Here is a 227431-nt window from a genome sequence, read left to right on the forward strand (position 1 = left end):
GCTAAGGAAGGCTTGCCGCCGTATATGATTTTTCCCGATAGCACCTTAAGAGAAATGGCCGAATCCTGCCCTCGCAACCGCGCAGAGTTCCTGCGGCTGGGTGGGGTAGGGGAGAAAAAGCTGGAGAAGTACGGGGATATTTTCCTCCAAGGGATTCAGGAATTTTTCGGGAAGCAGGGGATAAATCCCCCTGAGACCATGGCAAGAACCCTGGCAAAGCCCCCACTAGAGAAGGCACCTGAGTCACAGCCTGAACCGGCGGGACTGGAGGAGTCCCAGAAAAGTGAGAGCAAAATCCCCAGTCATCTGATCACCTATCGGCTCTATCAGGAAGGGAAATCCCTGGAGGAGATTGCCAAGCTTAGAAGTTATAAGCTGATCACTCTGCAGGACCATCTTCTGCGCGCTTTCAAGGAAGGGCAGCCCATCTCCTGGAGCGACTTTATTCCTGAGGATCAGGAACAGCTGATCCTGGCCGCCATTCAACAAGTAGGCATGGAAAAGCTGCGGCCGATCAAAGATGCTTTGCCGGCCGAGGTGGATTGGATGGCGATTAAATCGGTGATTGCCAAGAATTTCGGCACTTAGCCGTGAATCAAGATCAACTCATGGAGCGGATTGGCTGGTTGGAAACATCCTGTTTCCAACCTTTCTCTGTTGCGATCCTTTCGCGAAGTTTGGTATTCCCTGGCCTAAAGCCACCCACACTACTACTTTCCGATAAAACAGGCTATAATGAACAATACTACCATCACGGGCAGTGCCTTTGGCAAAGCCTGGTTAATGAATAAAAGAAGAGGATATAACGAATATGGATAATATGGAAAGACCAGAGTCCTTTCAAGAATTAGGAATCCAGGCAGAGCTTGTGGAAGCCCTCGCGAAAGAGGGGATAGTTCAGCCTACCGAGATCCAAAAGAGCACCATACCGCTCATTCTAAGCAACCGGGATGTTGCAGGCCAATCGGAAACCGGGTCGGGGAAGACCTTAGCCTATCTCCTGCCTGTTTTGCAAAAGATCGACCGGAATAAACGAGAGAATCAGGTATTGGTTCTTACCCCTACTCATGAACTGGCCTTGCAGGTTCAGCGGCAAATCCAGGATTTATCCCGGCATTTGGCTGCAACGATTACTTCCGCAGCCATAATTGGCAATGTTAATATCGCGCGGCAAATTGAGAAACTGAAGGAGAAGCCCCATATTATTGTAGGCTCTGCCGGCCGCATTCTGGAGCTTATCCAGAAAAGGAAGATATCGGCTCAATCTCTCAAGACCATTGTGCTTGATGAAGCCGATCAATTGCTTGATGAAAGAAATATCCAGACAGTCAAAGCTGTATTAAAGACGGCCTATAAGGACAGCCAGATCCTTTTGTTTTCGGCGACTCTATCTCAGGATGCCATAGAGCAGGCTGCCGGCTTTCTTAAGGATCCTGCAGTCCAGAGAATAACGATGAAGGCCACGGTTGTGCCGACGATTATTCATCAGCATTTTATGTGTGAGCAACGAGATAAACTGGAGCTTCTGCGTAAGCTGGTCCGGCATCTGGAGCCTGGGCGGGCTTTAATCTTTATCAATAAAACTGAAGAGATTGAGAAAACGGTGGAAAGGCTCAGCTATCATGGTTTGGATGCGGTGGCTATATCAGGAGCTTCTCAAAAGGAGAACCGCCGTCAAGCCATGGCGGATTTCCGCGCAGGGAAAACACAGCTGTTAGTGGCTTCTGATCTGGCGGCCAGAGGTCTTGATATTAAAAATATCACCCATATCTTTAATCTCGATATTCCGGAGGAGCCCCAACTTTACTTGCACCGGGTGGGTAGAACCGGACGAGCAGGACAGAGTGGGGTGGCTGTATCACTGGTAACTCAAAGAGAACTCCCTTTGTTGCATAAGATCGAAAATAGCTTGAAAATATCAATCCCATTGCGGAGACTGTCTTTCGGCAAAGTGATCAGTGAGAAAGAAGAGAAGGGACAGCAAACCAGGACCAGAACAAAGGCAGGGGCAGGGACTAAGACCGAGACTAAAGCAAAGGCAAAGCCCGAGGCTAAGACAAAGACTGAGGCTAAAGCTAAGACAAAGACCGGGGTTAAGGCTAAGACCAAGCCGCACAAAGCCAAAGCTCAACTTTATAAGTAATTCTTAGAAGCTCCTTATGAGAAGTCATAGGGGGCTTTTTTACGGAATTATAGGATACAACTCAGATAACATGTGGTAAAAGTGGGAAAAATAAGGGAATATTAATATTTCGTTAAGAATTTTTTATAAATAGTTAAGAAAAGCATGATAGGATACACAATATAAGAAGGAATTACCCTAATTTTAACATAGATGTAGAAATTTATTTTCAAATGCCGGATAGAGAAGAAAGAATATAAAAGCTGGGGAGAAGGTGTAAAGAATATGGTGGATATGGATATTGATGAAACCATAGGAGTAACCTTTGCAGAATCCCACTTTCCTGAAGTCAGGGAGCTTATGTACCAAACGATAAACCTAGGTTTTTTCAGCCCGCCCAGTGTGGAATTGCTTAAAGCTATCATTGAAGAGAAGCTGTTTGAGTCTTTACCATTGGAAATCAATAGAGAAGGCTTCCAACAAGGTCTCGCTCTGTTAAGAGCTTGGTTTGCTTCCCTTGATGAGCGGAATCTGGAAGACAGGGCAGCACAATTGAATGAGGACTATAATAAGCTGTTTGTTGATCCTTGCCAACTGCTTGCTCCACCTTGGGAGTCTGTTTACCGCACTGAGGAAAGAGCAACCGCTGACCTTACCACCCTGAAGGTGCGGGAGTTCTATGGCCGCCATGGCTTGGCATATGTACTGAAACACAAGGAGCCGGAGGATCATTACAGCGTAGAGCTGGAATTTATGGCTGAATTAATACGCCGTCAGTCTTATTATTTAAGGACAGGAATTGTCAAGGAAGCACTTTATTTGTTCAAAGAGCAGCAAAGATTCTTAGAGGAACACCTATTAAAGTGGAGTTTAGACTTTACTTTAAGCGTGATCCAGAATGCGCACACAGAGTATTTTCAGGGGATGGCTCTATTAGCTCACGAGTTTCTGATGTGGGATTATGACCTGTTGACGAGAAAGGGCTCTTGAAAGTTAAATTTCAAAGAGCCCTTTTATGCTTGGCTTATATCATTAATGTTTTGGCTATCTGAGTCAGATATCCTTTGACAGGTCAAAGTCTTTGGGATAAGTTCTATCGATTTTCAACTCCCGCAGATACTTGCCATCTTCCCGTACTTCCATGACATTGGAGGAGATGCCGATTTCAATATCAAGGTCCTTGAGGAGCTTGATCTGACTGACGTGGAATTCCAGATAATTATAATCGGCATTGAATTGGGATTGGGTCACGTTTTTCTTTTTGAATATTTTCTTGACTTTAGAAATATCCTCGCCGAAGACTTTTGCCGATTTAAAGAAATAGTCTCTTGGGGAAAAGAACATAAGCGAGGACACTTTTTGTCCGTAATTTTGCTGATAGATTTGTCCGGTTTGTTTATTCTCTAAAGAACAGTAGTGGACGCCCAGCTGCAGCTTTTCTTCCAGGGCGAAGGCCATTAAATCCAGGCATTCTAGTTCGCTGCGGGAGATGGGCAGCCCGCCGGCATACCAATAGTCGTAAAGGACTTTAAAGGGAGGGTTTTTCACCTTATAACCCCGTTTTATAAACTCATCGGCATTGTTAAAGGGAAAACAAAACTCCAAGAGATTAATGCCGGAGATGCCGATGCGGTCGAGTTCAAGGAGAACTTCCTTCATTTCGGCAAAGCTTCCCGGCAAAACAGGCATTTCTACCATAACATCGGGGATAAATTCCTTGCTTAAAGCAATCCTCTCATAGACTTCCTGCTTGAGGCGTTCAGGGTCTTCCATTTTAATGCTGAAACGAATTTCACGGAGACCAGCGTCTTTGAGGTCCTGAAGGATTTCCCGGTCGAGAAAATCTCCGGAAGTATAGAGACGGGTATGGGTTTTGGGGGATTTTTCCTTAGCCAGACGGAAAAAATCCAGCATTTCTTTTTTATGCAACAGGGGTTCTCCTCCTGTTAAAGCCAAGTGAGTTAATTTAGGGCCGTGTTTGAGATGTTGAGTGAGCTCACTTACCAGATCTCTTTTGTTATGAGTGAAATGTTCGTAATCCTCCTGATTGGGATTAAAACAAAAATAACAGTTACGGTGACACATCAGGGAGACATACATTGTCACTGTGCCGACACCTTTTTGACAGGCTTCACAGGCTGAGGAGATCCAGGTGTTGACGATACTTTTATCAGAGTTACGGAAAACTCCCTGCATTTGCTTGATTTTTTCCAGTTTGGCGGCGGTCTCTTTTTCAAGGTTTTCATCCAGGGCCATGCCCGTTTGCTTGATTTGATCAATAAAATGATCATAGACCCGGGCATAAATCTGAGCATACTGGGAGAACTCCGGGTTTCTGATTTGAGAAAGGTTTTGCTTAGTCGTTTCGATGATCATACATAACTCCTTTTTACGAAAAAATCCTTAGTTTAAGGTGAGCAGGGACTGCCTTTATTAACACATTATAACCTTCTTGTTATTTCATTGCAAAAGGTGCACATATACCCTAAAATGAGTGATAAGTACATTTTTCGCAGATAGGAGAGAATGCCTTACATGAAAGAATTTGCCAAGAAAGTAGCGGTAACACTGCTTGTTATCATAGCCTTTATTTTGATTCCCTTGGTTGCTTATTATGCTTTGCCTCATTTTGCTCCCTTTATCTTTGCTCTGGTGTTTGCTCTGCTTTTGGAACCTTTCAATCAATGGCTCATGAAATGGCCGAAGATCAATCGGCCTGTTGCCGCTAATATTTCCTATTTTGTGTTTCTGGGCGGCTTCCTGCTGCTGGCGTATTTCTTGATTACCAAGATCACAAGTGAGGCTTATGAATTAATCAAGTTCATCCAACGCAATATCCCTAATATCCAGTTTTGGTTTAATGATGCTAATCAGCGCATTAATGAATTGATCATGGTGTTGCCCCCTGAGATGGTGGCACAGATCAATCAAACGATTACCGGCTTTGCCAACCAATTATCCAGTATCAATTTACTGTCCACCTGGGGGGCCCAAACCATATCCATAACGGCGTCTATTCCCATCTTTTTCATTACCTTACTCATCTTCTTTATTGCTCTTTATATGATTAATTTGAATCTGCATCATATTAGTCAACGCTTTTTTTCCTATTTCAAGAAGGAGTCGAAGCCCAAGGCAATTGCTGTGCTCTCGGATTTGCGCAATGCGACCATTGGCTTTCTAAAGGCTCAAGTGGTGTTGAGCACCTTCACCTATATTGTGAGCCTCGGGGGGCTCTTGATCTTAGACATGCGTTATGCCTTGGTATTGGCGCTTTTGATTGTGATTGTCGATATTTTACCCATCCTCGGCACAGGCTCCGTTCTCGTTCCCTGGGGAATCGTCTTAATTACTCTGGGGGATATTTTCAGCGGCCTTGGTCTGATTCTTCTCTTTATTGTGATCACAGTATTGCGCAAGATTATTGAACCGAAAATTCTCGGGGAAAGAATTGGTCTGGGTCCTTTATCAACGTTGATTTCTATTTGGGTAGGCTTCAAGGTGATGGGAGTTTTAGGTGTCTTCCTGGCACCGCTGCTGATCATTTTCTATAAAGCTTTAGTCAAAGCAAAGGTAATCCAATATCGTTTCAGCATTTAGCCGGATTCATTCCGGCTTCGCTTTTATTATTATGGAGCAAGTTTATTAATGCTAATAGTTAGTTTATACTTTATTTAGAATCTGTTTACGAAAAGTCAAGACACGAAGGTTAGAATAAAGCTAAGGGAAGCTTCCACAAAGTAAAAGGAGGAATCAATGTGAAATTAAAAAAGAAAACAGCAATCATTGCCGGTTTTACCATAGGCGCTTTGCTGTTTGCCACCACAGCCTTTGCCGATATCGTCAGCAAAAGCGGCTATGATCAACTCAAGGATGGCATAAAGATGACTGCGGAAAAGGCCGGCAGCGAGTATAGCAATTATACTATTGAAATGACCGCAGTACTTAAAGCTGATGGAAAAGTCCTGCAATCCGAAAGCTCGGTAGAGAAAACTGATCGGATCAAGAATGCTACGGAAAGTACCAATACTTCTGAGGACTTCCAAGGCCAGGTGTTCAATCATTATTATTATAATGACAATAACACCACGATTCGCAAAAGTAAGGGTGACAACAAGATCTATGTGGGGGAATATCCGGAGGGACGGAATTTTCAGGCCTTTGATAATCCTTTTGCCGAAGACGAGTTTGAAGATGTGGAACGGATCATCGATGCCGTCGTGGGAAGTCTGAAAGATCATGTGATTGTCAAGGAAAATCCCGACGGCTCAAAGGAATTGTCAGGATCTCTTTCGGAAATGCAGATTCCTACCTTGATCAATGCCGTATCCTCCTTTGCAATCAAGCAAGAATTTCATGATTCCAGAATGGAGAATGGCTGGCCACGGATGACCAAAGATATCGCCGTGAAGGAAGTGACAGGCTCCGCCAACATTGATGAAGCAGGAGCATTGCAGAATCTGCTGGCTCAGGCAACCATAACCGGTAAAGATGCGGACGGTCAGGTTCATGAGTTGACTGTCGAAGTTTTGGGCACTATTAAAGATATCAATACTACTGTTGTCACAAAACCGGATCTTACCGGCCAGGAAGTGGTCAAAGATATCATTAAGGATCGCAATGTGATGAGCAATCCTCAGAAATTTGTGGGGACCTTTAAGAATGATATCATTACGGAAAAAGACGGACGACTGGTGAAAGCCGGGGAGAGAATCCTGGAGATCACCAATATTGATCAAAATGGCATCACCGGCCGCTATCAGGAAGTATATAAAGCGGACTACGTAAGCTCAGTCAATAAGAGCGAAGACTTTACCTTTAATGCGAAGTTCTTAAGTGAGGATATGCGTGACGCAAGCTTTGAAGGCTCCGCCGGAGAGGGAAGCAACAGGGAAGGGCATATTTACCTTGATAACTATATGGGTAAAATAAACTTCTATATCAATAACGATTATTCGAATATGAACCTGATGTATGACTCAACCTTTAATCCGGTTTTGGAATAATTAGCGCAAAATAGCTTGAGCTGCCGGAGTGGGACTCCGGCAGCTCCTTTAGGGGCTTCATTTGGAGGTTAGCATATGGAAAAAGTCATTGAGATTCAAAATCTCACGAAGCTTTATAAGAATGGTCGTGGTATCAACGATCTCAGTCTGGATATTTATGAAGGTGAGATCTTCGGTTTTCTTGGTCCCAATGGCGCAGGGAAGACCACGGCCATGAAAATTATGACAGGATTGATCGCTCCGGATCGGGGTGATGTTAAGATATTTGGTTACAGTATACTGGAAGAGTATGAAAAAGCAATGGCTCATGTGGGCTGTATCATTGAAATACCGGAGACCTATCCTTATCTCAGCGCTTACGATAATCTCAGACAACTGGCCCGGTTTTATCCGGATGTGGATGGGCAACGAATCGAAGAAGTCCTGGAATTAACGGGAATGCTCCGCTATAAGAATGAGAAGCCGAAACGGTTCTCTCTGGGTATGAAACAACGCCTGGGACTTTCGGCGGCCATTCTGTCCCGGCCTAAAGTGGTTATTCTTGATGAGCCTTTAAACGGTCTTGATGTCGAAGGAATGATCGATATCCGCAAGTTGATTTTATATTTGGCCGAACAGGAGCGGACCACTTTTTTTATCTCCAGTCATTTAATTCACGATGTGGAATTAACCTGTAACAAGATTGGCGTTATTTATAACGGGATGCTTCTCAATGTTCAGACCACTGAAGATATTCTAAAAAATTACGCCACCCTGGAGAATTATTTTGTGAGTGAGGTAGAGCGCAATGGCCGTGTTTCAAGCAGCATTAATCAATGAACTTGAGAAATTACGCAAGAAAAAGAAAGTAATGGTGGCGGTTATTCTTTCTTTGCTGGTGATTGTCGTAGGGCAGCTTTTGGTCTTAGGGGTTCGCTTAGGGTTTGGTATTCGCGGAGCAGGCAGCGCGGATTTTTCCATGCTGGTCCTGTCGGTGGCTGTTAATACTCTTCTGCCTCTCTTTGCGGCCTTGGTAGCCATTGACAGCTTCTCCGGAGAGTTTGCTCAAAATACCATGCGTATAACCTTGACAAGGCCTGTGAGCCGTTTTAAGCTGTTTTCAGCGAAAGTATCGGCTATCGGTATCTTTATCTTAGCCAATCTGGGTCTCTTGCTGCTCTTTTCTTTATTGGCAGGGTTTGTATTTGACGGCGGTACGATGAGTTTCAAAGGGATATGGCAAAGCACACTCTCCTATACAGTAAGCTTTATTCCTTTATTTGTATTGGCCTTAGGCATCGTTTTCCTTGCTAATGTTCTGAAGAGCGGTATTTCGGTTTTTTTCGTATCGATTTTAGCCTTCATTCTTTTTAAAGGCCTGGGCATGCTTTTTTCTCAATATTCCGGAATTCTTCTGACATCCTATTTTGATTGGTATAATCTTTGGTTGGCCAACTCATTTCCCCTGATGAAGATAATACGGCAATTCCTCTTGATGTTGGGATATGCTCTGCTGTTTTTTACAGGAGCCTACTATCTTTTTGACAAAAAAGAATTTTAAGGTGACAGGATGAATCTGAAAGGACGACTTATTTCAGCCAATGCTTTAACCGTAATCCTCCCGGTGATGATTACGGTTATTAGCGCTATGGCTTATATTTATATTGCCGGCAAGCTGGCGGATACAGAGCAGGCCATTCACAATACTCAGGAGGTTGCTCAGCTGACTATGGAATTAGTGGGCCGTGAGAATAGTGTTCTTCGCCAAAATCCTGAGAAAATCAAGGACAGCTCCTTTCAAAAGGAGCTCCAGGCGCGGATGGATATCCTGGATGGTGAAGTCGTGGTGCTGGAAGGGGAAAGGGTGCTTTTTTCCTCCCACAACTTAACGGCCATCGATGTAGTTAAATTGAAGAAACCGGCGATACAATTCCGCAGTGCCCGGGTGGATTTGGGAACCCAGTCTTACACTGTTCAGTCCTTTGATGTATCTCGTGACGAGGCGCAAGCGGAGAAGCAAACTACCCTCTATCTCCTTGTTCCGATCAATCCGGCCTCCTTTGATATGACGAATTTTTTAATCTTTAGCGGCTTGGTATTTCTTTTGTCTTTTATCGGCGCCAATGCCATTGCCTCCTACTATTTTTCTTTGCGAATTCTTACCCCCCTTAACAACCTGCAGAAAGCGGCCATGGAAATCACTTTAGGCAATTTGGATTATGAAATCGTCGAAGAAGGGGACCAAGAGGTGCGGGAACTATGCCGCGACCTTGAGCGCATGCGTATTCAGTTAAAGAATTCTGTGCATACCCAGCTTAAGTATGAGGATAACCGCAAGATGCTCATATCCAGTATTTCTCACGACTTAAAGACCCCGGTGACCTCCATTAAAGGCTATGTGGAAGGGCTGTTGGACGGTATTGCCAATTCTCCGGAAAAGAAAGAAAAATACTTAAAGACGATTTACCGCAAGGCGGAGCAAGTGGATACTATGATCGACGACTTGCTGCTCTATGCCAAACTGGATCTTAACCAAATTCCCTTTAGTTTTGAAAAAACCAACATCGGGGAATTTTTAGATGACGGACTTCAGGAAATAGAACCGGAGATGGAGAGAAACGGGATTAAAATTCTCTTTGAATCTGAGCTTACCTCAGCTCAGGAAATTCCCCTGGATCGGGAACGCATGATGCGGGTCATTCTGAATATCATCGATAATTCCCGTAAGTATATGGATAAAGAAGAGGGTGTCATCACCCTATCCTTGCGGGAAACCCATTCCAGCGTCATCATCGAAATTAAGGATAATGGCCGGGGGATACCGAAAAAAGATGTGGCTCAGATCTTTGAGCGGTTTTATCGCTCGGATACGGCCCGCACTGAAATCAAAGGCAGCGGCCTGGGTCTGGCTATCGCCAAACAGATTGTGGAAGGGCATGAAGGCCGGATATGGGCTGTCAGCCGGGAAGGCAAGGGGACCAGTGTGCTTATCTCGCTGCCTCGGGGTGAAGCGTAAGTTGCCTTTCGCGCCTTTCGGGTCTGAGGGGGGAGTCTCCAGGATTTTGCTTTACATCGGTCGCTCCATAAGCTGCGCGGACAAAACTAACGCTCAAAGCACTCCGCTCCCTTTTGTAAAGCAAAATCCTTGGGCTGCTTTTCGGGCTTTAGGCTTGAGAAAGCCGTTGAAGGATAAGACTTGAGAAGGTGTTACGGGATAAAGCCCCCGACGGTTTTTGCAGCTTTCGCCGATGCCGCTGGCGGCATGACCGGCGGCTCCCAGAAGAGTCCTGAGAAGGTCCCAAAAGGCCCAAAATGTGAGCTGGAAAAGACCTGCAAGCCGTAGCTTTGCACACAAAAGGGAACGGCTTTAGCGGAGGAGCGGTCAGGTCAACGAGGCTTTCTTAACGTAGCGCAGCCACGGTTCACATGCAGAAAACAGCGGGGTTTGGCGAAGCTGTTAAGAAAGCGAGTTGATCAGCTCCGGAGCTATGGAGTGACCGTTGTGGGTAAAGCTACGCGACCCAGAAATTTTTCTCATAAGAATACCCAAGGATTCAGGGGAGAATACTCAAGGATTCAGGGGAGAATACTCAAGGAGGGCCAAACATGAAACGCATTTTAATCGTCGAGGATGACTCCAGTATTGCCGAGCTGGAAAGAGATTATCTGGAGGTGGCAGGTTTTGATGTCACTCTCTCCACGGACGGAGTAGAAGGGTTGAGAGCTATCCAGAACAATGAATTCGACTTAATCATTCTCGATATCATGCTGCCCGGCTTAGATGGACTGGAGATTCTCAAGAGTATGAAAGAGGATAAGGATATTCCCGTTTTATTGGTCTCAGCCAAAAAAGAGGAGATCGATAAGATCAAAGGTTTAAGCCTGGGAGCTGATGACTATATCACGAAGCCCTTCAGTCCGGGGGAGCTGGTGGCCCGGGTCAAAGCCCATATTGAAAATTATGAACGGCTTAAAGAACGCTTTAATGCGGGGATCAAAAAGCGCCAATCCATTACCATCCGGGGGCTGAAAATCGAAAAAGACTCACGGCGAGTCTTTGTTAACCATCAGGAAGTGAACCTTGCCCAGAAAGAATTTGACTTGCTGTTATATTTAGCGCAAAACCCCAACCGGGTTTTTGGCAGGGAAGAGCTTTTTGAGCGGATCTGGGGATTGGAATCATTAGGAGATTCGGCAACGGTTACTGTGCATATTGCCCGGATTCGCGAGAAAACGGAGATAGACCCTTCCAAGCCCCAATATATTGAAACCGTCTGGGGAGCAGGCTATCGTTTTCGAGTTTAGCTTTCCCTTTCTTTGCGATACTTAAGGGGAGTGGTTCCCAAATGCTGTTTAAATGCCTTGATAAAGTAATTAGGGTTATTGTAGCCCAGAGCAAGGGCGATATCGAGAATGGATAATTCAGTTTCCAGCAACAGCTGTTTACCTTGTTCAATGCGCAGCTCGTTGACGAATTTGGTGTAGGTCGTACCCATATGATGCTTAAACAGCTTGCAAAAATAGGATTTGTTGAGATTGAGATGCTCGGTGACCCTTTCCAGGCTTAATTCTTCGTTGAGGTTTTGATAAGTAAAATCGACGGCTTTTTTTACATGAGGACTATAAACCGGTGGGTTTATAGTTCTTTTTTTGTCCATGAGCGCCTCCTTTTAACCCGTTTAGTTCAAATAAGAAAAGTACATAACTTCACCTGGGAAAAACAAATTTAGTTAAGATTTTTAGGGATGAGTGATGATATAGTCTTAAACAAGCGTTAATGACAATGATAATTATTATCACTAATTTCTTTGAATATACCAAATTGCAATTGCCAACGTCAAGAAAAAAAGTGAGCTATTCGCCAGAAAATTTGACCCATTAACGCCGGTAAAGAAAACCTTGGATTAAAAGGAGAGAGATGAATGAGAAAATCTAAATTTTTTAAATCAGCTGTTATTATAGCAACTTTTGCTTTGATGCTGACAGCTTGCACAAACTCAAGCAATCCAACTGTTAACCCTCAAGGCAATGATCAAGTAAGCGAAGCTTCAACAGTTGAAATCACTGATGTTCATGGAACCGTTACTGTTCCTGTAAATCCCAAGAATGTGGTTGCTTTGGACAATAGAACATTTGAAACTTTATCTGATTGGGGAATTGAATTAGCGGCTGTGCCAAAGCCTGTAATGCCTGCGGATTCCCCCTATGTAAAGGATGAGTCAGTTCAGGATATTGGCAGTCATGGTGAACCAAATCTTGAAATTATAGCAGCTGTAGACCCTGAACTTGTCATTGTTGGGCAAAGATTTGCCAGATATTATGAAGATATCAAAAAGCTAGTACCTAATGCAGCTGTTATTGATCTTAATTTTGATGTTTCTACAGAAGCGGATGCACCTGGAGAAAACTTAGTCAATGGACTTAAGGATTCTACAATCGCTTTGGGGCAAATTTTCGATAAAAATAAGGAGGCTGAACAATTGGTAGCTGATTTTGATCAAGCTATCGCAGAGGCTAAGTCTGCCTATAATGGGACGGATACAGTGATGAGTGTTGTGGTTTCCGGTGGAAATATTGGCTTTTCAGCTCCTCATTCCGGACGTGTTTGGGGACCAATGTATGAAATTTTTGGATGGACTCCGGCATTAAAAATTGACGGTGCCTCTTCAGATCACCAAGGTGATGATGTGTCTGTTGAAGCTATTGCCCAAAGTAATCCTGATTGGATTTTTGTACTGGATCGTGATGCTGCAGTATCTTCGATGACTGATGCAGTTCCGGCTCAGGATGTCATCGATAAATCACCTGCTCTGCAAAAAACAACTGCTGTTTCTAAAGGGCAGATAGTTTATGCGCCAAAAGATACTTACACAAATGAATCAATACAAACTTATCTGGAGTTATTTGAAGAACTTGCCAAGGCTTTAACTAAGTAGTATAAAGGAGTACAACATAGTGCCGGGGAATACCATACCAAAAATGACTGGGGCTGAGAATTCTCAGCCCCAACGTTATAATCACAATAAAATATGGACAAAACCTTTTGCATTGGCGGTTCTGGCTGTTGTTGCTGTCGGTATTATATCATTGTTTACTGGAGTTTATGACATAAAAGGACAAGCGGATGGAAGGGAAATGTTTTTCATAACCCGTGTGCCAAGAACAGCGGCACTAATGCTTACGGGAGCTGCCATGGCCATGTCAGGACTGGTAATGCAGCTTGTTACACAGAACCGTCTGGTTGAACCTACTACAACAGGAACCATTGAATGGGCGGGTTTGGGGCTTGTTTTTGTTTATTTGTTTTTTCCTGCACCAACTTTGGTGCAGAGAATGACGGGTGCCATCATTTTTTCTTTTGTAGGGACGATGATTTTCTTTTTGTTCTTAAGAAGAGTTAAACTGCGTTCGTCTTTAATTGTTCCGATTATTGGGATGATGCTGGGAGCAGTTATTTCTGCAGTTTCCACTTTTGTTGGTCTGGTTTTTCATATGACGCAAAATATTGAAACCTGGTTTGTAGGTTCATTTGCACCGGTTCAAATTGGCAGGTATGAATACTTATGGCTGATTATTATTGCTACTGTTCTTATTTTCATCTATGCTGATCGATTGACCTTAGCTGGGCTGGGGGAAGATGTTACAAAAAGTCTTGGCTTAAATTATAATAGGATAGTTCTTCTGGGTACTGCCCTTATTTCCTTTGCAGTTGGCATTGTGGCAGCTGTTATTGGCAATTTGCCCTTTTTAGGTTTAATTGTCCCTAACATTGTTTCCATGTACAGAGGTGATGATCTTAGAAGTAATTTGCCTTGGGTATGTGTGTTGGGAATGGGTACGATAACCCTTTGTGACATAATTTCTCGAATCATCATCATGCCCTTTGAAGTACCTGTTTCTTTAATACTTGGAACAGTGGGAGCAGTTCTGTTTATTGCTATTTTATTGAGACAAAGGAGGCTAAGATGAGCGAATTAGTCTATAGTCATAAAGGAAACAGCGAAATCGAGGCCGGCCTTCATCATGAAAATAGATCAGCCGGAGCTTTTCGTTCTAAGAAGGAAGAAAGACGTTATTGGATTTTGCTGATAACATTGATTGCTTTGGGGATTTTTGCCAGCTATGGACTTTTGGTTTACAACAATCCGGTTCCGGTGGATTCTCCTTCTTTTATCCCCGTGGTTAAACGAAGGCTGGTAGCTCTTGTTGCTATGATCATTGCTGCAATCTGTCAGAGTTTGTCGACAGTTGCTTTCCAATCGATTACGAATAATCGGATTATCACTCCTTCACTTTTAGGTTTTGAAGCACTTTACGCAACAATTCATACGAGTACAATATTTTTCTTTGGTGCTGGTGCCTTTATAGGTTTTAATGGTGTTGGCTCCTTTGTATTTCAAGTTGTGGCTATGGTCTTGATGTGTTTGATACTTTATGGCTGGTTGCTTTCTGGAAAGTATGGAAATTTACAACTTATGCTTTTGGTTGGAGTTATTATTGGCACCGGGCTGAAGTCTTTATCATCTTTTATGAGAAGGCTGCTTGCGCCGTCTGAATTTGATATTTTATTGACCAGATTGTTTGGTTCGGTTAATAATGCGGATGCTGGATACTTTCCTGTGGCCATTCCCGTTGTCATCATTGCGTCACTGCTTCTCCTTGCTTATTCTAAAAAATTAAATGTATTGTCTCTGGGCAAGAATGCCAGCACTTCTTTGGGGGTTAATCAGCAATTCAGCGTCATTTATACCCTTATATTAGTTGCTGTTTTGATGTCAATTTCCACGGCTCTGGTCGGACCGCTTACTTTCTATGGATTTTTAGTGGCAACCTTGTGTTATCAGGCGGCACCAACTTATGATCACAGATATATTTTTCCCATGGCTCTTGCCATAGGATTTTTGATCATAACGGCTGCCTACTTTTTTATGTATCATATATTCAATGCTCAAGGCGTGGTTTCAATTATTATCGAGTTGTTTGGCGGCATAACATTTTTAATTGTGATTTTAAGGAAGGGAACGTTATGATTAAGATTGATCAGGTTAAAAAGGTGTATACCGATGAGGTGAAAATAGGACCTTTGCATATTAATATACCCAAAGCCGGTCTTACTTCATTAATTGGACCCAACGGTGCTGGCAAGTCTACGACACTTTTGATGATCGGCAGACTTTTGGATATGGATGAAGGCCAAATTAAGGTGGCCAATATGGATGTTTCTGAATCCAAGTCAGCAGATTTAGCCAAAGTTTTGACTATTTTACGACAAGAAAATCATTTTGTAACGAGGCTTACGGTCAGACAATTAGTTGGATTTGGACGTTTCCCTTATTCAAAGGGAAGATTAACGAAAGAGGATGAGGCGATTATTTCTAAATATATCGATTTTTTAGGTTTGACTGATCTGGAAAGTAGATATTTAGATGAGCTTTCCGGTGGTCAAAGGCAAAGGGCCTATGTAGCCATGGTTTTGTGTCAGGAGACTGAATATGTGCTTTTGGATGAGCCGCTGAACAATCTCGATGTTGCCCGTTCTGTGCAAATGATGGAGCATTTGCGGCATGCCGCTAATGAATTCGGCAGAACAATTTTGACTGTTCTTCATGATATAAATTTCGCCGCCAAATATTCTGACCGAATTTGTGCTATGAAAGATGGGCAAATTGCCGCTTTTGGAACAGTGGAAGAGGTGATGGACCCGGAAGTTTTGACAGATATTTTCGAAACGAAAATCGAAATTATCGCTGGCCCTCATGGGCCAGTAGCGATTTATTAGTTATAATTTAAAACCTTGATTGGAGAAATGTCAGAAGGGGCGGCTCATACGATGAGCTGTCTCTTCTATTTTTTAATTTTTAATCCCCGCCTAAATGTGCTATAATTTACCATCATTGGTCATGGAGGTAAGGGATGAACGAAGAACAATTGAGAGCATTATTGCAGGGAGTAAAGGATGGTCAGATATCCTGCGACAGTGCCCTGCTGGAGCTTAAAAATCTGCCTTATGAAGATTTGGGGTTTGCCAAAGTAGATCATCACCGGGCTTTGCGCAATGGGTTTCCTGAAGTCGTCTTTTGTCAGGGGAAAGCGAAGGAGCATATTATTGAGATTTTAGCGAATCTTGGTCAGCGTGGTCATAATATCCTGGCCACCCGGGCCACCCCTGAAGTCTATGCAGCGGTGCAGGCCGCTATTCCTGAGGCTTCCTATTCCGAGCTGGCCCGTGTCATCACCATTGTTAAAGAAGCGATTCCCAAGAGAGGGAGAGTTCTGATCTTAAGTGCGGGGACAGCGGATTTGCCGGTAGCGGAGGAGGCGGCCATAACGGCGGAGATCATGGGGTGTGGGGTAGAGCGGTTATACGATGTCGGTGTGGCGGGCATTCACCGGCTTTTCGATAATAAAGAGAGGCTGGATGAGGCTCAGGTGCTGATTGTTGTGGCCGGTATGGAAGGGGCCCTGGCCAGTGTGGTGGGCGGGTTAACCGATAAGCCGGTGATTGCTGTTCCTACCAGTGTCGGCTATGGGGCCAGTTTCGGAGGGTTAGCCGCTTTGCTGGCTATGCTGAACAGCTGTTCAGCCGGAATAGGAGTGGTTAACATCGACAATGGCTTTGGAGCCGGAGTTTTAGCCAACTCCATTATTCGAGCCATCCACGCTGGGGAAGTATGATGTACATTAAAAAATAAAGCTATACTTTATGTGTTGAAAAAAGGGAATGAGCTATAGTATAATTCTCTTTGTATCCATTCTCTAGGTAATTATGGTGTAATAATACATAATACATAGAGACTTTGTGTTTACAAGGACATCTCGTTTTAAGTAATCTATAATTATACGATCAGCGGAGAAGGCGGTGGATGATAGTGGCAACCAATCCTATTGAAATGCCGACAACGGTGGAGCGCAAGATGCCACCTGTATTAGAATTAATTCGCGGTAATATTGTCAAATACGGAAATCCTTTAGCTCTCAATGGAAGCGAAGTTTCTTCCTGGGCTAAGGAACTTAAGTTACCTAAGACTGGGAATCTTCTTTTTTACACCGGTGGTGAGTATCAGCTTCTTCCCTATATAGACTCCCTGGTGAAAACCATGACCGTAATGGATCCCAACAGCGCCGGATTTTCTATGCTGATGGGTGTGCGGAACATTGTAGAAAAAACAGGCATCGCCCCTGAGAAGATCTATGCTTCCGTACTGGCTTCAGATAAGGAGCGCTTTAATCAAGTCTCCTTAAAAGCGGCGCGGATTCTGCAAAGTTTGGGCTATGATCTATGTTATTCAGGGGATGAAGAACTTTACAGCGGGGCTTTGTTGTATGAACTGGGGTATTGGGATGACTTTGCCACTTATGCCCAAAAGGTCACTAAAGTTCTTAAAGGAACCCAGGCCAAGACCATCGTTTGCCTTTCTCCTCATGCCGCGGAAGTCATAAAAATTATGTATCCCAAATTCGGAGTTCATCATGATCTTGAAGTAAAGACTTTTGTTGAGCTGGTATGGGAACAAAGGCACAAATTACCAAAAATAGCTGCACAGCAATCCGTTGTCATCCATGATTCCTGCCGGCTTGCCCGTGACTTAGGGGTTACAGAAGAGATAAGGGAGATCCTGGATGCCATGGGGGTTGAATTCAAGGAACCCATGCGCAACCGTGCCTGGACAACCTGTTGCGGCGGTCCCAATAAATTTATGTTCCCTGAGCTGTCTCATACTATAGCGGAAAGACGGGTTGGGGAGCTGCAGGACACAGGAGCGGACCTCATCTTAACCTCTTGTCCGTACTGTCTATCTTCTTTGCAAGGTGCCATAGCTAAAAAGGACCAACATGGCATTGCCGACTTGATCGAATTCTTATATAAGGGGATAGTGGGATGAGAAAAGAATTTAAAGAGTACTCCAAAGAGATCGATCGTGCCAAGCATGATGAGAATATTCGCAAAGCCATCTCCCGGGCGGTAAAAGCCTATCGTGAAACCACGGACAGCACCATGGAGCGTTTTCCCCATACGCCGGCTCTCGCCGAAGAAGTGCGGGAGATCAAACGCCGTTCTGTCGCTCAGCGGCAGGAACTTCTTGCTCAGGCTATGGAGGCGGTTGAACGCAATAAAGGGAAAGCCTTCTATGCCAAGGATAAACAGGAAGCCTTAGTGATGGCCGCGGAGATCATTGGTAAAGGGAAAACTGTCGTTAAGGGCAAAAGCATGTTAGGGGAAGAACTCCATCTCCGGGAGTACTTAGAGGAAGAGGGCATTGAAGTTTGGGAAACGGATCTCGGGGAATTCATTTTGCAGCTGAAAAAAGATCGTCCCATGCATATCCTTTCCCCAGCGATTCATGTTCCCCGGGAAAAGGTGGCGGAAATCTTTACCCAATTCTTTGGCAAAGAAGTGGAACCTGATATTGCCAAAGAGGTGGCCATTGTCCGGGAGTTTATGCGTGAAAAATATTTTACCGCTGATGTGGGCATCAGTTCGGCCAATGTGGTGGCGGCCGACACCGGGGCTTTTGTGATCATTGAAAATGAAGGCAATGTGCGCTTATCAACAGCGGTTCCTCCGGTTCACCTGATGATTGTAGGAACCGAGAAATTGGTGCCTACCTTCCAGGAAGCGATGAAAGTCGCTGAAGTGACCTGGCGGTATGCCCAGTATGGTGTGCCTTCTTATGTCAATATCGTCACCGGGCCAAGCAAAACCGGGGACATCGAAAAAGTGACCACTTACGGTGCCCACGGTCCCAAAGAGTTTTATGTCATCTTCGTTGATAACGGCCGGGAGAAAATGGCTGTGGATGATGACTTCAAACAAGCATCCCATTGCCTGCGCTGTGGAGGATGCATGTATGAATGTCCTGTCTTCCAAATCACGGCAGGAACCTTTGGTGAAACCTATCTGGGCGGTATCGGCACCATCTGGAATGTCTTTACCTCCGGAGGATTAGAGGCTACCGCACCGCAAATCCATACCTGTCTGCGCTGTGGGCGCTGTGTGGAGCGTTGCCCCATGCAGATCGATGTGCCCAATATGATCGGAGAATTAAGAAATCGCCTGGCAAGCGGCGAAGTGATCGAGTAAAATCAGCAAAAACTCCCCTTGGACTATGGAAGGCCATAATTCAAGGGGATTCTTTTTGCATGTTTGGACTTCTATGCAGCTTAACTGAACCTTCAGACCCGAAAAGCAGCCCAAGGATTTTGATGTACACAAGGGAGCGAATTTAAGCGAGTGGAAACAAAACTTCGCGAAAAGCATGCAGCGGAGAAAGGTTGGAAACAGGACGTTTCCAACCGGCTATGAGGCAGGAGCCGATTTAGCCGGGACCCTTTCGGAGCGGAGAGCTTGAGCGTTAGTTTTGTCCGCGCAGCTTATGGAGCGAACGGTGTAAAGCAAAATCCTGGAGAATCAGCTTGCGGGCACTTGGGATTAAACAGCGACCTGACGACGCAGAATATACCTTAACCTAAGCAATAGACAGCAAGCGTTGGCAGTAATTCCCGAAATCAGGCCAATCCAGAAGCCAAAGGCTCCAAAGCTGGTATAGGCCGCCAAAAAGTAACCAATCGGCAGGGCAATGAACCAATAGGAGATGAGGGAAGTGATAAAAGGAAGGTTGACATCCTTATAACCGCGCAGAATTCCTTGAATGGGTGTAGCCAGGGCATCGGAAAACTGAAAGAAGATGGCATAAATGAGAAACTGTTTGGCCAGGAGGATCACATCCCATTCCTTGGAATAGAGCCAGGCCACTTGCTCTTTGAACAGAAAAAGCAGGAGAGCGGTGAGAAGTGCTATGGAGAAGGAAAAAGCCAACCCGATCAAGGAATACTGGCGGGCGTCATGATAGCGGCGAGCCCCTACTTCAAATCCGACCAGAATCGTTAAAGCCATAGAGAAGCTTAAAGGAATCATGTAGATCATGGAGGCAAAATTCATGGCGCCTTGATGGGCGGCTATAGTTACAGTATTAAACCGGCTCATAAGCAAGGTTACCGCGCAAAACATGCCGGTCTCGAAGAAAATAGAAAAACCGATGGGGATGCCGATTTTCAATTGTTTCAGCCAGGTTTTCCAGGAGAGTGGAGGGAGGCGCTTGAAGAGCGCAAATTCTTTGAAATAGGGATGACGGTGAATAATGAGCAAAGCAATGAGCATCAAGCAATAATACGTCATCGAGGTGGCTATACCGGCTCCTATGCCGCCAAAGGCCGGCAGACCAAATTTGCCAAAGATGAATATATAATTGAGGCAGATATTAATAGGCAGGGATAGAAGAGTGATCAGCATGGTAATTCGTGTATAGCCTAACGCATCGATGAAGCTCCGCAGCACTTGGTGCACAAAATAGGGAGGAATGCCAAAAGCTATGACCAGAAGATAGCCTCGTGCTATAAAACGCACCTGGGGCTCCAGATTCATAAGGGAGAGCAGTCCATCCAAGCTCATGGCTCCCGCCACAATTAAAAGGAGAGCGATGGCCAGAGCCAGATAAATTCCTTGCAGGACATTGTAAGGAACCTCGTTCCTTCTTTTGGCGCCTAATAAATGTCCGACGATAGGTGTGATCGCAATTAATATCCCGCCTAGTCCGGTGCTGACAGGGGCCCATAGGCTGGCGCCGATGGCAACTCCGGCCAGATCGACGGAGCTGGCTTGTCCCGACATTGCTGTGTCAAAAAAAGACATGGAGAACAAAGCAACCTGGGAAATCAGAATTGGCAGAAGAATATGGATGAATTGGTGAACTTTTAGCTTTATTGTAGTGATTTGCTCCATAAAAACAGGATCCCTTCCTAAAAATTACGCCAGAATTACGCCTGCATGATGAACATCTTAATCAAATGCGGGGTAAAAATCAAGCAGTAAAGGATCCTAAATTAAAATTCAGCATGGTTTCTAAGGAAGGGAAAGAAGATCTCTGTTCTGAATGTATTGAATAACTTGCGTTTTTTCACCTGCTTCCATGTGAATCAGGGGTTGGACATGTCCATGATTTACCCCGGGCCATTTGAGAAAGATGATCTGATGATAGGTTTCCTTAAGTATAGGATCTCGATAATCTAAACTGATGACGATATAATAAGCATCCAGATCGGGAGATGCAGGATACAACTGACTGGGATCGAGATGTAAGAGAAGACTTGTGGCGGTATCTCTGGGAATATCATTGACGACACTATAAGTATCGATTAAAATCGGCTGTTCCTGCAAATTTTCAGGAAAAACCAAGGTCTTGCTGGTAAGTTCCGTTGCCGGGTGGGTGCCTACGTTAACAAATTTAAATTCAAAACTGACATCATGGGTCAATTGAATGCTTGGGGATTCTTTGAAGGAAAAGTAAGGCCGGGCTGCCTCTCTTTGAGTCTGCCAGGTATTGATGGTGATAAAAACGCTAATCAGGGATATGATGGCGAAAACTGCCGTCGATCCGGAAACCAAAAAAGTTGACCAGGTAGGTTTTTTAATCTTCTTCAGCATACTTCCCCCAAAATAATTTTTTTGCAATTATATTTATGAGTTATGGGGAGGAAACATTCTTTTCTGGATATTTTTTCTTCTTTAACGGTTTTCGGCAGCAGGTTGGACTTGATAGAACCTGAGCCTTGTACTATGATGATATGAAAGGAAATTCTAAGCTATTGATTTGGTGTGATGGAGGTTATATTAGTGCGTGTGGTAATCGTCGGAGCCGGTAAAGTTGGTTACAGCCTGGCTCAGTATTTAACCCAAGAGGATCATGAAGTTATTGTCATTGAAGAGAATGAAGAACGCAGGGCCATCGTGCAGAATACTTTGGATGTGATGACGATTTCCGGAAACGGCGCCAGTCCAAGAGTGCTGCTGGACCCTGAAGTCCGCAAGGCTGAGCTTATGATTGCCGTAACCGATATGGATGAGGTGAATATGATTGCCTGTATGGCAGCCAAGCAAGTGGGGATTAAAAGGACCATTGCCCGGGTCAGAAACCAGGAGTATGCTGAAAAGGATAAGATTAAGTTTAATGAAGCTTTGGGGATCGACCTGACTATTAATCCTGAGATGGTCACCGCCCTGGAAATAAAACGTATTCTTCTCACCCCATCCGCTCTGGATGTGGAGGACTTTGCCGGAGATAGGGTAAGGATGATCGAAGTAAAAATGCCTTCTGACTCGAAGTTGATTAACACGTCTTTAACCCAATTAACCTTACCCTCCCATACCCTGGTGGCGGGTATCTTAAGAAATGGCCGGATGTTGATTCCTCATGGCTCGGATATGCTATTACCCAATGATTGTGCTTTCTTTGTCGGGGAGGTATCCGCAATCAAGAAGATTGAAGACCATTTTACGGTCAGAAAATCGAAAGTGGAAAGAGTCCTGATTATTGGGGCCGGCAGAATCGGCCGTCATTTAGCCATGATCCTGGAAAAGTCCGACATAGCCGTGAAGATCATCGATAAGGATATGGAGCGTTGTCAGGAATTGGCGGAATCCTTGGATGAGGGATTGGTTTTATGCGGGGAAGGAACGGATATCGAATTATTGACTGAAGAAGGGGTAGGGGAAGCGGACGCTGTCTTATGCCTGACCGATGATGATAAGCTCAATCTCCTGATTGCCTTGCTGGCTAAACATCTGGGTGCGCCGCGTACCTTTGTCCGGGTAGGTCGTCCCGATTATATTTCTCTCATGGAAAAAGTAGGGGTCGATGTCGTCCTATCCCCCCGTATTCTCACGGCCGGAGTGATCCTTCGCTATGTCCGCCGCTCCGATGTAGTCTCTGTGTCTCTTCTGGAAGGGGCCAAAGCGGAAGCGATGGAAATCATCATCCCGCCTTTAAGTCAGGTGACCCATAAAAAATTAAAAGATGCGAAACTCCCCAGAAATTCGTTGATCGGCACTATTGTTCGCGATGAAGAAATCATCATCCCTAACGGAGAGACAGTGCTGAAGCCGGGAGACAGAGCCATTGTCTTTGCCCTGCCGGATACGGTCCCTACCGTTGTTCGATTATTTGAGAATAAATTGGAGAGTAAATAAGATGAATCTTCCAGTCATTCTGGGGTTGCTTGGCAAGCTCCTGGTTATTTATGCAGGCGCCATGTGTATCCCTTTGACCTTGGCCGTTGTTTTAGGGGAATGGAGTGTTTATTCCTTCTTACTTTCAATAATAATTATCGGGATTCCAGGTTTTTTTCTTATGAAGCGATTTAAGCTCACCGAAATGAAATTTGGGGTCCGGGAAGCCTTTGCAGCTGTCACCGGGGCTTGGCTTCTCGCCTCCTTCACAGGAGCCCTGCCTTATTGGTTTGCTGATGTGGTTCCCACGTATATTGATGCTCTGTTTGAGACGGTATCAGGTCTTACGACCACCGGAGCCAGCGTTATCAGTGATGTGGAGGCTTTACCTCAATCCATCCTTTTGTGGCGGAGCTTAACCCATTGGGTCGGTGGATTGGGAATCATCGTTCTTTTTATTGTATTGCTCCCAAAGACCGGAATGGGATCGGTTCTCCTTTTTAACGCAGAAGTTCCCGGTCCTACCAATGACCGGGTTATGCCGCGTATTCGTGATACCGCGGCTGCTTTATGGAAGATCTATTTGATTTTTACAGCGATCTGCGCTGTGCTGCTCTGGATGGCCGGAATGAGTTTCCTGGACGCGCTGAATCACGCCTTCGCAACCATTGCCACGGGCGGTTTTTCGACTAAAAATACCAGCATTATGTATTACAATAGTTTGACCATCGAAATGATCGTTGCTTTTTTTATGATTTTTTCAGGTGCAAATTTCGTGATTTATTTGACCGTTTGGCGGAAGAAAACTATGAAGGCCTTTCGTAATACAGAATTGATGGTCTATCTGTTGATTATTATAGCGGCCACTTTGCTGATTGCCGGGAGCCTATGGTCTAATGCCGGCAATTCGCCGGGCTATGCTTTTCGCCATGCCTTATTTCAAGTAGCCAGTATTATGACAACCACAGGTTATGCTTCCGTGGATTTCGATCAGTGGCCTTCTATGACCAAAATCATCCTATTTCTCCTTATGTTCATTGGTGGGAGTGCGGGCTCCACCTCAGGAGGGATGAAGGTTTCCCGCATTATTCTTTTGGTTAAAGCCACTTGGGCAGAGCTGAAGAGGGGGATCCATCCCCGGGTTGTCTCCAGTATAAAACTCGATGATAAGGTTATTGATACGGAAAATCTAAGCCGGGTGGGGATTTTTTTCTTTCTCTATATCGTGACCTTTACCGGAGCAAGCATCATTGTTGCGGCAAGCACGGGATTATCGCCCTTCGAGGCCATGAGTGCGGTGGCTGCGACTTTAGGAAATGTGGGCCCGGGGTTTGGAACGGTTGGACCGACTACGACCTTTGCCGGTATCAGCCTCTTAGGGAAGATCGTACTCACAGTGTGTATGCTGTTGGGACGCCTGGAGTTTTTTACTTTGCTCATTATCTTTCGTCCTGAATTTTGGGGAAAGGGAAAGGTTTGGTAGAGGTTTTGACCTCTTGAGTCTTAAGCGAGGGAGCAGAACAGAATGAATTATTCGCTTGTGCAAGGGATCGTTGGCAGGCTTCTCATGGGATATGCCTTGACTATGTTCGTTCCTTTGGTCCTGGCGGCATTTAAGAATGAAGACAGCACGTGGGCTTTTTTACTGACCCTCCTGATTACTGCTTGTCTGGGCGCTGCCATGGTTTATTTTCGGAAACCTACCCAAGAAAAAATGAGTATTAGAGAAAGCTTTGTCATTGTCGGCGGGGCCTGGCTTCTGACCTCTTTGCTCGGGGCTTTGCCCTTTTGGATCTCGGATAGTGTGCCCACTTATATCGATGCTCTGTTTGAATCCGTCTCCGGGTTGACAACCACGGGTTCCAGTGTGATTGATGATGTTGAGGCATTGCCCTTATCCATCCTGCTTTGGCGAAGTATCACCCATTGGCTGGGCGGAATAGGGATTATTGTCCTCTTCATCATTTTGCTGCCCAGTACGGGTTTTGGTGCAGTGCATTTATTCAATGCGGAAGTACCGGGTCCGTTGGGCAAGCGTACGATGCCCCGGATTCGCGATACAGCAATTACCATTTGGAAAATCTATGCCTTTTTTACCGTCATCCTTGTTGCTCTGCTTATGTTGGCGGGCATGAGTCTGTTTGATGCCATAAACCATGGTTTCTCCACTATTTCTGCCGGGGGATTTTCCACCAAAAATACAAGTATGATGTACTATAATAGCCTGGGGATTGAACTTGTGGTGATCCTGTTTATTATCATTGCCGGGGGGAATTTCCGTATTTATTTGGAGGCTTGGACGAAGAAGAGCTTTAAGCCGTTTAAGAATACGGAGTTTATTACTTATCTTTCGATTATCATGTTCAGCACCTTGCTGATTGTGGGAGGATTATGGCTGACTCACGATAAACCGCCTGATTATGCCGTGCGGCATGCCTTGTTTCAAGTGGTCTCGCTGGTTACGGGGACGGGCTTCGCCTCTACGGATTATAATCAGTGGCCTGCCATTACCAAGTTAACTCTCCTGGCGCTGATGTTTGTCGGCGGGTGCGCCGGTTCCACTACAGGAGGGATGAAAGTATCCCGAATTATGTTGCTTTCGAAGCATGTTTGGGCCGTATTAACCCGCGGATTGCATCCCCGTGCAGTATCCAGCATCAAACTGGATGGGAGAGCTGTGGATGCTGTCGCTGTTAATATGGTCAGTGTGTTTTTCTTCCTTTATGTAGGGATTTTTGCCTTAGCCACTATTGTTATGGCAGGAACAGGACTTGAGCCTTTTGACGCCATGAGTGCGGTAGCTGCTTCATTGGGCAATGTGGGGCCCGGTTTTGGCTTAGTAGGTCCGACCACAACGTATTCGGGTATCACACTCTTCGGTAAATTTATATTGTCACTTTGTATGCTGCTCGGCCGTTTGGAGCTATTTACTTTGCTCATTTTATTGCGTCCCGAGTTTTGGAGAACAAAAGGCGGCTGGTAAACTGAACATGATGGTGTGGTTTAAGTGTCACAGGTACTAAAGAAGGGACGCTGAAGTCTGTGTTTGTCATAGCAAAAATTAGTGTTACATTAGCCATGGTTGTTTGGCTGCTGCGCAAAAAAGTCCAAATCGGCCATGCCATGCTGGCCGGGTCGATAGTCTTATTCCTGATATCATCGCCAACCTTAGGCAAAGCCGATGCCGCCATACAGACGACCCTGCGGGAGGTCGGCACCTGGGAAGTCGTCTTTGCCATGTATTTTGTCATGTGCCTGGAACACCTTTTGCGGACCACCGGCATTATCGAAGGCTTCATGGCCGCCATGAAACCCTTGCTGCGCAGCGACCGCGTCCTGCTGGCCTTTATGCCCACCTTCCTGGGCTTGCTTCCTTCTTTGGGAGGAGCGATCTTCTCAGCCCCCATGGTAGAGCAGGCAAGCAAGAAATTTTCGCTGTCTCCTGAGAAAAAAGGCGCAATCAATTATTGGTTTCGTCATATTTGGGAGTATGGCAACCCGATTATTCCGGGAGTTCTCCTGGCAAGCCAAATTACAGGCATACCTTTAGGCACCTTTGTGGCCAATATGATCGGCTATACTCTGCTTGCCTTACTCCTTGGGGTGGTATTTATTCTGACGGGTAAAGGGTTTCAGAGTGGGCCTGCTGTCCAAAATGATTCAGTCAAGGATCTAGATTGCGGCAAAAATCAGGCCAATTATTTAAAGAGCAGGAGTCCGTTTCATTATTTTCTGCTGGGAGTAGGTCCCATCCTGGTAAATATTATTTTAGTGGTGGCCTTTGATTTAAGTGCCGCTCTTTCCATGGGCATAGTCGTGTCAGGTATGGTGATCATCCTGCGCTTTACCAGGCAGCAGCTTGTCACCATGCTTCGGGAAGCCTTTGAAAAGAAGATTCTTTGGGGTATTTTGGGCATTTTGTTTTTCCAACATGTCTTAACGGTATCCGGAATCGTCCAGGAGCTTATTGCCTTTTTTCAGGGGACAAATATTCCGGTTGTCGTCATGCTGGGCCTGGGATCTTTGATCGTAGCCTTGCTCACCGGTTCCCCTCAGGGAGCGGTGGCCGTTATTTTCCCCATCCTTTCGGCGTTCTACCCCGGAAATCTGGAGACGGCTACAGTCGCTTATATCATGGCGATTGCCGGAGCTATGCTGTCGCCAGCCCATCTCTGTCTGATTGTCACCGCGGAGTATTTCAAAGCCGATCTTTTTAAGATTTTAAAGCCGGTGCTTTTGCTGGAAGTGATGATTTTGACCTTTATGGCGGTTGTTCATTTGATTTAAGGAGCGGCAGAGGATGAAAAGGCGGCTTAGGGCGAACTATTTTAGGCGCTTACTCGCATTTCCCACAGCGCCTCGCCCGCTCAGACCTGAAAAGCAGCCCAAGGATTTTGCTTTACACAAGGGAAGCGAATTTAAGCGAGTGGAAACAAAACTTCGTGAAAAGCACGCAGCGGAGAAAGGTTGGAAACAGGACGTTTCCAACCCGCCATTGAGCAGGAGCGATTTGGCGGGGCACCTTTCGGAGCGGCGGGCTTTTCGCGTTAGTTTTGTCCGCGCAGCTTATTAAGCGACCAGTGTAAACAAAATCATGGAGACTAGCTTTCAACATAAGAGAACAGCAGATACCATCCTCTAAGGGACAGGCATCTGCCGTTGTTTGTTTTGGCTGTCTAAAGCTCATAGCTCAGGGAAGCCTGAGCTCATCACCATGCTTTTTGATGCGCCCGCTCTTGAGCAGGGTTCCCACTGCCCGTTTAAAGGCGGCTTTGCTCAGGTGAAAAACTTTTTCGATCTCCTCGGGGCTGGCTTTTTCATTGAGGGGAAGTATTCCGCCGTGGGCATTCATGGCGTTGATGAGAAGCTCGGCATCCACGTTCATCTGTTGGTGGGAGAGATTGCGGGAAGAAAGGTCCAGTTTTCCGTCGTCCCGGACTCGAATCACCCGAGCCTGGACCCGGTCCCCCCATTTCAGATCTGAATAATTTTCCGTACGGGGAATCAGGCCCAGATATTGATTATCAACTGCTACAAAAACGCCGATGTCGGGATGAATCTGGTAGACGGTTCCTGTAACGGAGTCGCTTTTTTGATAAGGAGAAGCGGAGCTGAGAAAGTCAGTGATATCCGTTGTGGAAGATAAGCGTCCGCTTTTATCTAAATAAAGGTAAACAAGATAACTTTTATTTACTTCTACGGGGTATTTCTGTTCCCGGAAGGGCAGAAAGAGACCGCGCTCCAGGCCAAAGTCCAGGAAAGCGCCAAATTTTGTCTTGGCGGTAACGTTGAGATAGGCAAGTTCTCCCGCTTGGGCTAAGGGCTTTTGGCGTGTGGCGATCAAGCGGTCTTCCGAATCATGGTAAATGAATACCTCTAAATTATCCCCTTCTTTGATGTCGTCAGGGCATTCATTTCCCGGCAGCAGGACATTATCTTTGCGGTTACCGGTCCCGGCATCGAGATAGACCCCAAAAGAGGCAAGGTTAGCTACATTGAGCTGATTGATTTTACCGACCTGGATAATGGGAAGCGCCTCCTTAACATGTTTTAATTGAACGAGACTTCTTTCAGTGATTAAAAGGCAAAGTTCCCCTGAATAAAGATGGGAATCTCCTGACCCTCGGCGGTAACTCCGGTGATGTTCAGATCGGCTGTACCGATCATAAAATCTTCATGAAGCAAGGAATCATTAACTCCGGCTTCCTCTAATTCTTTTTCGCTCAGTTTATCGCCGTTTTTCAGAGTGACGGCATAAGCTTTGCCCAGAGCTAAGTGACAAGCGGCATTTTCATCAAAGAGGGTATTATAGAAGAGGATTTTGGCATTGGAAATAGGGGAGTCGTAAGGTACCAGAGCAACTTCACCAAGATAATGAGAACCTTCATCGGTGGTGATGAGGCCTTTTAAGCTTTCTAATCCTTCTTCGGCACTGTAATCAATGACCCGGCCATCTTTAAAGGTCAGGGTAAAATTCTTGATGAGGTTGCCGTTATGATTTAAAGGCATAGAGCTGACGGCCTTGCCGTTGACCCCGGTCTTTTTGGGAAGGGTAAATACTTCCTCCGTGGGCATGTTGGCAATAAATTCAAGGCCTTCTGCTGTGTGCTCTGCACCGGCAAGCCAAAGATGGTCTTCCGGCAGCTCAACCCACAAATCCGTACCTAAAGAATTTTTGAAATGCAGGGTGCGGAAACGATGGGTATTCATAAAATCCATACTCCGTTTAAGGTTTGCTTTGTGCTCATCCCAGGCTTGGACAGGGTCGTCCTGATCGGCCCGAACGGATGCAAAGATGGCCTCCCAGAGCTTTTCCACGGCTGCTTCCGGGCCGGCAGCGGGGAAGACTTTTTGGGCCCAGGCCTGGGTAGGTACGGAAACCACGCACCAGGAGTTCTGATTGCTCATGAGGCGCTCCCGGTGTTCCTTTAAAGCGATGGAGTGAGCTCGCTGCGCTCTCACCATACGTTCGGGATCAACTTCCTTCATAAGTTCCGGATCGGAGGCCGCGATACTCAGGAAAGCTGCCCCTTGCCGGGCATAGTCGACGAAGAAAGCTTTCTGCCATGCGGGGAATTCATCGAAGATTTCCTCCGGACCATGGAGATAGCGAATTTTGGAGGTGAGCTCATCTCCCCAAAAAATGACGACATCTTTCGCACCTTCCTGAAAAGCGATCTCAGAGATCTTGCGGGTGAATTCGGCGCATTCAATAGGCGACTTAATCACCAGAATTTGCTTAGGTTGGAGATTGATACCGGTTTTAACGACAAGGCGTGCGTATTTATCGAGAAATTGTTTATTCATGCTGGTTGGCTCCTTTCCAATTTCGTGGACATAAATTACCTCTAATGAAAGATTATAGCATATCCTCCTTAAGGAAGTGAACTCAAAGCCGGTGAAGGTGAAGAAAATTATTCCGAAAAGAGTTCGAAAGACTATTGACATATGGTCATAGTGAACTTATAATATAGTTAATGAGATTACTAAATGAGTTAAACATAATGGTTAAATGAGTTAATATTGATAGTGTAGTTGTCTTGCCCTGGCACTGGCAGCGCTGGACAGGATTGTTGAAGGTAAATATAGAAAAGGAGGTGATCAATTTATGAATCATCTTAAGGAGATTATGGAAATAGCCAATCATTTTGAACCGAAAAAGAAAGCTTTGCCTTATCTGGAACTGGATTCGATGATGCTTTCTCAGGTAGTGGAAGTGGCACACCGGGTTGCCCAGAATGATATCAATAACACCCATATCCAGAATTGGGTGAAGAGGAAGTACCTGCCTAATCCACAGAAGAAGAAATATACCCGGGAGCAGGTTGCCAATATTCTTCTGATCAACGATTTAAGAAATATTCTATCCCTTGAAGAAGCATCCCAATTATTGAGCTTTGTCAACTTGAATCTTGAAGATAACAGCGATGATCGTATTAATCCCGCCAAGCTCTATAGGTATTACAGCGAGATCTTTGATCTCTCGCAAAAGGATTGGGTCACCTCTCTTGAGCAATTGCCTAAGGAAGTCAATCAGATTCTTGCTGGTGAAGATCTTAGCGAAGATGACAAAGACAAAGTAGCAGCGACTCTGGTTATTTTAGATCTTTTGGCCAGGGCAAACCTCTATAAACAGATAGCTCAGCGATGGCTGAAGAATATTTCCCGGGCCGGCACTCCAGGAGAAGAGTCCTGATAAAACAAGCATAGATACATGGATAAGATGAGAGGAGGGAAGAATTTATGGTGACAGGTGGAGTTGTGGCGCTGGTTATTTTAGGTTTATCTTTTTTGTTTTTGGAGATTTTTATTCCTGGTGGAATTCTGGGCATAGCAGGACTGGTGCTTTTATCGGCAGGAATTTTCCTGACGGCAGAATCGGCTTTGCATGGGGTAGCCTACGTCTGCACAATGCTGCTCATCCTGGGAATCCTTGTGGCTTTGAGTTTTCGCTTTCCCCGCACCCGGCGGTTCTGGCAGCGTTTTTCCTTAAATGCCAAGCAATCCAATCGAGAAGGTTATGTTGCCCCCACCGTGGATCTGGAGAGTTATGTCGGTTGCGAAGGAGTGGCTATCAGCCCTTTGCGTCCAGCCGGAACAGCAGATTTTGACGGCAAGAGATTGGATGTTGTTACGGAAGGAGGTTTCATCGACACTCACAGCCCCGTCAAGGTTATTGCTGTAGAAGGGACACGGGTTGTGGTCCGGCAAATGTCTTAGTAGATTATAATAAATGGAGGTGGAGCCCTTTTTGGGCGAATGAATATGCCAATCGAAGTTTTAATGCCAATTATTCTTTTAGCGTTAGCTTTAATTCTCATCAGTGTCGTATTTACATTTATTCCGGTAGGTCTCTGGATCTCAGCTTTGGCTGCAGGTGTTAATGTAGGGATTTTTACCTTAGTTGGAATGCGGTTAAGACGCGTTACACCTTCCCGGATCGTCAATCCTTTGATTAAAGCTCATAAAGCGGGCTTACGTGTGACTACGGCCCAGCTGGAAGCCCATTATCTGGCCGGCGGTAATGTAGACAGAGTCGTCAATGCTTTGATTGCAGCAGAACGTGCAGCCATTCCTCTTCAATTTGAAAGAGCAGCCGCTATCGATTTGGCGGGCCGTGATGTATTGGAAGCGGTGCAAATGTCCGTTAATCCGAAAGTCATTGAAACGCCCGTTGTCTCCGCTGTGGCTAAGAATGGAATTGAGCTTCGTGTCAAAGCCCGGGTAACCGTGCGTGCCAATATCGATCGTCTCGTCGGTGGGGCGGGAGAGGAAACCATTATCGCCCGTGTCGGAGAAGGTATTGTCACCAGTATTGGTTCATCCCTGTCTCATGAGAAAGTCCTGGAAAACCCGGACATGGTATCCCGTACGGTTTTGGCTAAAGGCTTAGACTCAGGAACGGCCTTTGAGATTCTCTCCATTGATATTGCCGATGTGGATGTGGGTAAGAATATCGGTGCCCAACTGCAAACAGACCAAGCGGAGGCAGATAAACGCATTGCCCAGGCCAAAGCTGAAGAGCGCCGTGCTATGGCGGTAGCCAAAGAACAGGAAATGATTGCCTATGTTCAGGAAATGCGTGCCAAAGTTGTTGAAGCTGAATCCGAAGTGCCCAGAGCTTTAGCGGAAGCATTAAAAGAAGGCAAACTGGGAGTTATGGATTATTACACTATGCAAAACATTATGGCTGATACGAGTATGCGGGATAACATTGCTCGTTCCAGCAACTCCAACACTGACTCCAACCCGAAAAAGTAGGGTGGTGACATGATATGGATCTATTCTCATGGATACCGATTATAATTTTCATCTATGCAGTATCCACGATCTTCAGCCCGAATAAGAAAAAACCGCAAAACCGACGCCCACCCACTACCCGGCCTCAGGGACAGCAGAGCGACCGTACTCCTTATTCACGTCAGGAGACCAAGCCAGCCCGGTCTGGCTGGCGGGAGATGTTTGAAGAGCTGGAGCGGGAATTGTTTCCTAAAGAAGAACCCATCGATCGACCTTCCCGTCCTTCACCTGCCCCAAGATATCCAAGCACCCCTCAAAGCTATGGCAGAGAAGGCAGCGAAAGAGTTGAGGGCTTTTCTACGGAAGGGACTTGGGGAACGGAAGGAACCGCCGGTGTTGAAGGCAGTGTGGGCAGTGAAGGAATGTGGGGAAGCGAGGGATCCTTTGACCGGGAAAGCGCTTTCAGCGGAAAAACAGGCAAGGAATCCCTTGGGAAGCCTGAAGGGAAACCAAGGTATGCTTCTGCTAAGCCCGTAGAACAGGAAAAGCCGGTTTTCCCGGCTGTGTCTGATAATCCTCTTGTCCAAGGGATCATTTGGGCAGAGGTGCTGGGTAAGCCGCGGGCTTACAATAAATATGCCTATAACCGCAGAATTTAACCTGGTGCAAAGCTATAGATGAATTGAACAAAAGATATGATTGGGGATTAATCGCCTGAGTGTAAAAACTTGGGCGCTTTTTTCATACTGGGCCTTTGGGGGAGCTTGATTAATTTCTCATTAAGCGTACAATAAGTATAGCTTATCCTCAGTGAGGATAAGGGCGGCTGGCCTTCGGCTGGGATTGAAACCTCACCTGAAGCCAAGCCTGCCTAATAGATGGAGAGGTGTTGAATTATGGTAAATAAAGAGTCGGTCATTGTCTTAGGGTCCATGCAAAGTTTCAACGTCACGAAAGGACCTATTTTTAGCTGATACCCTCACCTAAAACGGGACTTCCGTGACCATTTCAGAAGTCAAGGAGGATTCCCATTTGAATTGTCAATATGAACTTAAAGAACTGGGTTGGAATGATGCTTGGCAGGAGCTTTTTCAACCTTATTTAAAGTCTGGTTTCCATCCAGGCCGTGTCGCGGCGGAATATCGCGATCGATTTAAAGTATGGACGGAATTTGGCGAGGTCTGGGCCGTCGTTTCCGGAAAAATGCGTTATGCCGCTTTGGAGCGCAGTGATTTTCCTGCGGTAGGAGATTGGGTCGTTCTGGAGGGCAGGGCAGAGAGTATCAAAGATCATGAGGATCAGGATGTCATCATTCAGAGCATACTGCCCAGAAAAAGCAAGTTTTCCCGCAAAGCTGCCGGAAAAACCTCGGCTGAGCAAATTGTTGCCACCAACATCGACACAGTGTTTCTCGTCAATGCGTTGAATTTTGATTTTAATGTGCGCAGAATTGAACGTTACCTTACCCTTGCTTGGGAGAGCGGGGCTCATCCTGTGCTTGTTTTGAGTAAGACGGATCTTTGTGATGATGTTGAGGAGAAAGTCAGGCAAGTTCAAGATGCCGCCCCCGGTGTGGATATTCTGCCCATAAGCTGTGCTACAGGAGATGGAGTAAGTGCCATAGCTCCCTATACCCGGCAGGGGCAGACCATTGCTTTGCTGGGTTCATCAGGAGCCGGCAAGTCCACCTTGGTCAACTATCTTCTGGGCCAAAATGTCCAGCTGACTTATGAGGTTCGGGAGAAAGATAGCCGGGGCCGTCACACCACCACTTCCCGGGAGCTTTTTCTCCTGCCCCAGGGTGGGGTGTTGATTGATACTCCAGGCATGCGGGAGATTCAGCTTTTTGGCAGCGGGGAAGGCTTGAGTGAAGCTTTTGAAGATATCGCGGCCTATGCCGGGAACTGCCGTTTCTCCGATTGTCAGCATGAAAGTGAGCCTGGCTGCGCTGTGCAAAAGGCTATTGCTGAAGGAATGCTCAGCGAAGAACGCTATGAAAGCTTTAAGAAGCTGCAGCGGGAAGCCCGCTATATTTCCCGCAAGACCAATCTTCATGAACAGCTTGAAGAAAAGAAGAAATGGAAAAAGATCACTCAGCAGATCAAAGAGCACTATCAGACGAAGCGCTAGGGATTAACCCCAATTGAATAGCGTTCTATGGAATAGGTTCAATGGCATGGTTTCAATGAAGTGAATCGTAAAAGGCTGTAGGAAAGGGTCATCTGACCCTTTCCCCACCTCGCTATGTGAATAGTATAACTTGACTTGGAGTGATATAGCTAAGTGATATCAATGAGTGAGGGGGATTTCCTGTGGGAAAAATTCTTCTTGTTATTCTCGCCATAATTCTTATGATTTTTATAGTCTGTGCCGCTGTAACCACAATTGCCAAATTTCAGTTTGCCCAAAGAGTCGCTGAGGAAGTTGACCAATTTTATAAGGGGATAGAAGATGCTCAAGGGACCGTGCAGCGTTCTGATCTTGAGAAACTTCCCCCTGCTGTTCAAAAATGGCTTCTGCACTCTCAGGTTGTGGGAAAAGAGCGGGTGATAGCCGCAAGGACAAAACAGGAGATAAGGTTAAGATTAAAGGCCGATCAGCCCTGGATGAAGGGGGAGGTTGAGCAGTATTTCCGCATGGCCGAACCTGGGTTTATATGGCATGCCGATATTCAAATGGCGCCTTTGCTCCATATATCAGGCCGGGATAAGTATGTTGACGGACATGGTAAGATGCTGATTAAAGCACTGTCCCTGGTCACTGTAGCCGACGGTCAGGGGAAGGAAATCGATCAAGGGTCTCTCCTGCGCTATCTCGCTGAGATGATGTGGTCTCCCGCAGCGGCTTTAAATGATTATATTCAGTGGCGGGAGCTGAGCGATACATCTGCTGAAGCAACCATGAGTTATGAAGGGGTAACCGCTTCAGGAATCTTCACCTTTAATGAGCAGGGTGAAGTGCTCAGCTTCGAAGCCGAACGCTACGGAGAATTTGATGGTGAATACCGTCTGGAGACATGGGCTTGTACCATCCAAGAGCATCAGGAGTTTAAGGGGATGATTGTTCCTTCCCAAGGGGATCTCATCTGGAAACTGGATTCGGGAGATTTCCACTGGTATCACTTTAAAGTCAAAGAACTGGAATACAATAAGCCTTTTCGATATCAGTGATAAGAATAGTGGGGAAGATATTGGCGGTGAAACAGATTAGGGCTTGGCTCCTGATCTGTTTTTATTAATAAAGTCGGGATATAATGTTCTAGAAGGAAGCAAAGGAAAGCAAAGCAAAGGAGGAATGAGGTGGACAAGCGAGACATGACAGGGAAAAGCCCTGAGGTTATACCCCATACCCCCGTGGTGCAGGATTTGAGAGCAGCCCGGGAAATTTTCTGGATTAATCCTTATTATCGGGCAACTAAGGAATTCAAGGAGGCCCAATTCGGAATCAGTCTCTCCGATATTCACGATGCAGAAGAACGATTGCGGCGTTTTGCTCCTTACCTGGCTAAAGCCTTCCCGGAGACACAACCGGCTCAAGGTCTCATCGAGTCCCCTATTGTCCCTATAAAAAGGATGCAGAGCTATTTAGAATCCTGTTATGGCCTTCAGATACCCGGAGATATCTGGCTGAAATGCGATCATCAGCTGCCGATTTCCGGCTCTATCAAGGCGCGGGGTGGGATTTATGAAGTTCTCAAACATGCCGAAGAAACTCTTATTAAACAGGGCCTATTGACCAGGGAAGACGATTATGCCAAGTTAAAGGATTCTTCGTTCAGAGAGGTTTTGTCTCATTATAAAATTGCTGTGGGTTCCACAGGAAATCTCGGGTTGAGCATCGGCGTGATGGGAGCTGAATTGGGCTTTCAAGTCACTGTCCATATGTCTGCCGATGCCAAAGGGTGGAAAAAAGCACTTTTGCGCTCCAAGGGAGTGGAGGTGATTGAATACACCTCCGACTATAGTAAAGCTGTGGAAGAAGGCCGCAGGCAGGCTGAAGGTGATCCCCGCTGTCACTTTATTGACGATGAGAATTCCCGGGATCTGTTTTTAGGCTATGCTGTAGCAGGACTGAGGCTTAAGGAGCAATTAGAAAAATTGAACCGCAAGGTTGATGCCGACCACCCTCTTTTTGTTTACCTGCCCTGTGGGGTGGGAGGGGGACCGGGGGGAGTGACCTTTGGCTTAAAGCAGGTGTTCCAGGAGCATGTTCATTGTTTCTTTGCCGAGCCGACTCATTCTCCCTGTATGGTGTTGGGATTAGCGACAGGGCTTCATGATGGCATCGCTGTTCAGGATATTGGGCTGGATAACAAGACCGAAGCCGATGGGTTGGCCGTAGGCAGAGCTTCCCGCTTCGTAGGCAAGATCATGGCAGGCTTGCTGAGCGGGGCCTTCACCGTGGAGGATGCAGAACTTTTCCGCTTGCTGCAGGCTCTTGATCAAGCTCAGGGGATACAATGCGAGCCTTCGGCTTTGGCAGGAATGGCCGGTCCGGCCCGGCTCCTGCTGTGTAAGGAAGGCCTTCAATATATCAGGGAGCACCGGCTTGAAGAGGGATTGAAAAAGGGAACCCATCTGATTTGGGCGACCGGCGGCAGTCTCGTCCCTGTGGAAGTGATGAAGGACTATCTGTCACGAGGAAAATAGAGGGTTATTTCAGGTAATACTAATCGATAAGGAGGGGGGTCCCCATGTCTTGCCCGGTAAAAACTAAAATTGTGCTGTCTGATTCATTTGATCCCTGGCACAATCTGGCCTTGGAAGAATTCCTTTTACATAAGGTGGAGAAAGATCAGATCCTCCTTTATCTATGGCAAAATCAAAACACCGTAGTTATCGGAAGAAATCAAAATCCCTGGCAGGAATGCCGCTGTACCCTTCTTGAAGAAGATGGAGGAAAACTGGCCCGTCGTCTTTCCGGGGGCGGGGCGGTTTTTCATGATTTAGGCAATCTCAATTTTACCTTTATTATGGATCGGGAGCTTTATGATTTGCACAAACAGCTCCAGGTTATCTTAGGGGGAGTAAACAGTTTAGGAATTCAAGCCGAATTTACCGGCCGCAATGATCTGACTGTGGAGGGAAAGAAGTTTTCGGGGAATGCTTTCTATTTTGAAAAAGATAAAGCATACCACCACGGTACGGTTCTTGTTCATGTGGACGGGGAAAAAGTGGGGAAATACCTTCAGGTATCCAAGGAAAAAATGGCGGCCAAGGGAGTACAGTCGGTTCAATCCCGGATCACCAACCTCCGCAATTATTTACCGGATTTGTCCATTGAGGAGATGAAGGGAACTCTGATGGCAAGCTTTCAAAGCCTCTATGGTGCCTGTCCGGAGCCTCTGCGTATAAAGGATACGGATTATGACCTGGGCGGACTTTATGAAAAATACGCTTCCTGGGATTGGCGCTACGGTAAGACGCCCCAATTTGACCTTGTCCTGGAGACCCGTTTTCCCTGGGGAGGGATAGAATTAGGCTTTACTCTGCGCCAAGGCAAGATTATTGGCTCAACCATCTATTCTGATGCTATGAATGCACACCTCATCCAGGAGATCAGTGCTTCATTTCTTAACCGGACTCTGAACAGTAGTGAATTGCTTCTTGCCTTGGAATCACTTCAGGTTCAGGAAGAAGATCTGATGATTCTTCAGGATATGAAAGAATGGATTGGCGAAAAGATTAAAGACGTTTAAGGGAGGAAAGGAAGGTAGAGAGAATGAATCAGAAAAAGATCCTCCGGGAAGTCCTTCTGCCCGATGGAACCAAACTGGCCAAACTCGGCCAGGGGACCTGGTATATGGGGGAGAAAAGCCGGCTATGGCAGCAAGAGGTTAAAGCTCTGGCCATGGGAATCGAGTACGGAATGACCCTGATCGATACGGCTGAGATGTATGGAGAGGGAGCGGCGGAGGAATTAGTGGGAGAAGCGATCAAGCCTTATCCTCGGGAAACCCTCCATATCGTCTCGAAAGTCTATCCTCATCATGCCGGGCGCAAGACGATCTTCAAAAGCTGTGAGGCTTCTTTAAGGCGTCTTGGCCTGGACTATCTTGATCTGTATCTGCTCCACTGGCGGGGAAATATCCCCCTTGAAGAGACTGTGGAGTGCATGAACGAGTTAGTGGCTCAAGGAAAGATCAAGCATTGGGGCGTGTCCAATTTTGATACGGAGGATATGGAAGAGCTTTGGCAAACACCCGGAGGGGATAGGTGCTCAACAAATCAAGTGCTCTACCACTTAAATTCCCGGGGGACTGAATATGATTTGCAGCCATGGCTCGAAGCGCACCGGCTGCCGATGATGGCTTACTGCCCCATGGCTCATAATCTGAGCACACGGCAAAGAATAGCCCAAAACCCAGTAGTTCAGGAGATTGCCCAAAACTATGGCCTGACTGTGGAGCAGATACTCCTTTGCTTTGTCTTGGGGCAGGAGAATGTTATGGCCATACCCAAGGCGTCTCAGCTCGACCATGTCAAGGATAATGCCCGGGTTTACGATATCTCGATCCATGAGGAAGATTGGCAAAGAATTAATCTCGCTTTTCCCGCTCCCCAACATAAAACTTACTTGGATATATTATAATCCTCCGGACAGAGGTTTATATCTTACATACATGATACTGTGAGAATAGGCTTATTGTGTGATTTGATAGCTACATTCCGACTATTTATAGTTTGTAGCATAATAGTAGGTAATGCGTTATTGGCAAGATAAACGATAAAAGGAGATTGACTTGTGGAACAAACAATACCAATCTGTATACCTGATTTATCATTGCGGCCATTTAATCTTTCTGTAGAGAGGGCGATGTCATTTCCACCCGATATATTATATCGTGCCTGGACTGAACAGTTTGACCTCTGGTTCGCAGAGCCGGGTTCAGTCCTGATGCAAGGTGAAGTTAACACTGTTTTTTACTTTGAAACAGCCTATGAGGGAAATCGCCATCCTCACTATGGCCGTTTTCTTAGACTTATGCCTGGCCAACTGGTCGAACTTACATGGCTAACGGGTGCTGAGGGAACTAAAGGTGCTGAAACGGTTGTGACTGTGGAATTAAAAGAGGTTGAGGGTGGAACAATATTACGATTAAATCATGCAGGGTTTTCAGATGAAGAATCGAGGGATAGGCATGAACAAGCATGGCCTTTGGTTCTTGCTCAATTGGAGGATAGGTTGATGAAGGTCTCTCATAGTTAGTGTCCAGTGTTTGGATAATGTGTCATTGTTCTTGATAAAAAGCAAAGGAGAATTCCCCAATGGAGAAACCGCGAATTTATACAATGTCTTTTTCCAGCATCTATCCGCTCTATCTACAAAAAGCAGAGAAAAAAGGAAGAACACAAAAAGAAGTCAATGAAATCATCTTTTGGCTTACCGGTTATGATGAACAGTCATTACAACAACAAATAACTGATGAAGTTGATCTGGAAACCTTCTTCAAACAAGCACCTCGTATTAATCCCAATGCTTCACTGATCAAAGGAGTGATTTGTGGATATCGGGTGGAAGAGATAGAAGATGAATTAATGCGGCAAGTCCGATATTTGGATAAACTAATTGACGAGTTGGCTAAAGGTAAAGCAATGCAGAAAATATTAAGAGAATAAATCCAAGTCTTATAAGAATCCCCAATAGCGGCGTCTGGCAAAAACACGTCGCTATTTTCTTTTTATAAAAACATTTTAATACTCATGCCATCGACACCAATCAAGACATGGCTTTCCGCCAAGGAATTGCTATGTCTTTTCTTTGGTGATACTATGGATTTAACGCTCGTTTATCGCACAGATAAGCTGTATTTAAAAGGAAGCTATGATGGATGTAGAAAAAAAATTAAGTGTATTATCAAAGATAGGCAAAGCATTAAATGAAAATAATATTGTTTGGGCTGTAGGGGGCTCCTTATTGCTATACTTGAAAGGAAAAGCAGATGTATTTCAGGATATTGATATTATGGCAATGGAGGATCATATAAAAGAACTAAAAAAAATACTACAGCAGTATGGAGATTTAGAATTGCCAAATCCAAATGTTCGATATAAAACAAGGCATTTTCTTGAATTTACAATTGATGAAGTTGATGTTGATGTGATGGCAGGTTTTGTTATTATTCATAAAGGAAAAGAATATGACTGTTCTTTGCAACCAGAAAGTATTACGGAACATTTTTTAATAAATGAAGTATATATCCCTCTTCAATCGTTAACTGAATGGTGAAGGTATTATGCATTAATGGGACGAACGGAAAAAGTTGAAATGATAGATAGGTAAACCTTAATTCTATGGATATCGATTGCACAGAATGACGTTTAGTTCAAAATTTTTTACATTATTATTTCAAACAGATATGGCTTTCCGCCAAGGAGAGGTTATGTCTTTTTTATGTAATCAAATACGGTATCATAGATTCAAGATCTTATTCAGTCAAATAGATAAACGGGAATTTGACAAGGAGCTATAAAATATGAAACTGATTGAAGTAAACGAATTAAATCCAGTCCTAATAGGGCAACTACTTGAAGTTTGGGATAAATCAGTTAGAGAAACACATTTATTTTTATCTGATTCAGAGATTAAAAATATAGCGAAGTATATTCCACAGGCTTTGAACTCGATAGCTCATTTGATTGTTGCAGTCAATAATGAAAAGAAACCTGTTGCATTTATGGGAATTGAAGAAAGAAAATTGGAAATGCTTTTTATTTCCCCCCAATATAGAGGAAAGGGATTGGGGAAACAACTTTTACATTATGGTATGGAAAACTATTCTATAAACGAATTAGGGGTGAATGAACAAAATCCGCAAGCAAAAAGCTTCTATGAACACATGGGGTTTCAGGTATATAAAAGAACTAGCACAGACGAGCAAGGAAATCCTTATCCGATTTTATATATGAGATTAGTTTAATAAATTATTTGAACATTTTTCAGAAAAGGAATCAGTTATTATATGCCAAAATAGGGGTATATTAAAATTTAGCTTTAAATTAAAGGAGGGTTTATCTATGAATAAGTTTATTTTCAATGATTATTTCCATGAGCCCCAAGGAAAAATCGCCAAGCGGATGCTTTTCAAAAGTGATAATGTAATTGCCTTTGTTTTAAACATTGCAAAAGGGGAAATACTGCCGGGACACACCCATCTGGAATCAACCCTTTTCCTGCAGGTCATGGAGGGTAATGCCAAGGTTGTCACGGATGGCAAGGAGACCTCGTTGCAGGTGGGCGAGTTAATGCAGGTTGATGGGCAGGAAAGCTTGCAGGTTATAAACATCGGCGAAGGTGTCTTGCGCCTTTACGTCACAATTTCACCAATGGGTTCAGAGGCTTTTGCAACAGATGCCAATGTTTAATGATTTATCTTTGTCCTTGCTATGTGAATTATAATGTAATGCAAAAGACACCGTTTTCCGTCAAAGGAAAGTTGTGTCTTTTCTTATGCGGAAAAACGTACTATAATATTTAAAAATTGGAATATTTCACAGACAAGCAGGAATTTGTCGAGTAGCTTTGAACTGAGGATTATTTACATAATAAAGGGTGATAGAATATAAAAAAAAGCATCTATCTTTTGACTTTGCTTATCTTCTTTTTGGGTATAAGTGGCTGTAATGTTCATCCCATGACCTTAGAGCCGACGAATTCGCCTGACCTTGCCGGGACTACATACATATGAAATTCAGGCCCGTTTGCATGAGAGTATGCCTGAATATCGCTTTGTGGCGACAGGGGTGGTGCAGGGAGAGGATGAATGGATGTACGGCTTTGTTATGGGCCTTAATGTTTATGACGAAAACGGCGAATCCATCCTCTCAGCGGATTTTTCGGAGATTTTAGAAGGCAAGGTAATCGGTTACCACGTCTACAATGGAATGATGGACACAATGGGACTTCACGTTACAGATGTAAACTTCGACGGATATAAGGATGTGATTATCCTGAACTCTTTCGGGGGCGCGCACAGTAATACGTGGTATGACTGTTGGCTATGGAATACGGAAACATCGTCGTTTGCAGCATCAAAATCATTTGCTGAAATTTGTAATCCCGCACTTGATGCGGAGAAAGAGTGTATTTACTCAGCGGGAGGTTCAGGTGCAGGATATTGGGGTGGCAGTATTTATAAATTTATAGATGGTGAATATGTCGTTACGAATAAATTGGATACCGATTGGTACGGATTAGTGGAAAGGGAGCTTATAAACGGGAAAATGGAGATTGTCCGCGAAGTCTCCTACGGTGAAGATAAGCAAATTCTTGAAAGAGAGCAGGAATACTATAAAAACAGCGAGCTGTGGCAATTAGACCATCCTCATTGGTATTGGCTCGGCGGTCACCACGCCGACCAATGGCTGGGTGGAGAATAAGCACAATGCGCAACAGTCAAATTCCAATTTATCGCCTGCTTGGCCGGTATCGTTTGACCTAACTGTAAAAATCTTTTTACATGAAAATGTGATATTATGGATTTAAAGGTATTGCATCACGCAGATAAATAGGAGGTTGAAGTGTAGATTATTTATATTAGGAGGTATTAGCGTTATGGATGATGAAGAATTGAAAATCAAAATGTACTCATTTACAGTGGATTGCAAAGACCCCCATGAATTAGCAAAATTTTATGGGGCGTTGCTCAAGTGGGAAATTATGTTTATCGATGAAGATTGGGTATGTGTATACGCTCCAGGAACCAATCAGGGAGCATACCCTGGTATATTGTTTCAACGGAATCCTGAGTATAAACCGCCTGTGTGGCCGGAAGAGCCTGAAGCTCAACAGCAAATGGCACATATAGACTTCGCCGTTAATGATTTAGAAAAAGCAGTTCAATATGCAATCCATTGTGGAGCAACAATCGCAGATGAGCAATTTTCTAATAATTGGAGAGTTATGCTTGACCCCGCCGGACACCCTTTTTGCTTATGTGAAATGAAATCAATGATCGAGAGTGCCCATTTTGCGTTGTTATAGAAAATCACGATATTCCTGTAAATCTGAAAGTTTACAATACAATCTGCCTTTAGCGTGCTCATGAGTACGCTAAATTTTTTTCAATTTCATTGTAGCTTTTGGCATATATCGAAAGTGTTAGTAGTGAAGGGAGGCTTATGAAGTGGAAAAACAATCACTGCGTGCGGACGATTGCGAAGAAAAAATTATTAAGCAGTATTCTGATCTGGTATACCGCCTCGCTTTTGCTCGCATGGGAACACGGCACGATGCAGATGAAATTTTCCAGGAGGTGTTCCTTCGCTTTATCAAAAAAAAGCCTGTGTTTCATGAGGAAGAACATCGTAAGGCATGGTTCATACGAGTAACCATAAACTGCTCCAAAAGCTTTTGGAGCAGCTCGTGGTTCAAAAATGTTCAGCCAATTGACGACGATATTGCATTTGAAACCAAAGAAGCTATGGACTTATACTATGAGCTGCAAAAGTTGCCGCCCAAATATCGAGGGGTTATCTACTTGTTTTATTATGAGGATATGTCCATTGAAGAAATAAGCAAAGCATTGAATAGGAAAAACTCTACGGTTCGCACTCAGCTGACAAGAGCAAGAGCAGCATTAAAAGCAGTTATTAAGGAGGACGATTATGTTTAGAGAAAATTATAAAAATCTCTTTAGCCAAATCAAACCGGATGAAACCCTGGTTGATTCAGCAATTCAAACAACCCGCAATAAAGCACGCAGCCGCCAAAAGCCCCTTAATTCATTGCGCAAGCCGGCAGTGGCTCTTGTATCAATCGGCCTTTGTCTTTCACTGGCAATGCCTGTGTTAGCTGCCAATGTTGAGCCCATATATCAGCTGATGTATTTGGTTTCCCCACAGGTTGCACAGTTGTTTATGACTGTGCAAAAATCTGATGAGGACAATGGAATTAAAATGGATGTAGTTTCAGCATACATTCATGACAACATTGCCGAAGTGTATATTACCATGCAGGATTTGACAGAGCAAAATCGTGTTGACGCAACCATCGATTTGTTCGACAGCTATTCGATAAACCGTCCCTTTGACAGTGCTGCACACTGTGAGCGTGTGGACTATGATGCCGGCACAAAAACGGCAACCTTTTTAATCACGATTGAAGAATGGGGCAACCAAAATATTGTGGGCGATAAAATAACCTTTTCTGTGCGTGAATTTTTAAGTCATAAGAAAAATTATAAGGACATCTTGGTGCCGATTGCTCTTTCCGACGTTGATGTCGCTGAAAGTACACAAATAGTTTCATCTAATGGCGGAGGCGGGTTAGATTATAAAAAGTTTGTGGGCGGTGATCAAAAACCAATTGCACTTACGCCATCAGCCCCTAGGAGCGAGTTTTCAGTAGAGGGCATTAGTCTAACCGGTATAGGTTATATTGAGGGTAAACTTCATGTTCAAACAGCCGTAAAAGAACCATTGGACAACGACAATCACGGCTTTTTCTATTTAAAAGATGGCAACGGGAACAGAGTTGATCACAATTATAGTTTCACTTTTTCAAATCAATACGAACAACCAGGACGAATTGATTATGGCAATTATGTTTTTGATATTCCCCAAGATGAAATCGAGGGCTATACCTTGTATGGCGACTTTGTTACTTCTGGCCTGAAAGTCGAAGGGAGTTGGCGGGTCACCTTTCCCCTTGAAAGTGTTAAGAATTAAGTTAAATGAGCACATGGGGGCACCATCTCTAATCGGGGATGCTGTCTTTGGGATATTGGCAGTCAAGTGAGCCGACGAATCGGGTAGAAGGCTAATCATTAGTTGGTTAGCCTCCTACCCGATTTCCAATCCGCAAGGTTTTGAATCTTTGCCCCCTGTTTGCGAAGCCAAGCAGTTTATTCCGGCCCAGAGGGCCATTTTTACATTGAACACTTGATAGCCCTATGTTAGACTGAAAAAAATGATACAAAGTGTCATTCCGGATCATCTATGAGGAGGATGTATACTTTGGACAATGTCAGTATCATTAATATGCTGCTGGTTTTATCCACCTTGGTGATATTATATTTCTTGTTGTTAATCGCCAAAAGAACGCGGAAAAAGCAAATTCATTATGCTGTTTTAAGTATGACGGCCAGCATTCTCCTATGGAATATCGCAGTATTATTGTATATGACGTTTGACAATGTCCCATGGATACTGGCAATTTGCGAGCGGCTGTACTTTTTGGGTACGATTCTTGTATCAATTTCAATATTATTTACCGGGTTAATATTTGCCCGAACCAAAATAAAATTCACATGGAAGCATGCACTGTTGTTTGTTGTCCCTGTTATCTCTATTGGGGTGCTGCTTACGAATCAGAGTCATCACTTGTTTTATACTGTCTTTAGCCTGATACCCTCCAAGCAAAATTTTGGTATCTATTTTACGATACATACCATATATTCCTATCTGTGTATAGGGATTGGCTTGGCCTATCTTGTGATTTTTTCCATAAAGAACTATGGCGTTTTCTCCAAACAATCCTCGTTAATATGTATTGGCATTATGATTGCGCTGATCATAGACGCGATCAGCACATTTAAGATCTTTGATTGGTCAACGGCAATCGAAAATATTGCCTTTGCCGTGACGATCAGCTTTTTTGTCATAGCCACGGTTAAGTTTGATTTTCTGAACGTAATACCCATCGCCTTGCAAACGGTTGTTGATTTGATTTCTGACAGCTACGTGGTGATTGATGAGGATTTTGAAATCATTGATTACAACCAAGCTTTTGTAAGCGATTTTATCGGGGTATCCAGGAAAGTCGACATTATGGCAATAATCAAAAAGAATTATAGTGATCTTGATGTTAAGAGGTTCAAGGGCTTTCTGGATGAAGCTGTTCGTGAGCAAAAAAAAGTGAGCTTTGAAATCTCCAAGCCCAGGGATGAAGCTATTGTCTATTATAGGGTGGAAATTACGCCCATTTATGTCAGCGGCAATCCTATAGGAACTATCATTTTAAAAAAGAATATCACTGAGCATAAAAATAATCTGAAGGAGGTTATGCAGCTCAATGAGAGGCTGCAGAGTCTGGCAACCCGTGATTGGCTGACGCAGTCTTATAATAGATATTTCTTTGATGAAAGATTACAGCAGGAGATTGACCTCGTAAACAGGCTGCAGGCATACGGCCTGGAATCAGAAAAAAGTGTCAATAATTTTGGCTTGATCATGTTTGATATAGACTATTTTAAAAATTATAATGATAATAATGGGCATCTGGCGGGGGATGAGCTTTTACAGACAATCGTTACGGTTGTTAAAGGAGTATTATATCCGACTGATATATTATGCAGATACGGCGGAGAAGAGTTTGCCGTTATTTGCTGCCATACCTCAGAGAAAGGGTTTGAAATAGCTGCGGAAAAGATCAGAAAGGCTGTGGAGGATTATGATTTCAGGTTTCAGGATAAACAGCCGGGTGGCAACCTGACAGTCAGCATTGGCGCAGCATACTGTTCAACCGCTAATGTTAATAAAAAGGATTTAATAACAAGAGCTGATAATTATCTGTATTTAGCCAAAAGCACCGGAAGGAATAAGGTTGTTCTTAGTGAGTAAACATATGTATGGCTTTACGAAAATGCCTGAGCGATGCCCATTAGTACGGGATGTAACGTTAAGGGCTAAAGGCTATCGCTGCCTGATCGTGGAAAGCTATCTTGTTCTTTTGGATTATCTATGGCAAGCGAAACTATGAAGGACTGGTGAATTAAATTGAGTGAAGCAGGAACAGACGTGGTCCTGCTTTATTTTCAAAATGAGCGCCTTGAGTGGAGTTTTCTTGCCACCTTTTTATGTGGAAAAGTGTGCTATGATAGACTTATCGACTACTGAAATTTCTGATGGTGGAGAAGTAGACTATGGATATTAACCGTATCAAACATATTTTGATCGATCAAGGCTTTCGGGGCTGCATCCAAATTTCAAATAATAAACAAATTATATTTGCAGAGGCATATGGCTACTCGGATTTTCCAAATCGAATTCCCAATACGCTTGAAACAAAATTTGCGACTGCTTCCGCAGGAAAGGTTTTTGTCGCCGTTTCAATACTCCAGCTGATTGAAAGCGGAAAATTGCGCCTTCAAGATACACTCGGCGACATTCTTCCCTTGGATTGGCATAAGATTGATACAAACATCACTATTGAGCAATTGCTTATGCACACATCCGGTATTCCAGATTACTTCGACGAAAGTGTAATGAGCGAGTACGGGGATTTGTGGAAAGACTTTCCCAATTACAGAATTCGAACGAATTCGGATGTGTTGCCGCTGTTTCTTGACAAACCAATGATGTATCCTCGCGGCACAAAGTTTCAATACAATAATACAGGATTTGTCGTGCTGGCAATGATGATTGAAGCTGTGACCAATAAACCATTTGACAGCTACCTTCATCTGAATGTCTTTAACCCTTGCGCAATGGATTCTACCGGCTATTATGAGCTGGATTCTCTTCCCGCAAAGTGCGCCAATAACTACATTTTTGATGGAGAAAGGAACCGATTCCGTACCAATATATACAGCGTAGATGTTAAAGGGACCGGTGCAGGTGGCGCGTTTACAACAGTAGGTGATATCGGAAGATTCTGGGATGCGCTTTTGTCGTATAAGCTGATGACCCGGAAAACAACTCTGGAAATGTTACGCTGCCATAATGGGAATATAGAAGCAGGATACTATGGTTATGGAATCTGGTTGGAACCGAGGGGGAACAACGGTCATAGCCCATATTTTCAAGGCCGTGATCCTGGTGTGAGCTTTATTTCTGCCTATGAACCAAGTGCAAATGTTGTGATTACGCTGGTGAGCAATTACGGAGATAATGTCTGGAAGCTGCTGAGAAACATTCGAGAATGCATATCGGGTCAATAGCAGAAATCTTTTTCCGGCATTAGGAATAGGTACCTTAGTGAGGTGTTGTACATGGAGATAAGAGAAGCAGATGAAAAGGACTTAATTGGGTTATTAGAGTTAAAATTTTATGAACAGGCTGGATATAATAAAAATGATAAAACGGCGTTTATTCAATGGCTTGATTAGCTCTAACCCAGGTACCTATCCTGACCTGATGACAACGTAAAATTTCCGCAACAGCTCAAGCAGTAAGCGGTATAGAAATGATGAACATACATGAAACGGGACAAGTTTTTTATGCTGATTATGCAAAACCAGCTGATTTCTGTGACGAAGCCTGGAAGGCGATCTATCAATATGTTTTTGCATTGGCCCATGGGGCTGGAAGCGACGGATGAAAAATCACATATAGAATATGAACCGGTTAAGCGGTGAATTTCAATAGCTCAGGTTTAATTGTGAACAACACTTGGAATCTCAATTTTGTGAACTCGGCCACATGTTATAAGATTTAGCTGTCTTCTTCATGTTCTTGATTTGGCGATCCCTTGAGCGAAGCAGGAGATTCTCCCTTCTTATCCATGGACATGATCATCGTGTAGCCGAAGAGTATGCCGCAGATGATTACGCCGTAGCTTTCAAAAGCCCAAGGCCTTAGGATCAAAGACAGATATTTCCCCAGAGATGAAAAAAATATAAAAAGAGAAAACGTAAAGAACAGGGCCGGAAGCCCGACAATGAGCAATCTCTCCCATTGGATTCTCCATTTCCCGGGTTTCTTATATCTCCGGATAAATTCCGGAAGTCCAAGCAGCAAGCCGATTAATACCGACAGAGCGATGTTAAAAGTCCATGCGGGATACGGATTATAGGTTTTACTGGTGAAAGACTTCAGTTCGAAGCTATAGGTTATTCCCAACTGGATAAGGATAATAAAAAAGACTGCATAGAGTAAATAAAAGAAAACTCTCTTTCCCATAGGCCCTCCTAAAACAAAAATAAATAGCCACAGTGAACATCAACCTGTCCATGGACCATATGCCCAAGCGATTGGATCAGAAGTGTAGTAATTACTTTCTCTATAAATACCACTATGTCCTTCTTCACCTGGGCATTCAGGGCTTTTCAAAGAAATTGGCAAATTCCGATATAAAATTTGCCGATTTCTTTGTTCCTCATGGATTATAATACAGATCAACAGCCCTTATTTAGCGGAGTGCAACTAATGGTTGCGGAATTTCCAAGTCCTATTGATAGCATGTAACCAGGGGCTTTGTTATGATTTTCCTGCAATATAGCAAATGGTATTTGCTGAATAGGAGGAACTCAAAATGATTTTGGCGGAAAAGATTTTGTCATTGCGTAAAAACAACGGCTGGTCTCAGGAAGAATTGGCTGAGAAAATGAACGTATCAAGGCAGTCTATATCCAAATGGGAAAGCGCCGCCGCAATACCGGATATCAATCGGATACTGGAGCTGGCGAGGCTTTTCGGAGTAACGACCGACTACCTGTTAAAAGATGATTTTGAAACAGCAGTGTATTCCGGTGCGGATGAGACGGAAAATTATATACGCGTTTCTCTGCAGGAAATGAACGATTTTTTAAAAAACAATGCCACCTATGGAAGCCGGATCGCATTGGGCGCTATACTGTGTATTCTCTCTCCGGTTTTGCTTATTGTGTTGTCCGCAGTCTCGAGGGCGGGTATCGCCATAACTGAAAGAGCTGCCTCTGGCATAGGCATTATGACGGTATTCTTGATGGTCGCAGGAGCTGTCGCCATCTTCATTATCAGCAGTGCGAAGATGGAACGCTTTGAATACCTGGAAAATGGCAATTTTGAGCTTGAATACGGTTTGTCGGGCATTATAAAGGAAAAAAGGGCGGCTTTTGAAAAAACACATGTTCAACGCACGGCACTTGGTGTTGTTCTCTGTATTTTGTGCCCCATCCCGCTTATTGTCGCCGGCATATTCAGGGCTTCGAACATGACTCTTTCTTGCTTTACAGCTCTGCTACTGGCGGTTGTTTCCGTCGCAGTATATCTTTTTATCACCGTGGGTACGATCAAAGGCGGTTATGATCAGCTGTTGCGTGAAGGGGAATTCGAGCCGAAAGAGCAGGAGAGTGCGAAAAGAGTCTCAAAATTTGCGGGAGTCTATTGGCCGATTGTTGTGGCGTTCTATCTTGGGTGGAGCTTTCTTACCAACAATTGGGGGATTACTTGGGTGGTTTTGCCGATTGCTGCGCTGATTTTTGCAGGCGTTTCCTCCATATTGCATTCATTAGAAAGGTAAAAGAAAGTCCAATTGAAAGAGATTGAGGAGCACTCCATTAGCAGCCATTCCAGCAATCAGATTGTTTTCATTGTCTAAGACGGCTGTAAAATCTTTATCGGAGGTCCTAAGGATAAGGAAGTATTGATTTCATTCGTCACTTATTATAGGAGAGGATGCGGCGATTTTTCGGCACGCTTGACATCCATTTTAGGCAAGTGTATAATTTGAATATAGGCAATTGTCTAAAAGGAGTCGATATCATGAGCACGATGAAAAAACTACCGGACGCGGAGTTTGACATCATGAAGGTAATTTGGGCGAACGAACCGCCCATTACAGCCAATATGATTATGGAGCAGCTTGGTAATGAAAAAGAGTGGAAAGTGCAAACTGCTATTTCCATGTTGCTCAGGCTGGTAGACCGTGGCTTTTTACGCACGGAGAAAAACGGAAAAGAACGAACCTATTATCCTTTGGTCAGCAAAGAGGACTATTTGAAGTTTGAAACAAGTAATTTTATGAAGCAGTACCATGACAATTCGTTTCTTGACCTTGTTCACACACTATACGAAGGTAAGGCGGTAACTGACGAGGATATTGACGAATTGCTCCAATGGGCAAAGAAACGGAGGGGTTAGTGTGCAAAGTTTTATCGTCACGCTTCTAACCTGTTCAATTACCATGTCGGCCATTGCTTTGTTTTATATGGCGGTTACGCCATTGCTGGCAAAGCGGTATTCCGCTAAGGGGCGGTATTACGCATGGTTGATTATTGTGATTGGATTGATTATCCCTTTCCGGCCCCAGTTTGACAATCCCTTTGTCAAGATAATTCCTACTGAAACAGCGACACCTACTATTCAAATAGACAACAGAACACAGATCGCAGGCCCGGTTGAAAGCGCTTTGTCATCCTCGGACGTATCTCATATTTTATTGTCATGGTGGCAAATTGCGGCGGCGGTGTGGCTGGCCGGAATGATAGCTTTTCTTGTCTATCACACGGTAAAGCACTATCGTTTTATGAAGATGACAAAGCGCTGGTGCGAAACAATTACAGACGAACAGATATTGAGCCTGTTCCAAAACCTAAAGGCAGAGTTAGGTATATCAAAGCAAATTAACCTTGATCAGTGTTTAAGTATTGGCACTCCTATGCTAATAGGATTTTTCCAACCCAAAATACTGCTGCCGACCACGAAGTTTCCAAAGAATGAGCTTCGGTTAATTCTCAATCATGAGCTTGTTCATTACAAGCGCAAAGACCTATGGTATAGGTGCTTAGTGCTGTCTGCAAAAGCGATTCACTGGTTTAACCCCCTTGTATATCTGATGGCAAAGGCGATTGATGCAGTATGCGAAATGTCCTGTGATGCCGAGGTGGTACACAGTATAGATGCAGATATGCGCCAGCAGTATAGCGAAGCAATTATCGGTGTGGTTCAATATCAATCAAAAGTGAAAACCGCACTTTCTACCAGTTTTTATGGAGGCAAAAAAGGAATGAAAGAACGGATTTCTTCAATTATGGATGCAGGCAAAAAGCGAGTTGGGGTAATCATAGCCTGCGCTATTTTGTTATTGACATTAAGTACAGGTGTTGCATTTGCGGTTAGTAGTGATGCTGTTGAAATGGCATTAGAAAATGAAAGCCAAGAATTACCAACGCCAATATCATTTGTTAATGATAGTCCAATAAGAAAAGATGTTGTGTTATTAGAAAGTATCTCTTTTGAACTTTCAGATACAAATCCAACTCAGACATATTTGATTGCAGAAGCTTATGAGGATTTGATATTTTCATTTAAAGGAGTCAGTGCACCAATAAACTTTACGCTTGTAACACAAAATGAAGATAGTCATTGTGCAGGATTTAGCGGTGATACCTGCAGGGTATATATTAAAAGCGAGTCTAATTCTGAAAATGTTTTTGAATGGTCACGTGGTTTCATAGACTCAGATAGTACATATAAGCCGACAGAGATAGTCGATTATAGTAGTGGAACCTTAGAAATTTATCAAGTTCACAGCCTGTGAAAAGGAAAATTGCCGGCATAGAGAATGCAATCAGCAGCGCTAATAGTTTCTTTTTCATGAATATGCCCATTCCTTTCCAACGCTTCATAGAGCAATGCCTGCCTGTGGCCGATCAAAAGGAAGGCTACAGGCGGGCTGTATTACTTAGTTAATGCTAAAAGTCACTTCAACACTGCCGCTCCCCAGAGCATTGGCCAATCCGGTCACATCGTCAACGGTGCCAAGCCTTGTGTAGCTGTACGAAGTGGGAAAACTTTCATAAAATAGCACCAGGCAGTCGGAGCCGTAGAGCATCAAATCACCGGTCTTGATACTCCCTACACGTTCACTGGCGGAAGGAAGTTTCTCTGAGAAAAAGTAGAATTTTTCGTTCCCGTTCAGTTCATCCATGGTCAAGGTCAAGGGTAGCTTCTTCAGCAGCGACCGTGTCGAATCGTTGTCATATAAGGTTGCCCTAAAATTTTTGTTGCTAATGCGAAGGGTTAAGCCTGGCATGGCATTACGTTCTGTTTGCATATCCTGCTCCGCAGGCGGTGTTTGTTCTTGTGTGCCCGATTCTGCCGGAGCAGGGAGGGCGTTGACGATTCTATCGGAGTTGAGGAAGGTGCGGCAGTGCTCACAGGCGGCGCAGATGTTTAAGCTGCTCATTCGCGGCAATCGAAGAATCACGCTCACAGAAGAAGGAATGCTGCTTCGTAAGCGGGCACAGGAAATTATGGAGTTGGTGGATAAAACCGAATCAGAGCTTGGCAATATGAATGAGGTCATCAACGGGGATATCTACATCGGCAGCGGCGAAACAGATGCCATGCGGCTTATTGCCAAAGTAGTAAAAAAACTTCAGGAAGAACATCCCCATATCCAGTATCACCTGTACAGCGGGAATGCCGATGATGTAATGGAGCGCCTGGATAAAGGGTTATTGGATTTCGGAGTCATTATTGGTTCGGCGAGCATTCAGAAGTATGATTATCTGAGCCTTCCGGCGACAGATACTTGGGGTTTGCTGATGAGAAAAGACAGCCCCTTGGCCGCTCTGGACAGCATAGGGCCAAAGAACCTGCGGATATACCGTTGCTTTGCTCCAGACAGGCTCTTGCCGGCAATGAACTATCGGGATGGCTTCGGGATGATTCTGAAAAGCTGAATATCGTGGCGACCTATAATTTGATTTATAATGCCGCGCTCATGGTAGAGGAAGGGATTGGCTATGCACTGTGTTTGGATAAACTGGTGAACACAACCAGCTCCAGCGGTCTTTGTTTTAAGCCACTGGAGCCACGGGTAGAAGCGCATTTAAATATTGACTGGAAGAAATATCAGGTGTTTTCGAAAGCGGCAGAAAAATTCTTGGAGAAAATGCGCCAAGAAATCTGAATTCAAGGGTACTTATTTTGCCTCGAAATATTTAGAAATAGAATCTATATTAGGTGGGGTTAGCCATGTATATAGAAACAGAACGATTAATCCTGAGGAAACCAATTAGAGAAGATTTTGCTGAGTATTGGCTGATGAAAAACGATCCTATGGCGACGATGTATACAGGTGGCATTACTCCTTACACCTATGAAGAAAGATATAAGATGTTTAAAGAGGAGTGGGTGGATTCCGGCCAAAACTCTGAATTTACTGTTATAGAAAAAGAGAGCACTATGTATATCGGGTATTGTGGAATTAGATATTGTGATGTTATGGGTGAAAACGAGTTATTATATGGGCTGTGTCTAAATTCATGGAACAAGGGTTACGGTTATGAGGCGGCAAAAGCCGTATTGGATTATGGTTTTTCCGCACTGAAATTAGCATGTATAGCCGCAGCCGTTAACCCCCAAAATACTTACTCGGAAAAAATTTTAGCTAAATTGGGGATGAATTATGCCGGTGAGTTGGCAATGACTGGCATGGAAAAGCTTCGGAAATATGCGTTGAATGTTGAGCAATATAACCAACGAAGAGTATAAGGATATGACATAATGGCATGAACAGCATGCTATTAAGACATAAGGAGAGAAAATGAAAAAAGTAAAAATTTCAGTTATAAGAAAAGAGTTTTATCCTGAATTTGCTGATGAGTATTTGACAGATGGTGCCGAGGTAGGACCGTGTTTGCTTTTAAATGTAGGTGATGAATTCATCTATGATGGAGGTGCTGAAATGCCTCTGAATTTTTGTCCCTGGGCCTGGATTGATATTTATCGCGGCGTAAACGCGTTGTCAGCGGGTGCTTCTTATGTTCCTTGGAATAAAAAAGATGGTCTGCAGATATTATGCTGCACAGATGGTATCCGCCCTGTTATTTTTAAGGTTGAATCACTTGACGATGATTGACATAAGTGTACACAATCCGAACTGTTCACGACAGGGTGTTCCTGTTGGCGAAGGGTTCGGATTTGGGTTAATATGGATTAAAATTGAGCATCCCTTGCAGGGGATGCTTTTCTTCTTCACTTATATCGTCTGCTTCTTTACCTATAACAATGAGATTATCCGTAATATCGTAAGCGATATACAGTTCTTCTGCTAGTTGCTGTGCTTTTTGAAGTGCTGTAATTGCTTTTGTGGTTTCTTGGAAAAGAATACGATAGTCGACTAAGTTGGCAGGATTGCTCCCGCTTTCTCGTCTAAGAACCATACATGAGCGTTTCCACTCATACGGCTCAAGCATTTCATCACTCTTTCGAGCAGCTTTCAAGATATAAGATTTGGCAGTGCTTATGGACATAAGCCATATTCAAAAGGGGTTCTTTGGCTGGTTGAGATTTGGAGGTTTTAACGAAGATTTCTCTTTCATCTCTAATATCCATTGGCATTCCACAGTGGTAACAGCTGCCTTTCTGTTTTTTCCAAATTAGCTTATATCGTCCAGACAATCTCCTCATACCGTTTTTAAATTTCCGGTCCATAAAATACTGTCTGTCGATGTATGGATTCATGTCCAATCGTACCTGCGTATGGCGGACGATGTGCGTATCGGATGCCTTTACCAGTTGTACCGCATCTGTACAAAATACCCAGTTGCGGGTACCTCTGCTATGCCAGTATCTCCTAGCAATCCACCGTTGCCCCTTGTTAGGATGTCTGCGCTTCGCCCATCGCCACAACAACTCAAACATTATGTAGTCGATGTGATGAAAGGCTTTACTGGCCACAACCGATTGATGATAATTTGTCCAGCCACGAATTTGTGCATTCAGTTTTAGGATAAGCAGGTCTTGTTTCCATGCTTTTCCACGCTTCAGAATGGTTTCCGACAAGCTTGCTACACTAGACTTTATTGCTTTCTTGGATGGCTTGATGATAAGTTTTCCTTTGTATTTACGAAATGTCCATCCCAGCATATCAAATCCATCATCAATGTGTGTGATGAGTGTCTTCTCTTCCGATAGCTCTAAGCCCCTGGCTGCAAGAAAATTTACAATAACTTCTTTAGCTTCCCTTGCAATCTCCTTTGTTGCCGCTGTGACAATAAAGTCATCAGCGTAGCGAACCATATTAACTTTATGGGCATTTTGAACTCGGACATCCACTTTACCTTTAGGGTTTCGGTGGAACCTATCGTAAAGAAGTTTTTGCATTCTATCAAGCGCCATGTTCGCCAGTAGGGTGGAAATGATGCCTCCCTGTGGCGTTCCATCCTCGGTTGGAAATAGCTCCCGTTCAAACACAAACCCTGATTTTAAGAATTGTTTTAGGATAGATTGGTCCATTGGAATGTTTTGAATTAACCATTCATGACTGATATTATCAAAACAACCCTTGATGTCCCCTTCCAGCACCCATTTAGGGCTGTAATCATGGCTGAGGTCTGCAAAAATACGTTCACAAGCGTCATGGCAGCTACGACCTTTTCTGAATCCAAAGGACCGGGGATCTCCCATGATTTCTGCAACTGGATCAAGGGCCAACGCATACAGCGCTTGCATTGCCCGGTCATACATCGTAGGGATACCCAGCGGACGTTTTGCCTTTTTGCCTTTTTTCTCAATGTAGACCCGCCGAAGGGGCTTTGACTTGTAGCCTTTGTCGGTAAGGGATAAAACCGCCCTCATTTTAGAAGCTGGAGTACTCCATAGCTCTTTATCAACACCTGATGTCTTGTTCCCTTTGTTTGTCGTCACTTTCCTGACGGCTAGCAGCTTTGCATAATACGAATGGGTTAATAGATATTGCAGCCGTTTCACTGTGTTCCATTTCTTATCCCTTGTTGCTTTGGCAATCCTGGTTTGCAGCCTATTCACTTCAGCCTCGACCCAATACCAGTCAATGGATTTCCACTGACTGGCTAGTATAGCCGTGTTTGGCAATTTCTCAGGAGTCATTGCTCCCGTCGTTGATGTATTGCCATTCATAGGTTTACCCTCATTTCTTGCCATGAAATACCACGGGATAAGTCTGCGCCCTTTCGAGCCAGGGCAAAGTTTGAACCCCTATTCGCTCCATTACAGAGCGGCATTCGCTTTCTATCCCACTCCGTTACCCTCTATGCCATTTCTTCGCCTTACGGTGTCGATACCTTGACCTCAAGGAGCACATAGGGCTTACCAAGTTCTACACAGTAAATAATTGTGGATGCCTTAGGAGCTATCTTTGAGCCGGAGGTATTATGTCCATTTGCGCCAGGCTTCAATGAGTTCCCAGCGCCTAACCTCGCACCTTTTGGTTCAAGTGTTTCAGCCTGATTTCACTTGTTCTACATAACGACTCTTGCAATAGTTCACATTACATTCTCCATAGCATTCTTATCCTAGCAGTACGTCCAACTAAGGCTGTCAGAGTTCCCACATTGTCCCGCAAGCTGCCTACCCCAGCGTTACCACTGACGCAGGTTGCAGTAGGATTACCCCAAATGGATAGGGTAGCTGCTGTTCAGCAATTTACTGTGTAGCTTCTTGTCGCACCATCTTTTTATAGTTTGGCACGACAATCACTATCCTTTAGAACGTAATATTGTTCATGTGTTTGCTGTTAATTATATATTGTTATCTATTAGTTGTCAATAGTAGTTAATCAGCTTATGTATATCGGCTACATTGCACGATAAACTTTTATTGAGGTGATTGCATATGGCCAGAAGTACAAAAATTGCCCTTGAAAACAGAGATAAATATATAGCTCTTGGATTGAATATTGCCTATTATCGCAAGAGGGAGGGCATGACTCAAGACCAACTTGCGGAAAAGGCCGGGATGAGCCGTTCTTATCTTGGCGAGATAGAAGCTCCCAATATGATAACAACGATGTCATTGGAAGTATTGTTCAATATTGCGAACGTGCTGCGCATAAAGCCATCTAAATTGCTTGAATTTAGGGACTAAAGCCACTGGGGCAATTGATGGTGGCGGGAGGAATCGGAATGGCTTCGGGATGATTCTGAAAAGCTGAATATCGTGGTGACCTATAAATTGCTTTTTAAGCCGTTGTCAGCTGTTGTCTGCTGACGACGGCTTTTTTGTGTACAAATCCTCACGTTTATAAACTTGGCCACATAGTTTATAGAAAAGCATCAAAAAGGATGGGTAACCACCATGAATCCGATCACTATCGAACGCACGACCTCAACTATCGCTGCGGAAATTCTGATTATAAGACAACAGACATGTAAAGTTCTGCTGATCAGCGCCGTGGAGATCGGCAAGCGCCTGAAGGAAGCCAAAGCTTTGCTGCCCCATGGGGAATGGCTGAGCTGGCTGGCGGAGTCAGTGAGCTATTCCCGAAGCACAGCCGGGAATCTTATGCGTCTGTATGAGGAATATGGGCCTAAGCTGCTCATCACAGACAATGGGGATGGAAATTACCAATCGATTGGTAATTTGAACTATACTCAGGCCCTCATCCTGCTGGGACTCTCAGAAGAGGAACGGGAGCAGTTTCTAGAGGAGCATGATGTGGAGAGTATGAGCCAAAAAGAATTGCAGCAGGCTGTCCAGGAAAGAGATCAGGCCCGGGAAGAAAGGGACCGGGCTATCGGAGAAAAGTCTGAGCTCGAAAAAGAAGTGGCGGACAAAGAGAGCAGGATCACCGAATTAACCACCCGGAATGCCGGCCTGGAGCAGGAAGTATCGGACTACAAGCAAAAAGATGAGGCCCGCCCGGAAAAAGCCGCCCCGCAGCCAAAGGAGCCGGCCGTGGCCAAAGAAGAGAGCCCCTCCGCCCGGAAAATTGCCGATGTCCAATTCACCATTCACCGGGACAATATGCTCAACGCCTACGAAGGGCTTCTGAAGACCCTTGCCGGTTTAGCGGACACCGATCCCCAACTGAAGGAAGAATACCGGGAGACGGCCTATAAGATGATGGAAAATATGACCAAGAGGCTGAAGGTGTATCCGCCTGCGATCACTACCAATTTAAAAATAAAGAAAATTACCACCACTTTATGAGGACTTTGGGAACCATTGGATATTCCAGTGCATAGACTGGAAGGGACAGGCGAAACAAGCTCCTGTCGTCAATACGGCAAGAAAGGGGGTGAGGAGGATGGCAGTTCTTGCCATTCCCCTGACGTCAACTCTGACTGTGAAATGTGAGACTGGGATCACGCCTTCCGGCAGTCCGGTGATTAGGAAAAAGAGTATCCCTGGATTGAAGTCTACGGTTACGGATGAGGATCTCCACGAAATCGCCACGGCGTTGTTCAGTTTAGTGGCGGATCAGGTAGTGGATATCACCGTAAGCAGGAACTCACAGCTCCTTGAAGAGGAGTAAGGGCCCTGGGAAAGGGTATCTGGGAGGGATTTCAGGAAGGGGGTGAATAGATTGCCAATTTCTACGAACCGTATAATTAAATTATCCTTCCGGACCAGCGGGGGTAAAGCGGCGGGTATTACGCTCTCCAACCCTAAGCAGGGTCTGACAAAAGAAGTAGTGCAGGACGTAATGAATACTATCCTGGCGAAAAACGCTTTTATCACAGCCAGCGGAGAGCTGGTTGGAATAAAGGATATCAAAATAACGGATACGGTGACGGAGGATTTATACGATCCTCTCGAGCCGTAGCGGAACAAGCCAGGTGAAGGGAGAATAGAAGAATTTCCGCTGCCGTGGGCGGCAGCGGGATTCTTCTTTCCCATTTCCAATAATTAATTTAAGGAAAAGCAGGATTTAGCGATCGAATACAGAAAATTAGGAATAATATATAATTTGCATGATAACTCTTTCTAAATATTACAGAAGGTTAGTGAGATGAGACAAACATGAATGGCTTTATTTCGAGTGGTCTTTCTTTGCTGGACAGCCAGGAATTGATTCTCTCCTCCCTTTATCTTGATGAAGAGACCTTATTGGCTGATGCTCTGCAGATCATTTTAAAAGAGGAACGAACTCATCTGCCGGTAGTAAGCAAAGAGAAAAAATTTCTGGGTGTTTTAGGGACTGCCGATATTATGGAAAGTTTAACCCAGGGGAAGTTTGATCCCAAGGCGCCGATTACATCCTATATACGGCCGGTGGAGTGGCTGCTTCCGGAGGAGAACAGCCTGCTTTTTAATTTCAATGTCCTGATTACCGAAGGATGGCCCACCGCCTTTGTGGTTGATAGCAAAGGTGAGTATCAAGGTGAATTCAAATTTCATGATAATCTGTTCCTGTTGTACCAACTGCTGAACGACCTGGATTTCTATATCAGCCAAACCATCGAAGCTGTTCATAATGCCGTGGTGGCTATTGATGCTCAGGGGCGCATCGTTTTCTTTAACCCTTCTGCGGAAAAATTGCTGGGCTTTCATGCTGAAGAAGTCCTCGGCAAACCGATCAAAAACTTTTTTCCGGACTCCTTAACCTTTAAAGCGCTGGCAACAGGTGAAGAACTGCGGGGCATCCCCATGAGCTACGGTGAGCTTAACACCAAAGCAGACTTCCTGCCCATCATCCTGGGGCATAAGGTTCTGGGCGCAGTAGCCGTGTTTAAAGATATTACCGAACTGGAAGAGGTAAGCCATCGTTTGAATTCCAACGAAAAGCTGATGGCCACACTGGAGGCGGTGGTCGAGAATTCTTATGAAGGCATGGTCGTCATCGATGATCAAGAGAATATTGTCCTGATGAACCAATTCTTTTTGGATGTCATCGGGGTTAAAGTGCAGGATGTGATCGGCAAAAAGATTAATGATATCAGCCCTAATTCCAGTCTGCCCCAGACCTTGAAATCAGGGAAGGCCCAATTCGGCGAGACCTGGCATCTTAAGGGGCGCGATTTTATCATCATGCGGGTCCCCATTGAACGGGAAGGCAAAGTCGTGGGGGCCTTGGCCAAGACTCTTTTCAAAAACATGGAAATCGCCAAAATGTTTGCCAAAAAAGTCATGCGCCTGGAAGAAAACCTCGCTTACTATAAAGAAGAGTTGGGCAAATTCCATTCCTCCCAATTCGTTTTTGATGATATTATCGGGGAAAGTCCCAGAATGAAAAAAGCCAAATCCTTAGCACATCGTGCCTCCCAAACAACCTCCACCATTCTGATCCTGGGTGAAAGCGGTACAGGGAAAGAAGTCTTTTCCCATGCTATTCATAAATCAAGTATTCGCAGCAATGGACCTTATATCAAAGTGAATTGTGCGGCATTGCCGGAAGACCTCCTGGAATCAGAACTTTTTGGTTATGAAGAGGGAGCGTTTACGGGGGCCCGCAAAGGCGGCAAGCCCGGTAAATTTGAGCTTGCGGACAAAGGGACGATCTTTCTTGATGAGATCGGGGATATGTCTCTGGGTATGCAGGCTAAACTGCTGCGGGTGCTGCAGGAACGTGAACTTGAGCGTTTGGGGGGGACAGAACCCATCAAAGTCGATGTGCGGATTATTGCCGCCACGAACAGGGATCTGCACAAAATGGTGATGGAGCATAAATTCCGCCTTGATCTTTATTACCGTCTCAATGTTCTGACCATCGATCTGCCTCCTTTAAGAGAACGCAAAGAAGACATCGGCTTTATTGCCAGAGGACTTATTGAAAAAATCAATAAGCGGCTGGGTACGGACATCCAGGGGGTGCGACCGGAGAGTATTACCCACTTGTGTGCTTATGACTGGCCGGGCAATATTCGTGAACTGGAGAATATCCTGGAACGGGCCATCGTCATTTGTGATGAAGCCTGGATTTTGCCCAAGCATTTGGCTTTGCCGGGAGTCATGGAAACCATAACCTTAGGTGCGGAACAAACCCTGGAGTATGCTTTACAAGCCGCAGAACGTGAGATTCTTGATAAGACTCTCCGCCGTGTTCAGGGCAACAAGGTACAGGCTGCCCGAATCCTGGGCATTCACCGCTCCGTGCTCTATAAAAAGCTGGCTAAGTACAATATTCAAGGGTAGATCTACTATTTTAGGGTAGATCTACGAATGTCTCGATTTTGAGCCACTGTAGTTTTTTGGAGACAGTGTCCTTTTTAATAGACATATGGAGTGAAAAGGTTGGAATTCCAGCCTTTTTTTAATTTCTCGCTGATTTAAAGACAAAATGTTGTCCGCTTTTAAAGACATATGAACTTTGCGTTCACATGTACAAATAGATGAAATATTTTAAAAATTTCGAAAATATCTCAATGAATTCAAGGCTTTCCGGAGGTGAGGATTAAAACTTGACGCACATTGGCACGTTATTTGCATTATAAACAGATAATTTATAATATTCCCATAGTTGTGCGGCTGCCCAAAGAGACTGTCGGCAAGGAGGTCACCTTCATTGAACTTTAATCTTACCGAAGATCAAAAGATGATGCGAAAAATGGTCAGAGATTTTGTGGAAGAAGAGGTCATTCCCCAGGCGGCTCATACCGATGAGACCCATGAGTTTCCTTTGGCCCTGGTACATAAGATGCGAGAACTGGGACTATTGGGGATTCCTATTCCGGAGGAGTATGGAGGGGCCGGCTCCGATTTTACCTCCTACACCTTAGCCCTTGAGGAGATCGCCCGGGGCTGTGCCTCCACGGCCGTCATTATGGCTGTTCACACAACCCTTGGCACCTTTCCGATTTATTATTTTGGCAATGAAGAACAAAAACAGAAGTATTTGCCGAAGCTTGCCAAAGGAGAGATGCTGGGGGCCTTTGCCCTCACGGAACCGAACTCCGGGTCCGATGCCTCCAGTTTAGTCACCACCGCCAAGCGCCGCGGCGACCACTATGTGATCAACGGCAGCAAACGCTTTATCTCCAACACCGGCTATGCCGGAATCTATACAGTTCTGGCTTCCACCGACCGCACGAAGGGTTCCCGGGGAATTACGGCTTTTCTTGTCGATGCCGATACTCCCGGTCTTATCATCGGCAAGAAAGAAAAGAAAATGGGACTCCACGGTTCATCGACCCGTGAATTGATTTTTGAGGATATGGTGGTTCCTGTGGAGAACAGATTAGGAGAAGAGGGGCAAGGGTTTAAAATTGCCATGGCCTTGCTTGATGATGGCCGGATCGGCATTGGGGCCCAGGCGGTAGGGATTGCCCAGGCAGCTTTTGAGGCTGCCCTGGCCTATGCTCAGGAAAGGGTTCAATTCAAGCAGGAGATTATGAATTTCCAAGGCATCCAATTCATGCTTGCGGATATGGCCGCTCAACTGGAAGCGGCCCGGTTATTGGTCTATCAGGCGGCCGTCAGGCGGGTGGAGGGGGTGCCCTATAGTAAAGAGGCGTCCATGGCCAAATTATTCGCCAGTGAAATGGCGGTCAAAGTGACCAATGATGCCATGCAGATCTTCGGGGGCTACGGCTACACCCGGGAATATCCCATCGAACGCTATCTGCGGGATGCCAAAATCACCCAAATCTATGAAGGCACCAACCAGATTCAGCGGATTGTTATTGCTAAACATTTAAGAAACAAAAATTATGACATGGAGAGGAGAACGTTATGAAAACGATTATGGTCATCGGAGCGGGGCAAATGGGCTCCGGAATTGCCCAAGTAGCGGCTCAGGCAGGGTACACAGTCATTCTAAATGATATCAAGGAGGAGTATGTAGACCGTGGTCTGAAAGGGATTGAAAAAAATCTGGACCGCAGTGTGGAAAAAGGCAAACTCTCTGCGGAAGAAAAGTCCAAGATCCTCGGACAGCTTCAAACCAGTGTTTCTCTTCAGGATGCGGCTCTGGCTGATTTAGTCATTGAAGCGGCAGTTGAAAACATGGCGATTAAACATGACATTTTCCAAACCCTGGATAATGTTTGCCCCGAACATACCATCCTGGCTTCCAATACGTCCTCATTGCCGATTACGGAAATCGGCGCCTGCACCAAGCGCCCGGACAAAGTGATCGGGATGCATTTTATGAATCCGGTGCCGGTGATGAAGCTTGTGGAGATCATCCGCGGCCTGGCAACCAGTGATGAAGTGTATACCGAGATTGAGAACCTGAGTGTGGCCATGGGGAAAACCCCGGTGGAGGTCAATGATGCCCCGGGTTTTGTCGCCAACCGGATTCTGATTCCGATGATTAACGAAGCCATATGGACTCTTAACGAGGGCATTGCCAAACCGGAAGCTATCGACAATGTCATGAAGCTGGGAGCCAATCATCCGATGGGTCCTTTGGCCCTGGCGGATTTGATCGGCTTGGATACGGTTCTGGCCATTTGTGATGTACTCCATGAAGGGCTTGGCGATAAATACCGGCCCTGCCCGCTGTTGAGAAAATATGTCAAGGCCGGCTGGCTGGGCAGAAAAACGGGCAGAGGTTTCTACACTTATTAAGGTTTCTACACCTATTCCAGGAAAGGTTAGAGATATTCAGAAAAAATGAGGGGAGACGAAAACGTATGATTTTTGATTTAAGTGAAGACCATGTGATGATGAGGAAAATGGTGCGGGATTTTGCCGAGAATGAGTGTGCAGCAGGCGCCGAAGAGCGGGATGAAAAAGAAGAATTTCCCCGTGAAATATGGAACAAACTGGCGGAACTGGGCCTGGCAGGGATTACCTTTCCCGAGAAATACGGCGGTGTGGAGGCCGACTATTTATCCTATGCCATCGCGGTTGAGGAATTATCACGGGTGGATGCCTCAGTCGGGGTGACTGTGTCCGCTCATTCCAGTTTATGTGCAAATCCTATTTATCTCTTTGGTACGGAAGAACAAAAACAAAAATATCTCGTTCCTCTGGCCAGCGGCGAAAAGATGGGAGCATTTGGCTTAACGGAGCCAATGGCCGGCTCCGATGCTTCCGGAACCCGGACCACCGCAGTCAAGGATGGGGATGATTATATCCTCAACGGCACCAAAATTTTTATCACCAACGCCTATGAAGCCGATACTTACGTGGTCACGGCCCAGATGGATAAGAGCAAAGGGAATAAGGGCATCGCCGCCTTTATCCTGGAAAAGGGCATGCCGGGCTTTAGCTTTGGCAAGAAGGAAAAAAAGATGGGGATTCGTTCCTCGGCCACCTATGAATTGGTTTTTGACAATGTCAGGGTTCCGGGAGAAAACCTCTTAGGTCAGGAAGGACAAGGCTTTAAGATTGCCATGGTCACTCTGGACTTCGGCAGAATCGGCATTGCCTCCCAAGCTTTGGGCATCGCCCAAGGGGCTTATGAGCAAGCCAGAAAATACGCTAAAGAAAGAGTTCAATTCGGCCAGCCCATCGCTCACTTCCAAGCCAACCAATTTAAGCTGGCAGATATGGCCACCCAGATCGAGGCGGCCCGGCTATTGGTTTATCAAGCGGCTTATCTGGCCACCCAGCATAAACCTGTCTCCAAAGCTTCAGCTATGGCTAAGCTTCATGCCTCAGAGACAGCCATGTGGGTGACCACCCAGGCGGTCCAAATGCACGGCGGCTACGGATATACCCGTGAGTATCCTGTAGAGCGCATGATGCGGGATGCCAAGATCACAGAGATTTATGAAGGCACCAGTGAAGTACAGCGTATCGTCATCGGCAGCCATATCTTAAAAGAGTAGGTCTTAAATAGAGTAGGAGGATACCCTATGAACATTGTGGTATGCGTTAAGCAAACGATTGATACAGAAGCTAAAATAGTTTTGAACAGTGAAGGAAAAATAGATGCCAATGGGGTTACCCTGGTGATCAATCCTTTGGACGAATACGCTATTGAAGAAGCGCTCCGCATGAAAGAGAAATTCGGCGGTGAAGTAACCGTTATTACCTTGGGCGGGGATCAGGCCACCGCGACCATCCGCAGTGCTCTGGCTATGGGCGCCGATAAAGCGATTCACATTAACGACCCTGCTCTGGGGGAAGTGGATGAAGGCATAGCTGCCGCCATCCTCGCCAAAACCATCGAGACCATCCCTTACGACATCATTTTAGCAGGAGTGATGGACACCGATAATGGCTCAGCCCAGGTAGCCGTACGCATGGCCGAGAAGCTGGGGCTTCCTTCTATCAGCAGTGTCACCAAGCTGGACATTAATGGCACTCAGGCCACAGCTCTGCGGGTGATCGACGGCGGTCTGGCAACACTGGAGGTAGCACTTCCGGCTGTGATCACCGTAGTTCAGGGCATCAATGAGGTGCGTTATCCATCCGTAGCCGGCATTATGAAAGCGAAGAAAAAGCCCCTGACACCTCTCAAACTGAGTGACATCGGGCTGGATGCCTCCGGCTTGGCGCTGCAGGCCAAGGTTACCCAATATACTTTGCCCACCCCCAGACAAGGAGGAAGAATACTTCCCGGTGAAGCGGCAGAAGCCACCCATGAATTAGCACGAATCCTCCGCGAAGAAGCTAAAGTTCTCTAATCAGTAATGAACACAGTTAGGAGTGAGTTATATGCCTAAGGGAATATGGGTATTTGTCGAACAAGCTGAAGGGAAAGTTCGCAAAATATCCTTGGAAATATTAAGTCAAGGGCGAAAAATTGCCGACCAGACGGGAGAACCCCTGGCGGCGGTGATCGCCGGTGACGGCATCGCCGGCTTAGCACAGGAAGCCGCCGGTTATGGAGCCGATCAGGTCTTCTTACTGAACTCCCCCCAATTGGCCCAGTATACGACCGGGGCCTATACTTCCGCACTGGCTAAGCTCATTCAGGAAAAAGAACCCCAAGCCTTCCTGTTAGGCCACACGGCAGTGGGCAAAGATTTGGCTCCCCGCCTGGCCCAGCGCTTAGGAGTCGGTCTTGCTTCAGACGTGATCGACATTGAAGTGGATCCGGAAAAGTTCCTTCTTTATAAACGGCCTGTCTATACGGGCAGCGCTTACAGCTTTGTGGAAATCGTGAGCAGGCCCAGTCTGGCCACGGTAAGGGCTAAATCCTTCCCGGTGGCGGAGCCGGATCCGGCCAGACAAGCCGAGGTCATCGAAGCAGCGGTGACCATCGACCCGGACGATCTGAAGGTCATTGTCAAAGATGTGGCCTATTTGGTGACCAGCCGCCCGGCGCTGACTGAAGCGGATTTTGTGATCTCCGGCGGCCGGGGCATGAAAGGGAAAGAGAACTTCGCCCTGCTTGAAGAGTTAGCCGATGTGGTGGGGGGAGCGGTGGGAGCTTCCCGGGCGGCGGTGGATTCCGGGTGGATAGACAACCAGTTTCAGGTAGGGCAGACCGGGAGCATTGTGGCCCCGACGCTGTATATTGCCTGCGGTATCAGCGGCGCGATTCAGCACATCGCCGGGATGGGAGCATCCAAAGTCATCATTGCCGTCAATAAGGACCCTGAAGCGCCTATTTTCAATGTGGCCGACTATGGTATCGTGGGGGATTTGTTTGAGGTCGTCCCCCTCCTTACGGAAGAATTTAAGAAATTAGTGAACGGATAGGATTCACCCTTTTAAGGCAACGTGAATGCGGGAGTTCACCGCTGTAAACAAAAGAGGGTCCTGTTTGGAGAAGGGGGGCTGCCCTGGGGCAGCACCCCCCATGATCAAGGAGCAAAGGAAACGCTCCAGGGGAATAGGTCTGGGATTAGGAAAGGGGAATAGGGATATGGCGACACGGGAGCTTTATTGGAATATTGAATATCACTGGTTGATTTACCCTATGCTGGTCATAGCTCTCGGTTTTTTCTGCTATGGTTTTTATCAGCGTTATCAGCTGTGGCAGATAGGACGGCCTGAGAACCGCAGGCAGAATATCGGCAAAAGAATCGGAGATGTCCTTCTTTATGGCTTAGGACATAAAAGAATCTTAAAAGATGCTTTTCCGGGAATCATGCACCTTTTGATGTTCTGGGGGTTTGCCCTGCTGTTCTTTGCCACGATGATTGTAGCCTTGCAGGCTGACTTAGGGATCAATATGTTTAAAGGCGGGCTCTATATCTTTATTAAGGTAACCGCCAATGCCTTTGGACTGTTAGCCATTATCGGCTGTCTGATGGCGATTTGGCGGCGTTATGGTCAGCGTCCGGATCGCCTCGATAATAAAAAAGATGATGCCTTTGTTTTAGCCCTTATCCTCACGATCCTGGTCACCGGTTTTGTCATTCAGGCTGTGCGTATGGCGGCAGTTGAAGATCCCTGGGGCATGTATGCCTTCATCGGCTATGCCATGGCACCCCTTTTCAAGGGCTTGAGCAATTCAACCCTGGAAGGAATTCATGCCTTTCTCTGGTGGTTCCATTTCATTTTAGTGATGGTCTTTTTCGGGTATTTTCCTTACTCCAAGCTTTCCCATATCTTCCTGGCCCCTGCCAATCAGTTTTTGCGGCACCATGGCCCCATCGGCGTCCCGGAGAATATCGATTTTGAAGATGAGAGCCTGGAGACTTATGGCAAAAGCAAGCTCGGTGAGTTCAGCTGGAAGACCCTTTTTAATACGGATGCCTGTTTGCGCTGCGGCAGATGCCAGGATAACTGTCCGGCTTATTTAAGCGGCAAACACCTTAATCCCAAAAAAGTGATTCAGGATATGGGGGCTTATCTGGAAGAGATGGGTCAGGCACTGAAAACCTACCGGGCGGCCAATCCGGCCCTTGCCGTGGCCGGCTCCGGAAATGAGGTGGCGGCTGCGGCTGAAGCTCCTGCGGAAGAAGAGTTGGGCTTGCGCTCTCTCATCGGTGATGTGATTGCCGAAGATGATCTTTGGGACTGCACCACCTGCCGTTCCTGTGAAGAACAATGTCCGATCTTTGTCGAGCATGTGGATAAAACCATTGATATGCGCCGCAATCTGGTGCTCATGGAATCACGTTTTCCCGCTGAAGCTCAGCTGGCTTTCCGCAATATGGAAAACAACAGCAATCCCTGGGGAATCGGCTGGTCCTCACGGGGGGACTTCTTGCAGAGTGTGGGATGTTTAACTATAGAAGAGAATCCAGATGCTGAAATTCTTTACTTTCCAGGTTGCTCCGGGTCCTTTGATGCACGGAATCAAAAGGTCTCGGCAGCCTTGGTGAAACTCCTGAAGGCAGCACAAGTCAATTTTGCTATTTTAGGCAGTGAGGAGAAATGTTGTGGAGACTCAGCCCGCCGCCTGGGAAATGAATATCTTTTCCAGGCCTTGGCTCAGGAAAATATTGAGACGATGAATGGCTACGGGGTAAAAACCATCGTTACTCAATGTCCTCACTGTTTTAATACCCTTAAGAACGAATATCCTGAGTTTGGCGGGAATTACCGAGTGCTTCACCATACCGAATATTTAAACGAACTATTAGCCTCCGGTAGATTAAAGCTTAATCAAGCAGGCAGTGGTTCGGAAAGGGGGGGAAACAGTCAATCCGTTACCTATCACGATTCCTGTTATCTGGGCCGCTATAACACCATCTATGCGGAACCCAGAACCCTGCTGCAAGCTACCGGTTTCCGGATTACCGAAATGTCCCGTCATCATGAGAAGAGTTTTTGCTGCGGTGCCGGCGGCGGAAGAATGTGGCTGGAAGAACATCAGGGCCAGCGTATCAATGAGATGCGCACGGACGAAGCCATGGCAGCAGGCGCAGAAGTGGTGAGCACGGGATGCCCGTTCTGCTTAACCATGATCAGCGACGGCATAGCTGCCCGTGAGGCCGTGGAGAGCGTGAAGGTATTGGATATTGCAGAGATCCTTGTCGAAAGAATATCGGAATAATTGACCGGGCGTCAAAGCGTTTTTTGACGGACAACAGGTCAAAAAAGTAAGAGGGGAGATTATATTATGTCCAATAATAATGGAGGATGGGCAAATCCTTCGCCTGCAGGTCTGGTCGCTTTAGGGGTTGCGTGCTTTACTTTTTTCGCTTTGCTGAGCGGCAGGGTTACAGCGGGGGCAATGCCTCTGCTGGGGTGCTGGCTGATCGGTGGTTTTATTACGCAGGTCATTGTTGGTGCTATTGAGTTAAAAGAAGGCCAGATTCTTGGCGGCAACGTTTTCCTCTATTTTTCAGCATTCTTTATGCTGGTCGGAGGATTGGAGTTTTTTGTTAAGTATTTTGCTGCAGCGCAACAATGGTCAATACCCTTGGATACCCGCATTGACGGCTGGGCTTGGATTGTTCTTTCCTTTTGTCTGGTGCTCTGGACTCCGGCTTACTTCAAAGCGACGAGTGTCTTAACCATGATCGTTATTCTGATCGATATCGCCGTTGTCCAGGTTGCTTTCCTCGATTTGGGAGTTCTCAGTCCTTCCTTCAAACCTTTTGCTGCTTACGCTCTGCTTTTTGCGGGAATTTTGGCCATGTATCTCTCGGCGGCCTTAATTCTCAATACCACTTACGGTAAATCGATCCTTCCTCTCACGAAGCCTTGGGTCAAAGAAAAAACCGCTGCACCTGTTGGAAATGCTAAAAAAATGTAAGGCCATTATTGTTATAATTCGTTAATTATAGAGAATTTCGGATTAGGGTGGAGGAGCGTTTAAACAACCAACCAGTTGGTTGTCTAAGGGAGAATAAGGAGGGGCTGAATTTGAATAGTATAATTGAAGAGTATCAAAAGAAGCTGACTACGCCGGAAAAAGCTGTGAGTGTGGTTAAATCAGGGGATTGGGTGGATTATGGCTCCTTTACCGGTCAGCCCGTTGTCTTGGATAAAGCTTTGGCAGCTCGCAAGGATGAGCTTGAGGATGTAAAGATTCGGGCGGTCACGGCGGTGAGGATGCCCGAGGTGGTCAAGGTTGATCCGGAGGCCAGGCATTTCGTTTATAATAACTGGCATTTCAGCGGTTTAGACCGTAAATTGCACGATCAGGGGCTTTGCTGGTACAGCCCGATCATCTATAATGAACTGCCCAGCTATTACCGGCGTTTTCTTGAGGTGGACGTAGCCATGATTCCGGTGGCGCCCATGGATGAAAAAGGCTTTTTTAACTTCGGACCCCAGGTTTCTCATACCAAAGCCATGTTGGAAAAAGCAAAAATCATTATTTTCGAGGTGAACCCGAAAATACCCCGTTGCCTGGGCGGTCTGGAAGAGGCCCTGCATATTTCTGAAGTGGATTATATCGTGGAAACAGAATGGGATCTGCCTCAGATTCAACCCGTTCCCCCTACCGAGTTGGATAACAGAATCGCCGGATTTATTATGCCTGAACTTGTGGATGGAAGCTGCATTCAGCTGGGTATTGGCGGTATGCCTAATGCTATGGGTAAGATTATTGCTCAATCCGACCTTAAAGATTTGGGTGTCCATACCGAGATGATGACGGAAGCCTTTGTGGAAATGGTGGAAGCCGGACGTGTTACCGGTGCCCGCAAACAGATTGACAGATATAAACTAACCTATACTTTTTCCATGGGAACTCAGAAAACTTATGATTTTCTTCATAACAACCCCAGCTGCGCGATTTACCCGGTAGACTATGTGAACAATCCTTGGATCATCGCCAAGAATGATAAGGTTATCGCCATCAATAATTGCGTCGAAGTCGATTTATTCGGCCAAGTATGTTCAGAATCTTCTGGCACCCGTCAAATCAGCGGCACAGGCGGACAGGTGGACTTTACTTTAGGCGCCTACCATTCCCAAGGCGGTAAATCCTTTATCTGCCTGGAGTCCACCTATAAAGCGAAAAATGGCGAGATAAGATCGCGGATTAATCCTATCTTAACTCCTGGTGCTATCGTCACAACCCATCGCGCCATGGTTAATTATGTGGTGACTGAGCACGGCATCGTCAATTTGAAAGGGAAGTCCACCTGGGAACGTGCCGAAGCTTTGATCTCCATCGCTCACCCCGATTTCCGCGATGACCTGATCAAAGAAGCAGAAAAAATGGGTATCTGGAGAAGAACCGCTAAGCTTGCTTAACACTGTCAGAAAGTAGAACCAAAATTTAGGTGTCATTACCTTGAGGAGGAACGTCATGAGAGAAGTAGTGATTGTCAGTGCTGTCCGTACACCCCTGGGGTCCTTTGGGGGAGCTTTAGAGAACTTTACAGGAGCCGAACTGGGAGCTATCGTGATCAAGGAAGCGATCAAACGGGCCGGAATCCTGCCTGCACAAGTGGAAGAAGTCATTATGGGGAATGTACTCAGTGCTGCGGCAGGTCAAAATCCTGCCCGACAAGCAGCAATTAAAGCAGGAATTCCTCAAGAAGTGCCCGCCTGGACCCTGAATAAGGTCTGCGGTTCCGGACTTAAATCGGTAATCTGTGGGGCCCAGGCCATCCTGGCCGGTGATGCGGACATTATTGTCGCCGGCGGCATGGAGTGCATGTCCTCATCAGCCTATGCTCTCCCTAAAGCAAGAAAAGGCTATCGGATGGGCAATGACAGCCTGGTGGACACCATGATCACGGATGGTTTAACCGATGCTTTCCATAATATTCACATGGGATTGACCGCCGAGAATATCGCTGAGCAGTTCCAGATTTCCCGGGAGGATCAGGATGCTTTGGCACTGCGCAGTCAAAACCGGGCCGAGGCCGCGATCCAATCCGGATTATTCGATGAAGAGATTGTCGCTGTGGAAATTCCCCAAAAAAGAGGAGAGCCTCTGGTGTTCAGTCAGGATGAGTTTCCCCGTTTCGGCACCACTGCCGATACTTTGACCAAGCTGCGGCCGGCCTTTAAGAAAGAGGGTACGGTAACTGCGGGCAACGCTTCAGGGATCAATGACGGGGCTGCCGCAGTGGTGGTCATGTCCAAAGAGAAGGCTGAAGAATTGGGATTAGCAGTCCTGGCCAAAATCACTTCCTGGGCTTCTGCCGGGGTGGATCCTCTGATCATGGGGACCGGACCGATCCCTGCGACACGAAAAGCCTTGGCCAAAGCCGGACTGACTATTGCCGATATTGACCTGGTGGAGGCCAATGAAGCCTTTGCCGCCCAGGCCGCTATCGTTACCCGGGAGCTGGGATTGGATGTGGAAAAAACCAATGTCAACGGCGGCTCCATCGCCTTGGGGCACCCCATCGGTGCTTCCGGCACCCGCGTCCTGGTCACCCTTCTTCATGAATTGAAACGACGGAACGGACAGCGGGGGCTGGCCACCTTATGCATCGGCGGCGGTCAGGGCGTCAGCCTGATTGTAGAGAGATAGGGGGAGAACTATGACATATTCGAATATCCTGGTTGACTATCAGGAGCAGATTGCCCTGGTGACGATCAATCGCCCCAAAGCCTTAAACGCGCTGAATACGCTGACCTTGCAGGAGCTCAGCCAGGTCGTTGAGGATTTGGCCAATAATTCCTCAGTACGGGTCGTGATTCTGACGGGAAGCGGCGAAAAGGCCTTTGTAGCCGGTGCCGATATCGCCGAAATGAACACGAAAACCCCGCTGGAAGCAAGGACGTTCAGCCAATTAGGCCAAAAGCTGATGAATCAGATTGAAAGCCTGCCCCAACCGGTCATTGCCGCCATCAATGGTTTTGCCCTGGGTGGAGGTCTGGAATTGGCAATGGCTTGCGATATTCGGCTGGCCGGTGAGAATGCCCGCTTCGGGCAGCCGGAAGTAAACCTGGGTATACCGGCGGGTTTTGGCGGCACCCAACGGCTTCCCCGCTTGGTAGGCAGCGGACGGGCCAGCGAAATTCTTCTCACTGCCGAGCTGGTAGATGCTCAGGAGGCATTCCGCATGGGTCTGGTTAACCGGGTTTATCCCAAAGAAGAGCTCCAGGAACAAGCTCTGGCTATGGCCAGGAAGATCGCCGCCAAAGCTCCCGTCGCCGTACAATTAACCAAAAGCGCCATTTATAAAGGGGCCAATATGGATCTGAGCAGTGGACAAGATTATGAAGCAGAGGTCTTTGCTTTGGCTTTCCACACTGAGGACCGCAAGGCGGGCTTTAAGGCCTTTCTCGAGAAAAGCCAGACTGAATTCCAGGGGCGATAAGGAAGAGCAGCTTAGAACCTCTTGGTTTAGAGAGGAAATAGTAAACATTCTATAGAATACTAACCCAGGACACGACCTGGGTTTATTTTCTTATAGGAGGGTGATTGGATGTTTTCAAAATCTGAATATGAACGCCGCCTTAAAGGATTTCAAGCTATCCTGGCGCAACAGGAAATAGACGGGGCACTTTTGGTGCAGCGGGCAGATACCCTCTATTTTACGGGGACGGCCCAAAACCTGCATCTTTATATACCCCAGACAGGGAATCCCTTGCTACTGGTCTATCGGAATATGGAAAGAGTTTTGGCTGAGTCCCCTTGGGAGGCTTTTCCACTGACCGGCATGTCTAAACTGCCTGAACTGATCAGTGAACACGGGCATCCCCTTCCCAAGGTGATGGGGCTGGAATATGATGTTTTGCCTGTCGCCAACTATCTTCGCTATGAAAAGATCTTCAGCCAAACAAGGCTGGTGGATATTTCCTATCCACTGCGGCTTTTCCGGGCTGTGAAATCTGCAGAGGAGATCGCCCGGCTTGAAGAAAACGGACGGGTCTATGCCCAGCTCTTGGCGTATGCTTCCACAGTGCTCCGTTCCGGCATGACTGAAATTGAACTGGAAGGTCTGCTGGAGGCTAAGGCGAGAATGCTGGGGCATGAAACCATGCTGCGCACCCGGGCCTTTGGCTTTGAATTTCATTTTGGCGGGGTGGTGGCTGGACCCCAAGGGGCAATTTCCGGCTACTTCGATGGGCCGGTTACCGGCCTGGGCGCATCTTATGCCCATCCCCTGGGGCCTTCCCATACCCCTATTCAGGCCGGGGATATGGTCATGATGGATTTAGTTATTGCCCAGGAAGGGTATCAGGTGGATGCCACCAGAATGCTAGTGATCGGGGAGCCTTCGCAAAAAATGGCGGAAGCCTATCAGCTCAGCTGTGAAATTCAGGAGCGGGCCCGCCTGGCTCTTATCCCCGGGCGCAAAACCGGGGATGTCTATGCCGAACTGGTGGACTGGGTGGAAAGAGAGACTCCATATGCCGGGAATTTTATGGGGTATGGGCAGAATCGGGTCCGCTTCATCGGCCATGGGGTGGGGCTGGAGTTGGATGAACTTCCGACCATCAGCAAAGGCGCTCAGGAGATCCTGGCTCCGGGAATGACCATAGCTGTCGAACCCAAATTTATCTTTCCCGGGGAAGGGGCCGTGGGTGTAGAGGATACCCTCGTTATTGAAGGAGAAAAGGGGGCCCGTTTTCTTACCCATGCCCCCAAATCCATCCTCAGAGTTTAGAGATAAAAGCTTGAATTCAGGCCCTTTTCTGTCGGATTTCTTAACTTGCCAAAGTATGGGTTCGGATCTATACTCTAGTTACACAAATTGAGGGAAGGGGGATTTTCCCTGTTTTCTAAGCTTAAAACTTGGTTTGGTCCAAGAATTCTTAAGACCGGACTGGGAGTAACCATTGCCATATTAATCTGCCAGATAGCTTCAGTGGGGCCGGCCAGCTTTGCCGCCATTACGGTGGTCATCAATATGCAGCCTTCCGTGAGCAAAGCCCTTTCTAACGCCTGGGAACAGATCGCTGTTAATATTGTAGCTGTGGTACTGGCTATTGCGGTGGGGCTGACCGTGGGAAGCAACCCTTATATCATCGGCTTGGTTGTTATCCTAATGATCGCCGCTTCCAACCGTATGGGGTGGCATGGTGTGAATTTAGGGATCGTATCCATCATCTTCATCCTGGATGCTCCTCCCGACCAATTCCTGGAACATGCTATTTCCCGGGCTTTGTGCATTTTTATTGGCTTGGTGGTAGCTCTTACCATCAATCGGGTGCTTGCTCCGCCCCGCTATAAAAAGAATTTCCGCAAAAAATTATATGCCCTTGTCTATGACTCATCGGAGTTCTTTTTGGACAGCCTTAAGCATTATGTGGATTCGACATCCTTCAACAGCTATGAAAAGGTAAAACCAACCTTGCTGGAAAAGCAGTTGGAAGAAGTGACAGAGCTTTACGAACACGCCCGGGAGGAATTCAGCTCCAAAGACAAAATGCAGCTTATGGAGCGGCTTCTGGAGCTGTGCCGGGGATTTATCGAGCGTGGGGAAAACATCGAAGAAATGACCCGTCAAAGAGTGAAACGGCGCCAGGCCCCTGATTCTCCTCCCCAAATGGGTCAGGGAATAAGCAAGGAATTCCAGAATCTTTTGGATTATATCCTGGTTGGCAAAGGGATCCTGGGAGCACTGCGGGATAGTTTGTACCTCAGCTTTACCTATGTTCCGGCCACGCCGCTGCAAACCCTTGATCAGGATTTTTGGAATGAGTTTGATCTGAGGATGGATCAGTGGCAAAAGCATTTTAGCGGCGTGTACTTTCTGCGGGCCACCATGGAAGTGGCTGTGGTGGCCACGGAAATGCGCTGGGCATCCAAGCGGATGAGAAGCAGTTACGAGCTGAGCATTAAGAAGAACGATTTGCAGCCTTTGGAAGAATCCAAGCAGTTTCTGCAGGAAAATCCGGGTGTTTCCGGCGGCCCTAAGGAATAAGTGGATTGACAAAGGATGATTGGGGTAGAAGATGAATATAAGCTATCGTGTGCCTGCAGCGGATGAGATGGAAAAAATCAGTGAACAGATCATGAACAGTTACGTATCAGCCTACGACGGGCTGATGGACAGGGCGTATTTGTCTTCACTGGAAGCCGATCATTGGCTGCCCATTCTAGAGGAGAGTGCGGGCAAAGGAGATATTTGCCTCATCGCGGAATCTGAGGGAAAGATCATTGGCAGCACCGTGTTCAGCATCGCCAATGAGAGGAAAGATATCTATGCGGAATGGCATGCCTTTTATTTGCTGCCGGAGTATATCGGTCTCGGCCTGGGCCATTCATTCTATCAGAGGATAGAGGAAGAAATGCTGAAGCAGGGATGTGAGTTTTGTATTCTGGAAGTATTATCCTCCAATCAGCGTGCCATACGATTTTATCTGTCTCATGGTTTTAGCAGGACAGAAACCTTTACCGTTCAGGAATACGGAATGATACTTTCCTGTGACAAAATGAGAAAAGACTTTAAAGGCTATCCTGTATAATCACTAATAAAGGCGTCCTGCCCCCACTATTATAGTGAAGGGAGGACGCCTTTGGCTATTTGCACCAACTTTGAGTTTCGGAGTTAAGTTTTGACACAGCCCCGTAAGCTTGCTTTAATTCATGCTCATTAATTCATGCCCTAAAGAGAAAGGTGCTGCCCCAGCACATACATCACCAATACATTCCAGACCAAAAGCAGGGGGATTCCCAATACAAAGGTAGTGTGCCTGGTTTTGTGCCGGAAAATCTGCATGCCCAGCCAAGCTCCCAGAGCCCCGCCCAGAAAAGCCAGGATAAAGAACCACTTTTCCGGAATGCGCCGGCCCCTGCTGCGGGCCCGGTTTTTATCCCATCCCATCAGCAAAAAGCCAATGGCGTTGATGATCAGATAAGCCATCCCCAATGGCCAAAGATTAAGCAAATCAGTCAAGAAGCTACTCCTTTTTCTCGAAGGCAGCGAAAGATGTTGTTAAGACGGAACAACCGGCAGTAAAGTAGGCCAGGCGCAATGTGTCGGCGATTTCCTGCTCCGAGATTCCTAACTGGCGGGCTTGATTGGCCAGGCTGGCCACTCCTGCCGAGGCTCCTAAGACGGTATCAAGGGCCAGAGCGATCAAAGTCCTGGTCTTCTCATCAAGGCTGTTCTCCTGAAAGGCGAGAGCAGCTATGTTGCCAATTTCTTGGGCGAAGGTGGGATCATATCCTGCCAGGGGTTTTAAGAAAGGGGGCAATGCCATAAAAAAAACCTCCAATTCACTTTATTTACCACTACTTTATAACTAAACGGGGAAGAAAGCAAAAGGAATTGTCCGGATATTATTTTTTTCTTCTCAGGGTATTCTATAGAGGAATAGCAAAACTAAAAGCGGAAAAGGAGGAGTTGTATGTCCAAGCCCAAAGAAAAGAAAAATGCCGTCGAGGTTATACGCAAGAAGGATCTGAACCCGGGAGATAAAATTCCTCCCTTTGCTGCTCACGACAATGACAAGATCGGTCAAGGCCATTCCAAAGAGCGGACTTAAAGGGTTGCTGAGAATTATATTCTTGACAAAATTCTCCCCGGAGAGTAAACTGAGACACGAGCTGACATTGAGACGCACTTTTTTAAGTGCACGCGAACAATGGAAAAACACCTGCTTATGGACGGCAGGTGTTTTTATATGCATTAATCTGTAGGACTTATTTCCAAACTATGCTATTATGTTTTCGAATGGGGTGGCCTATGCGTTTATTTATAGATTTGATGTGGTTTTTTAAGAAGGAAAAATTGAGTTATATTACCGGAATTATGCTGCTCATCGTCCTGGCAGCCATCAATCTTTGCCCGCCCTATATTGTCGGCAGGGTCGTGGATGGAGTAACCAACCGGACCTTAACCCCGGAAATCCTTTGGCCTTGGCTCTTGATCCTCTGCGGCCTGGGTATTTTATCCTACATCCTTCGCTACAGCTGGCGTATCCTGATTTTCGGAGCGGCGGCCCGCTTAAGCCGGTTGCTGCGCCAACAGCTTTTTAAGCATTTTACCCGTATGTCACCCAGCTTTTATCAAAAGTACCGGACCGGGGATTTGATGGCCCATGCTACCAATGATATTCAAGCCATTGAAACCACTGCCGGGATGGGGGTACTTACCTTGGTGGATTCCCTGGTCACGGGCGGTTTTGTCGTTTTCTCCATGGCAGCCTTTCTGAGCTGGAAATTGACCCTTATTACTTTGTTGCCTATGCCGATTATGGCCTGGGTCTCCAGTTATTACGGCACATTGCTTCATGAGCGTTTCTTCAAGGCTCAGGAGGCTTTCAGCGATCTTAATGATAAGGTTCAGGAAAATATCTCCGGAGTACGTGTCGTGAAAGCCTTTGGTCAGGAGGAAGTGGAGATTGAGTCCTTCCGCAAGTTGTCCGATGATGTGGTCAAAAAGAATCAGGCGGTGGCTGTGGTCGATTCCCTCTATGATCCGTCGATTATGCTGATTGTGGGACTATCCTTTTTTCTGGCCATCTCCTTTGGCGCTTATGAAGTGATCCATCTCCGGCTGACTCTGGGCCAGCTTACTCAGTTCACCCTTTATCTGGGACAGTTTATTTGGCCGATGCTGGCCTTTGGCTGGCTGTTCAATATTATGGAACGGGGCAGAGCTTCCTATGATCGCGTGCAGGCTTTGCTTGAGGTGAAGTCCGAAGTTCAGGATCAGGTTTCCCTGCAGGGAGCCCCTGCAGGAAGCAGGGCAGAGCTTAGACAAAGTGTTAAGGGGGATATTTACTGCACTCTTGAGCAATTTACCTATCCCGGTCAGACCAAGCCCGAGCTGAAGAAGATCCATTTCACCCTTAAAGAAGGGCAGACCCTGGGCATCGTGGGCAAGACCGGCAGCGGCAAAACCACCCTTTTCCGGGTCCTCCTCCGTGAGTTTGCGGGAATGACAGGAGAAATTCGTATTGGCGGTGTCTCTATTGAAGAGATCCCTTTAGATAGCTTGCGGGGAATCTTTGGTTATGTCCCCCAGGAACACTTTCTTTTTTCCACCACCCTGGCCGAAAATATTGCTTTGGGGAAACCCCGGGCCCAGCTCTCGGAAATTGAGAAGGCTGCTAAAACAGCTTGTATTCATGAAGATATCCAGCGGTTTGAAGGGCGCTATGGGACCCTGGTCGGGGATCGGGGAGTCACCTTATCAGGAGGGCAAAAACAGCGGATTTCCATTGCCCGGGCCCTGCTGCTTGATCCTAAAATATTGATTCTTGATGATTCTTTATCGGCTGTGGATGCCAAGACGGAAAAACAAATCCTCCTGGAGCTTAAGGGCAACCGCAGTCAGAAAACCACCTTGATCTCGGCCCACCGCCTCAGTGCAGTTGAGCATGCTGATTTGATTTTGGTCCTTCAGAATGGAGAAATAATAGAGCGGGGCAGCCATGCCGAATTAATGGAGCATCAGGGCTGGTATGCTGAAACCTATCAGGCTCAGCAACTGGAAAGTTTGATCGAAGAGGGAGGCGGACTGGCATGAGCACCCTTATCTCCGAAGAGTTGGAACATAAAGCCGGTCTCAGCGGACAGGGCGGGACCATCCTCAGGCTCCTTGCCTATTTAAAACCCCATCTTAAACCTCTGGTTTTTGCCTTTGCCTTGCTCGTTGCGGGTACCGCGGCCGATGTAGCCGGACCTGTACTGATCAAGATCTTTTTGGATGATTACCTGACCCCTGGACGTCTGGAACCCCTGGCTTTAACAATCCTGGGCGGCGGGTATCTGCTGCTGGTCATCTTGGCTTCTTTCCTTCAATATCACCAATTGGTTCGTTTCAATAAAATCGCTTTGCTGGTTATTCAACAAATCAGGGTGGATATTTTCACTAAGGTTCAGTATTTGGCCATGAGTGTCTTTGACCGGACTCCGGCGGGAGCTTTAGTCTCCAGGGTCACCAATGATACGGAGGCGATTAAGGAACTTTATATCGGCGTGCTCTCAACCTATGTTCAGAACATTGTCTTTCTGCTGGGCATATTTATTGCCATGTTCAGCCTGGATGTGCGGTTAGCGGCCTTCTGCCTGGTGCTGCTCCCCATCATCGTTGTTTTGATGCAAATCTACCGCAGGATCAGCTCCAAGATATACAGGATCTCCCGGGCGGAGCTGGGCAGGTTGAATGCTATACTCAATGAGTCCATCCAAGGCATGAATATCATTCAAATCATGAGGCAGGAAGAAACCTTTCAAAAGAAATTTGCCGGTATTAACGAGAAGTATTACGGTGCGGCCATTGCCAATATTAAACTGGAAAGCACCCTGATGCGTCCGGCCGTGGATCTGCTCTACACCTTCGCGCTGATTCTGGTCCTGGGTTTCTTTGGTCTGGAATCCATCATTGGTCCGGTGGAAGTGGGAGTGCTCTATGCCTTTATCAATTATCTGGATCGTTTTATCGACCCGGTGAATATGATCTTAATGCGCCTTTCCCAGCTTCAGCAGGCGATTATCGCTGCGGAAAGGGTCTTTGAAGTGCTGGATGACGGGCGGACCACCACCGCCCTTGGTTTGAATGCTGTTCAGGAAGCCGGTGATCCTCCTGCTCCTGGTATCGAAAAAGGCGAGATTGAATTTCGCAATGTCAGCTTTTCCTATGATGGTGTCACTGAAGTCTTGAAAAATATTTCCTTTACGGTTCACCCTGGGGAGACGGTAGCTTTAGTCGGTCATACCGGCAGCGGGAAAAGCACGATTTCCAATCTCTTAATGAAGTTTTATCCGGTTAATCAAGGAGACATCCTGATTGACGGCCTATCCTTGCATGACTTTTCCCAGGAGGAGCTGCGCACTCAGATCGGGCTGGTTGCCCAGGACCCTTTCCTCTTTGTCGGAGATATAGCCGGTAATATTGCTCTCAACCGGCCCCAGGTTAAGGAAGGAGAGGTGGAGGCGGCGGCAGAATTTGTGGAGGCTGATCAATTCATTACCAAGCTGGGGCAGGGGTATCAGGAACCTGTCAGTGAAAGGGGCTCCACACTCTCCAGTGGCCAGCGGCAGCTGATCTGCTTTGCCCGCACCATTGCCGGCGAACCTAAGATTCTTATTCTCGATGAAGCCACTGCCAGTGTGGATACAGAGACAGAGGAGGCTATTCAAACCGCCTTAAACAAAATGCGCCAGGGGCGCAGTACCATCGCTATTGCTCACCGGCTTTCCACCATACAGGATGCCGATCTTATCCTTGTTTTGCATCAGGGACAAATAGTCGAGCGAGGCAATCATAACGAACTCCTCGCTCAAAAAGGCCTGTATTACAAAATGTTCCTGCTCCAACAAGGGGCAGGCCAAGGTTATTAATCCTCAGGCTGCGAGTAGGCATACCGCGTGAGGATAGCTGCTCCCAACAGGGTAAGCAGCACAATGAGCTCAAACACTTGCTTGCTCTTACCCATATTCATGATCAGCCGATGCATGCCCGGAAGTTCTTCTTTGATGGCCTGAAGCTTTTCCGGGAAGGTCCCATAGGGTTCCGTGATCTGCTGATAACTTTGGCAGAGCAGTTCATTTTTGCGTTGGATAATCCCCTCGATCTTTGGTATACGGGTCAGGGGCTGAGCAGAACGGGGTTGATTAAAGGTAAAGGATACTGTATTGCCAAGTACCCTGACCTCCTTTTCTGAATACCCCGTTTTTTTCATACCCTCTAAAAAGGCATCCCGCATCCCGGCAGATTCCAGGGTGATCTTAATCTCCATAATGAGCTCAGAGGGTTCGGAAAACTCACCCAAAACAAAGCCCGTCAGCCACCAATGCCGTCCTTCCCTGGTAAAAAGAATCCGCTTTCCTTTCTTGAGGGTGAAGGCCATCTGGAGGCAATCCTTATTGCTTGCCGACTGATAATAGATGCCTGAAAAAATTTTGGGCAGGTCCACATCGACACCGTTGGTGTAGACTCCGACTTCTCCCCCGGTTACCAGATCGTATTGACCTTTCCAAAGACCAATCATCCACTTTTTATTGTTGTAAACAAAGTAGATCGGCTCACAGTCAAGGATCATGCCCAGGGGGGCGGCCGCTTCGTCGTAAAGCCGGCAATAGCCAATACTTCTTTGCCAGGGGTCCATAGTGGATATGAAAATATCCTGGCTTTCATCATAAGCGTAGCCGGCGACGGCCAGAGCCTTATCTAATTCTCTATCTCCCGTCCCCGGAGACAAAACCTTATCTAATTCTCTATCTCCCGTCCCCGGAGACAAAACCTGTAAATCCGTCATGCAAATCCCCCTCCAGTACATACTATTGAGTTCAGGCATAGAATGGTGCATAAATGACTCAATAAATGGTATCGGAGGGGGATTAATTGAAAAAGGATGCTCATTTTTATGCTCTTTTGGCCTTGAGCAGAGCCTGCGGCTTTAAGAAAAAAAGCGCACATCAGCTTGCCTATGCTTCACAATTTGTTGATGATGCCAAAATCAACTTGATTTTTCTCCACAATATGACCCCAAAGGAAGGGCTGGATTGGGTGGAGAACACACCGGCTTTCTTTAATATCGCCACTTGTCACGCCTATTTTCGTATTGCCACCTTTAATTATGAGGCTATGGTGAATAATACCACCGCTTTTCACTTTGTACCGGGCTGCGAGGGGCAGGGATTTACCAAAAAACTGCGCTGTAAAGAAGAGTCCCCCGTTATTCTTGACATACTCACGGAAGCCTTTCAAGAAGATAATCTGATCAGGTTTGGCATGGTTTTGCATTCCTATGCCGATACCTTTGCTCATCAGGGGTTCAGCGGGATGTTAAGTAAAGTCAATGCCATTAATAATTGTCATGTTAAGACCGTACGTTCTTGGCAACTTATTGAACCTTTCTCAGGTTTTCTCAAGAATTTAGGTGGGGAGAAATTCGAAAAGTATTTTGATAAAGTCTTGCCTGCCTATGGTCATGTCCAGGCTCTGGATTTTCCCGATCTTCCTTATCTGGTATGGTCCTATGAATACGATCACAGCGATGATTTCAGAGGAGCCCGCCAACGAGTGGAGGTGGATAATCGGGAAAGATATCAAAGAGCATTTCGCAAGCTTAAGGAGCAGCTTGAACACTATTTAACCCTATATCCGCACCATCGGGATCAAGGTATAGAGTTCACTGCTTTTGATCTGCTTTGGGAAGGGCTTATATTTAATGGACATGATCAAGCCCGGATCAAGAATTGGCAGCAGCTCATGGTCAGACTTGGTTTGTTTGCCAAGAATGACAAAGACTTATGGACTTACAAGGATGACACCTGGCTGAAGCAGGCTTTTGTCAATTATGACGCCAGGAGATTTCATAACCGGCGGGTAGAGGGTGCTCTATGTGCCGGCAATTTTGAAGAAACCTCTTGGTATCATTTTATCCTCGCTGTTAAATGGTATAAGAAAAAATTTCAGCATTATTGCTATGAACACCAATTGTTTTTCCCCAAGTAATCCTTGAGCCGGTGTATTTAATGACTCAATGGTTTTGGGATGCGTAGTCCACCATGGCCTGATTGAGGGGAATAAAATCGGCACTGATCTCAGGTGCTTCCAGCCACTGGCTGGAGGGGGAGGCGGGATTGAAGTAATCCACGAATTCCCGGAAGTTTTCACCGGAATAAGCTTCGCGAAATCCCTGCAGATTAAAATGAGCCACAAAGTTGCAATTCAGGTTGAGATGATAGTATAAATCTTTATTGATAAGTCCGGCGTTTTGTTTATCGATGACTTTCTTAAAATTGGTAAAGACTTTTTGTTGTTGTTCCTCCGACATTCTGTACATCGTATTCCTCCCGATTCAACTATTCCTTAACTTTAAGATCGCATCCTTAATTTAACCCATTTGCAGCAAAGTGATTCTTAACTTCAGATGGAGTTTGCCAAAAAGAAATGCCCTCTTGAATGTTTGCATCAAGAGGGCATTCGAAACCAAATCATGGGTTTAAGTATTTATGATCGGGATTCTTGGGAATAACAATCCAGGCGATCAGGTAGGCGAAGAACCCCATGCCGGCACCAAAGATGGCAATAACAACCGCCAGCCTGATCAGGGTCGGGTCCACATCAAAATACTCACCCAAACCACCGCAAACCCCGGCCAACATCTTTTCCCTTCCTGAGCGGTAAAGGCGCTTTTCCATATTAATATCCCCTCCCGTAGTCCATAATTTTGTTTCTTCACTCTAAAGTACGTGGGAGCAGGAGAAAAGTTTCGGTATAAAACCTTCAATCTAAATAATTCCCCGGGAAATACATAGTTTTTACCTATTGGTCAACACTAGGGTTAAGATTTTAGGGAGGTGTCTTCATGCAAGTTCAACTCAGTCAAAAGGAGCAAATGCTTCTCAAAGACTTAAAAGGTCACGAAGAATTATGTGTCGAAAAATATAGTAAATATGCCAAGGAAGCCGAATGTGCAAATCTCAGTCAAATGTTCCAGAACCTTGCTTCCCGTGAACAGCAGCATTATAATACCATCAGCCAGATCATGACCGGTCAGGTTCCGTTCATGAATCAAGGCCAGGGGCAGCAAGGTCAGGGACAACAGGCTCAAGGACAGCAAGCCCAGGGAATGCAGTCTCAAGGGAGCAATAGCTACAGCCAAAAGGATTTTAATATGCTCAGCGATATGCTGGCCACTGAAAAATATGTCTCAGGAACCTATGATACTTCAATTTTTGAATTCCAGGACACCAATCTCAGACAAATTCTCAATCATATTCAAAAAGAAGAGCAGGAACATGGTGAAGAAATCTTTAACTATATGCATTCCCACGGCATGTACCCTGTCCAGTAAGGTTTTGTCAAAAACCTTTTAAACATGGGGATTGCAGAGGCCTGCAATGAGTATATTTGAGCTGAAAGTAACGGAAAAGTAATGAAAAGATAAGGTCAAAACCGGATAAGATGCCCGGAAGAGGCTGTTGTATCAAGGAACTTTAGGGTTCATTTGTACAACAGTCCTTTTTTCTTTTTCATGTTCTCAATTGAGTGGGACTTTGTTATAATGATAACCATGTGAAAGGTTTTCAGGATGAGGAGATGAAATCGTTGGAACAACTACTGGATATCTTTCTGGCGTTTTTCCGCGCCAGCAATTTGGCCTTTGGTGGTGGTCCGGCCATCATTCCGCTGATTCAGGCAGAAGTGATCAATCATGGTTGGATGACCTTGGAGCAGTTCTCGGAAGGTTTGGCTATTGCAACTTCCTTGCCAGGCCCTATCGCCGCCCTTTTATCCGGGTATGTAGGTTACCATGTGGCGGGATGGCCGGGAGTATTGGCAGCCTTGCTGGGCACCTTGGCTCTTACCTCTATTCTGGTCATTGCTTTAACAGGCTTTTTGATGAAGCATAATAATTCTCCTGTACTTAAAGGGGCCTTAACCGGGGTTCGCCCTCTGGTGGCGGTTCTGGTGGCCAAGACAGCTTTCGATATGGGCTTAAGCGCCTTTCCAAGCATGTGGAGCTGGGTCATAGCCGGTGCGGCCATGATCTGCCTTTATAAGTTGAAGCTGCACCCGGGAATTGTAATTATCCTATCCATGGTCTTTGGACTTTTGGTCTTTCAGTAAGGATATTGAGGTGATGACATGATAAAAAAGTTATGGGAAGTGTTTATTGGCTGTGCCCGTGCCACCAATTTAGGTTTTGGCGGAGGTCCGGCCATGATCCCCTTAATTCAGCGGGAGGCGGTTACCCGCTATAAATGGCTGACCGATGAGGAATTCGCCGATGCCCTGGCCATTGGCAACTCCTTGCCGGGTCCTATTGCCACCAAGCTGGCAAGCTATATGGGATATAAGGTTGCCGGCTGGCCCGGTGCTTTGGCAGGACTTTTGGGAACCCTCCTTTCCACATTTGTGATTGTGATTTTGGGAGATCTATTGATAAGATACTCCCATACGCCGGCGTTAAATGCTGCGCTCACCGCTGTAAGACCGGTCGTGGTGGTTTTAATTGCCCAGTCGGCCTATGATCTGGGCAAAAAGGCTTTCCCGAAAAAATACCGCAGTACCTGGGCTGTTGCGGTAGTGGCCCTGGCCATCTTATTTATGACCAGGATTCATCCCGGTATCCTCGTGATCAGTGCGATGATTTTTGGCTATATTGCTTATGGGAGAAAGAAGGATTAAGCTTTAAAAAGCAGCTTCGCATTGAAGCTGCTTTTTTTTGTCATACTATTGTCATACTAAAGGAAAGAAAACGGTGTCAGGACAAGGTGATAAAATTGATAAAACTTATGGTCGGTTCAGCTCTCTTAGCCCTTTCACTGGCGCTGCTTATAATTTGCTTAGAAAAGAAGAATCCGGAAAAGACCGCCGCCTGGCTGTCTTTTCTGGCCCTCAATCCTCTGCTGGGGGTGTTGATCTACCTGGTTTTCGGCTGCACCCCGATTAAAAAAAGCTTATTCCGGTCCAAACATATGCCCGGGGAGCAATTGCCCGCTTTAGCCCATCAGCAAAAGCAGGCCTTCTCTGAAGAAAAAATCTATATCCAAGAGTCCATAGACGCCAAAGGCCTGTCAAGGCTTTTATTAGGGAAGGCTTTTGCGCCTTTATCCCGGAATAATTCCCTTACCCTCCTCCATAACGGGGACGAAAAATTTGCGGCTCTGCTTGAGGATTTAGAAAAAGCTCAGGACCATATTCATATGGAATATTATATTTTTCATGACGACGCCATCGGCAGGCAGGTTCAGCAGCTGCTGATCCGCAAAGCCCGTGAGGGTATAAAGATACGTTTGATGTTTGACGGGCTGGGCAGCCGCAGCCTCGCTAAGAATTTTCTCAGGGAGCTGAAAGCTGCCGGAATCGAGCTGCAATGGTTTTTGCCCCTGAGTTTTCCCCGGGCCTTCTTGACCCTGAACTATCGCAATCATCGCAAACTGGTGGTTATTGACGGCAGGATTGGCTATCTGGGCGGCATCAATATTGGGGATGAATACTTGTCCCGAAGCGCTAAGTACGGATTTTGGCGGGACACCCATCTGCGCCTGGAAGGGACCAGTGTGCACACCATTCAGGAGACTTTTTTCAATGATTGGTATTATCTCACAGGGGAAATCCATAGGGACCCTCGTTATTTTCCCAAGGAGCGGGAGGATGGGGAAATGCTGGTCCAAATTATTGGCGGGGGACCGGATTCCCACTATGAATCCATCAAGGAACTCTTCTTCACGATGTTAAGCACGGCGCAAAGGGAGATCGTGGTGACGACCCCTTACTTTATACCGGATGAAAGTATGATCATGGCCCTGAAAACCGCGGCCTCCAGAGGGGTAGCCGTTAAAATCATCCTTCAGGGAAAACCTGATCATAAGCTTCCTTATCTGGCCTCCTCCTCCTATTTCCGCGATTTGATCCCGTCGGGTGTGGAGATCTATCGCTACCAAAAGGGGATCCTGCACAGCAAGGTATTAACAGTTGATAAAGAGATAGGTGTGGTGGGCTCCGCCAATTTTGACATACGGAGTTTTCAAATAGACTTCGAACTAAGTGCGGTGATCTTCGGTTCTGATTTTGCGGAGAAGCTGGTTCGCGACCAAGAGCAGGATCTTCAGGACAGCCTGCAGATAACCCAGCAGGATCTGCAAAGCAGAACTCCGCTGTTGTCTTTTCAAATCGCTTTAGCCCGTCTTCTTTCACCTTTGCTCTAGTGGTCTGCAGCATCTGTTACAGACCATTGCTGGAATTCTGTCTTATAGGCAGGATTTCTTTCTTTTAGTGGGGAATAGAAAGAGAGAATATCGTCAGATATTCAAACTTACTAGCGTCTAAATTAATCAGAAAGAGAGAGGAGGTTTCCTCATAGTGCAAGCGGACTCCTTTGATGAGATTTATGAAGAGCTTTTTCCTATTCTTTACCGTTTTGTACGTTTGCGGGTACCGCAAAGTGATGTTGAGGATGTAACCGCTGAAGTGATTACTAAAATCTGGCGAGCATTGCCTAATTTTGAGGGGAAAAGTACCCTGAAATCCTGGGCGCTCCGCATCGCTTATCATCATATTGCCGACTTCTACCGAACCCGCAAGGGGAAAGGGATGCAAATAGTATCGTTAAGTGAGGAAATAAAATCTACCCAGGCGACAGATGATCATAGTGACCATTTATTGACCGTGCTGAGCGTAAGCGAAACACTGGCCAAGCTTTCTGAACAACAAGTGGCAGTGATACAACTCAGGCTTATTGAAGGATTCAGTGCCATCGAAGTAGCTCAGATTCTGGGCATAACCCAGCAAGCTGTGGATAGTCTCCTGTATCGAGCAAAGAAGAGCTTCCGGAAGTATTACGAGTTGGAGAATGCAGGGGGAATTCGATGATGAAAAAGGATGCATATAACTTATGGGAGCAGGAGGGCGATTTAGAGAAGATGAAGCTTTTCTTTCATGAAACTCGCCCTGATTCAGAGCAAAAAGAACGGATTAAACAGCTTACTCTGGAGAAGATTCGCGTGGAGGAGCTGAATGCTGCTGCCGTCGGTGAATCACCGCGGAATATTCTCATTCCCGATCTCCTGCCCAAGGAGTCATGGGGAGGCAGAGCCCAGAGAAGGCTGAAATCTTTTTGGTGGAGATGGCAATGGAAGCTGGCTTTGCCGGTGGCGGCGGTAGTTATGTTCGCCTTTATCGGGATTGGCATGGAAAGCCTTAAGGATTTCCCCAAAGGATTTGGGGCAGGCTTTACGTCAAACTCCTCGGCAAACACCGCGCCACAGGATTCAGGGAGCCGGGAAAATATCAGTATGGCAGCCCCCAAAGAATCAGCTCAAAAAAGAGCCCCGGAGAGCTATGGAGCAGGCGGAGCGCCTGAGGTTATGATGGGTGCTATGTCGGATATGGCGGCGGAGGAAAGTGGAGCGCTTAGAGAAGGTCCCCAAAGTGCCCAAAGTACCCAAAACGCCCCCATTATGCCCATCCCCGAACCCCAGGCTCCTCCGGCCGCTGACGACCTGGCCAAGAAAATCACCTATACTCTGAATGCCGTCATCCAGGTTGAGGATGTCTCCCAAGCTCTCGTCCGGGTTACTGAGGAGATCACAAGCCTGGGGGGATATGTGGTGAATTCGTCAGAAAGCAGCTATCAAAACAACAGTTCTGCTTACGCCACCTTTAAGATTCCCTCCCAGCAGCTGGAGGGCTTCAAGGGCCGCCTGGAAGAGTACGGCAAGGTTTTGGATAACTCTACAAATTCCCTGGACGTTACCAATGAATACTATGATACCCAGTCAAAATTGAGGAATTTACAGGCTCAGGAAACACGCTATCTGGAGATTCTTAAAGAGGCCAAAACTGTGGATGAGATCCTGCATATCGAGAGCTATTTAAGCAGTACACGCATGCAGATCGAACAATTGCAGGGACAAGTCAAGCTTTGGGATCATCAGGTTGCCTATTCCACAGTAAGCATCAGTTTTCAGAACACCCCCAACCCCGTCAGTGTGGATGATCCCTGGCGGCCTGTTGCCTGGGCCAATACCTGGCAGGCTGCCCAGGATGCTGTTCTGAAAACCATCAGCTCAACCTGGAACGGTATCAACTACCTTGTGGTCGGCATCGCTTATGCCTTGCCTTACCTTCTGGGAGGCGCGGTTCTCTTTGGAGTGTATAAGACAGTTAAGAAAGTCAGACGCCAAAAATAGCATGGATCAAGATAAAGAGCTTACGTATAGGTGCGTAAGCTTTTTGTTTTAGAGAGGACGGTAGTGGATGGAGGAATAATACCGGTACTTGTCACGTTTACGGCGCTAGGGACATAGAGTATAGTGGGCGGAGGATCAAAGCGGTTATGGGTGGTAGTATCAACTGTTTTATATCCCATGTTTTACGAAAAAGCAGAAACCCGGTGCCGATTTAAGGTGCTGGGCTTCTGCTTTTATTCCCACAAAAATGGGCTCTAACCCTTGAAATAGCGCTTCCCTTATTAACTTCGGGGGAATATAGTGTTATTATAGGCAAAAAGGGTTATTCTAAGGAACACATGACACCTTACAGTGAGGGAGCGTTATGGTGGAATAGGGAGGTACTTTGCTTGAAACCGTGGGACGTGATCAAGAGGATTGGCAAATTTATCGGTATTGCTTTAGGGGCGATCATGGTGGCCTATAGTGTTCAGGGTTTTATCGTGCAGGCCGGCCTTGGCGGAGGCGGTATCGGCGGCATCGCCTTGCTTTTGTTCTATACTTTAGGCTTACCCATCGGCATTGTCAACTTCGTCCTCAATCTTCCTCTGTTTGTTCTGGGTTGGAAAGAAGTCAACCGAATTTTTGTCGCTAAAACCTTTTTTGGCATCATCATCTATTCCTTAGCCTTGGATTTTTTCAAAGGAATTCAGCCTTTGGCATTAAACGATGTCTTTCTGGGCGCACTTTATGGCGGTGTCCTGGGAGGGGTAGGCTCCGGCTTTGTCTTCCGTTTAGGTGGCAGTCTGGGGGGAACAGATATCATCGCTAAAGTTATCCAGCGCCGGTTTGGCTGGGCGATGGGCACGACGATGCTGGTCATCAATGCTTTGGTGATTATCGCTTCCTGGGCTATTTTGGGCCCTAAAATGGCCCTCTATACTTTAGTATCCATGTTCACCTTCAGCAAGACGGTGGATGTCATATCCAGCGGCCTTCCTGCCAAATCTGTAACCATTATCTCCAATCAATCGGATCAATTGATTCAGCGCATTCTCCAGGAATTGGGAAGGGGAGTGACTTTCCTGCATGGACAAGGGGGCTATTCTGCAGCAGAAAAAAATGTCATTATCTGCGTGGTCGGTATATCTGAGCTGGGCCATTTAAAGCGAATCGTCCGGGAGGAAGATCCCCAGTCGTTTATTATCGTGCAGACAGCCACAGAGGTGGTCGGGCAAGGATTCGCCCTGGAATAGTGGAAATAGGGCTCGCTCAGTTCAATGCTCATGGCCGTCTATTTGCCATTGGCCATTTAATTTGACTAGGGTTGCTTTTTGTGAGATGTTTTTACCATCAACGGTGGAATAGGTCACATCCACTACAGCCGTATTGGCATCCTCAAAAAGGCATTGGGTTACTGTTACCTTTTCGACACCAACATTATGAAAGACTAAGTCATGGTAAACAAGCTCGGCAGCCTGTTTAGGGGTCAGGTCACCGGAGGCAGTGGCTGAAGGGGCGGCGCCGCACCCCATCATAAGGAATCCTATAACCAGCATGAGCCCTGCCCAGGTTAGTGTTTTTGTTGTCTTTTTGATCATAATGGCCACTCCTTAGCTTAGGGATGCTCTCCCGTAATTTCAATAAGAGTTTGGGCATTCGTGGGTTCCCCCTGCCAACTGAGGGAGGAGAGGATAATGCCCATGACTTTCAACTGCTCTTCATTAAAAGAAGTATCATTGGTGAGGAAGGCGATTCTCAACACCTTTTGCTGGGGTGTATACAGCCAGTATTCCTTGCCGGACAGTTTGGCCGCTTGTCCGAAGGAGGCTCCCCAACTATTGAGAATCCCTTTAAAATCCCCGACATGGGTGGCATTAAGAGAGTAAGTATAGAAATCAAAGGTGCTCATTTCCTTGCTTTTCTGAAGATAATACTCAAGATCATCGAGCTGCCATAATTGAATATAGCCTCGCAATCCCAACGGTTCATCATTTAAATAAGCGCTGTAGTGCAGTTGCTGGCGATCCTCCAGCCAATGCTCCGCAATTTGGGTGGTGGCAGGTAGTTGGAGGCTGATTTCTTTATTCAGGACATGAGGATTCATGTTGGGAATCGTCGTATCTGCGAACCGGCTTGGCTGAGGATAAAAGACCAGACAGACCAAAAAGATAAGGATTGCCCAAGGGATGATTTTTTTCACATTAATCCTCCCGGAAAGGTTTTAGTACATCTTATTTGGCCTGAGCTTTTTTTATACATAGAGAAGGGATAAGTTTTTAGAGTATCCCCAATAGATTAATTGGAGAGGAGCACCTTGAGGTGAGTATGCGTTTTATAGTGGGGCGGGCCGGTACGGGAAAAAGCACACTTTGTCGGCAGGAAATACATAAAGAAAGCCAGGAGCATCCTGAGGGCTTACCCCTCATTCTGCTCGTTCCCGAACAGGCTACCCATCAAATGGAGATGAGCCTGGCTCATGATCCTCAATCCGGTGGCATCCTCAGAGCCCAAGTCTTGAGCTTTCGTCGCTTGGGCTGGCGGGTTTTTTCCGAAGTGGGCGGGGGAGGAAAGGCACTGATTGGCGAAGTGGGCAAACGAATGCTCCTGCGCCGGCTGCTTTTAAACCATCGTTCCGATTTGCGGGTGTTTGCCCGTTCCGCTACCCGTCCCGGCATGGCCGATCTCTTAGCCCAGGCCATTGCGGAATTCAAGATTTACCGGATCACCCCGGACCAGCTGAGGGGAATTGAGGATGCTGATGAATTGCTGCTGCAAAAGACCCATGAATTAGCCTTCCTCTATGAGGAGTTGAATAAGTCTCTAGGGACGGCGGCCCGGGATCCGGATGACGAGCTGAACCTGGTGGCCGGGAAAATCTCTCAGGCACCCTTTCTGCAGGGGGCAAAAATCTGGGTGGATGGGTTTAAAGGATTTACCCCTCAAGAGCTTTATGTTATTCAAGCCATGCTGGGAACGGCTGCCGAGATAACGGTTTCCTTGCCCCTTGATCCTGAGCTGCTCATAGCAGGAACTCCCCGCTTTAAACCCGGTGAGGAGCTTTTTTATGAGCCCAGGCAGACCTATCAAGGGCTTGTGGATTTAGCCCGGGAGGCTAAAGCCTCGATCAGCCATGTTTTCCTTACGGAAACCCATCGCTTTGAGAAGGCCGGCCTTAAGCATCTGGAACGATTCTATAATGCCTATCCCACTCAGACCTTTCCCGGGGGAGATGACTCCGCAGCTCCCGATCCTCTGGGCATTGCCCTGTTTCCCGCCGCCAATAAAAGAGCTGAGGTGGAGGGAGTGGCACGGGAGCTGCGGCGCCTGGCCAGGGAAGAGGGCAGAACATGGCGGGATTGCAGCGTCGTAACCCGCGATTTACCGGGCTATCAGGGGATCATCGAGCAGGTTTTTAATGCTCATGAGATTCCTTACTTCCTGGACCATAAACGCCCGGTTATTCATCATCCTTTGTTGGAGCTGCTTTTATCGGCGATTGAAACGGTGCAAAAAGATTGGGCCTATGAGCCCCTCTTCCGCTGTTTGAAAACTGATTTTTTTCCTTGCCCTAAAGATCGGATCGACCGTTTGGAAAACTACTGCCTTGCTTATGGAATCCACGGCAGCGCCTGGCAGGGCAACCGCTCCTGGAGCTATTACCCTGATCCCAACCACAGGGAAGAAACGGAAGGCCTTAACGAAGCCCGGCAGATTATCTATGAGCTGTTCAGCCCTTTTGACCAGGCCATCCGCCCCCATCCGGAAGCTGGCGGTCCCCCGGCAACCGTCGCCCAGATCACGGAGGCGATCTATGAGCTGCTCATCCGCCTTAAGGTTCCCGAACATCTCCAGGAGTGGGCAGAGGCAGCCCACAGCCGGGGGGATTTAGCAGAGGCGCAATTGCAAAACCAGATTTGGGATGCCGTGATCCAGGTGCTGGATGAGTTAGTGGCAGGCTTAGGAGAGGAAATCCTGGACCTGTCCGACTTCGCCATGATCCTTACTTCCGGACTGGAGAATTTGCAGCTGGGCTTAATTCCCCCCGGCTATGATCAGGTTCTGGTCGGTTCACTGGACCGTTCCCGCAACCCGGAAACAGCCGTGCTCTTTTTGTTGGGAGCCAATGACGGAATCCTGCCGGGAAAGCCCTCTGATGAAGGGGTTTTTGATGAATTGGAGCGGCTCCGCCTGGAGAGCAAAGGGATTATGCTGGCCCCCAAGGGTAAGGTGCAGGTGTATGAGGAGCAATACTTTATCTATACTGCCCTCACTCGTGCCCGGGAGCAGCTCTATATCAGTTATCCCCTTACCGATGAAGAGGGCAGAGGGTTAACGGTGTCTCCGGTGATCCATCGGCTGAAGATGATTTTTCCCGGGTTGCCGGAAAAATATCTCAGCCTCGATGAGGAAGAACCAGGGGCCCTCCCTCATCCCTACGCTCTGTTGCCGGCTTATGCTTTGCACCTGCAGAAGCTCCGCCAAGGCAGCTCTCTTTCACCCCTATGGCAAGCCATACGGTTGTGGTTTCTCAGCCAAACGGCAGCCTTTCCCCAAGTGCAGCTGCTGGAAAAAGGGATCCGGGATCAAAACGAGGAAGGGAAGCTGCCCCAGCCTTTGGCCAGGCAGCTCTACGGCAAACGCCTGGTCACCAGTGTTTCCCGTTTGGAGCTCTTCGCCCGCTGTCCCTTTGCCCACTTTGCCCATTATGGACTTAAGCTGAAAGAACGCGCCAACTACCGCCTTTCGCCGCCGGATATGGGACAATTCTTTCATGCCGTCCTCCATGATTATGCCGTTGCCCTGAGAGAGAGAGGGCTTGATTGGGGAGAGCTCAGCAAGGAGCAATCCTGGCAGCTGGTGAATGAGACAGCCGAGCCTATCGCCCTGCAATTGCAGAATAAAATTCTCTTGAGCAATGCCCGCTACCGCTACTTAACCCATAAGCTGAAGCGGACCGTTCATCATGCGGTCCGTGTCCTGGGAGAACATGCCCGGCAGGGAGTGTTTCTGCCCATGGAATTAGAGGTGAAATTCGGTCCCCAGGAGGCACTGCCGCCTTTGGAAGTACCCTTAAGCGGGGGCAACTCCCTTCTGCTCAGGGGTCAGATTGACCGCATTGACGGGGCCGTTCTCGGCCATGAAATCTACTTAAGAATCTTTGATTATAAATCCCGGGAAGCTCATGTCAGCTTAAATCAGATCTATCATGGACTGGATTTGCAGCTCTTGGCCTATCTTGATGCAGCCTTGCAGGGGGCCCAGATTTTAGTATCCTCCTCCGGTCTGGCGGAGGGCTCAAAGGGCTCTGAGGGTTCAGAGGGCTCCGAGGATTCTGAGGATTCAACGATCCATCCTGCAGGATTTTTATATTTCCCGGTTCTTGAACCTCAGCTCAAATCCAAAACACTGCTCTATCCTGAGCAGTTGGAAAAGGATCGCATTAAAGCCGTTAAAGTCAAGGGCTATTTGCTGGCCGACCGTCAGGTCCTGCTGGCCATGGATCGGGATCTGGAGAATTCCAGCTTGCTGGGCATTAAACTCACGAAGAGCGGAGAATTCAAAAAAGGTTCGCCGATTCTTACGGAAGAGCAGTTTGCTCTCCTGAGGAAGCATCTTCAGCATTTCCTGCGGTGCAGCGGCGAGGCCCTTCTGGAAGGTGATATTTCCATCACTCCCTATCGGCAGGGCAAGCATACAGCCTGCCAATTCTGCTCTTACAAACCATTATGTCATTTTGATCCCTATCTGCCTGAAAATAATTATCGGAATTTGCCGGTCATCCAGGATGAAGAATTTTGGCAGCGTGTGCAGAACCAGGACTCCGAGCAGTACCCTGAGCAGCACCCTTCCACCCCTGTTCCTGGGGAAACCCACCTACGGGCTCCTCAGCAGGATGGGGGAAGTAGGCCAATGGCTCAGGAGAGTCTAAGGTCTCAGGATAGTTCAGGGACTAAAGAGAGTCTGAGGACCCAGAATAGTTCGAGGAGTCAGGATAGCCTGAGAGGTCAGGATGGCCCGAGGGGTCAGGAGCTGATCTGGTTAGGAGAAGATGAAGCAGGCGCTGGAAAGGAGGATGACGGCCATGAATAATCCCAAATGGACCCCGGCCCAGCAGGCGGCCATTGACTTGAAAGGACAGCTCCTCGTAGCGGCGGCTGCCGGTTCGGGTAAGACTGCAGTTCTTGTCCAAAGGCTCTTCGAGCAGATTACGGATGTGGATGAGAAAGTGGATGTGGATCGGTTTCTGGTGGTGACCTTTACGAAAGCGGCCGCCGCAGAAATGCGGGAACGCATCGGGAAAGCTCTGGATGAAGCCCTCTTTGGGGCGGCGGAGCCTGCTCAGGTGGAACACCTCCTGCAACAGAGGGCCTTGCTTTATCGGGCCAGTATCACCACCCTGCACTCATTTTGTATGGAACTGATTCGTCAGTATTTTTACCTTATTGAGCTGGACCCCGCTTTCCGCGTAGCTGATGAAGCGGAAGCGGATCTGCTTCGCCAGGATACCCTCGAAGATTTGTTTGAAGCTTATTACGGGGAGGAGACACCGGCCTTTCAAAGCCTGGTTGATGCCTTCGGCACCGATCGTGATGATCAGCCTTTGATGGCCTCCATTCTCAGGCTTCACGAATTTGCCATGAGCCAGGTCCATCCTGAGGAGTGGCTGGAACACCTGCCGGCAGCGTATGATTGGCACAGCCTTGATGACCTGATGGAAAGCCACTGGGGGCAGGTGGTGCGGCAGGGGGTTCGGGATAAAGTGGAGGAAGGTCTTATCCTCCTGGAGCGGGCCTATCGGCTGGCCGAGTTGCCGGGAGGTCCTGTTCATTATCTGCCTGTTCTGGAAGACGATCAATCCAGGTTGGGTTTTCTGCGGGAAATGGCGGAGAAGGGGACTTGGAGTGACATCGAGACGGCCTTTAAGTCAGCGGCAACTTTTCCCGGCCTCCCCCGGGGAAGCAAAAAAAATCTGCCGGACTCCTTGATTGATGAGGAAAACAGCAAGCGCTTGCGGGAAGAAAGTAAAAAAGCCCGTGATGAGGCCAAAAAGAAGCTGGAAGAAATCAAGAATACGGTGTTTTCAGTACCCCTGACCGATCAGCTCCCGTTCCTGAACAAGATGGGGGAATTAGTCGGCACTCTGGCTCAGGTCACCCAACACTTTGCCCGGGAGTATCAAAAAGCCAAGCGGCAAAGGAATTGCGTGGATTTTTCCGATCTGGAACACTATGCCTTGCAGCTCCTGGCCAAGGATAAACAGCCTACGGAAATTGCCTTAAAACTCCAGGCCTACTATGCGGAAGTTCTGGTGGATGAATATCAGGACATCAATCCCGTTCAGGAGCGTATTTTGCAGCTGGTTTCCCGTCAAGAGGAGGGGAAGGCCAATCTGTTCATGGTAGGGGATGTCAAGCAGAGCATTTATCGTTTCCGGATGGCCGATCCCGGACTTTTTCTGCGCAAGTATGGGGAGTTTCCTCATTATCAGGAAGGGGAGGGAGCTGCCCCCAATTTGGTCATTGACCTCAATCAAAATTTCCGCAGCCGCCCTGAAGTGATCCAAGGGATCAATTATCTTTTTTATCAGATCATGACGGAGGGAGCGGGAGAGATCATCTATGATGAGCAGGCTGCCCTGAGACCGGGGGCTAAATTTGTCTCCGATGGGGAGCTTAGAACCGCCGAAGGCCCTATTGAAGTTCATTTATTTGATCCTAAGGCTATCGATCTTTCCCTGGGGCAGGAAAGAGGAGCTGAAGATGCAGCCACGGAAGCGGATTCACCGGCTAAGGGTGAAGGGGAGGAATTTGAGCAGAATCGGGAGCCGGAGTCAGGCGATGATGAATCATCACTGGAAGAGGCGGAAACAGCCCGTATTGAAGCCCATTTAGTAGCAGCCCGCATTCAAAAAATGGTTCTGGAGAGGGAGTTTCAGATTCACGATAAGGAACTGGGGGATTACCGGCCGGTGCAGTATGCGGATATCGTGATTCTCATGCGCTCCCTGGCCTCGGTGGCCTCTGTGTATGCCGAAGAGTTCCAGAAGGCGGGAATCCCTGTCTATGCAGAAACCAACAGCGGTTACTTTGGGACCAATGAGGTGGACACAGTCTTATCCCTGCTCAAAATCATCGATAACCCACGTCTGGATATTCCCTTTGCGGCAGTGCTCCGTTCTCCTCTGGTAGGGATGAATGGAACGGAGTTAGGGAAATTGCGCTCTCTGCTTCCTCAAGGAGATTTTTACGAAACTCTGGTCCTGACCTTTTGGGCAGGTGATGCTCACCGACAAGAAGAGGGGCATGAATTTTACTCGGAAATCAGGGAGATTTTAGGAAAGCACTGGGAGAGCCTACCGCAGCTGGAGGTTAAAGTCAGGTATATTCTGGAGACATCACCTGAGATCAAAGGGAAGGTGGATGCCTTTTTTCCCAAGCTGCAGGAGTGGCGGCGCCGTTCCCGGCGGACCTCTCTGGCCGATTTGCTGTGGCATCTCTACGAAGATACCGGATATCTGGCTTATGTAGGAACCTTGCCTGCCGGTGCGCAACGTCAAGCCAATCTACGGGTTCTCTATGATCGGGCCTGTCGTTACGAAGCCACAAATTATCGGGGCTTATTCCGTTTCCTGCGTTTCCTGGAGAAATTTCAAGGCCAGGGCAAGGATCTGGGCAGTGCCAGCACAGTGGGAGAAAAAGAGAACGTAGTCCGCTTCATAACGGTGCATTCCAGTAAAGGGCTGGAATTCCCGGTGGTCTTCATAGCCGGGTTAGGGAAGAAATTCAATACCCGCAGCCTCAGCAGTCAGCTCTTGCTTCATTCACATTTAGGGGTGGGTATTCCTTTAATAGATATAGAGAATCAGGTTCGTTACCCATCCATTATTCAATATGCCGTGAAAGAGCGTCTATGGCAGGAAGCCCTTGCCGAAGAGCTGCGGATCCTCTATGTAGCCCTCACCCGGGGCAAGGAGCGTCTCTTCCTCTTTGGCCATCAGCAGAAGCTTGCGGAGGCTGTCAACAAATGGCGGAGCTTAGCCATGTCCTGCCCCGATACGGCCTTTCCCGACGGTCAGCTGCGCGGGGCCAAGACCTGCCTGGATTGGCTTGGACCGGCTTTAGTACGCCATCCTGAGGATTTGTTCAGACTCGGTTCTTTTCCCACAACCGGTGAACTTCCTGATAGCTCATCCCAGTGGAAAGTGATCCTTCATGCTCAAATCGCCGACAAGGGACCTGTTCAAGAGGCAACCAGCTCTCAAGATGAAATCATCTTCACAGAGCAAGAACCCCTTGGAGAAGCTTCTGAAGAAACGAAAATCACTGGAGAAATAGAAGCCTCCGGAGAAAAGGAAACCCCAGAAGAAACAGAAACCTCTGAGGATAAGAAAAACCTTGAAGCTTTACAAGAGGAAGTTTTCCGGCAGCTTAACTGGCAGTATCCTTACCCTGAAGGGGTCAATCAATCCGCTAAGACCAGTGTCAGTGAATTAAAGCGACAGTCATTATGGTACATGGATAATGAATACTCGTCTCCATCCTCATCTCCATCTCCATCCGCCTTGTCCGCGCCCAGTTTTCTGCGTCCTCAATTCATTGTGTCCCGGAAGGAGTTAACTCCTGCGGAACGAGGCACAGCAGTGCATGCCGCCATTCAGCATTTACCCTTGGCCCTATGGCGGGATACTTGGGAGAGGCTGGCTCAGGAAGTCCGCGAAAGCATGCTTCAAGAGCATATCGACACCTTAATCCGGCGGGAGATTCTCAGTGCAGAGCAGGGGAGAGCGGTATCCGTTTGCCAGCTAAAGAATTTGCTGGACTCCGCCAGCGGCAAACGTCTCTGGGAGGCTGAAGAAGTGCGGAGAGAGGTTCCTTTTACCCTCTCATTGCGTCTCAAGGCCCAAAAAGAACCGGTGCTTGTTCAGGGAATCATCGACGCAGTGCTGCTCTCTCATCAGGAACATGAGGCCCAGGTTATGGATTTTAAGACCGATAATTTAGCAGGGGTGGCCGACCCGGAACTGATCTTAACCCAGCGCTACGGACTTCAGCTGGGGCTGTATGCCCTGGCGGTGGAAAGGCTGCTCAAGGTTCCCGTTCGGGAATGCATCATCTATGCCACGTCGGTTCACCGTGAGTTTGTCATGCCGAGAGAGGCTATTCAAGCTGCTTTGGAAGCGGTGGTTATTGTGTAAGCGCCGACCTTGCCGCCTCAAGCGGCGTCGGTAAAGACGGAAAGAGCTGCTCAGATCATCATACGAATTCCCCTGCAGATCCTTTAGAGTCCTGCATGCAAAACCCCAAGAAGCAGCCCAAGGATTTTGCTTTACGAAAGGGAGCGGATTTAAGCGAGCGGAAACAAAACTTCGCGAAAAGCACGCAGCGGAGTCGGGTTGGAAACAGGACGTTTCCAACCGCCCATTGAGCAGGAGCGATTTGGGCGGGAACCCGGCGGAGTGGCGGGCTTTTCGCGTTAGTTTTGTCCGCGCAGCTTATGGAGCGACCGCTGTAAAGCAAAATCCTGGAGACCCCCTGGAGACTGAACCTTCAAAGCCCGAATAAAAAATCCCGACGACGCGTGTCTCCACGCACCATCGGGAAAGAGGTGTGTTAGCACCAGAAAGCTTGCCATCCTCATTAACGAGTTCCGGCCAGCATCATCCGGTCATTGTTCATATGAACACCACTGGCTTTTTCAAACATATCCAGCAATCTGCCAATGGTCATATTCTGGCGTTCAACGCCGCGAATATCAAGAATAATTCGGCCTTCATGCATCATAATCGTCCGATTGCCTACGGCAAGGGCCTGTTCAAGATTATGAGTGATCATTAAGGTTGTTAGTTTGGAGCTTTGCGCCACTTTGCAGGTAAGCTCCATTACTTTTTCGGCAGTTTTGGGATCCAGTGCCGCAGTATGCTCATCCAGCAATAAGAGTTTCGGATTCTGAAGGGTAGCCATAAGCAAGGTCAGTGCCTGACGTTGTCCTCCGGATAAGAGTCTAACTTTTGTGGTTAAACGCCCTTCAAGTCCTAACCCCAGCTTGGATAGCTCATTGCGGAAATAATCCCGTTTATTAAGATTTAAGGCCCAGCGCAGACGGCGGGATTCGCCCCGGCGCAAAGCCATAACCAGATTTTCTTCAATAGTCATCGAGGCAGCGGTGCCTGACAAGGGATCCTGGAACACCCGGCTGATCAGTCCCGACCGTTTATAGGAGGCCCATTTGGTAATGGAAGTGCCGTCAATAGAAATTTCTCCACTATCGGGGATAAACACCCCGGCAATAGCGTTCATCAGGGAAGATTTGCCTGCACCATTGGAACCAATGACAGTGACAAAATCTCCAGGGGCGAGCTCAAGTGAAAGACTGTCAAGGGCTTTTTTCTCGTTGATGGTGCCTTTATTGAAGACCTTAGTTAGATTCTGAACTGTTAGCATAGGAATCCCCCTTCCTCAAAATGCCGCCATTAAACGCGGAGAATTTCGATTTTAAACTGGGCGAGACGAGGGCGATCAGAACAATGACAGCGGTGAGAAGCTTTAAATCAGTGGGCTCCAAGCCGAGTCGGAGGACGATAGCGATAATAGTCCGGTAGATAATGCCGCCACAGATCACGGCAAGTATGGTCCGACCAATAGAGGAGGTTCCCACCAGAACCTCACCGATAATGACGGAAGCCAGTCCGGCCACAATCATACCGACTCCCATGCTGGCATCGGCAAATTGTTGGTGTTGAGCGACAAAGCTGCCGGAGAAAGCGACCAAACCATTGGATAAGCCCAAACCGAGAATTTTCATCACATCGGTATTTACCCCTAAACTCCGGATCATCAGTTCATTATCACCGGTAGCCCGCAAGGCCAAACCGATTTCGGTATTAAGGAAGAGGTAGATCAGGATACCGAGGATAATAATCGTTATAAGGCCCAAGATCAGGGTTCCATATTGATTCATACCGGGAAAATTTTTAAAATCAGTAAAAATAGTCCGTGTTTTGAGCAAAGAGATATTGGCTTTGCCCATAACGCGCAAATTGATAGACCATAAAGCGGTCATGGTTAAAATTCCGGACAGGAGAGCGGTGATTTTAAATTTGGTGTGAAAGATGCCGGTGAAGATCCCGGCGATACAGCCGACAAAAAAGGCAATGGCTGTGGCCAACCAGGGATTATAGCCTTGAAAGATAAGAGTGGCTGCGGTGGCAGCTCCTAAAGTGAAGCTGCCCTCCACAGACAAGTCCGCATAATTCAGTACTCTAAAGGTTAGATAGACTCCCAGGACCATGATTGCATACATCAGCCCGAGTTCCAGAGTTCCTACTACAATTTTTAGGGAGAACATTATTAACACACCTCAATATTTTATCTCTATAGTTTAATTTAGATTATTTAATGGTAGCTTTGCTCTTAATGTCGGCAGGGACTTCGATTCCGAGCAAGTCAATCGCTTCTTGATTTAAGACGATATCGAAGTTTTTCTGACCTTCCACAGGCATATCGGCAGGCTTAGCCCCATCAAGGATGCGGAGAGCCATTTCACCGGTCTGTGCCCCTAAGTTCGTGTAGTTGATACCAATGGTTCCCAGTCCGCCGGCATCGACAACGCTGCTTTCCCCGGAAATGAGGGGAATCTTATTTTCGTTGGCCACTTGAACGACGGATTGAGCGGCAGATACCACCATATTATCGGTAGGAACGTAAATAGCGTTGACTTTTCCGATCAAGGATTGGGCTGCCTGCAGAACGTCGGCACTGGAAGATACGGTGGCTTCAACAATTTCCAGACCCAGGGCAGGGGCTTCTTCCTTGACAATGCGCACTTGAACTTCAGAGTTAACCTCAGCGGCGTTATAGATTACCCCAACGGTCTTAGCATCGGGAACCAGCTTTTTCAAAAGGTCCAATTGTTCTTTAATCGGGTTCATATCTGTTGTACCGGATATGTTGCCGCCCGGCTTATCCATACTGTCAACCAGTTTTGCTTCCACAGGATCGGTAACGGCTGTAATCAAAATGGGGATCTCATCGGTGGCGCTGGCCATAGCTTGTGCTGAAGGAGTAGCAATAGCCAGAATAAGATCGAGATCACTGGTGGCAAACTGTTGAGCGATCGAATTGAGCATGGATTGATCGTTTTGAGCGTTTTGATATACTAATTTCAAATTCTTGCCTTCTTCATAGCCATTAGCCTTCAAGGTATCCAAAAAGCCCTGCCGAGCAGCGTCTAAAGCAGGATGCTCGACAATCTGGATAATCCCAATCTTCACTTGTTTCTCTTCAGAAGAACCTTGCCCTGTTCCCTGAGGGGTTTCACTAGTGCTTGGCGCAGTACCGCCACATCCGGCCAGACCCAGTGCCAAGACAAGACTTAAACCAATTCCCAACATTCTTCTTAAACTACCTTTTTTCATTTTCCTACAAACCTCCTCTTATTTAGGCAATAAAAAATACACCTCCGCAGGGGTGCACTTATGCCTCACACCTACTGTACTACTATTCTACAACTATTCTATTTTTTATTATCTTATAGTTTTATTGAATGAATGTCAATCCTCTTTTATAGAATTGTTTTGAAAATATCATAGTGTTATATACAGCTGTTATATACACCTGAAAGCCTTCATTTTATTACCATTCTATGGTATATCGTGCCCTTGGGGGCATGTTTCAAGCAAAAATAAAAAAATTGAAGGTACATACTCATTATTCCTGTGATTCCATATATTGCTATTAGAAAAGTGTCAGGAAGAATGGGCTTTAATTAGAACCCAAATAACTATGTGTTTAAATGTTTGTATAAATAGAGGAGGAAATCTTATGAATCATCCGATGAACATGCAAAATGGATATATGGGCCAGAATCAATATTTTCCTCAGGGGGGCTTTGCCACTTTAGATCCTAATTGTTGCCCTGGCCAAGTGACAATGGATGCCGGCCAGCCTTATCAATCCTGTTATGGACAGGAAAGTATGCATGGTATGCACCACAACCCTCATCATTGCTGCGTGCCGCCCTGTCCGCCCCCTTGCCCCCCGCCTTGTCCGCCGCCGGCACCGGAACCGGTCACCTATGTTGTCAGAAAAGGGGACAGCGTTTATAAGATAGCTCAGCAATTCGGCACGACGATGCAAGCGATTATCCTTGCCAACAATCTCACTAACCCCGATCTGATTTTCCCTGGTCAGGTTTTCATTATCCCCAATGCATAAGTTCTTTCCCTGATCAATTTGACCAAACGGTTTCCAAGCTAAGCGGCTGGGAATCGTTTGGTTATTTTACTTTTTGGTATATCGTCCGCTGATGAAGTAGCACCGCATTGAAATTGTGCTTATTTATAGGTGATTAGGATAGTTTAGTGCTGCCGCAAGCCGCATGGGGAGCACCAATTAAAGATCAGTCGCCAATATCCGGAGGAAAAGGAGCTCCACCTGACCTTGCAGCGTCAAAAAAGCCGAAAGTGATCCATGAGCTCAGAGAACATAGAGACCAACATGTAAAACACTATTTTAGCGATGATGGCAGCAGAACAGTGGATGTGTCCCCGATTTTAGTTCATGTAGAGACCATAATTCTGCTGCAACGTCAAAACGCTTGATATAAGCGGGGGCGCAGGATTGTTGTTGAAATATGCTTTGACGTGAAAGGATGATGCTTTCACGTCTTTTCTTTTGCAAAATATTAATGGGATTACTCTACCTTACATTAGATGATAAAGGAATGTAGATGAAAACTGTCAGGATTATCCCCACTATACCTAAAGAGAATATAAAGCTTAGGGTTGCCGCCTATTGCCGAATGAGCACGTATGGATCGGCGCAGCTCGCAGCCTGGAGCTTCAGATAAAAACTTATACAAGGATGATATAAAGTCATCTTGGCTGGATGTTTGCTGGCGTATTTTTTGACGTGGGTAAAAGTGGACAGCGGCGAGAATGGCATTAATACCTAAAACATTTTAAGAAGACCTTTAAATATAATAATATGTAGAATATTCCGAAAAGATGCACTATAATGTAAATGAGATAATGTAAATAAGATTAATATTTAGAGGCAACATTAAATTTTGTTGCTCAAATTGCATTAAGCGAAAATAAAAACAACCTTCGTGAATGCTTTATAACTCACAGAAGATGAGATCATGGGTAGTCTAACGGCAATCTGATCATCTCTGAAAGCAAATAAGATGTATGAGATCATACAAAAAGTACTGGGGGGCACAGTTGATGAAATAGTTAACCTCCATATCAAAAAAATTCGCGGAACATCCAAATTGACGTCCTCGTAAAAATCTGCAAGGTGCTTCAATGCGACGTATTCGATATTGTACAAATACAAACCGGCAAGGGGGAATCATAATGAAACTGCAACCGATTATACAAGCGAAGCTCGACAAATTTAAAACTTCCTATCAACTGGCTGATAGTGATGACATTCTATTCGAAAAATTCGTTAATCTTACAATATTGAAAATGCATAATCAGGCGGCTTTCAGTGCCAATGCTGATTTGCTTGACGATGTTTGTATTGGAGGAGCTAATGATACAGGTATTGACGGAGTATGCGTAAAGATTGACGGACGTTTTGTGTCATCAATTGACGACATTAAATCTATCCTTGAATACAACAAAAACGTAGAAATTGAATTCATCTTTATACAATCAAAGCATAAGGAAAAGTTTGAGCAGACTGCAATCCTAAAGTTTTTAAATGGTGTGAAAGATTTCCTTGACGAAAAACAGTATGCTCCTTCCAATGAAGATGTTAAGCGTTGGCTGGATATTAAGAAATTTTTATTCAGTGACGATGTGATTGCCTGTTGGAAGAGTCAACCTACCGTGAGAACATATTATGTTTCAATGGGTACTTGGTGCGATGATGCGAACATTACATCTGTTGGTGAACGGTTCAAGCAGGATATAGCACTCTTTAATTCATACGAAAAAGTATATGTATATTACATCGATGCTTCATCCTTGAAAAACATAAGCGACGAAAATGATAATAGTTTATCTGTTAATTTAAAGTGCATAGGCAGTTTGCCGCCAGCCGAGATAAAAGACGTTTCTAACTTTCTTATTGCAGTTGCTACTGCGGATGAATTTATGAAAATTCTAACCACGAAAGATGGGCTGTTTAGGTCTAACCTGTTTGATGATAATGTGCGCGATTATCAAGGGGATACTTATGTTAATTTGGATATTTCGGAAACGCTAAAAAATGAACCGCAGAATTTTTCACTTTACAACAGTAGCGTTGCATAAAGATAGCAACGAAAAAGTCAAGGTTTAAATTTGCTCATATTTAAGCAAATTTCCTCGAAATCACCGGTTATTCCTAATTATTTCTGTAAACATCATGAAAAAATCCTTATAATAAGAGATAGGGTAGTCCTTGCCCAAATCTCAAATTATAAGGAGATAACAATGCAGGACAAGGATACTACGCAATCCACATTTATGCAAGCCTTTCAGCCGTTTTTTTCGAAAGATCTATGGGAAACTATTCACCGGGAGGTCCCTGGCCTTGACCTTCGGTCTCAAAAACTAACAACCAATCAACTCACTCTCCTCATTAGCCATGCTCAACTTCAAGAATACAGAGCTTTGCGAAAGATCAGTACAAGTGTTCACCATGACAGTTTAGGTCAAGCTATCGGACTCGAAAGCATTAGTCACAGCCAGATTTCCCGAAGGTTAAAGACCTTACCCACTCAAGTTCCGGAAATGCTTTTTAAGGGCACTTTACATAACGTAGCTCAAAAGCAAGGGTATGGGAAGATTCGGCAGCAACTCGGAAAATTGTACATGATTGATGCATCCACCATGAGCCTATGCCTTTCCCGCTACCCCTGGGCAGTCTTTAGAAAGAGCAAAGCCGGTGTCAAAATGCATCTGCGTTTAAGCTTTGATGCAATGGCTGTCCCGGATGAAGTGCTCGTTACCCCGGCCAAGACCGCCGACCGCAAGAAACTGGATGAGCTCATTGTTCAAGACCAAGAGGCTTTGAATATCTTTGATCGGGGTTATGTGGATTATAAGCTCTTTGATGATTACTGTGAAAAGGGAATACGCTTTGTGACTCGTCTCAAAAACAACGCGGTGATAGAGTTTACTGGAGTAGAACGTCCAGTCAAAGAAGATGGGCTCATCGAAGAGGACGTGGATGTCATCTTAGGAGCAGGTTCTCGAAAAATGAAGCATACCCTTCGGGAAGTGACGATAGATGATAACGTCCATGAACCCTTCACCATCCTGACGAATGATTTTAACCTAAGTGCCGAAGAACTCGGTGAGATCTATCGCTATCGCTGGCAGATTGAGTTATTTTTTAAATGGCTCAAGCAGCATGCTCAAATTAAACACTTTTACGGCACGAGTGAGACCGCAGTCATCAACCAAATCCTCCTAGCCCTGATGATGTATTGCTTATTAGTTCTGCTCAAGCTTGAGGCGGGCTATCCAAGAGATTTACTCACTTTGCAGCGACTGCTGATCGCCTGTCTGTTTGAGAGGTATGAAGAGTTTTTGGAGAAGCTGCGACGACGAAGGAGAAAGGGCTCCAAACGAATCCGTTATGAGGAGATCTATAGAATGACGGAGCATTCTATCTTGAAAGAAGAAGAGACCCAATGGCTCGATGATTTAACCTATGACCCAGTGATACTGTAAAGCATATGTGTAAAAATGTGGAATAGGACTGCCTTTTAGGTGAATGTTCCTTTTGGCAGAAGAGAGAGAAAGCAAATGGTTGTATACACCATATAAGGGATTTATGAACAATTGAAATTATGAGGGTTTTTCTATTGACATAAGCTTTTTATTTCAATGCAACGCTACTGACTTTACAATAATGGAGTAACGATTGTATGCAAAACCGCTACTTCTGCGAATGGCAGGATTTTGCTCGAATCCCCGCAAGTTGTAAACGGATGCCAGACATGCAACTCTCTGTATGTAGCAATGAAAAATGGCGTTGATATCAGCGAAGCCGTTATTTTTGTAAAAATAATTGCGACACAGGTCGATAGTCTTACAAACGGGATAGTTAAGGGGACAAACCGTCAAAACATTGTATATGACGAAGCGTTTGAGATAACAAAACCTTTCCATAAGAATCTTGAAGACTTTTTCGAATCAATGAAAGATTCAAGTGGCTCGGTTACTTTATTTTATGAACGACGCTCAAAGCAACATCCTAATATACCGCCGTACAAAAAAACTGTTTTTAAACAATTGATTCAGGGCTTCGTTAGTACATTTTTGTCCGAGCCTCATAACGGGCATATTCATGAGAATAAGTTACTAAAACTGTATGAGAATAGAATCTTTGTCGATTCTCAGTCTTTGCTGCCGTACTATGTCTCTGCCCTTTCTCTCAATAGGCTTGAGGCTTATATGCGTCGTAACAATAGTACGCAACGAGAATTTAAAAATTTTAAGATGCAAATTTTATTTATTTTTTATTTGCAGAATGCCGGAAAAGCAAAAGACATTAATCGTGAAAAAGATATCGATAAATACGCTAATGATGCACTTAACGCAATAAATAGCGCAGATAGCGATAAGAAATTCAAAGCCGCAATAGATAAATTCGTTGAATTACGCGAATCGTGGATAAAAGAAAAGGGCACTGCCTATAAGTTTGCAATAAAAGATAGTCGGGAATTCACAGATTTTGTCATTGAAAAGCTCACCAAATCTAATAGTGAGACAGTAGCCCTATTACCAGTCGGGCAAGTTGTAAAAATTAGTATAGATCGTTACGGACAGTACTATGGGTTCATTTCAAGAAATCCAAATGATATATTTTTTCACAGCGAAAAAAACCATCACTTGGATTTTGAAGAAATTGTAGGAAAAGCTGTCAATTACGAAATTCTGCCTGCAAAGGAAAGTTGGCAGAAAGAACAAGCAATCAAAGTAAATGTACTAGAATAAACTTGAATATCCATGCTACATTGTATGTATTTAAAATACAGGAGGATGATTTGGAGAAAAACTACAATTCCGGCTAACTAGATTCATGATGCATATGTGGCAGCGCTTTACGGGAGTTTTTACTAAAGTGATGAAAATAGGTGAATGTGAAAATCCTGATAAATCTTTTCCCTACAGCAGTGTAACTATCTTCATTTAGTGAGTTGCTATATTTAAGGGGCTGCCTTAGTGATATGCTCCCTTATGGTCAATGTCATTAAGTTAAGAACTCACAGTGCCTCTGTAAAGCTAAAACTCGTGCTTGCAGAGGCACTGATTTATGACTTTAACAATTACTAAATGTTTTAGGGCAACACAAAAACAGGTGCCCGCCCGCAAGCATCTGAAAAAGGTTATATGAAATTTGTTCAGATAATTCTATAGTTAAGACTCATAGCAGAAAGATGCTTTTGATATCTTGGAAAATTTCGGCCAGTACGCACGGGTGAAGTACATCGCAAGAGCATTTGCAGCAGAAAAGCGAACTGCCCAAAGACCAAGTTTTATTATAGATATCTATTTCATATCATCCATATATTGTCGGATACTGATGTTGATATTTCATTTGAATAGACTATTGCTTAGCTGTCTTGTTCGTTAAAAACAAACTTGGAATGACTAATACCAAACTAAGAACTAAAGCTAACATGAAACCATCGTGGTAAGCAGTGGTCATGAGTGGGATCGTTGGCGTTTTACCTTGGATTGAAAGGCTGACGGCCGTGGCCATTACTGCTGAACCAAACGCACCACCGATATTTTGCATGAGCCGGGTTCCGACACTGGCTTGGGCGATTTCTTGTTTGACCATACCTGTGTAGGCATCAGTCATCATGGGAATAGTGACGCCGCCGATCCCCACACCGCGCACAAATAAGACAAGACTGACAACAAAGAGTGAAGATGCCTCATTGATGAATATAAAGGGAATCGTGCCAACGATGGTCAAAGCCAAACTGACCAAGACAACATTACGCGCACCCCATTTGTCAGTTAGCTTACCAATCAAGGGGCGAGCAATCAGCATACCGATACCTTGCGGAATCAAAATCAAGCCGGTGTTCAAAACGGAGAAGCCCTTAATGTTTTGGAAAAACAAAGGCAATAACAACATTGGGCCGTTGGTGGCAATCCCCGCCAGGAACAAGCCAACCATGACAGCACTGAAATTTTTCAACCTAAACAAGTGCAAGGGGAGAATGGCTTGATCCTTTTTGAGAGCAGCGTAAATCATGTAGATGGCTAAAATGGCGATTCCGGCGACTCCATAAGCGATAGTCGTGCTGTTGTTAAATGTAGCACTTTTCGCTGCTTTAGTAATTCCATAAATCAAGGCAGCAGAGGCAGTGCCCAATAAAATGATACCGATGAAGTCGAATTTGGCTTTTATGTTTGCCGGCGTGAAGTCAGGCAGCTTCCAAATCATCAACGTGATGGCCAGAATACCGAGGGGAATATTGACAAAGAAAATATAACGCCATGACAAGAATTGGACAATCACGGCTCCAATAACCGGACCCAGGATTGGGCCCAAGACCGTTGGAATACCAATGGTTGACATCAAACGTCCCATTCGCTCCCTTCCAGCGGTTTCGACACACAAGGTAGTCACCAAGGTCATAATAAAGCCGGCACTGAAACCTTGAACAACCCGGAAAATAATCAATGAATGGATACTCCAGCTGAATCCCGAAGCAATCGAAGCGGCTAAAAATAAGATATTGGCACCAATCATTAACCATTTGCCGTTGAACCGTTGAACCATCCAACCGGCAAGCGGTACGGAAATTGCCATGGCTAACACATAACCCGTAATGACCCATTGAATTAAATCAAGTCCGATACTGAAATCATGACTCAAGTGATTGATCGCAATGTTGACCATTGTTGAATCAAGCAGTGGCATAATTGCCCCAAGCACTAAAATCCAAGCAATGTTCATGATATTCTTGGGAATCGGCTCAAGTTCCGGAGCCTTTCCACTCTTACCCATCATCAATAAACCCTCCCTATTTTGTTCAGGCGCTTATGCCCAGTGTTCTTTAATTTACAAAGCGCCCTCTTTTACTTATAATGAGAGCATAAACTGTAACGTTGCGTTCGAGTCAAGGTTTTTTGAAAAAATCCTGAGCAAGGAGAAAAGGCAATGAAAACTGTCAATGAAGTGAGTAAGCTCTCCGGCGTAAGCCGCCGCACCTTGCAATATTATGATGAAATCGGCTTGTTGCCGCCCAGTGCGGTGAAAGAATCGGGCTACCGCCAATATGATGAGGAGAGTTTGCGCCGCTTATGGAGCATTCTCTTTTATAAAGAACTGGGCCTTTCCCTTGACGACATTCGGCTGCTGCTGGAAAGCCCCAAGGAAATGGAAAAAGAGATCATGCGGCAGCATAAGCAAATTCTCTTGGCCAAACAATCTGCGTTACAAAAAATGATCCTGTCAGTTGACAGAATATTGAATGACGAGTTCGATATTTCCATGCTAAGAGATTTTGATAGAAATAGACTTGAAACCATGAAGAAAACCTATGCCAACGAAATCCGAGGGTTAATGGAAAGCAAATTTTTTCTTCCGTTAGTGAAAAGCGGCATCTTACCGGGCCGTGCATCTCTTGTAAAAAACGCCTCGAATATAATGAATTTGGATTTTGCTGAGCTCATTTCTCTTTGCGGGGATGTCATGCTAAAGTTTCGCGAAGCCATGAGGGATGGCCCGGAGAGTTCAGCGGCCAAAAAGGCGGTTGCTGCTTATAGTGAGTTGCTGAATATGTGGATTCCCTGCGATGATACAGTTTTTCGTAAAATCGGACAGGCGTATTCGATTCACAAAGAAGCATTGGACAAAAAGTCACCGGGGCTTGCCGAGTTTGTATCTAAAGCTATTTTGCATGTGTATCAGTAACCAAACATTCTTGGCGATAGCCAATCAATTCACATCCAGAGACCCCGTGGGTGTTCATAGGAGAACAGAGGAGTTGGATGCAAATAGTTTTTCGACTGATGATTTATGATTTGCCTGAAGTGTTCAATTCGAAAAGACCTTCGAAGTTTTTCGAAGGCCTTTTCTTGGTGCGCCCAGTATAGGCGCTATTGTTCAAAATCTTGACAGAGGACACTGCCGTACTTAACGAACGGGCGGCTCTCCTTTGCAGGATTGGATAAGGGACAGAGCGCTCTCTACTTCAGCAGCTTCACCCTCGATAACCAAGGTGACCGCCCCTTCAGAGCCGGCAACACCGCCGGCCCCGATGCATTTGGCCGTAACTTGATAAAGGGTTTCGAGGGCGGTGATTTCAGTAACGACGGTCGCTCCCAGCATAGGGACGAGGCCGGTTTTAGCACCCAGGGCGGTGTCCGCGGGAGCGGAAGCCATAAACTCAACAGCTTCACGGACATCGGGAATTAATTTTTCAAGGCCGATGGGAACGACCAACCGGACACCTCGGGCATAGAGGGGGCCTAAAGCCGCGCCAATGGTACCGGCCATGGAATTGGAGACCAATACTGCTGCCAATCCGGTGGAATCCAGGGCATTGCCTCCCTTAATGAACACATCTCCCGGTTCCAGCTGGGGAAGATAATCTTTCCAATGGACAGAGCGATCAAGGGCCTTGCCTTTAGCAATAATAAAGGGAGGGATGCGCTGCTCTTCTTTGCTTTCTCCGGTTTTGCCGTCGGCTATCAAGCCTACTGTGTAACGGGTTTTCTCTTCAAGGGTTTCATTGAGCAGTTCCTCCACAAGAAACCCATTGGTAGTTCCTCCGGCCAAAATGACCGTATGGTTTTGCAGTGCTTTCCGGAGAATGGGTAAAGCTTTTACTCCTTTGGCAATCAGCCGCTTTGATTCACTGGGGGTTAAGGTGAATTGTGCTCTCATCGTCATTCCTCCAACTGATCAGTGAACTTCTTGTCCCCTGATCTTTCTTAAATTTCCACTATTTACATGAACTTAGGTGTTGACTTTTTCTATTAACCCTTATATTATAAAAGTGAAGAAAAGATTCAGTCAAGTTTCTCGCAGAGCTCCTCCAAGTCGGTTTAAGAGTTTACAGGTTACCCATTTCGAGTGTCTATCCTGGTGGTGTTAAAAGAACTTGAATCCTTAACCTTGATTTTTAGCTTTTTGGACGTTTTCGCTTTGTGGGAATCCGAAGAACCTTTCCAGAGTAACAGGCTCATGTGTTCAATCCTTAGTTAGTTTGCCCAACATCGTTTCGGTTCACTATCTCAGTTAATATTTTACCCAGGGAAATCTTCTTCGTTGGAGGAGCTTTGCGGGATTATAATTTACTCGAAACCTTTGATCAAGCCGATCAAAGGTTTTTTATTTGCTTTTTCTGAGGATAGTTGCCATTAATACCAAAATATAGTAACACCTTGGCGTCCTGCAACATAATTTAGACTAGGAAAAACATTCCAAAGCCTAAAGATACAGGAGGGAAATAATATGGCATTAGGTGCAGGTTTAGACGGTTGCGGACCAAACTATCTCGCTGGAATCGCTATTGTTGTTGTAATTATTCTTCTGCTCATTGCTATGGGCATCGTATTCTAAGTTGAGCGATATAAATACACTTGTCAGGAAAGGGGGATTACGTTTATGTACGGATACGGTGGCGCCTGCGGCGGTGGCGGCGGATTCGGCGGTTATGCCGGTGTCGGGATCATCGCTATTGCAATTCTTATCCTGATTGCTCTTGGTGTAATCTTCTAATCAATGCTTCTCCTGAGCGTCCCTGTGGGGGCGCTCTTTGATTTTGATCTTGATTATGGTAATCTAAAACCAGTAGAAATGGAAATTACTATGAAGCGGGGGATAATCTTGAAGCCAAGAGTTTTTATTACACGCAAAATTCCAGAAGATATACTTACATTAATAGAAGAAGTTTGTGAGGTTAAAGTTTGGCCTGAGGAAGATACTCCCATTCCGCGCTCTGTTTTGGAACAGGAAATCCGTGAAGTTGATGGATTATACTGTCTGCTGACAGAGACCATCGACGCTTCCTTGCTGGACTTAGGCAAAAATCTTAAAGTAGTCAGCAATATGGCGGTGGGCTACAATAATATCGATATCGAAGCGGCAACACAGCGCAATATTCTAGTGACGAACACCCCGGGAGTGCTGACGGAAACGACGGCAGATCTTACCTTTGCCTTGCTGATGATGACCGCCCGTCGTATGGAGGAGTCTTCCCAATATCTTCGTCAAGGTCACTGGAAGACATGGTCCCCCATGCTTTTAGCCGGTCAGGATATTTTTGGCGCCACTTTAGGGATAGTAGGCATGGGGAGAATCGGCGAGGCTTTGGTCAAGCGAGCGAAAGGCTTTGATATGAAGATCATCTATTATAACCGGACCCCCAAGCCGGAGCTGGAAGAAAGCCTGGGGATTGAATACCGTTTACTGGACGAATTATTGCAGGAAGCGGATTTTGTCTGCATTTTGACCCCCTATACTCCCGAGACCCGCAATCTGATCGGCAAAAGGGAATTGGAGCTCATGAAGCCTACCTCCATATTGATCAATACGGCCCGGGGTGGCATAGTGAATGAAGAAGATCTCTATGAAGCTTTAGCCCAGCAGCAGATTTATGCAGCCGGCCTTGATGTCTTTGATCAGGAACCTTTGCCCACCGATCATCCCTTGCTGACTCTGACGAACTGTGTGGCCCTTCCCCATATCGGCAGCGCAACAATTAAAACCCGTCGGGAAATGGCGCGGCTGGCTGCTCAGAATTTGCTTACATATTTGCAGGGGCAGCGGCCGCCACACTGCGTTAATCCCTCTGTTCTCACCCCTAAACTATAGTTGGGATAAGGAGCCTGCTTTTCATGTTTTACTATTCACATCTGGCGGATGTCGGCATTGAAGAACTCACTCTGGCCTGGAATCGTTGCTGGCAGGGCTATGCTTACGAAGTCCGCTATTCAGCAGCACAAATGCAAGCCTGGTTGGAGAAGTGCCGGATCGACTTGTCTCATTCCACAGCCTTGAGAGATTCCCAGCGGATTCTCGGCTTTGCTCTTTTAGCCCTGGAAGACCAGATGGGCTGGATTGCGGGAACTTGTATCGATCCGGAGTTTAGGGGGCGGCAGCTGTTTCGCCCCCTTTTAGAGGATCAACTGGCAAGAGCGGAGTCCCTGCAATTAAAGGGGATTCAGCTTGAAGTTTTAAGTCACAATCATGCCGCTAAGAGCTATGAAGGGATTGGTTTTCAAAAAAAACGGGACCTTTATGTTTACCGGTACCATGACGGGATTCCTTTGGCCTGCACCAATCCGGGCCGGGGGTGCTCTTTGCGGCAAGCGAACCTGTCCGATTACTTTCAGGCAAGACATGAAGCCGGTTTTCACCCTCCCTGGCAGAGGCAGGAGGGGTATCTCAGGCGCTATGCGGCACTGAGAGCTTGGCTGAATGCGGAAGGAACGGCTGGAATACTGATGCCCCAGGAAAGCCATGTGGTGTTGGATGCCTGGACCATGGCCTGGGAACAGGCTGAGAAGCTGATAAGCTCCGTTCTAAGCCTTAGCCAAGGGGAGTTTGTCCTGACCAATCAGCCTAAGGACTGGCTGACCGCCTATCTGAGCCGACAGGGAGTAAACCCCAGCGATATACAATATGAAATGCTCTATCCTATGCACCCTATCCAGTCTGCCAACATAGAATAAAAGTAAAATTATCTTTGCTGACATAATCATCAAAAGAGCGCATATACTGAAAAAGTGAGGGTGAAAGATGGGCAAAAGGAGATCCTGTATTTACCTATTGCCAAAAAATGATAAATTTGTTATGATTGAGAAATAGAAGTAGAAGGGGGGAGTTTAATGAGCGATAATGAAAAGCTTGTGATTGAAGCGATACTAGCTTCGATTGGATTGGAATCCATTAAGGGTCCTAATTCAAAAATCAGCTGCAAATCACAGTAATGGGCAGCAAGCCAATTGAATTCATAGAAAGGATCTGGTAATTTGTCGGTCACCCAACAAACGATGTCTAACCTAGATAGTTTCTGTGCACCCAGGTAAAGCGAGTTCCTCATCGAGTAGGCAACTCGCTTTTACTATTTATGGCATTTCATGTATAATACAGACATAATAATGTGAATAATGGGGTGACTTTTATTGAAACCACATATCTTAGGTATCGCTGGGAGTCCGCGGCGCAACGGAAACACGGATCGTTTATTAAAAGCAGCTATGAATGCCTTGGCTGAAACGGGCTATTCCACCGAGATCATTAATATCCGCGATCTGCAATACTCACCGTGTTTAGGATGCAATGCCTGTTCGAAAACCGGCCGGTGTGTTCAAAAAGATGATATTCAATATCTTCAGGAACGACTTGTGGCCGCTGACCGGATCATTGTGGCAGCGCCTGTGTTTTTTATGGGAATTAACGCTCAAACCAAAGCAGTGACCGATCGCATGCAGACCTTTTGGGCTTTAAAATATGTCTTTAAACAACCTGTAATCACCGATTCGGAACGATTGCCTCGTTACGGCCTTTTCCTCTCAACGGCAGGAACTCAATTCCCGGATGTCTTTGCCTGTGCCGAGCGGGCTGTAAAGAATCTGTATCATGTCTTGGATGTCAAATATTATGGGAGTTGTGCCTATAAGGGGATTGATCAGAGCGGGGATATTGAGCAGCATCCTTCAGCTCTCCAGGAAGTTCGTGAGAAAGCCTTAATTCTTGCTCAGCTGTAAAATGAATGTGATTAAATTGTGAAACTTGATCTAAAAATAATGGGAGGACTGTGCTATACTTGCCTTAGGATGGATTAGTACATTATCCCGTTAAAAATATAGAATAGAAAGGATATTTGCGTATGGCGGAGCCAATTAATTCCCAGGAAACCAAAATTGCCATCGTCACGGACAGTGCTTGTGATTTAGAGCCGGAGCTTATTGAAGAATATGGCATTGAAGTCGTACCTTTACATATAATTTATCGTGACCGCGAGTATCGGGATCGGGTCGATATCTCGCCCCAGGAAGTCTATGATTCTTTGGAACAGGAGGTTCCCAAAACATCCTTGCCCTCTCCCGCTGAGATTCAGGCTGTCTTTAACCGCTTGCGGGAACAGAAGGTGACCCATATTCTGTCTTTGCATCTATCCAGCGGACTCAGTGGCACCTATCAGGCTGTCTCGCTGATCGCCCAGGAATTTAAAGACATGATCATTGAAGTTGTGGATACCAAGACCCTCTCGATGGGCCTGGGCATGACGGTCATTGAGGCTGCCCGGGAAAGCCGGCGTACTGTGGACTTTGAACATGTGGTGGCTTCAGCCAAGAAGGCTGTTGAGCAAATCAAGGGCTATTATGTGCTCTCTACTTTAGAGTATTTGAAAAAGGGCGGCAGGATCGGCTATGTCGCCGGTACCATTGGCGAATTGCTGAGCCTTAAGCCAATTATCTCGATTAATGAAGAAGGCAAATATTTTACGTTTGCTAAGGTTCGGGGACGGGAACAGTCTTTAAAACGCTTAAAACAAGTGCTTCTGGACCATTTGAAGGAGAGTATCGCCAGTGTGGCCATTGTCCATGGTGGTTCAGAAAAAGAAGCCCGTGATTTAGAAAAAGTAGCCCGGGAGCACCCCAACGTGAAAGAAGTGTTTTTTGGCCAGATCAGCCCCGCTTTAGGTGTGCATACAGGGCCGGGCCTCGTGGGACTGTTGGTCTATCCCAGACTCGAAGGCAGTATTTAAAAGATAAGAGTTATGTTTCCAAGTAAGATAAGCTTACAGATTGCTCTGTGAGCTTCTTTTGCACCTTAGAGAGGAGAGAAGCCGATGATTCAAGAACGTTACCGATTTTGGCTGACCAGCCCCTACTTTGATGAGGATACCCGCTCGGAAGTGGCCGCTATTAACGATGAGAAAGAGATCGAGGACCGCTTCTATACGGATTTGGAATTTGGCACCGGGGGACTGCGGGGGGTGCTCGGTGCCGGCACCAACCGCATGAATATCTATGTTATCCGCAAGGCAACTCAAGGCTTGGCGGACTTAATCCTGGAGGGGGAAGAAGCAGGGAAGAACCGGGGTGTGGTGATTGCCTACGATTCCCGCCGCTTTTCCGATCGCTTTGCCAAAGAGGCCGCTTTAGTGCTGGCCGGCAACGGCATTAAAGCTTATCTGTTTGATGATCTGCGCCCCACGCCGGAGCTTTCTTTCGCGGTCCGCCACCTCAAGGCTCAGGCAGGCCTGGTGATTACCGCCAGCCATAACCCCAAGGAGTATAATGGCTATAAGGTGTATTGGGAAGACGGCGGCCAGGTTCCGCCGGATCGTGCGGACCGGATTCTGGCTCATATCAAAGCTCATCAGGCTTGGGATGATATCCTCCCCCTTGAGGAGGCAGAAGCCCGGGCCAAGGGACTTTTAGTTGAGATTGGGGAAGAGATCGATGCAGTTTATTTGAGCAAGGTCAAAGAACTGGCCTTATATCCGGAACTTTCCCGGGCCAAGGGAAGCAATCGGTCTATCGTCTATACTCCCTTGCATGGGGCGGGGAATGTGCTGGTCAACAGAATCCTCACCGAGATGGGCTATTCCGTATTTACGGTCCCTGAGCAGGAGAAACCGGATCCGGAGTTTACGACAGTTCCTTACCCTAATCCCGAAATCCCTTCCACCTTTGACCTGGCCAGAAGCTATGGCAAAGCCAGAAACGCCCAGATGCTCATCGCCACCGATCCTGATGCGGACCGTTTGGGCATGGCTCTGCGCACCCCTCAGGGTGATTACCGGCAGCTCACCGGGAATCAGGTGGGGACCCTTCTGAGCTATTACCTGCTCACCCAAAAGAAGAGGCTGGGTATTCTGCCTGAGCAAGCCGTCGTCATCAAGACCATTGCCTCCACCGATCTGGCGGATCTCCTGGTCAAAGACTTGGGAGCCCGGGTGGAAAATGTCCTCACCGGCTTTAAATTCATTGCCGAGAAAGAGCAGGAAATGGAAATTCAGGGCAGCGGAGATTTCCAGTTCGGCTTTGAAGAGAGCTATGGCTATTTAGCCGGGCATTTTGTGCGGGATAAGGACGCGGTGATCGCTTCGCTCCTGCTGGCGGAAGCCGCTCTCTACTATCAGGAAAAAGAAGGCCGTTCCCTGCTGGAGGTTCTGGAGGATATTTACGGGAAGTACGGTTATTTTATTGACGATCAGATCTCCATTACTTTAGAAGGCAAAGCAGGAAAAGAGCAAATGGAGAAGATGATGGTTAAACTCCGTGAGACCGATGTCAAGTCCTTCGGTGGGATTGCCGTCGCCTGCATTGACGATTATGAACTGAGAAAAGGAAGAAGGATGATTGCTCCCTTCCATAGTTATGAGCTTGCTCTTCCCCAATCCAATGTGATCCGCTATTCCTTCCAGGGCGGGGGGTTTGTGATGGCCCGGCCTTCGGGAACAGAGCCGAAAATCAAGTTTTACTTCAATATCAGGGGAGTTGATCCCCAACGGCTCCAAGCTACTTTAGAAAATGTGAAAAAGGATTTGCTTGAGCTGATTAAGGATTAAGAATTAAGAAATCTTTTTACCCTCTGGGCTGTTAGGCTTAGAGGGTTTTTCAACACATAAAGGTCAAAAAACATCAGATTTATTCCTGACCAATATTGACCTTTCCTAATAAAAGGATCTATAATAGAACTATAAAATTTTACCAAAACTAGTTAGGCATTGATCAAGGAGGGATTGCCATGTCTTTTGATACGAACCGCTTTACCCAAAAATCTCAGGAGGCCATTATTCAAGCGCAAACGATGGCGGAGCGTAATGGCAACAGCCAAGTGGAGCCTGAGCACTTGCTTTTAGCTCTCCTGGAACAGGGAGAGGGGGTCGTTCCCCAAGTCCTGACCAAGCTTGATATCCCGGTGGGGGCTTTGGTTCAAAAAGTACGCCAGGAGGTCAACCGCCTCCCGCGCATGATGGGAGCTAATGTTCAGCTGACCATCTCCCCCCGTCTGCGGACGGTGTTGGTCTCGGCTCATGATGAGATGGAGACCTTTAAGGATGACTATGTAAGCACCGAGCATCTTTTGCTGGCGACTCTCAGTCAAGGCGGGGGAGCAGCGGAGAAAATCTTAAAACAAGAGGGTCTGAATCGCGAGAAGCTTCTGCAGGCTTTGCGTGAGGTGAGAGGGACTCAGCGGGTGACGAGCCAGACGCCGGAAGGGACCTTCCGGGCCCTTGAACAATATGGACGCAATCTTGTCGAACAAGCCCGCCGGGGAAAGCTGGATCCGGTCATCGGCCGGGACGAGGAAATTCGCCGGGTTATCCAGATTCTCTCCCGCAAGACCAAGAACAACCCTGTTCTGATCGGGGAGCCCGGTGTGGGAAAAACCGCCATTGTGGAAGGTTTGGCCCAGCGGATCGTCCGCGGTGATGTTCCCGAATCGGTGAAAGATAAGAAGATCATTGCCTTGGATATGGGTTCCTTGATCGCCGGAGCGAAATACCGGGGAGAATTTGAGGAACGGCTTAAAGCGGTGCTTAAGGAAGTTCAGGAACGGGAAGATATTATCCTGTTTATCGATGAACTGCACACGGTGGTGGGAGCAGGGGCAGCAGAAGGGGCCATGGATGCCGGCAATATGCTTAAACCCATGCTGGCCCGGGGTGAGCTGCATATGGTGGGAGCCACAACCCTGGATGAATACCGCAAGTATATTGAAAAGGATGCCGCTTTGGAACGGCGCTTTCAGCCGGTTACAGTGGGAGCTCCCAGTGTTGAGGATACCATCTCTATTTTGCGGGGGCTCAAAGAACGCTATGAAACCCATCATGGGGTAAGAATTACCGATGGAGCGATTATCGCCGCCGCAGTTCTTTCTGACCGCTATATCAGCGATCGTTTCCTGCCGGATAAAGCCATCGACCTCATTGATGAGGCTGCTGCCCGCATGCGTATGGAGATCACCAGTGACCCCTATGAATTGGATCAGATCAAGCGCCGGATTCTGCAGCTGGAGATTGAGCGGGAGGCCTTAAAGAAGGAAAAAGACGAAGGCAGCAAGGAACGCCTGGAAAAGATTGAGGAAGATCTGGCTAACCTCAAAGAAGAACGCAGTGCCCTGGAAGCCCAGCTGCAAGGGGAAAGAGAAGTTCTGACCAGAATCAACTCCCTCAAGGAAGACATCGATCAGAACCGCCTTAAAATGGAACAAGCCCAGCAGGCCTTTGATTATAACAAGGCGGCCGAGCTGCAATATGGCATATTGCCAAAGCTGGAGAAGGAGCTCAACGCTTTGGAAGAGCAGCTTCGCAACCGGAAGAACACCTTGCTCAAGCAGGAAGTAGGGGAAGAGGACATTGCTGAAGTAGTGGCCAAATGGACCCAGGTTCCTGTTGCTAAACTTTTGGAAAGCGAAATGGAAAAACTGGTTCATATGGAAGCGCGCATCCATCAGCGGGTGATCGGACAGGAGGAGGCTGTGAAAGCGGTAGCCGATGCTGTCCGCAGATCCCGGGCCGGCCTGCAGGACCCCAACCGGCCCTTAGGTTCGTTCCTGTTTCTTGGTCCCACAGGAGTAGGAAAGACGGAGCTGGCCAAAGCCTTGGCTGAATTTCTCTTTGATGATGACCAGGGGATCGTGCGCATCGACATGTCCGAATATATGGAAAAGCATACCGTTTCCCGCCTGATCGGTGCTCCGCCGGGGTATGTAGGCTATGAAGAGGGGGGCCAGCTGACGGAAGCAGTAAGGCGCAAACCCTATAGTGTGGTCCTCTTTGATGAAGTGGAAAAAGCTCATGGGGATGTCTTCAATGTGTTGCTCCAGCTCCTCGATGACGGCCGCTTAACCGATGGGCAAGGACGGGTGGTTAATTTTAAGAATACAGTGGTCATTCTGACCAGCAATATCGCCAGTCCCTTGATTCAGGAATTGACGGCCTCAGGAGCGGCCCAGGAAGTGTTGCGTTCCCGGGTTACCGAGGAACTCAGGCTGCATTTCCGGCCGGAGTTTTTGAACCGGTTGGATGAAATCATCGTTTTCCACCCTCTTGGTCAGGAGCATATTGGTTCCATCGTGCAGATACAGATCAACAAGCTGCGTGATTATCTGGCTCCCCGCAAAATGACTCTGGAGCTCTCCCAGGCAGCGTTAAATAAAATCATTCAACAAGGTTATGATCCGATCTATGGAGCAAGACCCCTGAAAAGGGTGATCCAGCAAAACCTCCAAAATCCTTTGGCCATGAAAATCCTGCAGGGAGCCCTTTACGAAGGGGATCATGTCCTGGTCGACCTTGATCCTCAGGGCCAGCTTCTGTTTAAAAAGTCGGAATAAGGTGCTTGCATCCTGCCCGGGAACACTATAAACTAGAGTTGGCACCATGTTGTGGCAGATAGTATTGGCAAAAGGGAGTTAAGAAAGAATGAACAGGTGGGTTTTTCTGACCAATGTCACGACGGAAGTAGAAGCGGATATCGTGATCGGTCTGCTTGAGCAGGGGCATATTCCCGCTCAAAAGGCCTATCCTGGGCTGGGAAATCTGAAGGCGGCCTATGGTATTGTTAATGGGGTCGAGATCTATGTGCCTGAGGATTGTCTTAAGCATGCCAAGGAGATTCTTGCTGCCGAGGGAGCGGAAAATGCTCCGGATGAAGCCCCGGACCCCGATGTTGAATGTGATCGCTGAATAAAATAAGCAATAAAGCAAGAAGAAATCCCCGGAAATGTTCGTTGGTTCATTTCCGGGGATTTCTTAATGATCTGGATTTATCAACCGACTGCTTCGCGGTCGCGATAGGCGATCACTTTACGCCGTATTCTTTGGATGGTATTATCCAAAGACTTAGAACTTACACCAAGGTATTGGGTGATTTCCCGCTGCTTCATGCCGATAAGGTAATGATAGCGAAACACTTTGAGCTCTAATTCCGAAAAACCGTTCATAAGTCCCTGTAAAAAAAGGCGGGTTTCGTCTGATGCGATCACCTTTTTCTCAGGATCATCATGGGTGGCCACAAAGCTTATAAAAGAATCGGTCTTATCGTCAGCTAAAACATTATTCAAGGAATAAGCTTCATTGAGATTGAGGTGTTTCTGCCGGTTATGAGCGCGTAAGCTGTCAATGAGCTTGCGCTTAATCACCATGCGGAGAAAATGCAGGAAAGGAATCTCCGAGCTGGGATCGTAGGATACGATGGCTTTGTATATGGCAATCCGGCCTTCCTGGAGCAAGTCATCATATTCGGCTCGATTGAGAAAATACTTATAGGCAATTTTGCGGATTTCCGGTTCATAATATTGAATAAGCCAATTCAAGGAATCCTGATTGCCAGAGCGCGCGGCTTCAAGCTGAGTATCGATGTCTGCCAAAAGGGTATTAGATGAAGTCATGCGCACATCTCCTTATCAAAGATATAGACTCAGTCTTTAGTCTAAGAAAATAAACCTGCTTTGACAAGGCACATATTATGGACAACTATCCAATTTTATCCCGAATTATCAAAGGTTTTTATTTATCGAAGGTTTTATTTATTGAATCATTTTTAACAGATTAACGGTTTCAATGGCGGTGATGGCAGAATCGAAGCCTTTATTGCCGGCTTTTGTCCCGGCCCGTTCAATGGCTTGTTCGATGGTATCTGTGGTTAAGACGCCGAAAACAACGGGCAGTTTGGTTTCTAAACCGACATGGGCCACCCCTTTGCTCACCTCGGCACTGACAAAGTCAAAATGGGGTGTGGCACCGCGAATAACGGCTCCCAGGCAGATAATGGCATCGTATTTTTTGGTTTCAGCCATCTTTTGCGCAACTAAAGGGATTTCAAAGGCTCCGGGAACCCAGGCGATTTCAATATCGCTTTCCGCAACACCATGGCGGAGGAGGGCGTCAAGGGCGCCTCCCACCAGTTTGTTGGTGATAAATTCATTGAAACGAGCGGCGACAATCCCAAATTTTAATCCTTCAGCAATCAGTTTACCTTCATAAGTCATCATAGTTCTTCATCCTTTCTAATCATCGTGAATCACAAGTATTTTTAAAGTATAAGCATTTTCTAACTATTAACGAACGCCGGGCAGATAATGACCCAGTTTAATTTTCTTGGTGTGGAGATAATGTTCGTTTTCAGGCTTAACCGGCATTTCCATGGAAACACGCTCTTGAATCTCCAGGCCATAGCCTTCCAAACCGACGATTTTGCGGGGATTATTGGTCATCAGCCGTACCTTGCGGATGCCTAAGTCCACCAGAATCTGAGCGCCTACGCCGTAATCCCTGAGGTCGGCAGGGAAACCCAAGGCAAGATTAGCTTCCACAGTATCTTTGCCTTCTTCCTGCAATTTATAGGCCTTCAACTTATTGAGCAGCCCAATGCCCCGGCCTTCCTGGCGCATATAGAGCAAGACCCCCCGGCCTTCTTTTTGAATGCTTTCCAGGGCGGCGGAAAGCTGCTCGCCGCAGTCACAGCGGCGGGAATGAAAAACATCTCCGGTCAGGCATTCGGAGTGGACCCTTACCAGCACCGGCTCACCATCGTCCACATCCCCTTTGACCAGGGCAATATGCTCTTGTCCATCCAATAAACTCCGATAGCCCACTGCTTTGAAGTCCCCAAAGTCTGTAGGAAGTTCAATGCCGACCACCCGTTCTACTAATTTTTCTTTTTGGCGTCGGAAATGAATGAGATCTTTAATGGTAACTATTTTGAGATCGTGTTTTTTAACAAATTCCATGAGATCGGGAACCCGTGCCATGGTGCCGTCGTCTTTCAAGATTTCACAAATGACCCCTGCCGGTTGAAAGCCTGCCAAACGGGCGAGGTCCACGGCGCCTTCCGTATGACCGGCACGGACCAGGACGCCTCCTTCCCGGGCTTTGAGAGGGAAGATATGTCCGGGACGGCGGAGATTCTCGGGGCGGCTGTGAGGATCAAGCAGAACTTTTACCGTATTGGCCCGCTCAAAAGCGGAGATTCCCGTAGTGCAATCGCAGCCATCCACACTCACGGTAAAGGCGGTTCCATGAGGATCTGTATTGTGGGTTACCATGGGCTCAAGATTTAAGGCTTGAATGCGCTCGGCGGTCATGGGGACACAGATTAAACCCCGGCCATAGGTGGCCATAAAATTGATCGCCTCAGGGGTTGATTTCTCTGCAGCCATCAGCAGATCCCCTTCGTTTTCTCTTTCTTCGTCATCCACAACGACAATCATTTTGCCTTGGCGAATGTCTTCGATGGCTTCTTCAATCGTGTTAAAGCGAAATTCCATGTTGATCACTCCTGTCTAAAATCTAACCTAGATAAAGCCGTTTTCGGCTAAGAAACTCATGGATAAATCCTTTGGAGGGGCTTCTTTTTTCTCCATGAACCGTGCCACATATTTTCCGATCAGGTCGGTTTCCAGATTCACCATATCGCCCACGCCTTTAAAGCCCAGGGTGGTTTCCTGGCGGGTATGGGGGATCAGGGATATGGTAAAAGCCTGAGGGAGGAGATCCACCACGGTAAGAGAAATGCCGTCAATGGCGATGGAGCCTTTGGGCAAGACATAGGTTAACAGTTCCGGAGCGGCTTTGATGGTAAAGACCCGGGCAATTCCCACCGGGGTGATTTTTTGAATGGTGCCCACTCCGTCCACATGACCGCTTACCAGATGGCCGCCCAATCGGGTGGAGAGCTGCAGAGCCCGCTCCAGGTTGACCCGCGTTTCCCGGCTGCATTCTTTAAGATTGGTTTTATTTAAAGTTTCTGCCATGACATCCACGGTAAATAAATTTCCCTGCATCTTCACCACCGTGAGGCAGATGCCATTGACGGCGATGCTGTCCCCGATTTGGGTGCCTTCAAGCACTTTAGTTCCTTCCAGGGTCAATTGAGCGGAATCAGGGAGAACCTTCAGATCCGCTACCTTGCCTAACTCTTCGATGATACCGGTAAACATGTTCACTCACCTCTCTTGACTGCTTAATCAAATGATTGCTTAATCGGCATAATTTACCTTGGCCCGTACCCGAAGATCTCCGGTTCCCCCGTCGATCTCCAGGAATTCTAAAGGAATCGCCTGCGCCATCAAAGGAAGCTCAAGTCCGCTCAGAGGGGAAGGACCTTTGCCGCCAATGAGCTTGGGCGCATAGATAAACTCCACTTCATCGATAAGTTGAGCGCGGAGCAGGGAGCCGGCCAGCCCACCGCCGCCCTCCAGCAATACAGAGTTCCAACCCCGTTTGACTAAATCTCCCAGCAGGTCTTTTAAAGGGACATAACGGGGGGAATCATACTGCCAAACCTCCACATTCTCCAGAGCCCGCAAGGCCTTCAGCTTATCCAAAGGAGCGGAGGCCGTGGTGGCGATGAGACAGGGGGCGGTACAGGAGGAAGCAAGTACGGCGGCCTGCAGAGGAATTTGCAATGCTCCATCCACGAGCAAGCGCACCGGATCACGGCCTTCGTCAATCCGGCAATTCAAAGCAGGATTATCCTGGCGCACGGTTTCACTGCCCACCATAATCACATCGAAGTGATCGCGCAGCCGGTGGACATAGGCACGGGAGGCTTCATTGCTAACCCATTTGGAGTCTCCTGACTCCGTCGCTATTTTGCCATCAAGGGTTAAAGCCGATTTGTAGAGGACAAAGGGAAGGCCGGTTTGCATAGCCTTTAGAAAGCCCTTGTTTAAGGTCCGGGCTTCCTTTTCTTTAAGCCCTACATCGACCTGAATGCCGGCTGCCCGTAAGCGGGTGATCCCTTGTCCGCTCACTAAGGGATTGGGATCCACCATAGCCACGACGACGCGTTGGATTCCCGCCTTAATCAGTGCGTCGGCACAGGGAGGGGTTTTCCCGAAATGTGAACAAGGCTCTAAAGTAACATAGGCTGTGGCTCCCCGGGCATGTTCTCCGGCTGCCTGCAGAGCGTGAACTTCGGCATGGGGAGTGCCGGCTTTTTGATGATATCCTTCACCGACAATAACGCCATCCTTAACGATGACACATCCCACCAGGGGATTGGGACTGGTTCTGCCCATAGCCAGGGCTGCCAATTCCAGAGCCCGGGACATGTAATGATTGTCAAGTTCCATGTAATCGCCGCCGTTTCCCATCTCTTTGAGTTAGTTTTGCTTAGTTTTCCATAAAAACACTATAAAAAACCCCAGAGTTCATTCTCTGGGGCTTAAAAACCATAGCAAATAAAAAGCGCATCAGCACTTTAATTTCCTCTTCTCATCCAGACTTTACTGTCGGCTCTGGAATTACACCAGATCTGCCATAGTGGCTCGCGGGCTTGACCGCCGGTATGGAATTTCACCAATCCCCAGAGGTATTCAATTACTTATATATAATACTCTAACTTATTGATGAATTCAACCCTTTAAGAAAATTTAGATCCCTTGGGGAGGATGAGGGGGATGGTGCTCCAGGTATTCATCCCGCAGCAAGCCCATGAGGATCCCATCGCGATACTCACCTAAGACAAACCGCGCCTGCCTTAATCTGCCTTCAACCTTAAAACCCAGTTTCTCATAGGCTTTTAAAGCACGCAGATTCCCGTCCCATAAATCAAGGCTCAGGCGATGAAAATTCCACTGATAGAAAAGGTAATCGATCAGCACTTTCAAAGCGTCCGTTCCATAGCCCCGGTTCCAATAATCGCTTTCACCAATAACGATGAACAGTACCGCCGAGCGGGCGGGGAGATTGACATCCCGATAGCCTACGGTTCCGATGGGCTTTTGCTCTTCATTGAGAATGAGATAGCGGCTGCCGTCTTTCTGGGGGGTAAAAAAGCGTTCTTCGATTTCCTCTTCACTAAGCATTGTGCTCAAAGGCCAGGCGGCATTCGCCCAATAATTGATGTTTTGGTTGTTATACCATTGATAAAAAATGGGGATATCATCAAGCTCCAGCGGACGGAGAAAGGTCTTTTTTCCCTGTAACATGGCTTTGCCTCCCAGTGAATTGATGGGATAGTGTAGTTATGCTTATTATTAGCATTAAAACCTATCCAAGCGGTGGATCATATTATTTGTCTTGACTTAAGTCAAGGCGGGATGGGTAGAGTTAGCATATAATCTTGGCATCAGCCCGAATAAGGAGGAATGAATGATGGGAAATAGGATCGGCTTCCAATCCCAAAACCGAACCGCCAGAATTGCCGGCCTGTTATATTCGCTGATGATCCCCCTCGCCGCATTTGGCGTCATGTATGCCCCCACATCTCTTGTTATTGAGGGGAATGTAGAAGCGACTATTGCCAATGTTCTTGCAAACGGCCATATGTTCAGGCTCAGTATACTGAGCGCTTTAGTCGTACAGGTTTGCCATATTTTTATCGTCCTGTTCTTATATAAACTCCTAAAACCGGTCAATCGGAGTATAGCGGGGCTTATGGTGATTTTCATGCTGACCTCCGTCCCCATCGCCATGGTAAATGAGCTCAACCATTACGGTGTACTGTTTACTATCCACAACGATGTATCTGTTGGGGGAACGCTTGCCGACCAGACAAAAAATATGATAGTGCTATTTTTTCAGCTCCGCCAATACGGAATTGTAATTGCAGGCATTTTCTGGGGTCTGTGGCTTTTGCCGATGGGATATCTGGTTTACAAATCGAATTTTCTCCCGAAAGCCTTGGGTATCGTATTGATAATCGCATCGTTCTTTTATGTTTGCGACAGCTTCCTGAGCCTTGGCATTCCCGGCTATGGGGAAACACTGAGCGCAGCCGTCATGAAAATTCCGCTGTACGGTGAGCTGTTGTTTCCTCTGTGGCTTTTATTTAAGGGAATTCAGCCGTCTTTTGATACGACTCAATGATTCCGGTTTTATACCTAAATAACTGGCCAGTTGGTTTTGCGCCACGCGTTCGGCAAGTCCCGGGCGCTTCTCTAGCAGAGCCAGATACCTGGCTTCCGGGCTGAGGACCAGCAAATCCGCATAGTTATCCTGGGCGTTGGCCATGGTTTCCTCCATCATCTTTCTGACCATCGTTTCCAGAAAAGGATACTTTGCGTACATCTGCATTTCGTCATGTAAATCTCCCACCAGCAGTATGGAGTCTTCCAAACAGGCGAGAAAATACTTAGAAGCCTTGTGCACTTGCTGCGGATTATAGATGGCCGCGACTTGTTTTTCCGAATAGAAATTTGAAGTATTCTCGTTGCCGTCGCTATCAATGAAGTATTGACGGATTAAACCCTTGAGGACAAAATAGCATTTGGATGAAACCTCGCCTTGTTCCAGAAGGAGCGTCCCCTTTTTGAAGGACTGGATCGGAACCTGTTCGACGACATCCAGCAGAGATTCGTCGGGTGCATTTGTGTAGTTTTTTAGATATTGAAATAATATATCTTTCATTGATGCCTCCGGAAAACGGACTGCGCCGCTTTCTGAAAAATTAGCGAAGTTGATGCTTTTTTTCGTTTAAATTATACCATATCTTTTATTCCTTGCGTATCGCAACAAAAATAGGCTGACGATGTGTCAGCCTGATTGTCCTATGAGCATTCGATGGTCATTCGTAGTGGTCGGGGTGACAGGATTTGAACCTGCGGCCTCTGCGTCCCGAACGCAGCGCTCTACCAAACTGAGCCACACCCCGTTTTTACCGAACGCTTTATAATATAACAAAATGCTCACAAGCTGTCAAGGATATCAAAGCTAAGCATTTAAATTAAATACTAAAATTTAAATGTTAATTTGACATCATGCATTAATAAATGGAGACATGCTTTAACGAAACAATATTTAATGAGAATAATACCGTATTTGATACTCCCTAGAACAATGGTCCGGGGGATTTTTACGGGGGTGTGGTATACGAAAAAGAGTACGAATTAAAGGCAGATGACAACTTATTAAAGTTTTATAAGTTGTCATCTGCCTTTAATCATGTTAAAATTTTCTAGGAGGGAGGTTTGAGAGTATTATGATCAAATTTGAAAATGTCAGTAAAAAATACGATGATGGTACCGAAGCCGTGAAATCGCTTAATTTCGAGATAAACAGAGGTGAATTAATGGTACTCATCGGCCCCAGCGGCTGCGGAAAGACAACGACGATGAAAATGATTAACCGCCTAATTCCTCATACAGGGGGAAAAATCACTATTGACGGACAGGATATCGACAGCATTGACCCGGTGCCTCTCCGTCGCAATATCGGCTATGTCATTCAGCAGGTAGGTTTGTTTCCACACTATACCATTGAAAATAACATAGCCTTGATACCGAAGTTGAAAAAATGGCCGGAGTCCAAGCTCAAAGAACGCGTTACCTATCTGATGGATGTGGTCGGGCTGGACCCCGAGGTATTTGCCAAACGCTATCCCCGGGAGCTTTCCGGTGGACAGCAGCAGCGGGTGGGAGTGGCCAGGGCCCTGGCAGCCAATCCCGATATTATTCTCATGGATGAGCCTTTTGGGGCACTGGATCCCATGACACGGGAGCAGCTGCAGGATGAACTGCTGCGCATTCAGGCGGAAATGCATAAAACCATTGTTTTTGTCACCCATGACATGGATGAAGCCCTCAAGCTCGGCGATCGCATCGCTGTTTTGCGGGATGGCGAGCTGTTGCAGCTGGACACCCCCGATCAATTGCTGAGTAATCCGGCCCATGGCTTTGTTGAGGAGTTTATCGGCAAGAACAGAATTTACCAGAACCCGGATTATATTCCTATTACCGATATCATGCGCGACAATCCGGCCATTATCCTCCCCTCCAGAACGCCGGTCGTCGCCATCAGCTTTATGCGTCAGCGCAAGACGGACACCTTGATTGTCTGCGATGAAAAAGGGAAGTTGTTAGGAATTATACCAGTTATGAATTGCATGCCAAAAAAGAAACGATTCAAACCTTAGCCGAAATCGTCCAACCGGTGGACAGGGTTCTCGCCAATACAACCACAGCCAAGGATGCCTTGCAAATGATAAACACGGCTGCCTATGGCATTATACCTGTGGTCAATGAGACACAAAAAGTTGTCGGCGCAGTTACCCGCGGTTCCCTGTTAAGCTTTTTTGCCAATCAGTGGTCCGGTGAAGGGGAGGATGCAGATGAGAAATGAGTCTTTATGGACACAGATTATGCTTCAGTTGGAAATGCGTTGGCCTGATTTAATAGCGGCATTGGTTCAACACATTGAGCTTGTCTTCATTTCCATGCTGATTGCCATTACCATCGGTGTCCCCCTCGGCATTCTGATTACCCGTGTCAAAGCCTTGGAAGGGCCTGTTCTGGGCGTAGCCGGTATTCTCCAGACCATTCCGGGCCTGGCCTTGCTCGGTTTTATGATTCCACTTTTCGGTATCGGTATCAAAACAGCGGTGGCGGCCTTGTTCCTGTATTCCTTATTGTCCATTATCCGCAATACCTTTACCGGTATTAAGGATGTAGATAAAGCGACCATCGAAGCAGCCAAAGGCATGGGCATGACGGATTGGCAGATTCTTATCAAAGTACAGCTGCCCCTTGCCCTGAGCGTCATGATGGCCGGAATCCGCACTGCTACGGTCATTAATGTTGGTACTGCTACCCTGGCGGCTTTTATCGGTGCCGGCGGTCTGGGGGATTTCATTTTTATTGGTATATCCAGAAACCTGGATGCCCTGGTGCTGATTGGAGCTTTTCCGTCGGCGTTACTGGCCCTGCTGCTTGATTGGCTGCTGGGCAGGCTGGAAAAAGCAACCACACCAAGAGGCCTGAAGGTGTAGGGGAGACTTGATGCGGAGTGGAACACTTCGCAAACTACTGGAGAGTATGAAGAGAAAGGAAAGGTGATTATGATGATGAAAAAGAACCTTATGATATGGAGTTTGGTTGGTATGTTGATGCTTGCTTTAGTGGGCTGCAGCGGCAGTGCGGCAAAGAGTGGCGAAACTATCACGGTCGGATCGAAAAACTTTACGGAGAACATTATTATTGCCCATATGATGGCCGATCTGGTGGAAGCACATACGGATCTAACCGTGGAGAGAAAGGTTAATCTTGGCGGCTCCAATGTAGCCTGGACAGCTTTGGAGAACAATGATATTCAGATGTACCCTGACTATACCGGAACCATCGTGGCCAATTATTATCAGGAAGCAACCGGAACATCGGAGGAAACGTTAGCCAAAACCTTGGCATTAACGGCTGAAGACAGTATAGAAGCCTTGGGGTCGCTGGGGTTCAACAATACCTACACTCTGGCAGTGACTAAGGAGACAGCGCAAAAATATAACCTGAAGACTTACAGCGATTTGGTTGGAGTATCGGATGAGTTGATTCTGGGCTGCGAATTTGAATTCAAAGATCGGCCGGATGGCTACCCGGGCCTCCAAGCGGCTTACAATATGAACTTCAAGGAAGTCAAAGGTATGGACCATGGTATCATGTTCCGCTCCCTGGTCGAGGGTGAGGTCGATGTGGTCGATGCTTATGCCACCGACGGCCAGATTAAAGTCTTCGATTTGGTCATTTTGGAGGACGACCGGGAATTCTTTCCACCCTATGATTGTCTGCCTTTAGTTCGCCAAGACACCCTTGACCAATACCCGGAACTGGAAGAGATTCTGAATAAACTTGCCGGACAAATCAACGAGGCGGACATGCAAGAACTAAATGCTAAAGTGGATGACCAGGGCATGAAAGAAGATGTTGTCGCTCATGACTTTCTGGTATCCGCAGGTTTAATAGAGGAATAATTTAAAAAGTCCCGGCAGCTTATTGTCTGATAATAAGCTACCGGGTTTTCTTTATCCTGAATTGCTTGCATCCTCACGATTCGCTTCTTTTTTTCGGCGAGGCTGGCGGCTCATCTCTTCGCGATGCTGTTATTATCGGCTTACTTTGCTTCATACTTGAGTTGATAGGATGTCCGTTTTCCGATATACTTAAATTCAGACAGCGGAAAAGAGAGATAGGTTTTCAAATAAAATAGATAAAGAGCGGGGGAGAAGCATTGAAAAAAACCGCAATCATTATGGATTCCACGGGATATTTAACAAACGATATAATTGAGGAACATGATATTCGTGTCGTCACCCTGAATGTGAACATTGGTGATGAAACCTTTCCGGAAATCGATTTAACCAACAGAGATTTCTTTGGTAAACTGGAGCAGCTCTCCGGTTCCTCAACGACCTCCCAGCCTTCGGTAGGCGCCTTTTTAGAAGTCTACAAGGCAGTGCTGGCTGAAGGCTATGAGGAGATTATAAGTATTCATCTGTCCGAAAAGATCAGCGGTACTTATGCCTCGGCCATTATGGCCAAAGATTTGCTGGAAAACCCGCATATCCATATTTTTGATTCAGGTTCTTCAGCTTTAGGATTAGGTTTGCTGACCTGGGCGGCTGCTGATTGGGCCAGGGAAGGGCTTAATGCTCAGGAGATTTTGGGAAAGCTGGAAACATTGCGCCCCCTCTGTGAGCTTTATTTCATTGTCGACACATTGGAATACCTGCACCGGGGAGGGAGAATTGGGGGGGCTTCAGCCCTTTTCGGCACCTTGCTGCAAATAAAGCCTATTCTCTACTTTAATACTGAAGGTATTATTGATGTCTTTGATAAAGTTCGTTCAAAAAACCGGGCCTTGCAAAGAGTTTATAAAGAGCTTGAACGAGCCTTAGCTTCGCAAAAGCCCCACCGGATTGCCGTGATGCATGTTGGCGCCGAAGCTGAAGCGGTCAGCATAGCCGAAGAACTGTCCCAGAAATACCAGGGTCAGGATATCCGGATTTTTGAGGCAGGTCCTGTTATTGCTACTCATGTAGGCCCGGGGGCAGTCGGGCTGGTTTTTCACCCCTGGCCGCACTGATCTTGAATGAGGTTGTTGGCAATGCTCAAGGGTGAACTGATTGAATTGAATGGAAATTGACTGTATATTGCCAATACTTTAAGTCAAGTATAGGCAGAATAATTGGTGGGAAGATAGAGGCAGGAACCTTTTGTGGAGGTGTTAACCCATGCTTAAAATCCCGCGCCGCTTGTTTTTTCAGGTTCAATCTCCGGCAAGACCCTGTGAACCCTTTGCTCCTGCACAATCCGGTGATTTTTATGATGAGGAGATACCTCTGACATCTTTAGATGATATCGAATGGGCAACCAATGTTTTAGAACCGGAACAGCAGCGGGGGCCGTCGGAAAATCCCTGAGCCATGGCTTTCTGCGTACTTTAGAATGGACAGTGATTAGTCTCAGCCCGCCCTTGGGCTGAGACTTTGTATATATTGCGGATTTCTGAATATTTAAATTTTAATTATTTCTATATTTTGAGAAGGAGTTATTGGAAATATAGGGAATACTATAATCATTAGAGCTTTATTTCACAATTTAAAAATATTTGTTAAAAAAATAACTAATCCATTTAATAAAATTTTCTGAATTTTTGAAGGAATTCAGTAAATTACGAAGAATACACTCTATACAGTTGTTGTATCATATTTAAATTAACAACAGTCATATAGTGGGAACATGTAGTAGGAAAAATTATTGTGAAACTATGCACAGAAGTAGATGAAATAGGAGATGAAGTCAATGAAGATTGCGATTTCAGGCAAAGGCGGGGTCGGCAAGACAACATTTGCAGCTAATTTGGCCCATTACCTGTCCGAACAGGGGATGAGAGTCCTGGCTGTTGATGCTGATCCGGACGCCAGCTTAGGAACAGTCTTAGGTATTGCAGAGGATGCTTTGAACCGTTTGCGTCCCATTGTTGATATGAAAGAACTCATCGAACAACGCATGGGCGGAAGCGGTGCCTTTTATCCCTTGAACCCCCAAGTGGATGACATTTTGGATGATTACTCCGTTCAAGTGGGTCCCATCCGCTTTTTCCGCATGGGCAATGTCAAAGGGGGAGGTACAGCCTGCTATTGCAAAGAGAACAGTTTTTTGCATGCTTTGGTCAACTCCTTAATTCTCTCTGAACAGGATACCGTCATTTTGGATATGGGTGCCGGCATCGAACAGCTTACCCGAGGAACTGCCCAGGGAGTTGATGTTTTAGTCATTGTCACAGAGGCCAGCACAGTGAGCGCTCATACTGTCCGGGTCATTCAGAAGCTTGCCCAAGAATTGGGAATTCCTAAAGTCTCCGTCATCGGCAACAAAATCCGCTCCAGCAAAGACGAGGATTTTCTCAAAGCACAATTTACGGAAGATGAGTTGCTCGGCTTGATTCCTTTTAGCGAGGAATTACTCGATATGTCTATTCATACGGATAATTCTTCTTTTCCCAAGGGTGCTCCAGGTTCCCAATTAGAATCTGTCTATAGAAAACTAATGGAGGGGAGGGACATCTAAAACCTAAAGGTGAGCACAGTTGCATGGTGGAAATCTACAGGTCAAAAAGAGGAGGTTAAACAATGCCAAGATATCGGGATTTGACACACACCTCACGGCCTTCCAACGCGCCCCGTGTGGTGGAACCCAAAAATCCATTGCGCACAACAGATCCAGGCACCATAGAGATGCTAAAAGTTGCGCAGGAAAACAAACTTGAGACAGTATTTGATCGCTTTGTTGCCCAGCAGCCCCAATGCGGCTTCGGGTATAAAGGTATCTGCTGTCGTATTTGTCTTGCCGGACCCTGCCGGGTCAAAGCGGAGGATGGACCGGCCAGCAGAGGTATTTGCGGTGCAACCGCCTATACCATTGTCTCCAGAAACCTTGTTCGTATGATCGCAGGAGGAGCAGCGTCTCACTCCGAGCATGCCAGACATGTGCTGCACACTGCCCATGAACTTGTGGAAGGAAAGACTAAAGACTATGAAATTAAGTCCCCGGAAAAACTTCATAAACTAGCCGAAAAACTGGGAATCGAGACCTTAAACAGAGATAATATGGAGATTCTTGGTGACGTAACCGAATTAGCTTATGAAGATTTCGGCAGATATAAAGATCGTCCGGCAGCATTCCTTGACTCTTTCCTGATTGAGCAGCGTCATAACAAGTTTTTAAATACGAATATTATGCCGCGCAATATTGACGGTACTGTAACGGAACTTATGGCGCAGACCGCTCAAGGGGTGGATGCCGATCCTGTTAATATAATTTTCGGTGGCTTAAAAGGCTCCCTCGCCGACTTAGTGGGGGAATATATCGGCACCAACCTCAGTGACGTTTTGTTTGGGATTCCGGAGCCCATTGTTTCTGAAGCGAACCTGGGAGTTATTGAAGAGAAGATGGTCAACATCGCCGTTCATGGACATAACCCTGTTCTTTCCGAAATGGTGGTAGGGGCTGCCCGTGAGTTAAAGGCAGAAGCTCAAAAAGCAGGAGCAGAAGGGGTCAATATCGTCGGTATCTGTTGTACCGGTAACGAACTCCTGATGCGTGAAGGGGTCTATCTGGCCACATCATCCGCCTCTCAGGAAATGGCCATTTTGACCGGTGTCCTTGATGCCATGGTTGTTGACATTCAATGTATTTATCCATCCCTCACCCAATTGTGCGATTGCTACCATACCAAGATGATCACCACGGAAGCCATTATGAAGGTTCCCGGTGCGCAACATTTAGCGTTTAATTCAGAAACTGCCATGGAAGACGCTAAAAAATTAGTGAGAATAGCCATTGAAGCTTACAAGAGAAGAGATCCTAAAAAGATCGCTCTCTCCAAGACGCGCAACTCCCTTGTGGCAGGATTCAGTATCGAAGCCTTGACCGATATTTTCGGCAAGATCAATCCTGAGCGCCCCTTCTCTGTTCTGACCGATGCTATTCTGAGTGGACAGATCAAGGGTGTTGTTCAGATGGCCGGCTGCAACAACCTGAAACGTCAGCAGGATGAATCCCATGTCGCCATTCTCAAGGAACTGGTGAAGAATGATGTCTTTGTGGTAGCCACAGGCTGCTCGGCCGGAGCCTTTGCCAAGATGGGCCTAATGAATTCGGAAGCTGTGGAAGAATATGCCGGAGAAGGCCTGAAGAGCTTTATCAGACAGCTTGAAGAAGCTAATCCTCAATTGTCCACTAAATTACCTTTGGTATTCCACCTCGGATCTTGTGTGGATAACAGCCGCGGTATGGATCTGGTTCAAGCTATGGCCAAAGAACTGGGTGTCGATACACCTAAGGTTCCCTTTGCTGCCTCTGCACCTGAAGCAATGCATGAAAAAGCGGTAGCTATCGGTTCCTACTGCGTCTCCATGGGCATTCCGACTCATGTAGGCACCATGCCTTATCTGGAGGGCAGCGATCTCATCTATGGCATTGCAACCCAAATTGCCCATGATGTCTTCGGCGGCAACTTTATTTTCGAAGTGGATGAGAAGATTGCAGCACAAAAGATCTTAAATGCCCTTGAATACAGAAGCTGGAAGCTGAAGATTCATAAGCAAACCGCTGAAAAATTTGATACAGCCATTGCTCAAGGGTGGTAAGGAAAGGAGGAAGTGATTATGTCCATGGAGCAAATTTACGCTGATGCGATCAAGGATCCCTCAAAAGAGCCTAAAAAATTACTTCGTAAGGCTTACGATGGCACGATTACGGCTATGAGCTATGCGGAGATTCTTTTAAACCGTGCCCTTAAAGACTATGGTCCCCAACAAACGGTTGGCTATCCGGACACCGCTTACCACCTTCCGGTTATTACCTGCCTCTCCGGGGATAAGGTAACCACACTTGGTGAGCTTGTACCGCTTCTTAACCGCGTGCGGAATCAGGTCAAAACGGAATTGACCTTTGAGAATGCCCGCCTCTGGGGGGAATCCGTCCTCTATGCTGCGGAGATTATTGAAATTCTCCACTATTTGCGCAACGACGAGCCCAAGGTAGCCCCTTGGACCGGTTTCCTGGGTGACCCTATTGTGCGTAAGCATGGCATCAAGATGGTGGACTGGACTATCCCAGGTGTCGCCGTTATCTTAGGCCGGGCTAAAGATTCCCCGTCGGCCAAGAAAATCGTCGATAACCTGATGGGCAAAGGCTTCATGCTCTTCCTCTGTGATGAAGTCATCGAGCAGCTATTGGAAGAAAACGTGAAGATCGGTGAAGATTATATTGCCTTCCCCTTAGGAAACTTTACTCAAGTTATCCATGCGGTGAATTATGCCTTCCGGGCCGGCCTGGCCTTCGGGGGAATTCCCGCCGGACAAAGAGAGCAGCATCGTGATTATCAGCATCGCCGGGTACGGGCTTTTGTGCTCCATCTCGGAGAGCTGGATGATGTTAAAGTGGCCGCTGAGATGGGAGCCATTTTCATGGGCTTCCCTGTACTGACAGACCAGGAACTGGGCGAAGATATGCAGATTCCAGACTGGTATCTCTCCGAGCCTGATTATGAAAAGATCGTGCCTCTGGCCCTTGAGGTGCGGGGAATTAAGCTGACCAATATCGAGATTCCCATTCCGGTCAACTTCGGACCGGCCTTTGAAGGGGAAACCATCCGCAAAGGGGATACCTATGTGGAGTTTGGCGGCGGCAGAACTACTGCCTTCGAGCTGGTAAGCATGGTGGGACCTGATGAGGTTGTGGACGGTCAGGTAACCGTCATTGGACCGGAGATCGATACGGTACCGGAAGGAAGCCGGCTCCCGCTGGGAATCAAGGTGGATATCTATGGCCGTAAAATGCAGGAGGACTTTGAAGGGGTTCTGGAGCGCCGGATCCACTACTTTACCAACTATGGTGAAGGAGTCTGGCACGTCGCTCAGCGTGATCTTTGCTGGGTGCGTATTTCCAAGGATGCCCGGGCCAAAGGCTTCCTAATGAAGCATATCGGTGAATTGCTGCTGGCTAAATTCAAGCAGGAATTCCCGGCTATTGTCGACCGGGTACAGGTTACCATCTATACGGATCAACAAGCCGTCGAGGAAAATCTGGTCAAGGCCCGGGAGCGTTATCGGGCACGGGATGCCCGCTTGAAGAGCCTGACCGACGAGAATGTGGAAGAATTCTATTCCTGCCTCCTCTGTCAGTCCTTTGCTCCTAATCATGTCTGCATTGTCAGCCCGGAACGGGTTGGTCTCTGCGGTGCTGTCAGCTGGCTTGATGCCAAAGCAGCCTTCGAAATCACCCCAACCGGCCCGAACCAGCCTATTCCTAAGGGTCTGGCTATTGATGAAGTCAAGGGAATGTGGCAGAGCGTCAATGATTATCTGCGGCCTTCTTCCAATAATACCCTTGAAGAAGTCAATCTCTATACCTTGATGGACCGCCCCATGACATCCTGCGGTTGCTTCGAGGCGATTATGGCCATTGTTCCTGAGGCCAACGGCCTGATGATCACTACCCGTGAGCATAGTGGCATGACGCCTTGCGGCATGACCTTCTCGACCCTGGCCGGAACGGTTGGCGGCGGCTTGCAGACACCAGGCTTTATGGGAATCGGCCGCAGCTATATTATCAGCAGGAAGTTTATTCCGGCTGACGGCGGCATCTCGCGGATTGTCTGGATGCCTAAAGAGCTGAAGGAGTTCTTAAAAGAAGATCTTGTAGCCCGTTCGATTGACGAAGGTTTAGGCGAAGACTTTATCGATAAGATTGCCGATGAGAGCGTCGGCACGACGGTGGAAGAGATCATTCCCTTCCTCGAAGAAAATGGACACCCATGCTTCAGTCTGGACCCATTAATGTAAGATAAATGTTGGAGACAGAGCATTATGCTCTGTCTCCGGTGAGAAAAAGTAATGATGGAAAGGGGTCACTGTTATGGCTTTAACAGGCTTAGAAATTTATAAACAACTCCCCAAGAAGAACTGCGGTGAGTGCGGTACTCCTACCTGTCTCGCTTTCGCGATGGCATTGGCTTCCGGTAAAGGATCCTTGGATGCTTGCCCTTATGTTACCGATGAAGCTCGGGAAGCCCTGGATTCCGCATCGGCACCACCGATTAAGGCTATCAAATTCGGCAACGGCTCGGTTTTAGGAGATGAAACGGTTCTTTTCCGTCACGATAAAACCTTTTATCATCCTACCACCTTGCTGATTGAGATTGCCGATACGTTATCCGATGAAGAAGTTCAAGGGAAGCTTCAGGAAATAGAAGGCTTGGAATTTGATCGGGTGGGATTGCATTATACCATCGACGGAGTGGCTGTGATCGAGGCCTCCGGCTCCCCGGAGCAATTTGCTAAAGTAGTCGCTCAAGTGGCCGCAGGAACTGAGCGTTCTTTGCTGCTTTTAAGCGACAACGCCGATGCTCTGAAAGCCGCTTTACCTGGAGTTGCCGGCCGCAAACCTCTGATCGGCTCGGCTACCGAAGCCAATTATGAGGCGGTTGTCAACTTAGCAAAAGAGCATAATGTTCCCGTTATCATCAAGGCGGATGGTTTGGATGCTTTAGCTGCCTTAGTGGAAAATGCTCAAAAACTTGGCTATAAAGAATTTGTCCTCGATCCGGGCGCCCGGACACCGAGCCAGACTCTTGCTAATCTGACTCATTGCCGCCGCCTGGCGATTAAAAAGAAATTCAGACCCTTCGGCTATCCGGTGATTGCTTTCACCAGCAAAACAGAACCGCTGGCCGAAATCACGGAAGCCTCGGTTTATGTGGCCAAATATGCCAGTGCCATTGTCTTAAAGGCATCGGCTAAGGCTCATATCCTGCCCCTGATGGCACTTCGTCAGAATCTGTATACAGATCCGCAAAAGCCCATTCAGGTGGAGCCTATTTTGCATACAGTGGGTGAAGTCAACGAGAATTCACCGATTTATATTACGACGAACTTCTCCTTAACCTATTACAGCGTTGAGGGAGAAGTGGAAGCCAGCAAGATTCCCAGCTATATTCTCCCCATCGATACAGATGGTACTTCTGTGCTTACAGCTTATGCAGCAGGCAAATTTGAACCGGAAAAGATCGCGGACATCTTGGCCAAGAGCGGTGTAGGGGATAAAGTAAACCATCGCAATTTGATCATTCCCGGCTATGTGGCTGTTATCTCCGGAAAATTACAGGAGATTTCCGGCTGGAAAGTCATCGTCGGACCCCGCGAATCCAGCGGTATTGTTTCCTTTACACGGGCAATGTAAGGTTGCAACGGCATGGAGGGGGGAGGAGGACACCATGGAGAAATACCAGGTTAAATTTATGCCGGATCAGCAAGTGATTGAGGTGGAAAAAGGAACCTCCCTGCTCAAAGCAGCTTCTCAGGCAGGTATTTTTATAAAATCCAGCTGCGGCGGCAAAGGTACCTGTGGTGCCTGTAAAGTTACGGTGATATCCGGTGAAGCCAAAAGTGAAAGAACGGGAAATTTATCTCCGGAACAACTGAGCCGTGGGGTGCGTTTAAGCTGCCACACCTTTGTTGAAGGGGATCTGACCGTTGAGGTCCCACCGGAATCACGCCTACAAGCACATCAGGTTCTTCTTGAGAATGCCAATGCAGCGCTGCTCACAGAAACCAGTAAAGATCTGTTAACTTATTATGGGTATCATCCCCTGGCCCGCAAGGTCAATATTCGTTGCTCTGAACCTACCCTAACGGATAATGCCGGCGACTGGGCTCGTTTGTCCCTTGAGTTAAAGCGGGTGCTTCAATCCGATAAACCTTTGACCATTCCCTTATCCGTATTGCAAACTTTGCCGGAAACCTTGCGTCAGGCACATTGGGACCTATCCGTTATTTTAACGGATTTAGAATTAGGGTACACTGTGCTCCATGTGGAGCCTGCCAATGACCGCCCGTGCTATGGTTTGGCAATTGATGTGGGTACCACCACCGTGGTTGTCTACTTGGTCGATCTGGATAGCGGAGAAATCGTGGATAAACAAGGCTCCTACAATAAGCAAGCCCAATTTGGGGATGATGTCATTTCGCGGATTGTCTATGCGGTTGATAGTAAGGAGAACATGGCTGAGATTCAAAAAGCCGTAGTGGATACCGTCAATGCCCTTATTGATGGAATACTTGAGCGGCAAAGCCTGACCAGCCAGGATATAGCCAGTGCGGTGATCGCCGGCAATACGACCATGTCGCAGCTCTTCTTAGGCATCAACCCCCGTTATATTCGCTTAGAACCCTACATCCCAACCGTCAATTCCACACCGGCGGTATCAGCGCGGGAAATAGGGCTTAGACTTCTTCCTGAGGCACTCATTCATACCTATCCTTCAGTGGCCAGTTATGTGGGCGGAGATATCGTTTCCGGTGCTTTAGCCACAGATATGGCCAACTCCGATGAGATTATTTTATTTATCGATATCGGAACCAATGGGGAGATAGTGCTGGGGAATAAGGATTGGCTTGTTTCTTGTGCCTGCTCGGCCGGACCGTGTTTTGAAGGAGGAGGAATTCTCTTTGGCATGAGAGCTATGCCCGGTGCTATTGAGCGGGTGGACATTGATCCGGAAAGCCTTGATGTCAAGCTGAAAGTGGTCGGCAAGATTGCTCCTGTTGGCATCTGCGGCTCGGGATTAGTGGATTGCCTGGCCAAGCTGCGCAAGGCAGGAATTATCGATCGTGCCGGAAACTTCCAATTGGAACATCCTTCCCAATCGGCGCGGATTCGTGCCACCGAGGATGATAAAGAGTTTGTTTTGGCTTGGGCCCATCAGGCAGGGGGAGATAAGGACATTGTCATTTCCGAAAATGATGTGAAGAATCTGATTCGGGCTAAAGGGGCGATCTATGCAGGGATTCGTTCATTGCTGCAAACAGTGGCCCTGGAAATTGATATGATCGAGCGAATCGTCATTGGGGGCGGCTTCGGCAATTACCTCAATGTTCACGATTCGGTAGAAATAGGCCTGCTTCCCGACCTGCCTCAGGAAAAGTTTGAGTTCATAGGCAATTCTTCTGTTAAAGGGGCACGTCTTGCCTTGCTTTCGCAGAAGGCTTGGAACGAGGCTGCCGATCTTGCCCGCAAGATGACCTATATTGAACTGTCCATTGGCACCACTTTTATGGATGAGTTTGTATCGGCCTTGTTCCTGCCCCATACTGATTTATCGTTATTTCCTTCTGTAGAAGGAACATTTTAGGAAGCATTGGAGGGAAGAATCATGACAAAATATGTTGCAGTTGCAGGTAAAGGAGGAGTAGGCAAAACAACCTTCACAGCTCTTTTACTGCGTCAAATGGTCAAAGGATTGCAGAGTAAATCCATTCTAGCGGTGGATGCAGACCCCAATGCCAACTTGAATGAAGCTCTTGGCCTCGAGGTCACAGCAACGATTTCCGAACTTCTCGAAGATACGAAGAATCCCAAGGCCATTCCCACAGGGATGCCCAAGGATGTCTTTGTGGAATACAAACTCCAACAAAGCCTCATTGAGTCTCAGGATATTGATTTACTGGTTATGGGAGGGCCCCAGGGTCCCGGCTGTTATTGCTATCCCAACGACCTGCTCAGAAAGTATCTGGAGACCCTGGGCGACAATTATGATTATGTGACAGTGGATACCGAAGCGGGTCTTGAGCATATCAGCAGGAGAACCATTCCCCGTGTGGACGTGATGTTCGTCATCAGTGATTCTTCCGCACGAGGGATTCGTTCGGCGGGGAGAGTCTACGAACTGATTAAAGGGTTGCGCTCTGCGGTCGATGAGGTGTACCTGGTAGTGACGAAAACCACAGAGGGAAGCCTGGATTCTTTATCAGGAGAGATTGAAAAAACCGGTCTGCAATTGATCGGCGATATTCCCCTTGATCCTATGGTAGTGACCCATGACTTGGAGGGGCGTCCGCTCTATACTTTGCCGGATGACTCCCTTGCCGTTCAAGCAGTAGAAAAGATTATGAAAAAAGCCTTTAAATGAAACTAGAGAGGAGAGAGGTTCAAATGGCCGTAGCCCTCGTCAAAGAAAGATACCAAAGTAAAGTTGGAGAAGTAGTTATCGGTGCAACCGCTGCGGAAGGTGGCACCCGTACTTCTGTTGTTAAAGTAGGTGGAGACTCCACCCTGCCGTTTCTTCATTTTGAAGGAAAAGTGGAGAATCGTGCCGCTATCGCCCTGGAAGTCACCGATGTTCCTCCCGCATGGAACGATATTGTCAAAAGTCAATATGGTGATGTGATCAATGATCCTGTAGCTTGGGCCAAGAAATGCGTTGAAGAATACAATGCCGATATGATCTATCTCAAACTGATCGGAGCTAATCCGGAAGGTGAGAATCGCAGCCCTGAAGAATGCGCTAAAGTGGTGAAGGATGTCTTAGCCGCGGTTGGTGTTCCTTTAATCGTTGCTGGGTGCGAAGATCCGGAAAAGGATAATGAAGTATTGGCTGCAGTCGCCGAAGCTACTTCAGGTGAGAATCTTTTAATCGGTATCGCTGAACAAGATAATTACAAATCCATTACCGCAGCCGCCATGGTGCATAAGCATAATCTTATCGCCCGTTCACCGCTGGACATTAACATTTGCAAGCAGCTGAATATCTTAATCTCGGAAATGGGCCTGCCCCTGAACCGTATCGTGATTGACCCTATGATCGGCGGTTTGGGGTATGGTATTGAGTATGCTTACTCGATCATGGAACGGGCACGGTTAGGATCCTTAGCCAATGATAAGATGCTGTCTATGCCGATGATTTGTACAGTAGGTTATGAAGCAAACCGTGCTAAAGAAGCCAATGCCGCTGAAGAAGAGTTCCCAGGCTGGGGAGATCTGAACGATAGAGCAATCCTCTGGGAAGCTTTAACAGCGGCCGGGCTTTTGCAAGTCGGTGCCAGCATTCTCTTAATGAGAAACCCTGCAGCCGTTAAACTGGTTCAACAGAATATAGCTGATCTCATGGAGATGAATGCCTAATCGGAAGTGTCGATCTATCCGGCCGACAGGGATTATCTCTTAAATATGAAAGGATGTGGCTCAATTGATTATTATTGGTGAACGGATTAATGGAATGTTTAAGGATATCGGAGACGCTCTTCGCAATAAGGATGCCAAGCCCCTTCAACATTGGGCATTGAAACAGGAAGAAGGCGGAGCCCATTACCTTGACGTTAACTCCGGTCCGGCAGTTCCCAAAGAGGAGCGTCCTGAAGCCTATGAGTGGATGGTTAAGGTTATTCAAGAAGTCTCCAACCTGCCTCTGTGCCTGGATTCCACGAACTATGATGCTATTGAAGCCGGTTTAAAGCATCTCAAACGCCCTGGCATGATCAATTCAGTTCCTGCCGAGCGTGACAAGATTGAGCGGGTTTTCCCCATGGCTGTCCAATATAATGCATCGTTAATCGGTTTGACCATGGATAAAGTAGGGATTCCCAAAGATGCCGAAAACCGCATTGTTTTTGCCATGGAATTGGTGGCTGCAGCGGATGAATTCGGTTTACCTACCGATGAACTCTATATTGACCCCCTGATCCTGCCTTGTAATGTTGCCCAAGAGCACGCACCTGAGGTTTTGGAAGCCATCAGAATGGTCAAAACCCTGTCCAACCCAGCCCCGAAAACCGTTCTGGGCCTTTCCAACGTGTCCCAGAAATCTCCGGACCGCCATCTGATCAATCGCACCTATCTGGCCATGGCTATGGCTGCCGGCCTCGATGCGGCGATTATGGATGCCAACGATGACGATTTGGTTGACGTAGCTGCAACCGGTCAAATCCTCTTAAATAAGAGCATCTATGCCGATTCCTATTTGAAGGTTTTCCGTCAGCGGCATGCCTCGGAGAGCCCACTCACTTTGTTAAGGTGAGCAGGGCTCTCCTTTGTGTGCGCCATTGGGTTTTCAGGCGGTATAGACGGCATCACTGGTGGATGAAAGGTGTTGCTCGGGTTGCGTAGCTTTACGCACAACGTACCTTCGGGCGTGATCTCCTGAAACCTTCCACTGGAAGGTTTCTTGATCGGAGACTCACGTACTCCGTAGCTCCAGAGCTGGTCAACTCGCTTTTCTTAACAGCTACGCCAAACCCCGCTGCTTTCTGCATGTGAACCGTGGCTGCGCTACGTTAAGAAAGCTTTGTTGACCCGACCGCTCCTCCGCTAAATCCGTTCCCTTTTGTACGTAAAGCTACGCCTTGCGGGTCTCTTTAGCACTGCTTTTGGGAATCTTGTGAGCATTTTTGAGGGTTATCTTCAGGGCCTTTCCCATGCTAGCCGGCCATGCCGCCGCAAGCGGCGCCGATAAAGACGGAAAAGCGTCTCAGATCAGGCGCCTTGCCCAACGTTCTCACAACGCCCCGCTCATTCAGACCCGCAAAGCAGCCCAAGGATTTTGCTTTACGATAGGAAGCGAATTTAAGCGAGCGGAGACAAAACTTCGCGAAAAGCACGCAGCGGAGTCGGGTTGGAAACAGGACGTTTCCAACCGGCCATTGAGCAGGAGCGATTTGGCCGGCGTCCCGACGGAGCGGAGTGTTTTTCGCGTTAGTTTTGTCCGCGCAGCTTATGGAGCGACCGGTGTAAAGCAAAATCCTGGAGAATCATTTTCGGCTCCTGGAGACTCGGCTTAAAGAATCCGCTTAACCCCCCATCTTTCAGCCCAAAAACAGACATACTCTGCCGCCAAACCGCATAGCTATCATGGAAAAGATGTATGCGGAGGTGGACAATCTTGGAAGCCTTTTTCAAAGAGGATCAAGAAATTCGAGAATGGATCGACTTATTCGTGGAAAAATTACTTACTGTGAATCTGTTATCGGGAAACGAAGCTGATGGTGAATTTCATCAAGGCAGGCAGGCCATTGAAAAAATCGCATCATCATTTCAGGAGATGCTCGATCTACCGAAAGAAGTGCTCATGGATGGGATTCGCCAATTGGTGGAACAGAGATTACCGGACCATCGGGTCATAGAGAATTTTCCTGATTTTTACCGGCTTATGAATGATATGATCAGCGCAGGACTACAAAACGTAGAAATGCAGGAACCGGAGTATTTTCCCCAGCCGCTGGCTCATTTAAGGGTCCTGGGCAGTCAGGCGGAAGGTATCACTGTGCCCAGCTCCAAGGTGCCCCTTAATGGCGGGGGAGCACAAACGAAGGAATTGGATTCCTTTTTTTCACTTAAGCAGCATGTGTTGAAAACTACGGATTCACCACAAACTCTGAGTCCTAAAGAGCCTCTTAACAAGGGACCGGCGACGAATACAGAACCCCCTCCCACTTACACCGAGGTTGATGAGAAGAAAGAGCTTATGAAGCAGGAACCTCTGGATCAAGAATTGAGTGAGGATATTAAAAATAAATCAGGTTCAAATGAGCTTGGCTTTAGTCCAAACTCAAACCCAAGCCCAGCCCCGGCCCCAGACCCGGACGAAATGGACAAAGGTATCGATGATGCAATCGACGAAGTGATCGGCGAACCCCTGACAGATCCTATCGCCAAATCCCTTCATGAACTCATTGACGAGTCCTTAAAGCAGCTCTTGCTGGAATCTCATAGTGTCATTGATGAATATACTTCGGTCTATACCCAATCTCTGGAAAACCTGAAACTTAACTCAAAGGATGAGGTTCACGAAGAAGCCGTGCCGGCTCTAAGTGTTTTGACCGCCCTGCCAAGAGAAAATGAACCCGTGAAAAGTCATGGTGTGCCGCCGGCCAGGGATCCATTTCGCTTTAATGCCAATAAAAAGAAAAATAATCGGGCTGTGATTGAGCCGGCAGTCAAACCTGCAGCCGCGCCCCAGGAAATTCCTCAGAGCGGTAAAGCTCTTGCTCAAGTTCTCAAGCATCTCTGTGGAGATGCAGCGATTCAATGGAATGTCTCGGTTGATGAATATAGCTTTTTTGCTAAAATAGATAATATACTCATTCGGGTGATATCAGAGGATGACCCGTCTTTAGACGACGGCCTTACAAAAGAGATAAATGTAAAAATGAAAAAACAAGGCTATAAGGTCTTTGCTTGCAGTCAGGAGGATTTAATGTACCCACGGCGTTTAGAACGGGAAATTCGACGCGTACTGCGTTAAAAGATTGAATTTCAGCACCACTTTTGCTCAAAATTAGTAGGAGATTACAGAAATCATGTCGAATACTACCAAGAGTATTGTGGTGAAGAGAGGGACGAGAGTGGCAGACCGATTGGGTCTCATAATGAGCAACACTTTAAAAGCTATTGAGACAAGCAAAGAAGAGATTTTCTACATAGCAGAAACGACACGTGCAGAAACCCAGCGGCTTATTCAAGAGCTGGCTCAGCTCAAGGAAGAAATTGTCTATACCATTGCCGAGGTGGATAAATACCAAAAATTAGAGCGCCGGCTCCGTCAACGCTTAATGGAAGTAAGCAGAGAATTTGGCAATCATTCTGAGCAAGAGATGATAAAATCTTATACTGAAACGAAGGATGTCCAGGTTCAGCTTCAACTGATGCAATCCAAGGAGATGCAATTGCGGGCACGGCGGGATGAAATCGAACGTTCTCTGATCCAGATGGAGAAGACTATCGAGCGAGCCGAAAACTTACTCAATCAGGTAACCATGGCGATCAATCTTTTGCATGGTGGAATTTCTGAACTGAGTCAAAACAATAATCCCGAACACCGGCAGGAAATTGCCCAAAAGATCATCAGGGCTCAAGATGAAGAACGACGTCGGGTTGCCCGGGAGATTCATGATGGACCGGCTCAAAATCTGGCCAATATTGTTTTACGCTTAGAAATTGCTGAAAAACTGCTCGCACTGGATCCTACTCGAGTGCGAGCAGAGATCACGGATCTTAAAGGATTGGTCCGTTCAAATCTGCAGGATATTCGACGGATTATTTTTGACCTGCGCCCCATTGCGCTGGACAATCATGGGTTTATTTCTGCCCTGGAAAAGTATCTCATGACATTTCAGGAAACCTATCATTTGACCTGTGATTTTAAAGTGATCGGCAAAGAGAGACGTTTATTGCCGGCAGTGGAGGTAGCCTTATTCCGTTCCCTTCAGGAGGGATTGACAAATATCGCCAAGCATGCCCGTGCTGATTGGGCCAGGGTCCTTATCGAGTATGAGGAATGCCAAATTCAGATTCAAATCACGGATCGGGGGATCGGATTCAATGTGGAGGAGGCATTTGCCAATCCCGGTGACCACTTTGGGCTGGTAGGGATGAAAGAGAGAATTGAGATGTTCAATGGCCAAATGATCCTTACCTCAATTCCTAAGAAAGGGACTACGGTGAAGCTCATTGTGCCGAATTATGAGGAGGGATGGGAATGATAAGAGTCGTTATCGCAGATGATCATCCGCTCCTTCGTGAGGGATTAAGACGAATTCTTGAATTTGAAGAAGGAATCCAAGTTGTCTGTGAAGTAGGAGACGGCCAAGGTGCGATTAATGTTTCACGCACCTTGGATTTTGATATTTTATTAATGGATTTAAATATGCCTGGGGTAAATGGTTTGGAAGCCTGTCGTGTCATTCGCCGTGAAAACGAGACGATTGGCATTCTGGTGCTGACTGTGGATGATTCCGATGAAAAAGTATTTCAGGTTCTTCAATTGGGGGTTGCAGGCTATCTGTTGAAAGATGTGGATCCCAAGACCTTGATCGATTCCATTCGCAAAGTTCATTCGGGCCAGCCGATTCTTTCACCTGCAGTCACCGGTAAATTGCTGGGGCAGCTTGTTCATCCTACCCAGAACAGGGATACCTGTGGATTAAGTGACAGAGAACTGCAAATCCTAACTTATGTGGTTAAGGGGTCATCCAATCGTGAGATTGGACAGGCCTTATTCATCAGTGAAAAAACCGTCAAAAATCATCTTTCCAGTATTTTTCGCAAACTGGCGGTGGAGGATCGCACCCAAGCTGCGCTCAAAGCAGTGAAACTTAAACTTGTTCAACTGGATTAAGCTCCGGATTGAACGTTCATAAAGCAAAGTCAGCTCTGCAAACGCGATCGGGGTGAATGCTTGCTTTAAAACAGGAGGATTTCATGAAACTATATTTCTATGGAGCCGCTCAAGTCGTCACCGGATCATCTTATCTGGTTGAATCCGGAGGCTATCGAGTCCTGATCGATTGTGGACTTTTTCAAGGCTCAAAAGCCTTGAAAGAGCTGAATTATGGTGATTTTCCCTATAATCCCGCGGAACTTAATGCCGTGATCCTGACCCACGCTCATACGGATCATTCGGGCTTAATTCCGAAGCTTATCAAATATGGGTTTCAGGGAAAAATTTATGCCACCCCGGAAACCATTAAATTGTGTTCGGTGATGCTCCCGGACAGCGGTCATATTCAAGAGATGGAAGTTGAGCGCAAAAACCGCAAGCTGAAACGGGCCAGTCAGGATTTGCTAACCCCCATTTATACTGCCCAAGATGCTCAGGATTCCCTTAAATTCTTCACACCGGCTCAATATGATCAAAGCACTCAGCTTTCTCCGGAGATAAGCTTTACCTTTCACGATGCGGGCCATATCCTGGGTTCGGCATTTGTCCAAATGACAGTCAAGGAAGGTGAACTGGAGAAGACCCTTGTGTTCTCCGGGGATGTGGGGAATTCCGAGCAGCCCTTTATTGAGAATCCCCGGATTATTTGCGGCGGAGACATTGTCATTGTCGAAACAACTTATGGGGATCGCCAGCATGAGAACAGGGCCAATCGCATTCAGCATTTAGCCGAAATCATTCGCGAGGCTCACCAAGCAGGGGGAAACCTTGTCATCCCGGCTTTTGCTATCGAACGTACGCAAGACCTTTTGTTTTATATACGTAAACTGCAGACTGAAAACGAGATTCCGGTGATGCCTATTTATGTGGATAGTCCCTTGGCCATCGCCGCGACCAAGATTTTTCAGGAAAATCCTCAGAATTTCGATCAGGAGACTTTGGATATGATCCAAAGGGGTGAGCACCCCTTATTGATACCCAATGTTCATTATAGCTTAACCAGCGAAGATTCCATGGCCATCAACTCTATTCAGGGGGGCGCCATCATCATTGCCGCCAGCGGTATGGCTGACGCCGGGCGGATTAAGTATCATCTCAAATATAACCTATGGCGGGAAAATGCCACCGTTTTATTTGTCGGCTACCAAGCCCAGGGAACGTTGGGGCGGAGAATTATTGAAGGAGCCAAAGAGGTAACCATTCATGGGGAAAAGGTGGCTGTGCGCGCCAATATCCGCCGCATGGAAGGTCTATCAGCCCATGCCGATCAGCCCCAGCTCCTGGAATGGTTGTCCTGTCTGGGTGAGGATGCCGAAAATATTATCTTAGTCCACGGTGAACCTGATGTCCAAAAAACCTTTGCCCAGAAGATTCAAGAGAAGTTTGGGAAAATCCCCTGGATTCCTCAGTTGGGCGAAGCATTGGAAATTAGGAACAGGGAAGTTATCCCCTATCCGCCGTCAAAACCCTGGCTGCAGGTCATCGAGGCGGAAGCCCGACAAGCCTCAGAAACCAGGCAGGCTATGGCTCATGGCGGAGCAGAAGTAGCTCAGCTTCCGACCTTAAGCAGGGGAAAATCCGGTCAGGCTAAGATTACTCAGGCCCAGATTAATAGGGCAATGCAGCGGCTTCGCCATCGTTTAAAGGTTCTGGTGGATAACGGAAGGCGGTCGAATAATCTGGAGCATACCTTAGCTGTTATCGATACCATCACCCGCTGGCTGGACGATATGGACAACAAGAAAAAGAAGTAGGGCGATAAGCAGCCTATAAATTCACAAACTCAGCAGTTTGTTTCTTGATGCCGGAGAGGAATCTTAAGATCTCCTCTCGGCGTTTTACTGCCAGCCGTTTTCCCGTTTTCGTATAGACCTTATTAGGTAAGGCTTCAGCAAAGGTTCTGGCCCGCTCCAAGGCATCTTCAGGTGTACGGATCAACTCATCCTGGCCGATCAAGCTGAATAGACGGGTGATACCGATATTGCCCAGGTTATCCAGAATATCCGAATCCCTTAGATAAACGGCTTCGTCGCTGCGGCCCGGCTCGGAATAGTACATGTGAGATTCGACAGCTTCCAGGACAATGGGCAGTTTATCGCTGGGAAAGGCCATCCGTTGCAGTATATTGGCGGCAACCCCTTTGGAACGAAGAGAATGGTCCACATTGGCTAAGGCATAGACGGGATATCTTCCCGTATCATGAAGCATGGCTGAAAAAAAGAGGATGTCATCATCAAGATCCAGATGCTGGGACAGTTCTTTGGCCAGAAGGTAGACCCGGTTGCAGTGCTTTAAACCCCAGGCGGGGTGAGCACCGGATTGACTAATGATATGAACAAGTTCTTTTCTTTGCTCCATATTGATATCGACCTCCTAAAAATTGTATAATTATATATACGCCAAAGAGTCAATGGAGTCCTTCATAATTTTGCAGGTAATGGTATTTTTTACCTATATCTTTTCGCGCTCATCAGCCTTATTGTCTTAAATAGGGCAAATATCAGGAAGAAGTTTCGATAATTCGTAGTAATAGGTTATATTAATCGCTTGAGGAGTGAATTTCGTGCCTAGAGCCAATGTTTTTGGGAGCTTTGTACAAGCTCTTTTCTTTTCCGGTACAGTAGGAGTGCCTAAGTATTTTCTGAATCACTATTCTGAACTGGAGATCAGCCATATCGAGGCCTTATTGATTATTCAAATTATGGGAGAAATCGGGAGCAACCCCTATCCCTCTTCCCAGCTTTTAGCTCAGCGCATGAATCTTGAGGTGACCCGGGTGGAGGAGATGATAGCTCATTTAATGGCATGCAATTATCTTTCTCTTGAGCAGCAATGGGATTCTGCAGCGGGGAAATCTACCATGTCCTACAGCTTTGTCGGTCTTATCGATGAATTATCAGAACGATGGGCCATTGAACAAGTGAAGCGCTATGAAGCGGAACAGAGTCTGCAGAAAGAGCGTCTTGGCCAGCAGGAAAGCTTATCCTCTCCCAATACCATTGGCCAGATCATCAAAACCTTTGAGCAAGAATTAGGCCGCCCTCTGACTTCGATAGAGTGCGAGGTCATCGAGACCTGGATTGCCTCAAAATTCTCTGAAGAACTCATTCTGGCCGCCTTTAAGCGCGGCGTCATGGCCGGCATTCGCAACTTCCGCTATATTGACTCCATTTTGAGAGAGTGGGAAAAGAAAGGATTAAGAACTCTGCATGAGGTTGAGGCCGATGATGCCTATTTCCAAGCAAAGCATGAAAAATCCCGAGGGAAAAAGACTCCACAGCAACAGCCGGCCCGGAAAGTATCTCCGGGTAAGTATGAGGATTTTTACCTTTCCTAAGCTTATGGCCATGATTGAGTAATGAAAGGGGAGAGAGCGCCCATGAAATCCGTTAAACATATTATGCAAGAGAGTTATCTTGACGAACTTAAACATAAACGGGAACAATCTGAGTCGCCGGCAGCTCATAGCCAGCTCAAGACGTCTGTAAACTGCCCCCTCTGTGAAGACCGGGGGATAATTTTCGATGGGGAATCGGCGCGACCCTGTGCCTGTATGCGGCAAAAACGGATGGAGAACCTGTTCCGCCACGCGCGCATGGCCCGTGGATTGCTTAATTGCCGTTTTGAGGCCTTCAGACAGGAGTATTATCTGAGCCAAGCCAATCCCCAGGACCGGAGTTATCTGGAGGGAGCCTTAACGGCCTTGCATGCTTCAAAGGAGTTTGTGGCCCGTTGCCTCGACGATTATCATGGCTTAGGTTTGATCCTGATCGGGCCGGTGGGGGCCGGGAAAACCTTTCTGGCGGCAGCCATTGCCAATGCCTTAATGGAACAGGAGCATCAAGTCCTTTTCCTGGTTGTTCCGGACCTTTTGGATCAATTGCGCGCCACCTATAAAACCGATGAGAATGAATTGGATCTTTTGGATACGGCCCGGGAAATTCCTATTCTCATTTTGGATGATCTGGGGGCCCATAATTACACCGATTGGACTCGCAATCGTCTTTATTCTATTATTAATTATCGTTTGAACCAGCAGCTGCCGACGGTGATCACTTCCAATTTGTCTTTAGAGGAGATGGAAGAGCATTTGGGGGCGCGAACCACTTCGCGGCTCATTCAATCCTGCCGGATCTTCAGAATGCATGTTGAACAGGATATTCGGCTGCGCCAATATCAGGACAGAGAAAAAGAACGAAAAAAATAATAAATAAGTTAAAGAAAGTATGCATGTCTTCTCCAGGACATGCATACTTTTTCATAGAGAAGAATCCGAATGGAGGTGCCTGAAATGGCCAAAATTATTGCGATTAATCGCAAATACTTTACGTTGATTTTAAGTGCTTTGTTAGTCTGCTTAATCGGGATTGCTGGAGTAACCCTCTGGAAAACGGCACAAGTAAGTGCAAATGGACCTGTCCCAGAAGTAAAGATGCTGGGAGTTGCCGTCGAACCCGGTTCTTTTACCCAGGATTTAACTTATGGAACCGTCACAATTAAGTCCAGTCAAGTGATCAATGCCAACAAATTTGACCTCATTGCCACGGTTCAAAATACAACAAGCGGGAAGATGGCGAATATACCAGTTGAGCTGGAAGTGTCATTAGTAGGAGATAATGCGCAGAAAGTCAGCAAAATTGGCACACTGCCCTCGCTTGATCCTGGCGCTACGGCAAGAGTAGCCTTCCGGGATATTAAAGCATTAGGGGATGCTGCCGGTAAAAGCGCCACTGCCGGACAGCACAAAATCACCCTGAGAATTAAGCCCAATGCAGAAGGGGGCATTACCCAAGCCACTGAGGCCAGTTTTTTCTTTAATGTAGATTCCACTGTAAAAGCGCCTAACGCTGCGAAATAGTTGTATCTGCAATACTGATATCGGATGTGATACTAATATCAATTATGATATTAGTATTGAAAATGATATAAGTATCGGAAATGGTATAAGTATCGCACATGATAATGATATCGAACATGATAACAATTTCTAATATGATACTATAAAAAAATTGTTGAGGTGCAAAAAATTTGTACCTCTTTTTCTATTTCTTCTCTAATGGGACATAATAGGCATAGAAGTATATTCCTGCAGAAAAACCATCTCCGGCTGCCAAATTTCCGAACAGGACAATAGCAATTACCATATATTGCTAAAGAGGGGAGAGGGTGACTAAATGAATCTCCATGAATTTCTAATTTCTGATCAATGCGATACGCCGCAAGATGGTGGGCTGCAAAATATTATTGCGGGATTTGCCCTTCTAACCCGTATCAGCGCTATGCCGGGGAGCCCTGTCTTGTCATTTGTTCAACCTCTCATTATCAGTCGCTTGTTTCAGGCTTCTTGGGTTCTCCTGGGCTCCCAAATTCTCTTGCTTTTGGCAAAACATATTTTTCATCTCGAGAAATTGCCTGTTCTTGATCTGGCCAGAGGACAAAAGCTCCAGATACCTATCGAGGAACTGCAGAATTTAATTCAATATTTAGGCACCAGGCAGAAAGCTGCACCATCCAATCAGGGAGCCGCTTTTAATAACACCACCAACGGAACCGGCGCACTTGCTTTTCCCACGGAGCTGCCCCCCGATAGTCCGGTTTATGCAGCTATTTTTATATCTGTGGATTATGCAAATGAGGTGTACACGCCAACCCTGCTTGTTTATGTACCGATCTTGAGTTTTCCGGGCTTAAGAGGGGCATTGCCCTTTCTTATCCTGGCCCTATTGGCTGTTATCTTGGTGCGCTGCGTCGTCCCGCCGGAGACTACAGGGGCGAAACCGGTCCCAAAACCGAGAACGGGACAGAATCAATCCTTTAATCTCTCCTCAGAGGATGTGATGGCAATTCTAAGGCGTTTTGGCAGGTTTTTTGGCTCTCCGTAATTTGTTCGCTCCGCGAAATTAGTGTAGAATTGAGCCTGTGACGATATCTTAAAAATATTAAAGGAAGTGTATTGCTTCATGGTACAGGATAATAAGCTCGGGCGGGAACGTCTATCCAGCTTGATCATAATTTTTTGTCTATTCCTAACTGTTTTGACTTCAATAGGAGTAAATTATTTGGATGTAAAAGTACTCAATATTGAGCTCATCGATCGTGTACTCTATACAGTAATAACGGAAAAAGGCAATGTGAATATTCATCCGGATGATGTCCTGCGGATTGAACGAACCTATACCAAGGAAGCTTTCACCGGTGAAGCCGTGGAATTAGACAAGATTTACACTGACAAAGGTTTTGTTTATCTTTCTTCTCAGGCACCTTACGCTGAACTCGGTCAGAAATTAATGAATACAGTGGATTATTACGGCTTTCCTCTGTGGGAGCGTTCGGGAGTGGACTGGAATTCCCTAACAAAATACAGTTATGCTGTGGGGACTCCTGCCCAGCAGGTTCCGCTGCTCTTTTTCCTGCTCTCGCTTCAGTATGCTGCTTTAACCATAGGTGGGATAGCCTTAATTGTCCTTGTTTTTCCTCTGCGCTTAGGGGAAGAAGAGTGGGAGAGTTCTTCAGCTTTTGCTCAGGGTGAGGAGGAGTCAAACCAGGAGGAACAAGATGAACTGCGGCAGGAAGTCATGAAATCCCTGGCTAAATAATAATTCCAAAGGGTAAAAAGAGTTAAAAAAAGAGCCTGACGGCTCTTTTTCTAGATCTGGCGACTGACATATTCGACAAGGTCGACGACACGGCAGGAATAACCCCATTCATTATCATACCAAGAGATGACCTTAATAAGGTTATCCTCCATAACCATGGTGGACAGACCATCGACGATGGATGAGGCGGAGCTGCCATTGAAATCGCTGGAAACGAGGGGAAGATCGGTGTAGTCCAGGATTCCCTTCAGTTTATTTTCGCTGGCGTGGCGCAAGACTCCGTTGAGTTCTTCAATCGTGGTATTCTTCTCAATTTCGGCGACTAAATCAATCACAGAGACATTGGGTGTAGGGACACGCATGGAAAAACCGTTGAGTTTTCCCTTAAGCTCAGGCAGTACAAGGGCTACAGCCCTCGCCGCTCCTGTAGTGGTGGGGATGATGGAAAGTCCCGCCGCCCGGGCCCGGCGCAAATCTTTGTGAGATTGATCCAAAATTTGCTGGTCATTGGTGTAAGAATGAACAGTGGTCATTAATCCCCGTTTGAGCCCGAAGTTTTTGTGAATCACTTTGGCTACAGGAGCCAGACAATTGGTTGTACATGAGGCATTGGATATGATATGGTGTTTTTGCGGATCATAGATTTCTTCATTGACGCCCATGACAAGGGTAATGTCTTCTTCTTTGGCGGGAGCAGAAATAATAACTTTGCGCGCCCCATTGTTGAGGTGTTTTTGACAGGCCGGCCCATTATTGAATTTGCCGCTGGATTCAATGACAATGTCCACACCTAATTCACCCCAAGGAATATCTCCGGGATCTGTGTGGGAAACTACTTTAACCAGTTGTCCATCCACAGTGAAGCCATCTTCAGTGTGCTGGATCTGAGCAGGGAAGATACCATGTACGGAATCGTATTTTAAGAGATGAGGTAAAATCTCACCTGTCGATCGATTATTCACTGCAACGATTTCAATGTTTTCTCTTCCAAAAGCCGCTCGAAAAACGTTTCGTCCAATTCGACCAAATCCATTAATCCCAATTCGAATTGTCAACTTACCGCACTCCTTTAATCTAAATTCATATGTCCATGTGATAGTTTAACATCTTTTTCAGTATGACACAATTACTTTTAAGCGGTAAATGTGACATACTTGTGTAACTTAAAGGCAAAAATTATTGGCATATTTTTACTTTGAGGCGTTCGCGCAGTTACATGTCTATAAAGAAGGAGGTCGTTCAATGCAAGTCACGGTAACTCATATTAAAGGAATGCACTTCGAAGGAGAAGGTCAGTCCAAGCTAAAGACACAAATAGACAGCAGTGTAACCACAGGGGGCTCAGGATACGGCTCCAGCCCTATGGAGCTTGTGCTGATGGCCGTGGCAGGGTGCAGCGGCATGGATATCGTTACGATCCTGGAGAAAATGCGGATTACCTATGAACGGTTGGAAATCTCGGTAGTAGGAGAGCGGGCGGCAGAGCACCCCCGTATTTTTACCGATGTTGAATTGACATTTAAATTCTGGGGCAGTAACCTACCCCAGGAAAAACTGCTTAGGGCCATTCAATTATCCATGGAGAAATATTGCAGCGTGGCCAATATGATCGATAAAGTTGCCAACCTCACGTACAAATTGGAAACTTATCCAAATTAAAGGGGTCGTTAATAAATAATTAATATTGAGAGAGTTGAACCCATAGTGAGCATTTGCTATACTAATCGTGTTTAGGTTACCATTAGGATAAGCATTCTACTTAAGCCGCATTGAAACTGCGGCTTGTTTTTAGCTGTTCAGAAGGAAATTTCATGGTGCACAAGGGCAACCAAGGACTTCGCCTTTTTGCGATACGTGGAGATAAAACTCGGCGAAGCCGGGTTTTCTTTCACTGTCGAGAAGTGTAATTTATTTTCTTTACACTCTGCCCCAATATGATAAAATAATCGATGCTGAAAGATAGTAATGAAAAAGAACACAATTAAGGAGTGATCAGGGCGCATGATGAAGAAAAAGCGCAGGGTCCGTTGGAAAATGATTGTCGCATTTCTGGTTTTTAATATCATCTTTGCCGGTTGCCTCGTGCCCTTTGTGCTGTTTTGGGGACCCTTTGAAGCTTTAAAAGTTATGGCGGTAGGTGCTGTAGAAACATCACGTCACCCTCAGGTGGTGCGCTTCTTTCTTTCCGAGGAAAAAATCAGTGAGATTATGCACACTTATGATGATCACGGTAACCAAGTGGGCGGGAATATTGACAGACAAACCGATGTTGAGGATACTTCTTCCGGTATTGTCATTGAGGATATACAAGGTAAGAATTTTAAAGGAAAAGTTATGCTGATCAGCGATCCTAAGCGGGTTAAGTTAGCTGTTACTCAGGAAATCGGCGTTGCTGGGGAGCGGCTTTCGGATATGGTGAAACATGCTGGGGCCATTGCGGGTATCAACGCCGGAGGCTTCTATGATCCCGATGGCTCAGGCAATGGCGCCTTTCCTGATGGAATCACTGTTCAGAATGGGGAAGTCGTCCACAACAATGCAGGGAATAAAGTGGTTGATTTTATCGGGATTGATGCCGAGGGCAAACTGATTATTGGGCCTATGGATGTTAATCAAGTCAAAGAAAAGAACATCCAGGAAGGAGTAAGTTTTTACCCTCCCCTGGTTAAAAATGGCAAGCCTGCTGTCTCCGGGGACGGCGGCTGGGGGATTGCCCCCCGTACCGGAATCGGACAGCGCGCAGACGGGACCATTATTTTTGTAGTGATCGATGGACGCCAGCCCACCTGGAGTATCGGAGCAACCTTAAGAGATATGATGAATGTCTTTTTGGAGTATGACGCCGTAGAAGCGGTTAATCTGGATGGCGGCTCCTCTTCGGAGATGGTCTATAACGGCAAGATCATTAATAAGCTCTGGAATATTTTTGGCGAACGCTATATCCCCACCGGATTTGTGGTGACGCCTTAATGTGGGAAAGAATGAAGGGGGTGGATTCGTGAAACGAAAAACGCGCGCTCTGCTCAGAACAATAACCAGTTGGATTATGGTTTCATTAATGCTGCAGTTTGCTTTTTACTATTTTCTTAATTATAAAGTTGAAGGGATCATGGCGCCGGTTAATGCTCAACCCATTGTCGTTAAGAGTTTGGAAACAGAGATACCGGGTACGAATCTGGAGAACCTTCAGCTCTCTTATGGCAAAGATTATTTAGCTTATCAGGAGAATGGTGTACTCAAGGTCTATAATCTGCAACAAGAAAAAGTTGTCTTTGAGAAGTCTCCCCAAGGGGAGAGTGAATATGATATGGGGCCGATCTATTATCAATGGCTCCCGGACCGTGACACCCTTGTTTACTTCTATGCCCGCAGGAACCCCAATCCTACCACGACGGTGGTCGTTCCTGTCGAAGAGGAGCCCACGGAGCAAGGAAGCACCGGCAGCAATAACACTGCTGAGCCCGATGCCGTGGAGGATCCCAATCAGGCGCCTCCCGTTAAAAAGACCCCCAAGACCCGCACAGAAGTCCGCTATAACAATCCGCAAATCACTGAGGTTTATACTTTGGAGCTGCCTCCCAGCGATGAAGAGGAGACGGCACCCGATGATCGGTATAACCGCAGCATTGATAGTTTCCCTGCCGGCGGACAGATCAAGCAGATGGTGGTATCCACCTTTACCAACCTGCTCTACCTTGCCATTGAGAACAATGGGAAGTTTCAGCTGATGGAAATCGATATTATGAAAAATGTCCGCACCTTAAACCAGGCGGGGGAAGTCATCACCCAAATGGCCGCTTCGGATAAGTTCGGCACCCTGTATGCGAAAAGCACTTCCGGGAAATCAGAGCGAATTATTGGTTTACAGGGATGGAACAGGGAAGTGGTGTCTGATGATGCTGATGATGTGATTTTAGGCAACCGGGAAGGCATGCTCTACCTGGGGAATATTAAAGATGATAAGCTGGTAAGCATCCGCAGCGGTGAGGAAAATTCCGAAGAAAAAAGCCTGAAATTTACAACCGTTTGGGAAGGGTCCATACCTTACGATGATGCCAAAGATGTTATTATCGGGGCCAATGGTGAAATCATTGTCTATAACGATTTGACTGCCTATATTATCAAGGATGGCAGCGATAAAGAAGTAAAGCTTGACGGGGAAGAAAACTATATCTCTTCCGATGGTGTGGAAGTCATTCAAGTCACACGGGTAGGGATGTCCACCAAAGTAAAACTGCATCCACTGCAATAAGCAAAGGCGGAAGAGTAACATCTTCCGCCTTTGGCAATCATGGATTGGTTTTCGACTGCTCTGAGCTCACAGAGCCCTCAGGATCAGTTTGAACATCATGAGCATCTTCATCGGCTTTTTTGCCGCCTTCCACATCCACCGAGTCTCCGGTTATCTTTTTGAATTGCTGCTCCAACTGATTCAGCATCTCCCGTATCTGTTCGATTTGCTTTAAGAGAGCTTGAGTATCCTCTTGGGGGTCGACGGGCTCTTCTGTCTCTTCAGTTGTCTCTTCAGTCTCTTCTGGTTTCAGTTCGGCGCTCATAGGGGAAACTGCTAAGGCGGATACATTAGCCGGAGGAGGAGGAGAGAGCTTCAAACGAACTCCAAAGAGTTGGGCAAGGGCTTCTTCGAAGGTCTCGCTCATCACAATTTTATCCCCATAAGCCACAATAACCCGTTTCATTTCCGGAATGCTGCCGGCTTTTTCGGATTGCAAATAAATCGGCTCAACATATAAAAAATTGCCTGCCAGGGGAAGGACCACAAGATCGCCGCGAATGACACTGGAGCCCTTTTGATCCCATAAAGCCAGCTGTCTTGAGATTTCAGGATCCTGGTCAATTCGTGATTCAACCTGCAGAGGGCCGTCCACTTCCGTATTTTTCGGGACTTTATAGAGTATCAGTTCTCCGTAATGTTCACCATCCATGCGGGCCGCCAGCCAGGCTACCATATTAGTGCGAATATTGTTGGCGTTGGATGAGGGAGTAAAAGGAATCATCAGGACCGACTCAGGCTGTTCGCTGTCAGGGAGCCGCATCACGCTGTAATAAGGGGCAATATTCTGAGGCTCGGAACCAAAGAGTTCCTTGGCAATATCCCAGGTGTCTTCCTTGTTGTAAAATACCGTAGGATCCGTCATGTGAAAGTTTTTCAGCATGGTGCTCTGAATCTTAAAAAGGGTCTCCGGATAGCGAAGGTGTGTCTGGAGAGTGTCAGGCATGGCGGATAAATCCTTGAAAACCCCGGGGAATATTTTGCGATAGGTCTGTAAGATGGGATCCTGGGCATCCACAGCAAAGAAGTCAACCGTGCCATCATAAGCATCCACGACGACTTTCACTGAGTTGCGGATATAATTGAGTTCCCGTTCGGGGTACATGCTGGAATAAGAAAAGGTCTTGGAAACAGTATAGGCATCAATAATCCATTTGAGCCGACCTTCATCGACAACCAGGTAGGGGTTATCATCGTATTGCAGAAAGGGCGCCAGCTTTTCCACACGGTCCATGATATTGCGATGAAGCAGGATGCGGCTTTGGGAATTGATCTCATTGGCTAAATAGAAACGCAAGGTGCCATGCTTTATGGAAAGCATAAGCCGGTTGAAGGGAGTCAGTTTAATGCCTGATTTGCCTTCATAGCGTGTTTCCGCATTGGCTTTGCCTTCCGGATAATCGAATTCTTTTAAATCCGTATTGACCACTACCCAGTCATGGGTCATTTCTCCGAAATAAATGCGGGGCTGACTGATTTGAAGTTCCTGGTAGTCCGTAGTCGGCGGCACATCTTTAATAGCAAAGGCGGGAAGCCCTTCCGGTGTGACCGCATTGGCGAAGGAGGCCACCACACCAAAGCCATGGGTGTATTTGAAGCGTAAATTAACGAAGGTTTGAGCGGTTTTTTCTAAATCCTGATAAGAGAACTCACGGGGAGCAAGCATGACTTGCCGGTATTCCCCATTGATCCGATAGCGATCCATATCGATATTATAGAATTTGTAATAAGGCCGGATGCCCTGTTTCTGCGTATAGGTTCGGAGCAGGGGGTGAGGGTCATTAAGGCGGACATTATTCAAAGTCGGCAGCTCTTTCTGGAGAGTTTCCGAAGTCAGAGGCTGGTCGGCTTGATAGCCTTCTTCGCTGATTTGATCAAGGCCATAAGCAAAGCGGGTTAAAGCGATTTCGTTTTGGATATAGGGTGTTTCTTTCTCCAATTCATTGGGAATGACCACCAGGGATTGAAGGACCATCGGCCCGAGACCGGAAAGAAGGGGAATGCTGATAAAAATCGCCAGAATCGGGAGGGTCAGCAAACGCACTTCGTCCTTAAAAAAGGCTAAGCCTCCTCCGATAACGCCTAAGGCACATAAAACCATCAAGGCTTTTAAGGCCGGCAAAGTGGCATGGAGATCAGCGTAGCCGGCACCTAAGACTAAGCCATGCTGAGAATACAGCAGGCGGAAGGTATCGAAATAGCAGCCAAATCCTTTGAAGAGAAAAAGCACCGTAATAAGCAGAGCAAGATGGCGGCGTGCAGCAGAATTGATCTCAATAGCCTGTTTCTTCCAAATCAGTAAGGATTGAAAATGAATAACGCCGGCAAAACTATAGAACACTATCGTAAAAAAGGTGAGAAAAAAAAGCGGTCCGAAAAAAGCATTATAAATGGTAATGAAAAAAGGTAATTGAAACACATAAAAGCCTAAGTCTTTAAAGAAGATAGGATCTCCCTGCCCAAAAGGAGTGGCATTCAAAAAAGTCAGGACCTCAAGCCAACCGGTGAAACCGGTAACAAAACTGACCCCAAAGCTGATCAGGACTGAAATGATAATGAGCCAAAGAGTCATTTTGCGCTGGCTTAAGTGATAAAGAGGACGGTCCATTTCATGAACCAAGCGGAGGCGCTTCCGTAACCGTTCATTGACGAAAGTCAAAATTGCGTGACGTATGGAAAAAAGAGTGCCCGCTATGAACGTAAAGAGAATGGTCCCATTGATAATTTGAATGATTCCTTTGCTGATTAAGGGGGTCCAGAAAAGTTGACTGTACCCCAGGTCGGAGTACCATAAATAATCTTCGAACAGGCCGCTGAGTGCAATAAAAAGAATTAATCCTATGCCCAGTAATACCAACATGATACGTGCTGTTCGTCTCAATCCCATACCCCCTTTACACTTGAAATTGCTGCCTAATAGTATTCTGCCCAATCCTAGAAAAACCCTGCACCCCTATCTTCTTATATTCAAAAATTACTAAAAATAGTTAGGGTTTTTATTTCCTTTGTGATATAATTATCTTTGTTTTTATTAGAATATTTGCTCTTCAGTAATTAAGTAAATTTTTATTATATTCTGTTAATTAAATAACTTGTCTTTTTTCTCCTGTTGTACTATGCTGTACATGTGGGATTATGTATATCTTTATAAGCAAAAAGGGTTAGAGGAGGGAGTTTTTTGCATTTCGTAGTTTGTCTAAAACAAGTTCCGGACTCATCTGAAGTTCGGATTGACCCCAAAACGAACACGCTAATGCGTGAAGGGGTACCGTCTATTATTAATCCATATGATGCCCATGCCCTTGAAGAGGCAATCCGTCTTAAAGAGAAAATGGGTGGGAAAGTTACTATTGTCACAATGGGGCCTCCCCAAGCGAAAGAAGCACTCCGGAAAGCCATGTCCTTTGGGGCGGATCGCGCTATTCTGTTAAGCGATCGGGCCTTCGGTGGTTCAGATTCTTTAGCAACAGCTTACATTATCACTCAAGCTATTCTCAAAATCAATGAAACAGATCCTGTCGATTTGGTATTGGCCGGTAAAGAGGCTATCGACGGGGATACTGCTCAGACAGGCCCTGGCATTGCCTGCCGTTTGGGTTTTCCGCAATTGACTTATGTTATTAAGGTTACCGATATTAATAAAGACACCATAACCGTTCAGCGCAAGCTGGAAACAGGTAAAGAAGTGGTGCAGGCCAAATTACCGGCCCTGCTCACCGTTGAAAAGGAGCTTAATGATCTGCGTTATGCATCCTTGCCCAACATGATGAAGGCTGCTTCTTATGAGCCGGAGATGATCGACTCCAAGTCCTTTGAGTTCGATGTGACTCAAATGGGACTTAAGGGATCCCCCACCAGCGTGAATAAGATTTTTGCCCCGCCGGCCCGCTCCGGTGGCGAAACATTCGATGGCACCAAGGATCCCCAAGGTGTAGCAGCTCAAGTGGTAGAGAAAATGTTCCAGCATAATATTATCATGGTTAATCCCGCTGCGAAGGGAGGCAATCGGTAATGGCAGTTATTATTGGACCTGGTTGTATTAGTTGTGGACTCTGCGTGGGGGAATGCCCCTCTGAGGCCTTAGAATTAGGGGATAGCGGCGTAGTCGTCGATGCCGGAAAATGTACCGAATGCGGAGACTGTGTAAGCGTTTGTCCCAGCAATATCCTCTCTTTGCCTGAGGGAGCCGGAAAAAGTGCCGAGGAACCCAAACAAACCTCCACTGAACCATCTCCAGCAGCACCTGGGGCAAAGGTGGAGAAGAAAGCAGCGCCGGTTCCCGGCGGCGACGTTTGGAGCGGGGTATGGGTCGTCATCGAATATAACCGTGGCGAAGTAGCCCCTGTTTCCTGGGAACTTTTGGGCGAAGGACGCAAGCTGGCCAATGATATTGGTTGTGAATTAGCCGGTGTTCTGGTTGGGCATGATGTGGAAGCCGTGATTCCGGAAGCCTTTGCTCATGGAGCAGAAAAAGTCTATGTGGTGGATGATCCCGTTCTCAAGGATTATCGGACACAGCCCTATGCTGAAGCGGTTGCCGATCTGGTGCGCAGGTATCAGCCGGAGATTATCCTCATGGGTGCTACGGCCATGGGCCGTGATATGTTCCCCGTGGTGGCCACTAAGATGCAAACAGGCTTAACCGCCGATTGCACCGTCTTGAGCATCGATCCTGATTCCAAGCTGTTGCTGCAAACCCGTCCCGCTTTTGGCGGCAATATCATGGCGACGATTCTTTGTAAAACCCGCCGTCCCCAAATGGCCACGGTCCGTCCCCGGGTTATGGCTATGCCTGAACGGGTCGAAGGACGCACAGGGGAAGTGGTTCGCGAAGAACTGGGCATGACAGAAGATCAAGTGCTGACCAAAATCGTTGATTTTATAAAAGGGGATGCCAAAAGTATCTTCTTAGACAAAGCCGAAACCCTTGTGGCAGTCGGCTTAGGTCTTGGTTCGAAGAAAAACATGGTTCTGGCGGAAGAATTAGCCGAAGTCCTGGGCGCGACCCTGGCAGGAACCCGTGGCGCCGTAGAAGCAGGCTGGATTACCCATGACCGGCAAGTCGGTCAAACAGGTGTAACCGTCCGGCCCAAGCTCTATATTGCCATTGGTATCTCCGGAGCCATCCAGCATTTAGTGGGAATGGAAACATCCGACAGCATTATTGCGATCAATAACGATCCCGACGCGGCAATCTTCCGTGTTGCAACCTACGGCATCGTGGGAGATCTTAATGAGGTCGTACCAGCTTTAACAGCTGAGTTTAAGAAACGCCTACAGCACGGCTTGGCGAAATAAGGAGGGCCAACATGGAAAAGTTTGATGTAATCGTCGTTGGCGGCGGTCCAGCCGGCCTATCTGCTGCCATTAGTGCTGCACAAGCCGGCATGAAGACTGCTGTTATTGAACGGGGAGACTATCCCGGTACTAAAAATGTCATGGGTGGGGTACTCTATACTGAGGCTACCAATGAAGTCGTACCTGATTTTTGGAAGGAAGCTCCGCTGGAAAGACCGGTTATTGAGCAGCGCTATGCTTTCTTAAGCAAAGACGAAATACTCTCCGCCGGTTATCGCGATCCGGCCTGGGGACAACCGCCTTACAATGCCCACACCGTATTGAGAGTAAAATTTGACCGCTGGCTGGCCGATCAGGCGGTCAAGGCCGGAGTTATGATCATCACGGAGACGTTGGTTGAGGATCTCCTCTATCACGGCGATGATGTGGTCGGCGTTCGCACCGGTCGTGCTGAAGGAGACCTGGGAGCGCAAGTGGTCATCTTAGCGGAAGGGGCGAATAATTTCCTGGCCTGCAAGGCTGGACTGGCTAAGCCTCTGCGCCCTGAGAATATGGCTGTGGTCGTTAAAGAAATTATTGAACTTCCTCCTGAGAAAATCGAAGACCGCTTCTGCCTGGATCCTCATGAAGGGGCAACCATCGAACTTTTCGGTGATTCGACAGATGGCATGATGGGAACATCCTTCATCTATACCAACAAAAACTCTCTTTCCATTGGGGTGGGGGCCATGGTTCACTCCATGTCTGAAAAAGGCTGGTCCCCTAATGATCTCCTGGAAAACCTAAAGGCTAAACCTTATGTCAAACGATTGCTGCAGGGTGGGGAAACCAAGGAATACTTGGCTCACCTGATCCCGGAAGGCGGTTACAATGCTATACCCAAGCTTTATCGGCAAGGGGTTATGGTCGTCGGTGACACAGCCATGTTCGTTAACGGCTTGAACCGTGAAGGCTCCAACTTAGCCATGATTTCCGGTAAAATTGCCGGAAAAGTAGCTGCTGAGGCCATTCAATCCGGAGATCTCAGCGCCCATGGTATGAGTGTCTATGAGAGCCGTCTCCGTGACTCGTTTGTGATCAAAGACCTCTACAAGTTCAGAAAGCTCATGCCTTTCATCGAGTCCAATCCCCACCTGCTGGGCCAATATCCGGAAATCCTCAACCAGGCAGCCCGGATGTACTTCACAGCAGATGGCACACCCAAGGCACAAGTGTTCAGCAATATTATGGATATGATGTTTAAGAAGCGGACCAAGACCGGACTTGTCAAAGATATGTTTAATGCTTGGAGGGCACTGAAATGAAATTAGATGATAAATTGTATTTGGTGCGCTTTAACACAGACAAATTAAATCACATCAAAATCAGCAACGGCGAACTTTGTTTAAAGTGCAAAGACAAAGTATGCACCTTTATTTGCCCGGCCCATGTCTATGACTGGGATGAAGAAGAGAATCGCATTGCTGTCGGCTATGAAGGCTGTTTGGAATGCGGTACCTGCCGTGTAGCCTGCCCCCATGGCAATATTCAATGGGATTATCCACGGGGCGGTTTCGGAGTCTCCTGGAAGAACGGCTGAGCAAAGCTTGATAATTTTTAGTGGGTATAAAGAGGGGGGGCAGCGGAATTTCCGCTGCTCCTCTACTATTTTGACAAACCCCCCGTCATCCCTATAAAATAAGATCAACATAGAGAAAGACCTTAAATTTTGGTAAAGGAGGGGCTTGTTATCCTCGAGCGCATTATTCAAGGGCTTCATGAGGATCTCTGGTCCATTGAAAAGGATGGGAATCAGTGGATTATGGCCCGTAAAGGGGAAAATGGACTGCTTTTTTCTTTCTTAAGGAAAGGTGCTCCCTTGGAAGGACCCCAGGGTTCATTCGCTGCAGATGCTTCTATAAAGCACTGGGAAGCGATTATCTTATGTCCGGAAGGTTTGTCTTCCCAGGATTTAAAGCAGCCTGCCTTAAAAAGCATCCAAGCCTGGTTTATTGATCTGCAGACGGGTTCTATTTTTGCTGCTCCGGCCACAGCCAAACGAGAGCATTTAAATAGGGTATTATCCTATCTTGAAGTCAATTCTTCCTCATCAGCCTCAGTGTATGAGACTTCAGAATCCACACCCTCTGCCCGGAGGGGCCAAGGACCTCCCTATCTTACTTACACGCTCATCGCCATTAATCTGATTGTCTTTGGCCTGATGACCTTAGCCGGAGGCTCAACCCGGACCGGAGTTCTTATTTTATTTGGGGCTAAAGTCAATGCTCTGATTATCCAGGGTGAATATTGGCGGTTATTTACCAGCATGTTCCTCCATATTGGTTTTCTTCATCTCGCCTTCAATCTTTATGCTCTCTGGGCCTTAGGAGCTATCGCCGAAGAATTGCTGGGACGGGTTCGCTATATCACGGTTTATATTCTCAGCGGCATCCTGGGTTCGGTGGCCAGCTTCTTCTTTACGGATGCCATTTCGGCTGGGGCTTCCGGAGCCATTTTCGGCATTCTGGGCGCTTTGGTGGTGTATTCCCGCCGCAAGCCCTTTCTCTGGAAATCAGGTTTTGGCAAAAGTCTGGCTGTCGTTGTTTTGATCAATTTAGGCCTGGGCTTTTTTCAAACCGGAATCGATGTCTATGCTCATCTGGGCGGTTTGGTGACCGGCATGCTTTTTACTTGGTTAATTTCCATGAAATAACACAGCAATGATCGGTATGCAATGATTGATAAAGGACAAAATAATGACAAAGCTCATGGTTTCTTAGCAAGGTGGTCCTTACAAAACCATCGATAGTTAAGAAAACATGGGCTTTCTTTGCTAAATAATCTCTTAACTCTCAGTAAAGAGTGATATAATAGTGTTTGCATGAAAATAGGTTAGAGACGGTGGGAAGGGTTATGAAACGCAGCTACTTTGCTCGGGAAAAAGTTCTTTATCTGGTCTTGGTTCTTATGGCGACGGTCATCGTCGGCCGGTTATTTATGCTTCAGGTCATTGACGCCGCCGAGCTCAAAGCCAAGGGGATCGAAAGAAGAACCAGCAGTGCCAGCCTGCTGCCTGAACGGGGAAAAATTCTGGACGCCCAAGGCAATGTTTTGGCGCAAAGCATACCTGTCAAAGAGGTTTATGGAGATCCACGGGCAATCAATGAACTTATAGAGAGCAAACAAACCAAGTGGACCAAAGAAGAGATTGCCGCCAAACTTAGTGAAATCCTGTCGATAGAGCAAGAAGTTATTCTGGAAAAACTTAATAGAGACCTGGCTTGGGTAAATATTGCCAACCATGTGGAGCTGGAAAAAGCGGATCAGATCAAGGCCCTTAAACTGCCGGGCATTGGCTTCAGCGATCAGCAGAAACGTGTTTACCCTATGGATAGACTGGCCGCCTCCGTATTAGGGATCGTGACCTTGGACGGGAATGGCGCGGAAGGGTTGGAAGCCTTTTATAACAAGGAACTCTATGGCACCCCGGGCTATTCCTCACAGCAGTCTCTCCTCAATCCCTCGCAGCTCAATGAGCCGGCTATGAGAGGAGCTGATCTCCGGCTTACTTTGGACTCCACGATCCAATATCTTATTGAGCAGCAATTGGATCAGCTTTTGGAGACGACCCAGGGCAAGCATATCGCCATTTTAGCTATGGATCCCATGACCGGAAGGATTTTGGGAATGGGGTCGCGGCCTACCTACAATCCCAATGATTATTCAACCACGGATCCCGAAGAACGCCGCAATTTAACCATCAGTATGTCATATGAACCCGGTTCCACTTTCAAAATCATCACAGGCGCCGCTGCCTTGGAAGAGGGAACGGTTCAGCCGGATGATCTCTTCGAAGATCCGGGTTACATTCAAATTGGCCCCCGCTACATAACCAACTGGGATTCCGATTTCCGGCCCCATGGTAAAGTGACCTTTACCGAGGGCATGATGCTATCCTCCAATGTGGTCCTGTCTCAAGTGGGGATGAATTTAGGCAAAGAGACCTTTTATACTTACTTAAAAGCCTTTGGCTTCGGCAGCCGGACGGGGATCGATATTATCGGGGAAGATAGCGCTCTCCTGGTGCCTCAGGACCAGGCCCGGGATATCGATATGGCCACCATGTCCTTCGGGCAGGCCAACCTGGTTACTCCCCTGCAGCTGTTGACAGCCATCTCCAGCGTTGCCAATGGGGGAACCCTCTACAAGCCCTATATCGTTGACAAAATCACCTTTCCAGACGGAACGGTGCAAGAAAAGAGCCCGGAACCGGTCCGCCAGGTTATCTCCAAAGCCACCGCGGAACAAATGACGGCTATTCTCGAAGCGGTGGTCAATGAAGGCACCGGCGCAGCAGCCAAAATCCCCGGTATCCGGGTCGCCGGTAAAACAGGAACCGCCCAAAAAGTGGATCCGGATACCAAAGGCTATTCCAAAACGGATTTTATTGCTTCTTTCGCAGCCTATGCTCCGGCCGATAATCCGAAGATCGCGCTCTTGATTCTCATCGATACCCCTCAGGGAGAAAGCCATCAGGGGGGAACTTTAGCGGGGCCTGTTGCCAAAACGATTATCGAAGGGACACTCCAATATTATGGCATTCCTGTGTCCGGTGAGACCCCAAGTGAAGTGAGTGAGATCCCGGAAACAAGCTTTGAGCGTCCGGCACCGGGGGAGGTCGTTCCGGAACGAACACCTTTGAAGGGTGAGAGCGTTGTTCCCGACCTAACCGGGTTAACCATGCGGCAGGCCGGGGAAAAACTGGCGGCAGCGGAGCTTCATTTTCATTTCTCTGGAACCGGCCTGGTCCGCGGACAAAACCCTCAGCCGGGTAAAGTGGTTAATGCGGGTACCGTGATCAATGTGGAATTTGCTACTTTGGAGGAAATTTTGCAGCAAGGCTCAGAGGCAGAGCCGCCGCCCAATCCTTAAACTTTACTATAATTTCTTGGTTAAAAGGGGTATCCTAGCATAAGATGAAGTTTGCATGATTCAATGAAGTGGAGGAAATGACTATGCATGATGAAAATCTGAACCAACATATTGACGGCCTTAGAGATGAATTGATTAAGGCCGTCCAGGACTGCGTCCAATTTAAAAGTGTCAAAGATATGGACCATGTTTCCCCAGGTGCTCCCTTTGGGCCTGGGATCAGGGATTGTCTGGAATGGACCTTGAGTCTTGGCGAACAGTTAGGATTTGAGGTTAAAAATATTGATGGTTATGCCGGTCAAATTGAGATGGGCAGCGGGGAACTCCTGGGCATCCTGGGGCATTTGGATGTGGTTCCCGAAGGTGATGGCTGGTCTGTCCCGCCTTATAGCGGAACCATTAAGGAGGGCAGAATATATGGCCGGGGGGCTCTCGACGATAAAGGACCGACTCTGGCAGCTCTCTTTGCTATGAAAGCCCTTAAAGATGGCAACATCCCCCTTAAGAAAAAAATCCGCCTGATCCTGGGCACCGACGAGGAATCAGGATGGGAGGATATGGACTATTACAAAACGAAAGAAGATATTCCTGTCCTCGGATTTGCCCCCGATGCAGAATTTCCCTTAATCCATGCTGAGAAAGGTATCTTTCACCTGGAATTGAGCAAGCAATTCAACCCCTTGCCTCACCTGATCAGGATCCAGGGAGGAGAACGGGCCAATGTGGTTCCCGATTCCTGCCAGGTTGTGCTGAAAGGGTTTACCCGGGAAGAGCTTGCCCGGAAGCTTTCCCAGTACACTTTCCCCGAAGGGGTCACAGGAGATCTGGAGTCCCTTTCCGGAGCAGAAGAGGAGGGTCTGGTCCTGATCTTTAAAGGAGTGGGGGCCCATGGCAGCCTGCCCCAAAAAGGTAAGAATGCCGTACTCTATGCTCTGCAATTTCTCGCCGGCCTGGATTTGAGCCAAGAGGAGGCTGAACTCATCACTTGGTTAAACAACCGGCCGGGAACAGGATTTTTTGGGGAAGGCTTTAATATTGCTTTTGCCGATGAACCCTCAGGAAAGCTGAGCTTAAACTTAGGCATTATGGATCTTAACCCTCAGGGGCTTCGTTTTGTTATTGATATAAGATATCCTGTCACTTTCCAGGGTGATCAGATCCTTAAACCTGTGGAAGCATGCGGGCAGGAGATCGGCTTGGAAATGAAAGTTCTTACCCATCAGAAAGCCCACCATGTCCCCAAGGACAGTCCTTTGGTAACTTCTTTACTGAAAGCCTACTCCGATGTAACCGGTCTAGAAGGGTACGCGTTTGCGATTGGCGGCGGTACCTATGCTAAAGTATTGCCTCAAGGAGTCGCTTTTGGCCCCTTGCTTCCCGGGGAACCGGAAGTTATTCATTGCCCGGATGAATATATGGCCATCGACAGCCTGATTCTGGCGTGCAAGGTGTATGCTCAGGCTATTCTCAATCTGGCAGGGGAGTAAAAGCTTGTCTGGGGCGAAGATCCGATCTGGGTCGCGTAGCTTTACGCACAACGCGTACTCCATAGCTCCGGGGCTGGCTCACTCGCTTTCTTAACAGCTCCCGCCAAACCCCGCTGTTTTCTGCATGTGAACCGTGGCTCCGCTACGTTAAGAAAGCCTCGTTCACCTGACCGCCCCTCCGCTAAATCCGACACCTTCGGGCGTGAATCCTAAAACCTTCCACCGGAAGGTTTCTTCTCCGGAGTTCACGGCTTTTGTACGTAAAGCTACGTCTTGCGGGTCTCTTTTCGTTTTTCTTTAGGGTCCTGAGGCTTAAAGCTTTCTATGGGGAATTACTGGAGTCAACTTTGGGGATCTTCAGGGCCTTTCCCAAAGAGCCGGCCCTGCCGCCCCAAGCGGCGCCGGTAAAGACGGAAAAAGCAGCTTGGGTCAGTCACTTGCCCCACATTTCCTGCAATCTTACCACCTTACAACGCCCTGCATGCAAGCCAGAAAAGCAGCCCAAGGATTTTGATTTACACAAGGGAAGCGACTTTAAGCGAGCGGAAACAAAACTTCGCGAAAAGCCTGCAGCGGAGTCGGGTTGGAAACAGGACGTTTCCAACCGGCCATTGAGCAGGAGCGATTTGGCCGGGCACCCGACGGAGCGGAGGGCTTGAGCGTTAGTTTTGTCCGCGCAGCTTATGGAGCGACCGGTGTAAATCAAAATCCTGGAGACTTAGCTTTCATGCTTTTTCAGTAGCAGTAGAAAGCATAAGTCTGCCCTTACATATGCGACGACTACATAGGCAAGATAGGAGGCTGAGCCCATTGAATAACGCGCAATTATCCAGCGCGAAGGAATTTCTAAAACAACTCTCGGAAAATTCCGGTGTCTCAGGATATGAGGAAACCCTTGCTCCCTTGGTCCTGGCAGCGTTCACCCCCTTAGCCGATCAGGTCGGCCAGGATGCCCTGGGCAATATTTATGCCCACAAAAAGGGGACCCAGGGGCGTTATAAAATCATGCTGGCCGCCCATATGGATGAAATAGGCCTCATGGTCAAAGGGATCGAACCCAGCGGCTTCCTGCGTTTTACCCCAGTAGGGGGTGTGGATCAGCGTACCCTGCTTTCCCAGGAAGTCATCGTCCATGGCAGAAAGCCTGTCCTGGGGGTCATCGGCTCCACTCCGCCCCATTTAATGACCCTGGGTGAAGAAAAAGCCGTGAAAGCAGAGCAGATGGGAATCGATGTGGGAATGACTTTTGAGCAGATCAAGGAGGTCATTCAGGTGGGGGATATCATTACCCTGCGGCGCAATACTTTGGAATTACTGAATCATGTCCTGGCCGGCAAGTCCTTTGATGACCGGGCCGGAGTGGTCGTTATGAAAATATGTCTGGAAGAACTGCAAAGGCTGCAGCATGCTCATGATGTCATTGCCGTCAGCACCACTCAGGAAGAGGTTGGCTATAGAGGGGCAACCACCAGTGCCTATAGCTTAAATCCGGATTTGGCCATCGCTATCGATGTCACCCATGCCAGCACTCCGGATACCAAAGGGCAAGTAGAAAAAGAGTTGGGGAAAGGTCCGGCCATTGCCCTGGGGCCCAATATCCATCCCTTCGTCTATGAAGAATTGGTTAAGGCGGCCAAAGAAGCCCGTATCCCTTATCAAAACCATCCCGTTCCGGGACGCAGCGGCACAGATGCCTGGGCTATTCAGGTGACACAAGCCGGTGTGCCCACGGGCTTAGTGTCCATACCCTTACGCTATATGCATACCTCTGTGGAAACCATTGATATGCAGGATGTGATCCTGACCGGAAAACTGCTGGCCTATTTTATCGCCGGACTTCCTGAAGATTTGGAGGGAAGAGTATGCTACTAAAGATATTGTCGGAGCTTAATGGCACCTCGGGAGCGGAAAAGGAAATACGCCAGGCCCTGGCCGCGGAGCTGGAACCTTGCGTGCATTCCCTGAGCACGGATAAAATAGGCAACCTCATCGTCCAAAAAAATCCCCCCCTTTCCGCTCCCAAGGTGATGATCGCCGCCCATATGGATGAAGTGGCCCTGATGATCACCGCCATCACTGCAGATGGTTTTCTGAAATTTCAACCTGTAGGGGGTATCGATCCGCGGATCCTGGTCTCTAAACCTCTGAAGATCAACGCCCTGACGGGAGTGATCGGTGCCAAAGCCATTCATCTGCAGAAACCTAAAGAGCGGGAGCAGGCTTTGACCATCGAGCAATTGTATATTGACATCGGCGCCAAATCGAAAGAAGAAGCAGAAAAACATGTGAAGATCGGGGATTATGCCTATTTCTTTACAGAGATGGAAAAGCTGGGCCAAGGCTATTTAAAGGGCAAAGCCTTTGATGATCGGGTGGGCTGCGCCATACTGGCCCAGCTGTTAAAACGGGATTATGCCCTTAATCTGATCGGTGCTTTCACCGTACAGGAAGAAGTAGGGCTCCGGGGGGCGACGGTAGCCGCTTACCACGTCCAGCCGGACTTTGCGATTGTCCTGGAAGGGACTGTGTCCGCCCAGATGATGGAAGTGGAAGAAGGGGAGTGGGTTACTGAACCGGGCAAAGGTCCCGCCCTCTCCATGCTGGATAACTCCACTCTATATCAGCCGCAGCTGCTCCGGCAGGTCATCGATCTTGCCGAAAAGATGGGCATCCCTTACCAGCTGCGCAGAGGGCACAGCGGGGGAAATGACGCCGGCAGAATTCATCTGAGCCGTGAAGGCATTCCCACTATCGCCCTCAGTGTCCCTTGCCGGTATATTCATTCCACAGCCTCTGTCCTGGCCGAAAAGGATATTGAGCATACCCTGAATTTAGTGGATGGTATCTTAAAGGCGATTCCCCATGAATTTTCTTTCCGCTGAATGAGATTAAAGGAGGACATTCCATGCCATACGATCACAAACCTTTGGATTATACACTTTTGGAACGATTAACCCAATGTTTTGGTCCATCGGGTGTTGAAGGCAATGTAAATTCGCTGATTGCTGAAGAAATCCGCCCCTACTGCGATGAGATAAACACAGATGCCTTGGGAAATCTTATGGCGGTACGCCGGGGAACAGGCAAAAAAATTATGATCGCCGCCCATGCCGATGAAATCGGAGTGATGATCACCCATATTGATGAAAAGGGGTTTTTGCGTTTTGCCCCCCTGGGCGGTGTCTCGATTCAGGGGTTGCCCCACCGCCGCGTTCAGTTTCAAAACGGGCTCATGGGCACCATTGGCGTTGAGAAGCTTGAAAAACCCACCGATTTAAAGCTGAATAAGCTCTATATTGATATCGGAGCCACCTCCTTAGAGGAAAGTAAAGCTAAGGTGCAGGTTGGAGAAAGCGCTGTCTTTGTGGGAAGCTTCCACAAACAAGCCAAGCGCCTGACTGCCAAAGCTCTGGATGACAGGGTGGGCTGCTTTATCGCTATTGAAGTGCTGAAACGCCTGCAAACCCAGCATGAAGTGTATTTTGTCTTTACAGTACAGGAAGAGGTGGGAGTTCGCGGTGCCCAAACGGCAGCCTTTGCCCTGGAACCCGATTTAGCCCTGGCGGTGGATGTTACCGGAACAGGGGACACTCCCAAGTCCCACCCTATGGATGTGAAGCTGGGCCAGGGGGTGGCGATCAAGGTATTTGACCGCTCCATGATTACCCATCCCAAGATCAAGTCCTGGATGGCGCAAACCGCTGAACAGCATCACATCCCTTATCAATGGGAGGTTCTCGAATTTGGCGGTACAGATTCCGGGGCCATCCATCTCACCAAAGGAGGGATCCCTTCCGGGGTCGTGTCCATTCCTACCCGCTATATTCATAGTCCTTCGGAAACGGTGGACCAAGGGGATATTGAGGGCGCGGCCCAATTGTTGCTGGCTCTCCTGGAAGGACCTGCTGAATTGTAAGCTTATCCGCCATTGGTTGTTTTGTTCAGCATTCATTATAGAGAGTGGAAAGCCGGATTCCCACTATAGATTTGGTAGGAATCCGGCTTTTTGTATTTAAGATCTCCAGGACAGGTAAAGGGCAATATCATACAAGAACGCCCTTGCCGCTTGTGGTACACTAACGATCAGATACCTGAGAAAGGAGGATGAATTGTATGAAACAGGAAATGAGAATCGTAAAATATGACCCGGAATTAAAGGTTGAAGCCTATCATTTTCAAGGGATTATGCAGAAGTTTCCCAACCATTTTCATGAGTATTATGTGATTGGGTTTATTGAAAAAGGTCAGCGGTTTTTATCCTGCAAAAATAAGGAATATACCATTGAGCCGGGTGATCTTCTGATCTTCAATCCCCGCGACAATCATATTTGCGAACAAATTGACGGCAAAACATTGGATTATCGCTGTATCAATATCCAGCCGGAAATTATGAGCAAGGCGGTCTTGGAAATAAAAGGGGAAGAGTATTTGCCTTATTTTACCTCTCAAGTCGTTTTTCATAGCGAGTTGGTTACTATACTCCGGGAGCTGCACCAAATGCTTATGGAGGAAGAAAAAGATTTCAGGAAAGAAGAACTATTCTTTTTCCTTTTAGCGCAGCTCATAGAAGAGTATACAGATCAGGCAGCAACGACTGCAACTGCAGAACAAAGCGCGGAAGCACGGGCTATCTGTGAATTCTTAGAAAAACACTACATGGAAACTATCACCCTGGCCGACTTAGGCAATTTGACCGGGCTGAGCAAATACTATCTGCTTCGTTCCTTTACAAAGCAAAAAGGCATCTCTCCCTATAGCTATTTGGAAACGATACGGATTGATAAAGCAAAGAAAATGCTGGAGAGGGGGATGTTGCCCATTGACGTGGCATTGCAGACCGGGTTTACCGATCAAAGCCATTTTTCTAACTTTTTCAAAAAGTTTATCGGGCTAACCCCAAAACAATACATGAGCATTTTTAAGGATTCTCAAAGCTGATTTTTTTGAATGGAAAGGGGTTTCATGGACACAAGAAAAGAGCTTCAAGGACATTTGCTGGCATTTATGACGATTTTTATTTGGGGTACAACCTTTATATCCACCAAGTTGCTTTTAGAATCCATAACGCCTGTGGAAATACTGTTCCTAAGGTTTGCGATTGGTTTTCTTATCTTGCTCCTCGCTTATCCTCATAGGCTCAGGATCAGGGAAAGAAAGCAGGATCTATATTTTGCCGCCGCCGGTTTATGCGGGGTTACCCTGTATTTCCTGCTTGAAAATATAGCATTAACCTATACTTTCGCCTCCAATGTAGGGGTAATTGTCGCAATCTCACCTTTTTTTACCGCCCTGTTTGCTCATCTGTTTTTAGATACTGAGAAACTGAGAGTGCGGTTTTTTATAGGTTTTAGCGTTGCTGTTGTCGGGATTATCCTGATCAGCTTTAACGGAAGCAACAACCTGCAACTGAATCCCTTGGGAGATATACTGGCTGTTTTAGCTGCCGTGGTATGGGCCGCCTATTCTGTGCTGACCAAGAAAATAAGCGGGTTTCACTACAACACCATTCAGGCAACACGGAGAATTTTCTTCTATGGGTTGGTGTTTATGATACCCGCTTTATGCATATTGGGGTTCAATCCGGACATAACTGAATTAACACGACCAAATAACCTATTCAATATTCTGTTTTTAGGGTTGGGGGCATCGGCGCTTTGCTTTGTGACCTGGAACTCGGCGGTGAAACTATTGGGCGCAGTCAAAACCAGCGTCTATATTTATCTGGTTCCCGTCATAACCGTTATTACTGCCGTAATTGTGCTGCGTGAGGAAATTACCGGAGTTTCAGTATTGGGAATTGTACTGACATTAACAGGGTTATTGATTTCGGAGAGGAAAGGCAGGCATATCCCTCAGCAGACAGAAGCGAGTAAAGCTTAGCAACCCCAAATGACATTTTAAGCATAGTCAAATGGCTATGCTTTTTATTTGCCGCTGTGAACTTGAGAAGTGTGACCCAAAACACAACACCAGAGTCTGAGGATGGTACAATAAGTTCAAATGATGAGCAATGGAGGAGGCATAATGATCGATCATCCTGGCTTTGTCCTGGAGCACTGCCGGAGAAACTGCGGTAAATCTGCTCAGGACTGGTCTTTATTACACCAACAGTTAGAGCAGATGCTCAAGAATCTGGATTTATTATCCCATTTGAAGCAAAAGTTTCCGGTGATTCATTATCATCATTTACCGAAGATCAGCATAGCCGGTTGTCCTAACGCTTGTTCCCAGCCCCAAATCAAAGATATCGGTCTGACTGGTTTTCTTATGCCTAAGCTCACGGAGGCAAGGTGTACGGGCTGCCAGGCCTGCTGCCGTTCTTGTCAGGAAGGTGCCTTATCCTGGCAGGGAGAGCTGGAATTTGAGCCGACGAAGTGCATTGGCTGCGGGGATTGTGTCCGTTCCTGCCCCACAGGCAAAATCCTCCCTGGGGAATCGGGATGGACTCTTCATCTCGGCGGACGCCTGGGAAGGCATCCCCAATTGGCGCGATTGTCCAGGGAAAAGCTCCAGACTTCTGAACTTCCCCGGATCATTGGCCGCATCCTTGAAGACTATATAGACAATGGCCTGCCTCAGGAAAGGCTTACTCATTTTCTGGACCGCCGACCGCATCTGTAAGGTTTTACAAAGAGTTTTGGCGTTCGTGAATCCAGCTCCTCAGTTGCTCTAAATCGCTGATGGTGATTTGTTTTTTCTCCATTTTAAGTATTCCTAAATCCCGCAATTCGCTTAAGATGCGGCTCACGGATTCCCGCGCTAAGCTGCACATTCCCGCCAGCTCGGTAGCGGTCAGAGGAACAGTGATCAGAATTCCCTCAGGGGTCTCCTGGCCGTGGACATGAGCCAGGGCAAAGAGTTTGGCCCCCAGCCGGGAACGAGCATCCCCCAGAGCGATGTTTTTGATTTGCCGGTAGGCTCTGCGGAGATCCAAAGCCATGTTTTGATAAAAAGGCAGAAGGGTGGAAGGATTTTCCTTAAAATATTGGACCAGTGCTTTGCGATCCAAAACGAAAACATCGGAGGCTTCAGCAGTGAGGGCTGCATAAGGATAAGTTTTACTATCTAAAACAACTTCCGGAAAAAATGCGGGCGGCTGCAGAATCCGGAAAATTTTTTCGGTAAATTCACTCATAAGCAGGATTTGAATGCGGCCTTTGAGCAAAAAATAAACTGAGTTGCTTTCTTCTCCGAAAAAGAAAAGGAATTGCTTTGCTGCATAATGGCGAACCCGTCCATGAGCAGAACAAAACTCCCAAAATGAATCGGGCAGTTCCTGCCAGTTAGGATTGCTTTTAAATAGTTCAAACCCGGTGATATTACTAGCCATACTTCTCTTCCTCTCATAAACTATCATAGAAGTTTATTATGAAGAAAATTCTCTATTCCTTGGCAGAAACCCTTTAAAAGTAGAAAAAACTATTTTCTTGAGCAGTGAGACATTCCCTGATTGCTGCTTATGGTTTATAATAGGGAATGGCCGAGCCATATTTCCTACTGACTGAAGCAAGTCTGACGCTATCTACGGAATTTTGGCCGTTTCAGAAATATCTGAAACCAGGGTATGCTTAGAAATGAACATGCCTTCCGTAAAGAAAAGGAGGAACCCCTATGCAGAAGGTTAAAGTACAGGATGCGATTGGATCGGTGCTTATGCACGATCTGACACAAATTATTCCAGGAAAAACAAAAGACGCCCGCTTTAGAAAGGGTCATGTGATCAAAGAAGAGGATATTCCCACCCTGCTTAGTATGGGAAAAGAGCATATTTTTGTCTGGGATCAGACTCCGGGTCTTATTCACGAAGATGAAGCGGCGGAGCGCCTGGCCAAGGCTGTGGCCGGTCCGGGGCTTTCTTTCAGTGAAACGAAAGAGGGAAAGGTCAATCTGATTGCTGAAGAGGATGGTTTAATCTATGCTTCGGAAGAAGGGATCTACGCCCTTAATTCTTTGGAATATATTATTCTTGCCACCCTTCATAATCACCGCCCGGTGAAGAAAGGGCAGAAGATAGCCGGGACCAGAGTAGTTCCTTTGATGATTGATGAAAATGTCGTGATCGAAGCGGAAGGAATCGCCCGCCGCTTCGAGGAACCCATTCTGCAAATCCGCCCCCTGCAATCCAAAAAGGTTGGGGTGGTGACCACGGGAAGTGAAGTATACCATGGCCGTATCCAGGATAAATTCGGACCGGTTCTGCAAAGAAAAGTGGCTGAATGGGGTTCTGTCCTGCTGGGGCAAACCTTCGCCGACGATGATGTGGAGATGATTCAGGAACGCATCCGCGAGCATATCGAACAAGGCGCGGAAATGGTCCTGGTCACCGGCGGCATGTCCGTGGATCCCGATGATTTAACCCCTACAGCCATCAAAGGTCTGGGGGGAGAGTTGATCACTTATGGCACTCCTGTTCTTCCCGGAGCCATGCTGTTGCTGGCTTACCTGGATGATATCCCGATTCTGGGATTGCCCGGATGTGTCATGTACTCAAGAAAAACGGTCTTTGACCTGGTGGCCACCCGCATTCTGGCCGGTGAGCGGCTTACCCGCCTGGAAATTGCCAAATACGGTCATGGCGGCTTGTGCCTGGAGTGTCCGGAATGTACCTATCCTCACTGTCCCTTCGGCAAATAAGCGTTAAAGAAAACCCGGCTTCGCCGTGCCTTAAACGCATACTTACGAAGGAGGCGAAGTCGCTGGTTGCCCTTATACTTTCTGATAGTGCAAGGTAAGGGAGCCTCGCCCAACGGCTTTAGGTAATTTAAAGCAGTTGGCGAGGCTCCCTTTTTTTACAACCATTGCTCAGCCAAATTACCAACCTGTTGGCAATTTGGCTGAGCAATGGACCGTTGATAAAAGAGCTGGCGCCGCTTCTTCAGGAGAAGACTTTTTTAGAGATCTGCCATAGATCACTGAGGTTCCGGCAGGGAAAAACCCGGGTGCAATAGTTTCTGTACTCGTTCATAAGATTGTCCGGCAAAGTCCAATCCTTTTCAGCCAAGGGGTTCAGCCAGAAGACATGCTTAATCTTCCCTTGGATCTCCTGCAGATAGTCTGCTTGGGCCGGGCGGAAATTGTTGCGGCCATCTCCCATAATCAACAGGGTTCCCCGGGTGGAAAGTGAAGGCAGGACATCCCGGGCAAAGTCTTTAAATACCTTGCCATAATCGGTAAAGCCGGAAGAATGCTTACGGCCCCAGGAACGGATCTCGGCCATGGAGTCGCCGCTTGCCAGCCATTCTTCATGGGTGATATCCCAGATGCCATCGATGAAAAGGTAAAGCCGCACTTTACGAAAGCGGGATTTCATACGTTGGCATAAGTAGAGAAGGAATTGCGAAAAAGGAGCCACAGAGTTGGATACATCACATAAGACGATGAGCTCGGGATGCTTTAAGGCGGGAGTTTCATACTCGAAGCGAAAGACGGCTCCATTACCCCGCACCATTTCTTGGAGCAAAGAGGAGATGCGCAGCCTGCCCCGGGAAGCTTTCTTTTTCCGCAAGCCCCGATGAACGGCCAATTGGTTACCCATCTGCCGGAGGGCTTGCTGGACCATCCCTTCTTCAGCGGCGGTAAATGAATTGAGGGGCTTAAAGCGCCAATTTATTTCACGGAAGCTGTCCCAGCGATTCTGCTCGGATAAACGTTCCTGCCAAAGAACCTGGTGAATCCGGCGCTGCCAGAAGTCCTGATAAGCTTCGAATTTCTGCCACTGGTCTTCCGGGACTTCCCCCCGCTCTCTAGCCAGCTCCAAAGAATTGGACCAAGTCAAAAACCCTGACTGCCCCAGGATGAATCTGACCTGCTTTCCCAAATCGGATTCCTGTGTTTCTTCTTCCTCGATGGTACTGGGGAAGCCTTTAAGCCCCATCAAGTAATGAAGATCCGGCATTTGAAAGGAAATGGACCGGGCTGGGGAAGACTCTCCCGCTGATTTAAGGTGCAGAGTGATTCCTCCTTGCCCGGTACCGATGCCCTGATGGGAGCCATCCCCAGCCTCCCCTTGGTCTGAGTCTGTACATTGCCCAGGCGCGGTATGTTCTGAATCCGGAGAGGATGGAGCTGGGGCCAGGAGTTCATAGACCATGTCGAAAAGCTGCTGATCCTCCTGGCGATGGACGAAGAGAGATTTAAGCACGAGCTTAGGCGCCAGGTCCGGGTACCGGGTTAAGGCCTTTAAAGCATCCTCAACCTCATCCAGGGTGATATGGATGCCCACCGAACGCAGTGCCGAGATAAGCTTCAGCAGCTGCCAGCCGTTGATCGTTAATTCTTTCATGGCTGCACCCCGCCTTAAGCCTGAGTTCTTCTGGCAGCTTCCTGTTGCCAGGCTTTTAAACGATCCTCAAGTTTTGCCAAATCACTGGGATATTTTAAAAGTATGGATAGGGTACCTGACAATTGCTGCATATCGAGGGAGTCCTGGCGCAGAATATGGAGAGCCCGGGCAAAGTCCATGCTTTCGGAGACACTGGGCAATTTGCGCAAAGGGATCTTGCGGATTTTGGCCACAAATTCACAGACATCCTGAATTAAGGCTGCGGCAACTTCCGGACACCGTTGCGCGAGAATCCTCATTTCCTGTTCCACATCGGGATAAGCTAAAAGCAGATGAACACATCGCCTTCTTAAAGCTTCGGAAAGATCCCGGGTGTTGTTGCTGGTTAAGAGGACGATGGGGGAATTTTGGGCTTTAAAGGTTCCTACTTCCGGAATGGTGACTTGAAATTCGGCAAGCAGCTCCAGCAAAAAGCTTTCAAATTCTTCATCGCTTTTGTCCAGTTCATCAATTAAAAGAATAACGGGCTCTTCCGCAAGCACAGTTTGCAGCAAAGGCCTGGCCAATAAAAACTCCGGTCCATAAATATTCTCCTTAATCTCTTCCCAGCCGGAGATTCCCACCTGCAGACGCAGTAATTGTTTGGCATAATCCCATTCATAAAGGGCTTTACTTAAATCCAGCCCTTCATAGCACTGGAGGCGGATCAGTCTGCGGCCGGTGCTGCGGGCCAGAGCCAGGGCCAGCTGAGTTTTGCCGACTCCCGCCGGTCCTTCAATAAGACAGGGTTTGTGAAGGGCCAGGGCCAAAAATAAAGTGGTCCCTTTATCCTGATCAAGGATATAACCTTCCTGTTCCAAAGCATTCATTAATTCCCGAGGAGATTCCCACATCATGAATCCTCCCTTCCAGACCTTACTAGAATTTTACACGCTTTATCAAAGATTGACAATTATAAATAGGGGAGTTAGGATAAGCTTGACATCCCCTGGTACTCTGAAACGCTTAAACTATTGAGGGGTTATCTCACATATACATATGGAAAGGCAGGTAGAATTTCATGAACAAAAAAATTGCCATCCCTACCGAAGGGGAGAAGGTTAATGCCCATTTTGGCCGCAGTCAGGCCTTTACCCTTTTTCTCATTGAAGAGGGTAAGGTATCCGGTCAGGAACGGATTGATACGGCTGATTTCCAACATCAGCATGAAGGAATCGCCCAGCTTCTCAAGTCTAAAGGAGTGGAAACTGTCATCTGTGGCGGGATTGGCCCCGGAGCCATTACCGGCTTGGAAAATGCCGGAATAGAGGTGTTAAGAGGAGCCAATGGCCCGGCTTTGGAGGCAGCTCAAGCCTATGCGGCAGGGACCTTTGTCTCCACCAATGCTGTCTGCAACCATAGTCATGACCACGATCACCACGGTCACGGTCATGACCATGATCACCATCATCATCATTAATGAGATTAATCTTTAACTTCAGATAACTGCATATTGATCAGCAAATTAACTCAGAATAAATCATGGGTGCTCAAACTATAGCGTAGAAAGGGCTGATTACGGCATGGGAAAACATAAAAAAGTCTCACGTCCAAAATCTCCTGTTACCGTGAGAGACCCCCATTATCAGGAGTATGATAAGCAAAAAGAGCGGAACATCTACGACTACAAAGGATACAGGCATCCGTAAACCATGGGGGGACAGTCCAACTGTTCCCTCTTTTTCACTGTTAGAAAGTATAACTTCGTTGCATACTTTCCTCCAGCATAAGTGCAACCAACGATTTCGCCTTTCTGGATGCGTGATTAAAAGGCACGGCGAAACCGGGTTTTCTTTATCATTTGACAGGGATTTTCGTCACTCTTGCCCCTGCTCCTGAATATACTTAGTGTTGCAGGAATAAAGCATGGAAAGGGGAGTCCTTATGGCCAAGAATCCAGTCATTAGAAAAATGTTCCCCGGTGGTGTTACTTATCTTGGTTTTTACTCCTATTATCATTACCTGGCGGACGCTGCCGCCCGGCATATCTATGTGATCAAGGGTGGCCCAGGTGTGGGGAAATCAACCTTCATGAAAAAAATTGGGGAAGAAATGCTCAAAGCAGGTTTTGATCTGGAGTATCATTGTTGTTCCTCCGATAATCAGTCCATAGACGGTATTGTTATTCCAGAGCTGGGGATTGCTTTACTGGACGGTACTGCTCCCCATGTGGTGGACCCCAAGATCCCCGGTGCGGTTGACGAAATCATTAATCTGGGCGAATACTGGGATGAATCCTTGATCCGGCCTTACAAAAAAGAGATTATTGCTTGCAGTCAGGAGATCAGCCGCTGCTTTGAAAGCGCTTATTTTGCCCTGAAGGATGCCAAAAACGCTATGGATGAATGGGAATTCTATATTAAGCCCAATCAGGATTGGCAAAGGATCAATCAAATCTACCTTAAAACGAAGCAAGAGCTTTTTAAAACCCCATCAAGCCAAGGCGCCGGCAAAACCCGTCATTTATTTGCCTGGGCTCATACTCCCCAAGGCAGAACCCAACATATTGACAGCCTTATTCAAGGCATGGATTCTCTGTACTCCTTAAAGGGGCAGGCGGGAACGGGAAAATCGACCCTTTTGGCACGCCTGGCCGAGGAGGCTAAAGTTCTCAATTATGATCTGGAAATCTATCATAATGCCCTTGAGCCGGATAAGATCGATCTGCTCCTGATCCCTGAGCTGCATACTGCCCTGGTTATTTCTTCAGAGCATTATCCCTATCATCCGGAATTCAGCGGTACCCTTCATTCCCTTGACTTGGACAGTGGGCTCCATAGAGCAGGGCTCAACGGCACCCTGGATTTTATTGACTCGTGCCGGAACAGGGTAGAGGAAAGCATACTGCGGGCCCAATCCCATTCGCAAAGAGCAAAAACACTCCATGATCAACTTGAAGAATATTATATCCCAGCCATGGATTTTGAGGCTATCGATGAGAAACGCCGTTCTATTTTAAAGTCGATCATGGAAAATTATTCATAAAGTCTGGACCATAAACACTTTATCAGGTATTCTATAAATAAGGGGAGAAGACTTTAATGCAGAGCAACAGGCTGTGCAATTTTTTTACCCTGCCGGGGAACTATAACTTGGATATGAAGCATAAACATCCCAATATCTGGCCAAATCATAAGCTAATAAGGTTGATTTTAAGGAGGGTTTTCCTGAATGAGTGTGCGAATTGCAATTAACGGCTTTGGGCGAATCGGTCGGCTTTCCATGCGGGCAATCCTGGAACGAAAAAGTTCCCTGGACATTGTTGCTGTTAATGATCTGGGGAGTCCGGATCTGTTAGGTCATTTATTCAAGTATGATTCAATTCATGATATCCTGCCTTATGATGTTGAGGTCAAGGAAAACACCCTTGAAGTTTTGGACCAAAAGGTGGCTTTTTTGGCGGAAAAAGATCCTGGGAAACTTCCCTGGCGGGAGCTGGGGGTAGATCTGGTGATTGAAGCTACGGGGCGCTTTACCAAGCGGGAGCAGGCGGCGTTGCATCTCCAGGCCGGAGCGAAAAAGGTGATCATTTCCGCTCCGGGAAAAGACGAAGATATCACGATTGTGATGGGGGTAAACGAACATCTCTATAACCCCGCTGAGCACCATATCCTCTCCAATGCCTCCTGTACCACCAATGGTTTGGCCCCCCTGGCCAAGGTTTTACTCGAAGAATTTGGGATCGAGCAGGGCATGATGACCACCACCCATTCGGTGACCAATGACCAGCGGATTCTGGATTTGGAGCATAAGGATTGGCGGCGGGCCCGGGCGGCCTACGAATCGATGATTCCTACGACCACAGGAGCAACCAAGGCGGTGGAACTGGTGCTTCCCGACTTAAAGGGCAAGCTCAAAGGATTAGCGGTGAGGGTTCCTACCCCTAATGTCTCGCTTATTGATTTTGTGGCTAATTTAAGCCGTTCCACCACCAAAGAAGAAGTAAATCAAAAACTTAGGGAAGCCGCCGAGGGAAGCCTCAAAGGCTACCTGGCTTATTCCGAGCTGCCTTTAGTTTCCCACGACTTTAATGGCAACCCTCACAGTGCCATTGTTGACGGGTTGTCTACGCTGATCCTGGGAGAGCGCATGGTCAAGGTCCTGGCCTGGTATGACAACGAGTGGGGATACTCCAATCGGATTGTGGACTTGGTGGAATACATCGCCGGCCAAGGACTATAAGAAGCCTCTATCTTTTTGTGGAAAAGAATAGTAAACTTTCTATGTATGGTTTTTTATAGCAGATTTCTGACATTCTACAAAATAAACGACGGAGGTAATCTATGCGCCGCACCAAAATAGTATGTACCATCGGACCGTCCAGTGAATCCAATGAGAAGATTCGCCAATTACTTAAGGCCGGCATGAATGTAGCCCGTTTAAATTTCTCTCATGGAACCCATGGTGAGCATGGCAAGCGGATACGAACTTTAAGAGAAGAAGCACAGAAACTCGGTGTTCATTTAGGGGTTCTTCTGGACACCAAAGGCCCGGAAATCAGAACGGGAACGGTTCCGGAGGAGGGAGTTCAATTAAACAGCGGTGATACCTTTATTCTTGATACCGATCTATCGACTCTGGGGTCCGCAGAGCGGGTGGGTATAACCTACCTTCAGCTTTGGCAGGAGGTTCATCAGGGTACCCATATCCTTCTTGATGATGGTCTCATCGACCTTGAAGTCATTGCCAGTGAGGAAGGAAAGATCATCACCAAAATCCAAAATGGCGGAGTTCTTAAATCGAAAAAAGGGGTCAATGTGCCAGGTGTTCCGATTCAGCTGCCGGCGATTACGGAAAAAGATCGTGATGATATCATCTTTGGCTTAAGGGAAGGAATCGACTTTATTGCTGCTTCTTTTGCCCGCAAGGCTGCCGATATTTTGGCCGTAAGGCGTTTGGTTGAGGAAGAAGGGGCCAATGTCAAGATTATCGCTAAGATTGAAAACCGCGCAGGTATCGAGCATTTAGATGAGATCCTGGAGGTTGCCGACGGTCTGATGGTAGCCCGCGGGGATCTGGGAGTGGAGGTGCCTGTAGAAGAGGTCCCCATTCATCAAAAGGACATGATTGAAAAATGCCATCATCTGGGTAAACCCGTCATCGTGGCTACACAGATGCTGGATTCCATGATCCGCAACCCGCGGCCGACCCGGGCGGAAGCCAGTGATGTGGCTAATGCTATTTTAGACGGTACCGATGCCATCATGCTTTCCGGGGAGACGGCTGCCGGACAGTATCCGGTAGAAGCTGTGGAAATGATGAATAAGATAGCTCTGCAGATCGAAAAACATTATGAGCCGCGGAAGATTTATGACCCCCATATCAATATTGCCGAAGCCATCAGTCATGCCAGCTATACCGTAGCCAGAGATCTGGAAGCGGCCGCTATTCTTACTCCTACTCATTCCGGGCTGACGGCCCGCATGATCTCCAAGTACCGTCCCACCTCCCTGATTATTGCTGCCACACCTTTTGTTCATGTAGCCCGCCAACTCTCTTTGACCTGGGGAATTTATCCTTTGCTGATTCCCGAGAGCTTAGGTACGGACCAGCTTTTATCGGTTTCTGTGAATGAAGCGATTTCCCATCACCTGATCAAGACCGGTGATGTGGTTGTCATTACTGCAGGGGTTCCCGTTGGTAAAGTAGGGACCACCAATATCATTAAAGTCCAGGTCATCGGGGATGTGATCGCGAAAGGAACGGGGATAGGCCGCAAAGCTTATTCCGGAACGGCACGGATAGCCACTTCGGCTGCTCTGGAGCTTTTCCAAAAAGGAGATATCCTGGTAGCGCCTTATACCGATAAAGAGCTGATCCCCTTAATCGCTAAAGCCGGGGCAATTCTGGTGGAAGAAGGGGGACTCACCTCCCATGGGGCGATAGCCGCCTTAAACTATGGCATTCCGGCTATTGTCGGTGCCGCCGATGTGCTGATGAAGGTTAAGGATGGGCAAGTGCTGACTGTGGATGCTTTGGCAGGTGTGGTCTATGAGGGCACCGTCAGTATTATCTAGTCAGGTCGCAGCAACTCAAACCAGGTAATCTACAACTCAAATCAGGCAATCTATACAAATGCTCCCTCAAGGCCGCTGTTTTGTCAAACAGCTGACCTGGAGGGAGCATCCTTGATCTGGAAAGGCTTCCTGTTGGATAGATGTCGGTTACTATAGATGCCGATTGCTTTCCTGCACTTCTTCAGTGTTGACTCCGGCATTGGGAGTCTGGGTATCCACGGTATCCTGATCGATGGTGCTTTGTGTGCGTTCATTCAGTATTTCAATCATCCCTGCATCGCTCAATTCCCCGGCGATTTCAAAGAGTGAGTCCTTTTGATCGGGAGCCAGCTGATTAACAAAGCGGTTGATTTTGACTGGAGGCACAAGATTACGAAATTTTACTCCACCATATTTCATGACTCGTTCCGGCAAAGACAATCCCTCCTCAAGAAAGCATAATCATGTGTTTAGAATTAGTATGCTTGCTTGAGGATTTATCATACGCCGGCGAGAAAAAACAATCCGATCCGCTTAGGATTTTTCAACCTTTACCTGACTGAGACTATCAATGACCTGGCCGCGGATAAAGCCCAGATATTCCTGCCGAAGAGCTTCCTGCTCAGCTTTTTCCCATTCTTCCAAGCCAATTGTTCTCTGCTTCCGTGAAAGCTCATTAATGCGCTCAATAAGAGTATTGATTTCCATGGTTGTAACTCCTTTTTCTTTTCAACCCTCAGCCAAGGGCAAGATAATTTTCTTTAATCGTGGCGATTCTATGATATAATATTTAATGAGACTTGTCCAATTGGAAAGGGGGCTTAGACGGTATTAGTCAGAGCATAAAAGAGAACCTGACTAAGGTGTTGGGAAGGTTTTCTGAGTCAAAGGTAGCTTGGGAATTTCCCAAAATCGTCCTTGGGGTGATGGGACTGATGGTAGTATTAGGTGGCGGCCTTTATTACAGCCAGACAACCACGGCAGCCGCACTGATGCTTAATGGTCAGGAAATTGGGTATGTAGCATCCCCGGACGAAGGCAAACAATTGGTGGATTCCATCCTTGTTTCCCAAGGGGACTCCTCAGGTCTTGTTGCAAAGACTCATGATCAAATCGAGTTCCAGGATACGCGGATCAGGAAAGGGACTCTTCAGGAGAACTCTGTAACAGAAGCTAAGCTGAACAATTTAATAAGTACATATTTTGAAGGAGTGCAATTTTCTATCGAAGATGCTCCTATAGCAATCCTGCCCAGTGAAGACGATTTCCAGAAGGTTCTCCAAGCTTATCAAGAAATCTATGCCAAACCCAGTGAAAATAATACCATCACTTCCGTAGAATTCAAAGAACTGATTTCTTCTCAGCCTGTGGAAGTGCAGCAGGCGGAATTTAGTTCGCCGGAGATGGTTCTGGAAACCTTAAGGAAAGGACATGAAGCCAGAACAGAGTATGTGGTTCAACCCAATGACTCCTGGTGGCTAATCGCCCGCAAAAACGATATGCTGACCAAGGAAGTATTGGCCGGGAACCCGGGTATGGATGAAGATAAGACTCTTCAGGTTGGTGAAAAAATAAACTTGGTCAAAGTGACCCCTTATCTCACCGTAGTAAGTAAGGGAATCTATACAGGTACCGAGACGATTCCCTTTGATGTTGAATCGAAAACCGATTATAGTTTGCCCAGCGGTTCTTCAGTGGTTCGCCAGGAGGGAAGCGATGGCAGCAAAAAGGTCACCTATTCCTATGTTCAGGAAAACGGCAAGAACATAGAAAAAGAAGTGTTGGAAGAAAAAATCATCCAACAGCCGGTGACTCAAGTGATTGCCAAAGGACCCACCTACGCATCGGCCAATGTAGCCCTTTCCCGGGGAAGCGGCAAAGTCAGCGGCTTGGGTTGGCCTCTCAGAGGAGGGCTTAATTCCTATTACGGCTACCGCTGGGGAAGTTTTCATACCGGTTTGGATATTGGCGGCGATACAGGACAGCCTTTTGTGGCTGCAGCCGGCGGCACAGTATCCTCGGTGGGCTGGAGCGGCGGCTATGGCAATATGATTCTTATCGATCATGGCAATGGTGTGGCTACCCGTTATGCCCACGCCTCCAAAGTAAGCGTTTCCAATGGACAACAAATAAGCAAAGGGGAGTCCATAGGCCTTGTGGGCTCAACCGGCCGTTCAACAGGACCTCATTTGCACTTTGAAGTGATCATTAATGGCGATACAGTCAATCCTCTTAACTATTTACCGTAAAAATAGTGTAAAAATCGAACTAATATGTAAAAGGTAGACACTTCAAAAATGAGGTGTCTATTTTTTTGCCCAATTCTGGAATAAATCGTTGGGTATTCATACTTAGCAAAACGGGAACAGCTTCTTTTATATATTACTGTTATAATAAAGCAATCCTATGGAAGAAAGGCACAGGTGCTGGGCATTGAATTATAGGAAAGAAATTGAAAAATGTATTGAATTCATTGAAGACCATATAAAAGAAGATATTACTATTGAAGAAATCGCTAATCAATCAGGGTATTCTCTTTACCATTTTTGCAGAGTTTTTAGTCTATGTAAGGGTATATCTGTTATGGAATACATACGAGGACGCAGGTTAGCTTTAGCAGCAACAGAATTATTCAAGGGCAGAAAAATTCTTGATATTGCTTTTGATTATGGATTTGAAACACCCAGCGGATTTGCTAAAGCTTTTCGTAAAGCTTATGGTTATAGTCCCACACAGTATATGATGCGGATGCCTCAATATGCTGATACAAAAACAACATTTGAAATTGGCGGCTATATTATGAAGCCTGTTATGGTTAAAAGACCTGCATTTAAGGTTGCCGGTTATGGAATCAAAACCAATATTACCGGGGTTACTTATACAAAAGATATTGCATCTTACTGGAGCAATTATGAAGGTAAAAATTTAGAAAGCAAAATGTACAAAATTTTAAATCCGGCTGAACATGGTGAAGTGGGCTTGTGTGTTCCGTTATCTGAAGATGGAAATGTAATATATCTTTTAGGTGTAATTGTTGATGACTTTTCAAAGGTAGAGGAAGATATGCTGACAGTAGAGGTTCCGGAGGCCGAGTATGCAGTTTTTACAACGGTTCCTGTGGATACTTCAAATGACAAAAAACAAATAGAGTTTGCAGAGATTATTGCAAGGACATGGAAATATATTTTTGAAGATTGGTTTAAAGGTAGTGAGTATATTTACGATGAAAGTAAAATTGATTTTGAATTCTACGATGAACGCTGTCATCACAGAAAAGATACCGTTATGGATATTTATATTCCCATTAGAAGTGGATTAAAGTAAAAAGTTTAGAATAAATAAAGAACGAAAGGAGCTAAAATATGTTAAGTTATTATGGCAGATTATCTTCAGAGGTATATGATATAGATAAACCCATAGATCATTCTTTTAGAGATGTGGAATTTTACATTGATAGATTAAACTTGTGCAGGGGGCATATTCTTGAGCCTGCAGCTGGAACTGGCCGTGTGCTGGTTCCACTTTTGGAAAAAGGATTTAAAGTAGATGGATTTGACAGTTCGAAAGACATGCTGAATATATGCCGTGATAATTGCAGAAAAAAGGGTCTTAATCCTAAGCTTTTTGAAGCGAAGATGGAATCTTTTATACAGGATACGAGATATGATGCGATTTTAGTTCCAGCGGGAACGTTCCTGCTGCTGCACCAAAGAGCGGACTCAATAAGGGCATTGCAGAATTTCCATAAGCATTTATGTACCGGAGGACGATTAATTATTGATATATTAATGCAGACAGATTTTTCTACAGGTACGGTTTCTACAAGAACATGGGTCTGTTCTAATGGTGATATAATTACTTTAGAAAGTAAAGTCGTGGAAGTTGACTATATAAATCAATATACTGTTTCTCACAACAGGTATGAAAAATGGCGTGAGGGAGTGCTTATTCAAACTGAATTAGAGCGCTTTCCGTTACGATGGTATGGACTGGAAGAATTTAAATTGATACTTGAAAGCACGGGGTTTAAAGATATAGTGATTTCTTCAGATTATAAATTTGGACAGTATCCATCAAATGTTAAAGATGTCATTACTTTTGAAGCTGTGGCTATTAACTAAAAATAGTTTGTTCAGAGTCCTGAAAAACTCTGAACAAAAATAGCATTCTATGATAAAATAAAAAACATAGAATGTTATTTTTACGGTAAACAAAAAGCGCCATGGTGGCGCTTTTTGTTTACATCACATCCCAGCCAGGATGAGAAAGGCTGTTCTGAAAAAACTCAGAAAAGCCCCTAAGCGTTGTAAACCCAATTAAAGATAAAAATAGAGGGTATTAAGGAGGACGTGTTATGTTTTTAACCCATCAGACTCCGGTACGAGTCCGTTATGCCGAAACAGACCAAATGGGCGTCGTCTATCATTCCAATTATTTCATCTGGTTTGAGATAGGCCGGGCCGAACTGCTGCGCAATGCCGGATTAGCCTATACCACCTTTGAAGAACAAGGTCTGGCCGTTGCGGTGGTTGATGCCGGCTGTCGTTATCGCCGCCCGGCACTCTATGATGATCAGCTGGTCATTGAAACAAGCCTGGAAAGCTTTTCCTCGCGCAAACTCACCTTTACCTACAAAGTGCTTAGAGCTGACACCTTGTTAGCCGAGGGAACAACGATTCATGTCTTTGTGGATCGCACAGGAAGAAGCACTGATGCCCGGAATTATCCCATCTGGAAAGAATTTGAAGAGATTGTCAATGAAAACAAAGAGAGCGAAAAGGCAGAAGCGTAGGTTTAATTCCATCTACCGCTTGGTTGGGGGTGTCGCCAACTACTTCAGTATAAGTAGTGACGATGCTCCCTTTTTAATTGAGCCGCCTGGTTAGAAAAAGGCCAGGAAATTCTCTCCGCCCAGGGTAAGGTTATTGAAATAGTTAAAGAATTATGGTATTATGTATACACAATACAATGTGCTGATAAGCAAGGAGGGATTTCCATGTTTCTGGTCACATGGATAGAAGCGGAAGAAATCAATTATCGTTTGGTTAAGAAACATGAGCTCTCACAGTTTATTTCGACACATCTCATTACTCCTTTGGATAATCATCTGATGGTCCAGGAATTAATTGTCTAGTGAGTATTTAAAATGGAATATTGTGCATAAAATAGGATAAGCCCACGTAAATGTGGGTTTTTTTGTATAATAAAGTATTAGCAAAGTATAAGATACAAAGCAGGAAAAGCCCTTAATTTTCACGAATAATATTTACTTAGTACAAAAGGAGGTAAAGATATGAGTTACATAGTCCTTGTCGACAGTTCCTGTGATTTGCCAAGCGACTTAAGCCAAAAAGAAGGCATCGTGGTCGTCCCCATGCCTGTTAGCATAGAAGGAAAGACCTATTCTGAAGGGGTCGATATTTTCCCTGCTGGGTTTTATCCTCGGTTTTCTGAGTTCAAGGAACTGCCGAAAACATCGCAGCCGAATCCGGGGACGCTCAAAGATGCCTATGAGGCAATCCTTGCCCAGGGGCATGAAGTGGTGGCCATTCATCTTTCGTCAGGCTTGAGTTCCACCTTCAGCACGGCCCAGATGGTGCGCGAGATGTGTTCTCAGCCGGAAAAGATACATGTTATCGATAGTTTAGGGGCATCCTTAGGTTACGGGCTATTGGCTCTGGCGGCCAATCGGCTTGTGAAAGAAGCTAATTCCTGGGAAGAAGCTGAAGCACAAATTTTCCAGGTGCGCCGGCAAATGCGGTATGTTTTTACTCCCGATACTTTGGATTACCTCGTCAAAGGCGGCCGGGTCAGCAAGACGGCCGGTTTCATCGGCGGCTTACTGGATGTTAAGCCTATTCTCAATATTACTGCCGAGGGCCGCATCGAGCCTCTGACCAAAGTACGTTCCCGGAAAGCTGCTCTGCGCAAATTGGTTGAATTGATTCAGGAAGAAATCCGTCATCCTGAAGAGCAGGAGATCGGTATTTCTCAGGCGGCGTGCCTGGAGGAAGCCAGAGCGCTGGCTGAGGAAATTAAAATGAAAGTACCTGTCAAGGATGTTATCATTAGTGATATAGGTTGTGTGGTAGGAAGCCATACCGGTCCTGGTACTATCGCATTATTCTACCAACGCTAATAGGGGGAACATCATTGAAACGCATAATTGCTCTCATCACCTTATTATTATATTTTTTCATCTTTGTCCCGGCTCTGACAGCGGCGCCTGAAACACAAACAGCAGCCCCTCCGGAAATCAGCGGGGAAGCCGCCTACCTGATCGATGTGCAATCAGGACAGACATTGTATAGTAAAAACGGTGATCAGCTTATGGCTCCTGCCAGTACGACCAAAATCATGACAGGGCTTTTAGGGATAGAATTGGGGAATCCGGAGGATATCGTTACTGCCAGCGAAACTATGCTGGATTATAACACAGTTTATGGGACACGGATTTATTTGGAACCCGGGGAGCAGCTTTCTCTGGAGGATATGCTCTACGCACTCCTGCTCAATTCAGCCAATGATGCCGCAGTAGCCATCGCCGAGCATATCAGCGGCAATACCGCCGCTTTTGTCAGCTTAATGAATCAGAGGGCCGCAGACCTGGGGTTAAAAAATACCATCTTTAAAAATCCCAGTGGCTTGAATGAAGAAGGACATTTAACCACAGCTCATGATCTGGCCCGCATTGCTCAAGCCGCTTATGCCAATCCAGTGTTCAGGGATTACATAAAAACCAAGTCCCATGTTATCCCCAGGGCAAAAGAAAATGTACCCATCGAAATGATCAATGAAAATAAGCTCCTTTGGCGTGATGATACGATTACAGGGATGAAGACGGGATATACTTCCGTCGCCCAGAACTGTTTAGTCGCCTCGGCATCCCGGGATGGTCGTGATGTGATTGGAGTGATTCTCAAATCTCCCGGCCGGGAAATCTACACAGATATGCAGGCTTTATTGGACTATGGATTTGAACAGTTTGAGAACACGCTCTATAAAGGGGTAGGGGACTCCTTGGGTCAGCTGGAAATTCAAGGCCAGCCGGTTAATCTCCTCATCGATCAAGCCCTGTGGATTACGCAAAAAAAGGATGCCACCTTGCCTCAGCCGCGCATCAACATTCTGCCTATAGATGGGGAATTGGCAGAAGTTGCGGAGGGACAAGTCCTTACCCGCCTTGAGGTGTGGGAAGGTGAAGAATGTTTAAGAGTCGTTCCTTTAGCCGCGGATCGGAATATCATAACTGAAGCCGCCGTTGAAAAAAAATCCTATGCTTTATTCACCGGTTTGGGACTTATGGTCAGCGGGGTTATACTTTACGGAGCAGTACAGCAAAGAAAACATGCGGAACGGAGAAGAGAGCGGGCTAAACTGCGGCAAGACAGAATTCAGGATCCTAACAGATGCCAGCGCCGATGAGAGTATTTCAAAAAATGAGATACTCTCATTTTTTGTTAACAAAAAAGGCAGGCGATATTTAGAAATGTTCGTGAAAGAACTTGCAAATTTTCGTGAATATTTTAACATAGTCTGAAAAATCTAAAAATTATAGCAAACTTTGCAGGATTTTATGTGGTGGTAACGAATATAGATTTTTATAGATTAGAAACCCTACAGATTCAGAGGTCTACAAGGGGTATATGGAGGTATTGTAATGGGAAAATTAGATTTTCTTCAAGCCCGTGGAATCAGTCGTCGTGACTTCATGAAACTCATGGCCGCCACAACTGCAGCTCTTGGCCTGCCTGAAGTCCTGGCTCCGCAAGCGGCAAAAGCTGTGGAAGCAGCAATGGAAAAACCCCCTGTCATTTGGCTGCATGGTATGGAATGTACTGGCTGCAGTGAATCCTTACTGGCGACGCTTAATCCCAGTATCGAATCATTAGTACTTGATACTCTTTCCATTCGATACCATGAAACCATTATGGCCGCATCCGGTCATGTAGCAGAACAAGCTTATCAAGATACTCTCGATGAGAAGTTTGTGCTTGTGGTGGAAGGCTCCGTTCCGGCATCGGAAGCAACCGATTCGTACTGTATGGTGGGAGGGAAACCTTTCCGGGAAACAGTACTGGAAGCCGCTGCCAAAGCCCAGGCGGTTATAGCGGTTGGAAGCTGCGCCACCGACGGAGCTGGGATCCCTGGTGCATGTGAGATTAAGCCCATTGGGGTCAGAGAGCTTTTGCAAAAGCACAATATAGCGGCTCCTGTGATTAATCTTCCCTGCTGTCCGGTTAAGCCCAATACCCTGATTGGCACCATTGTTTATTATCTTACCTTTAGCGCTGTTCCGGAGCTTGATGAGCAAGCCCGTCCCCTGGTTTACTACGGCAAGCTGCTTCATGACAACTGCCCCCGCCGTGGTCAGTTTGAAGCCGGCAATTTCTTGTCCGATTGGAATGATCCTGCCCAAAAGGATTATTGTTTGCTCCTCAAAGGGTGCAAAGGACCGAAAACCTATACGGATTGTGCTCAAGTCTGGTGGAATGACAATGCGAATTTCTGCATCAACGCCGGTTCTCCTTGTTCCGGATGTTCAGAATCCGGTTTCTATGGCCAATTCAGTCCTCTTTACGCCAAACAAGAAAACTTCTCCTTGCCGGGACTCGGTCAGATTCATGCCGATACCGTTGGCAAAGTTGTGGGCGGGGCAACTGTCGTAGGGCTTGGTGCACACCTGATCGCCACAGTTGCCAGCGGCAGACTAAAAAATAATGACTCGGAGCAGAAGAAGGAGGACTAAGAGATGGGTAAAGTAGTTATCGATCCCGTGACTCGAATCGAGGGTCACTTAAAAGTAGAAGTAGAAGTTACCAATGGTGTGGTTACGGATGCGAAATCAATCGGCACCATGTATCGCGGCTTTGAACCCCTGTTAAGAGGAAGGGATCCCCGGGATGCCACCTATGTCACGGAAAGAACCTGTGGTGTATGTGCGGGCTCCCACGGATGGGCATCTTCCTTGGCCTTGGATCAGGCCTTTGGCGCAAAAGTCCCTACGGGGGGCCGGCTGATCCGCAATCTGATGATCGGTGCCATGTGGCTTCATGACCATCCGCTGCATTTTTATCATTTAAGCGCCCTGGATTATTTGGATATTACGGCGGTAGCAAAATATCAAGGACAAGATCCCGGCCTTTTGCGTGTTAAAGACAAAATCAGCAAATTAATTGCGGCTGGGGATACAGCTCCACTGACACCACGCTATGAACCCGATGCGTTTTGTGTCAATGATCCTGAACTTGTTACTCTCGCTGTTTCCCACTATCTGCACGCTTTAAATATGCAGGCCAAAGCCAAAAAGATGTCGGCTTTGTTCGCCGGCAAACAGCCTCACCAATCGTCTATCGTAGCAGGCGGCGTAACCATGCTGCCCAATATTGAAGTGGTGGAACAATTCCGTTCCATGCTGCTGGAGCAAATCGATTATCTTGAGAATATCTATTTGCAGGATGTACTGACCTTTGGAACCGGTCCCTTACTGCCCCTTGCTCAAGCCGGGGTCGGCGGCGGCTATGGCAACTTCCTCGCTTACGGCGGATTTGGCCTGGATGATGAAGGTAAAGACTTTCTCTTTAAACAGGGAATTGTTTTGGACGGCAATCTCAGCAATGTGATGCCTGTCGATCAAAGCAAGATTACCGAAGGAGTAACTCATGCTTGGTATAAGGATAATCCGAATGGGGATCATCCCTATGATTCGGATACGGTTCCCGATCTGGCCAAAAAAGATGCCTATTCCTTTGTTAAAGCTCCCCGCTATGATGGGAAACCTATTGAGGTTGGCCCCTTAGCCCGTATGCTGGTTATGCAGCCTCAAGGGCTGATGGATATCATTGCCAAATACAATATTAAACCAGGTGCTGTGGCCCGTCACGCCGCCCGTGCTTTTGAAACGGTCATCCTGGCTAAAGAAATGATTAATTGGGTTAACCAGCTGGAAGCAGAAATGGGCAAGGGCCTGAGAATTCATGATACCGAGCACTGGAATCCGCCGGCAACAGGGCAAGGTATTGGGTTGACGGAAGTTCCCCGCGGCGCCTTAGGCCATTGGATTAAAATCAAGGATCATGTTACCGAAAACTATCAGATGGTCGTTCCTACCACTTGGAACTTCTCACCTAAAGACGCCCAGGGAAATTATGGCCCCCTTGAAAAAGCTCTGATCGGTGTGCCTATTCCTGATGAGAACAATCCGATTAATATTGTGCGGGTTATCCGTTCCTATGACCCTTGCCTGGCTTGTGCTATTCATCTTATTGATCCCCAAACCAATGAAATCCGCAAATTCAAAGTCAACTGATCTTTCAGTGGACGGCTCAAGAGGATTGATGAAGGGATCAATAGAAATGGAATAGAAAGCGAGGGAAAACTATGGCGAATCCAGCCGATCATCCGTTGTCTCACCGGATTACCCATTGGATTAATCTGATCAATTTCATAGCCTTGATTATTACCGGCATGATGATTCATTCTCCCTATCAGGGAATGCCCATGAATCTTGTCCGCAATATCCACTTTATCTTTATGTTTAGTTTAATTTTCACCGGTATCGTGCGCTTCTATATCTCTTTTTTCACCAAGCAGCGGGATTACCGGAAGTTTCTGCTTGATTCCTATGATATTAAGACGTTCATTCCCCAGATTAAGTATTACTTGTTCCTGCAAAAGGACCATCCTGTTAACCCCAATCCCTATAATCCTCTGCAGAAGCTTGCTTATATCGGTCTGCCTATTCTGGCTGTGCTGCAAATCCTTACGGGGGCAATTCTTTATCTGCCCATGGTCTTTCCCGGCTTAGAAGCCACCCTGGGCGGTCTGGCAGCTATTCGTGGCTTCCACTATGTGATTACCTGGCTGTTCATTGCGATTATTGCAGTTCATGTCTACATGGTATTCACGGAAGCCGTGGATCAATTCTGGTATATGTTTTTCGGCAAAACCCGTAAGAAAGATAAGGTCCCGCCTTCTGATAAGGCGACCACAGCCCGTTCTTAACCCTGCCCTTGACGGTGCAGCCTGAGCCGCGTATTATTGTAGAAAAGACAAAGGTTTTAGAAAGGGTCAAACACCATGCTGCAACCAAAGATTATGGTCATGGGAGTAGGGAATGTGCTTCTTTCCGATGAAGGACTCGGGGTTCAGTTCCTCACCCTATTAGCCCAGGAGACTCTGCCGGATCATGTAGAACTTCTGGAAGGCGGAACCGCAGGACTTGAATTGGTCCATCTTATTAAAGAAGTAGACTATCTCATCATCGTCGATGCCGTGAATGCCAAGGATGAACCTGGCGCAATTTTCCGGTTTGAGCCGGAAGATATTCGGGTTATGCCCTCTCAGTTTGAGGTTTCCTTTCATCAAGTGGGGATTCTGGAAGTATTGGCTATGGCTAATATCCTGGGGAATGCGCCCAAAACCCTCATCTTTGGTGTTCAGCCGAAGAGCCTGGAGATGGGATTGGAATTGACTCCTGAGATTCAAGCAGTATTGCCCAGGGTCAAGGAGCTTGTTCTGGAAGAAATTCAGAACATCACTCAGCATGGGGAATTCCGCCAAGTGAACTCTTAATCCCACCCCGTGGGCAAACGACTTTATTTAAAAATTACTAAAGGGAACCGGATTTTCCGGTTCCCTTATCACATGCTTAAACTTTTTCTCTTCCGTCACCTAATTCGAATGTACCGCAGTCGGTCGCTTCAGTAGTGCGAACCTCAGCATGATGCTTGGTTACTTGAATTTCTCCGGCATGACATTCTTTGGCAGCTTCATTATACTTGCACTCCACCACATTGCACAAAACTTTTGGATTAGCCATTCTTATCACCTCCCTAATTAAGATACCCAAATAAATCACCTTCTACACCAAAAAGAAACTTGAAAAATTCGTAAAAATCCCACCCGAGCAGCTTTCATCAATGTTTAAAAACCTTTCACAGTAGTCCTTGACTGGCGGCCTTTATTGAAGTATGTTATCCTTTATGAAGAATACTACTTTTCAGGAGTGAGACGATAAGTATGTCAATCACGAAAGCCCCCAAGAAGGTCGTCACCTTAGCCTATGGGTGTCAAATGTCGGAGCGTGATGCCGATACCTTGACCGAGATATCCAGCCAAAAGGGATATGTCCGCTCTCAGGAGCTGGAACAGGCCGACCTCATCATTGTGAATACCTGTTGTGTTCGCGAAAGCGCAGAAAATAAAATCCTGGGTAAAATCGGCGAGCTCAAGCATTTGAAAGAAGCCAATCCTCAATTGAAAATCGCCATTTCAGGATGTATGGTTCAGCAGCCGGGCGCTTTAGAACGGCTTAGAAAAAGAGCCCCCCATGTGGATATCTGGGCAGGAACCCATAATATCCATGAGTTTCAGCGTCTCCTGGAGGAAGCTGAGGAAAAGGGGAAAGTGGCTGAGGTCTGGGAAAAGCCGCGGGAAACCCAGGAATCGGTTCTTCTGGCAGCCAAAGGCAAGCTTAAAGTCTATGTCAATATCAGTTATGGCTGCAATAACTTCTGCACCTATTGTATTGTCCCCCATGTCCGCGGCCGGGAGCGCAGCCGTCAGCCGGAAGAGATCCTGGCGGAGATCAGGGCCTTGGTCGAGACAGGCTGCAGGGAAGTGACCTTGCTTGGCCAGAATGTAAACTCCTATGGCCAGGACCTGGACAGAGCTTATGATTTTGCCGATTTGCTCAAGGATGTGGATAGCATTGACGGATTGTGGAGAGTACGGTTTATGACCTCCCATCCTAAAGATCTATCCGATAAATTGATTGAAACCATCGCTGCAGGCACCCATCTTTGCGAGCATATTCATCTGCCTTTTCAGGCCGGCAGTGATGAAATTCTCAAAGGTATGAATCGTAAATACACCCGGGAATACTATTTAAGCCGGATTGCTCAAATTAAGGCCATCATTCCCCAAGTCAGTTTAACGACGGATATCATTGTTGGTTTTCCCGGGGAGACGGAAGAGGATTTTGAGCAAACCCTGGCTTTAATTCGACAGGTAAAATACAGCCAAGCCTTTACCTTTATGTATTCCAAACGCTCCGGTACGCCGGCAGCCCAAATGGCGGAGCAAATTCCTCTGGACATCAAGAAACGCCGCCTGCAGCAGCTGATCACGGTTCAGAATGCCCAAAGCCTGGCCTGGCGGCAGGAAATGATCGGCAAAACCTGCGAAGTTCTCGTGGAAGGGCCGAGCAAATCCAATCCTGATCGTCTTACCGGGCGAACCCGGGGTTATGAGCTGGTGGTCTTTCCCGGGGAAGCCCAATTAATTGGCACCTTGGTTCAGGTGCTGATTCAGGATGCCAGTTCCTGGACGCTGTTTGGAGAATGCCGCGCAGACAGGCATTGAACGAGACTTCTTTCAGTGATAAATAATAATTGAAGGCTCAAAGCAGGAATCAAGAAAAACGTGTAGAATCAATCGAAGATGGAGGTGTTGTAATGACGGCGGAAATTATGGAAAAAGCCGAAGTCCTAGCTGCAGCTATAGCCAAAAGTGTGGAATTACAAAATTTGCGCAGCACAGAAGAAGCTATGATGGCTGACGAACAAGCTCAGCAAATCATTGCTGATTTTCAAAATGAGCAACAGCGAGTGTATGAGCTCCAGGCCCAGGGTCAAGAGTTGACTGATGAAGTACAGCAGGCCATTGATGCCATGGAAGCGAAAGTGGAAGGATATCCTCCCATTGCTGCTTATCTGCAGGCTCAAGAGCAATTCACAAAGATGCTGGACACCATCAATGGTGTTTTGGCTCAAGCGATTGCCAATGACCCCAATGGCGGAGGCTGCTCCTGTGACACAGGTTGTTCAGGATGCGGGGGAAGCTGTTCATAAACTCGCGATACAATAGAAATGAGTGGACAATATCACTTTATTTAGATTGGGCGCAGCAAGGGAAGAGTGTACACTCTTCCCTTTAGAATATACGCCTGACGGTCATGCCGCCCAGGCAGCGGCACTGGCAGTATCGGCAGAAGGTGAAAAGAGCTGTCCGGGTCGCGTAGCTTTACGCACAACGCGTACTCCATAGCTCCGGGACTGGCCAACTCGCTTTCTTAACAGCTCACGCCAAACCTCAGGGTAATACCTGATGTGAACCGTGGCTTCGCTACGTTAAGAAAGCCTCGTTGACCTGACCGCCCCTCCGCTAAATCCGTCCGCTTTTGTACGTAAAGCTACGTCTTGTGGGTCTCTTTAGGTTTTTCTTTGGAGTTCTGGGGCCTTTTATGAGGGCTTTTGATTTAGCTTCGAAGCCTTTCTTGCACTTAGCCTGCATTGTCTTTCTCCAGGAATTAGCCGGCCTTGCCGCCCCAAGCGGCGCCGGTAAAGACGGAAAAAGCTGCTTGGGTAAGTTAACTTGCCCACATTTCCTGCAATCTTACAACCTTACAACGCCCTGCATGCACAAGCCAGAAAAGCAGCCCAAGGATTTTGATTTACAAGCGTGAGCGAATTTAAGCGAGCGGAAACAAAACTTCGCGAAAAGCACGCAGCGGAGTCGGGTTGGAAACAGGACGTTTCCAACCGGCCATTGAGCAGGAGCGATTTGGCCGGGTACCCGACGGAGCGGAGAGCTTGAGCGTTAGTTTTGTCCGCGCAGCTTATGGAGCGACCGCTGTAAAGCAAAATCCTGGAGAATCTGCTTTCATAAATAATCTTGCCAAGACAATCTATCTCTAAGGAGTCACCAACAATGACCACACCGATGATGCAACAATACAAATCCATAAAATCTCAAGCTCCCGACGCGATCCTCTTCTTCCGCTTAGGAGATTTTTATGAAATGTTTGGCGAGGATGCCCGGACCGCCGCCCCTATTCTGGAAATTGCCTTAACCGGCCGTGATTCCGGAGGAGGGGAGAGGATTCCCATGTGCGGTGTTCCCCACCATGCCGTAGACGGCTATCTGCTCAAGCTGGTTTCTGCCGGCTATAAAGTGGCCTTATGCGAGCAAGTGGAGGACCCTCAAGCCGCTAAAGGAATCGTCAAAAGAGAGATTATCCGAATCATTTCTCCCGGCACTCTAACGGATTCCTTAGTGGAGCAAGCCAATAACTTTTTAGCCGCGGTCTATCATGAGCAGGACTGGGGATTGGCTTTTGTGGATGTTTCCACAGGGGAGTTTACGGTTTTTCAGACTGAATCCTTGGATATCTTAACCACCGAGCTTTCCCGGATTCGGCCTTCCGAATTGCTGCTCCCGGCGGAACTCCTCAAAGCCAAGCACTGGCGCCCTTATTACCTTACTCAGCGGGAAAAGAAAACCTATCAACACACTTTGCTGGAGGAGCGCTTTACGGAACAGAGGGAGTTGTTTCAGGAATTTCCCACAGCCATGAAAGCAGCCAACGGGCTTTGGCAATATATCCTGGAAACCTCACCCGGTATCGATCCCTCCCATATTCTGAAGGTTAATGCCTACCGTCCTGAGCACTGGATGCTCCTTGATCCCTGGACCCGCAGAAATCTGGAGCTTACGGAATCCATTCGCGGCCAAGGGAAAAAAGGAACCTTATTATCCGTTTTGGACTTTACCAAAACCGCCTTCGGCGGCCGCCTGCTCAGACGCTGGATCGAGCAGCCTTTGCTCCTTAAAGGGGAAATCGAAAAGCGTTTGGATTATGTGGAGGCCTTGGTTGAGGACAGTTTTTTACGGGGAGACCTTATTCAACTCTTCGGCAAAGTTTATGATCTGGAGCGTCTCATGGGGAAGGTTTCCTATGGCACCGCCAATGCCCGGGACTTATTATCCTTGGCTCAGACCTTAGGGGTGCTGCCCCAACTCCGGGCTTTGCTGGCGGAGGGCAAGTCGGAACCCCTGCAAGCCTTTATTCCGGCTTTGGAAGGTCTGGACCCTTTGGCTGCAACCTTGGAGCAAGCCATCAATCCGGAAGCCCCCATCTCCCTCAAGGACGGGAACCTGCTGAAAGCCGGTTACTCAGTGGAAATTGACGAATTGCGCAGCATATCCTCCGGGGGAAAAGCCTGGGTAGCCAAATTAGAAAGCATGGAAAAGGACCGGACTGGAATCCGCTCCCTTAAAGTGGGCTATAATAAAGTATTTGGTTATTATATCGAAGTGACTCATGCTAATTCCCATCTGATACCTGCTGAATACATTCGCAAGCAAACCTTAGCCAATGCTGAGCGTTTTATCACCCCGGAACTGAAGGAGTATGAGCAAAAAATCCTGGGTGCCGAAGAGAAAGTCACTCAGCTGGAGTATCAGCTCTTTCTCGAACTTCGGGAAACAGTCCGCGGTCAGGCCGCTAAGATTTTAGAAGCCGCCCATGCTCTGGCCGAAATCGACGTCTATACCAGCCTGGCGGAAGCCGCTGTCCGCCATCATTATTCCCGTCCTCTGATGAAGGGGGAAGGGGGGCTCACCATCATCGAAGGGCGGCATCCTGTGGTGGAATCCATGCTTCAGGACAGCTCCTTTGTCCCCAACGACACCATCCTGACCGAGGATAAACATCTGGCCCTAATCACCGGCCCCAACATGGCCGGTAAATCCACCTACATGCGGCAGGTAGCCCTGATCGTCCTGATGGCCCAGATTGGCAGCTTTGTGCCTGCCCAGCAAGCCACCATTCCCATCGCCGATCATATCTTTACCCGGGTGGGGGCCTCCGATGACTTAGCCTCAGGACAAAGCACCTTTATGGTGGAGATGTACGAAGTGGCCCATATTCTGCGCCATGTCACACCTCAGAGCCTGATCATTCTCGATGAAGTGGGGCGGGGGACAGCCACCTATGACGGTCTCAGCATTGCCTGGGCTGTGGCTGAGTACTTAGCTGGTCAGGGGAACAAACCCAAAACTCTCTTTGCCACCCATTATCATGAACTGACGGATTTGGAAGAAACCCATGCCGGTATCTTCAATCTTCATGTGGGGGTTCGGGAACATGGGGAAGAGATTGTTTTCCTGCATAAGATTATTCCCGGCCGTGCCGACCGCAGTTATGGCATTCAAGTGGCCAAACTGGCCGGTCTGCCTGCCAATCTGCTGCACAGGGCCAAAATCATTTTGCATGAATTGGAATCCTCCGCCAAGGAAAGCCGCCAGGAGCATTTATTTAATAAGGAAAAAGCGACCCAACTGTCCTTGTTCGAGGTTCAGCCCCTGGATCCCCTGTTGCAGGAAGTCAGCGAGCTTTCTGTGGAGGATTTGACCCCAAGGCAGGCTTTGGATTACCTGTTTGATTTAAAAGAACGGATCAAAACAGCGGAATCTATTTAGATTTAATAAGTTATAAAAAAAATACAAGGGTGGGTTTAAGCAGAGGAGAGGGAACTCATGGCAACGAAGGGACGTGAGGGGAATATGATGAGCATAAAGCTGCACGGCCCGGACAATAATGTGAATTGAGGAGGGCAATTATGTCATACCAAGTTGGAATTGACGTCGGAGGGACGTTTACTGATGGGGTACTTATTCACAAAAACAACCTAATCAAAAAAACGAAAGTCCCCACTCAACACGATAATTTATTGGACACCCTGCTCCATGCTCTGGAACATCTCGATGTCTTTAAACAGCCTGTTGAGCAGATTACAGTCAGTACTACTTTGGTGACCAATGCCATTCTGGAAAACAAATTACCCCCCATCGAGCTGTTTCTCTTTCCCGGCTCCGGGATGAGGCTGGACGCTCTGCCCTGGCCGGTGCCTTATCATGCCTTCATGGGTGAAATCGACTATCGGGGCAGGGAAGTATCTCCTCCGGATGAGCTGGAATGGCGGCGGCTTTGCAACCAGCTGGATTTTGAAGCCGTCCCCCAGGCGGCCATTGTCAGCAAGTTTTCCCACCGGAACCGGGTTCTGGAAGATGCTTTGGCTCAGTTTTTGAGCAAAAAATATCCCCAGCTGGACATTGCTTTGGGCTGCGAATGGGGGCATGCTAATTTTTATCGCCGCAGTCTCACCACCTATCTCAATACTGCCAGCAAAAATCTCTATAAAACCTTCGCCTCCCAGTTGCATCAGGCTGTGGCGAAAAACGGTTCAAAGGCTGGGATTACCGTCCTGAAAGCGGATGGGGGCATTTTGCCCATCGATCAGCTCCGTCCGGTGGAATCCATCAATTCCGGTCCCGCCGCCAGCGTCATTGGCGCCTTGGCCCAAACGGATCCCCAGCAGTCGTTTGTGGTGGTGGATATCGGCGGAACGACTACAGATATCGGCCTGATTCTATCGGGGGAACCCCTTCTCAGTGCCCAGGGTGCCCGGATTGGTCCTTTTCTGACTTTGATCCCCACTTTGGCCACCCGCTCCATCCCTGTAGGCGGAGATTCTGCGGTGCTGCCTGCACCTGATGTGCCGGAAGGCTTTACCCTTGCTCCTTATCGCCAGGGCCCGGCCTATTGTTTGGGGGGAGAATACCCCACCCCCACCGATGCCATGCGCTATTTAAAACGGGTGGAGCATGGGGATTATGCCCGTGCGGAAGAAGGTTTAGCATCCCTGCTTTCCCCTGAGGCCCGGAATCCTCAGGCTCTTCAGGGATTAGCCCTGAAAATTCTGGAGAAGTTTGCGGAAGAGGTGGCCAACGCCTTTTCCCTCTTGCATAAGGAATGGCAGGAGGAACCCGCCTATAAGGTGTGGGAGGTTCTCCATCCTCATAGTGCCAAGGATTTCTATATCTGGGTCAGCGGGGGCAGTGCCCGGGGTATCGCTCCTTCCCTGGAGGATAAAGTCCACTTGCCTGTGCGCTTTACCCAGCATGCCGATGTCTCCAATGCCATCGGTGCGGCCTTAGCCCGGCCAACCTTATCCTGCACCCTGCATTTGGATACAACCATCCGCTCTTACCGGATTGAGGAATTCGGAGAACAGAGGGAATGGCTGGGTTCCAAACGCCCTCATAAGGAGGTTCAGGAATTCCTGCAGGAGATTGCCCGGGAGCGGGCCCGGACCATTGGCTTGAATCTCCATGAACTGGAGTTTAAGACTCAGCCTTTTGATTTTTTCCCAGTTGTTAAAGGTTACGCAACCGTTGGTCAAATAATCCGGGGTTCTGTAGTGGTTCCCCCGGGAGTGGTTGGGAGGCTTGAGGTATGAAGAACACAGGATTACTGTTTTTCCCTGCGTTTGACTGGTCTTTAGGAGATACTCACCCGGAACGGGAAGAAAGGCTTCTTTATACCCAGGAACAATTGTTTGAAGAAGGGGTTATGGATTTACCCCAGATCAAACACTATGCTCCGGGTCTTGCTTCGCTGAAAGATGTTCAGCGGACCCAAGGGATTTTTCCCGCCCCGGAAAGCCATGATTTGGACGCTCATTTGATCGCCGCCGGAAGTTCCCTGGTTCTGGGTGAGGCCTGGGCCAAAAAGGAGATCCATAATGGCTTTGCTCTGGTGCGCCCGCCGGGACACCACTCCGGGGCTACGGTTTTAGGCAATCGGGGGTTCTGCACCCTGAACAACGAAGCGATCCTGATCAATCATCTCCGCACCTTCCATGGGATCAAAAAAGTGGCCATCGTGGATACGGATGTTCATCACGGGGACGGCACTCAGGATATCTTCTATCATGATCCCAATGTCCTCTTTGTCTCTATTCATCAGGACGGACGGACTCTCTATCCCGGCAGCGGCTTTATCTACGAGAAAGGGGGACCCAATGCCTGGGAGACCACCTTGGATATTCCTCTGCCTCCCGGTACGGGAGATGAAGATCTTCACCATGTCCTGGAAAGCTGGGTTCTTCCCCGGATTTATGATTTCCAACCGGATCTGATCATTAATTCAGCCGGTCAGGATAACCACTTTACAGATCCTTTAGCTTCCATGAGCGTGACAGCCCGGGGTTATGGACGAATTACCGAGCTGCTCAATCCGGATTTAGCCGTCCTGGAAGGGGGCTACTCCATTGAAGGAGCTCTGCCCTATGTGAATCTGGCCATTGTTCTGGCCCTGGCGGGAGAAGACTATCAGGGAGTGATCGAGCCTCAAAAGCCCCGTCATCCCCACAGCGGCTCCAATGCCTTCCGGGGCTTCCTTAAGGAGCTGAAAGAGCAATACCGCCGGGCCAAACCGGACTGGAACATCCGCAGCGACAGCTTTCTTCCCGAAGGAAAATGGGTTTACATTCCTCATTCCGTATATTATGATACGGAGGGCTTCCAGGAGGGGCGTAAAGACTGGATCCGCCAGTGCAGCCATTGCGGGGGAACGGTGCTCATTGAAAGCCAGCATACCGTAACCGGCAATACTTTCGCTTTAGTGCGGATTCCTTTTGCCGCTTGTGAGCAATGCACCCAGGCGGGCTATGATTTATGGGAGTATCTGATCGGGCGCAAAACATCTGTATTGCTCCAGGATCAACAGCACAATAAGGTTGAACTCTGGCATCTGGATAAGGGGGTAACTCATTTTTGACCGCTAAAATCCACATCCTTGATATACAAGCCGCCAATCAAATCGCCGCCGGCGAAGTGGTGGAGCGCCCTGTTTCCGTGGTTAAGGAGCTGATTGAAAACGCTCTGGATGCCCAGGCTACTCAAATCGAAGTGATCATTGAGGGAAGCGGAGTGGAAAGGATCAGGGTCCAGGATAACGGCCAGGGCATATCCGCCGAGGATCTGCCCCTGACCGTCCTCCGCCATGCCACCAGCAAAATTCGCACCATTGATGATTTGAACCGTTTGCACACCCTGGGTTTCCGCGGGGAAGCTTTACCCAGCATTGCCTCTGTCTCCAGGCTGGAAATCATCAGCCGTCCCCCTGAGGAAATTTCCGGGAGGGTATTGCGGATTCAGGGTGGGGAACAGCTGGAGTTCTCCGAAACTGGCTGTCCGCCGGGGACCACCATTACCGTCGATGATTTGTTTTATAATACGCCCGCCCGGCGGAAATTCCTGAAATCCAAAAACACGGAATTTGGCCAAATCTCCGATGTCATCGGGCGGCTTTCTTTGGCCCGGCCTGATGTTTCCTTCACCCTGAAGCATCCCAAAGTCCTTGTCCTGCAAACTCCGGGCAAAGGAAATCTGCTGGAGAGCATCGGGGCAGTTCTTGGCCAGGCCACGGCCCGCCGCCTCCTGCCCCTGTCCTGCTCTCAGGGAGATTGGCGGCTGGAGGGGTATATCAGTCCGCCGGATCTGGTTCGTTCCACCAAACAAGGGGAGACCCTGATCGTCAATGAGCGGATTATTCGTTCCAACAGCATCAGCCGTGCCATTTCCGAAGGGTATCATACCTTGATTCCCGCTAAGCTTTATCCCATCACCATCCTGAAACTGCATATCCCGCCCCATGAATACGATGTTAATGTTCATCCTACCAAAATGGAAATCCGCTTTCACAAAGAGAAAGAGCTTATGGAGTTTATTGCCGAGGGAGTTCGCAGGACCCTTCTCCAGGCCCGTCCCATCGCCCCCTTTGTCAAGGTCAAGAACACTCCATCCCCTAAAGAATCCCTCCCCAGCGCTGACAAGGCTGACAGGCCGGTTCAGGCCGCCCTCAATTTCGCCCCTAAAAGCCCTCACAGCCCGTCTCAGGGCAAAACTATCCCCATACCTTATAAACACTCCAGTTACTCTCCCTTGGGGCCTGCAAATGGGCTTTCTGCTTCGCAAAGGGATCGTGAGTTAAATGCAGGCAATGAATTTAAGGCAGGCCATAAACTTAATGCACATGGGTTTGCTGAGACAGCAAAGTTCCCTATCAAGAACTTAAATCCCCAGGAAGCGCCGCCGATTAATGAGCAGAAAATCCTTCTTGAGTCTCAGGAACCTTTCCAAGTCACCCCTCTGAAAGCTGATAGGTTAGAACTTGATCTTTCCTTGGATTCGGATATTTTTTTAGGGGCGAATATTTCGGGAACCGATATTTCAGGAGCTGATACTTTGGGGAGGGCTGATGCCCCTTTGGCTGAAGAAGAGGTGGGGGCAGGGTCAACCGCTGAGTTGGAGCTATCTGTTGCCGAAGAGAACCATGAAATCAATGAAATTACCGAAATCACCGATGAAATCAAGGAGCAAAGTCCTCTTTTGGCCTTGCGGCCCATCGGGCAGGTTTTTAATACCTATATAATGGCAACAGATGGGGAGCAGCTTGTCATCTTCGACCAGCATGCCGCCCATGAGCGCATTAATTACGAACGCCTGCTGGCAGAGCACCAAAACAATCCCGGCAACAGCCAAATGCTCTTGATTCCTCTGACCATGGAATTTACACCTGGGGAAGAAGAGGCTTTGCTGGAGCATTTTCTGCTGCTCAACGAGATGGGGTTCATCCTTGAGCACTTTGGGACCCGAACCTATCTCCTGCGCGGCATCCCGGCCTATAGCGGCCCTTACCAGGGGGAGCAGCTTCTGCGGGACTTTCTCGACCAGGTCATGCTCAACCACATTCCCCCCACTATGGATAAATTATTGGAGGAGTGGATCTATATGCTGGCCTGCAAAGCATCCATTAAGGCCAAAGAGAACCTGACCCTGTTTGAAATGGAGCAGTTGATCGTTCAATTGAGCAAGACCCTGAATCCCTATACCTGTCCCCATGGCCGGCCCACCATGATTCAACTCACTAAAGAAGAGCTGGAACACCGCTTTTATCGTAGTTAGGAGCAGCAGACAATGAACCACGCGACGGTCATCGTTAACATCACCCATCCCAGGGATGCGGATTTGCAGAAAAAGTCCCTTTGGTTTTCTGAACAACCCGGCATTACCTTACTGACTTCTTCCCCGAAGTCTCTGGCCGGGGGAGCTGAGGAGCCGCCTTATCCGATTCTCCACATTACCCGCAAAGGAATTTATCTGGAAGCGGGGGACCATCCCTTGCACTTTCATCCCAGTATGGCCTTGCTGCGGGTTATGCAAATCCTCAGAGGAGAAGGGGATCGGTTTCTGGAGGCAGTTGACCTCCGGGCAGGGGATGTCTTTTTAGATGCTACCTTAGGTCTAGGAACGGATGCATTGGTCGCTGCTGCTCAAGTGGGGGCTCAGGGCAAGGTCATGGGCATCGAACACTCGCCCATTTTAGCGGCTCTGGTGAAAGATGGGTTAAGGACCCTGGCTCAAGGGGATTGTCCCCGTGTCCAAAACCCGGACAAGGCCAAAGCCTGGCAGGTCTTAGCTGAAGCGGCACAGCGCATCGAGGTTCTGTGGGGAGATCATCTTGAGCTGCTGGCCGGCTATCCTGCAGCCTTTGCCGACGTGGTTTACTTTGACCCCATGTTTCGCCACACCCGGGAAAAAAGCGCCTCCATCCGTCCTTTGCATGAGGTGGCCAACTCCTGCTCCTTGCAGGGTGAAACTATTGCCGAGGCCTGCCGTGTAGCCAAAAGACGGGTGGTGCTGAAAGAGCGGAAAGCCAGCCGGGAATTCAGCCGCTTAGGGTTTGAGATTCAAGAAGGGGGGAACTATAGTCATGTAGACTATGGGATAATCCACAAAGAAGGAGCCGGTTCATGAAACCCTTGATCATCATTGTAGGACCTACAGCCGTAGGCAAGACAGCTCTTGGGGTTGCCCTTGCCCAAGCTCTCCAGGGTGAGATTATCTCCGGGGACTCCGTTCAGGTCTATCGTAAACTGGATATCGGGTCAGCCAAGCCAACTTTGGCCGAACAAGGCAATATACCCCATTATCTGCTGGATGCTTTAGATCCGGCGGAATCTTTCACAGTGGCTCAGTTCCAGACTTTAGCCAATCAAGCTATCCAGGATATCCAAAGCCGGGGCAAGGTGCCGATTGTTGTCGGCGGGACAGGTCTTTACATCCGCTCTTTAATCGACCCTTTCCAATTTGCCGAACACGGCTCAGAGTCTATCCGCAGCTTCTGGACCGCCTTCCTCTCTGAACAAGGGAAAGAGGCTCTGCACCAGGAGCTGGCCAAAAGGGATCCTCTCAGTGCCCAGCGTCTCCACCCCAATGATACGGTCCGGATTATCCGGGCCCTGGAAATGTGCCAATTAACCGGTAAGCCCTTTTCCGAAACCCGCGGCAACCAAGATTTGAATTATCCGCCTTTGCCGCCTTCAACCCTCTATGTGGGACTTACTGCACCAAGGGAAATCATTTATGAGCGCATCAATCGCCGTTGTGAACAGATGGTGGCCGCGGGGCTGATCGAGGAAACCCACAATTTAATCAAAGAAGGCTATTCTCCAAAGCTTAAGCCTTTGCAAAGCATTGGTTACCGGCACGCTTTACTCTATCTTTACGGTAAGGTGACCCTTCCGGAGATGATGAGAATTTTTCAAAGGGATACCCGGCATTTCGCCAAACGTCAGCTCACTTGGTTCCGCAGGGATCCGCGAGTGGTTTGGTATGATACTTACAGCGGGAATTTGACAAATATACTTGAATCTTTGATTGGCACTTGCAGTGGGATGGAAAGTCGTGTAGAATAGGAAAATAGAAATAGATGGTGGTGGAGGGAAAAAAATGAATAAAGCGCCCATCAATTTACAGGATACCTTTTTAAACCAAGTCCGAAAAGAGAATATGCCGGTCACGATTTACTTAGTGAATGGCTTTCAATTAAAAGGTCTGGTCCGCGGATTTGATAATTTTACAGTGGTCATTGAATTCGAAGGTAAACAGCAAATGGTCTACAAACATGCTATTTCGACCGTCATGCCGCTTCGTCCTATTAATTTGGTCGCTGCTTCCCAGGCCTCGGCAGAGGAACGTTAAGAATAAGGTCAATATACAAAGCCTGATTCCCATCAGGCTTTTTTCGTGTTTCAGGTTTGCGGGCGGGTTAAGCGGCACCCGTTGGGGGACAAAACGTTGTCCGGGTCGCGTAGCTTTACGCACAACGCGAACTCCATAGCTCCGGGACTGGTCCACTCGCTTTCTTAACAGCTCCCGCCAAACCCCGCTGCATTCTGCATGTGAACCATGGCTCCGCTACGTTAAGAAAGCCTCGTTGACCTGACCGCCCCTCCGCTAAATCCGTCCGCTTTTGTACGTAAAGCTACGTCTTGAGGGTTTCTTTCAGTTTTTCCCTGGGGATCTGAGCCTCTTGTGAGGACTTCCTGGATTTAGCTTAAGGGCTTTTCTTAGCCCTCATAGCCTTTCTCAGGGCAGCCGACCTTGCCGCTTAAGCGGCGTCGGTAAAGACGGAAAAAGCGGCTCAGGTCAGGCGATCTTCCCCGACATCTCCTACAATGCCTCGCCTGCTCACTCCCGCAAAGCAGCCCAAGGATTTTGCTTTACACAAGGGAGCGAATTAAGCGAGCGGAAACAAAACTTCGCGAAAAGCACGCAGCGGAGAAAGGTTGGAAACAGGATGTTTCCAACCCGCCATTGAGCAGGAGCGATTTGGCGGGGGACCTTTCGGAGCGGAGAGCTTAAGCGTTAGTTTTGTCCGTGCAGCTTATTGAGCGACCGGTAGTAAAGCAAAATCCTGGAGACTCGGCCCAGAGCCCCGAGCTTTCAGACCTTTTTTCATTTAACTTCACCCTAACGCGGAAAATATAACTAAAAATAATTTATTGTAGAGATAATAAAGGCATGGTATATTTAAGGATAGTGTAATTTACTCATGAAAGGGAAATTCTTAATGAAATCAATGAATATTCGTAATATCGCCATCATCGCTCACGTTGACCACGGCAAAACAACCCTAGTTGATGCAATGCTCAGACAAAGCGGAACCTTCCGCGCCAATCAAAATGTTATGGAGCGGGTTATGGACTCCAATGACCTGGAACGGGAGAGAGGGATTACCATTCTCTCCAAGAATACAGCGGTCAATTGGTTGGATACAAAAATCAATATTGTGGATACACCGGGTCACGCCGATTTTGGCGGTGAAGTGGAACGGGTCTTGAAGATGGTGAACGGGGTGCTCCTGATTGTGGATTCCTTTGAAGGGCCCATGCCCCAAACACGCTTTGTGTTAAGAAAAGCTTTAGAGCTGAAGCTTGTTCCCATCGTGGTGATTAATAAGATTGACCGTCCTGATGCCCGTCCTGCTGAAGTGGTGGACGAGGTCCTGGATTTATTTATCGAATTAGGTGCCGATGAGGAGCAACTGGATTTCCCCGTGGTCTACGCTTCGGCCCGGGATGGGTTGGCCGGACTGGATCCCGACCAGCTTACCGATAGCCTGGAGCCTCTTTTCAGTGTGGTGCTGGAGCATATTCCCGCGCCCAGTGTGGATGTGGAAGCCCCTCTGCAGCTCCTGGTTACCACCCTTGATTATGACGACTATGTAGGCAAGATTGTGATCGGGCGCATTGTCCGGGGCAAGGTCCGCCAAGGAGAGAATATCGCCCTGATCAAACGGGATGGTGTTTTGGAGCGGGCCAAAATCGGCAAAGTCTATACCTATGAAGGGTTGAAACGTATCGATGTGCCCGAGGCAGAGGCTGGAGAAATCGTGGCCCTTACCGGCTTGACCACTGCCAATATCGGGGAAACCGTAGCCGATGCCAATAATCCGGAAGCACTGCCGGTGATTGAAGTGGATGAACCCACTTTGAATATGAATTTTATTGTTAACAACAGCCCTTTTGCCGGACTGGAAGGGGAATTTGTGACCTCCCGCAAATTAAGGGAGCGCTTATTCAAAGAGATCGAGACCAATGTGAGCCTTCGTGTGGAAGAAACGGACTCCGCCGATTCCTTCAAGGTATCCGGCCGGGGGGAGCTCCATTTATCCATTCTAATTGAGAATATGCGCCGGGAAGGCTATGAGCTTCAGGTTTCCAAGCCCGAGGTGATCTATAAGATGATTGACGGGGAGAAATGTGAACCGATTGAGTATCTTATCTGTGATATTCCGGAAACCGCTATGGGTACAGTCATTGAATTGCTGGGGAAACGGAAAGCGGAAATGATCAATATGGCCCATATTTCCCAGACCCAGATACGGGTGGAATTCAAAGTTCCCGCCCGGGGGCTGATCGGCTTTCGGGGGGATTTCCTGACCGAAACCCGGGGCGAAGGGATCATGAGCCATGTTTTCCACGGTTATGAGCCCTATAAAGGCGAAATACCGGGCAGAAGCCGGGGGGTTTTGATCGCGTTTGAGACCGGCGAGGCGACAACCTATGGGCTGCATTCCGCTCAAGAACGGGGCATCATCTTTATTGACCCCGGTACCAAGATTTATGAAGGCATGATTGTGGGGGAAAGCAACCGGGAACAGGACATCGAAGTCAATGTGGCCAGAAAAAAACATGTCACCAATATGCGTGCCAGCAACTCTGAGGAAGCCCTTCGTTTGGAGAAAGCCAAAGTCTTTACCTTGGAGCAGGCCCTGGAATATATTGATGATGATGAGTTGGTGGAGATCACACCAAAGAGCGTTCGCTTGCGGAAAAAGCACCTCGACAAAAATGCCCGTGTCCGCTATGCCAAATCCCTGGCTTCCAACAGCGCAAAATGAGCTAATAATTAAGACACCTTTCCCGTCTTGCTGCGTATAGTAGTAAAGACGGGAGGTGTCACATCTTATGGGAATACGCATTACCTTTCCGAGTGAAAAGAATCAGGCTCCGATCGTCCAAACACCACGGACTGAGAGAAATGCGGCCATCGTGGATTCATCTTCTGAATTATCCCGTGGACGCAAGGCAGCTCATCATTCATCGGAAAACGGTACCATGGCTGAGATTATCGCTGAACTCAATGCCCTCGTGGGCTTAAGCACAGTCAAACGTCTCATCCACGAGATTCAGGCTTACATAGAGATTCAAAAGAGACGGACACGGGAAAAATTAGTGGCGGAGCCCTTGGTTCTCCATATGATTTTCCGGGGCAATCCGGGAACAGGCAAAACCACGGTGGCCCGTTTAATCGGCAGACTTTTTAAAGAAATGGAAGTTCTGCAAAAAGGGCATATTATTGAGTGTGAGAGAGCGGACTTAGTGGGGGAATACATAGGTCACACGGCGCAAAAGACCCGGGATATGGTTAAAAAGGCTTTGGGAGGGATTCTCTTTATCGACGAAGCCTATTCTTTAGCCCGGGGCGGGGAAAAGGATTTTGGCAAGGAAGCCATCGATGCCTTGGTGAAGGCTATGGAGGATCATAAGACTGATCTTATTCTGATCCTGGCCGGTTATAAACACGAGATGGAATGGTTTTTACAAACCAATCCCGGCTTAAGATCCCGCTTTCCCATCCATATTGATTTTCCCGACTATTCCATTGAAGAGCTGCTGAGTATCGGCGATTCCATGCTCAAAACACGCCAATATCAGTTCACCGCTGAAGCCCGTGATGTTTTCCGGTTTATGCTGCAGGGAGTGCTGAATTCCCATCCGTATGCAGGCAATGCCCGTTTAGTGCGCAATATGGTTGAGAAAGCTATTCGCAAACAAGCCGTACGGCTCTATGCCAAACCCACCTCATCCCGGGAAGAACTCATGGGGATTCTGCCCTGTGATTTAAATCTGGATGACGATGACTTGAAATGAAAGAAGCCGAGTCCTTACTGGACAGTGACATATACAGCGGAGGTTCAAATGGATATTTTGGGTGATATCTCTGGGATCCGCGGAACCCAGCTCAAAGAACTCAAGGATTTGACTTCGCTCCGGACGGATCGTCCGGAGCTTATCCATGATGATTTATTAATGGGAATCTGTCGTCTGACCAGCCTTTGGAATAAAGAAATTGCTCTTTATATCAATCGCTCGGGAATGGTCATTGCTGTGGCCATCGGACAGCATGCAGCAGTTAAACTGCCCCCTCTGCCAGCCCGGCAAGCGGGGCGTTTGCGCTGTCTCCATACCCATCCCAGCGGCAATCCTCAGCTCAGTCCTATGGATCTGAGCGCCCTGAGTTCTGCCGGGCTGGAAAGCATGAGCAGTATCGGGGTCAGCAATGGGCAGATTACCGGAGTTGAAATCGCCTTTTCAGGAGATTCAGACTATCAAATCCTGGCCCTAAACCCTAAGGAATTTGTGAATTTTTCTTACGACGGGGCAGTCAACGATTATCGCTCGCGCCCTGCCAGCCCAAGCCTCAAGGTCTCGGAACAGGAGAAGGCCTTTCTGGTCGCTCTGGAGGAAGAGGAGCTGGGACTTGAGCTGCTGACCGAACTGACTGAACTTGCTCACTCTTCAGGTGTTGAGGTGGTGGGGCAGCTTCTTCAGCCCAAACGGTACGGGAGCCCGGTGAGTTACCTGGGCAAGGGCAAGCTGCAGGAGATGACCCAACACTTGCAAAACAGCGGCGCCAATGTTCTGATCTGTGACGATGAGCTTTTGCCCGTACAACTGCGGACTCTGGAGCAGGCTACCGGAGTTAAGGTGCTGGACCGCACCACCTTGATCCTGGATATCTTTGCCCAGCGGGCCAAATCAAGAGAAGGTAAGCTTCAGGTGGAATTGGCCCAGCTTAAGCATCTGCTGCCCCGTTTAACCGGTCAGGGACTCAGCCTTTCCCGGCTGGGCGGGGGAGTGGGAACCCGCGGCCCCGGAGAATCCAAACTGGAAATGGATAAGCGGCGGGTAAGAAAGAAAATTAATCTCTTGGAAAATGAACTGGGTGAAATCCGCAAAACCCGTACGACCCAGCGGCGGCAAAGAGAAAAAAGCGGCATCCCCCTCATCGCTTTAGTCGGTTATACCAATGCGGGGAAGACCACCTTTTTGCAAAAAGCCATGGAGCAGACCCGTTCCAAGGGGGAGAGTGTTAAGGGAGAGGACAAGCTCTTTGCCACCCTTGATCCCATCGTGCGCGGGATACGCCTCGATCAAAGGACGGAGATATTGCTTAGTGATACGGTAGGTTTTATTCAGAAATTGCCTCATCAACTTCTCCACGCCTTTCTCGCTACTCTGGAAGAGGTGCAGAATGCCGATGTTTTAATTCATGTCCTGGATGCCAGCCACCCCAGAGCTCTGGAGCGCGCCGATACGGTTCATAAGATTCTGGAGCAGCTGGAGTGCCATCATAAACCACGTCTTACCTTACTGAATAAAATCGATCAGCTGGATCATCCTTCTGATTTAAGCCGCTTGGCTCAGGAGCTGTCTCATCCCATACCGATGTCCCTTATTGCCAACACTTCACTGACTCCTGTCTGGAATAAAGTTCTTGAACTTCTCTAGTGCAGTGACAGACTTCAGTCGGCAAGGCAGTGGAGTGGGAGGTAAAGGAAGATGGATACAGCGAGGAGGTTTCATCATTGTTTTTGGATCATCTGCCCAGCAAAATTCTCGAGGCGAAAAATCAGGCCGAGCAGCTTTTAACGCTGCAGGAAAAGCCTATTCTTGATATTGCCGAATACAATCATGCCAAAGTCCTGGCAGCCTTTCAGGAAGAAAGGGTAAGCACCTATCATTTACAGGGCACCACAGGCTATGGCCTGGGGGACAGCGGCAGAGAAACTCTGGACCGGGTGATGGCCCGCATCCTGGGCACGGAAGCTGCTTTGGTGCGGGGACAATTTGTATCGGGAACCCATGCCATTGCCACAGCTTTATTCGGTGTTCTCCGGCCTGGTGATCATTTTATTTCCGTTACGGGAGATCCTTATGATACACTGGAAGAGGTGATTGGCATCCGGGGAACAGGGCAGGGGAGCCTTAAGGATTTTGGGGTATCTTATGACTCGGTTCCTCTCAGTGAAGAAGGAACTATTCAGCATTCTCTGGTAAGTCAAGGGATAAAGCCCAACACAAAAATGCTTATTCTTCAGCGTTCCCGGGGCTATGCCTGGCGCAATTCCCTTCCTATGGAGCAAATCGCCGCCTTTGTGGCTTATGTCCGGGAGCATTTTCCTCATCTGATTATTTTTGTGGATAATTGTTACGGTGAGCTTGTGGAAAAATGTGAACCCGGGGATGTGGGAGCCGACCTCATGGCGGGATCCCTGATTAAAAACCTGGGGGGAAGTTTAGCTCCCACAGGAGGATATATTGCCGGCAGACAAGAGCTTGTTGAGAAAGCCGCCTGCCGCTTAACTGCTCCGGGGATTGGCGGCGAGGTGGGAGCGACCCTCAGCTGGCAGCTGCAGTTCTTCCAAGGACTGTTCTTCAGTCCTTTGACCGTAAGTGAGGCGATTCGGGGAGCGATTTTTTCCGCTGCCTTTTGGCAGGCCTTAGGGTTCGAAGTCAATCCTCTTCCCGATGCCCTGCGGACGGATCTGATTCAAGCTGTTAAACTCAATTCCCGGGAGGCGATGATTGCTTTTTGTCAGGGCTTCCAGAAGGGTTCGCCTGTTGACAGCCATGTCCTGCCCATTCCGTCGGGAATGCCGGGGTATGAAGATGAAGTCATTATGGCCGGGGGAACCTTTATCCAAGGTGCGACCAGCGAATTCTCCGCGGACGGCCCCATGCGTGACCCCTTTATTGCTTATCAGCAGGGCGGGGTTTCCATGAATTATATTAAGTTTGGGAATCTATTAGCGGCTCAAAAACTTTGGGAACAGGGATTACTAAAGTGAGGTGCACACCATGGGAAACGAACAGGATATCAACGAACAAGATATCAAAGTAAAAGCGAAGAGTATGTTTAAAACTATTATTGAAGTCATCGAGATTGTGATTATTGCCTTTGCCTTGTCCTGGGTCATTCGCACCTTTGTGCTGGAGGCCAGATTAGTCCCCACCGGCTCTATGCTGCCGACGATTCAGCTTCAGGACCGGATTATTGTCGATAAGTTCTTTTTTAAGCATTTTGGTGATTTTGAACGAGGGGATATTATTGTTTTTCATCCGCCTTCCAGCGCCCACTCTTCCGACGATTTTATCAAACGTTTGATTGCTTTGCCGGGAGATACCATTGAGATCAAGGATCATAAGACCTATATCAATGGCCAGGAAGTGGAAGAGCCTTACGTTATGGAGCCTCAAATTAAAAATCTTGAGCCTTTGGTCGTTCCGGAAGGTTCCGTTTTTGTTATGGGAGATAATCGCAACAGCAGTGCCGATTCCCGGGAATGGGGTTTTCTGCCGATTGAAAACATCTCCGGGATGACGTTATTTCGTTATTGGCCGCTTAACCATATTGGAACAATCGATTGATTTAGGCAGCCTTTTCACCCCTGTGCATATAGTATAGAGTAAACCTGTTGCTTGGCTTGTGCAGCTTTATGTACATCCGTACACACCTAAGCACTGTTTTCAGGTTTTCTGGGCTATTTTCTAAAATAGAATAGAGAGGATGGGTACGCCAATGACACGGCAAAAGATTATTATTCTCTTCGGAGGTCAATCCGGAGAACATGAGGTTTCCCTGAACTCTGCCAGTTCTGTACTTAAGGCCATCGATCAAGAAAAATATGAGATAGAGACGATTGGCATTGCCAAAAACGGCCAATGGCACTGGGGAATACGTCCTGAACAATGGCAGCAGGACCCCACCCTGGAGGGTATTCCTGTCATTCTTGCCCACGATCCTACGAACCCCCGCTTTATCGCCTTAGACGGCAGTTCCCTTCCTCAAGATGGGAAGTTTGCTTTGATTTTCCCCGTTCTTCACGGACCCTTCGGAGAGGATGGGACCATCCAGGGCTTGTTTGAAATGGCCAATATTCCTTACGCCGGCTCCGGAGTTCTCGGCTCCGCTCTGGGTATGGATAAAGACCGTATGAAAGCAGTTTTTACCGAAGCGGGCCTGCCCCAAGCCCCTTATCTCACCGTACTTAGAACCATGCTCCAGAAATCAATGGAGCAGCTGCTTGATAATATCGAACATTCGCTGGGTTATCCTTGTTTCGTCAAGCCTGCCAATTTAGGCTCCAGCGTAGGCATTTCCAAAGCACGGAACAGGGAGGAGCTCATCCAAGCCCTCCAGCTTGCTGCGGAGTACGATCGCAAACTGGTCGTAGAGCAAAATATCGTGGGACGCGAAATTGAGTTGAGTGTCCTGGGCAATGAGGATGCCCAAGCCAGTATCCCGGGAGAGATTCTTCCCGCCAAGGATTTTTATGATTATGAAGCCAAGTACATCGACACCGGCTCTCAGCTGGTGATTCCCGCTCCTTTGGCTCCCGAGGTCGTCAGGAGTTTGCAGGAAAAGGCTGTTGCCGCTTTCAAAGCCGTCGAAGCCTGCGGCTTAAGCCGGGTGGATTTCTTCGTCACGGAGGGCAGTCAGATCTACATCAACGAAATCAATACCATGCCGGGGTTCACTCAGATCTCTATGTACCCCAAGCTTTGGGAAGCCAGCGGCATCCCTTACACCGAATTGATCACCCGCTTGATCGAGCTGGGCTTCCAACGCTTCAGAGACAGCCGTTCCCGGAAAATATCCCGTTAGTATATCGGTATACAGCCCTGAAAGCCGTTTAGTCAGCGGAGTTCAGGGCTTTTTTTGTTTAGACTTTTATACTTTATCAATGAAGAAAATGCTTATACTATTCGCCTGCTCTTTTGGTCGTATATCACAACAGTTACCATTGAAACAAGAACAATCACAGCATTTGCGGCAATTGTTCCCGCCCAAGTCATCGTCATGGTGCCAAAGAGGGGAGATGCCGCATTGAACATGGTGTGGAATAATACGCACATAAACACACGGCCTTTTCCGGATATTTTGTAGATTGCCCCGTTGAAAAACCGAAAGGCCATGAGTTGAACTGCAAACATCCAAAAGTTAATGAGGCCCTCACCGTGATTCGTCCCCGGAATGAAGAAGAGAGGGATATGCCATAAAATCCAAATGATGCCAACCAAAAGAGAAGATAGAACAAAGCCATATTTTTTGTCAAGCTCAGGCTGCAATACGTACATCCAGCCAGCTTCCTCCAAGCCGCCGATAATAAGATTACCAGGCAGGGAAAGGAAGAACATATAAAATGGCAGCACCATTGCCGTGCCGCCTGAAACTGCAAGATGTGTCAAAAAATAGAGTGCAAGCCCGGCAACAACGAACAAATAGAGAGAGATGTTATTTTTGGCGTAAAAAACAGTTTTCAACCATTCCTTAAAATCTGCTATTTTGTTATTTTTCTTGAGAACGATATATGAAGCAATAGCGGGCGACAAAATATAGATTGCAAAAGGAATATTCATCCCAAATTGCTGTAACGAGTGAACCCAATTGTGAACCGAATATCCGAATTGCCCAAGTGCAATCAAAGCGCCTGATACAAGATAGGCTATGCAAAATGTCAGCGTCGTAAATTGTATGATGATTTTTTTGTCTATCATGATTTCTTAACCTCACAGTTCCCTTGCTGCCATTGCAAAGTTCGCTCCGCACAAATATAAATTTAATAAATCCATTCTACCATAAAAATCCTGCCTGTCATTGTACTTTCATAATAAAAAAGCAGACATCCACCCACATCAGTGTGGAATGGAGGTCTGCTTTTGCTGTCCCTGTAGTTTATAAATCAGTGTAAAATACGAAATACCCCAATAACTTTGCCCAAGATAGTGACATCCTGAGAGTAGATAGGCTCCATATAAGGGTTTTCAGGTTGCAGGCGAATCAGTGTTTTTTCCTTGTAGAACCGTTTTACCGTAGCTTCTTCATCAATCATGGCCACGACGATCTCGCCATTACGGGCTACTTTTTGCTGGCGTACTAAAATAAGATCCCCATCCATAATTCCCGCATCAATCATACTTTCGCCTTTGACTCTCAGCATGAACACTGTATCTGAGTTAACCACATCAACAGGAAGCGGGAACGTATCTTCGATATTCTCCTGGGCTAAAATAGGCTGCCCGGCGGTTACTTTGCCAATGATGGGGACAAAAACAGTCTTTTTCTCATTAGCATCACTGGAACTGTCTAATATCTCAATGGCTCGAGGTTTGGTGGGATCGCGACGTATGTACCCCTTTTCCTCAATGGTCTGCAAATGCCCGTGAACAGTGGAACTGGACATCAAGCCAACGGCGTCGCCTATTTCGCGGACAGAGGGGGGATAACCCTTTTCTCGAATAACCCGTTTAATATACTCCAAGATATCGGTCTGTCTCTGTGATAAATCTGGATACACCCAATTTCCCCCTTTCATATGTTCTAAACCTATTTTAGCATTAAATATTCTTCTGTGCAAACAAATGTTCGAAAAAGTATTGACGAATCTTCCTGGTCTCCTTTATACTGTTTTCAGGAACTTATGTTCGCATTTATTTGGTTTAACGGGAACATAGAGGGGGATTAATATGAGTGCTTGTTCTTCTTCCGTCCGGAACTACAGAGGCCATTATAGAAGCTATCGGAATTATCGAATGAAACAACTGCAAAGGCAGCTGTGTTCTTATATGCTGCTTTTCCTCATGGTCTTTGGCAGTATGGGCTGGTTCTTCTGGGACTGGAGCCAGGCAAACAGCAGGGTAGAGGACCTTGCTTTCCAGCCGCAAATCGTTCAATCCGGGGACACTCTTTGGTCCTTGGCTGAGAACTCCGACCTGCAAATCGATACCCGTACGCTTGTTCTTAAAATTATGGAATACAATCAGCTCACAGATACTACCATACAAACCGGTCAAGTGATTTATACTCCAATCTTAAAGAATCAGCCTTAGTTATACTTCTAATCCGACCTTTCCCCCCATATTATGCATTGTAGAGAGGGGAGAGATGAATGAGGATGCGCAAAGGCCTTAAACCGAGACAAAAGCACTGGACTTTGTTCCTGAAGCTGCTTGTGGTCATTCTGATCAGCGCAGTTGCCTGGAAGGGCATCCATAAGCCGCCCAAGATCTCTGCTGATATCTATCCTTATCTCACGAATTTGTCTGCTGAACTTGTGCTGCAATGTCAGAAAGAAGGGGAGGGGATTTCCTCTGCAGCTTGGGCGGATTTATTAGCTATACGAAGCACCGTTGAAATAGATGAAGAGCATTACCTCATCCAACAGCTCCAACAGGGCATAGGGCTTCAAGACATTGTTTGGAAAAACACGGAAATCCAAATCAGTGAAGATGTTGTTCAACAAATCCTTGAGAGGCGGCAGATTCTTTTAACTTATCCCTTTTATGAGCCGGGCCGTTTTGCTTTTCCGGTGATGGGTCAGGTCTGGTACATGGATACCTTTGGGGCAGACCGGGAGGGTGGAGCACGCAGACATGAGGGAACGGACATTTTTGGCGCAGAAGGCATTCCCATTATCAGTGTTGGCAACGGCAAAGTTGAGAAGCTGGGTTGGAATCGCCTTGGCGGAGAACGGGTAGGGGTTAGGGGAGAAGATGGCAACTATTATTACTATGCTCATCTAAAGGCTATAAACCCTCAACTCCGGGAAGGCCAAGAGGTTAGGAAAGGGGATTTTTTGGGGACATTGGGACATACGGGGGATGCTCTGACAACTCCGGATCATCTGCACTTTGGTATTGAACTTCCTAATGGCGAGTGGGTGAATCCTTATCCGTTCCTATATATCTGGCAGCAAAGTCAGAGTTAGAAGCAGAACAACCCTATTACCAACCAAATTGCCAATTGGTTGGTAATTTCATGATGGTCTTGCCCTTAGGGTTAAAATTCATTATTATATAGAGAGGTCGATATTGTCCAGTACATCTTATCATCTTATAAAGAAGGCAAGATATGAGTAAAAAATCAAGGAAAAGAGTTTTCCTTACGTTTTTAACGATGATTGCGACAGCGGCAATCGTTTTAACCTTTTTTCCAGGTTTGTTGGATCGAACGGGTTTAGCGAGTACCCTTCATACTCTAAGTTCTAATCTCTTAAACGGTCAAGAGAACCCGGATAAAGGGGCATCTCTTGACAAAGGTGCCGGAAAGAGCAACCTCAACCTGACCAAGACATCCCAGAGTCAAGTGGATGCTAATCAATTTACGCCTCCTGAAGACTCCAGTTATCTTATGCTTAATTTACAAACAGGGGAGAGGCTTCTGGAGAAAAACGGGGATACACACCGGGCGCCTGCCAGCACAGTAAAACTTTTAACCGGGCTTCTTGTTCATGAAAAGCTTCAAGCGGATGAGCTCATTACCTTAGGAGAGGAAGTTAAGGTGGAAGGCTCTGTTCTTGGCTTTAAGCCTGGGGATAAGATACTTGTCAAGGACTTGTTTACGGCAATGTATGTATACAGTGCCAATGACGCCGCTAATGCCTTAGCTGTGGCAGCTTATGGCACTAAGGAGCAGTTTATTCAGGCCATGAACAGTTATGCCGCTGAACTTGGTTGTAAGGATAGTCAGTTTAAAACAGCCGATGGTATGCCGGCAGAAGATCAATATACTACTGCCAAAGATTTAGCCATTATTGCTGCAAAGGTAACGGAAACCCCTGTGCTCATGGATTATATCAATCAAAAAAAGGCATCTGTAGAATGGACCGATGCCAACGGTTGGAAGCAGGTCCGGGAAATCTCCAATACGAATCAACTTTTAGGTATTTATCCGGGAGATCAAGGGCTTAAAACAGGGACCACAACCGAAGCCGGCCAGTGTCTTGTAACATATATCACAAGCGAGGACGGCGACCTTTTATTGGTCCTATTAGGCAGTAAGCAGCGTTATACGGATACTGTTGAGTTATTGGACCAAGGAATGGCTAAGATACGAACACGGTCGGCCTTAAAAAATATTTTAAGCAGTCCGGATGCGTTTTATAATATACCAGGATTTTTCGTACCGTAGTCTAAGCTGACTAGGGTCAGTTTATTAAACATGGGAGTGCTGAATCATGAAACAATACGGTGAATCTTGTGTCCTTGAGAATCGACTCTGTACTGAATGCGGTGAATGCGACCGCTGTGAATTAAACAGCGAAAAAACCTGTGATAATTGCTGTAAGTGTATAGAATCTACAGCTGACTTTGCGGGCATTGAAATCGAGGAAATTATAATCAACACTGAAGATATTAGAACGAAACATCCCGTTAAAACGTTTAGAATTAAAAACGAAGACAATTAGTTAACTCTGAGCTCAATAGCTTATTTATGCTTATTTAAAGACCTTCCCAAATGACAGACAGGAACTCAGCTAAGGGAAGGGTCTTTCTTTTTTTATTTTGGGTCCTATAATAGATATTATGTAAAGCTGTCGGCATACCCATGGAGGGTATAATGCTACCTCATTTGAAAAGTTCTGTTAACAGATATTGATACCTGTACAGAGCCATATTTATTAATGCGGTTCATGACTGTTTGCATGAGAAATGCCAAATTTTTTTGCTAGTTCCCGGCTTGTATAACCTGCTCTATAAAGTTCCAGCAAATGCTTTTCATCGATATCTTTTGGAGGTCGTGCCATCTTGAATCATTCCTTTCTGTACTTATTATGTACAGCCTTACAGGAATATCCAAAATAGGACCCAAAAATTATTAAATTAATTATATGATTTATTTGACGTTTTGTAAAGTAATTATGCTAGCACCTATAACCCAATCCATCCAACATCAAAATAGCATCCTGACCACGCTATATGCCTTATTTTATCGGACGATACCTAAATCCATCCCCTCTCTGGGGCGGTATTTCGGGCCGGATGGATTTAAGTATGGAAATGTAATACAATCACCCTGCAGCGATGCCAGGCCGGTTCCGGATTTTGTATTACATCATCCTCCATATCCTCACTTCCATCTTTATCCCCTCATTAATCTTTTCGGAAATCTTTTTTTCAGGCATCCTCGGTATTTTCCTAGGCATCTTCCCCGGGATGGTCACGGCTCCGGCGGTATTCCTGGTTCTTTTTCGGTGCCCCCGGCGTGCATGAAGGTGCCGGGGACCTCACGCCCTCACCTCTCCGCTTCGCTAGGTCTTGCATGTCTCTATGAACAAAAAATATCGCTATGCGCGCTCACAACAAATTTTAACCCTATGATTGAGGAACGTATAGGGGCACCAGAGGGAACGGGCATGGGGCCGGTGGGAGCAAACCCTCTCCACCCCATCAAGGACACCCAGGGAGCAATTTACTGCGCCGAAATGGGGGCCTGGTGCTCCACATCTAAACATCTCGTCGGCTACAATTCGCTGACGCTCATTTTGCGGGGATTCTCCCCGATACCCCTGTAATACGAAAAGAGGCACCGGAGCTGCTGGGCCCCGGGAAATTTGTATTACAAAAATAAAACCCGGCCTGGGATCCCCGGGGCCGGGTGTGTATTACAT

At 47.1% G+C, this 227431-nt stretch carries 208 protein-coding genes, 1 tRNA gene, 2 pseudogenes and 2 riboswitches (1 of these 213 running past the window's edge); of the genes and pseudogenes, 170 read left to right on the top strand and 41 right to left on the bottom strand.

The window, feature by feature from the left end; translation table 11 throughout:
* The 3 genes from recQ to DESLBE_RS02080 all read left to right on the top strand — a co-directional run.
* A protein-coding gene (gene recQ / locus DESLBE_RS02070; RefSeq protein WP_144674957.1) for a DNA helicase RecQ crosses the window boundary here: on the top strand, window positions 1–588 show its 3' end. The gene continues 1599 nt to the left of window position 1, outside the view; only the last 588 of its 2187 coding nucleotides appear in the window; its start codon lies off the left edge, out of view; its stop codon occupies window positions 586–588.
* A 223-nt stretch (window positions 589–811) separates the two neighbouring features.
* A complete protein-coding gene (locus tag DESLBE_RS02075) occupies window positions 812–2143 on the top strand; it encodes a DEAD/DEAH box helicase (RefSeq protein WP_018211597.1) in 1332 nt (443 codons plus the stop codon).
* Window positions 2144–2407: 264 nt separating this feature from the next.
* The gene (locus DESLBE_RS02080) at window positions 2408–3112 is read left to right on the top strand and encodes a molecular chaperone TorD family protein (protein ID WP_018211598.1); all 705 of its coding nucleotides are present in this window, start codon (window positions 2408–2410) and stop codon (window positions 3110–3112) included.
* A 63-nt stretch (window positions 3113–3175) separates the two neighbouring features.
* On the opposite strand, the gene DESLBE_RS02085 is transcribed toward DESLBE_RS02080, so the two are convergent.
* Window positions 3176–4498, bottom strand: coding sequence for a radical SAM protein (locus DESLBE_RS02085; protein WP_144674958.1), 1323 nt, complete (start codon window positions 4496–4498; stop codon window positions 3176–3178).
* 159 nt (window positions 4499–4657) lie between these two features.
* Between DESLBE_RS02085 and ytvI the strand changes: the two genes are divergently transcribed.
* The 6 genes from ytvI (at window position 4658) to DESLBE_RS02115 (ending at window position 11412) form a co-directional block, all read left to right on the top strand.
* Window positions 4658–5722 (top strand): sporulation integral membrane protein YtvI, encoded by a 1065-nt coding sequence (gene ytvI, locus DESLBE_RS02090; RefSeq protein WP_015944296.1) that lies wholly within the window; start codon window positions 4658–4660, stop codon window positions 5720–5722.
* Window positions 5723–5880: 158 nt separating this feature from the next.
* Window positions 5881–7128 carry a hypothetical protein gene (locus DESLBE_RS02095; RefSeq protein ID WP_018211600.1) on the top strand — a complete coding sequence of 416 codons (1248 nt, stop codon included), beginning with the start codon at window positions 5881–5883 and terminating at the stop codon, window positions 7126–7128.
* A 75-nt stretch (window positions 7129–7203) separates the two neighbouring features.
* Complete coding sequence (locus DESLBE_RS02100; RefSeq protein ID WP_144674959.1) at window positions 7204–7947, top strand: ABC transporter ATP-binding protein; 744 nt, start codon at window positions 7204–7206, stop codon at window positions 7945–7947.
* Window positions 7916–8668, top strand: coding sequence for an ABC transporter permease (locus DESLBE_RS02105; protein WP_005812189.1), 753 nt, complete (start codon window positions 7916–7918; stop codon window positions 8666–8668). Before DESLBE_RS02100 ends, DESLBE_RS02105 begins: the two co-directional genes overlap by 32 nt.
* Window positions 8669–8677: 9 nt before the next feature.
* Entirely contained in the window at window positions 8678–10123 is a 1446-nt protein-coding gene (locus DESLBE_RS02110; protein ID WP_144674960.1) for a HAMP domain-containing sensor histidine kinase, read from the top strand.
* 590 nt (window positions 10124–10713) lie between these two features.
* Entirely contained in the window at window positions 10714–11412 is a 699-nt protein-coding gene (locus tag DESLBE_RS02115) for a response regulator transcription factor (RefSeq protein ID WP_011459873.1), read from the top strand.
* Here the strand turns inward: DESLBE_RS02115 and DESLBE_RS02120 are convergent.
* Window positions 11409–11765, bottom strand: a complete 357-nt coding sequence (locus tag DESLBE_RS02120; RefSeq protein ID WP_005812196.1) for a helix-turn-helix transcriptional regulator — start codon at window positions 11763–11765, stop codon at window positions 11409–11411. The genes DESLBE_RS02115 and DESLBE_RS02120 overlap by 4 nt on opposite strands.
* A 264-nt stretch (window positions 11766–12029) precedes the next feature.
* Between DESLBE_RS02120 and DESLBE_RS02125 the strand changes: the two genes are divergently transcribed.
* The 7 genes from DESLBE_RS02125 to DESLBE_RS02155 all read left to right on the top strand — a co-directional run bounded on the left by DESLBE_RS02125 (window position 12030) and on the right by DESLBE_RS02155 (window position 19189).
* Window positions 12030–13043: a siderophore ABC transporter substrate-binding protein gene (locus DESLBE_RS02125; protein ID WP_144674961.1), complete on the top strand. Its 1014-nt coding sequence runs from the start codon at window positions 12030–12032 to the stop codon at window positions 13041–13043.
* Window positions 13044–13062: 19 nt separating this feature from the next.
* Window positions 13063–14076: an iron chelate uptake ABC transporter family permease subunit gene (locus DESLBE_RS02130; protein ID WP_144674962.1), complete on the top strand. Its 1014-nt coding sequence runs from the start codon at window positions 13063–13065 to the stop codon at window positions 14074–14076.
* Window positions 14073–15137 (top strand): iron chelate uptake ABC transporter family permease subunit, encoded by a 1065-nt coding sequence (locus DESLBE_RS02135; protein ID WP_144674963.1) that lies wholly within the window; start codon window positions 14073–14075, stop codon window positions 15135–15137. Before DESLBE_RS02130 ends, DESLBE_RS02135 begins: the two co-directional genes overlap by 4 nt.
* Window positions 15134–15886, top strand: a complete 753-nt coding sequence (locus tag DESLBE_RS02140) for an ATP-binding cassette domain-containing protein (RefSeq protein WP_005812201.1) — start codon at window positions 15134–15136, stop codon at window positions 15884–15886. Before DESLBE_RS02135 ends, DESLBE_RS02140 begins: the two co-directional genes overlap by 4 nt.
* A gap of 134 nt (window positions 15887–16020) precedes the next feature.
* Window positions 16021–16782 (top strand): nickel pincer cofactor biosynthesis protein LarB, encoded by a 762-nt coding sequence (gene larB / locus DESLBE_RS02145; protein WP_144674964.1) that lies wholly within the window; start codon window positions 16021–16023, stop codon window positions 16780–16782.
* Between the two features lie 188 nt (window positions 16783–16970).
* Window positions 16971–17990 carry a (Fe-S)-binding protein gene (locus tag DESLBE_RS02150; protein WP_144674965.1) on the top strand — a complete coding sequence of 340 codons (1020 nt, stop codon included), beginning with the start codon at window positions 16971–16973 and terminating at the stop codon, window positions 17988–17990.
* On the top strand, window positions 17987–19189 hold the full coding sequence (locus DESLBE_RS02155) for a lactate utilization protein B (protein WP_005812206.1): 1203 nt from the start codon (window positions 17987–17989) through the stop codon (window positions 19187–19189). The genes DESLBE_RS02150 and DESLBE_RS02155 overlap by 4 nt, the downstream gene beginning before the upstream one ends.
* 348 nt (window positions 19190–19537) lie before the next feature.
* Here DESLBE_RS02155 and DESLBE_RS02165 read toward each other — a convergent pair whose 3' ends face one another.
* The gene (locus tag DESLBE_RS02165) at window positions 19538–20887 is read right to left on the bottom strand and encodes an MATE family efflux transporter (protein WP_144674966.1); all 1350 of its coding nucleotides are present in this window, start codon (window positions 20885–20887) and stop codon (window positions 19538–19540) included.
* A gap of 120 nt (window positions 20888–21007) precedes the next feature.
* On the bottom strand, window positions 21008–21589 hold the full coding sequence (locus tag DESLBE_RS02170; protein WP_144674967.1) for a hypothetical protein: 582 nt from the start codon (window positions 21587–21589) through the stop codon (window positions 21008–21010).
* Window positions 21590–21778: 189 nt separating this feature from the next.
* Between DESLBE_RS02170 and trkA the strand changes: the two genes are divergently transcribed.
* The 4 genes from trkA to DESLBE_RS02190 are packed head-to-tail and all read left to right on the top strand — an operon-like array spanning window position 21779 to window position 27397.
* Window positions 21779–23131, top strand: a complete 1353-nt coding sequence (trkA, locus tag DESLBE_RS02175) for a Trk system potassium transporter TrkA (protein ID WP_144674968.1) — start codon at window positions 21779–21781, stop codon at window positions 23129–23131.
* Window position 23132: 1 nt separating this feature from the next.
* The gene (locus tag DESLBE_RS02180; protein ID WP_144674969.1) at window positions 23133–24593 is read left to right on the top strand and encodes a TrkH family potassium uptake protein; all 1461 of its coding nucleotides are present in this window, start codon (window positions 23133–23135) and stop codon (window positions 24591–24593) included.
* Between the two features lie 42 nt (window positions 24594–24635).
* Window positions 24636–26093: a TrkH family potassium uptake protein gene (locus DESLBE_RS02185; protein WP_005812212.1), complete on the top strand. Its 1458-nt coding sequence runs from the start codon at window positions 24636–24638 to the stop codon at window positions 26091–26093.
* 59 nt (window positions 26094–26152) lie between these two features.
* Window positions 26153–27397, top strand: a complete 1245-nt coding sequence (locus tag DESLBE_RS02190; protein WP_144674970.1) for a DUF401 family protein — start codon at window positions 26153–26155, stop codon at window positions 27395–27397.
* 403 nt (window positions 27398–27800) lie between these two features.
* On the opposite strand, the gene DESLBE_RS02195 is transcribed toward DESLBE_RS02190, so the two are convergent.
* Both DESLBE_RS02195 and DESLBE_RS02200 read right to left on the bottom strand, forming a co-directional pair.
* Window positions 27801–28637 carry a S1-like domain-containing RNA-binding protein gene (locus tag DESLBE_RS02195; RefSeq protein ID WP_144674971.1) on the bottom strand — a complete coding sequence of 279 codons (837 nt, stop codon included), beginning with the start codon at window positions 28635–28637 and terminating at the stop codon, window positions 27801–27803.
* Between the two features lie 50 nt (window positions 28638–28687).
* On the bottom strand, window positions 28688–29917 hold the full coding sequence (locus tag DESLBE_RS02200; protein ID WP_144674972.1) for an aminopeptidase: 1230 nt from the start codon (window positions 29915–29917) through the stop codon (window positions 28688–28690).
* A gap of 301 nt (window positions 29918–30218) precedes the next feature.
* Here DESLBE_RS02200 and DESLBE_RS02205 point away from each other — a divergent pair, with 301 nt between their 5' ends.
* From DESLBE_RS02205 to DESLBE_RS02305, 22 genes are all read left to right on the top strand, one after another.
* Window positions 30219–30806, top strand: a complete 588-nt coding sequence (locus DESLBE_RS02205; RefSeq protein WP_144674973.1) for a DUF1836 domain-containing protein — start codon at window positions 30219–30221, stop codon at window positions 30804–30806.
* 47 nt (window positions 30807–30853) lie between these two features.
* Window positions 30854–31330 (top strand): NfeD family protein, encoded by a 477-nt coding sequence (locus DESLBE_RS02210; protein ID WP_144674974.1) that lies wholly within the window; start codon window positions 30854–30856, stop codon window positions 31328–31330.
* 39 nt (window positions 31331–31369) lie between these two features.
* Entirely contained in the window at window positions 31370–32371 is a 1002-nt protein-coding gene (gene floA, locus DESLBE_RS02215) for a flotillin-like protein FloA (RefSeq protein ID WP_005812222.1), read from the top strand.
* A gap of 14 nt (window positions 32372–32385) precedes the next feature.
* Window positions 32386–33009: a hypothetical protein gene (locus DESLBE_RS02220; protein ID WP_144674975.1), complete on the top strand. Its 624-nt coding sequence runs from the start codon at window positions 32386–32388 to the stop codon at window positions 33007–33009.
* 373 nt (window positions 33010–33382) lie between these two features.
* On the top strand, window positions 33383–34480 hold the full coding sequence (gene rsgA / locus DESLBE_RS02225; RefSeq protein WP_144674976.1) for a ribosome small subunit-dependent GTPase A: 1098 nt from the start codon (window positions 33383–33385) through the stop codon (window positions 34478–34480).
* A 182-nt stretch (window positions 34481–34662) separates the two neighbouring features.
* The gene (locus DESLBE_RS02230; RefSeq protein ID WP_144674977.1) at window positions 34663–35520 is read left to right on the top strand and encodes a DUF6544 family protein; all 858 of its coding nucleotides are present in this window, start codon (window positions 34663–34665) and stop codon (window positions 35518–35520) included.
* A gap of 144 nt (window positions 35521–35664) precedes the next feature.
* Complete coding sequence (locus DESLBE_RS02235; protein ID WP_172625511.1) at window positions 35665–36999, top strand: D-serine ammonia-lyase; 1335 nt, start codon at window positions 35665–35667, stop codon at window positions 36997–36999.
* 44 nt (window positions 37000–37043) lie between these two features.
* Window positions 37044–38048, top strand: coding sequence for a lipoate--protein ligase (locus DESLBE_RS02240; RefSeq protein WP_015944285.1), 1005 nt, complete (start codon window positions 37044–37046; stop codon window positions 38046–38048).
* A 23-nt stretch (window positions 38049–38071) separates the two neighbouring features.
* Window positions 38072–38941, top strand: coding sequence for an aldo/keto reductase (locus tag DESLBE_RS02245; RefSeq protein WP_144674979.1), 870 nt, complete (start codon window positions 38072–38074; stop codon window positions 38939–38941).
* Between the two features lie 153 nt (window positions 38942–39094).
* Complete coding sequence (locus DESLBE_RS02250) at window positions 39095–39559, top strand: SRPBCC domain-containing protein (RefSeq protein WP_144674980.1); 465 nt, start codon at window positions 39095–39097, stop codon at window positions 39557–39559.
* Between the two features lie 59 nt (window positions 39560–39618).
* On the top strand, window positions 39619–39969 hold the full coding sequence (locus tag DESLBE_RS02255) for a DUF2200 domain-containing protein (protein WP_015944282.1): 351 nt from the start codon (window positions 39619–39621) through the stop codon (window positions 39967–39969).
* A gap of 208 nt (window positions 39970–40177) precedes the next feature.
* Window positions 40178–40579 carry a hypothetical protein gene (locus DESLBE_RS26865; RefSeq protein ID WP_243131213.1) on the top strand — a complete coding sequence of 134 codons (402 nt, stop codon included), beginning with the start codon at window positions 40178–40180 and terminating at the stop codon, window positions 40577–40579.
* Window positions 40580–40826: 247 nt separating this feature from the next.
* A complete protein-coding gene (locus tag DESLBE_RS02265; protein ID WP_144674981.1) occupies window positions 40827–41270 on the top strand; it encodes a GNAT family N-acetyltransferase in 444 nt (147 codons plus the stop codon).
* 97 nt (window positions 41271–41367) lie between these two features.
* Window positions 41368–41715, top strand: a complete 348-nt coding sequence (locus tag DESLBE_RS02270) for a cupin domain-containing protein (protein WP_144674982.1) — start codon at window positions 41368–41370, stop codon at window positions 41713–41715.
* 348 nt (window positions 41716–42063) lie between these two features.
* On the top strand, window positions 42064–42729 hold the full coding sequence (locus DESLBE_RS02275) for a hypothetical protein (protein ID WP_243131214.1): 666 nt from the start codon (window positions 42064–42066) through the stop codon (window positions 42727–42729).
* A gap of 175 nt (window positions 42730–42904) precedes the next feature.
* Window positions 42905–43333 (top strand): VOC family protein, encoded by a 429-nt coding sequence (locus DESLBE_RS02280; protein ID WP_144674983.1) that lies wholly within the window; start codon window positions 42905–42907, stop codon window positions 43331–43333.
* A gap of 142 nt (window positions 43334–43475) precedes the next feature.
* Complete coding sequence (locus DESLBE_RS02285) at window positions 43476–43964, top strand: sigma-70 family RNA polymerase sigma factor (RefSeq protein WP_005816021.1); 489 nt, start codon at window positions 43476–43478, stop codon at window positions 43962–43964.
* Window positions 43957–45018: a hypothetical protein gene (locus DESLBE_RS02290; RefSeq protein WP_144674984.1), complete on the top strand. Its 1062-nt coding sequence runs from the start codon at window positions 43957–43959 to the stop codon at window positions 45016–45018. Before DESLBE_RS02285 ends, DESLBE_RS02290 begins: the two co-directional genes overlap by 8 nt.
* A gap of 312 nt (window positions 45019–45330) precedes the next feature.
* On the top strand, window positions 45331–46911 hold the full coding sequence (locus DESLBE_RS02295; protein ID WP_282433875.1) for a diguanylate cyclase: 1581 nt from the start codon (window positions 45331–45333) through the stop codon (window positions 46909–46911).
* The gene (locus DESLBE_RS26450) at window positions 46904–47050 is read left to right on the top strand and encodes a hypothetical protein (protein ID WP_157135369.1); all 147 of its coding nucleotides are present in this window, start codon (window positions 46904–46906) and stop codon (window positions 47048–47050) included. The genes DESLBE_RS02295 and DESLBE_RS26450 overlap by 8 nt, the downstream gene beginning before the upstream one ends.
* Before the next feature lie 163 nt (window positions 47051–47213).
* Complete coding sequence (locus DESLBE_RS02300; protein ID WP_144674986.1) at window positions 47214–48230, top strand: serine hydrolase; 1017 nt, start codon at window positions 47214–47216, stop codon at window positions 48228–48230.
* A 248-nt stretch (window positions 48231–48478) separates the two neighbouring features.
* The gene (locus tag DESLBE_RS02305; RefSeq protein ID WP_242660004.1) at window positions 48479–48610 is read left to right on the top strand and encodes a TIGR04076 family protein; all 132 of its coding nucleotides are present in this window, start codon (window positions 48479–48481) and stop codon (window positions 48608–48610) included.
* A gap of 113 nt (window positions 48611–48723) precedes the next feature.
* On the opposite strand, the gene DESLBE_RS02310 is transcribed toward DESLBE_RS02305, so the two are convergent.
* Window positions 48724–49191 carry a hypothetical protein gene (locus DESLBE_RS02310; protein ID WP_005816029.1) on the bottom strand — a complete coding sequence of 156 codons (468 nt, stop codon included), beginning with the start codon at window positions 49189–49191 and terminating at the stop codon, window positions 48724–48726.
* Between the two features lie 352 nt (window positions 49192–49543).
* Here DESLBE_RS02310 and DESLBE_RS02315 point away from each other — a divergent pair, with 352 nt between their 5' ends.
* From DESLBE_RS02315 to DESLBE_RS02325, 3 genes are all read left to right on the top strand, one after another.
* Window positions 49544–50512 carry a helix-turn-helix transcriptional regulator gene (locus tag DESLBE_RS02315; RefSeq protein ID WP_144674987.1) on the top strand — a complete coding sequence of 323 codons (969 nt, stop codon included), beginning with the start codon at window positions 49544–49546 and terminating at the stop codon, window positions 50510–50512.
* Between the two features lie 242 nt (window positions 50513–50754).
* Window positions 50755–51132 carry a BlaI/MecI/CopY family transcriptional regulator gene (locus DESLBE_RS02320; RefSeq protein WP_011459856.1) on the top strand — a complete coding sequence of 126 codons (378 nt, stop codon included), beginning with the start codon at window positions 50755–50757 and terminating at the stop codon, window positions 51130–51132.
* Window position 51133: 1 nt separating this feature from the next.
* Entirely contained in the window at window positions 51134–52531 is a 1398-nt protein-coding gene (locus DESLBE_RS02325; RefSeq protein ID WP_144674988.1) for a M56 family metallopeptidase, read from the top strand.
* Window positions 52532–52675: 144 nt separating this feature from the next.
* Here the strand turns inward: DESLBE_RS02325 and DESLBE_RS02330 are convergent, their stop codons facing one another.
* Entirely contained in the window at window positions 52676–53179 is a 504-nt protein-coding gene (locus tag DESLBE_RS02330) for a cyclophilin-like fold protein (RefSeq protein ID WP_243131216.1), read from the bottom strand.
* Here DESLBE_RS02330 and DESLBE_RS02335 point away from each other — a divergent pair.
* From DESLBE_RS02335 to DESLBE_RS02345, 3 genes and pseudogenes are all read left to right on the top strand, one after another.
* Window positions 53163–53908: pseudogene (locus DESLBE_RS02335) on the top strand (LysR substrate-binding domain-containing protein). The gene DESLBE_RS02330 and the pseudogene DESLBE_RS02335 overlap by 17 nt on opposite strands.
* A 65-nt stretch (window positions 53909–53973) precedes the next feature.
* Window positions 53974–54492: a GNAT family N-acetyltransferase gene (locus DESLBE_RS02340; RefSeq protein WP_144674989.1), complete on the top strand. Its 519-nt coding sequence runs from the start codon at window positions 53974–53976 to the stop codon at window positions 54490–54492.
* 52 nt (window positions 54493–54544) lie between these two features.
* Window positions 54545–54859, top strand: a complete 315-nt coding sequence (locus DESLBE_RS02345) for a TIGR04076 family protein (RefSeq protein WP_144674990.1) — start codon at window positions 54545–54547, stop codon at window positions 54857–54859.
* A 67-nt stretch (window positions 54860–54926) separates the two neighbouring features.
* On the opposite strand, the gene DESLBE_RS02350 is transcribed toward DESLBE_RS02345, so the two are convergent.
* Together DESLBE_RS02350 and ltrA are read right to left on the bottom strand one after the other, a co-directional pair.
* Window positions 54927–55196 carry a hypothetical protein gene (locus DESLBE_RS02350; RefSeq protein ID WP_243131217.1) on the bottom strand — a complete coding sequence of 90 codons (270 nt, stop codon included), beginning with the start codon at window positions 55194–55196 and terminating at the stop codon, window positions 54927–54929.
* A gap of 4 nt (window positions 55197–55200) precedes the next feature.
* Window positions 55201–56880: a group II intron reverse transcriptase/maturase gene (gene ltrA, locus DESLBE_RS02355; RefSeq protein ID WP_172625350.1), complete on the bottom strand. Its 1680-nt coding sequence runs from the start codon at window positions 56878–56880 to the stop codon at window positions 55201–55203.
* Between the two features lie 714 nt (window positions 56881–57594).
* Here ltrA and DESLBE_RS02360 point away from each other — a divergent pair.
* From DESLBE_RS02360 to DESLBE_RS02445, 18 genes are all read left to right on the top strand, one after another.
* On the top strand, window positions 57595–57846 hold the full coding sequence (locus DESLBE_RS02360; protein ID WP_005816044.1) for a helix-turn-helix transcriptional regulator: 252 nt from the start codon (window positions 57595–57597) through the stop codon (window positions 57844–57846).
* 210 nt (window positions 57847–58056) lie between these two features.
* Entirely contained in the window at window positions 58057–58911 is an 855-nt protein-coding gene (locus DESLBE_RS02365) for a DUF3102 domain-containing protein (RefSeq protein ID WP_144674992.1), read from the top strand.
* Between the two features lie 97 nt (window positions 58912–59008).
* Window positions 59009–59236, top strand: coding sequence for a DUF1659 domain-containing protein (locus DESLBE_RS02370; RefSeq protein ID WP_005816046.1), 228 nt, complete (start codon window positions 59009–59011; stop codon window positions 59234–59236).
* A 42-nt stretch (window positions 59237–59278) separates the two neighbouring features.
* Entirely contained in the window at window positions 59279–59527 is a 249-nt protein-coding gene (locus DESLBE_RS02375; protein ID WP_005816047.1) for a DUF2922 domain-containing protein, read from the top strand.
* Between the two features lie 197 nt (window positions 59528–59724).
* The gene (locus DESLBE_RS02380) at window positions 59725–61836 is read left to right on the top strand and encodes a sigma-54-dependent Fis family transcriptional regulator (RefSeq protein WP_144674993.1); all 2112 of its coding nucleotides are present in this window, start codon (window positions 59725–59727) and stop codon (window positions 61834–61836) included.
* Window positions 61837–62206: 370 nt separating this feature from the next.
* Window positions 62207–63376, top strand: a complete 1170-nt coding sequence (locus DESLBE_RS02385; protein ID WP_005816049.1) for an acyl-CoA dehydrogenase — start codon at window positions 62207–62209, stop codon at window positions 63374–63376.
* Window positions 63373–64212, top strand: a complete 840-nt coding sequence (locus DESLBE_RS02390; protein WP_144674994.1) for a 3-hydroxybutyryl-CoA dehydrogenase — start codon at window positions 63373–63375, stop codon at window positions 64210–64212. The genes DESLBE_RS02385 and DESLBE_RS02390 overlap by 4 nt, the downstream gene beginning before the upstream one ends.
* A gap of 65 nt (window positions 64213–64277) precedes the next feature.
* Complete coding sequence (locus DESLBE_RS02395; protein ID WP_018307342.1) at window positions 64278–65420, top strand: acyl-CoA dehydrogenase; 1143 nt, start codon at window positions 64278–64280, stop codon at window positions 65418–65420.
* A 27-nt stretch (window positions 65421–65447) separates the two neighbouring features.
* Entirely contained in the window at window positions 65448–66221 is a 774-nt protein-coding gene (locus DESLBE_RS02400) for an electron transfer flavoprotein subunit beta/FixA family protein (protein ID WP_144674995.1), read from the top strand.
* A 31-nt stretch (window positions 66222–66252) separates the two neighbouring features.
* On the top strand, window positions 66253–67242 hold the full coding sequence (locus DESLBE_RS02405; protein WP_144674996.1) for an electron transfer flavoprotein subunit alpha/FixB family protein: 990 nt from the start codon (window positions 66253–66255) through the stop codon (window positions 67240–67242).
* 166 nt (window positions 67243–67408) lie between these two features.
* Window positions 67409–69490, top strand: a complete 2082-nt coding sequence (locus DESLBE_RS02410) for a heterodisulfide reductase-related iron-sulfur binding cluster (RefSeq protein ID WP_144678603.1) — start codon at window positions 67409–67411, stop codon at window positions 69488–69490.
* Between the two features lie 66 nt (window positions 69491–69556).
* Window positions 69557–70195, top strand: a complete 639-nt coding sequence (locus tag DESLBE_RS02415; protein WP_018211650.1) for a GPR1/FUN34/YaaH family transporter — start codon at window positions 69557–69559, stop codon at window positions 70193–70195.
* 110 nt (window positions 70196–70305) lie between these two features.
* On the top strand, window positions 70306–71646 hold the full coding sequence (locus tag DESLBE_RS02420) for an acetyl-CoA hydrolase/transferase C-terminal domain-containing protein (RefSeq protein ID WP_144674997.1): 1341 nt from the start codon (window positions 70306–70308) through the stop codon (window positions 71644–71646).
* A 55-nt stretch (window positions 71647–71701) separates the two neighbouring features.
* Window positions 71702–72880: an acetyl-CoA C-acetyltransferase gene (locus DESLBE_RS02425; RefSeq protein WP_144674998.1), complete on the top strand. Its 1179-nt coding sequence runs from the start codon at window positions 71702–71704 to the stop codon at window positions 72878–72880.
* 10 nt (window positions 72881–72890) lie between these two features.
* On the top strand, window positions 72891–73673 hold the full coding sequence (locus tag DESLBE_RS02430) for an enoyl-CoA hydratase-related protein (RefSeq protein ID WP_018211653.1): 783 nt from the start codon (window positions 72891–72893) through the stop codon (window positions 73671–73673).
* A gap of 108 nt (window positions 73674–73781) precedes the next feature.
* Window positions 73782–74966 carry a Xaa-Pro peptidase family protein gene (locus DESLBE_RS02435; RefSeq protein ID WP_144674999.1) on the top strand — a complete coding sequence of 395 codons (1185 nt, stop codon included), beginning with the start codon at window positions 73782–73784 and terminating at the stop codon, window positions 74964–74966.
* A gap of 87 nt (window positions 74967–75053) precedes the next feature.
* Window positions 75054–76226: an aromatic acid exporter family protein gene (locus DESLBE_RS02440; protein WP_005816060.1), complete on the top strand. Its 1173-nt coding sequence runs from the start codon at window positions 75054–75056 to the stop codon at window positions 76224–76226.
* Window positions 76227–76257: 31 nt separating this feature from the next.
* Entirely contained in the window at window positions 76258–76770 is a 513-nt protein-coding gene (locus tag DESLBE_RS02445) for a GNAT family N-acetyltransferase (RefSeq protein ID WP_144675000.1), read from the top strand.
* Window positions 76771–76910: 140 nt separating this feature from the next.
* Here DESLBE_RS02445 and DESLBE_RS02450 read toward each other — a convergent pair whose 3' ends face one another.
* Both DESLBE_RS02450 and DESLBE_RS02455 read right to left on the bottom strand, forming a co-directional pair.
* On the bottom strand, window positions 76911–77201 hold the full coding sequence (locus DESLBE_RS02450; RefSeq protein WP_172625351.1) for a DUF1294 domain-containing protein: 291 nt from the start codon (window positions 77199–77201) through the stop codon (window positions 76911–76913).
* A 4-nt stretch (window positions 77202–77205) separates the two neighbouring features.
* Entirely contained in the window at window positions 77206–77508 is a 303-nt protein-coding gene (locus DESLBE_RS02455; RefSeq protein WP_005816063.1) for a carboxymuconolactone decarboxylase family protein, read from the bottom strand.
* Between the two features lie 147 nt (window positions 77509–77655).
* On the opposite strand from DESLBE_RS02455, the gene DESLBE_RS26455 reads away from it, so the two are divergent.
* From DESLBE_RS26455 to DESLBE_RS02465, 3 genes are all read left to right on the top strand, one after another.
* The gene (locus tag DESLBE_RS26455) at window positions 77656–77793 is read left to right on the top strand and encodes a hypothetical protein (RefSeq protein WP_015944262.1); all 138 of its coding nucleotides are present in this window, start codon (window positions 77656–77658) and stop codon (window positions 77791–77793) included.
* A 200-nt stretch (window positions 77794–77993) separates the two neighbouring features.
* Window positions 77994–79781 carry an ABC transporter transmembrane domain-containing protein gene (locus DESLBE_RS02460; protein ID WP_172625352.1) on the top strand — a complete coding sequence of 596 codons (1788 nt, stop codon included), beginning with the start codon at window positions 77994–77996 and terminating at the stop codon, window positions 79779–79781.
* A complete protein-coding gene (locus tag DESLBE_RS02465; RefSeq protein WP_144675002.1) occupies window positions 79778–81598 on the top strand; it encodes an ABC transporter transmembrane domain-containing protein in 1821 nt (606 codons plus the stop codon). Before DESLBE_RS02460 ends, DESLBE_RS02465 begins: the two co-directional genes overlap by 4 nt.
* Here DESLBE_RS02465 and DESLBE_RS02470 read toward each other — a convergent pair.
* A complete protein-coding gene (locus DESLBE_RS02470; RefSeq protein ID WP_144675003.1) occupies window positions 81595–82515 on the bottom strand; it encodes a DUF4474 domain-containing protein in 921 nt (306 codons plus the stop codon). The two genes, DESLBE_RS02465 and DESLBE_RS02470, sit on opposite strands and share 4 nt — an antisense overlap.
* Before the next feature lie 86 nt (window positions 82516–82601).
* Here DESLBE_RS02470 and DESLBE_RS02475 point away from each other — a divergent pair, with 86 nt between their 5' ends.
* Complete coding sequence (locus tag DESLBE_RS02475) at window positions 82602–83717, top strand: DUF6765 family protein (RefSeq protein WP_144675004.1); 1116 nt, start codon at window positions 82602–82604, stop codon at window positions 83715–83717.
* 25 nt (window positions 83718–83742) lie between these two features.
* Here DESLBE_RS02475 and DESLBE_RS02480 read toward each other — a convergent pair whose 3' ends face one another.
* Together DESLBE_RS02480 and DESLBE_RS02485 are read right to left on the bottom strand one after the other, a co-directional pair.
* Window positions 83743–84048 carry a hypothetical protein gene (locus DESLBE_RS02480; protein ID WP_018211663.1) on the bottom strand — a complete coding sequence of 102 codons (306 nt, stop codon included), beginning with the start codon at window positions 84046–84048 and terminating at the stop codon, window positions 83743–83745.
* A 151-nt stretch (window positions 84049–84199) separates the two neighbouring features.
* The gene (locus tag DESLBE_RS02485) at window positions 84200–84406 is read right to left on the bottom strand and encodes a PspC domain-containing protein (RefSeq protein WP_018211664.1); all 207 of its coding nucleotides are present in this window, start codon (window positions 84404–84406) and stop codon (window positions 84200–84202) included.
* A 167-nt stretch (window positions 84407–84573) separates the two neighbouring features.
* Here DESLBE_RS02485 and DESLBE_RS02490 point away from each other — a divergent pair, with 167 nt between their 5' ends.
* From DESLBE_RS02490 to DESLBE_RS02520, 7 genes are all read left to right on the top strand, one after another.
* A complete protein-coding gene (locus DESLBE_RS02490; RefSeq protein WP_144675005.1) occupies window positions 84574–85062 on the top strand; it encodes a spore coat protein in 489 nt (162 codons plus the stop codon).
* Between the two features lie 245 nt (window positions 85063–85307).
* Window positions 85308–85838 carry a chromate transporter gene (locus tag DESLBE_RS02495; RefSeq protein WP_011459839.1) on the top strand — a complete coding sequence of 177 codons (531 nt, stop codon included), beginning with the start codon at window positions 85308–85310 and terminating at the stop codon, window positions 85836–85838.
* A gap of 18 nt (window positions 85839–85856) precedes the next feature.
* Window positions 85857–86399, top strand: a complete 543-nt coding sequence (locus DESLBE_RS02500) for a chromate transporter (protein WP_018211665.1) — start codon at window positions 85857–85859, stop codon at window positions 86397–86399.
* 86 nt (window positions 86400–86485) lie between these two features.
* Window positions 86486–87922 carry a cardiolipin synthase gene (gene cls / locus DESLBE_RS02505; RefSeq protein ID WP_144675006.1) on the top strand — a complete coding sequence of 479 codons (1437 nt, stop codon included), beginning with the start codon at window positions 86486–86488 and terminating at the stop codon, window positions 87920–87922.
* A gap of 154 nt (window positions 87923–88076) precedes the next feature.
* A complete protein-coding gene (locus DESLBE_RS02510; protein WP_005816082.1) occupies window positions 88077–88586 on the top strand; it encodes an RNA polymerase sigma factor in 510 nt (169 codons plus the stop codon).
* Entirely contained in the window at window positions 88583–89905 is a 1323-nt protein-coding gene (locus DESLBE_RS02515; RefSeq protein WP_144675007.1) for a DUF4349 domain-containing protein, read from the top strand. The genes DESLBE_RS02510 and DESLBE_RS02515 overlap by 4 nt, the downstream gene beginning before the upstream one ends.
* A gap of 338 nt (window positions 89906–90243) precedes the next feature.
* On the top strand, window positions 90244–91140 hold the full coding sequence (locus DESLBE_RS02520; protein ID WP_172625353.1) for a YitT family protein: 897 nt from the start codon (window positions 90244–90246) through the stop codon (window positions 91138–91140).
* A 21-nt stretch (window positions 91141–91161) separates the two neighbouring features.
* On the opposite strand, the gene DESLBE_RS02525 is transcribed toward DESLBE_RS02520, so the two are convergent.
* Both DESLBE_RS02525 and DESLBE_RS02530 read right to left on the bottom strand, forming a co-directional pair.
* Complete coding sequence (locus tag DESLBE_RS02525; protein WP_026198999.1) at window positions 91162–91485, bottom strand: DUF4878 domain-containing protein; 324 nt, start codon at window positions 91483–91485, stop codon at window positions 91162–91164.
* A gap of 17 nt (window positions 91486–91502) precedes the next feature.
* Window positions 91503–92087 (bottom strand): hypothetical protein, encoded by a 585-nt coding sequence (locus tag DESLBE_RS02530; RefSeq protein ID WP_144675008.1) that lies wholly within the window; start codon window positions 92085–92087, stop codon window positions 91503–91505.
* A gap of 125 nt (window positions 92088–92212) precedes the next feature.
* Between DESLBE_RS02530 and addB the strand changes: the two genes are divergently transcribed.
* Both addB and DESLBE_RS02540 read left to right on the top strand, forming a co-directional pair.
* Window positions 92213–95977 carry a helicase-exonuclease AddAB subunit AddB gene (gene addB / locus DESLBE_RS02535; protein WP_144678605.1) on the top strand — a complete coding sequence of 1255 codons (3765 nt, stop codon included), beginning with the start codon at window positions 92213–92215 and terminating at the stop codon, window positions 95975–95977.
* The gene (locus DESLBE_RS02540) at window positions 95970–100082 is read left to right on the top strand and encodes a UvrD-helicase domain-containing protein (RefSeq protein WP_144675009.1); all 4113 of its coding nucleotides are present in this window, start codon (window positions 95970–95972) and stop codon (window positions 100080–100082) included. Before addB ends, DESLBE_RS02540 begins: the two co-directional genes overlap by 8 nt.
* 442 nt (window positions 100083–100524) lie before the next feature.
* Here DESLBE_RS02540 and DESLBE_RS02550 read toward each other — a convergent pair whose 3' ends face one another.
* The 3 genes from DESLBE_RS02550 to DESLBE_RS02560 are packed head-to-tail and all read right to left on the bottom strand — an operon-like array spanning window position 100525 to window position 103301.
* A complete protein-coding gene (locus DESLBE_RS02550) occupies window positions 100525–101328 on the bottom strand; it encodes an ABC transporter ATP-binding protein (RefSeq protein ID WP_144675010.1) in 804 nt (267 codons plus the stop codon).
* Window positions 101303–102232, bottom strand: a complete 930-nt coding sequence (locus DESLBE_RS02555; RefSeq protein WP_005811777.1) for an ABC transporter permease — start codon at window positions 102230–102232, stop codon at window positions 101303–101305. Before DESLBE_RS02555 ends, DESLBE_RS02550 begins: the two co-directional genes overlap by 26 nt.
* Window positions 102233–102275: 43 nt before the next feature.
* Entirely contained in the window at window positions 102276–103301 is a 1026-nt protein-coding gene (locus DESLBE_RS02560) for an ABC transporter substrate-binding protein (RefSeq protein ID WP_005811776.1), read from the bottom strand.
* A gap of 406 nt (window positions 103302–103707) precedes the next feature.
* On the opposite strand from DESLBE_RS02560, the gene DESLBE_RS02565 reads away from it, so the two are divergent.
* The 4 genes and pseudogenes from DESLBE_RS02565 to DESLBE_RS02595 form a co-directional block, all read left to right on the top strand.
* Window positions 103708–104100 carry a LysM domain-containing protein gene (locus DESLBE_RS02565; RefSeq protein WP_005811774.1) on the top strand — a complete coding sequence of 131 codons (393 nt, stop codon included), beginning with the start codon at window positions 103708–103710 and terminating at the stop codon, window positions 104098–104100.
* A gap of 1145 nt (window positions 104101–105245) precedes the next feature.
* Window positions 105246–106151: an AIPR family protein gene (locus tag DESLBE_RS02585; protein ID WP_242662051.1), complete on the top strand. Its 906-nt coding sequence runs from the start codon at window positions 105246–105248 to the stop codon at window positions 106149–106151.
* 162 nt (window positions 106152–106313) lie between these two features.
* A complete protein-coding gene (locus tag DESLBE_RS02590) occupies window positions 106314–107558 on the top strand; it encodes an IS4-like element ISDha3 family transposase (protein WP_011458871.1) in 1245 nt (414 codons plus the stop codon).
* Between the two features lie 183 nt (window positions 107559–107741).
* Window positions 107742–108827: pseudogene (locus DESLBE_RS02595) on the top strand (AIPR family protein); the annotation flags it as partial.
* A 613-nt stretch (window positions 108828–109440) separates the two neighbouring features.
* On the opposite strand, the gene DESLBE_RS02600 reads toward DESLBE_RS02595, so the two are convergent.
* Window positions 109441–110862, bottom strand: coding sequence for an MDR family MFS transporter (locus tag DESLBE_RS02600; RefSeq protein ID WP_005811769.1), 1422 nt, complete (start codon window positions 110860–110862; stop codon window positions 109441–109443).
* A gap of 150 nt (window positions 110863–111012) precedes the next feature.
* Here DESLBE_RS02600 and DESLBE_RS02605 point away from each other — a divergent pair, with 150 nt between their 5' ends.
* Window positions 111013–111768: a MerR family transcriptional regulator gene (locus DESLBE_RS02605; RefSeq protein ID WP_005811767.1), complete on the top strand. Its 756-nt coding sequence runs from the start codon at window positions 111013–111015 to the stop codon at window positions 111766–111768.
* 222 nt (window positions 111769–111990) lie between these two features.
* Here the strand turns inward: DESLBE_RS02605 and DESLBE_RS02610 are convergent, their stop codons facing one another.
* The gene (locus DESLBE_RS02610) at window positions 111991–112749 is read right to left on the bottom strand and encodes a hypothetical protein (protein WP_005811766.1); all 759 of its coding nucleotides are present in this window, start codon (window positions 112747–112749) and stop codon (window positions 111991–111993) included.
* A gap of 921 nt (window positions 112750–113670) precedes the next feature.
* Here DESLBE_RS02610 and DESLBE_RS02615 point away from each other — a divergent pair.
* From DESLBE_RS02615 to DESLBE_RS02645, 7 genes are all read left to right on the top strand, one after another.
* Window positions 113671–114675: a D-glycerate dehydrogenase gene (locus DESLBE_RS02615; RefSeq protein ID WP_011459825.1), complete on the top strand. Its 1005-nt coding sequence runs from the start codon at window positions 113671–113673 to the stop codon at window positions 114673–114675.
* 23 nt (window positions 114676–114698) lie between these two features.
* The gene (locus DESLBE_RS02620) at window positions 114699–115535 is read left to right on the top strand and encodes a GNAT family N-acetyltransferase (RefSeq protein WP_005811763.1); all 837 of its coding nucleotides are present in this window, start codon (window positions 114699–114701) and stop codon (window positions 115533–115535) included.
* Window positions 115536–115988: 453 nt separating this feature from the next.
* Window positions 115989–116573 carry a flavodoxin family protein gene (locus tag DESLBE_RS02625; RefSeq protein WP_144675011.1) on the top strand — a complete coding sequence of 195 codons (585 nt, stop codon included), beginning with the start codon at window positions 115989–115991 and terminating at the stop codon, window positions 116571–116573.
* Between the two features lie 122 nt (window positions 116574–116695).
* The gene (locus DESLBE_RS02630; protein WP_005811761.1) at window positions 116696–117577 is read left to right on the top strand and encodes a DegV family protein; all 882 of its coding nucleotides are present in this window, start codon (window positions 116696–116698) and stop codon (window positions 117575–117577) included.
* An 84-nt stretch (window positions 117578–117661) separates the two neighbouring features.
* The gene (locus tag DESLBE_RS02635; protein WP_011459823.1) at window positions 117662–119389 is read left to right on the top strand and encodes a phospho-sugar mutase; all 1728 of its coding nucleotides are present in this window, start codon (window positions 117662–117664) and stop codon (window positions 119387–119389) included.
* A gap of 179 nt (window positions 119390–119568) precedes the next feature.
* The gene (gene clpB / locus DESLBE_RS02640) at window positions 119569–122163 is read left to right on the top strand and encodes an ATP-dependent chaperone ClpB (protein ID WP_144675012.1); all 2595 of its coding nucleotides are present in this window, start codon (window positions 119569–119571) and stop codon (window positions 122161–122163) included.
* A gap of 88 nt (window positions 122164–122251) precedes the next feature.
* Window positions 122252–122515, top strand: coding sequence for a hypothetical protein (locus tag DESLBE_RS02645; protein WP_015944242.1), 264 nt, complete (start codon window positions 122252–122254; stop codon window positions 122513–122515).
* An 83-nt stretch (window positions 122516–122598) separates the two neighbouring features.
* Here DESLBE_RS02645 and DESLBE_RS02650 read toward each other — a convergent pair whose 3' ends face one another.
* The 6 genes from DESLBE_RS02650 to DESLBE_RS02675 form a co-directional block, all read right to left on the bottom strand.
* Complete coding sequence (locus DESLBE_RS02650) at window positions 122599–123219, bottom strand: sigma-70 family RNA polymerase sigma factor (protein WP_005811754.1); 621 nt, start codon at window positions 123217–123219, stop codon at window positions 122599–122601.
* 138 nt (window positions 123220–123357) lie between these two features.
* The gene (gene ribE / locus DESLBE_RS02655; protein WP_005811752.1) at window positions 123358–123822 is read right to left on the bottom strand and encodes a 6,7-dimethyl-8-ribityllumazine synthase; all 465 of its coding nucleotides are present in this window, start codon (window positions 123820–123822) and stop codon (window positions 123358–123360) included.
* A 66-nt stretch (window positions 123823–123888) separates the two neighbouring features.
* Window positions 123889–125097, bottom strand: a complete 1209-nt coding sequence (locus tag DESLBE_RS02660) for a bifunctional 3,4-dihydroxy-2-butanone-4-phosphate synthase/GTP cyclohydrolase II (protein ID WP_005811750.1) — start codon at window positions 125095–125097, stop codon at window positions 123889–123891.
* 27 nt (window positions 125098–125124) lie between these two features.
* The gene (locus tag DESLBE_RS02665) at window positions 125125–125769 is read right to left on the bottom strand and encodes a riboflavin synthase (protein WP_011459819.1); all 645 of its coding nucleotides are present in this window, start codon (window positions 125767–125769) and stop codon (window positions 125125–125127) included.
* A gap of 39 nt (window positions 125770–125808) precedes the next feature.
* On the bottom strand, window positions 125809–126927 hold the full coding sequence (ribD, locus tag DESLBE_RS02670; protein ID WP_005811747.1) for a bifunctional diaminohydroxyphosphoribosylaminopyrimidine deaminase/5-amino-6-(5-phosphoribosylamino)uracil reductase RibD: 1119 nt from the start codon (window positions 126925–126927) through the stop codon (window positions 125809–125811).
* A 109-nt stretch (window positions 126928–127036) separates the two neighbouring features.
* Window positions 127037–127151: riboswitch (FMN riboswitch) on the bottom strand.
* A 55-nt stretch (window positions 127152–127206) separates the two neighbouring features.
* A complete protein-coding gene (locus DESLBE_RS02675) occupies window positions 127207–127764 on the bottom strand; it encodes a GNAT family protein (RefSeq protein ID WP_011459818.1) in 558 nt (185 codons plus the stop codon).
* A gap of 166 nt (window positions 127765–127930) precedes the next feature.
* Between DESLBE_RS02675 and DESLBE_RS02685 the strand changes: the two genes are divergently transcribed.
* The gene (locus tag DESLBE_RS02685) at window positions 127931–128644 is read left to right on the top strand and encodes a DUF4386 domain-containing protein (protein WP_041272328.1); all 714 of its coding nucleotides are present in this window, start codon (window positions 127931–127933) and stop codon (window positions 128642–128644) included.
* On the opposite strand, the gene DESLBE_RS02690 is transcribed toward DESLBE_RS02685, so the two are convergent.
* Window positions 128603–129184, bottom strand: coding sequence for a Crp/Fnr family transcriptional regulator (locus DESLBE_RS02690; RefSeq protein ID WP_011459816.1), 582 nt, complete (start codon window positions 129182–129184; stop codon window positions 128603–128605). The genes DESLBE_RS02685 and DESLBE_RS02690 overlap by 42 nt on opposite strands.
* A 167-nt stretch (window positions 129185–129351) precedes the next feature.
* Window positions 129352–129428 (bottom strand) — tRNA-Pro (locus DESLBE_RS02695).
* A 327-nt stretch (window positions 129429–129755) separates the two neighbouring features.
* Between DESLBE_RS02695 and DESLBE_RS02700 the strand changes: the two genes are divergently transcribed.
* From DESLBE_RS02700 to DESLBE_RS02785, 19 genes are all read left to right on the top strand, one after another.
* Complete coding sequence (locus tag DESLBE_RS02700) at window positions 129756–130688, top strand: ABC transporter ATP-binding protein (RefSeq protein ID WP_011459815.1); 933 nt, start codon at window positions 129756–129758, stop codon at window positions 130686–130688.
* Window positions 130655–130894, top strand: coding sequence for a CBS domain-containing protein (locus tag DESLBE_RS26870; RefSeq protein WP_242662050.1), 240 nt, complete (start codon window positions 130655–130657; stop codon window positions 130892–130894). Before DESLBE_RS02700 ends, DESLBE_RS26870 begins: the two co-directional genes overlap by 34 nt.
* A complete protein-coding gene (locus tag DESLBE_RS02705; protein WP_011459814.1) occupies window positions 130884–131540 on the top strand; it encodes an ABC transporter permease in 657 nt (218 codons plus the stop codon). The genes DESLBE_RS26870 and DESLBE_RS02705 overlap by 11 nt, the downstream gene beginning before the upstream one ends.
* Before the next feature lie 75 nt (window positions 131541–131615).
* Window positions 131616–132512, top strand: coding sequence for a glycine betaine ABC transporter substrate-binding protein (locus DESLBE_RS02710; RefSeq protein WP_011459813.1), 897 nt, complete (start codon window positions 131616–131618; stop codon window positions 132510–132512).
* A gap of 257 nt (window positions 132513–132769) precedes the next feature.
* On the top strand, window positions 132770–133624 hold the full coding sequence (locus DESLBE_RS02715; protein ID WP_011459812.1) for a DegV family protein: 855 nt from the start codon (window positions 132770–132772) through the stop codon (window positions 133622–133624).
* 148 nt (window positions 133625–133772) lie between these two features.
* Window positions 133773–133961 (top strand): hypothetical protein, encoded by a 189-nt coding sequence (locus DESLBE_RS02720; RefSeq protein WP_005811734.1) that lies wholly within the window; start codon window positions 133773–133775, stop codon window positions 133959–133961.
* Between the two features lie 382 nt (window positions 133962–134343).
* Entirely contained in the window at window positions 134344–135111 is a 768-nt protein-coding gene (locus DESLBE_RS02725; protein WP_011459811.1) for a P-loop NTPase, read from the top strand.
* Window positions 135112–135173: 62 nt separating this feature from the next.
* Entirely contained in the window at window positions 135174–137192 is a 2019-nt protein-coding gene (gene cooS / locus DESLBE_RS02730; RefSeq protein WP_011459810.1) for an anaerobic carbon-monoxide dehydrogenase catalytic subunit, read from the top strand.
* A gap of 18 nt (window positions 137193–137210) precedes the next feature.
* The gene (acsB, locus tag DESLBE_RS02735) at window positions 137211–139391 is read left to right on the top strand and encodes an acetyl-CoA decarbonylase/synthase complex subunit alpha/beta (RefSeq protein ID WP_005811727.1); all 2181 of its coding nucleotides are present in this window, start codon (window positions 137211–137213) and stop codon (window positions 139389–139391) included.
* 73 nt (window positions 139392–139464) lie between these two features.
* Window positions 139465–140787 (top strand): acetyl-CoA decarbonylase/synthase complex subunit gamma, encoded by a 1323-nt coding sequence (gene acsC, locus DESLBE_RS02740; protein ID WP_005811725.1) that lies wholly within the window; start codon window positions 139465–139467, stop codon window positions 140785–140787.
* Between the two features lie 34 nt (window positions 140788–140821).
* Window positions 140822–142738 carry an ASKHA domain-containing protein gene (locus DESLBE_RS02745; protein ID WP_005811724.1) on the top strand — a complete coding sequence of 639 codons (1917 nt, stop codon included), beginning with the start codon at window positions 140822–140824 and terminating at the stop codon, window positions 142736–142738.
* 21 nt (window positions 142739–142759) lie between these two features.
* Window positions 142760–143515, top strand: a complete 756-nt coding sequence (locus tag DESLBE_RS02750) for an AAA family ATPase (RefSeq protein ID WP_005811722.1) — start codon at window positions 142760–142762, stop codon at window positions 143513–143515.
* A gap of 23 nt (window positions 143516–143538) precedes the next feature.
* Window positions 143539–144507: an acetyl-CoA decarbonylase/synthase complex subunit delta gene (locus DESLBE_RS02755; RefSeq protein WP_015944232.1), complete on the top strand. Its 969-nt coding sequence runs from the start codon at window positions 143539–143541 to the stop codon at window positions 144505–144507.
* Window positions 144508–144571: 64 nt separating this feature from the next.
* Window positions 144572–145399 (top strand): methyltetrahydrofolate cobalamin methyltransferase, encoded by an 828-nt coding sequence (locus DESLBE_RS02760; RefSeq protein WP_144675013.1) that lies wholly within the window; start codon window positions 144572–144574, stop codon window positions 145397–145399.
* A 397-nt stretch (window positions 145400–145796) separates the two neighbouring features.
* Complete coding sequence (locus DESLBE_RS26875) at window positions 145797–146159, top strand: hypothetical protein (RefSeq protein ID WP_011459808.1); 363 nt, start codon at window positions 145797–145799, stop codon at window positions 146157–146159.
* Window positions 146160–146260: 101 nt separating this feature from the next.
* The gene (locus DESLBE_RS02770; protein ID WP_242831877.1) at window positions 146261–147622 is read left to right on the top strand and encodes a hypothetical protein; all 1362 of its coding nucleotides are present in this window, start codon (window positions 146261–146263) and stop codon (window positions 147620–147622) included.
* 55 nt (window positions 147623–147677) lie between these two features.
* Window positions 147678–148859 carry a sensor histidine kinase gene (locus DESLBE_RS02775; RefSeq protein ID WP_005811712.1) on the top strand — a complete coding sequence of 394 codons (1182 nt, stop codon included), beginning with the start codon at window positions 147678–147680 and terminating at the stop codon, window positions 148857–148859.
* Window positions 148856–149494, top strand: a complete 639-nt coding sequence (locus tag DESLBE_RS02780) for a response regulator transcription factor (protein WP_015944228.1) — start codon at window positions 148856–148858, stop codon at window positions 149492–149494. The genes DESLBE_RS02775 and DESLBE_RS02780 overlap by 4 nt, the downstream gene beginning before the upstream one ends.
* A gap of 56 nt (window positions 149495–149550) precedes the next feature.
* Complete coding sequence (locus DESLBE_RS02785; protein ID WP_144675014.1) at window positions 149551–151290, top strand: MBL fold metallo-hydrolase; 1740 nt, start codon at window positions 149551–149553, stop codon at window positions 151288–151290.
* Window positions 151291–151303: 13 nt separating this feature from the next.
* Here DESLBE_RS02785 and DESLBE_RS02790 read toward each other — a convergent pair whose 3' ends face one another.
* Window positions 151304–151894, bottom strand: coding sequence for an HD domain-containing protein (locus DESLBE_RS02790; protein WP_144675015.1), 591 nt, complete (start codon window positions 151892–151894; stop codon window positions 151304–151306).
* Between the two features lie 205 nt (window positions 151895–152099).
* Between DESLBE_RS02790 and DESLBE_RS02795 the strand changes: the two genes are divergently transcribed.
* The 5 genes from DESLBE_RS02795 (at window position 152100) to DESLBE_RS02815 (ending at window position 156132) form a co-directional block, all read left to right on the top strand.
* Entirely contained in the window at window positions 152100–152873 is a 774-nt protein-coding gene (locus DESLBE_RS02795; protein WP_144675016.1) for a DnaD domain protein, read from the top strand.
* 42 nt (window positions 152874–152915) lie between these two features.
* Window positions 152916–153743 carry an ATP-binding protein gene (locus DESLBE_RS02800; protein ID WP_243131219.1) on the top strand — a complete coding sequence of 276 codons (828 nt, stop codon included), beginning with the start codon at window positions 152916–152918 and terminating at the stop codon, window positions 153741–153743.
* Between the two features lie 84 nt (window positions 153744–153827).
* The gene (locus tag DESLBE_RS02805; RefSeq protein ID WP_015944225.1) at window positions 153828–154394 is read left to right on the top strand and encodes a hypothetical protein; all 567 of its coding nucleotides are present in this window, start codon (window positions 153828–153830) and stop codon (window positions 154392–154394) included.
* Between the two features lie 316 nt (window positions 154395–154710).
* The gene (locus tag DESLBE_RS02810) at window positions 154711–155418 is read left to right on the top strand and encodes a hypothetical protein (protein ID WP_144675018.1); all 708 of its coding nucleotides are present in this window, start codon (window positions 154711–154713) and stop codon (window positions 155416–155418) included.
* A gap of 66 nt (window positions 155419–155484) precedes the next feature.
* Window positions 155485–156132, top strand: a complete 648-nt coding sequence (locus DESLBE_RS02815; protein ID WP_144675019.1) for a hypothetical protein — start codon at window positions 155485–155487, stop codon at window positions 156130–156132.
* Between the two features lie 50 nt (window positions 156133–156182).
* Here the strand turns inward: DESLBE_RS02815 and gap (DESLBE_RS02820) are convergent, their stop codons facing one another.
* Window positions 156183–157187, bottom strand: coding sequence for a type I glyceraldehyde-3-phosphate dehydrogenase (gap, locus tag DESLBE_RS02820; protein WP_015944222.1), 1005 nt, complete (start codon window positions 157185–157187; stop codon window positions 156183–156185).
* Between the two features lie 187 nt (window positions 157188–157374).
* On the opposite strand from gap (DESLBE_RS02820), the gene DESLBE_RS02825 reads away from it, so the two are divergent.
* The 3 genes from DESLBE_RS02825 (at window position 157375) to DESLBE_RS02840 (ending at window position 160384) form a co-directional block, all read left to right on the top strand.
* The gene (locus DESLBE_RS02825) at window positions 157375–157791 is read left to right on the top strand and encodes an OsmC family protein (RefSeq protein WP_005811690.1); all 417 of its coding nucleotides are present in this window, start codon (window positions 157375–157377) and stop codon (window positions 157789–157791) included.
* Window positions 157792–158133: 342 nt separating this feature from the next.
* Window positions 158134–159102, top strand: coding sequence for a phosphodiester glycosidase family protein (locus tag DESLBE_RS02835; RefSeq protein ID WP_005811688.1), 969 nt, complete (start codon window positions 158134–158136; stop codon window positions 159100–159102).
* 1 nt (window position 159103) lies between these two features.
* A complete protein-coding gene (locus DESLBE_RS02840; protein ID WP_243131221.1) occupies window positions 159104–160384 on the top strand; it encodes a hypothetical protein in 1281 nt (426 codons plus the stop codon).
* 37 nt (window positions 160385–160421) lie between these two features.
* Here DESLBE_RS02840 and DESLBE_RS02845 read toward each other — a convergent pair whose 3' ends face one another.
* A complete protein-coding gene (locus tag DESLBE_RS02845) occupies window positions 160422–163304 on the bottom strand; it encodes a UPF0182 family protein (protein WP_144675022.1) in 2883 nt (960 codons plus the stop codon).
* Window positions 163305–163601: 297 nt separating this feature from the next.
* On the opposite strand from DESLBE_RS02845, the gene DESLBE_RS02850 reads away from it, so the two are divergent.
* The 14 genes from DESLBE_RS02850 to DESLBE_RS02915 all read left to right on the top strand — a co-directional run bounded on the left by DESLBE_RS02850 (window position 163602) and on the right by DESLBE_RS02915 (window position 178740).
* Window positions 163602–164435, top strand: a complete 834-nt coding sequence (locus tag DESLBE_RS02850) for an electron transfer flavoprotein subunit beta/FixA family protein (protein ID WP_011459802.1) — start codon at window positions 163602–163604, stop codon at window positions 164433–164435.
* A complete protein-coding gene (locus DESLBE_RS02855; protein ID WP_144675023.1) occupies window positions 164435–165721 on the top strand; it encodes an electron transfer flavoprotein subunit alpha in 1287 nt (428 codons plus the stop codon). The genes DESLBE_RS02850 and DESLBE_RS02855 overlap by 1 nt, the downstream gene beginning before the upstream one ends.
* 11 nt (window positions 165722–165732) lie before the next feature.
* Complete coding sequence (locus DESLBE_RS02860; protein ID WP_144675024.1) at window positions 165733–167025, top strand: FAD-dependent oxidoreductase; 1293 nt, start codon at window positions 165733–165735, stop codon at window positions 167023–167025.
* A complete protein-coding gene (locus DESLBE_RS02865; RefSeq protein WP_005811676.1) occupies window positions 167022–167300 on the top strand; it encodes a 4Fe-4S dicluster domain-containing protein in 279 nt (92 codons plus the stop codon). The genes DESLBE_RS02860 and DESLBE_RS02865 overlap by 4 nt, the downstream gene beginning before the upstream one ends.
* A gap of 129 nt (window positions 167301–167429) precedes the next feature.
* Window positions 167430–168413: a rhomboid family intramembrane serine protease gene (locus DESLBE_RS02870; protein WP_018307377.1), complete on the top strand. Its 984-nt coding sequence runs from the start codon at window positions 167430–167432 to the stop codon at window positions 168411–168413.
* A gap of 200 nt (window positions 168414–168613) precedes the next feature.
* Window positions 168614–170632: a penicillin-binding transpeptidase domain-containing protein gene (locus DESLBE_RS02875; RefSeq protein WP_144675025.1), complete on the top strand. Its 2019-nt coding sequence runs from the start codon at window positions 168614–168616 to the stop codon at window positions 170630–170632.
* Window positions 170633–170715: 83 nt separating this feature from the next.
* On the top strand, window positions 170716–172119 hold the full coding sequence (gene pepV / locus DESLBE_RS02880; RefSeq protein ID WP_015944217.1) for a dipeptidase PepV: 1404 nt from the start codon (window positions 170716–170718) through the stop codon (window positions 172117–172119).
* Between the two features lie 583 nt (window positions 172120–172702).
* Window positions 172703–172861: a hypothetical protein gene (locus DESLBE_RS26460; RefSeq protein ID WP_172625355.1), complete on the top strand. Its 159-nt coding sequence runs from the start codon at window positions 172703–172705 to the stop codon at window positions 172859–172861.
* Window positions 172862–172929: 68 nt separating this feature from the next.
* The gene (locus tag DESLBE_RS02890) at window positions 172930–173991 is read left to right on the top strand and encodes a M42 family metallopeptidase (protein WP_144675026.1); all 1062 of its coding nucleotides are present in this window, start codon (window positions 172930–172932) and stop codon (window positions 173989–173991) included.
* The gene (locus DESLBE_RS02895) at window positions 173982–175001 is read left to right on the top strand and encodes a M42 family metallopeptidase (RefSeq protein ID WP_144675027.1); all 1020 of its coding nucleotides are present in this window, start codon (window positions 173982–173984) and stop codon (window positions 174999–175001) included. The genes DESLBE_RS02890 and DESLBE_RS02895 overlap by 10 nt, the downstream gene beginning before the upstream one ends.
* A gap of 23 nt (window positions 175002–175024) precedes the next feature.
* Complete coding sequence (locus DESLBE_RS02900) at window positions 175025–176035, top strand: M42 family metallopeptidase (RefSeq protein WP_144675028.1); 1011 nt, start codon at window positions 175025–175027, stop codon at window positions 176033–176035.
* Between the two features lie 197 nt (window positions 176036–176232).
* Entirely contained in the window at window positions 176233–177057 is an 825-nt protein-coding gene (locus tag DESLBE_RS02905) for an AraC family transcriptional regulator (protein WP_144675029.1), read from the top strand.
* A 24-nt stretch (window positions 177058–177081) separates the two neighbouring features.
* Entirely contained in the window at window positions 177082–177999 is a 918-nt protein-coding gene (locus tag DESLBE_RS02910) for a DMT family transporter (RefSeq protein WP_015944215.1), read from the top strand.
* A 144-nt stretch (window positions 178000–178143) separates the two neighbouring features.
* Complete coding sequence (locus tag DESLBE_RS02915) at window positions 178144–178740, top strand: 4Fe-4S dicluster domain-containing protein (RefSeq protein WP_144675030.1); 597 nt, start codon at window positions 178144–178146, stop codon at window positions 178738–178740.
* Between the two features lie 4 nt (window positions 178741–178744).
* Here DESLBE_RS02915 and DESLBE_RS02920 read toward each other — a convergent pair whose 3' ends face one another.
* Window positions 178745–179449 (bottom strand): Crp/Fnr family transcriptional regulator, encoded by a 705-nt coding sequence (locus DESLBE_RS02920; protein WP_015944214.1) that lies wholly within the window; start codon window positions 179447–179449, stop codon window positions 178745–178747.
* A 136-nt stretch (window positions 179450–179585) separates the two neighbouring features.
* A riboswitch (molybdenum cofactor riboswitch) is annotated at window positions 179586–179738 on the top strand.
* Here DESLBE_RS02920 and DESLBE_RS02925 point away from each other — a divergent pair.
* Complete coding sequence (locus tag DESLBE_RS02925) at window positions 179731–180753, top strand: molybdopterin-binding protein (RefSeq protein ID WP_144675031.1); 1023 nt, start codon at window positions 179731–179733, stop codon at window positions 180751–180753. Its footprint overlaps the riboswitch before it by 8 nt.
* Before the next feature lie 241 nt (window positions 180754–180994).
* On the opposite strand, the gene DESLBE_RS02930 is transcribed toward DESLBE_RS02925, so the two are convergent.
* Window positions 180995–182401 (bottom strand): VWA domain-containing protein, encoded by a 1407-nt coding sequence (locus DESLBE_RS02930; protein WP_144675032.1) that lies wholly within the window; start codon window positions 182399–182401, stop codon window positions 180995–180997.
* Between the two features lie 14 nt (window positions 182402–182415).
* On the bottom strand, window positions 182416–183297 hold the full coding sequence (locus DESLBE_RS02935; RefSeq protein ID WP_172625356.1) for a MoxR family ATPase: 882 nt from the start codon (window positions 183295–183297) through the stop codon (window positions 182416–182418).
* Window positions 183298–183461: 164 nt separating this feature from the next.
* Here DESLBE_RS02935 and DESLBE_RS02940 point away from each other — a divergent pair, with 164 nt between their 5' ends.
* The 4 genes from DESLBE_RS02940 (at window position 183462) to pyk (ending at window position 188457) form a co-directional block, all read left to right on the top strand.
* Entirely contained in the window at window positions 183462–183860 is a 399-nt protein-coding gene (locus tag DESLBE_RS02940; protein ID WP_005811644.1) for a NifB/NifX family molybdenum-iron cluster-binding protein, read from the top strand.
* Between the two features lie 464 nt (window positions 183861–184324).
* The gene (locus tag DESLBE_RS02950; protein WP_144675034.1) at window positions 184325–185425 is read left to right on the top strand and encodes a PRK06851 family protein; all 1101 of its coding nucleotides are present in this window, start codon (window positions 184325–184327) and stop codon (window positions 185423–185425) included.
* Window positions 185426–185611: 186 nt separating this feature from the next.
* The gene (gene gap, locus DESLBE_RS02955) at window positions 185612–186622 is read left to right on the top strand and encodes a type I glyceraldehyde-3-phosphate dehydrogenase (RefSeq protein ID WP_144675036.1); all 1011 of its coding nucleotides are present in this window, start codon (window positions 185612–185614) and stop codon (window positions 186620–186622) included.
* 101 nt (window positions 186623–186723) lie between these two features.
* Window positions 186724–188457, top strand: a complete 1734-nt coding sequence (pyk, locus tag DESLBE_RS02960; protein ID WP_144675038.1) for a pyruvate kinase — start codon at window positions 186724–186726, stop codon at window positions 188455–188457.
* Window positions 188458–188607: 150 nt separating this feature from the next.
* Here pyk and DESLBE_RS02965 read toward each other — a convergent pair whose 3' ends face one another.
* Both DESLBE_RS02965 and DESLBE_RS02970 read right to left on the bottom strand, forming a co-directional pair.
* Entirely contained in the window at window positions 188608–188871 is a 264-nt protein-coding gene (locus DESLBE_RS02965) for a hypothetical protein (RefSeq protein ID WP_015944211.1), read from the bottom strand.
* A 99-nt stretch (window positions 188872–188970) separates the two neighbouring features.
* A complete protein-coding gene (locus tag DESLBE_RS02970; RefSeq protein WP_005811630.1) occupies window positions 188971–189144 on the bottom strand; it encodes a DUF896 domain-containing protein in 174 nt (57 codons plus the stop codon).
* A gap of 92 nt (window positions 189145–189236) precedes the next feature.
* Here DESLBE_RS02970 and DESLBE_RS02975 point away from each other — a divergent pair, with 92 nt between their 5' ends.
* The 11 genes from DESLBE_RS02975 (at window position 189237) to DESLBE_RS03020 (ending at window position 200010) form a co-directional block, all read left to right on the top strand.
* Window positions 189237–190685, top strand: coding sequence for a M23 family metallopeptidase (locus DESLBE_RS02975; protein ID WP_005811628.1), 1449 nt, complete (start codon window positions 189237–189239; stop codon window positions 190683–190685).
* Between the two features lie 184 nt (window positions 190686–190869).
* A complete protein-coding gene (locus DESLBE_RS02980; protein WP_144675040.1) occupies window positions 190870–191760 on the top strand; it encodes an AraC family transcriptional regulator in 891 nt (296 codons plus the stop codon).
* Between the two features lie 38 nt (window positions 191761–191798).
* The gene (locus DESLBE_RS02985; RefSeq protein ID WP_144675042.1) at window positions 191799–192557 is read left to right on the top strand and encodes a class I SAM-dependent methyltransferase; all 759 of its coding nucleotides are present in this window, start codon (window positions 191799–191801) and stop codon (window positions 192555–192557) included.
* Between the two features lie 233 nt (window positions 192558–192790).
* A complete protein-coding gene (locus DESLBE_RS02990) occupies window positions 192791–193228 on the top strand; it encodes a thioesterase family protein (RefSeq protein WP_005811622.1) in 438 nt (145 codons plus the stop codon).
* 204 nt (window positions 193229–193432) lie between these two features.
* A complete protein-coding gene (locus tag DESLBE_RS26465) occupies window positions 193433–193570 on the top strand; it encodes a hypothetical protein (RefSeq protein WP_005811620.1) in 138 nt (45 codons plus the stop codon).
* A gap of 159 nt (window positions 193571–193729) precedes the next feature.
* Window positions 193730–194575, top strand: coding sequence for a DegV family protein (locus DESLBE_RS02995; RefSeq protein ID WP_005811618.1), 846 nt, complete (start codon window positions 193730–193732; stop codon window positions 194573–194575).
* A 14-nt stretch (window positions 194576–194589) separates the two neighbouring features.
* Window positions 194590–195861, top strand: a complete 1272-nt coding sequence (locus tag DESLBE_RS03000; protein WP_144675044.1) for a D-alanyl-D-alanine carboxypeptidase family protein — start codon at window positions 194590–194592, stop codon at window positions 195859–195861.
* A gap of 235 nt (window positions 195862–196096) precedes the next feature.
* Complete coding sequence (locus tag DESLBE_RS03005) at window positions 196097–197185, top strand: hydrogenase small subunit (protein WP_144675046.1); 1089 nt, start codon at window positions 196097–196099, stop codon at window positions 197183–197185.
* 3 nt (window positions 197186–197188) lie between these two features.
* Window positions 197189–198745 carry a nickel-dependent hydrogenase large subunit gene (locus tag DESLBE_RS03010; protein WP_005811612.1) on the top strand — a complete coding sequence of 519 codons (1557 nt, stop codon included), beginning with the start codon at window positions 197189–197191 and terminating at the stop codon, window positions 198743–198745.
* Between the two features lie 71 nt (window positions 198746–198816).
* A complete protein-coding gene (cybH, locus tag DESLBE_RS03015) occupies window positions 198817–199440 on the top strand; it encodes a Ni/Fe-hydrogenase, b-type cytochrome subunit (RefSeq protein ID WP_005811610.1) in 624 nt (207 codons plus the stop codon).
* A gap of 75 nt (window positions 199441–199515) precedes the next feature.
* Entirely contained in the window at window positions 199516–200010 is a 495-nt protein-coding gene (locus DESLBE_RS03020) for a HyaD/HybD family hydrogenase maturation endopeptidase (RefSeq protein ID WP_011459789.1), read from the top strand.
* A 76-nt stretch (window positions 200011–200086) separates the two neighbouring features.
* Here DESLBE_RS03020 and DESLBE_RS03025 read toward each other — a convergent pair whose 3' ends face one another.
* Window positions 200087–200257, bottom strand: coding sequence for a DUF1540 domain-containing protein (locus DESLBE_RS03025; protein WP_015944202.1), 171 nt, complete (start codon window positions 200255–200257; stop codon window positions 200087–200089).
* A gap of 200 nt (window positions 200258–200457) precedes the next feature.
* Between DESLBE_RS03025 and miaB the strand changes: the two genes are divergently transcribed.
* The 16 genes from miaB to DESLBE_RS03110 all read left to right on the top strand — a co-directional run bounded on the left by miaB (window position 200458) and on the right by DESLBE_RS03110 (window position 221646).
* A complete protein-coding gene (gene miaB, locus DESLBE_RS03030) occupies window positions 200458–201801 on the top strand; it encodes a tRNA (N6-isopentenyl adenosine(37)-C2)-methylthiotransferase MiaB (protein ID WP_144675048.1) in 1344 nt (447 codons plus the stop codon).
* A gap of 92 nt (window positions 201802–201893) precedes the next feature.
* Window positions 201894–202289 carry a YlbF family regulator gene (locus DESLBE_RS03035; protein WP_015944200.1) on the top strand — a complete coding sequence of 132 codons (396 nt, stop codon included), beginning with the start codon at window positions 201894–201896 and terminating at the stop codon, window positions 202287–202289.
* Window positions 202290–202958: 669 nt separating this feature from the next.
* Window positions 202959–203135 (top strand): hypothetical protein, encoded by a 177-nt coding sequence (locus DESLBE_RS26470; protein ID WP_172625357.1) that lies wholly within the window; start codon window positions 202959–202961, stop codon window positions 203133–203135.
* Complete coding sequence (mutS, locus tag DESLBE_RS03045) at window positions 203113–205701, top strand: DNA mismatch repair protein MutS (protein WP_172625358.1); 2589 nt, start codon at window positions 203113–203115, stop codon at window positions 205699–205701. Before DESLBE_RS26470 ends, mutS begins: the two co-directional genes overlap by 23 nt.
* A gap of 140 nt (window positions 205702–205841) precedes the next feature.
* Window positions 205842–207521, top strand: coding sequence for a hydantoinase/oxoprolinase family protein (locus DESLBE_RS03050; RefSeq protein WP_144675052.1), 1680 nt, complete (start codon window positions 205842–205844; stop codon window positions 207519–207521).
* Window positions 207518–208843 (top strand): histone deacetylase, encoded by a 1326-nt coding sequence (locus tag DESLBE_RS03055; RefSeq protein ID WP_144675054.1) that lies wholly within the window; start codon window positions 207518–207520, stop codon window positions 208841–208843. Before DESLBE_RS03050 ends, DESLBE_RS03055 begins: the two co-directional genes overlap by 4 nt.
* A complete protein-coding gene (gene mutL / locus DESLBE_RS03060; RefSeq protein WP_144675056.1) occupies window positions 208840–211032 on the top strand; it encodes a DNA mismatch repair endonuclease MutL in 2193 nt (730 codons plus the stop codon). Before DESLBE_RS03055 ends, mutL begins: the two co-directional genes overlap by 4 nt.
* A gap of 12 nt (window positions 211033–211044) precedes the next feature.
* Complete coding sequence (locus tag DESLBE_RS03065; protein ID WP_144675058.1) at window positions 211045–211884, top strand: class I SAM-dependent methyltransferase; 840 nt, start codon at window positions 211045–211047, stop codon at window positions 211882–211884.
* Window positions 211881–212825 (top strand): tRNA (adenosine(37)-N6)-dimethylallyltransferase MiaA, encoded by a 945-nt coding sequence (miaA, locus tag DESLBE_RS03070; protein WP_144675060.1) that lies wholly within the window; start codon window positions 211881–211883, stop codon window positions 212823–212825. Before DESLBE_RS03065 ends, miaA begins: the two co-directional genes overlap by 4 nt.
* Window positions 212826–212859: 34 nt before the next feature.
* A complete protein-coding gene (gene hfq, locus DESLBE_RS03075) occupies window positions 212860–213111 on the top strand; it encodes an RNA chaperone Hfq (RefSeq protein WP_005811582.1) in 252 nt (83 codons plus the stop codon).
* A gap of 871 nt (window positions 213112–213982) precedes the next feature.
* The gene (gene typA / locus DESLBE_RS03085) at window positions 213983–215815 is read left to right on the top strand and encodes a translational GTPase TypA (RefSeq protein WP_015944189.1); all 1833 of its coding nucleotides are present in this window, start codon (window positions 213983–213985) and stop codon (window positions 215813–215815) included.
* A gap of 67 nt (window positions 215816–215882) precedes the next feature.
* Window positions 215883–216848: an AAA family ATPase gene (locus DESLBE_RS03090; protein ID WP_005811577.1), complete on the top strand. Its 966-nt coding sequence runs from the start codon at window positions 215883–215885 to the stop codon at window positions 216846–216848.
* A 48-nt stretch (window positions 216849–216896) separates the two neighbouring features.
* A complete protein-coding gene (gene hflX, locus DESLBE_RS03095) occupies window positions 216897–218489 on the top strand; it encodes a GTPase HflX (RefSeq protein WP_011459781.1) in 1593 nt (530 codons plus the stop codon).
* Window positions 218490–218566: 77 nt separating this feature from the next.
* Window positions 218567–219829 carry a methionine gamma-lyase family protein gene (locus tag DESLBE_RS03100; RefSeq protein WP_005811572.1) on the top strand — a complete coding sequence of 421 codons (1263 nt, stop codon included), beginning with the start codon at window positions 218567–218569 and terminating at the stop codon, window positions 219827–219829.
* Between the two features lie 10 nt (window positions 219830–219839).
* Window positions 219840–220409, top strand: coding sequence for a signal peptidase I (gene lepB / locus DESLBE_RS03105; protein ID WP_005811571.1), 570 nt, complete (start codon window positions 219840–219842; stop codon window positions 220407–220409).
* Between the two features lie 151 nt (window positions 220410–220560).
* A complete protein-coding gene (locus tag DESLBE_RS03110; RefSeq protein ID WP_144675062.1) occupies window positions 220561–221646 on the top strand; it encodes a D-alanine--D-alanine ligase in 1086 nt (361 codons plus the stop codon).
* Window positions 221647–221738: 92 nt separating this feature from the next.
* Here DESLBE_RS03110 and DESLBE_RS03115 read toward each other — a convergent pair whose 3' ends face one another.
* Complete coding sequence (locus DESLBE_RS03115) at window positions 221739–222539, bottom strand: CPBP family intramembrane glutamic endopeptidase (protein ID WP_144675064.1); 801 nt, start codon at window positions 222537–222539, stop codon at window positions 221739–221741.
* Window positions 222540–222724: 185 nt separating this feature from the next.
* Window positions 222725–223339: a transcriptional repressor LexA gene (lexA, locus tag DESLBE_RS03120; RefSeq protein ID WP_011459777.1), complete on the bottom strand. Its 615-nt coding sequence runs from the start codon at window positions 223337–223339 to the stop codon at window positions 222725–222727.
* Between the two features lie 169 nt (window positions 223340–223508).
* On the opposite strand from lexA, the gene DESLBE_RS03125 reads away from it, so the two are divergent.
* The 5 genes from DESLBE_RS03125 to DESLBE_RS26475 all read left to right on the top strand — a co-directional run bounded on the left by DESLBE_RS03125 (window position 223509) and on the right by DESLBE_RS26475 (window position 227335).
* On the top strand, window positions 223509–223871 hold the full coding sequence (locus DESLBE_RS03125; RefSeq protein ID WP_144675066.1) for a LysM peptidoglycan-binding domain-containing protein: 363 nt from the start codon (window positions 223509–223511) through the stop codon (window positions 223869–223871).
* Window positions 223872–223930: 59 nt separating this feature from the next.
* Window positions 223931–224749 carry a M23 family metallopeptidase gene (locus tag DESLBE_RS03130; RefSeq protein WP_144675068.1) on the top strand — a complete coding sequence of 273 codons (819 nt, stop codon included), beginning with the start codon at window positions 223931–223933 and terminating at the stop codon, window positions 224747–224749.
* Window positions 224750–224892: 143 nt separating this feature from the next.
* Window positions 224893–225951 (top strand): serine hydrolase, encoded by a 1059-nt coding sequence (locus tag DESLBE_RS03135; RefSeq protein WP_144675070.1) that lies wholly within the window; start codon window positions 224893–224895, stop codon window positions 225949–225951.
* A 46-nt stretch (window positions 225952–225997) separates the two neighbouring features.
* Window positions 225998–226228: a hypothetical protein gene (locus DESLBE_RS03140; RefSeq protein WP_035213964.1), complete on the top strand. Its 231-nt coding sequence runs from the start codon at window positions 225998–226000 to the stop codon at window positions 226226–226228.
* A gap of 948 nt (window positions 226229–227176) precedes the next feature.
* Window positions 227177–227335 carry a hypothetical protein gene (locus DESLBE_RS26475; protein ID WP_172625359.1) on the top strand — a complete coding sequence of 53 codons (159 nt, stop codon included), beginning with the start codon at window positions 227177–227179 and terminating at the stop codon, window positions 227333–227335.
* Window positions 227336–227431 lie beyond the last annotated feature (96 nt).

Origin of the sequence: Desulfitobacterium sp. LBE, assembly GCF_007830365.1 — a bacterium.
Classification (GTDB): Bacteria; Bacillota; Desulfitobacteriia; order Desulfitobacteriales; family Desulfitobacteriaceae; genus Desulfitobacterium; species Desulfitobacterium hafniense.

What these genes read in the sequence shown, in the direction of transcription:
- DESLBE_RS03035 (WP_015944200.1), top strand. Translation starts at nt 201,894, where the DNA reads ATGACGGCGGAAATTATGGAAAAAGCCGAAGTCCTAGCTGCAGCTATA.
- DESLBE_RS02165 (WP_144674966.1), bottom strand. Translation starts at nt 20,887, where the DNA reads ATGGAGCAAATCACTACAATAAAGCTAAAAGTTCACCAATTCATCCAT.
- DESLBE_RS02590 (WP_011458871.1), top strand. Translation starts at nt 106,314, where the DNA reads ATGCAGGACAAGGATACTACGCAATCCACATTTATGCAAGCCTTTCAG.
- DESLBE_RS02825 (WP_005811690.1), top strand. Translation starts at nt 157,375, where the DNA reads ATGCAAGTCACGGTAACTCATATTAAAGGAATGCACTTCGAAGGAGAA.
- miaB (WP_144675048.1), top strand. Translation starts at nt 200,458, where the DNA reads ATGTCAATCACGAAAGCCCCCAAGAAGGTCGTCACCTTAGCCTATGGG.
- DESLBE_RS02775 (WP_005811712.1), top strand. Translation starts at nt 147,678, where the DNA reads ATGTCGAATACTACCAAGAGTATTGTGGTGAAGAGAGGGACGAGAGTG.
- DESLBE_RS26875 (WP_011459808.1), top strand. Translation starts at nt 145,797, where the DNA reads ATGCTAGCCGGCCATGCCGCCGCAAGCGGCGCCGATAAAGACGGAAAA.
- DESLBE_RS02755 (WP_015944232.1), top strand. Translation starts at nt 143,539, where the DNA reads ATGGCCGTAGCCCTCGTCAAAGAAAGATACCAAAGTAAAGTTGGAGAA.
- DESLBE_RS02550 (WP_144675010.1), bottom strand. Translation starts at nt 101,328, where the DNA reads ATGCTAACAGTTCAGAATCTAACTAAGGTCTTCAATAAAGGCACCATC.
- DESLBE_RS02925 (WP_144675031.1), top strand. Translation starts at nt 179,731, where the DNA reads ATGCAGAAGGTTAAAGTACAGGATGCGATTGGATCGGTGCTTATGCAC.
- DESLBE_RS02310 (WP_005816029.1), bottom strand. Translation starts at nt 49,191, where the DNA reads ATGGGAAAGAGAGTTTTCTTTTATTTACTCTATGCAGTCTTTTTTATT.
- DESLBE_RS02140 (WP_005812201.1), top strand. Translation starts at nt 15,134, where the DNA reads ATGATTAAGATTGATCAGGTTAAAAAGGTGTATACCGATGAGGTGAAA.
- lepB (WP_005811571.1), top strand. Translation starts at nt 219,840, where the DNA reads ATGGGAAACGAACAGGATATCAACGAACAAGATATCAAAGTAAAAGCG.
- DESLBE_RS03025 (WP_015944202.1), bottom strand. Translation starts at nt 200,257, where the DNA reads ATGGCTAATCCAAAAGTTTTGTGCAATGTGGTGGAGTGCAAGTATAAT.
- DESLBE_RS02500 (WP_018211665.1), top strand. Translation starts at nt 85,857, where the DNA reads ATGATAAAAAAGTTATGGGAAGTGTTTATTGGCTGTGCCCGTGCCACC.
- DESLBE_RS02110 (WP_144674960.1), top strand. Translation starts at nt 8,678, where the DNA reads ATGAATCTGAAAGGACGACTTATTTCAGCCAATGCTTTAACCGTAATC.
- DESLBE_RS02265 (WP_144674981.1), top strand. Translation starts at nt 40,827, where the DNA reads ATGAAACTGATTGAAGTAAACGAATTAAATCCAGTCCTAATAGGGCAA.
- hflX (WP_011459781.1), top strand. Translation starts at nt 216,897, where the DNA reads ATGGATATTTTGGGTGATATCTCTGGGATCCGCGGAACCCAGCTCAAA.
- DESLBE_RS02805 (WP_015944225.1), top strand. Translation starts at nt 153,828, where the DNA reads ATGGCCAAAATTATTGCGATTAATCGCAAATACTTTACGTTGATTTTA.
- acsB (WP_005811727.1), top strand. Translation starts at nt 137,211, where the DNA reads ATGTCCATGGAGCAAATTTACGCTGATGCGATCAAGGATCCCTCAAAA.
- DESLBE_RS02185 (WP_005812212.1), top strand. Translation starts at nt 24,636, where the DNA reads ATGAATTATTCGCTTGTGCAAGGGATCGTTGGCAGGCTTCTCATGGGA.
- DESLBE_RS02940 (WP_005811644.1), top strand. Translation starts at nt 183,462, where the DNA reads ATGAACAAAAAAATTGCCATCCCTACCGAAGGGGAGAAGGTTAATGCC.
- DESLBE_RS02365 (WP_144674992.1), top strand. Translation starts at nt 58,057, where the DNA reads ATGAATCCGATCACTATCGAACGCACGACCTCAACTATCGCTGCGGAA.
- ytvI (WP_015944296.1), top strand. Translation starts at nt 4,658, where the DNA reads ATGAAAGAATTTGCCAAGAAAGTAGCGGTAACACTGCTTGTTATCATA.
- DESLBE_RS02390 (WP_144674994.1), top strand. Translation starts at nt 63,373, where the DNA reads ATGAAAACGATTATGGTCATCGGAGCGGGGCAAATGGGCTCCGGAATT.
- DESLBE_RS03065 (WP_144675058.1), top strand. Translation starts at nt 211,045, where the DNA reads ATGAACCACGCGACGGTCATCGTTAACATCACCCATCCCAGGGATGCG.
- DESLBE_RS02785 (WP_144675014.1), top strand. Translation starts at nt 149,551, where the DNA reads ATGCTTGCTTTAAAACAGGAGGATTTCATGAAACTATATTTCTATGGA.
- pyk (WP_144675038.1), top strand. Translation starts at nt 186,724, where the DNA reads ATGCGCCGCACCAAAATAGTATGTACCATCGGACCGTCCAGTGAATCC.
- DESLBE_RS02470 (WP_144675003.1), bottom strand. Translation starts at nt 82,515, where the DNA reads ATGACGGATTTACAGGTTTTGTCTCCGGGGACGGGAGATAGAGAATTA.
- DESLBE_RS02565 (WP_005811774.1), top strand. Translation starts at nt 103,708, where the DNA reads ATGAATCATCCGATGAACATGCAAAATGGATATATGGGCCAGAATCAA.
- DESLBE_RS02435 (WP_144674999.1), top strand. Translation starts at nt 73,782, where the DNA reads ATGTTTTCAAAATCTGAATATGAACGCCGCCTTAAAGGATTTCAAGCT.
- DESLBE_RS02235 (WP_172625511.1), top strand. Translation starts at nt 35,665, where the DNA reads ATGACAGGGAAAAGCCCTGAGGTTATACCCCATACCCCCGTGGTGCAG.
- DESLBE_RS02555 (WP_005811777.1), bottom strand. Translation starts at nt 102,232, where the DNA reads ATGTTCTCCCTAAAAATTGTAGTAGGAACTCTGGAACTCGGGCTGATG.
- DESLBE_RS02605 (WP_005811767.1), top strand. Translation starts at nt 111,013, where the DNA reads ATGAAAACTGTCAATGAAGTGAGTAAGCTCTCCGGCGTAAGCCGCCGC.
- DESLBE_RS02705 (WP_011459814.1), top strand. Translation starts at nt 130,884, where the DNA reads ATGAGAAATGAGTCTTTATGGACACAGATTATGCTTCAGTTGGAAATG.
- DESLBE_RS02690 (WP_011459816.1), bottom strand. Translation starts at nt 129,184, where the DNA reads ATGAAAGATATATTATTTCAATATCTAAAAAACTACACAAATGCACCC.
- ltrA (WP_172625350.1), bottom strand. Translation starts at nt 56,880, where the DNA reads ATGAATGGCAATACATCAACGACGGGAGCAATGACTCCTGAGAAATTG.
- DESLBE_RS02985 (WP_144675042.1), top strand. Translation starts at nt 191,799, where the DNA reads ATGTTAAGTTATTATGGCAGATTATCTTCAGAGGTATATGATATAGAT.
- DESLBE_RS02105 (WP_005812189.1), top strand. Translation starts at nt 7,916, where the DNA reads ATGGCCGTGTTTCAAGCAGCATTAATCAATGAACTTGAGAAATTACGC.
- DESLBE_RS02780 (WP_015944228.1), top strand. Translation starts at nt 148,856, where the DNA reads ATGATAAGAGTCGTTATCGCAGATGATCATCCGCTCCTTCGTGAGGGA.
- DESLBE_RS02255 (WP_015944282.1), top strand. Translation starts at nt 39,619, where the DNA reads ATGGAGAAACCGCGAATTTATACAATGTCTTTTTCCAGCATCTATCCG.
- DESLBE_RS02600 (WP_005811769.1), bottom strand. Translation starts at nt 110,862, where the DNA reads ATGATGGGTAAGAGTGGAAAGGCTCCGGAACTTGAGCCGATTCCCAAG.
- ribE (WP_005811752.1), bottom strand. Translation starts at nt 123,822, where the DNA reads ATGATGACTTATGAAGGTAAACTGATTGCTGAAGGATTAAAATTTGGG.
- DESLBE_RS02330 (WP_243131216.1), bottom strand. Translation starts at nt 53,179, where the DNA reads ATGAGCAGCTTAAACATCTGCGCCGCCTGTGAGCACTGCCGCACCTTC.
- DESLBE_RS02810 (WP_144675018.1), top strand. Translation starts at nt 154,711, where the DNA reads ATGAATCTCCATGAATTTCTAATTTCTGATCAATGCGATACGCCGCAA.
- DESLBE_RS02895 (WP_144675027.1), top strand. Translation starts at nt 173,982, where the DNA reads ATGCTACTAAAGATATTGTCGGAGCTTAATGGCACCTCGGGAGCGGAA.
- clpB (WP_144675012.1), top strand. Translation starts at nt 119,569, where the DNA reads ATGTCTTTTGATACGAACCGCTTTACCCAAAAATCTCAGGAGGCCATT.
- DESLBE_RS03010 (WP_005811612.1), top strand. Translation starts at nt 197,189, where the DNA reads ATGGGTAAAGTAGTTATCGATCCCGTGACTCGAATCGAGGGTCACTTA.
- DESLBE_RS02245 (WP_144674979.1), top strand. Translation starts at nt 38,072, where the DNA reads ATGAATCAGAAAAAGATCCTCCGGGAAGTCCTTCTGCCCGATGGAACC.
- cybH (WP_005811610.1), top strand. Translation starts at nt 198,817, where the DNA reads ATGGCGAATCCAGCCGATCATCCGTTGTCTCACCGGATTACCCATTGG.
- DESLBE_RS02560 (WP_005811776.1), bottom strand. Translation starts at nt 103,301, where the DNA reads ATGAAAAAAGGTAGTTTAAGAAGAATGTTGGGAATTGGTTTAAGTCTT.
- DESLBE_RS02750 (WP_005811722.1), top strand. Translation starts at nt 142,760, where the DNA reads ATGACAAAATATGTTGCAGTTGCAGGTAAAGGAGGAGTAGGCAAAACA.
- DESLBE_RS02395 (WP_018307342.1), top strand. Translation starts at nt 64,278, where the DNA reads ATGATTTTTGATTTAAGTGAAGACCATGTGATGATGAGGAAAATGGTG.
- DESLBE_RS02745 (WP_005811724.1), top strand. Translation starts at nt 140,822, where the DNA reads ATGGAGAAATACCAGGTTAAATTTATGCCGGATCAGCAAGTGATTGAG.
- DESLBE_RS02340 (WP_144674989.1), top strand. Translation starts at nt 53,974, where the DNA reads ATGTATATAGAAACAGAACGATTAATCCTGAGGAAACCAATTAGAGAA.
- DESLBE_RS02180 (WP_144674969.1), top strand. Translation starts at nt 23,133, where the DNA reads ATGAATCTTCCAGTCATTCTGGGGTTGCTTGGCAAGCTCCTGGTTATT.
- DESLBE_RS02710 (WP_011459813.1), top strand. Translation starts at nt 131,616, where the DNA reads ATGAAAAAGAACCTTATGATATGGAGTTTGGTTGGTATGTTGATGCTT.
- ribD (WP_005811747.1), bottom strand. Translation starts at nt 126,927, where the DNA reads ATGGGAAACGGCGGCGATTACATGGAACTTGACAATCATTACATGTCC.
- DESLBE_RS02155 (WP_005812206.1), top strand. Translation starts at nt 17,987, where the DNA reads ATGAGAAAAGAATTTAAAGAGTACTCCAAAGAGATCGATCGTGCCAAG.
- DESLBE_RS02430 (WP_018211653.1), top strand. Translation starts at nt 72,891, where the DNA reads ATGACATATTCGAATATCCTGGTTGACTATCAGGAGCAGATTGCCCTG.
- DESLBE_RS26465 (WP_005811620.1), top strand. Translation starts at nt 193,433, where the DNA reads ATGTTTCTGGTCACATGGATAGAAGCGGAAGAAATCAATTATCGTTTG.
- DESLBE_RS02905 (WP_144675029.1), top strand. Translation starts at nt 176,233, where the DNA reads ATGAAACAGGAAATGAGAATCGTAAAATATGACCCGGAATTAAAGGTT.
- DESLBE_RS02835 (WP_005811688.1), top strand. Translation starts at nt 158,134, where the DNA reads ATGATGAAGAAAAAGCGCAGGGTCCGTTGGAAAATGATTGTCGCATTT.
- DESLBE_RS02400 (WP_144674995.1), top strand. Translation starts at nt 65,448, where the DNA reads ATGAACATTGTGGTATGCGTTAAGCAAACGATTGATACAGAAGCTAAA.
- DESLBE_RS02520 (WP_172625353.1), top strand. Translation starts at nt 90,244, where the DNA reads ATGACACCTTACAGTGAGGGAGCGTTATGGTGGAATAGGGAGGTACTT.
- DESLBE_RS02865 (WP_005811676.1), top strand. Translation starts at nt 167,022, where the DNA reads ATGAAATTAGATGATAAATTGTATTTGGTGCGCTTTAACACAGACAAA.
- DESLBE_RS02990 (WP_005811622.1), top strand. Translation starts at nt 192,791, where the DNA reads ATGTTTTTAACCCATCAGACTCCGGTACGAGTCCGTTATGCCGAAACA.
- DESLBE_RS03055 (WP_144675054.1), top strand. Translation starts at nt 207,518, where the DNA reads ATGAAGAACACAGGATTACTGTTTTTCCCTGCGTTTGACTGGTCTTTA.
- DESLBE_RS02620 (WP_005811763.1), top strand. Translation starts at nt 114,699, where the DNA reads ATGTTTTACTATTCACATCTGGCGGATGTCGGCATTGAAGAACTCACT.
- gap (WP_144675036.1), top strand. Translation starts at nt 185,612, where the DNA reads ATGAGTGTGCGAATTGCAATTAACGGCTTTGGGCGAATCGGTCGGCTT.
- DESLBE_RS02910 (WP_015944215.1), top strand. Translation starts at nt 177,082, where the DNA reads ATGGACACAAGAAAAGAGCTTCAAGGACATTTGCTGGCATTTATGACG.
- DESLBE_RS02115 (WP_011459873.1), top strand. Translation starts at nt 10,714, where the DNA reads ATGAAACGCATTTTAATCGTCGAGGATGACTCCAGTATTGCCGAGCTG.
- DESLBE_RS03125 (WP_144675066.1), top strand. Translation starts at nt 223,509, where the DNA reads ATGAGTGCTTGTTCTTCTTCCGTCCGGAACTACAGAGGCCATTATAGA.
- DESLBE_RS02720 (WP_005811734.1), top strand. Translation starts at nt 133,773, where the DNA reads ATGCTTAAAATCCCGCGCCGCTTGTTTTTTCAGGTTCAATCTCCGGCA.
- DESLBE_RS02915 (WP_144675030.1), top strand. Translation starts at nt 178,144, where the DNA reads ATGATCGATCATCCTGGCTTTGTCCTGGAGCACTGCCGGAGAAACTGC.
- DESLBE_RS03090 (WP_005811577.1), top strand. Translation starts at nt 215,883, where the DNA reads ATGGGAATACGCATTACCTTTCCGAGTGAAAAGAATCAGGCTCCGATC.
- DESLBE_RS02445 (WP_144675000.1), top strand. Translation starts at nt 76,258, where the DNA reads ATGAATATAAGCTATCGTGTGCCTGCAGCGGATGAGATGGAAAAAATC.
- DESLBE_RS02525 (WP_026198999.1), bottom strand. Translation starts at nt 91,485, where the DNA reads ATGATCAAAAAGACAACAAAAACACTAACCTGGGCAGGGCTCATGCTG.
- DESLBE_RS02725 (WP_011459811.1), top strand. Translation starts at nt 134,344, where the DNA reads ATGAAGATTGCGATTTCAGGCAAAGGCGGGGTCGGCAAGACAACATTT.
- DESLBE_RS02405 (WP_144674996.1), top strand. Translation starts at nt 66,253, where the DNA reads ATGCCTAAGGGAATATGGGTATTTGTCGAACAAGCTGAAGGGAAAGTT.
- DESLBE_RS02425 (WP_144674998.1), top strand. Translation starts at nt 71,702, where the DNA reads ATGAGAGAAGTAGTGATTGTCAGTGCTGTCCGTACACCCCTGGGGTCC.
- DESLBE_RS02465 (WP_144675002.1), top strand. Translation starts at nt 79,778, where the DNA reads ATGAGCACCCTTATCTCCGAAGAGTTGGAACATAAAGCCGGTCTCAGC.
- DESLBE_RS02875 (WP_144675025.1), top strand. Translation starts at nt 168,614, where the DNA reads ATGAAACGCAGCTACTTTGCTCGGGAAAAAGTTCTTTATCTGGTCTTG.
- addB (WP_144678605.1), top strand. Translation starts at nt 92,213, where the DNA reads ATGCGTTTTATAGTGGGGCGGGCCGGTACGGGAAAAAGCACACTTTGT.
- cooS (WP_011459810.1), top strand. Translation starts at nt 135,174, where the DNA reads ATGCCAAGATATCGGGATTTGACACACACCTCACGGCCTTCCAACGCG.
- DESLBE_RS02685 (WP_041272328.1), top strand. Translation starts at nt 127,931, where the DNA reads ATGGGAAATAGGATCGGCTTCCAATCCCAAAACCGAACCGCCAGAATT.
- DESLBE_RS03115 (WP_144675064.1), bottom strand. Translation starts at nt 222,539, where the DNA reads ATGATAGACAAAAAAATCATCATACAATTTACGACGCTGACATTTTGC.
- DESLBE_RS02360 (WP_005816044.1), top strand. Translation starts at nt 57,595, where the DNA reads ATGGCCAGAAGTACAAAAATTGCCCTTGAAAACAGAGATAAATATATA.
- DESLBE_RS02315 (WP_144674987.1), top strand. Translation starts at nt 49,544, where the DNA reads ATGATTTTGGCGGAAAAGATTTTGTCATTGCGTAAAAACAACGGCTGG.
- DESLBE_RS02540 (WP_144675009.1), top strand. Translation starts at nt 95,970, where the DNA reads ATGAATAATCCCAAATGGACCCCGGCCCAGCAGGCGGCCATTGACTTG.
- DESLBE_RS26455 (WP_015944262.1), top strand. Translation starts at nt 77,656, where the DNA reads ATGTCCAAGCCCAAAGAAAAGAAAAATGCCGTCGAGGTTATACGCAAG.
- DESLBE_RS02995 (WP_005811618.1), top strand. Translation starts at nt 193,730, where the DNA reads ATGAGTTACATAGTCCTTGTCGACAGTTCCTGTGATTTGCCAAGCGAC.
- DESLBE_RS02970 (WP_005811630.1), bottom strand. Translation starts at nt 189,144, where the DNA reads ATGGAAATCAATACTCTTATTGAGCGCATTAATGAGCTTTCACGGAAG.
- DESLBE_RS02485 (WP_018211664.1), bottom strand. Translation starts at nt 84,406, where the DNA reads ATGGAAAAGCGCCTTTACCGCTCAGGAAGGGAAAAGATGTTGGCCGGG.
- DESLBE_RS02415 (WP_018211650.1), top strand. Translation starts at nt 69,557, where the DNA reads ATGTCCAATAATAATGGAGGATGGGCAAATCCTTCGCCTGCAGGTCTG.
- larB (WP_144674964.1), top strand. Translation starts at nt 16,021, where the DNA reads ATGAACGAAGAACAATTGAGAGCATTATTGCAGGGAGTAAAGGATGGT.
- DESLBE_RS02380 (WP_144674993.1), top strand. Translation starts at nt 59,725, where the DNA reads ATGAATGGCTTTATTTCGAGTGGTCTTTCTTTGCTGGACAGCCAGGAA.
- DESLBE_RS02280 (WP_144674983.1), top strand. Translation starts at nt 42,905, where the DNA reads ATGGATGATGAAGAATTGAAAATCAAAATGTACTCATTTACAGTGGAT.
- DESLBE_RS02920 (WP_015944214.1), bottom strand. Translation starts at nt 179,449, where the DNA reads ATGGCTAGTAATATCACCGGGTTTGAACTATTTAAAAGCAATCCTAAC.
- DESLBE_RS02275 (WP_243131214.1), top strand. Translation starts at nt 42,064, where the DNA reads ATGCCTGAATATCGCTTTGTGGCGACAGGGGTGGTGCAGGGAGAGGAT.
- DESLBE_RS02515 (WP_144675007.1), top strand. Translation starts at nt 88,583, where the DNA reads ATGATGAAAAAGGATGCATATAACTTATGGGAGCAGGAGGGCGATTTA.
- DESLBE_RS02860 (WP_144675024.1), top strand. Translation starts at nt 165,733, where the DNA reads ATGGAAAAGTTTGATGTAATCGTCGTTGGCGGCGGTCCAGCCGGCCTA.
- DESLBE_RS03005 (WP_144675046.1), top strand. Translation starts at nt 196,097, where the DNA reads ATGGGAAAATTAGATTTTCTTCAAGCCCGTGGAATCAGTCGTCGTGAC.
- DESLBE_RS02290 (WP_144674984.1), top strand. Translation starts at nt 43,957, where the DNA reads ATGTTTAGAGAAAATTATAAAAATCTCTTTAGCCAAATCAAACCGGAT.
- pepV (WP_015944217.1), top strand. Translation starts at nt 170,716, where the DNA reads ATGCATGATGAAAATCTGAACCAACATATTGACGGCCTTAGAGATGAA.
- DESLBE_RS02100 (WP_144674959.1), top strand. Translation starts at nt 7,204, where the DNA reads ATGGAAAAAGTCATTGAGATTCAAAATCTCACGAAGCTTTATAAGAAT.
- DESLBE_RS26475 (WP_172625359.1), top strand. Translation starts at nt 227,177, where the DNA reads ATGGGGCCGGTGGGAGCAAACCCTCTCCACCCCATCAAGGACACCCAG.
- DESLBE_RS02665 (WP_011459819.1), bottom strand. Translation starts at nt 125,769, where the DNA reads ATGTTTACCGGTATCATCGAAGAGTTAGGCAAGGTAGCGGATCTGAAG.
- DESLBE_RS02935 (WP_172625356.1), bottom strand. Translation starts at nt 183,297, where the DNA reads ATGATGTGGGAATCTCCTCGGGAATTAATGAATGCTTTGGAACAGGAA.
- DESLBE_RS02085 (WP_144674958.1), bottom strand. Translation starts at nt 4,498, where the DNA reads ATGATCATCGAAACGACTAAGCAAAACCTTTCTCAAATCAGAAACCCG.
- DESLBE_RS02305 (WP_242660004.1), top strand. Translation starts at nt 48,479, where the DNA reads ATGAACATACATGAAACGGGACAAGTTTTTTATGCTGATTATGCAAAA.
- DESLBE_RS02240 (WP_015944285.1), top strand. Translation starts at nt 37,044, where the DNA reads ATGTCTTGCCCGGTAAAAACTAAAATTGTGCTGTCTGATTCATTTGAT.
- DESLBE_RS02075 (WP_018211597.1), top strand. Translation starts at nt 812, where the DNA reads ATGGATAATATGGAAAGACCAGAGTCCTTTCAAGAATTAGGAATCCAG.
- DESLBE_RS02855 (WP_144675023.1), top strand. Translation starts at nt 164,435, where the DNA reads ATGGCAGTTATTATTGGACCTGGTTGTATTAGTTGTGGACTCTGCGTG.
- DESLBE_RS02320 (WP_011459856.1), top strand. Translation starts at nt 50,755, where the DNA reads ATGAGCACGATGAAAAAACTACCGGACGCGGAGTTTGACATCATGAAG.
- DESLBE_RS02950 (WP_144675034.1), top strand. Translation starts at nt 184,325, where the DNA reads ATGGCCAAGAATCCAGTCATTAGAAAAATGTTCCCCGGTGGTGTTACT.
- DESLBE_RS02135 (WP_144674963.1), top strand. Translation starts at nt 14,073, where the DNA reads ATGAGCGAATTAGTCTATAGTCATAAAGGAAACAGCGAAATCGAGGCC.
- DESLBE_RS02700 (WP_011459815.1), top strand. Translation starts at nt 129,756, where the DNA reads ATGATCAAATTTGAAAATGTCAGTAAAAAATACGATGATGGTACCGAA.
- DESLBE_RS02615 (WP_011459825.1), top strand. Translation starts at nt 113,671, where the DNA reads ATGAAGCGGGGGATAATCTTGAAGCCAAGAGTTTTTATTACACGCAAA.
- DESLBE_RS02345 (WP_144674990.1), top strand. Translation starts at nt 54,545, where the DNA reads ATGAAAAAAGTAAAAATTTCAGTTATAAGAAAAGAGTTTTATCCTGAA.
- typA (WP_015944189.1), top strand. Translation starts at nt 213,983, where the DNA reads ATGAAATCAATGAATATTCGTAATATCGCCATCATCGCTCACGTTGAC.
- DESLBE_RS02080 (WP_018211598.1), top strand. Translation starts at nt 2,408, where the DNA reads ATGGTGGATATGGATATTGATGAAACCATAGGAGTAACCTTTGCAGAA.
- DESLBE_RS02490 (WP_144675005.1), top strand. Translation starts at nt 84,574, where the DNA reads ATGCAAGTTCAACTCAGTCAAAAGGAGCAAATGCTTCTCAAAGACTTA.
- DESLBE_RS02210 (WP_144674974.1), top strand. Translation starts at nt 30,854, where the DNA reads ATGGTGACAGGTGGAGTTGTGGCGCTGGTTATTTTAGGTTTATCTTTT.
- DESLBE_RS02455 (WP_005816063.1), bottom strand. Translation starts at nt 77,508, where the DNA reads ATGGCATTGCCCCCTTTCTTAAAACCCCTGGCAGGATATGATCCCACC.
- DESLBE_RS02645 (WP_015944242.1), top strand. Translation starts at nt 122,252, where the DNA reads ATGAACAGGTGGGTTTTTCTGACCAATGTCACGACGGAAGTAGAAGCG.
- DESLBE_RS02930 (WP_144675032.1), bottom strand. Translation starts at nt 182,401, where the DNA reads ATGAAAGAATTAACGATCAACGGCTGGCAGCTGCTGAAGCTTATCTCG.
- DESLBE_RS02220 (WP_144674975.1), top strand. Translation starts at nt 32,386, where the DNA reads ATGGATCTATTCTCATGGATACCGATTATAATTTTCATCTATGCAGTA.
- DESLBE_RS02350 (WP_243131217.1), bottom strand. Translation starts at nt 55,196, where the DNA reads ATGCTTGAGCCGTATGAGTGGAAACGCTCATGTATGGTTCTTAGACGA.
- DESLBE_RS02650 (WP_005811754.1), bottom strand. Translation starts at nt 123,219, where the DNA reads ATGACTTCATCTAATACCCTTTTGGCAGACATCGATACTCAGCTTGAA.
- hfq (WP_005811582.1), top strand. Translation starts at nt 212,860, where the DNA reads ATGAATAAAGCGCCCATCAATTTACAGGATACCTTTTTAAACCAAGTC.
- DESLBE_RS02585 (WP_242662051.1), top strand. Translation starts at nt 105,246, where the DNA reads ATGAAACTGCAACCGATTATACAAGCGAAGCTCGACAAATTTAAAACT.
- miaA (WP_144675060.1), top strand. Translation starts at nt 211,881, where the DNA reads ATGAAACCCTTGATCATCATTGTAGGACCTACAGCCGTAGGCAAGACA.
- DESLBE_RS02170 (WP_144674967.1), bottom strand. Translation starts at nt 21,589, where the DNA reads ATGCTGAAGAAGATTAAAAAACCTACCTGGTCAACTTTTTTGGTTTCC.
- DESLBE_RS02630 (WP_005811761.1), top strand. Translation starts at nt 116,696, where the DNA reads ATGGCGGAGCCAATTAATTCCCAGGAAACCAAAATTGCCATCGTCACG.
- DESLBE_RS02150 (WP_144674965.1), top strand. Translation starts at nt 16,971, where the DNA reads ATGATAGTGGCAACCAATCCTATTGAAATGCCGACAACGGTGGAGCGC.
- acsC (WP_005811725.1), top strand. Translation starts at nt 139,465, where the DNA reads ATGGCTTTAACAGGCTTAGAAATTTATAAACAACTCCCCAAGAAGAAC.
- DESLBE_RS02120 (WP_005812196.1), bottom strand. Translation starts at nt 11,765, where the DNA reads ATGGACAAAAAAAGAACTATAAACCCACCGGTTTATAGTCCTCATGTA.
- DESLBE_RS02480 (WP_018211663.1), bottom strand. Translation starts at nt 84,048, where the DNA reads ATGTACAGAATGTCGGAGGAACAACAACAAAAAGTCTTTACCAATTTT.
- DESLBE_RS02205 (WP_144674973.1), top strand. Translation starts at nt 30,219, where the DNA reads ATGAATCATCTTAAGGAGATTATGGAAATAGCCAATCATTTTGAACCG.
- DESLBE_RS03135 (WP_144675070.1), top strand. Translation starts at nt 224,893, where the DNA reads ATGAGTAAAAAATCAAGGAAAAGAGTTTTCCTTACGTTTTTAACGATG.
- DESLBE_RS26865 (WP_243131213.1), top strand. Translation starts at nt 40,178, where the DNA reads ATGGATGTAGAAAAAAAATTAAGTGTATTATCAAAGATAGGCAAAGCA.
- DESLBE_RS02270 (WP_144674982.1), top strand. Translation starts at nt 41,368, where the DNA reads ATGAATAAGTTTATTTTCAATGATTATTTCCATGAGCCCCAAGGAAAA.
- DESLBE_RS02125 (WP_144674961.1), top strand. Translation starts at nt 12,030, where the DNA reads ATGAGAAAATCTAAATTTTTTAAATCAGCTGTTATTATAGCAACTTTT.
- DESLBE_RS02675 (WP_011459818.1), bottom strand. Translation starts at nt 127,764, where the DNA reads ATGTTACAGGGAAAAAAGACCTTTCTCCGTCCGCTGGAGCTTGATGAT.
- DESLBE_RS02635 (WP_011459823.1), top strand. Translation starts at nt 117,662, where the DNA reads ATGATTCAAGAACGTTACCGATTTTGGCTGACCAGCCCCTACTTTGAT.
- DESLBE_RS02900 (WP_144675028.1), top strand. Translation starts at nt 175,025, where the DNA reads ATGCCATACGATCACAAACCTTTGGATTATACACTTTTGGAACGATTA.
- DESLBE_RS03110 (WP_144675062.1), top strand. Translation starts at nt 220,561, where the DNA reads ATGACACGGCAAAAGATTATTATTCTCTTCGGAGGTCAATCCGGAGAA.
- DESLBE_RS02200 (WP_144674972.1), bottom strand. Translation starts at nt 29,917, where the DNA reads ATGAATAAACAATTTCTCGATAAATACGCACGCCTTGTCGTTAAAACC.
- DESLBE_RS03130 (WP_144675068.1), top strand. Translation starts at nt 223,931, where the DNA reads ATGAGGATGCGCAAAGGCCTTAAACCGAGACAAAAGCACTGGACTTTG.
- DESLBE_RS02800 (WP_243131219.1), top strand. Translation starts at nt 152,916, where the DNA reads ATGAAATCCGTTAAACATATTATGCAAGAGAGTTATCTTGACGAACTT.
- DESLBE_RS03020 (WP_011459789.1), top strand. Translation starts at nt 199,516, where the DNA reads ATGCTGCAACCAAAGATTATGGTCATGGGAGTAGGGAATGTGCTTCTT.
- DESLBE_RS02295 (WP_282433875.1), top strand. Translation starts at nt 45,331, where the DNA reads ATGCTGCTGGTTTTATCCACCTTGGTGATATTATATTTCTTGTTGTTA.
- DESLBE_RS03140 (WP_035213964.1), top strand. Translation starts at nt 225,998, where the DNA reads ATGAAACAATACGGTGAATCTTGTGTCCTTGAGAATCGACTCTGTACT.
- DESLBE_RS03050 (WP_144675052.1), top strand. Translation starts at nt 205,842, where the DNA reads ATGTCATACCAAGTTGGAATTGACGTCGGAGGGACGTTTACTGATGGG.
- DESLBE_RS02300 (WP_144674986.1), top strand. Translation starts at nt 47,214, where the DNA reads ATGGATATTAACCGTATCAAACATATTTTGATCGATCAAGGCTTTCGG.
- DESLBE_RS02370 (WP_005816046.1), top strand. Translation starts at nt 59,009, where the DNA reads ATGGCAGTTCTTGCCATTCCCCTGACGTCAACTCTGACTGTGAAATGT.
- DESLBE_RS02660 (WP_005811750.1), bottom strand. Translation starts at nt 125,097, where the DNA reads ATGGAATTTCGCTTTAACACGATTGAAGAAGCCATCGAAGACATTCGC.
- DESLBE_RS02495 (WP_011459839.1), top strand. Translation starts at nt 85,308, where the DNA reads ATGAAATCGTTGGAACAACTACTGGATATCTTTCTGGCGTTTTTCCGC.
- DESLBE_RS02610 (WP_005811766.1), bottom strand. Translation starts at nt 112,749, where the DNA reads ATGACGATGAGAGCACAATTCACCTTAACCCCCAGTGAATCAAAGCGG.
- DESLBE_RS02790 (WP_144675015.1), bottom strand. Translation starts at nt 151,894, where the DNA reads ATGGAGCAAAGAAAAGAACTTGTTCATATCATTAGTCAATCCGGTGCT.
- DESLBE_RS02410 (WP_144678603.1), top strand. Translation starts at nt 67,409, where the DNA reads ATGGCGACACGGGAGCTTTATTGGAATATTGAATATCACTGGTTGATT.
- DESLBE_RS02460 (WP_172625352.1), top strand. Translation starts at nt 77,994, where the DNA reads ATGCGTTTATTTATAGATTTGATGTGGTTTTTTAAGAAGGAAAAATTG.
- floA (WP_005812222.1), top strand. Translation starts at nt 31,370, where the DNA reads ATGAATATGCCAATCGAAGTTTTAATGCCAATTATTCTTTTAGCGTTA.